This is a genomic window from Dongia soli, from assembly GCF_034044715.1.
GTDB classification, from domain to species: domain Bacteria; phylum Pseudomonadota; class Alphaproteobacteria; order Dongiales; family Dongiaceae; genus Dongia_B; species Dongia_B soli.
The window spans coordinates 2,999-233,684 of record NZ_JAXCLW010000004.1; the positions used below are offsets into that span (position 1 = coordinate 2,999).

Here is a 230,686-nt window from a genome sequence, read left to right on the forward strand (position 1 = left end):
TGGCCGGGACTTTATTGCGCGCCGCCAAAGGCGCACGCGGCTTACGGATCAACTGATTGATCGTCGGCATTCTCTTCCTCACGTTTGCGCGTCCGGACCGTGTCCATCGGCGCCTAAAATAGCCATACGCAAAATGACCACACCGACCGAAGGCTTCTGCCAAGGGTATCGATGCGGTCAGCTACACTTGCCGAACTGGCCCTGAATTCAGGGGCTTAGGGGACCGGCCTATGTATCCAAATGCTTAAGTCGGGACAGCGTCTAAGCCGCGATGGCCTACCACCAGCCCCCTTAAAGGCGGGCGGAATATATTGATTCGGCGGGGGAGCGTCAAGTGAAAGAATCCCCCGTGGTCTTAAGAAAATAGCTTTTTCTTTCAAATACTTGAGTCGACGGGGCCGATGCAGGCCGATACCCGTATATTGTGTCCCAAGCTAGATAACCCGCTATATATTGGTTTTATTTCCTGATTAGGCCCCGAATGAGCGATTAGCCTGGCGTTTTCCCCATCGGTTGGTCTGGCCCTGGCAAGTCCTCATCTGCGAGATCGTCAGAACCTGTGTCTTGGAAGCCACGCCATGGTTTTCCGGTATCTGATGGGAAGCGATAAATCCCTTTCTCGGAGTCGATTGGTGTTCGCTGGGTTGTCAACCGGGCAAAAAGGTCGTTCAGCGTCCTTCCCGGTTCCAGCCGAAACGCTCGCGCCGACACGGCCGCGGTTTCGATCCCGATGGGCTTGGGTCATGAGCCGTCAGGTCCTGCCGCTCTATCTGTCCCTCGATCTCCGGCGGCAGAACGGCATCAATCTTCACCAAAGCCTCCTCAGCCGCCTGGATCAGGGTAGAATCGCCCCAGGCCCGCACAAAGCGCGCGCCGAGCACCAGCGCCTGCAATCCCTCGCTAGAGAACTGCAATGGCGGCAGCACGAAATGGCTGCGGATCACATAGCCGAGGCCACGTTCACCTTCGATCGGCACGCCGGTCGCAATCAGCGCCTCGATATCGCGATAGATCGTGCGAACCGAAACTTCGAGCCGGTCGGCAATGGCTTGCGCCGTCCGCAGCCGCTGGCCGCGCAGCAATTGCACGATCTCGAATGACCGATCCGCACGCCGCATCTGGACTACCGCCTTGCCTATTTATTCCCCCTGCGCATCATCCGGCGGTGACGATGTGATGATGGCTCATTTTGACGGAGCGCAGATCGATCATGGAGCAGAAGACTTCGGCCTGGGAGAGCTTATGGAAAACTTCTGCCGCAGCCTTGGCGGATGCTTCATCCCGCCACTCGGCGATATCGATCCAGGTTCCGTCTGGGGCTTTAGCAAGGCGCCGGCCGAGAAAGCCGGGCAGCGTAATCAAAGCTCCGTTCGAAGCCTCGGCCGCTGCCATGAAGTTTTCCTCCGACACATCTTCGGCCAATGAAAAAGTAGCGATCTCCAAAACCTGTCCAATCGTGGTCAGGCCGGTCGCTGCATGCTTTTTTCGGTAGAAGGGATTGGTCATCATCCTATCCTCGCAGAACCCTCGATTGTTTCTGCAAGCATCCTAAGCGAGGTCAACTGACAACGTGGTGTCAGTTGCTGTCAGGCGATTGAACTTAGAACACCTCCAATGAAAAAGGGCCGGCAATACTGCCGGCCCAATTGTCTTCGATGTTTCGATAATTAGAATTTATTGCCGCGCGGGAACCCATTCGGCGGCAACCGGCCGGCTTGCGCACGTTCGCCGATCCAATCCTTGATATTCGTTTCCGTGCGCTGCCCGGTGCCGTGACGCCAACTGAGGCCTTCCGTCTTTTTGAACGCCCTCGCGTCGCTGATCCCGCCATCCTTGTATTTCTGCAAGGTGACGCCGCGACCGCGACTCATTTCCGGCACTTCCTTCAGCGGGAAGATCAGCAGTTTGCGGTTTTCTCCGATCGTCGCCAGCATATCGGCCGCCGGCGATACGGGCACGCAGATCGCCGCCTCGCCGCCCTCGCCAAGCACTAGCACCTGCTTGCCGGAGCGGGTTTGTGCCACAATATCGTCGGACGGGACGATGAAGCCGCGGCCATCATGCGCCGCCACCAGCAATTTGATGCCCGGCTTATGGATCATCACGTCGACAATGTCCTGATCATTGCCGAGATCGATCATGAGCCGGATCGGTTCCCCATGGCCACGGCCACCCGGCAGCTTATCGACACCGATCGTGTAGAATTTCCCATTGGTGCCGAACACCAGCAACTTATCGGTGGTCTCGCACTGAATGTGGAATTTCGCGCGGTCGCCATCCTTGAATTTGATTTCCGGACTTTCCTCCACATGGCCTTTCATCGTACGGATCCAGCCCTTGGCCGAGCAAATGACCGTCACCGGCTCCCGCTCGACCATAGCTTCCAGGGGAATGATCACCGCACTTGGTGCATCGGCGAAAGCCGTACGGCGCCGACCCAGTTCGGTCTTCGGACCATAGGTCTTTTTCAGCTCGCCGATCTCATCGGAGATCCGAGACCACTGCTGGCCTTCCTCCTGCAAGAGCTGACTTAGCTCCTTCTTCTCCTGGCTGAGTTTCTTGTGCTCGCCTTTGATCTCCACCTCTTCCAGCTTGCGCAAGGACTTCAGGCGCATATTGAGGATGGATTCAGCCTGCAGATCGGTCAGACCCCACTTTCTCATCATGACCGGCTTCGGTTCGTCCTCATACCGGATGATGCGGATGACCTCATCGATATTGAGATAGGCGACCAGATAGCCGTCCAGGATCTCCAAACGCCGTTCGATTTCACCCAGACGGAACTTGCTACGCCGAACCAGCACCTCACGGCGGTGATCGAGGAATGCTCGCAGCACTTCCGGCAGCGGCATAACCCGCGGCGTCTGGCTGGCATCCAGCACGTTCATGTTAAGGCCGAAACGGGTTTCGAAATCGGTCTGGCGGAACAGTTGTTCCATCAGATGAAGCGGCTCGACATTGCGGCTCTTCGGCACCAGCACGATGCGGACATCGGTAGTGGATTCGTCACGAATGTCGTCAAGGAAAGGCAGCTTCTTCTCATGCAGGAGATCGGCGACCTTCTCGATCAATCTCGACTTCGCCACCTGATAGGGAATTTCCGTGACGACGATCTGCCAGCCGCCGCCCTTGAGATCCTCTTTCTCCCACCGCGAGCGGATGCGGAAGGACCCGCGGCCGGTGCGATAGGCTTCGACCATGGTTTCCCGGGATTCGCAGACGATACCGCCGGTGGGGAAATCCGGTCCGGGCATCAGGCTGACCAGCTTTTCGATCGTCGCGTTCGGCGATTTGATCAGGTGCTGGAGCGCGTCGCAAACCTCCGCCACGTTATGCGGTGGAACACTGGTCGCCATGCCAACGGCAATGCCTTGCGCACCATTCGCCAAAAAATTGGGAAAGGCTGCCGGCAGGACAACCGGTTCAACATTCTCGCCGTCATAGGTGGCGCGGAAATCGACCGTATCCTCGGTGATGCCATTCAACATCAAGGCGGCAGCTTCCGTCAGCCGCGCTTCGGTGTACCGCATCGCCGCGGCATTATCGCCGTCGATATTGCCGAAATTCCCTTGGCCGTCGACCATGGGATAACGCTGCGCGAAATCCTGAGCCATGCGTACAAGGGCATCATAGATCGATTGGTCGCCATGGGGATGGTATTGACCGATCACATCACCGACCACACGGGCCGATTTCTTATAGCCCTGGCCCGGCTCAAGCCGGAGCTGGCGCATCGCATAAAGCAGACGACGATGAACGGGCTTTAGCCCGTCACGCACATCCGGCAGCGAGCGCGACATGATGGTGGAGAGCGCGTAAGAAAGGTAACGCTCGCCCAAGGCCTCCGCCATGTCGACGACACGGATATCGCCGCTGGGCGACTCGGGCGGCTGGGTTTTCGCGGTTGCCTTCTTGGCCATACTATATCCTTTGGTCTCAATCATTTACCGGGACTGACGTCCCGAGTGATCTTAGCATCCCTCGGCTGATTCGGCGCGAAACGACGGTTCCGGGGAACGCATGTCTAGGCCAGGATCACCTCCGGCGGCAAGTTCTGCGATCGGAAAGCGCCAACTTACGGGCGCTAACCTTGCAGGCGCTGGAGAAATTGCCGGCGTGCCATCGGCCCCTCGCTTAAAGACGATTGTCTCGATGTCGCCGAGTTGCCGGATCCGGGTGATGAACCGGTTTGAGCGAAAACATGGCGAGCCAGGAAATGGCCCGTCAAGCGCAGGCCGTCCAGAATGGCTGCGCGGTCCGGCCGCGCCGTATGGTCTTCGGCCAGGAAAGCCGGCAAAGGCAGCAAACGGTCGTGATAACCCTGCCCTGCCGAGCGGGTAACGGACCGCCCGGTCTTCGGCGAGACGTAGCTCAATCCCTCAGTTTCACCGGTCACGGCGCAGTGGGTGAGATCGAGGCCAAAACCGAGATCGGCCAGAAGCGTCAATTCCCAGCGCACATACTCGACCAGCCAGCCGTCATTGCCCCGGGCATCATCACCGGCGCGTACTTCCTCAATCAACCGGGCGATCAGGATATCGAGATCGACGAAGATTTCGGGATGTGGCTCGCGCTCCGGCAAGGCGGTATCGATGACGGCGCAGGCCGAGGCTAAGGCCGCAAGGCGAAGCGGCTGATCCAACAGGAGCGCGGCGACGGATTGCAAACCCTCGATCTGGTAATTGCCGAGTTGTTCGGGCAACCGGGCTCGCCAATTCGCCTGCAGCCGATTGCCGAGCTCGATGATCGGCCGCTGGCGGCGCGAAAAGCCGCCGCGCAAGAGGCCGAGATGACGGCCGTGCTCGCGCGTCAGCAACGTCAGGACGGCGTCATGCTCGCCATAATGCCGCGCGGCTAATACAATCGCTTCGTCCTGCCAATCCATGCGTCACTATAGCAGGGGATGATCCGGTGGCGAGAAACTCAGGTATCGAAATCGATGCCCATTTCGCGATAGCGCTCGGGGTCTTCCTGCCAGTCCTCGCGCACCTTCACGAAGAGGAAGAGATGCACCCGGCGCTGCAACATCTCCTCGATGTCCTTTTGCGCAGCTGCCCGCACTGATTTGATCCGCTGTCCGCCCTTGCCCAGCACGATGGCCTTCTGGCTGTCCCGGGCGATATAGATCACATGGTTGATCTTGACGCTGCCATCCTTGAATTCTTCCCAACCCTCCGCTTCGACGGTCAGGTCATAGGGCAGTTCATCGTGCAACTGGCGGAACAGGTATTCCCGCGTCATTTCCGCCGCTAAGAGGCGCAGCGGCATATCCGTGAGGTCGTCTTCCGCGAAATGATGCGGTCCTTCCGGCAAGCGATCGGCCAGCACCTTCATCAGATCGTCAACGCCGCTGCCGGTCTGTGCCGAAATCATGAAAGTGTCGGAGAAGTCATAGAGCGCGTTCAATTCCGCCGCCTGGCCCAGCAGCTTCTCGCGCTTCACCGCATCGACCTTGTTGATGGCGAGCATCGCTTTGCGGCGTGCCGACTTCAATCCCTCGATAATGCGTTTCGTGTCGTCATCGATCGATTTGCGCTCGGCATCGACCAGCAGCACGATCTGGTCGGCTTCCTCGGTACCGCCCCAGGCCGCGGCCACCATAGCGCGGTCGAGACGACGCTTGGGTGCGAAAATACCAGGCGTATCGATGAAAATGATCTGCGCCCGGTCGCGCATGGCAATGCCGAGGACGCGACGGCGCGTCGTCTGCACCTTAGGGCTGACAATGGAGATCTTGGCGCCGACCAGCCGATTAAGCAGCGTCGATTTGCCGGCATTGGGTGCGCCGATCAAAGCGACGAAGCCGCAACGATCAGTCATCGCATCGCTCTTGGTCATCTATGCTCCTCTAAGCAGCGCCAGGCTTGCGTATTGCGCGGCTTCATTCGCCCCGGCATTATTCGCTATGGCCACGCAGCCGAGCCATGAAAGCCGCCGCCGCCGCCTGCTCCGCCGCCCGCTTGGACCGCCCGCTGGCTGCTGTCGGCTCATGGCCCTCGACCCGCACCTGAACGGTAAAGATCGGGTCATGGGGCGGGCCACTGCTTTCGATGACATCATAGACCGGCAGCGGCAATCCGTCAGCCTGGGCCCATTCCTGGAGCGCCGTCTTGGAATCCTGCGGCGGCTTGGCCTCGCGGTTCATCATCGGCGACCACATGCGCATGATGAAGTCGCGCGCCGGATCCAACCCGCCATCAAGATAGATGGCGCCAATAACCGCCTCGCAGGCATCGGCGAGCGAAGCCGGATTATCACGCCCGCCGCTTTCCGCCTCACCCCGCGAGAGAATCAAATATTTCCCGAGATCGATTGACCGGGCTACCCCTGCCAATCCTTCCTGGCGGACGAGGGCTGCCAGGCGTTTCGCCAGGGCCCCTTCATTCTCTCCCGGAAAAGTACGGTACAGCATCTCCGCGATCACCAAGCCAAGAATCCGGTCGCCGAGAAATTCCAGGCGCTGATTGTCGGCATCGCTGATCTGGCGAGGACCGCGACGGCCCCCGCTGCGTGTCAGTGCACTGGGATGGGTGATCGCCGTCCGCAGAAAACTTGGATCGGCAAACTGATAGCCAAGCGCAGCAGCTAAGGCTGCCAAATCGGGACCACTGCGCTGGCTCATTTCACCAGATCGAAAAGGCGGTTCCAGCGGACATGGAACGGCTTGCTCCACGAGAAGAAAAGGATTTTCGCCGGGCCGATCAAATTTTCCTTCGGCACGAAACCGACGGTGCCTAAGAGATCGGCATTCTTTTCGGTGATTTCATCGCTCGGCGCGAAGCTGGATGCTGCGCGCGTCAGCATCCGGCTGTCATTCGAGCCGTCACGGTTGTCGCCCATCATGAAATAGTGATCCGCCGGCACGACATAGATCGGCGTGTTGTCGAGACTGCCGGAATCGCCACTCGATTCGATGATACGATGGCTGACGCCGCCCGGCAATGTCTCGATATATTGCGGTACCGGCATCGCATCCGGATCATCCGGATCGACATAATCCTCGATCCGCTCACGCTTCACCTGCTCGCCATTGATATAGAGAATGCCATTGCGGACCTGGATACGGTCGCCCGGCAAGCCGATCAGGCGTTTGATGAAATCGTTTTCAACTTCGCCGGGGGGACGGAACACGATCACGTCCCCACGTTTCGGCTCACCATCCCAAATGCGTCCCTCGAAGGGGATGATCGACAGCGGGAAGGAGTATTTGCTGTATCCGAAGGACGTCTTGGAAACGAACAGGTAATCGCCAATCAACAGCGTCGGAATCATCGATCCGGAGGGAATGTTGAAGGGCTCATACAGGAAGGTCCGGATCAGGATGGCAATGACGCCTGCCCAGATAACGGTCTTCACGAAATCCCAGATTTCCTGGAACGTGCCGGAGGTCTTGCGCGGCATTGATGATCATGGCTCCGCTGGTGGAAGTGGCCCCGCTCGTCCCCAGGGGCGATGACTAGGGGTACAGCAGGAGTCGGGGCGGATCAAGCCAGCCAGGGACGATAAAGTCAAGGCGGGACAGCAACTTGACCCTATCAGGCGCAAATTTCCCAATACCTTGAAAAGCCGGATCAACGGCAATAGCGGCGAAACTTCCGAGACTTAGCTGGCAATCGGATTGGCTGAAATAATGACGATCGCCTGCGCCTGAGGAAAATCGTCGGTGATGGTCAAATCGATCTGCGCCATCATCCCCGGAGGCGTCATGGCCTGCAGCCGCGCCAAGGCTCCGCCTGTCAGTTTCATGGTGGGCTTGCCGGAGGGCAGGTTGACCACCCCCATATCCCGCCAAAAAACCCCTTGATGGATGCCGGTGCCGAGCGCCTTGGAACAAGCCTCCTTGGCCGCAAATCTCTTGGCATAGGACGCCGCCCGATTGGCGCGCCGATCGGATTTTGCCTGCTCGATCTCGGTAAACAGACGCTGGACGAAGCGATCGCCATAACGCTCCAGCGAATTTTCGATCCGGCGGATATCGATGATGTCGTTCCCGATGCCGAGAATCATGCCAGCCACGCATCCATTATTGTCGCGACCTGACGGATAGCGGCGCGTCAGGATTTCCAGTGAAACCGATCCGGCACGGCTCTGTCCAGCCGCAATCGGGAATGAGCCCGGTCAGCCTCTCGCCCGATCGACCGAGCTGATCGCCGGTGTCGCCCGCAAGGCGGCGATGATCCCTGTCAGATGCCGCAGATCCTTGACTTCAACATCGACCAGGACTTCGAAGAAATCCGTCGACCGGTTGACGATCTTCAGGTTGTTGATGTTGCCGCTATTCTTGCCGATGACTGTGGTCAAACTGCCCAGGCTGCCGGGTTGGTTGGTGATCACCACATTCAACCGGCCGACATGGTTCTCTGCGGAATCCGGATCGACATCCCAGGCGACGTCGAGCCAGCGTTCCGGCGTATCCGCGAAGGTTTCCAGGGTCTCGCAATCGATCGTATGGATGGTCACGCCCTTGCCCGTGGTCACGATGCCGACGATGCGGTCGCCCGGCAATGGATGGCAACAACCGGCGAAGTGCAAAGCCATGCCCGGGATGAGACCCCGGATCGGCACGGCGAAACTGTCTCGCTTCGTCTTTGGACGGGAGCGGCCAATCGGCACGACCTTGTCATTGGCGGTCGCATTGCGCGATGCCGGGAACACCGCATTGACGACTTCCCGTGCACCAAGATTGCCCTGCCCCACCTGGGCCAGCAAATCCTCGGCGGTATCGCTCTTGAATTTCTTCAGCACACCATCCAGCGACTTGTCGGCGTATTCATAGCCTTCATGCTGGAATTCCTTCTGCATCATCGCGCGGCCTAGTTCGACATACTGCGTCCGCTGCTGGGTGCGGATGAAACGTCGGATGCAGGCGCGCGCCTTACCGGTAACGACGAAACGTTCCCAGGTTGGTGACGGCGTTTGCGCGCGCGAGGTGACGATTTCCACCTGGTCGCCGTTATGCAGTTCACTGCGCAACGGCACGATGCGGCCGTTTATCTTGGCCCCGACGCAGGTATCGCCAACCTCGGAATGGACCGCGTAAGCGAAGTCAACCGGCGTCGCACCACGTGGCAAAGCGATGAGATCGCCCTTCGGCGTGAAACAGAACACTTGATCCTGGAACATTTCCAGCTTGGTATGTTCCAGGAATTCTTCAGGACCGGCCGCATGTTCGAGAATATCCAGCAATTCGCGAAGCCAGCGATATTGCCGGCCGTCAACTTGGGGTGCGCCCTGCTTGTATTTCCAATGCGCCGCGACGCCAAGCTCGGCAATCGCATGCATTTCCTTGGTGCGGATCTGCACTTCGATGCGATGCCGGAACGGCCCGATCAAACCGGTGTGCAGCGAGCGGTAATTATTCGGCTTGGGCGTCGAGATATAATCCTTGAAACGCCCCGGGATCATCGAATAGGTGCTGTGCAGGAGACCCAAGGCTTGATAGCACTCACCGATATCGTCAACGATGATGCGGAAAGCGATGATGTCCGAGAGCTGCTCGAACTCCATCCTTTTCTGCTGCATCTTGCGCCAGATCGAATAAGGCGTCTTCTCACGACCCGACACCTGGCAGGTCAGGCCGGAGTCCGCCATGACCCGCTGCAATTCGTCGATGATCTTTTGGCAGATGTCATTGTCCTGCTCGCGCAGGAAATTCAGGCGCTGATTGATCGAGACGGCAGCATCCGGATAGATCTCGTTGAACGCGAGATTTTCCAGCTCGTCCTTGATCTGGTGCATACCCATGCGCTCGGCCAGAGGCGCATAGATTTCCATGGTCTCCAGCGCGATGCGCCGGCGCTTTTCTTCACTTTTGATGAAATGCAGCGTCTGCATGTTGTGCAGACGGTCGGCCAGCTTCACCAGCAGGACACGGATGTCGTTCGACATCGCCAGCACCAGCTTGCGAAAATTCTCCGCATGCTTGGTGTTGTCCGATTGCAGTTCGAGACGCGAAAGCTTGGTGACGCCATCTACCAGGCGACCGATTTCCGGGCCGAACAGCCCTTCGATCTGTTCCAAGGTCGCATCGGTATCTTCGACCGTGTCGTGCAACAGGCCGGTGACGATCGATGCGGTATCAAGCTTGAGGCGTGTCAGAATCTCAGCAACGCCGAGCGGGTGAGAGAAATAGGGATCGCCGGAAGCCCGGGATTGTGACCCATGGGCTTTCATCGAAAAAACATAAGCGCGGTTGAGGACGTCCTCATCCGCGCCCGGATCGTAGGCCTTGACGCGCTCGACAAGCTCATACTGACGAATCATCGCGTGCGCCGAATCCGCCGTTTTTCTCATCCGTCTCGTTGCTGTTCCGTCTCCCTCATCTTGCCTATCGGCGATACCTCACGGCACCGCGGAAAAGTGAGTCCGAAACATTCTGGCAGCCGCTCAGCGGCTGCCAGACCCAATCTTAGTTGCCATCATCCAGCGCCGAGCTGTCATCCTCGAACTCGCCATCGATCGACATATCCGCGTCGTCGGCTTCATCCTGGCTGATCTGGGCCTGCTGCATTTCCGCCAGCAAGTCGCCTGCACCGGCGCCAAAGCCTGCACCGTCTTCTTCGGGCTCATCATTTTCGATATGACGCTGCAGACCCGTCACCAGGCTGTTCGACAGATTGTCGAGGCTCACGGTCTCATCGGCAATTTCCCGCAAGGCCACCACAGGATTCTTGTCGTTGTCCCGCTCCACCGTCAACGCCGCACCCGCCAGAATCTCCCGCGCCCGCTGGGCCGCCAGCATGACGAGGTCAAACCTATTGGGGATTTTCAGGACGCAATCTTCAACCGTTACACGAGCCATCTTCAAAGTCTCTCTAAAACAGGGCGCAATCGCATGCGACTAATATATTTTTTCGATCGGCGCAAGGCAAGTTCGATACGGCTGTGTAAATAAAAAGAATACCATGCAGCAAGCGCATGAACCCCGCGGACCGCGACAAAAATTGTTTCGAAACAATGAATTGCTTGGAGCCCAGCAAGGGGGGCATGCCATGCCCTAGGAAAGCGGCCGCGCCACTTGGTCTTGGGGCAAGGCTAAAATCAGCTCTGCCACGCCTTGCTGGGTGACAGGATGGTGCCAGTGGGGCGCGATATCCCGCAGCGGCAATAGGACAAAGCCGCGAGCGGCGAGCCGGGGATGCGGCAGGATCGGCGGTGTCTCACCATCCCGGATCTCGCCATGGTGATCCAGCAGATCAAGATCCACGACCCGCGGCGCATTCACCACGCTGCGCACTCGACCGAAGCGAGCCTCCACCTCATGCAATCGCTGTAGCATCTCGACGGCGTTCAAGCTTGAGCGTAGCGCGACGACACCGTTCACATACCAAGGCTGATCGGCCAGCGGTACGGGCGCCGATTCATACCACGGTGATTTCGCAACCAACATCAATCCCATTTCCACGAGCGCAGCGACGGCCATATCGAGCGTCGCCACCGGCGGGCCGAATGTTGGATGAGTCAGATTGGCGCCGAGCCCGACATAACTGAGATCATGTCCCGGCATTACCGGCTCCAATTTGGACGTCACGAAAGAGCATGCGATGAAAAATCCGTTGAATGCATTGATGAGTAAAATTATTTAAGTGTGAAAGGCAATCAATGCAATCGCATGTGCTGGAATGCTAATCCCCACAAAAGATTATAAGCCCAAAATCATTACAACAGGACATACATTAGGGGTATTCGAATGGTCACTCGGTTCTATCCGCAAGAACGCGTCGCTTTATTTGTCGACGGCGCGAACTTGCACGCGGCGGCGCGAGCACTCGGGTTCGATATCGATTACAAGCGTTTGTTGAAATACTTCCAGGACCAATGCCACCTGATCCGCGCCTTCTATTACACGGCACTGGTAGAGGATCAGGAATACTCGCCGCTGCGCCCGCTGGTCGATTGGCTCGATTATAACGGCTTCACCATGGTGACAAAGCCGACCAAGGAATTCACTGACGCGACCGGACGGCGGAAGATCAAAGGAAACATGGATATTGAGCTGGCGATCGATGTGATGGAGATGTCGGCGCATCTGGATCATATCGTTCTGTTCTCCGGCGATGGCGATTTCCGCCGTCTGGTCGAAGCTGTCCAGCGTCGCGGCTTGCGGGTTTCCGTGGTGAGCACCGTGCGGTCGTCGCCGCCGATGGTGGCCGACGAGTTGCGCCGCCAGGCCGATCATTTCGTCGAGCTGGACGAACTTGCCAATGCCATTGCCCGGCAGTCAACACGGCCGGCCGATCAAGTAGCCGGCGGCATGGAGCCGCGCTGATCGACATGGCTTCCACAAGCACAGCGCAAGCCGCGCCGATGCCCGGTCGCGATTGCCCGCTCTGTCCGCGGCTGGTCGATTTCCGCGAAGATAATCGGCGGCAATTCCTCGACTGGCATAATGCACCGGTGCCGGATTTCGGCCCGGCGACAGCACCGTTGCTGATCGTCGGCCTTGCGCCCGGGCTGCGCGGCGCCAACCGCACCGGCCGTCCCTTCACTGGCGATTATGCCGGCGATCTGCTCTATGAAACCTTGCTGGATTTCGGCCTCGCCGCCGGGCGCTATGAGCAGCGGCCGGATGACGGTCTCACCATGACCGGCTGCCGCATCGTCAATGCCGTGCGCTGCGTGCCGCCCCAGAACAAGCCGACACCAGCGGAAATCAAAACCTGCAATGCGTTCCTGCGGCAGGATCTGACAGCCATGGCAAATGTAAAATCGATCCTTGCCCTCGGCTCAATCGCCCATGATGCGGTGCTGATGGCGTTCGGCGTGCGAAAATCGGCCTATCGTTTCGCCCATGCCGCTCAACACCCTTTACCAAACGGCATAATCCTGACCGACAGCTATCACTGCTCGCGCTATAACACGAACACCAATCGACTGACGCGCGAGATGTTTCGGACGGCGATGAAGCTGGCCCAGGCGGCTGCCCAAGGCTGATATGGCGGATCCGAAATGATGGATCAGCTGCGTTCGCGCAGTAAACGCCCCTGTTCGCGCTTCCAGTCGCGCTCCTTCTCGGTATCCCGCTTATCGACCTTGCGCTTGCCCTTGCCGAGGCCGAGCTCAACCTTGGCGATGCCGCGCGCATTGAAATAGATCGAGATCGGCACCAGCGTGATGCCGGCGCGCTGAATCTGTCCGATCAACCGGCTCATCTCGCGCCGCTTCAGCAGCAATTTGCGCGGCCGCCGCGGTTCGTGATTGAAGCGGTTGGCGGCCTCGTATTCCGGGAAATAGGCGTTCAACAGCCACATTTCCCCATCCTTCTCGGTCGCAAACGCCTCGTTGATGCTGGCACGGCCGAGGCGCAGGGTCTTGACCTCCGACCCGGTCAGGACAAGCCCCGCCTCAATCGTGTCTTCGATGTGATAGTCGAAGCGCGCGCGGCGGTTCTGCGCCGCAAAACGTTGTTTGGAAAGATCACGCGCCATTACTTAACTTAGCCCAATTACGGGCCAGTTGGCTGGCCCTGATCAGTTCAGCAGTCCCGCCGCTTTCAGCGCCGCCTGCACCTTGGCTTTGGAAGCCTCGGCGATTTCTACCATCGGCAGACGTAAATCGCCAGATGCAAGGCCGAGCAATTGCGCGGCATATTTCACCGGTCCCGGGCTGGTTTCACAGAACATCGCCTCATGCAACGGTGTCAGCCGCTCATTTATCTTCATCGCCGTCGCCAGATCGCCCTTGCGCCAGGCGGTCTGCAATTCCGCGGTCAAAGACGGTGCCACATTGGAGGTGACGGAAATACAGCCGTGACCACCCTGGATCAGGAAAGGCAATGCCGTCGCATCTTCGCCGGACAACTGGCAGAAATCGCGCCCCGATGAAAGTGCCTGCAATGCCGGCCGTGCCAGATCCGCTGTGGCATCCTTAACACCGACGATTCGCGGCAGCTTCGACAGCCGGGTCATGGTTTCGATCGACATATTGGCGACGGTGCGCCCCGGCACGTTGTAAACAATGATCGGGATATCGGTCGCGTCATGTACCGCCTTGAAGTGCTGGTACTGCCCCTCCTGAGTCGGCTTGTTGTAATAGGGGACGATGACAAGGGCCGCATCGGCGCCGGCTTTCTGGGCATGGCGGGTCAAGTCGATCGCTTCATCGGTGGAGTTCGATCCGGTCCCGGCAATCACCGGCACGCGCTTCGACACCGCCTCGATGCACAATTCCACCACGCGCTTATGCTCATCATGGGTCAGAGTCGGCGATTCACCGGTCGTGCCTACCGGCACCACCCCATCGATCCCAGATTTGATTTGCCAATCGACGAATTTCTGAAAACCGGCCTCATCCACGGATCCGTTGCGGAATGGCGTGATAAGCGCCGTAAGTGATCCCTTGAACATGACCATCTGAATCGTCCTTGTTGCGGCAGATTGCCCTTGATGCGGTGCGGGAACATAACTGCAGGCGCCCCGTCGAGCAAGCGAAACGATGGGCTTTAACCGGCGATTCGCCGGTTTTTTTGTTGCGCGCCGCGAGAGAGAGGCGGTGCGAGATCACACGCGTTACGGTCGTTTCCATTTCGCAATTTCTCTGCAACGGGACGTTGTCGTCCCCGGCTAAGCCATTTAGAATGCAGCCGAAATCACGAGAGGTTTACTGTGCGACGGGTCTTAGCACTTTGTCTGGTTGTCCTGGCTGGTCTGCCGGCGGGTATCGTTTTTACCAGTATTCATCCCCACTCCGCTTTCGCACAGTCCACGACACCGGTTACGGCGCCGCAGACAACCTCCGCGCCCGCCACGCTCAGTGCGAAAGACAAGGCCATTTACCGCCAGGCCTTTGCCGCCATCGATAACGATCGATGGAAGGAAGCGCGACGATTGGCAGACAGCGCCCAGAATCCGCTTCCCGCCAAAATCATTCAGTGGCTCGACCTGATCCGGCCGGGACCGGGACGGGACTTCGCTGAAATGACGGCTTTTCTCAGCGCCAATCCCGAATGGCCCTTGCGCGAAACGCTGTTTTCCCAGGCTGAACGCTCGATGCCAGCCGATCTGCCGCCGCAACAGACGATTGCCTGGTTTGGCAGCCGGGACCCGAACACTGTTGCCGGTACGATCAAGCTGGCGGGTGCCTTGCTGTCCCTCAAACAGACGGACCGCGCGACAAGTCTGGTGCGTGACGGCTGGATTGATCTCGATTTCTCCAAGGATGATGAAACCGCGTTCCTCCAGCGTTTCGGCCAGTTGCTGTCGGTACGCGAGCATGAAGCGCGCCTGGACCGGTTGATCTGGGATGATGCGCGCGACCAGATAGGTCGCATGTTGAGCCGCGTGGATGCGGGACATAAAGCGCTGGCTCTCGCGAGGCTGGCGCTATTGGATCAAGCGCCGAATGCGTCGAGCCTGCTTGCGCAGGTGCCGCAATCGCTGCGCAAGGATGCCGGACTGATTTACGCGCAAGCTCGCTGGCTGCGCCTGAAGGGGGATGTCGAAAAGGCCGCCGCCCTCCTCGATCCGGCGCCCAAACATGTTCTGCGGCCGGCGAAGATGTGGATGGAGTACAAGCGTGGTGCCCGCACCTCGCTCGACAAAGGCGATATCTCAGTCGCCTATCGGCTGGCGGCGTCGCATGGTGCCACCTCGGGTGAAGCTTTCGTCGAAGGTGAATGGCTGGCCGGGTGGATTTCCCTGCGCTTCCTCGACGACCCGGCGACCGCCACAAAACACTTCACTGGCCTTTATGCCGGCGCGAAGTCCGCGATCAGCCAGGCCAGCGCAGCTTATTGGGCTGGCCGCGCTGCCGAGCAATCCGGCAACAAGGTGAAGGCGCAGAAATGGTATCGAACCGCGGCGAAGAGCGCGACGACATTCTATGGACTGCTGGCGGCCTATCGCTTGCATGACAAGCAGATCATGCGCCTTCACAACACGCAAAAACCCGATGGCGCGGCCAAATCTGCTTTCGATCGCCGGGAGCTGACTAAGGCAGTTCGCCTGCTCAGCCTTCTTGGCGAGGAGGATCGGACCCGTCCGTTCATCCTGAAGCTGCGTGAAATGGCAACCAAGCCCAGCGATTACTACCTGACCGCGCAGCTTGCCACCGAAGTCAACCGCGATGACCTTGCTGTTTCCGTCGCCAAGCAAGCGCGAACGGCCGGCGTCGAAATGGTGCAATATCTCTATCCCATGCCGGTGGTACCGAAGGGATCGAATCCCGAACCGGCGCTGGTTCTTGCGATCATTCGGCAGGAAAGCGCCTTTCTCGATTCCGCTGTCAGCCCTGCGGGCGCCATGGGGTTGATGCAGTTGATGCCGTCGACGGCCAAAGGCATGGCCAAGGAACTCGGCGTCAAGAAGCATGCCGACAAGATGCTGACCAACGATCCGCAATATAACATCAAGCTCGGCAGCGCCTATCTGTCGAAGTTGATCGATCGTTTCAATGGCTCCTATATTCTGGCAGCAGCCGGCTATAATGCCGGTCCGAGCCGGGCCAGGGATTGGACCTATACTTATGGGGATCCGCGTGAGCCGGGGACCGATGTAATAGACTGGATCGAAAGCATTCCGTTTGATGAAACCCGCAACTACGTGCAGCGGGTTATGGAAAATCTGGAAATTTACCGCGCCCGGCTTAACAAGGGCGTTATCAAGTTGACGCTTGAGGAAGATCTCCGTCGACGCAATCCGCAATAGCCGGTGGGACCATGCAAAAGACCTCCTCCCTTGCCATCGATATCAGCCATATCGAGACCGCGGCGCAACGCCTCCTCGGCCAGGCCGTCAGGACGCCTTTGCTGCGTAGCCCCGATCTCGAAAAAGCTACGGGCGCGACTGCTGCTTTCATCAAGCCGGAAGTGTTGCAACGCACCGGGTCATTCAAGTTCAGAGGGGCTTTCAACAAGCTCGCCGCAGCCAAATCCGCCAACCCATCGCTCCGGCAGGTTGTCGCCTATTCTTCCGGCAATCATGCACAAGGCGTCGCTGCGGCGGCCGGCCTGCTTGGGCTCTCCGCAACCATCGTGATGCCGCAGGATGCGCCGCAAGCAAAGATCCGGAACACGAAACAACTCGGCGCCGAAGTCGTGCTTTACGATCGCTGGCATCAATCTCGCGAGGAGATCGCGGCCGATATAGCGGCTAAAACACAAGCGCTTATCGTGCCGCCTTACGACGATCCGGATATCATCGCCGGTCAGGGGACGGTCGGTCTGGAAATCGTGCAAGACCTGCAAAAGATGGGACTTGGCGCCAATATTGTGATTGCACCCTGCAGCGGCGGCGGTCTGATCGCCGGCATCGCCACCGCCATTCGCCACCACTTTGCCCAGGCCGAAATCTATGCCGCCGAGCCGGAAGGCTATGATGACTTGGCCCGGTCGCTGGCCGCCGGCACGCAGGTTGCCAATGAAGGAACGACCCCGTCGATCTGCGACGCGCTCATGGCGAAGCAGCCGGGACGACTGACATTTCCCATTCATCAGGCGTTGTTGGCAGGCTCTCTTGCGGTGCCCGATGAAGCCGCCTTGTCAGCCATGGCTTTCGCCTTCGACCGCCTGAAACTTGTCGTGGAACCTGGCGGCGCAGTTGCCCTGGCTGCGGCCCTTGGTCAAAAACTGGACTTCAGCGGCAAGACGGTCGTGGTCGTATGTTCAGGCGGCAATGTCGATGCTGTCATGATGACAAGAGCTTTGTCCCGGCCATCTGCCTGAGGACGGCGCGACGCAACAAAGTCAGCTTGCGGCTCGCTGTTGCTCGGTTTGCTTGGCAGCCTGCTTCGCGGGCTGGTGGCCTGCCGCAGTGGCCGGTTGTTTGGCGGTGTCTGGTTCTGCCGTCCCCGGCACCTTGGACTTGGTATCGAGCCGCTTGCAGGCCCCTTCAAGGAAGGCGCCCTGTGCGATCGCCAGTGAATGATGCAAGACATCCCCCGTCACATGCGCGGTCTTTTCCAAGACCACGTTATCGGCCTTGATCTGGCCGATCAGCTTGCCGCAGACCCGAACATGCTCCGACTGAATGCTTCCCGTTACGACAGCTCCTTCGCCGATCACAACACTGCCGCTGCGGATATCTCCCTCGACCTGGCCGTCGATCTGGATATCCCCCTGGCAAATCAGATCGCCGGAGATACGCAGATCCGCGCTGATGATCGAGAGCATGCCGGCCTTGGCGGTCTGGCGGCTATTATCCGCGTTGGTCTTATCCTTGTTAGCCTTTGAAAACATAGCGACCTGCTTTCAGGAAGCCCATCGGATCGATAGGTCTCTCGTTGTAACGAACTTCGTAATGCACATGCGGTCCGGAGCTTCGTCCGGTGTTGCCGAGACGTCCCACGACATCGCGATAATCGACGGTCTGGTCTTTCTTCACCTGGATGGAATCGAGATGCGCATAAAGGGTGTGGATGCCAAAGCCATGGTCAATTTCCACCAATTGGCCATAGCCGCTCTGCCTGCCGGCGTAAACCACCCTGCCCGGTGCTGTCGCGAGGACGTCAGAGCGTAATGTTCCAACCATGTCGACGCCTTCGTGAATCGCCTTTTCGCCATTGAACGGATCCACCCGGGCGCCGAAGGTGCTAGAAATATAGTAATGATCGACCGGCGCGGTGAGCGGCAAGGAATGCAACACGACTTGCAATTTTTCCCAGCGGCCGACCTCGTCATCCAGCGAGGCAACGCTTTCCATCAGCTTTTGCTCACTTTTTCCGGACGCGCTCGCCGGCGCCGGAATGAAGGGCCCGCCTTGCCCTTCCGCTTTGCCGTCGGTTGCCAGCAATAACTTATCGACCTTCAAGCCGGTCATTTCGATTGTCTTTTCCATCTCGGCCATATTTGAGCGTGCCCGTTCGGCCAGATTGGAAACAAAATCCGCCTGCTGTTCCTGCAGGGATGCGAGGCGTTCTTCAAGGCCGGAAATCGATCTCGACATATCCGCCCGGGTTGTCTGCAGCGTATTGCGTTGCGCGATCATCGTCGCGAGTGCCCGCTCGTTCTGCTGCACCTGAACTGCCAAGTCTTTCTTTTCGGCATCGGTGCTTTGCACATCTGCCTGCAAACCGGTGACCTGGTCATTCAGGGTGGCGAGCTTCACCAAGGCGGCCTGATGCTGCTGCCGCTCGGCGCTCAGCAGTTGATTGAGCATGCGGACTTTCTCGGCAAGCTGCCTCGCCTCCATCGTCTGGGCCGCGAGCTGGCGGGTCAAATCCGCCTCGCTGCTCGTCGCCAGACGATCCTCTGAACTGGCCTGCTGCGGTTTCTTTTGATCTGGCGCAGCTTCCGAACTCCACAAATCGACCACCGCCTCCGGCATGGAGCGCAAGGTGGCAAACATCATGGGTTCAACAGGAGGGCCATCGCGATGGGGTTCGGCCGCGAAGCTGCCAATGACGGGCAGAAGATCGCTGTAAGGGGACACCGTATCGAGGCCGACCCATTCGCGGGCATGAAAAGATGGCTGCGGCGCGGCCGGAATAGCAGCTGTGACAATGGCGATGAGCGCTGCCCCGGTGAGCAAGGCGGACAGAAGGAGCTGCCGCCGCGTCGAAAGGTGCAGATATGATACGCGGCCGTTGGTTCGAATGAGGATATCGCGCGGCATAAAGCGCTCTTCCAGGCGCTCCTGAATTCGCTGCATAGCCGTCTTGATCACGTCATGTCCCCAGTGTCGAAACGCCCCGCAATCACCTACCAGCGATCACGAACCTGCAGTCAGTTTGAGGCGGTAGGCCTATGCACGCCGTTTCAAGCCGGCAGCTTCGACATCTATCCCCCGGACAGGAAATCCTGGCCAACCCTGATCCATTGTTCCTTTGCGGATATCATGCCATTACCCCCAGATATCCGGGAACGTCTCTCCATTTATCGAGCAGGAACCTTAGGAAGCGCTTAACGGCCAAGCAAGCGGAAACCACTGCTGACATTGCGGCATCGTCTAAAAATCATAAGAAATTAAATTAAGTTACTTATCCGCGGCCTATCGCCGACACAGTTTACGAGATGTTATTTAGCGAGAGCTGCAAGATCAGGATCGGAATGTGCGTTCCACATAGGCGATCACCTGCTGTACGCAAGCTTCCACCGACCACTTCTGCGTATCGACAACCAGTTCCGGATCGTCGGGCAATTCATAGGGCGCGGAGATACCGGTGAAATTACCAATCTCACCCTGGCGCGCCCGCCGATAAAGACCTTTCGGATCACGCAGCTCGCAGGCCGCCAGATCGGCTTTGATATAAACCTCGTGGAACGTGCCATGGGCGGCATTTCTTGCCCGCTGCCGATCGGAACGGTAGGGCGAGATGAAGGCGGTAATTACGACCATGCCGGCATCTGCGAAAAGCGCCGCGACCTCGCCGATACGCCGGATGTTTTCCGCCCGGTCTTCCGGCGAGAAGCCCAGATTGGCATTAAGGCCGCGGCGGACATTGTCGCCATCCAGCACATAGACCTGGAACCCGCGACGGAACAATTCACGCTCCACCGCCATGGCGATGGTCGACTTTCCTGCGCCTGAGAGACCAGTGAACCAGAGCACACCGCCACGATGGCCGTTGCGCTGTGCACGATTCGCATGGGTGACCGTATGTTCCACCTCGGTCAGATTGCTTGACCGTATCGTCACCACTTGGCGCTGATTGGGATAGCCATCCATGCTGATGGTACCGCCGGCAACAAGATTGACGCCGTCCGTCAAAACGAAACGACCGGTCTTCGGATTATCCTCCAAGCGATCGAGCGCCAGCATCGCCTGCGACCGCAGGACGACATCGGCGATGCCATGATGCGGCACCGCATCGCTCGGCGCATTGGTCAACTGCTCGACATCGTAAAGCGCCTTGATCTCCTGTACCGTCACCGGCACTTCCCGCGTCTGCAAGCGCAAGCGGTAACTGGCACCCGGCCGCAGCGGCTCATTCGGCAACCAGAACAAACGGCCTTGGAAGACATTAGTTTCGATCGGCGGCGTCTCCTCGTGGCTTGCCAGATCGCCGCGCTCGATGAACAACTGCTCGTCCAGCGTAATGCCGACCGACTCACCGGCTTCGGCAACGGCTTTCGCTGGCGCAGACCAGGCTTCGATCGAAGCCACGCGTGCCGTCTTATTGCTGGGGGAGAACAGCAAGCGATCGCCAACCCTCAGCCGGCCGCTCAGCACGCGCCCGGCGAGAATGCGACGCTCGTCGAACTTATAGACATCCTGGACGGGGAAGCGCAGCGGCAGCGACGTCAGATCGGTGGCGCTGACGAAACCGTCTAGAGCCTCGACCAAGGTCTTTCCACGATACCACGTCATACGATCCGATGGCTTGACGATATTGTCGCCATCGCGGGCAACCACTGGGATGATATGTGCCGCTTGCATGCCGATATCGGCAAGATATTGCCGGTAGGTCGTTTCAATCTCAGCAAAGCGATCGGCGGCGAAATCGGCCAGATCCATCTTGTTGACAACGACGACGATCTGCCGGACGCCGAGCAATTGCAGCAGGTAAGCATGGGTGCGCGACTGCTGTTGCACACCCTGCCCCGCATCGATCAGCATGACGGCGGCATCGGCATTGGCCGCGCCGGTGATCATATTTTTGAGAAACTCGCGGTGTCCAGGCGCATCGATGATGGTGTAATCGCGCCGCGCCGATTTAAACCAGATCTGCGAGGTGTCGATGGTAATGCCCTGGTCGCGCTCCGATTGAAAAGCATCCATGAGGAATGCCCATTCGAACCGCATGCCCCGCCGCTCGCACATCGCCTGGATCGCTTCGAGCTTACCCTCCGGCAGTGAACCAGTGTCGTGAAAGAGCCGGCCGACCAGCGTCGATTTTCCGTGATCGACATGGCCGACGATGACGATGCGAAGCAGGTCGCGCAGAGACATTTCGTCCGACATTACATATATCCCGCGGCACGCAGCCGTTCGAAAGCATCTTCCGTTTCACGATCCATCGCCCGACCTGCCCGCTCCGGCGTTTTAGTCCCCTCCAGCTCGGCGATGATCTCATCGATCGTTGCCGCCGTGCTTGCGACCGGCGAGGTGATGTCCTGGTCGCCCAGCGAGCGATACCGCTTTCCGTCCTTGGCGAAATAGAGGTCCACGATCGGGATCTGCTCGCGCCGGATGTAGCGCCAGATATCGATTTCGGTCCAGTGCAGCAAGGGATGCACCCGCAGATGCGTGCCGGCCGGCAGATTGGTGTTGAAATAGTCCCAAAATTCGGGCGGCTGCTGGCGGAAATCCCAACTGCCTTCGCTCCCCCGCGGGCTGAAGACACGCTCCTTCGCCCGCACGCTCTCTTCATCCCGGCGAATGCCGGCGATGATGCCATTGAAGCCGTATTTCGCGATCGCGTTCTTCAGCCCCAGCGTCTTGCGAGCAGCCGACCGGGCGGCCGGCGGCAGACTGGCATCGGTCTCTTCGACCGGCGGGCAATCGTCGGTGATCAGGTTGAGATGCCAATCATGCGCATATTGGGCGCGGAAGGCATACATCTCGGGGAATTTCTTGCCGGTATCGATATGCATGACCGGAAAGGGCACATGACCGAAGAAAGCCTTTTTGGCCAGCCACACCATGACATTACTGTCCTTGCCGAGCGACCAGAGCATGGCTAATCGATCGATCTGGTTGAAGGCTTCGCGCAAGATATAGACGCTTTGGGACTCGAGCCGGTCGAGATGGTCCATCCGTTGATACCGCTATATACCGAGGGACTTCTGCTCTATCGCAGTTTTTACATGCAGGCAATGTTATACCTCGTGACATTTACGCAGATCCGAATGTCAGGAAAGGGCACTAAAGACACCTCCTCAATTCCATTGTCGTTGGCCGGCCTCCCGGCGTAATGCATTCGTAAAGCGGATTTCCCTCAGTCCAGGCCCTACGTCCACCCATTGCAGATAGGGTGGTGGCTCCTTAGCTACGGAATAAGCGACGGCAATTTAGGCAAAAGCGTTTCGCGAAGTTAACGGCCGCACATTTGTTCCTATTATGCTCCATATCTCCATCGCGTCGACGCAGAGTGCCCTCGAACTTTCCCAAGCAGTTGCAATGGTTTATTCGGCGGAACAACAATATTAACCGATGATTTACGATTTACGCAATTTACATCTTCTGTGTCAAGGGTGAAAAACGTATGATGCCGCGAAATACGGTGGCCGTCGGGTTGACGGTGGTCCGTCTACTGTGGCCGATAAGTGGGAGTTAGCGATGTCGGAAATTTCCGAAGCCGCACGACGGCTGAAGGAATTACGTGAGCAGGCCGGCCTGACCATGCGCACGGTGTCGGATGCGCTGGGCTGGAGTCTGACCCGCTATCAGCATTACGAGGATCGTTATAAGCGACGCTTTTTGCCTTTCGAACTGGCCCGCGCCCTGGAAGATATTTTCGTGCCGAACGGCGTCGAATCGGGCGCCGTGCTGCAACTGGCGGGCATCGAGCCGGGACAGTCCTCGGTTACCAACCGACGCGAAACCAACACGCAACGCCCACTGAATTTCAACGCCGCGGTGGGACAGCGGGATTTGCCCGTCATCGGCGCGGTCAAAGGCGGCAGTGACGGTTTCTATTTCAACGAAGGTGAGCCGAAGGAATTCGTCGAGCGTCCGGCTAACCTGAAGGGCGTTTTCAATGCCTTCGCCCTCTATGTCGATGGCGAGAGCATGGAGCCGCGCTATTTCGCCGGCGAGTTGCTCTATGTCAATCCCAACCGGCCGATTACCAAGAACTGCTTCGTTGCGATCGAACTGCAAGATGGCCAAGGCCTGATCAAACAGTTCCTGCGCCGAAGCGACGATGAGATCGTGCTGTATCAGTTCAACCCGCCGCAGGAGATCCATCTGGTCTCCACGCAGGTGAAGCGCATCTACCGTATCACCGGAGCAGGCGAAGCAACTTGATCGTCGCGGACAGGCCGAACGATCAGGGCCTTATATCACCAGACGCTCAGCCGATTTCGACCACGACGCGGCCACGCACTTTGCCGTCAAGAATGGCTTTGCCGAGGCGCGGCAAATCTTCCAGCTTCGCAGCTTCGATCGTGCTATCCAGCTTGTCCATCGGCAGATCGCGGGTCAGTCGCGTCCAAGCCTCTTGCCGCAGTTTCATCGGGCATTGAACGGAATCGATGCCGAGAATATTCACGCCGCGCAGCAGGAAGGGAATGACCGTGGTCTCCAGCTTGTTGCCGCCCGCCAGCCCGCATGAAGCCATGCTGCCACGATATTTGATTTGCGGCAAAACTGCCGCCAGCGTGCTGCCGCCGACCGCGTCGATGGCGCCGGCCCAGCGCTCGCCATCGAGCGGCTTGCCCGAAGGCGTGGAGATGGTCGAACGATCGATGATTTCCGCTGCGCCCAGATCTTTCAGATAAGCATGCGTTTCGGCGCGCCCGGTCGAACAGGTCACCGAATAGCCGAGCTTCGCCAAAATGGCCGTGGCCACGCTGCCCAAACCGCCGGCTGCACCGGTGACCAGGATCGGACCGCTTTCCGGCGTCAGCTCGTGGGCCTGCAAGGCCATCACCGCCAGCATCGCCGTGAAGCCGGCCGTGCCGATCGCCATAGCGTGGCGCGGCGTCATACCATCCGGCAATTTCACCAGCCAGTCGCCTTTCACACGCGCCAGCTCCGCATAGCCGCCCCAGCGGGCTTCACCGACGCGCCATCCCGTCAGGATGACTTTATCGCCGGCTTTGAAATTCGCATGTGAAGACTGCGTCACCACGCCGACAAAATCGACGCCGGGAATATGCGGATATTGCCGCACCAGGCGGCCGAGGCCGTTCAGAACCATGCCATCCTTGTAGTTCAAGGTCGAATGGCTCACTTGCACGGTGACATCGCCTTCCGGCAATTGGTCTTCCGCAACCGTTTCGATCGCAGCGGTTACCTTGCCGTCAGCTTCACGAAGCATCAGCGCCTTGAACATGGAATCCCCTTTTTCCAAACTCTGTTTATGCCGAGACCGGCAATGTTTCGCCGAAGCGCACCGGCGCTCCGATCGGTTTATCCAGCAGCTGACCGTCACGCATGATGACCTTGCCGCGAATGATGGTCGCCATGGGCCAGCCGGTCACCGTCTTGCCGTCATAGGGCGTCCAGCCGCTTTTCGTTTTCATCCAATCATGGGTAATGGTGCGCTTGGCCTTGAGATCAACGACGGAGAAGTCAGCATCGTAGCCGATTGCGAGACGGCCTTTGCCGGCGATATTGAAGACACGGGCCGGGCCGGCATTGGTGAGATCGACCAAACGCTGCAGCGACAAGCGGCCGGCATTCATGTGATCCAGCATCAACGGCAGCAAAGTCTGCACGCCGGGCATGCCGGACGGGCTCTGCGGATAAGGCCGGTCCTTTTCCTCTCGGGTATGTGGCGCATGATCGGAACCGATGCAATCGACGATACCGGTGCGAACAGCTTCCCAAATACCGGCCTGATGATGAGCATCGCGCACCGGCGGGTTCATTTGGGCGTAGGAGCCCAGCCGATCGTAGCAATCGGGCGCCACCAGCGTGAGATGATTGGGCAGGACCTCGACCGTGGCGATATCCTTGTTCTGTGCCAGGATCGGCATTTCATCGGCGGTGGAAACATGCAGCACATGCACCCGCCGCCCGGCCCGCCTTGCAATCGCCAAGAGACGTTTGGTCGCCCGTACCGCCGTTTCTACGTCCCGCCAATTGGGATGTTCCCGTGGATGCGCGCCGTCCTTTACCAGCGCGAGGCGTTCGCGCAACCGCGTCTCATCCTCCGCATGGATGGCAACGCGCCGGCGGCCGCGCCGCAGGACATGTTCGAGCGTCTCGTCATCGGCCACCAGCAGGCTGCCGGTGGAAGACCCCATGAATATCTTCACCCCCGCACAACCAGGCAGCAATTCAAGCTGCCCCAATTGGTCGGCATTCTCATCCGAGGCCCCGATAAAGAAAGCGTGGTCGACCCAGGCCCGCCCCTTGGCGGCAGCCAGCTTGGCTTCCAGATCGCCCGCTGTCAGCGTGTTGGGATTGGTATTCGGCATCTCAAAAATCGCGGTGATCCCCCCGATCGCCGCGCCCGCCGTGCCGGCGGCGAGGTCTTCCTTATGCGTGAGACCCGGTTCACGGAAATGCACCTGGGTATCGATCGCCCCCGGCAGGATGGTCAAGCCATCAGCCGGAAATACGACGGCCGCCTGTCCTGCACCGAAGCGGCCAATTCCGGCGATCCGTCCGTCCCGCACGGCGATATCGCCGTTTTCAAGCCCGTTCGGCGTGAAGATCGCGCCATTGGTAAGAAGAAGATCGAAACGTTCAGCCATGGATCGAGACCCAGCGAATAAAAGGGGATTTGCTTCATCTCTATAGCGCCGGCTACGCCCTGGCAACAGCCAGGCCCGGCAACTGGAAACAGGTAAGATGCAAGGTCGCGTCTTTCGCTGTCAAAGGCCTGAAACATCATGGAAAAGAATGTGACGGAATCGATGACGCGTCCTATCATTTGGGCTAGAATTGGTGCTTGTGAGCCAGAGGGGTGTTCGCGCCGTGATGATCGGTATCAATGAAATGCGGGTGAAGCTCGAAGAGCTGCGCAGTGAACACCGTGACCTTGATGACGTAATTCGGCAAATGGCAGAAACCTCGCCCTTCAACCAGCTTCAGATCCAGCGCCTGAAGAAGCGGAAGCTTGCGCTAAAGGATCAAATCATCAAGCTGGAAAGCAAACTCTTGCCCGATATCATCGCCTGAAGGTCCACCCGAAGATTTTCCTGGCAGCCCCACGGCTTGACAGGATCGAGACCGTCAAAAAAGCGATGCCGCCGATAGCGGCATCGCTTTATTTATCGAAACCAGGCCAAGTTACCGGAACTATTCCGAAGAAGACGGCTGTGTTGTTTCCTGAACTTTCTTAGCGGCGTCCTGCGCCGCATCGTTCACAGCCTCCCCCGTCTGCTTGGCGGCATCCTGAGCGGCATCGCCGGCTTTCGCGGCGGCCTCGCCCGCCGACTTCGCGGCATCATCGAGCTTCTGTTCAATGGTCGATGACGTCTCACCGCTATCGGCCTTCTGTTCGTCCTTGCCACAAGCGGCCAAGGTCAGCCCCATCGCGATGACGGCGTAAAAAAACGGTTTCATTTTACCTCTCTTACCCTATGTCACGCCGACAGCCAGAAATGCCCGCATAACAGGCGGCGATCGGCGACCACAATTTAAGAGAGACGAAGAGAGGGGCAATTCAAGTTCTGTTGATCGACCGACTTCGGCCGTCGCAGCCAACAGCCACTGCAGATAGCGCGGCGTTATTCCGTCGTATCGGTCTGGAGCTCGCTTTCGGCGTTACGCTCGATATTCGCATAATGCCGGCGCTTGCGCTGATACATATTAGCATCAGCGGCATCGATCGCCGTCTCCGCCGTCTGCTCCGCCAGAAATTGATGGATCCCGACTGAGCATGACAGAAACAACTCCTCATCGTTCCACTGAAAGGGCGTCTCGGTAATAAGGCGCACCAGCCGGTTGGCCTTATCCTGCGCCTGGCGCTCAGTCGCCTGAGCCAGGATCACACCGAATTCGTCGCCCCCCAACCGGCCGACGATATCCGTATCGCGGGTGTTTTCCAGCAACAGACGGGTAAAATGCATCAATGCGGCATCGCCGGCAGCATGGCCGAAGCGGTCATTGATGATCTTCATCCCATTGATGTCGAAGTAAAGCAGGCTGCCGGGAGCGCCGTAGCGTTCGGCATAGGAGATCATGCGTGTCAGTTCGCGCAAAAAGGCCCGCCGGTTCGAAATCGGCAGCATAGCGTCTTCATCAGCCAGCTGTTCGAGATGTGCGATCCGGCGGCGCGTATGCTCCAATTCGTCCCGCAGGTGACTGACTTCGTCGAGGAGGGCTTGCAGGGCAATGCGGACATTGGGCGACAGTTCGCCCTCACTGAGCCCTAAAAAGGCAACCCGGTCGGCCGCGGTCGTTGCCGCCGCGGCATCGGCTATCTTGACCGCTGTTGCCGCCGCCGCGCCTTTGACGACCGACGAAGACTGCCGTGCGCGCCCTACACCCGCCGTCCGGTTCCGGACCTTCATCGGGGTCCTCTTAGATCACAAAGCATGCCTCACCGGCCCCCACCGGCATATGGCGGCTATCGGTGCAGCTTATCCACAGCCTCCAGCCGGCGCCGCGACACTGGGCCTCGTGCTCCCGTGTTTTGGCAAAAGTCACAATGACATGTATTGGTTAAATCCACATTAATAGCTAGCTATATTCGCAAGACGTTGCCGCCTTGTTTTGCATAAGGCTCCCCCTATAATGCGCGCCCGGTTAATCAATCGAGAACGGATTCAGGAAAAATGATCACGGCTCCACCGCAGGTCGCCGTCATCATGGGCAGCCAGTCCGACTGGCAAACCATGCGCCACGCCGTCGACATTCTCGGCGAATTCGCCGTGCCGCATGAAGTCCGGATCGTCTCTGCCCATCGCACCCCCCACCGCATGGTCGAATTTGCCGAAGGGGCGCGCGGCCGGGGCTTGAAGGTGATCATCGCCGGGGCCGGCGGGGCAGCCCATTTGCCCGGCATGGTGGCCGCTATCACTGATCTCCCCGTCTTCGGCGTACCAGTGGAATCTGCCGCGCTGAAAGGCCAGGACAGTCTCTTGTCGATCGTGCAGATGCCCGGCGGCGTACCCGTGGGCACGCTGGCGATCGGCAAGCCCGGTGCCATTAACGCCGGCTTGCTGGCGGTTTCGGTCCTATCCCTTTCCGATTCGGCGCTGGCGGCGAAGCTGGCTGCCTATCGTCGGCGTCAAACAGAGGGCGTCGCTTTGGAGCCGAGCCGCGACAGTTGACCAATGGTATGATTCCCGACCCGACGCGCGCCGAGCTATAGGCGGCGGCTGCAAAACCTCACGACCGGATCACAGAAGATGAGCATCGATCAAGGCCAAACCATTCCACCCGGCAGCACCATCGGCATTCTGGGTGGCGGACAGCTCGGCCGCATGGCCGCATCCGCTGCCGCGCGCCTTGGCTACAAAGTGCATATCTTCTGCCCCGATAAATACAGTCCGGCTTCGGAAGTTGCCGCCGCCACCACGGTGGCGGCCTATGACGATGAAAGCGCGCTGCGAGCCTTCGCCGAAGCGGTGGATGTGATCAGCTTCGAATTCGAAAACATTCCGGCGAGCTCGACCGCCTTTCTCGCGGCCTTGAAACCGACCCGCCCCGCGCCGCATGTCCTCTACCTTACGCAGGAACGCTTGCGTGAGAAGAACTTCCTGGCATCGATCAATGTGCCGACCACGCGCTTTCTCGAAGTGGGTCGTCCCGAAGCCATGCCGCAAGCCGTCCAGACATTGGGGCGGCCCTGCATCTTGAAATCCGCCAACTTCGGCTATGATGGCAAGGGCCAGGTCAGGATCGATCCCGAAACCAATCTCAACGACGCCTGGGCGCGGATGGGCGCCGACCTTGCCATCCTCGAAGCCTTCGTCGATTTTTCCAAAGAAATTTCCGTCGTCATCGCGCGCGGCGTCGACGGCAATACCGCGCAATATATCGCGGTGGAAAACCAGCATCGCCATCACATCCTGGATGTGACGATCGCGCCGGCTCGTGTTTCGGAGATGGTCGCGCAGCGCGCCGAAGCGATCGCCCGGCATATCGCCCAGGAACTCAAATTAGTCGGCCTGCTGGGCGTCGAGATGTTCGTCACCGACAATAATGAAGTCCTGGTCAATGAACTGGCGCCGCGACCGCACAATTCTGGTCATTGGACGATGGATGCCTGCGTCACCAGCCAGTTCGAGCAATTCATCCGCGCAGTATGCGGCCTGCCGCTTGGTTCTGCGGAACGGCATTCCGATGCCACGATGAAGAATCTGATCGGCGATGAAGTCTATCAATGGCGCGAGATCCTCGCCGATCCGGGCGCCAAGCTGCATCTCTACGGCAAGACCGAAGCCCGGCCGGGCCGCAAAATGGGTCACGTCAACCGACTGACGCTTCGCAACAATTGATCGAGTTTGGGAAACTCGGGCTGCGGACTATCGCGCAGCCCGCCGTCGGAAGCCTGGCCGGCGGCCCCGCTTCAACAGCCGCAAGGGATGTGGCAATCGGTCGGATATGTCGCGCAGCTTCCCCATCGTCTGGCCAAGCGCCTGGGGGATTCGCATCACATCGCCGATACGCCGGTCAAGAAACGCCCAGGTCGCCGCGCTGCCGTCGGATTTGTCGTTCAGCCAGTAAAGCACAGTCGCCGAATAGACCGCCGCGAGCAGCGCCCGCTTCGTATAGAAATTGTGATCGGTCGACTGGTCGCCGACGGCATACCAGATAGCGTTGACCGTGCCGTAAAGCAGCTTCGTCGCCAGAGCGGCATTCTGGGGCATCATCAGCAAGGTGCAGCCGGCGCGCACGGCTTCGCGATGCGGCTGGCATCCTTCCAGACGGATGCGGATGGCCGCCGCAACACGGTCGCGGATGCGCAGGCTGGCAATCTCTGGCGCAGCCATCGCTGCTACCATCCTCTGATCGGCCACTTCATGCCAGAAGATCAAGGCATCCCGTGCACCGCCGGGAAAAGCGTTGAGCACGCGATCCGCCGCCAGGCCGGTATCGTTGCCAGCTGCCTGCAGGGCAGCCTCGCTCCAGCCGTCGAAGGCGACATGATTGAGGACCGCCGCCAACAGACGCTCGCGATCCTGGTTCCGGTCATAGGCATCGGTCATTTCTGCCTCATCAATCGATATCCGCAGCGGCTTCCACGGAGCGCCGCATCTCTTCAACAAAGCTCAGCGTAGAAAGATCGGCCATTCGCATTGGATACAAGATACCGTCCAAATGATCGCATTCATGCTGCACCACGCGCGCGTGAAAGCCCCGCGCTTCGCGCTCGATCGGCTGGCCTGTCCCATCCAGGCCACGATAGCGGATATGGGTATGACGTGGCACCATACCGGCCAATCCCGGCACCGAAAGGCAGGCTTCGAGCCCGGCAGCCATCTCCTCGCCCAGCACCTCGATCTCCGGATTGATCAGCACCGTGAACGGAACCGCAGCCGCGCCGGGGCCATCTTCCTTACCGGCCCGGGCTTCCGGGACGTGGAACATCACCAGACGCAGCGGCACGTGCACTTGGGGCGCCGCCAGCCCTGCTCCGCCGATATCGACGAGTGTCTCTAGCATGTCCTTTATAAGTCTTTGAATTTCTGGTACTTTTACGTCGGATATTAGCTCCGCCCGGCGCTTCAGCACTGGATGCCCCATACGGGCGATCTTTAGAATGGCCATTCGCTACCTACCTTTTCCAGGAATATGGGGCAGATTCGCTGCACAAGAAAGGGGTACAACGCTGTGAAAGAAGGCGTTTTTAGCCCGCCGGCCCTTGCACTGGGGCAAAATCCTGTGTTATCCACACCCGTCAACTGGCAGCCGGCGTGCTGCCTGACGAGTTTTTGCGTTTTTACCTAACTCAAACCTAGAAAGGCTGTGATCAACCGTGCAAGTTCTCGTCCGTGACAACAATGTCGATCAGGCTCTGCGCGCGCTCAAGAAGAAGATGCAGCGCGAAGGGATCTTCCGCGAAATGAAGATGCGCCGCAATTATGAAAAGCCGTCGGAGCGCAAGGCGCGCGAGAAGGCTGAAGCTGTGCGTCGTCACCGGAAGCTGATGCGCAAGCGGATGGAGCGTGAGGGCTACTAAGCACTCAAGCTTCCGGGACCCTGGTCCCGAGCACGTTGAAGCTAGGAAGGCCGGAACATTGTTCCGGCCTTTTCTTCTTTTATGTCTGTCTCATTAGGCCGTGACGATTAGCCAAGCGACTTGACGATGTCCTCGCACATCTTTTTGGCGTCACCGAACAGCATCATGGTGTTGTCTTTGAAAAAAAGCTCGTTCTCGACGCCGGCATAGCCGGAGGCCATCGAGCGTTTCACGAATAAAACTGTCTTCGCATTCTCCACGTCCAGGATGGGCATGCCGAAGATCGGGCTCTGGGGATCGCTCTTCGCCGCCGGATTAGTCACATCATTGGCACCGATAACGAAAGCGACGTCCGCCTGGGAGAAGTCGCGATTGATATCCTCCAGCTCGAAGACCTCGTCATAGGGAACATTCGCTTCCGCCAGCAGCACATTCATATGACCAGGCATACGTCCCGCCACGGGATGGATGGCATAGGATATCCTCGCCCCCTCCTTCTTCAGCAGGTCGGCCATCTCACGCAAGGCATGCTGCGCCTGAGCCACCGCCATGCCATAGCCCGGCACGATGATGACGCTACTGGCATTCTTCATGATAAAGGCCGCATCATCGGCGCTGCCCGATTTGACCGGACGATCGCCGCCCTTGCCCCCTCCCGCTGCGGCGGCGCCCGCATCGGTGCCGAAGCCGCCCAAAATGACATTGAAGATCGAGCGGTTCATGCCTTTGCACATGATGTAGCTGAGGATCGCACCGGAGGAACCAACCAAGGCGCCGGTGATGATCAGCAAATTATTGGACAGGGTAAAGCCGATGCCGCACGCCGCCCAGCCGGAATAGCTGTTCAGCATCGACACGACGACAGGCATATCCGCGCCGCCGATCGGCAAAATGAGTAAGAAGCCCAGCAGCAACGACACGGCGACCAGCGCCCAGAATAAAACCGGTGACTGGCCCAGGATCAGCGCGACGATCAGGGCGATGATCGCGATCCCAAGCGCGGCGTTCAGGAGATGCTGCCCAGCGAAGACCAGCGGTGCGCCGCTGACAAGTCCTTGCAGTTTTAAGAAAGCGACGATCGACCCTGTGAAGGTGATGGCGCCGATCGCGACACCCAGCCCCATTTCCACCAAGCTGCCCGCGTAAATGGCACCGACCTCGCCAATATGGAATTCGGCGGGCGCGTAGAAGGCTGCGGCAGCGACGCAGACCGCCGCCAAGCCGACCAGGCTGTGGAACGCGGCGACCAATTGCGGCAGTGCCGTCATTTGAATCCGGCGGGCGATGAAGGCACCAACCACGCCACCCGCGATGATACCGCCGACGATGAACGAGTAGCTGCGTACCGATGGCAAGGCGGCGGTCGTTACGATGGCCAGGGCCATGCCGGCGATGCCCCATCTCAGACCGCCGCGCGAACTTTCCGGCGATGACAGGCCGCGCAACGCCATGACGAAACAGACAGAGGCAATCAGATAAGCTAAGGCGGTCAGGTTCTCACTCATCTTCGGCTCCTTCCCGCTCGCTCACTTCTGCTTTTTCTTGAACATCGAGAGCATGCGATGCGTCACGATGAAGCCGCCAAAAATATTGACCGAGGCAAGGGCCACGGCAATGAACCCGAAAATCTGGCTGAGGCTGAAATCTCTCGGTCCAGCCTCGATCAGCGCTCCGACAATAATCACCGAAGAGATTGCATTGGTGACGGCCATGAGCGGCGAATGCAAAGCCGGCGTCACCCGCCAAACGACGTAATAGCCGACGAAGCAAGCCAGAACAAAAACCGTTAGAAGGAAAATGAAAGGACTGTGAGCTGTGTGTTCAGCCGTCCTCTGCACATCGACATTCGAGACTTCCTGCGCCAGCTGGCTGGCCTGCACGGCGAGCTGTTGTGCGCTGTTCGCGACGTCCATTGCTTTTTGGATCAGATCATCCGTATTCATCCGAATCTCCCCTCAAGCCTTGAATGCGGGGTGGATGATCTGGCCGTCGCGCGTCAAGGCAACGCCCTTCACGATTTCATCCTCCCAATTGACTTTCAGCGCTTTCGACTCTTTGTCGACCAGCAAGGTGACGAAATTCAGCAAGTTCCTGGCATAGAGCGCCGTGGCGTCCACCGCGAGACGGCTCGGCACGTTGTTATGGCCGACGAGCTTGACGCCGTGCTTCACAACGACCTTACCGGCTTCCGAAAGCGGACAGTTTCCACCCTGCTCTACGGCGAGATCGACGATGACCGAGCCGAGTTTCATCGACTTCACCATCTCCTCGCTGACCAGGACCGGCGCCTTGCGGCCAGGTATCAGCGCCGTGGTGATCACGACGTCCTGTTTCTTGATCGTCTCGGCAATAAGGGCTGCCTGTTTCGCCTTATAGGCATCGCTCATTTCCTTGGCATAACCGCCGGCGGTTTCCGCCTGTTTGAACTCCTCATCCTCGACGGCGACGAAACTGGCGCCAAGGCTTTCGACCTGTTCCTTGGCCGCCGGCCGAACGTCGGTCGCACTGACGATCGCACCGAGACGACGTGCCGTGGCAATCGCCTGCAAACCAGCGACACCGGCACCCATGACAAGAACGCGCGCCGGCGCAACGGTACCCGCAGCAGTCATCATCATGGGAAAAGCGCGGCCAAATTCCGCCGCCGCATCGAGGACCGCTTTATATCCGGCGAGGTTCGATTGGGAACTAAGCACATCCATTGCCTGCGCCCGGGTGATGCGCGGCATCAACTCCATGGCAAAAGCACTCACGCCCTTGGCGGCATAGCCGGCAATACTGTCCTTGGCGCCATGGGGATTGAGGATCGCCGCCAGGAGAGCGCCGGACTTCGCCCCGGCCAGCTCGTCCAAACCTCCCTCTTCAGCCGTCAACGGACGCTGCACCTTGAGGATCAGATCGGCATCGGCGACGGCCGCAGCGGCCTCGGGAACGATGGTGGCTCCCGCGGCGGTAAAAGCTGGATCGGCGATGGCTGCGGATTCGCCAGCACCGCTTTCGATGCAGACCTCAGCGCCTAGGGAAATGTATTTCTTTACCGTGTCAGGGGTTGCGGCGCAGCGCTTCTCATCGGCGCGCCGTTCTTTCAGGATTGCGATCTTCATCTCTCGCCGACCCCCTATTTTGTTTTACAAAGCCGCCTTGCGGCCATCGTGCATACGCTCAATACCCTGTAGTCGCCGTCATATTCGCGACGGTATTTGAACTCGGCATCGCATCGCGACGCTTCCCGGCCAGCCGGCCGATCGGCCGTCCGCTATCGTTTTACTGATTTTTCAGGTAGTTGCACCGCTTCCGACCGAAAGCCGACACCCCTCCCGACCAACCGGCAAGCAATACTCTGCCGATTTTCATTGCAGCGAACAAGGGGGGCAAAAGTAGAAGCCGGCACCGGCAAGGAGCGCGGCGCAATCAGCTCTTGGCTAGACCGACGGCTTTCATCGCGGCTTTCTGCCGACGGTCCAGCGCCTTGGCATCGAAATCATGGATCAGCTCATGGAACAGCCGATACCAGTTGATCTCCGCCTTGAGATGCATGAAAACCGAGCCAAGTCCGATGGCTGCGCGATCCATGAACACGAATTCCCTCGGCGGGGTCACCGGCCCAAGGCGGCGCAATTCGCCATGCACGCTTTCAGCAACCTCGCGACCATAGATCCCTGTGTCGTGATCGTGAATGCGGCGGGTCCTGTCTTCCAACAGGGGGCCATAGACAAAATGCGCCCAGCGATTGAGCACGTCGATCACGTCGGCATTCAGGCCCTTGAAGCCCCAGCCTTGATAAGCCGAGACAGCGAGATCGCGATCACCGTTCAGCAAAGCGTAATAAAGATCGATGACGCCTTTGACGAATTTGCCGTCGAAAAACCGGATACAGCCGAAATCCAACAGATTGACGCCACCATCTTCCCGGACCGTGTAGTTGCCGAGATGCGGATCGCCATGAATAACCCCGTAGTCGTAGAAAGGGACATACCAGGCGCGGAACATGTTATAGGCGACCGTATTGCGCAAATCGACACCGGGCTTCCGGTCGAGGAAGCGCATCAATGGCTCACCATCGACCCAGGTCATGGTTAGCAGGCGGCGGCTGCTGAGATCGATAATCGGCTCCGGCAGATGGATATCCTTCTCCTGGGCCAGCATGCGGCGATACAAGGCCATGTGCCTGGCTTCCAACTCATAGTCCAATTCCTCGCGCAGGCGATCGGCAATCTCGTGATGAATCTCGTTGGTCGAAATCGCCCGGTCATAGCGTTCGTAAATACCGAAAATCAGCCGTAATTGCCGGAGATCGGCTTCCACCGCCGAGGCCATGTCGGGATATTGCAGCTTGCAGGCAAGCAGCCGGCCATCGGGATGTTTCGCTCTATGCACCTGCCCGAGCGAAGCCGCGGCCGCCGCTTCATGCTCGAAGTCCTTGAATTTATCCAGCCAAGCTGCGCCCAATTCGGCGGCCATGCGCCGCTTGACGAAAGGCCAGCCCATGGAAGGCGCATTCGACTGCAATTGTTGCAGCTCATGCACATATTCCTTTGGCAAGGCATCGGGAATGGTGGCCATGATCTGCGCCACCTTCATCAATGGCCCCTTGAGGCCGCCGAGTGCGGCCTTCAATTCCGCAGCATGACGGCCACGATCGACCTTCAACCCGAGATAGCGTTCACCCGCGACCCGTGCGGCCAGGCCGCCGACGGCACGTCCAACGCGGGCATAACGCTGGACGCGCCCTCCAAGGGAATTACGCTCCCGGTCTGTGCTCACGCTTGCTCCAGTTGATCGATGAACCCTTCGATAACGCCGAGGCCTTTCGCCCAGAACGTTGGATCGGAGGCGTCGAGGCCAAAAGGAGCCAACAGCTCCTTATGCCGCTTGGTTCCTCCTGCCTTCAGCATGTCGAGATATTTCTCGGCAAAGCCCGCATCTGCATTCTGGTAGACGGCATAAAGCGAATTCACCAAGCAATCCCCGAAGGCATAGGCGTAGACATAGAACGGCACATGAATGAAATGCGGGATATAGGCCCAGTAGATGCCGTAATCACTGTTTTCCGGCAGGTGGATGCCGGAGCCGAGCGCCTCACGCTGAGTCTCCAGCCAGATCGTGGAAATCTGTTCCGGCAGCAATTCGCCTTGCTTGCGCTGCTCATGCAGACGCCGCTCGAATTCGTGCATCGCCACCTGGCGCACGACCGTGTTCAACATATCCTCGACTTTACCGGCCAGCAGCAGGCGCCGTTTGGCCGGATCGGTCTCGCGTTTCAGCAGTGCCTGGAAGGTCAGCATCTCGCCGAAGATCGATGCCGTCTCCGCCAAGGTGAGCGGCGTATCCGACAGAAGCGCGCCCTGCGGCCCGGCCAACACCTGATGCACGCCATGTCCAAGTTCATGGGCAAGGGTCATCACATCACGGGTACGCCCATGATAATTCAGCAGCAGATAAGGATGTGCGCTGGGTACGGTGGGATGGGCGAAAGCACCCGGCGCCTTGCCCGGTGTCGCCGGCGCATCGATCCAATTCTTGTCGAAGAAATCGCGGCCGATACGCGCCATTTCCGGCGAAAAGGCCTGATAAGCGTTCAGCACCGTGTCCTTTGCCTGGGGCCAGGCGATCAGGCGGTCATCATCAAGCGGCAGCGGCGCATTCCGGTCCCAATATTCCAGCGCCTTCTGCCCCATCCACTTGGCTTTCAGCTTGTAATAGCGATGCGACAGGCGCGGATAGCCTTGCTTCACAGCATCGATCAGAGCGTCGACGACGTCGTCTTCGACCTGATTGGCAAGATTGCGTGAAGAAACGGGACGCGAGAAATCCCGCCATTTGTCCTCGATCTCCTTATCCTTCGCCAGCGTGTTGGTGATGAGAGCAAAGAGCCGCTGGTTCTCCTTGAAGCCCTTGGCGATCGCCGCTGCCGCCGATTGCCGCTTTTTCGGATCGCGGTCGGTCAGCAGATTCAATGCTTCATTGCTGGTCATACGCTGGCCGTCGACGTCGAAGCGTAGCTCGGCTACCGTTTCATCGAACAGGCGATTCCAAGCGGCGCGGCCGGTGATGTATTTTTCGTGCAGCAAGCGCTCGATATCGTCGGAGAGCTGATGCGGCCGGAAGGCGCGAGTCGCCTCGAGCCACGGTTCATAACGCCGCAACGGTTCATGCGTCAGTTTCTTTGCCAAGACCGCATCATCGAGCTTGTTGATCTCCAGCGAGAAGAACAACGTCTCGACGGATATGTCGTTGGCCCGTTCGTTGATCTCCTGCTGGAAGCGGGCGATCTTCGGATCGGTCATATTGCCGGAATAGAGAAGCTGGGCATAGCTCATCACCTTGCCCAGCAATTCCTGGATCGCTTCATATTCTTCGATCGCCTTCAAAAAGGCCGGGCCCGACAGTTCCGTCAGTTTTCCCTCATATGCCTGGCGAAAGGTTTTCGACCGAGTCGCGGCCGCCTCGAGATCACGCTGGATTTCCGGCGCCTCCGGGCCGGCATAGAGATCGCCCAAATTCCAGTTCGGCAGTGCCCCCAGATCCGGTGCCGACGCACCGGCCTCCGCCTGGGGCGACCGGCGACCTGCCATATGACCAAGAGCGAGCGCAGTAACTGGCTGTTTCATCTGGGCTTTCCTTTAATCTTTGCTCAGTTTTCCATCTGATTTATATGGGAGCTGACCTGCCGTCGCCAAGGACTCTCCAGCAGCCGGAAACCGGGGAGCAGTTCAGGATAGTCGGTGGAGGGTTGCAAGACCGATGCAATGTCCTTCTAAGATGCACCAAAAGCCGGAACTTCGGCAATGCATCCGAAAGGGGCAACGGACGGTCCGTTCAGGAGTCAACAGGAAGCCTCGCATGACTTTCGAAACAGTACCCAGTCTGGTCCGGCTTTTTAACGACCAGGCGAATGACCAGGCCAAGCAACCCTTCCTGTGGCGCAAGCGGGGTGGCTCCTGGCAGCCGCAAAGTTACGGTTCCGTTGCGGACGATATTCGTCGCTTGGCGCGCGGCCTGATCGCCCTCGGCATCAGCGCCGGCGATCGTGTCGCCCTGATCTCGGAAAATCGCCCGGAATGGCTGATCTCCGATCTCGCCATCATGTCGGTCGGCGCCATTTCTGTGCCGGCTTTTGCCACCAATACGATCGAAGACAACCGTCACGTCCTCACCCATAGCGGTGCGAAAGGCTTGATCGTTTCCAACAATGCAATTGCCAAGCGGGTTCTGCCGGCCGCGATGCAAGCGCCGGAGCTGCGCTTCCTCGTCTCGATGGAGGGCCTGGACCTGGCGCAGAGCCTGCCGATCGATGCTTTCGATTGGAAAGCCGCAATGACTCTCGGCGAAAATATCGCCGATGATGAGATCACCCGGCGCGTCGATGCGTTGCAGCGTACCGATGTCTGCTGCTTCATCTATACATCCGGCACGGGCGGCGTCCCCAAGGGTGTGATGCTGACCCATGGATCGATCCTCTGCAACATGCAGGGTGCCCATAAGCTCATTCTGGAACTCGGCCTGGGAAAGGAGGTCTTCCTTTCCTTCCTGCCGCTGTCACACTCTTACGAACATACGGCCGGGCAGTTTCTGGCGATCTCGCTGGGCGGGCAGATCTACTATGCCGAAAGCGTCGAGAAATTGGTGGATAACATGGCGGAGGTCCGCCCCACCATCATGACGGCCGTTCCCCGGCTTTATGAAGCGATCCACCAGAAAATCCTGCGCGGCCTGAAAACTGCCAAGCCCTTCCAACGCCGCATGTTCGACCTTGCCTTGCAGCTTGGCCGCAAGCGCTATGAAGCTCCCGGCACATTGACCTTTAAAGAAAAGCTGCTCTATTTCGCCTGCGATTTGACCGTTCGACGCAAGGTCAAAGCACGTTTCGGCGGCCGGTTGAAGGCCTTCGTTTCCGGCGGCGCGGCATTGAATTATGAGATTGGCGTCTTCTTCCTGGCGCTCGGCATCCGCGTTCTGCAGGGCTACGGGCAGACGGAATGTTCGCCGGTCATCACCTGCAACCGCCCGACACGCATCCGTATCGACACGGTCGGCCCGGTCTTCGACGGGCTGGAGGTCAAGATCGCGGAAGATGGCGAAATCCTCGTCCACGGCGAAGCGGTTATGAAGGGCTATTGGCGTGACGAGGACGCTACGTCGCGGGCAATTCAGAACGGCTGGCTGCATACCGGCGATATCGGTGAATTCGACGCTGATGGCAATTTGAAGATCACGGATCGCAAGAAGGATATCATCGTCCTCTCCGGCGGCGACAATGTCTCCCCGGCGCGGGTGGAAGGCTTCCTGCTGCTACAACCCGAAATCGGCCAAGCCATGGCCCATGGCGACAAGCATCCGCATCTCGTTGCATTGATCGTGCCGGATTCGGATTTCGCCAAAGAATGGGCTCGTCAGAATAATGTGGAGGCGTCGTTGGAAAGCCTCGCCACCGACGCCGCATTCCAAAAAGCGATCAGCCAGGCAGTCGATCGCGTAAATGCCGGTCTTTCCGCCATTGAGCGCATCCGCCGTTTCGCCTTGCTGCCGGAAGGTTTCACCATCGACAATGCGATGCTCACACCGTCGCTGAAAATTCGGCGCCACAAGATTCGAGAACGCTGGGCTAGCGTTCTCGCACGACTTTATGAGAAATAACGGATAAGGCTGGTTGGCCTCAGTTGACGCTGACCAGCATTTCAGTGACTTCACCACCATTGTCGAGCCAGTCTTCGTCAGCGGCACGAGCGGCGGCGATCAGTGCCATGGCGGTCGGCGTATCCAGCCAGTCGGGATCGATCCGCAAGATCGAGTCCAAAAGCTTTTCGGCCAACAGATCGGGCATCTCTTCGGCTTCACTGGCCAGCATATTGGCGATGAGATCGCGCAAGGCGGCGCAAGCTTCCATGATCAAATCTTGATCGACTTCAATCATCAGCGCCGCCGGCTTGAAATCCGGATGCATGCGCATCTTCGCGACCATATGCGCGGCAAGGCCGCGCCTTAGGTCATTGGTCAGCCGCAAGGCGGCGTGGGATGCCCGTTCCTGCGTCTGCAAGACGAGATGTCCGAGCGATTCGAGAAGCGCAAGGACGATTTCATCCTCCACGCATCCAGCTTCGCGGCAAGCTTGCAGCGTATTGTCGACATAGGCCCCGAGGTCGCTGTCGTCGAATGCTTTGTGGAAGTGGATCATCATGCCCTCCTTCGCCGTTTCCGGTGCCGCCGAACTGCGACTCGTGCATATGGCTGTAGGCATCTACGCCGTTATCTTAAACTCTGCCTCTCTTAACAATCCATTACTGTTTTTGTCCCCGCTATAACGCCGCTTTGACGACGTTCCACGTTATTGTGATCCGAATTGTGATCCAATGCGGAAGAAGCCAATCAATTAAACCATCACGCGGGGCATGATCCGCATGTGCGAAGCGCGGCTCCGCAGAAGCAGAATGGGTCTATTTCCCTGCCCCAGTCGGTGACGGCCCAGCGCCGGTCAGAGGTGATAATTGTGATACCATTCGAGAAAACCCTGGATGCCCTCGGATAGAGTTGTTCTCGGAGCGAAGCCAATCCACTGCCTAGCGACTGTGATATCGGCATAGGTTTCGGGCAGATCATCGGGTTTCATCGGTTCGTTCTCGATGATGGCAGGACGTCCGGTTGCCCCTTCGATCTCATGGATGAAGTCTCGCAAAGAATCGGCATGATCATTGCCGATATTGAGGATGAGATGCGGTGCCTGCATCGGTGACGGCGCCACCGCCGGCTTATCCAATGCCGCCAGGAGGCCATCCACAGCATCATCGACATAGGTGAAGTCGCGGCGAAAATCACCGCCATTATAGACTTTGATCGGCTCACCGGCGAGAATGGCGCGGCTATAACTATAATAGAACATATCCGGCCGGCCCCAGGGACCGTAGATCGCAAATAGCCGCAATCCCGTCATCGGAATGTTGTAAAGATGGGCATAAGCGGCAGCAAGCAATTCATCCGCGCGCTTCGACGCGGCATAGACGGAACGGGGCTGCGCGGCAGAATCCGATTCCGCGAAGGGAACCTTGCGATTGCCGCCGTAGACGGCGGACGAGCTGCCATAAACGACATGTTCGAGATTGGGCAGCTTGCGGCATTCCTCCAGCAAGACGAACATGCCGGCGATATTGGTCTGCAGGAAAGCTTGCGGATTGCGCAGGCTATGGCCGACGCCGACCTGGGCGGCCAGATGAACGACAGCAGTCAAATCGGGATAAAGTTCGAAGACCGCTGCTGTCGCCGCCGGGTCGCCGATATCGAGATAATGGAAGCTGAAATTGCTGAATTCTTCCAGCTCGCAGAGCCGTGCTTCCTTGAGTTCCAACGAATAATAGTCATTGAGATTGTCGACGCCGATCACCCGCTCGCCGCGTTTCAGCAGGCGGAGAGCGACATGCATGCCCAGAAACCCGGCCGCACCGGTGACGAGAACGGCCATGCACTCCATCCGATCGTTGCGTCGCCGCTAGGATAGCATGCCCGCGGCCAAGCGCAATGTGGCTTGAACGAGAGTCTAGATGGCTTTGCCGGGGCGGATTGCGCCGGTTATGGCAACGGTCGCCGTCTGGACAAGGTCATCGATCTGTCCCATCGTGTCGGCGGGAAAAACTGCCGGGGAGACAAAGGTGGCTCCGAGGTCGGTTTCGCTTGACGATAAATATATCCGGGACGACGAACCGGTTTACCTGACCGGCACGCAGGCTCTGGTGCGCCTGCCGATGCTGCAGCGGCAACGCGACCACGACGCCGGCCTGAACACAGCCGGTTATGTCACCGGCTATCGCGGTTCGCCGCTTGGCGGCATCGATCTGGCGATGGGTCAGGCCCACCGCTTTCTCAACCAGCATCAAATCCGTTTCCAACCGGGTGTGAACGAGGAACTGGCAGCCACCGCGATCTGGGGATCGCAGCAGACCGGCCTGTTCGGCGACGGCAAATATGAAGGCGTGTTCGGCCTGTGGTACGGTAAAGGTCCCGGTGTCGATCGCAGCGGCGACGCGTTACGTCACGCCAATCTCGCCGGCACTGCTCCATATGGTGGTGTGCTGGCGCTTGCCGGCGACGATCACATCTGCAAATCTTCGACCACGGCGCATCAATCCGATTACGCCTTGATGGATGCGAATATCCCGCTGCTGTATCCTGCCGATATTCGCGAGGTGCTGACCTTCGGCCTTTACGGTTGGGCAATGTCGCGTTTCACCGGCTGCTGGATCGGCATGAAAATGGTTGCCGAAACCACCGATGTCGCCACCTCCGTCCTGATCGCCGAAACCCTGCCCTCATTGTCATTGCCGGATGACGTAGCTATGCCTCCAGGCGGGCTCAATATCCGCCTGCCGACCTCGCCTTTTGCCCAGGCCCAGGCCTTGGAGCAGGAACGCATCCTGCTGGAATATCGATTGCCGGCAGTGGCTGCTTTTGCCCGGCGCAATCCGTTGGACCGGTTGGAGATGGACGGCCCCGGACGGCGGCTCGGCATCGTCACCTGCGGCAAATCCTATCTCGACACTCGCCAAGCGCTCGACTTACTTGGCCTCGATCAGGCGAAGGCAAGGGAGCTTGGCATCTCACTTTATAAGGTAGCACAGACCTGGCCGCTCGAACCGAGCGGCATCCGACGCTTCGCCAGCGGCCTCGACGAAATTCTCGTCGTTGAAGAGAAGCGCGCCTTCATCGAGCACCAGCTAAGGCAGTTGCTCTATGATCTGCCGGTGGCGCAACGGCCGCGGATTCTCGGCAAGACGGATGAGACCGGCGCCATTCTACTGCCGGCTGCTGGTGAGCTGACGCCGGAAATGATCGCGCGCGTTCTGGCCGGGCGATTGGCGCGGTTCCATCGCGATCCGGATATCGAAACCCGGCTGGCACGCATCGAAGCGCATGAAAGATCACAAGTCGGCTACGAACCAGCTCTCAAACGCCATGCTTATTTTTGTTCCGGCTGTCCGCATAGCAGCTCGACCAAAGTGCCAGCGGGATCACGGGCGCTGGCCGGCATCGGCTGCCATTTCATGGCGCAATGGATGGACCGCGACACGGCGACCTATACGCAGATGGGGGCGGAAGGCGCCACCTGGATCGGCCAGGCACCTTTCTCCAATACGCCGCATGTCTTTCAGAATATCGGCGACGGCACCTATTTTCATTCGGGCCTGCTGTCGATCCGCGCCGCCATCGCAGCCGGCGTTACCATGACCTTCAAGATCCTGTTCAACGATGCAGTCGCCATGACCGGTGGCCAACCTTTGGATGGACAACTTTCGCCCCTGCGCATCGCCCGGCAATTGGCGGCCGAAGGCGTCGCACGGATCGCGGTGGTCAGCGAGGATCCTTCACGCCATGACAGCGCCGCGCTCCCGCCCGGCGCAAGCCTGCATCATCGTGACGAGCTCGATCTCGTGCAGCGCGAGTTGCGAGAGATCGAAGGCGTCACCGCGATCGTCTATGACCAGACCTGCGCTGCGGAGAAACGGCGGCGACGCAAACGCGGGCAGATGACTGACCCGGCGCGGCGTGTGTTCATTAATGAAGCGGTCTGCGAAGGATGCGGCGATTGCAGCCGGACCTCCAACTGTCTGAGCATCCTGCCGGTAGCGACCGCTTTCGGGCGCAAGCGGCAAATCGACCAGTCCAGCTGCAACAAGGATTTCTCCTGCCTCGAAGGGTTTTGCCCCAGCTTCGTCACCGTGGAAGGCGGCAAGCTTCGCAAACCGCGACCGGTTACCACAGCGGAGACGGCTTTGCCGGTTCCCACGGCGCCGGCGCTCGACACGCCCTATAACATTCTTATTACCGGTATCGGCGGTACCGGCGTTGTAACGATCGGCGCCCTGATCGGCATGGCAGCCCATCTCGAGGGGACGGCTTGTTCGGTAATGGACCAGACTGGCCTCGCGCAGAAAGGTGGCGCGGTGGTCAGTCACATTCGTCTCGCCGCCCATCGCGATCAGCTGGCAGCGGTGCGCCTGGCCGGGGGCGAGGCCGATCTCCTGCTCGGCTGCGACCTGGTGGTGAGCGTGGCCCCGGAAAATCTCTCGCGCCTGGACCGGAGCCGAAGCCATGCGGTGATCAATTCCCATGAAGTCGTCACCGGCGGCTTCACCCGCGATCCCGATTTCGACTTGGCCAGCGACGAAATAACCTCGGCCTTGCGTCAAGCTGCCGGCAGAGACCGCGTGGACTTTCTCGACGCTACCCGCCTCGCCACGGCCTTGCTCGGCGACGCCATTGCCAGCAATTGCCTCTTGCTTGGCTATGCTTTTCAGAAAGGTTTATTGCCCGTCAGCGCCGACGCGATCCTCCAGGCCATCGAGCTGAACGGCACGGCGGTTGAGATGAACAAGCAGGCTTTTCTCTGGGGCCGGCGTGCCGCCATCGACCAGGCCGCGGCGGAACAAGCGGCGTACCCTGCGGATCAACAGACATCGCCGGTGACACTGGCGGAAATTGTCGCACATCGTAGCGCCCATCTGGTCGCCTACCAGAATGCGGCCTATGCGGAACGCTATAGGGCCCTGGTCGACGCAGTTGCAACGGCGGAAGGGCAAAAAACGCCCGCTCTCGACGATCTCGCCCGCAGCGTCGCCGTGAATTATGCAAAGCTGCTCGCCTATAAAGACGAATATGAGGTGGCGCGGCTTTACACCGATGGCGAATTTCAGGCCCGGCTGAATCGACAATTCGATGGCGCTTATAAACTCAAGCTGCACCTCGCACCGCCTCTACTGGCGCGGCCCGATCCGCAGACCGGGCATCCGCACAAGCGGGCGTTCGGTCCCTGGATCTGGCCATGCCTGCGTATGCTCGCCGGACTGCGCGGCCTGCGAGGCACCGCCTTCGATCCCTTCGGCCGCACGGCTGAGCGGCGAGCCGAACGGCGGTTGATCGCTGATTACGAATTGCTGATCGAGGATATCATTGCCGGATTGACACCGGACAATCATGCTGCTGCGGTCCAACTGGCGGGGCTGCCATCACGCATTCGCGGCTTCGGTCATGTCAAAGCTGAGGCCATGAAAACGGCAGCTGAACACCAGGCCGCCCTGCTGGCGGTCTTCCACCGCCCAGCCAAAACCAGCCGGGCGGCGCAATAAGAACAATACTTAGAGGCCGATCGCCTGCTTGTAGAGGTCGAGCAATTGTTCCTGCTCCTCGCGGTCATGGGCTTCCATTTTGCGCAGGCGCACGATCTGCCGCATGATCTTGGTGTCGAAACCGGATGACTTGGCTTCGGCATAGACCTCTTTGACATCACCAGCGATAGCCGCTTTTTCCTCTTCCAGCCGTTCGATCCGCTCAATGAAGGATTTCAAGCGATCGGCTGCGATCCCACCGGCATCCGCCATGGTACACTCCAGAAATTCAATACAGGCACGAAATTGCCCGGACTTTAGCCAACCGCTTCCGCCCGGACAATCTGTTTAGCCTGTGGATAACGGGGATAACTCTGCCGGCAGCACACCGGCCGAGACAGCTTCAGTCGTGCTTTTGGCTATCTGCGAATTTCTTCGCCTGGTCCGGCGAAGCTTCCCGCTGATATTTCGCTTTCCAGTCGTCATAGGACATGCCGTAGACAACCTCGCGCGAAGCGGGATCGCTAATCTCGACCCCCCGCTCATCGGCCGCCGCCCGGTACCATTTGGACAGGCAATTGCGGCAGAAACCGGCGAGATTCATCAGGTCGATATTCTGCACATCGGTCCGCTCGCGCAGATGCTCTACCAGGCGGCGGAAGGTTGCCGCCTCGATCTCGGTCCTGGTCCTTTCATCCATCACGCACCTCGAATTCCATCGCATCCGTTGCTATACCAGCCGATGATATAATGCCGGATCCTGTAAAACATCCCCACAAACGCGATACAGGATCTGCGCCCAGGTCGTGGCCCCTGCGCCGTCGGCAATCAGGTCCTGCCGGACTTCGATCAAGGCATGAGCCAATCCGAGCCCCTCGGCATGCACTTTCATCGAGTAACCGTGGCCGTCCCGGCCGGAATAAGGCTCGTTATCGCCGACCGTGACCCCCGGTTCGGCGGCGAAGCGGCGCATCAGCGGCACCGGCAGCCTGGCATCCTCATTCCATAGGATGCCGATCTGCCAGGGACGCTGAGAGCCATTCATGACGGCGGTGAAACTGTGCAGCGATAGGACAACCGGCACCTTGTCCCCAGTCAGTTTTTGCTCGATCAGCTGCGTCAGGGCATCGTGATAAGGCCGAAAGATTTCCGTCACCCGTTGCTGGCGCTCATCCGGCGACAGGTTACGATTGCGCGGGATATCGATCCCATCGCTGATTTGAGCGATGGATGTCGGATCATCAATATGCCGGTTGCAGTCGATCACCAGCCGCGAATAATTCGCCAGCAGCAACGGCGCATCCATCAAGGCGCTCAATTGCCGGCCAAGGTCGGCAATACCGATATCCCAGGCGATATGCTGATCGAAGGCCTCCGCAGCCAGGCCAAGACTATCCAGCTGCCGCGGCACAGCACGGCCTGCATGATCGCAGAACAGCACCAATGGCGCCTTGCCCCGGGGGTTGATCAGTTCAAACGGCGGAGGATCGTCTGGATGCAACAACATGTCGGTATGCACTGGACTCGTAGTTGGCATGCACCGGGGCTTGGCCGTGCGCCGCGGCGCGGATTGACCATGAGTGGCGGCAAGCATAGAACGAATGAGACCGTGCTGTCACCCGCTCCTAATCCTCAGGCCAATTTCGATGTCCGCCGACCGCCAACATCGTCTCGCTTTAATCCTGCTGATCGTAGGTGCGGTACTGATTTCTGCGTCCGGCATATATGTCAAACTATCAGAAACGGGGCCGACATCGACCGGCTTCTACCGCATGTTCCTTTCGATGCCGGTCTACTGGATCGTGCTTCTGATCGAAGCCAGACAACGTCGGTCTTCATCCAAATTGGCACCGGCACGCCCGATCTCGCGGCGAGGCTGGGGAGCCCTCTGGATCAGCGGATTTTTCCTCGCCACGGATCTGATCGCCTGGCATTGGGCCATGAAGTATATCAGCGTTGCTGCTGCCACGCTCCTTGCCTGCACCGCACCGATCTGGGTGGCGCTGCTCGGCTTCCTGTTCCTCGGCGAACGCTTCTCGGCCAAATTCCTCGCCGGCCTGGCTGTCTCCATTGCCGGCGTGTCTCTGCTCATTCTGGGCGGTTCGCGAGGCCTCACCGTGCATGATGGACTGGGTGTTGTCCTCGGCATCCTGGCCGCCGTGAGCTATGCTTTCTATCTGCGGGGTGTCAAAGCCGCGCGGGACACATTGCGCGTGTCGCAAGTGATGTTCTGGAATGCGGTGATCGCCAGTGCCATCCTGGCGCCGATCGCTCTGGCCACGGAAGCTGCGCTCGTTCCCCAGACCATCGCCGGCTGGGGCGCGGTTTTGGGTCTTGCGATGACCAGTCAGGTCATCGGCCAGGGCCTGATCGGCTGGTCGATGGCGCATCTCTCTGCCGCCTTCTCCTCGGTCACCTTATTGTTGACCCCGGTTGCCTCCGCTATTCTCGCCTGGATCACCCTGGGAGAAACCCTGACCGCTTTGCAGATCGGCGGCGGCGTCGCGGTCTTGGTTGGCATCATCTTGGCAAAGCCGGCGGCCCGTCAGGCGGTTGTTGGGCCAGAAGGAGCCGAAGACGCCGCCACGCCATCAAAGGGTGTCGCTGCCTAACTTGACCGCCTTTCCCTCCAATCCTTAAAGTGGCTGCCTCCTGGAAGATTTGGATGCAGCATGACCGGCGACCGCGACCTTTTGCAGCGCATGTTCGCCGCGGCGATAGCCGCGGTCGATCCCCTGAAAATCCTGAAACAGCATCTGCCGGCTCCGCCCAAGGGCCGTACAATCGTGATTGGTGCCGGCAAGGCTGCGGCCGCCATGGCAAAGGCAGTCGAGCAGAATTGGACCGGTCCCATCGAAGGCCTGGTCATCACCCGCTATGATCACGGCTTGCCCTGCGACCGGATTGAAGTGATTGAGGCCGCGCATCCGGTGCCGGATGCTGCCGGCCAGGCTGCAGCCCGCCGCATTCTGGAGAAGGTGCAAGGGTTGACCCCGGATGATCTGGTGCTTTGCTTGATATCCGGTGGCGGTTCGGCCCTGATGGCGATCCCGGCGGACGGCCTGACGCTCGCCGACAAGCAGGCCGTCAATAAGGCGCTGCTGAAATCCGGCGCCAATATCGCTGAAATGAATTCGGTGCGGAAACATCTCAGCGCCATCAAGGGCGGCCGGCTCGCAGCCGCAGCCTATCCGGCCCGCGTGGTCAGCCTGCTGATTTCGGACGTGCCCGGCGACGATCCCTCGGTCATCGCGTCGGGTCCCACCGTGCCTGATCCCTCGACCCGGGAGGACGCGCTGGCGGTGATCCGCAAATATGGCATCACGCCGCCCGATGCGGTCATGGCGCATCTCAACAGTCCCGATTGCGAAACGCCAAAAGCGGATGATCCGCGTCTCGCCAAATGCGAAACGCACATCATTGGCGCGCCGCAGGTTTCGCTGGATGCCGCCGCTGCCGTTGCCAAGGCCGCCGGCCTGACACCTCTCATCCTGGGCGATCTCGAAGGCGAAGCCCGCGATGTCGCTTTGGTTCATGCCGGCATCGCCCGGCAGATCGCGAAGCATCGCCAGCCTGTCGCCGCTCCTGCCGTCATCATTTCCGGCGGCGAGACGACCGTGACGGTACGCGGCAGCGGTCGTGGCGGACGCAATGCTGAATTCCTGCTGGCTTTGGCGGTTTCTCTGGACGGCCATCCCGGTATCACGGCGGTTGCCGGCGATACCGATGGGATCGATGGCACGGAAGACAATGCCGGCGCCATCCTCACCCCCGATAGCTTGGCACGGGCGGCAGCCAAGGGGGTCATCGGCAAGGAGGCGCTCGCGAATAATGACGGCTATGGCTTCTTTTCCTCGACCAGTGATCTGATCGTCACCGGGCCGACGCGCACAAATGTTAACGATTTCCGGGCTATCATCATTCGCTGATCGACAGGCATTGTGCCGCCAGCAACCGAAACTGCCACCGATTTAATTCATTGAAGGCAAGCAGCACGATGCGCAGACAGCGAAAGGCGAAAATTGTCGCGACCCTGGGTCCATCCAGCACGACCCACGAACAGATCGAAGCCCTGTTTCGTGCCGGGGCCGATATTTTCCGGCTCAACCTGTCGCATGGCAGCCATGACGACCATCGGACCCGATACGAAATCATCCGCACCATCGAAGCCGATCTCGGCCGGCCGATCGGCGTGCTGGTCGATCTGCAGGGACCGAAATTACGGGTCGGGACATTTGCCGAAGGTGCTGTTCAACTGAAGAACGGCGCGAAATTCCGCTTCGATCTGGATACGGCGCCAGGGAATGACAAGCGCGCGCCCCTGCCCCATCCGGAAATCCTTTCGGCTTTGCATCCGGATACCAATTTGCTGCTGGATGACGGCAAGCTGCGTTTGAAAGTCCTGAAATGCGGCAATGACTTCGCCGATTGCGAGGTCATGGTTGGTGGCAAACTGTCCGACCGGAAGGGCGTCAATGTGCCCGATGTTGTTCTGCCGCTTTCGCCGCTTACCAGAAAAGACCACGCCGATCTTACTTTCGGCCTCGATCTCGGTGCTGATTGGGTGGCGCTCTCTTTCGTCCAGCGACCGGAAGATATCGCAGAGGCGCGCAAGCTGATCCAGGGCCGCGCGCGTATCATCGCCAAGCTGGAAAAGCCAGCCGCCATTGAGCATCTGCAAGAGATTGTCGATCTGTCTGACGCCATCATGGTAGCGCGCGGCGATCTCGGGGTCGAAATGCCGCCGGAAGATGTTCCATCACTGCAGAAGCGGATTATCGCGACTTGCCGGCGCTCCGGGAAGCCCGTCGTGGTGGCCACACAGATGCTGGATTCCATGGTGCAGAACCCCGCACCAACCCGCGCGGAAGCCTCCGATGTCGCAACGGCGGTCTATGACGGCGCCGATGCGGTCATGCTCTCCGCCGAAAGCGCTTCCGGCCAATATCCGGTTGAAGCGGTTACCATGATGAATCGCATCATCGAGCGGGTCGAGCGCGATCCGGTTTATCGTCGTATCCTGGAAGCGCAGCGGCCGGAGCCTGAAGCAACCGGCAATGACGCTATCAGCGCCGCTGCCGCCCAGGTCGCCCATACGCTTTCCGTCGCCGCCATCGTTACCTATACGACATTGGGTTCGACTGGCTTGCGCATGGCGCGGGAACGGCCGCAGGTGCCGATCCTCTGCATGACCTCGAAGGAAGCAACAGCGCGCCAGCTTTGCCTCGTCTGGGGCATTCATTGCGTGATCAGCGCCGATCTCAAGCGCTTCTCGGAAATGGCCGACAAGGCCTGCCGGGCGGCACAGCGGGAAGGCTTCGCAAAAAAAGGCGAGCGGCTTGTCATCACGGCCGGCGTGCCGCTCGGCACACCCGGCTCCACCAATATCCTGCGTGTCGCCTGGATAGAGGATTGATCGTCAGGCGATCACCTCTCCCTGGACGAAGTCGATGAAGGCGCGCGCACCTTCGCGGCTGGCTTTTACCAAAATCCTTGGTCGGCCGGTGTATGCCGAAGCGGTGCCGCGCGAAAGCTGGGGTGCGCTCTTCAAGGCGCAAGGCATGAACGACCCGATGCCCCGCATCTAGATGCTCGACGGCTTCAACGAGGACTGGGTATGCTTCGAGGGCGCTCCTGACCAGGTGCTGAAAGGAAAGACCGAGATCGAAACTGTCTTGCGCGAGCTCGTCGCACAAGCCGATTAAAGGTCAGTGCCGACCGGTCATTACATTGGCAGCGTGCTATTGCTGCGACGGTTTCCAGATATCCGCCTCCGCCTCGATCTGCTTGATTTGCGCGGCCGGCAATTGCGGCTGCAAGACCGAGCGGATGGCGATCGCCTCTTCATCGCCCTGCCGCGCCGCCAATTCGGCATAAAGGTAAGCTTGCACCAGATCGCGCGGCAGGCCGACCCCCTGATAATACATAGCGGCGAGATCGACCTGTGAGCGCCGCACGCCGTGATCGGCAGCGCGCTTGGTCCAATAGGCCGCCTGCGCTTCGTCTTTCGGCACGCCCATACCCAGCATATATAAGGTCGCCAGTTGTACCTGGGCCGCCGCAATACCGTTGGTCGCGGCCGGTGTCAGCCATTTCGCCGCCATCGCATAATCCTGGGCAACACCCATGCCCTGCAGATACATCTGCCCCAATGCGGCCTGCGCCGCCGGCAAACCTTGATCGGCCAAGGGCTGAAACTCTTTTAATGCCGTGGCGTAATCGCCGCGTTCGAAAGCTTCAAATCCGGCATTCCCGTCAGCGGCGACCGGTTCCGGCAGGTTGGACGAGAGCGCTCCAATGATCAGCGCGGCGGCGGTCAGCCTCAGCTTACGATAGGCGGCCATGGATTATTCTTTTCCAGAATTACGCTCGATACGTTGCGGCGGCGTTGCTTCCGAAAGCTGGCTGGTTCCCACAGTCGGCATGGATATGCCGGACAATGTTGGTAAGCGATCATAGCCATAGGCATCGCGGCGGAACTGCATGACGCCCGTTTCATCGACCCACGCCGTCATATAGGTGATATGAATCGGCATCGGCCGAGGCAGCGAAACATAAGTCGTTTTGCCCGATGCCACGACTTGGTCGACATGGTCCCGTGTCCAGGCTGGATTCTCCTTCAGCAAAAAGGTCGTAAGACCGAGTGGATCGGCCGTCCGAACGCAACCGGAACTGAGGTAGCGGTCCTGCTTGGCGAAGAGTGCCGGCGCCGATGTGCCGTGCAAATAGACGGCGTAATCGTTCTTGAAGTCGAGCTTGACCGGTCCCAAGGCATTTTCCGGGCCGGCATCCTGACGCAGGCGATAGGGGAACAGACCACTGCGGCGGACTTCGCGCCAGTCGATACTGGTGGGGTTGATTTCAGTGCCCGAGGTATCATAGACGCGAACATTCTTGGTTGCGAAATAACCCGGGCTCTCCAGTTCGTGACGCAGCATGTCGCTGGCGGCGATCTTTTGCGGCACCGACCAATCGGGATTGAGCTTCACCTGGGTGATGATGCTGGTCAGCAGCGGCGTCTTGCGATCGACACGACCGACAATGGCCTTGGTATAGAAGGCGAGCCGCCCATCTTCGATGATTTTGACTTCCTGGGCTGGCACGTTCGCAATCAGATAATGGGGCCCGAAAGTCGGTCCCTGCTCCTGCATGCGCCGCAGATTAAGCAGGATCATGCGCAAGCGGGTTTCCGCCGAAACGTTCAATTCCTCGAAGCTGCGCTTGCCAATGACGCCGTCGTCATTGAGACCATGATTGCGTTGGAAAACTTCCATCGCCTGCGTCAGAAGCGGATCGTAAAATTGAAGCTTATCCGATGTGGCCGATGCCAGTTCGCCCGTGATCGCTAAACGCTGACGAATGATGGGTATGCGCGCATCGCTCTGCCCCGGTTCAAGTTTCCCGGAGTCATCGATGGTCGGCCAGCCACCGGATTGCATGTAACCGATATAAGTCGGCATCTGGTAGTACAGACGCCAGAAAGGCGCAAAGCCTGGCAGCTCACGCTGCAGAAAGGCCGCCTGATCCTTTGCCTTGCCCAGCGCAGCCAGAATGCCGACGCCGTGCTGATCGTTGTCACCCAATATACTGTTGGCATCGACCGCGCCGGCGATAAAAGCAACGCTTAGCAGTGCCTCGGTCGCCGCGGCGGTCGTGGGGTCGCTTGGTGGCGTCAAGTTCGAAACGGCCTGGCCGATTTCCGGCGGCACTTTCATCCCCGCCTGAAGCGCTTGCGGAAGCTGTTCTGCGATCTGCACGCCGAGCGGCGAGAAGCCATTTTGTGTGACCCAGATGGGCGGCTGGCCGGCGTCATAGAAGGCGCGCAACCCCGCCCAATCTACCGCCAAAGCAGTTCGGCTGAAACGGGATGACAGATCCGCGACAGCCTGCCCTATGCCGGGCAGGGTCGCCATCGGCACGGTGGTTTTCGGCGGCGCGACCATTTGCGGGTTCGTAACCGCTCGGGGCGATGACTTGCTGCCGGCAAGCTTATCGGAATAGGGAACCGCCGCATCGCCCGGATCTCTATTGCCGCCCGCCAGCGCCGCGCCGTGGGTGGCAAGCAGCAGAATGACGGATAAGCTGGCAGCCCAGAAATTGCGTTTCATGCATCCCCGATCGATAGCTGCGTCCCGCGGCACTCCGTCCCATCCAGCGCCGCTCCGGTAGTATAATCAATGCACATACAACTGTCACGGCAGGCGGACGTTCCAAGCCCGTAAGAGGCCGGTTTTATCCCCCTTTGATCCTGCTGGAATTATCGGTTGGCTGGCCTCATTCGCTCGCCAAAGCCGGCCGACCGAACGCCGCAGCCGTGATTTCCGATTCAATGAATAGCCGCAAACCGCCCGGCTGTTCGAAGATCTTGTCGCGACGGTCATGGCGCGACTGGATATCGGTGGCGCCGGCCCGCACCGCCAGCGACGTGGCGGTCGCAGTGGCGGTTTCGATGGCATGTTCCGCCGCATCTTCCAGCGACAGAAAATCGCGGTAGCCATCCGGCAGATGCACCCGGAACAAGCCGTCTTTAGGCGCGGTGATATTGATCGTTACCTGCTGCATGACGCCACCGGCAACCGCACCAACCGCGTTCGAGACCTCCGCATGGGGTGGAATTACCAGGCGGGTGCGCAAACGCTCGGCGATCTGCGGATAATAGCTGTGCACCGGCGCACCGATGCCGGCCAGCGGCACGGTCAGAGCGATGGCGACATCCAATAGCGACTGCGCGGGATGGAAGCCGTTAATCCCTGCGGCCATGGGCTGTGGTGTGGTCAATGACTGGTTCACCAATGCCTCGCCCAGCTTGCCCCAATCCCGCTGGCCGAGCGACAGGGTTTCGGCAAAAACCGAATCCAGGATAACCCGCCCCGACTGCTTCACGACCTGCTCGACGATTTGACGGCACAACGTCTCGATATCCTGTGGGGCCTTCCAGCCGGCCAAAGGCGGACGCAGCAGGAAGAGCTGCGCACCGAGCACTGCCGCCTCGCGACACCAGCGGTCCTGGTTTTCCAGAACATGCACCGCATCGCTCGGCGTGAGGCCGCTCGGAATGACCAGGCCGCGATCGACCAGACGCTGCAAGTTGCGCACCGAAGCCGGGCTGAACAGCAGATCGGCCAACGCCACCGGGCCATTCGCCAGCGCATCCCAGATCTGCCGCTGCCCATCTGTCAGGCTGGCTTCGCCGGCATCCAGCGGGCGTTGACGCAAAGCGAATTGCCCGCGGTACGGAATCATCTCATCCGCCGCAAGCTGGACTCGCAGTGTTTCCAGCGTTTGCGGATATTGCGATGCCAGCAGACTCAACGGCACAACGCGGCGCGGACCGGCGACGAAGCCATGCACCTCGTCGATGCGGATTTCGCTATCGCCGCCAAGGCCGTAGGTATGGACAGCGACCGCTTCGACCATCGTCTTCCAGCCGCCGACCGTTGCGCCCTCCTTGTTGAGCACCGGTTGGCCGTCCCGCAACATGGCGATATCGGTTGTCGTGCCGCCCATATCGGAAACAAGGATCGTATCCTCGCCGCAGAGATAGCGCGCCCCGACGAGACTGGCCGCGGGACCCGAGAGGATCGTCTCCACCGGGCAGGTCAGTGCGAGATCCGCATTGATCAGCGAACCATCGCCCTTCACCACCATCAGCGGCGCCTTAATGCCATGCTGCTCAAGCAAGCCGGCAACAGCGCGGATCAGCTGTTGCAACTGGGGAATCAAGCGCGCATTCAGCGCTGCCGTCAGCGCGCGGCGCGGCGCATCCAATTTTGACGTCAGTTCATGACCGCAGGTCACCGGCTTATCGGTCAGATCGCGGATCATCTGGCGAACGGCAATTTCATGCGCCGGATTGCGCACGGAGAAATAACCGCTCACCGCGAAGGCCGCGACCTTCGACGCATATTGTTCGACCGCGCTCCTGACTGCTTCGAGATCGAGCGGCGCCTGTTCATCGCCGGCCGGTTTGTGGCCGCCTGCTACAAAGACAACAGGGTCACCGCCAAGCGCTTGCTTCAAGCCCGCGCGCTCCAATGCTTTCTCGTCATAGCCGAGCAGGATCAGGCAGATCGGCGCGCCGTGGCTTTCCACAATGGCATTCGTCGCCAAGGTGGTGGACATCGACACCAGGGCGATATCGCCTGTCTTTTTATCTTCCGGCAGATGCGGCAGCACGCCCGCCATGGCGCCACCCAAGCCGATCGACAGATCATGTTTGGTCGTGAGGGATTTCGCCGTGGCCAGAACGCCTTTGGCGGGATCGAACAGAACCGCATCGGTATAAGTACCGCCGGTATCAAGGCCGAGCAAAACAGACACGTCAGTCACTTCCTTCCGACCGCAAAGCGAAGCGCGGCCAGCGGCGGTTGTGGCGACAAAGCGATTAAGGGTCAAGGCCCAGATCAGGCATGACAGATACCTTAAAGCCGGTTAACAGCATCACGTTGATTGGTAAGGAATTTTTTCTAAGTTCACGCTTTTTTGGCTTTCCTGTGACACGCGGCTATGGCAATTTGGAAGTATCGGGAGGTGCTGGAACGGCGCACCGATATCCGCCTGTTTGGGGGACATTCAGGCAAGTTGGCGACTTCGTAACGAGGGTTTGGCCCGGCTACGACCGGGTAGCGACGTGAATCGCATGCGATCATTCACGTCCGTCTTACCTAGCATTTTTTCGACGCCCCGGCGTTCCGGGTGCATAGGGAGATTGGAATCGAATGATACCCCCCGTAACGCAACGCCCGACAGACGCGCATAGCCAAGAAGACTCACCTACCTGCCCATTGATCATCAATCGCCGACGGCTCCTCGGCGCCGGTCTCGCCGCAAGCGCAGCCGGCCTCCTGCCCAATCTCGTGATCCCGGGTTCGGCCTATGCCGCCTTGCCCAATAGTGGAAATCGCACGCTTGGCTTCTATAACACCCACACAGACGAGCAGTTGAAGGCCACCTATTGGTCCAATGGCCGTTATGACAAGGGTGCGCTGAAGGACATCAATTACATCCTGCGTGACCACCGCAATAACGAGATCATGCGCATGGATGTCAAATTGCTAGACCTCCTGACCGATCTGCATCGTCGCAGCGGCAGCACCAAGGCCTTCCAGATCGTCTGCGGCTATCGCAGCCCGCAAACCAATGCCATGCTGGTCAAGATGAGCAGCGGCGTCGCCAAGAACAGCCTCCATATGCAGGGCAAGGCCATCGATATCCGGCTGGCCGATGTCAGCGTGCGGGAGCTGCGCGATACAGCCCTGGGTATGAGGCAGGGCGGAGTCGGTTATTATCCCCGCTCCGCTTTCGTGCATGTTGATACGGGTGAGGTCCGGCACTGGTAATGCGCGGGGCTTGCTTGATCCGGCAAGGACCAAGCAGATTCAAGAGCTTAGCGACAATCGCCTTCGGCTAAGAAAAATTTTCGCGTTTTGAAAGACTTAAGACTCTGGTAACCATATCCCTATAGTCTGCCCTCCAACCGTTTTGCGGAACGGCTTGGTCTTCTGAATGGCATTGGGCATTAGGCATGGACGATCTTGAGGATCTTCAGTCGCGCGTTGCAGCAGCGCAAGAGAAGTTGCGCATGAACGCCGATGACCAGCGCAAATACGGTTTACGCCTTAATGACGTCGTCGCCATCGTCGAGGGTTCCCTCGCCCGCCAGCAAGAAGAGATGCAGCGCCTGCAGGCTTCGGCGATCGAGTTGCGCGTCGAGCGGGATGCTGCGCGCCACGCCGAAGCGGAGCTGAAGGCCGCTTATGACGCCGCCCTAACAAAAATCGCCAAGCGCGAAACCCAGAACGAACAGCTGCGCAATATGGTGTTGACGTTGCTCAACATCATCGAAGGCCGCGAACCGGCCAGCGCTTTGCAGGATACCATGATGCGGCTCGAGCAGAGCCTGCAGCAAGTCATCGCGACTCAGCAGGAAGAGAACGCGGAATCCGCAGCGATGGAGGCTGGCGAAGAACCCTCCCAGGCGGCGGCGCTCGCAGCGCAACTGGAAGAGGCCGTTGCCGGTGACGATCCCGCCGTTGATTCGGCTGACATGCAGGAAGATGGTGAAAGCCTTGACGCGGCACCATCTGCTGAGAAGGACGCAGCGGAAATGGCCGGCGCGGATGCAATTTCTGAAGATGCCGGACTTGGCGATCAATCCGAGCCCCAGCCTGCTTCAGAACTCCAGTCGGAGATAGCGGCTGACGAGCCCGCCGTCGAAGAAGCTCCCGTTGAGGAGTTGACCGCCGAAGAGCCGATCATCGAAGAGACGGTGGTTGACGAGCCGGTCATTGAAGAACCAGCCAATGAAGAACCAATCGGCGAAACCGTCGATCAGGCCCAAGTTGCGGCGGATCTTTCGGACGACATGCCGGAAGACCTCGAACAGATCTCCATGACCGATCATCAGACACTGGTCTCCGATCCGGAAGAAGCCGATGAGAAAGCGGCGGATAAAACCGCCCAGCCTTTGGTCACGGCCCTGCTCGATGCGGAAAAGGCATTGATTGAAGCCGGGGCGAACGGTCTGTCGGATGGCGATTCACCTGTCGCCGAAATCATTCGCCGCATCAGCCTGCGCACCCGGGAATTCTCCCAGGCCGCAAACCGCTAAAAGCTCAGCCTTCCGGATTGAGTGAGCAATAGGCGCCGGCTGTTTTCAGCTCGCGACAGATGCCGCCCAGATCGACCGCGCCGCCTGCGGGCGCCGTGCCATAGAGGCGTACCAGATGTCCCTTGCCTGGCAGATCGACGGCGACATAAAGCGGCATCAATGGTGTCAGCTCCCGATAGCGCGCCGACAAGATCTTCCAGCCGCGCCGCGCCCAGCCAATATCCTTGTAGCTCGCCAGATGGATGGCGGTACCTGGTGGCGGACGGCGCGTCGAGACATTGGCCGGCTCCGTGCGCTTGGCGACGACCGAAGTCGGGACCGGGGCTGGTCCAGCGACCAATTCCTGCAAGACCAGTTTGCGGCGCGTCGGCGCTGAGCCCATCGCCGTGCTGGCAGGCGTCGTGGAAGCCATATGGGGCTTCGCCGCTCCAACGGCCGGATGCTCGTGTACAGGCGAATCCGCCTGCAGGCGTAACTGAGCCGGCCGCAAGTCCGTCGGCGTGACCTCTACGTCCTGCCGAATGGTCGAGGACGAAAGGGGCGCAGCGGGTGTCGCCTTCGGTTGCGGCGCCCGACTTTCACAGCCGGTCACGAGAACAAGGAGACAGCTTCCCAGCGCCACCCGTCCAATTACATGCATCACGCCACCAGAACGGCCGTCTTCTGCCGCTGGAGCGCATCCGCGAGGTCGTGATCGGGTTCTCGGTCGGTGACCAGGTATTTGAGCTGCCCTACATGTTCCACGGGAAAGGGCTGCATGCGGCCGATCTTGCTGTGGTCGCTGAGCAGGATTGGCGTTTCAGCGGAAAGGATCATTCGACCGTGGAGTTCCGCAATGTCACGATGGTAGTCGCTAAGGATCAACCCGCCGGGCACGGCGCCGAGAATATTGCCGGCCGACGCATCGCTGGCGTCGCCGGATGAGACGCCATTGACGCTGATGAAAGCAAGCTCGGCGTGATAACGCTCCATCATGCGGGTGGCATCCCAGCCCCCGGTCATATCCTCATAAGGCTGTATTTCACCGCCCAGGATATAGACGCGGTTATTGTTGTGCCGCCACAGGCGCTGGGCGACGCGCAAGCTGTTGGTATAGATCGTCAGGGACCGGCGATCCTCGAGCGCCTCGACCAGCGGCCAGGTGGTGCTGCCCGAATCGATGATCAGGCTGGCCCCGTCCCGGACCAGCTCAGCGGCACGTTGTCCGATCGACTGCTTCTCGCGGCTGTTGACAACGAGACGGTCGGCAATATCCGGTTCGTTCGGCGCCATGACCACGGCGCCCCCATGGGTCTGGCGCAGCAATTCCTTGGCGGCGAGCTGCTTCAGGTCGCGCCGGATGGTTTCCCGCGAAGCTCCCAGCGCGCGCGACAATTCGGCGATCGAGACGGAGCCCTCCTGATCCAATCGCTTCAGGATAAAATTCTGCCGCGCTTCCGCTAGCACTGGGCACCTCTTTTTGGAGCTTTTCACTAATATCAGTCCAGAAGCTGCCCGCCGAACCCCCAAAGGTCAAGGTTCTCAATTCATGACAAATTGGCGACGCCGGCGCCCGGCCCGGCCTCGGCCCGGGCTTCTGGTGATTGACGAGGGTGCCTGGGGCCGCTAGCCTGCCTCCATGGAAACCAGCTTCGCCCTTAAGCGCATGACGCGAATTAGCGGCCGGACCGTCCCCGGACGGCCGGTTGCCCTGTCATGTCATGTCTTAACTGCGAAAGCTGTCGATCATGCCTACTCTCAAAACTGCGGTTTCTGACGCCGCTTCTCCGGCTCTATCCATCGCTGCATTGCATCCGCACCCCCTACAGGAGGTGCAGTGCTTCTCTCTGCGCGCCGATCTGGAACCTGGTTTATTGCCGCGCCTGCTGGAGGCCTTCGCCAAGCGTGGCCTGTGGCCGAGCAAGTTCTACAGCCAGGTCGTCGATCGCGGCGACGAAGCCTTGATCGATATCCAGGTTGCAGGTCTGGATTGCGCCGCACGGGATCACATCGCGATGCAATTTCGCGGTATGGTCGGCGTGCAATCCGTCCTCGTTAGCGTCAAGGCATCGCAATAGCGTCTCCTTGAATGCCAGCGGGACGCTGCCGCAGGGACTAAAGTAAGGGGAGTAAGAATGAGTAGCGATAAGACCGGACCGATCGGTATGCAATCCACCGGCGCGATCATCCCGCGTGAAGACTGGGACCGCGCCCCCTGGAACCGCTGGACCTTTCAGCATGTCCGTGAGTTGACGCCGACGGCCCCGGTCTGGCGCGGTGCCGGTCCCGCCAGCATTCTGCCGCGCGCCGCTCAGGACCTCGACCGGATCGCCTATACCTTCGATGGCGAAAAGCGGAGCATCGGTGGCTTTCTGGAAAGCAGTTACACCGATGGTTTCATCGTGCTGCATCGCGGCGCTATCGTCGCCGAGCGTTACATGAACAACATGACCGAGCGGACCCCGCATCTCTCGCAATCGGTCGCCAAATCGGTGACCGGCACAGTCATGGGTATCCTGATCGGCCGCGGCTTGATCGACCCCGAGGCATTGGTCACCGACTACTTGCCTGAACTGGACGCAACCGCCTATCGCGGCGCCAAGGTTCAGCATGTGCTGAACATGACCAGCGGTGTCGTCTTCGATGAAACCTATACCGCTTTGGATTCCGATATCGCCAAGGTGGATGTCGCCTGCGGCTGGAAGCCCGCCAAGAATCCCGACTGGCCGAAAACCATGTGGGAAGTCATCCTAGGACTGAAGAAGAAGGAATGCGAGCACGGCGCCTCCTTCCGCTATCGCTCCATCGAGACCGACGTTCTCGCTTTCACCATGGAACGCGTTACCGGCATGCGTCTGCCGGATATCGTCAGCCGTGAGCTCTGGGCACCGCTCGGCGCCGAAGAAGACGCCTATTTCACCGTCGATCATGCCGGCTATGCCCTGGCCGATGGCGGCTTCAACGCCACTTTGCGAGATTATGCCCGGTTCGGCCTGCTGCATGCCCAGCACGGCTTCTTCAATGGTCGCCAGATCGTCCCTTATGAGTGGATTGCGGCGACGCGCCAGGGCGATCACGAGAAGTTCCTCGGCGATTACCGCAATGTCCTGCCGAAAGGCGCCTACAAAAACCAGTTCTGGATCGAGGATGCCTCGCGCCGCGCCTATATGGCCCGTGGGGTCTTCGGCCAGTGCATCTATATCGATCCCGATGCCGATTTCGTCATGGTCAAGCTCTCAAGCTGGCCGGACTTCCTCAACGAAACGCGCGCCCGCGAAGTGCTCGCGGCAATCCATGCTATCAAGCAGGTACTGAGCGCCTGACCGGGAAAGCTGCCGGCAGTCGTTGGCCGGCAGCTCCCCTTCACAGATTCCGTTCCAAACTGCGGATGAAGAGCGCCAGGGTCACGCCGGTTTTGGTGTAGGAATTGTGCTGCGTGCCTTCCTTCAGGCACACGAAGTCACCGGCCTTATAGACATAGCCATCGTTATCGATCAGCTCGCCTTCGATGACGAAGAACTGCTCGTGGCAGGTATGTTCATGGGGGATGCTCTGCGTGCCGGGCGCCATGCGATAGATGGTGAAGCCGGCACCTTCCGGAAACGTATCGTCGAATTGCAGATAGCTATGGCCCGGCACTTCCTCGCCATCGATCACAAAGGTTTTGTAGTCGGCTGTTTTGATATTGGCGACCTGGCGGTCGCTGGGGACGATCGGTTTCATGATGGCGTTCATTGCTTCTCCCGGCTCTCTTTGCGCGGACTTCGGTTATCCGCTTGCTGCGCCACATCATAAGATGTCGGGAGGCGTTTGTCTGTTCGCATTGAAACGTTGAGATGCGGCCGCGGCTTCAGGTTTGGCGCTGTGCGATGACAGCGGACATCCGGCCATCAACGCGTCGCAACCAACTGCCCTCGCACATGGCCCACCATTCCCCGCTTACCACCTTCGGACTTAATCCGAGGGTCCATCGTGGCAGCTGATGAATGTCATCCGGTTGCACCAGTGGTATCGGGCCCGATCATCTTTGCCTGGCATCGTGGTTGGCCTCTGCCATGGACCCTTGGATCAAGTCCGAGGGTGGCAACGAGTTGTTGCAGCTAGGATGCGCGCTCTCTGGGGAAGCGTGGAGGTGAATCGCGCCTCCTTCGCTCGGTGCCCCCGGACTAAGATCTGATGATCAGGCCCGCATGCGCGCACCGCTGGGGTCGTAGGGGGGTTCGGCAAGGATCGTCGCCGGCCGCATCTCGCCGAGCACTTCGATCTCCACCTTGCTGCCGGGTTTCGCCAGTTCGACCGGCAGATAAGAGAGCGCGATGGCGGTGCCGACGGTATGACCGTAACCCGCCGAGGTGAGGCGGCCGATCACCTTGCCATTCTGCAGGACGGGCTCGTTACCGATGGGATCGGTCTCGGCGACATCCACGGCCATGATTGCGAGCTTGCGCTTGGCGCCCGCCTTGAAAGCCACTGCTGCCGCATCACGGCCGATGAATTCACCCTTGTCGAGTTTGGTGAGTTTTTCGATCCCGGCTTCCGCAGCATTGTAGTCGATGCTGAATTCCCGGCCCCAGGAGCCATAGCCTTTTTCCAGACGCAGGGAATTGAGCGCGCGCACGCCGCACAGCCTGAGGCCATGTGCAGCCCCAGCCGCGCACAGCCGGTCGAGGATGTGGCGCTGGAACTTCGGCTCGCAATAGATTTCGAAACCGAGCTCACCGGTGAAGGAGACACGGATCACCAGGGCCTTTGCGAGCCCGACCGTCATCTGCCGCGCCGCGAGGAAGGGGAAAGCCGCATGTGAGAGGTCTTCCGTTGTCAGTTGGGACAGGACCTCGCGGGTCTTCGGGCCAGTCAACGAGAAGCCCATCCAATCCGCCGTGACATCGCGAACTGCCACACTATCATCCGCTGGCAGGTGCGACTGGAACCAGCGCATATAATATTCCGTGGCGGTCGGTGAGCCGATCAGCAGATAGCGCTCCGGCGAAAGACGCGTCACCGTCAGATCGCCCAACACCTGGCCCTTGGGCGTCAGCATCGGGCAAAGACCCGCACGACCATCCTTCGACGGCAGTTTGTTGGTCATCAGCTTATCGAGGAAGGCCGAGGCGCCATTGCCCGTGACCTCGAACTTCGCATAGCTGGAAGTCTCGAACAGGCCGACCTGTTCTCGCACCGCCTTGCATTCCGCCGCCACATGGGGAAAGGCATTGGAGCGCCGGAAGCTCGGCTTCTCCACCGGATCGACGCCTTTCGGCGCAAACCACAGGGGATATTCCCAGCCATTGGCGGCACCGAAGACCGCCCCTTCCGCTCTCAGCTTGTCATAGACCGGACTGGTTTTCAGCGGCCGTGCCGCCGGCAACTCTTCATTCGGGCAAGTGATGGTGAAGCGACGGCGATAGTTTTCCATCGTCTTCTCCAGCACATAGCTCTTATTCACGTGATCGCCGAAGCGGGCGACATCCATGGCGAAGACATCCATGCCCGGCTCGCCATCGATCACCCATTGTGCAACGGCGAGGCCGACACCGCCGGCCTGGCTGAAGCCGGCCATGACCCCAGTCGCTACGAAATAATTCCGCAAACCGCGCACCGGACCGATGATCGGATTGCCATCCGGGGCGAAGATCATGGGGCCATTGATGATGCGCTTGATGCCGCCTTCAACCAGGCAAGGATAACGCTCCATCGCGACGGCCATCGCATCGGTGATCCGGTCGAGATCATTCTCCAGGAGCTCATGGCCGAAACTCTGCGGCGTGCCATCGACCGACCAGTGCTTGGCCGCATTTTCATAAGTGCCGATCAGGAGCCCCTTGCCTTCCTGGCGCAGATAGCTTTCCCCGTCGAAATCGATCGACATGGGAATCTCCTGCCCCAGGGCAGCCACTTCGGGGATCTCGTTGGTGACGACATACATATGTTCCATCGGCATGATCGGCAGGTTGAGGCCGACCAGCGCGCCGACTTCGCGCCCCCAGAGGCCGGCCGCATTGATCACCACCTCGGTCTCGATCGTGCCCTGGGACGTCACCACCAGCCAGCCGCCGGAGGGGGTCGGCTTCAGCTCGATAACGGGTGTGTTGCGGTAGATCTCCGCGCCCTTGTTACGGGCCGCCTTGGCATAGGCATTGGTAACCGAACTGGGATCGACATGACCGTCATTGGGATCAAAGAGCGCCGAGATGAAATGCTTGGTCTCGATCAGCGGATTGATCTTCTTGACCTCATCCATCGAGACGAATTCGAGATCAAGGCCGAGATGGCGGGCACGGGCCCGCTCCATCTTGAAGTAATCATAGCATTGCTCATTAGCGGCCACATAGAGGCAGCCGACCCGATGAATACCACAGGAAAGCCCGCTCTCGCGCTCGAGCTCTTCGTAGATCTTCACCGTGTAAGACTGCAGGTACGACATATTCGTATCGCCGTTGATCGTGTGCATGCCACCCGCCGCATGCCAGGTCGAGCCGGATGTCAGTTCCGAGCGCTCGACCAGCACGACATCCGACCAGCCGAGCTTGGCCAAATGATAGAGAACGCTGACGCCGACCACACCGCCACCGATGACGACTGCCCTGGTATGGGTCTTCATGGAGAACTCCCGTGAAAATTGGCCTATTCAAGGCCTTGATCCGGGCCGAGTTTGCATAGAAACGCGACGGCCACAACGCACCAAAAAATCAAACGGCGCCGGAGTTTTCCTCATTAAAGCAGAAACGATTTCGGGCGAGCCCGTCAATAATCCGGCAGCAAACCCAAAGGACAGGTCGACAGCAGCTCATAACCAGTTTCGGTCACCAGGATTTGCTGTTCCAGCTTCACGCATTCCTTGCCGCCTGTTGCGCCGATCAGCGCTTCGATGCAAACGGTCTGGCCTGCTTCGAACGGCGCATCGAAGCCATGCTTGGCATAATCCTCCCGGTAAACGGCAAAGGGATATTCGTCGCACAGGCCGACGCCATGCATGATGCAGGAATAGCGCCGATCGACGAATTCCGCGCTTAAATGAAAGCTTTTTTCGGTGAATTCACGGAAGCTGAGGCCAGCTTTCACCAGCGCCAGGTTATGATGCAGATTGTCGAGCGCGGTCTGATACAGCCGATGCTGCTCGTCACTGGCCTTCGCGCCACATATCCAACTCCGCGAGATATCGGCGCAATAGCCATTCGGCCCGATGAGATCGGTGTCGAAGGACACCATATCGCCCTTTTCAATCACTTTATCGGAGCATTCCTGAAACCAAGGATTTGTCCGCGCACCGGAAGCCAGCAGGCGGCACTCGATCCATTCACCGCCGCGCTCGATATTAGCCTTATGTAAATAGGCCCAAAGCTCGTTTTCCGTCATACCGGGCTGCATCGCCCAGTACATCGCCGCAATCCCCGCTTCGCAGGCCGCGATCGATTCCCTGATAGCGACAATCTCTTCATCGCTTTTGATCGCACGGGCATGCTCCATGGCTTCCTCGCCATCGGTGATCTCAACGCCGAGGCGGGCCAAGGCGAAACTGGCCTGCGGGTCGAGCTTGTCGATCGCGAGACGCTTGTTGCGGCCGCCGTGACGCTGCACCAGATCGGTGATTTCAAGCGCCCAATTGTCGATTTTCTCGCGTTGACGCAGCCCATTGGAAAAATAGGTATGCCCGATCGCCGGCCGGGTTTCGTCGATCACCTCGACATCCTGGCTGAGATGGGTGGCGACCGCATAGTCGAACAGGATGACCGGCCCGTCCGTCGCGATGAAGACATAGCGGGTTTTATTATGCAGCACCCAGACCTGCATATTGGCGACGTCAGTCGCATAACGGATGTTGATGGGATCCATCAGCAAAATGCCGGCATAATCGCGCCGGCGCAATTGTTGACGAATGCGTTCCAACCGGTAAGCGCGCAGCTTCGGCCGATCGACCGCCGACTTATGAAACACACTCATGGGAAGCCCCCCGAATGATGACGGATGCAGCCGGCTTATGCGTTGTTATCGTCTATTCCGCTGCCCTGGTATTCAACTTCGCCAGATCTTCCAACGGAATATGGCAGGCAATGCGATGGCCCTGCTGTGTTACATGTTCCGGTGGCGGCTGATCATCGCAGACGGCGCCCAGCTTGCGCGGGCAACGCGAGGCGAAGGGGCAGCCCGGGATAAGCTTAGTCGCGCTGGGAATAGACCCTTCGAGAATGATGCGGTCCCGCTCCTTGCCCACTTCGGCGACCGGCGCCGCGGAGAGCAGCGCTTCCGTATAAGGGTGATAGGGGGGTGCGTATACCTGCTCGACCGTGCCGTATTCCACCACCCGCCCGAGATACATCACCGCCACATGATCCGCCAGGAAGCGCACCACGGAGAGGTCGTGGGAAATGAAAACCAGCGTGGCGTCGCGCTTTTCCTGCAGATCAATCAGCAGATTGATGATAGCGGCCTGGACCGAGACGTCCAAGGCGGAGACCGGCTCGTCGGCAATGATCAACGCCGGGTCACCCGCCAAGGCACGGGCGATGGCCACGCGCTGCTTCTGGCCGCCTGAGAGTTGCCGTGGCCGGCGATTGACGAATTCCATAGGCAGATTGACCAGCCGCAGCAATTCGGCCGCCTGCGTCTTTGCCTGCGAGGCGGTGATGCCGCGCAGCCGCTGCAGGGCGCGGCGGATCGCGAAGCCGACAGTGTGGCTCGGATTGAGGGTACTGTCGGGATTCTGGAACACCATCTGGATGGATTTCTTCTGCGCCTGGCTGCGCTTCTCCACCGGGATATGGCCAATCTCCCAATCGATCAGCTTGACTTTGCCCTGGGTCGCAACTTCAATCCCCGTGAGCACCTTGGCGAGCGAAGATTTGCCACAGCCGGATTCGCCGACGATCGCCAGGGTTCTCCCCCGCTCCGCCGTAAGCTCGATATCGGTCAAGGCACGAACTTCCGCCGGCTTGCTGTCGAAGATCGTCCCGGACGGTCGATAGATCTTGTAGAGATGATCGATTGTCAGGACATTTTCGCCCGTCTTGGCGGTCTCGGAGATGGCTTCTCCCTGCACCACCTGGAAGCGGCGATGCGGCGGCAGTTCAGCCAAGCGCACACATTTTGCCTCGTGGTGCGCCTCGCCCGGAATAGGGAGCGTCGGGATGGGCGCAGTTGTACAGGCCGCCGGCTCACAGAAGGAGCAGCGTGCGGCAAAGCCACATCCCACGGGCCGAGCCAAGGCGGATGGCACTTGCCCCGCAATCGGGCTCAGGCGACGGGAATGCTTGTCAGCCCCCATGGTTGGGATGCTGTCGAGCAAACCACGTGTATAAGGGTGCCGCGGATTGGCGAAGACTTCCCTGATCGGTCCCTCTTCCACCAGCTCGCCAAAATACATGACACCGACCCGGTCGCAGACCCGCAAGACGGTGCCGAGATTGTGGCTGATGAAAATGATGGCGGTATCGTGCTTATGACGCAATTGTGCCACCAGGTCGAGCACCGCTGCTTCAACGGTCACATCCAGGCCGGTCGTCGGCTCATCCATCACCAGCAGATCGGGCTCCGCCATCAAGGCCATGGCGATGACGACGCGCTGCTGCTGACCGCCGGAAAGCTGGTGCGGATAACGCTCCATGATCATTTCCGGATCAGACAGGTTGACCTCACCAAGCAGTTTGATGGCCCGTTGCCGCGCTTCCTCCCGGCTGACCTTCATATGCAGCATCGGCACTTCTTCAAGTTGCCGGCCGATCCGCATGGTGGGATTGAGGCTGCTCATCGGATCCTGATAGACCATGGCGAGCTTGCTGCCGCGAATCCGGCGCAATTCATCTTCGCTCATCCTGGCCATGTCCTGGCCGTTGAAGAGGATCTGGCCATTGGTGATGCGTCCGGCACCACCGAGATATTTCATGATCGCATAGGCGACGGTGGACTTACCGCAGCCGGATTCGCCGACCAGACCCAAAGCCTCGCCCTTGGCCAAAGAGAAGTTGAGTGCGGGCACGACGTCGATCCGCCCTGCGCGCGTAACGTAGGAGATCTTGACGTCGTGCAATTCCAGAATCGGCCGGGCAACCGTCGCTGTCTGTCGCAAACTTGCTGGATTGGTCATCCTACCTCCTCAATCCCGCAGGCTGATTTCTCGCAGGCCGTCGGCCAGCAGGCTGAATCCAACCACCAGCGAAGAAATCGCGATTGCGGGATAAAGTGACATATGCGGCCAAGTCGACATCATGCCGTAAGTCTCCTGCACCATGCCGCCCCAATCAGGATCGGGCGGCGGCAGGCCGAGGCCGAGGAAACCGAGAACGCCGATCTGGATCGTCGTATAGCCCATGCGAAGGCAGCTATCCACGATCAGCGGGCCGCGCGTATTGGGCAGGATTTCCACCAGCATGATATAGATCGCGGATTCGCCGCGCATCTTTGCGGCCGTCACATAATCGAGCTCACGTTGTTCCAGCGTAATGCCGCGAACGATGCGGATGATTTGCGGCGAGGCAACGAAAATCACCGCGACGATGACATTGATCGCAGAGGGCCCCAGTCGCATGATGATCAGGATGTAGAGAACGATCGCCGGAAAAGAGAGCAGGATATCGGTCAGCCGGCTGATCACCGCATCGACCCAGCCGCGATAATATCCCGACAGCAGGCCGAGAGTACAACCAACGACATAAGCACAGAAGGTGGCGATTGGCGCCACGATGAGAACCGTCCGCGAGCCCCAGATAATGCGCGAGAGGATATCGCGTCCCTGGTTATCGGTCCCCAGCAGGAACATATCGTTGGGCAGCGGATCGGCCAGAGCCTCGTAATTATTGGCATTCGGATCGTAGGGCGCCAGCCAGGGTGCGAAGATCGCCACGAACACCCAGAACAGCACCAGCACCGCGCCGGCAAGGCCGATCGGTGATTCGGTCAACAGCTTGAGACGTCGCCAGAACCGGCCACTCGACTTCACTTTCAATGCTTGCTCGGCCTGAACCATCTTATTTGAACCTGATGCGCGGATTGAGCCACATATAGCCGAGATCGCCGGCGATCTGGGTGACGACGACAATCAGGACGATGATCAAGGTAGCCGCCTCGACCGTCGCCGTGTCCTTGGACAGCGCCGATTCGAGAATCATATGGCCGAAGCCAGGATAGGCAAAAATCGTTTCCACAACGACCACACCGGCAATCAGGTAATTTATCTGTAACAGAATAACCGTGAGCGACACGACCATGGCATTGCGCAGCGCATGGCCCAGCACGACTTTACGGAAGCTGAGTCCCTTCAGCACGGCGGTGCGGATATAGGGCTTCATCATGACATCAACCATCGCCGCGCGCACCATGCGCACCACGTAGCCAAGATCGAACAGGACCATGACGGCAACCGGCAGCACCAATTGCGACGCAATCGACCAGTCGCCGCCGCTTTCCAAAGTGGATGCACCTGGCAACCAACCAAGGATGATCACGAAGATTGTTGCCAGAAACACGCCCGAGGCAAATTCCGGCACCGAGGTCGTCACAATGCTGAGCACGGAGATGCTGCGGTCGAGCTTCGATCCCTCGCGCATGCCGGCGGCGACGCCGAAAATGATCGAGCACGGAACGATGATCGCAAACGCGATTGACGCCAGCAGCAACGTATTGCCAAGCCGGTCCCAGATGATGTTGTTGACGTCAGTTTTGAAATAGGTTGAATAGCCGAGATCGCCCCTCAGGACATTGCCGACCCATTCGATGTAACGCACCGGCGCCGGCCGGTTCAATCCCATTTGTTCGGTCAGCAACTCGACCTGCTCAGGCGTTGCGAAGGGACCGAGCATCTTGCTGGCAACCTGGCCCGGCGTCCACTCGAAAGCCGCGAAAATCAGCATCGAAACGACCATCATGGTGATGATCAAAGCTGCAAGTCGTCGCGCTGCAAATGCCCCCATGCGTCAATACCATCCTTCACCAAGGCTGGTTTTAGACCAGCCGCATTCTTCGTTCTGTCATCGTTCGACATCATCACCGGTCCGCGCCGAAAATCGGCCGATCGCGCGACGAGAATCCGCCCCTCCATTATTGCCGATCCGGGCCGACGCGGCAAATCCAGACGAGATCGCCGCCCCACCTGTCGGGCAGGGCGGCGATGGGAGCGCTGATGTTAGGCTTCAAGCGACCAGTCTTCAGCGAACATATAGGCCGTGGGATGGGCTTTGAAACCTTTCACTTTCTTGTCCATTGGCGTGAAGAAGGCGCGCCAGAGCGGAATGCAGATCGGCCCCTCTTCCAGCATCAGCTTTTCGATATCGGCCATGACGACCCGACGCTTATCAACATCGAGTATCCCTTCCGCCTTGTTCAAAAGCTCGTCGAATCTCTTATTCGACCAATGCGCCTCGTTCCAGGGCACGCCGGTGCGATAGGCGAGGCCCAAGACCATCGTGCCAAGTGGGCGATGCGTCCAGGTGGTGAAGGCGAAAGGCGCCACCGGCTGGTTCCAGATGTCCCAATACTGCGCCGAGGGCAGCACGTTGATCTTCACCTTGACGCCGATCTCCTTCCACATCTGGACCATCGCCTGGACGCAGAGCGGTTCCCAATCGGGATCGGATTTGCAGAAGATCTCCGTTTCGAAACCATCAGGCTTACCGGCTTCCGCCAGCAGTTTTTTAGCGGCAGCGATATCCTGCTTCATGAAGCCGACATCGGCATATTCCGGGTGAACCGGACAGACATGGTGATGTTCGCCGGGTGCGCCCAGGCCGAGATAAGCGACCTTCAGCAGCTTATTGGTATCCAGTGCCAGGCGCATGGCCTTGGCGATCCGCGGATCCTTCCAGGTTTCATGAATCGGCTGCATGCGGGCGGCAGCCGTTTGGCCCGTGGCGACCGTATAAATCTCCACATGCTTCATTTTCTTCAGCGCGGCATATTGCGTGGTCTGGGCCTCATAGAAGCCATGAACCTGCTTGGACGCCAAGGCGTTCAAGGCGGCCGAAGCATTGTCGCCATGGTCGATGAATTCGACGCTGTCGATTTTTGCGGGATTTCCCCAATAACCGTCACGGCGCTTGAACACCGCCTTCTTGCCGATCTCATAGGAGACCAGCGTGAACGCACCAGTACCGATCGAGTTGGGGCCGAACTTGCCGTTCTCACTAGGGTGCAGCACGAGTGCAGGGTAGTGGAACAGGTTTTCCGGCACCGCCAAGGTCGGAGTCTTGCCGTTCAGCTTGATCGTGTAATCGTCAACCTTTTCGATCGCATTATCGGCATAAAGCTTGCTCGCCTTCTTGGGATTGCCCTTATCGTCCTTTTCACCGGTTTCGTATTCGGTGAGCAGCATGTCCTTGAACAGGCCCAGGACCGACGATCCCACCGCCGGGTCGACCCAGCGCCTCAAATTCCAAACGACGTGATCGGCGACCAGTTCATCGCCGTTCGACCATTTGACCCCCTTCTTCAGGTAGAGAGTCCAGGTCTTTAGATCGTCGCTGGCTTCCCATTTTTCCAGCAGCCAGGGCCGCGTGATATTGTCGACGCCAGTGCGGGTGAGATAGTCGCAGGTCTGGCGGACGATATTCGAATCATAGACCCAGGAAAATGTGGCAGGATTGTCCACGGCCGGACAACGCATCGAAATTCTGATGGTCCCGCCGCTGGCTTCAGCAATCTGCGTGTCCAGCGGATTGCCCGTGGCGGGATCGGCTTCCGCTATTCCGCCTGCCAAGGCATAGGCCGAGACGGCGGACAGGCCTAGCAAGGTCGATGTACGCAGAAAATCACGGCGGTCCAGCTTGCCGGTACGGTAATCGGTCAGCAATGTTGGCAAATACGGATGAACCTTTTTCAGGTCTTGTTCCATTTCGGCTCTCCCAGCTTCGATTCAGCGAGCTTGCCCCATCGGTCCATGACCGATGCGGCCTTTTTGTTGATTTTTCTCGGATCCCTCAGGCTCTCCCTTAGGCCTGTTCATATAGGGACATATTAACAATAGTCGTATTGCCAGTTTTGGGCCAAGCGATTTTACCCGCCAAAAAACTCATTTGGCATTATCGCAAAACTCATCGCCTCGACATTTCTCGCGTTCCACTTGAAATTAGGCGAATTATCCTTTCAGGAGACCGCATGCCCCGCTTTGCTGCAAACCTGTCGATGATGTTCACCGAATGGGCTTTTCTCGACCGCTTCGCCGCTGCCGCGGATGCGGGATTTACTGCGGTCGAATACCTCTTTCCCTATGATCACCGTCCGGATGAGATCGCAAAGAGGCTTTCGGCTAACGGCCTGACGCAGGTGCTTTTTAATCTGTCGCCGGGCGATTGGGCGGCAGGTGAACGCGGCTTCGCGGCTTGTCCCGGCCGGCAGGCGGCTTTCCGCGATACCGTGGCAACAGCATTTCCCTATATCGTCGCGACCAATGTCCGCCGCATCCATGCCATGAGCGGCTGCGCTGATCCGACCGATCCGAAACTGCGCGACCTCTATCTGGAGAATCTGTGTTGGGCTGCGGACATCCTCGCGCGCCATGACGTCGAGTTGCTGATCGAGCCTATCAACCCGCGCGACATGCCCGGTTATTTCCTGCGCGATTTCGACCTCGCGGGCGAAATCCTATCGGCCGCCGCCAGGTCCAACCTCCGTCTGCAATTCGATATTTATCATCGGCAAGTTCTGCGAGGCGATGTCGCAACTGCCCTGCGCGAGCTGATGCCGCTGATTGGGCATATTCAGATCGCCGGCGTCCCTCAGCGTCATGAACCCGATTTAGGCGAGCTGAACTATGCCTTTCTCTTCGGAGAAATTGACCGGCTGAATTATCTGGGTTTCATCGGCTGCGAGTATCGTCCGCGAGCAGGCACGATCGAGGGTCTGGGCTGGTTACGCCGGATGACCCGATAACAAGTGAGGTGCTGGCTGTTGACCGGCACCTCATGCTTTCCCACCGCACGCGCCTGGAATTTCGAGCACCGGGGAATTTATCGGCCGCTTACCAGGGCCGATTGCGCCTCGCGAGCCGCAATCGTCGGAGCCTTCGGCAAGACCTCGCCGGTCAGCCGGACCTCCAACTCCTGCCGGGCCCGGGCGATGCGGCTCCGGATCGTGCCGACGGGACAGCCGCAGATATGAGCGACTTCCTCGTAGGAGAGACCATCGGCTACCACTAGATGAAGCGCCTCACGCTGCTCCCGCCGCAGGCGACCGATCGCTTGCATCAGCTCCTTGAGCACCAGGCTATGCTCCTGATTGGCAGCGACGGAATCGAGATTATCCAGCAAATCGTCATCGATATCGGTCAGGCGTTCGCGTTGCCGACGGCGCAAGCCGTTAATATGTTGATTCCGCATAATAGTATAAAGCCAGGCCCGGAGATTAGTCCCAGGCGTGAAACTGTCGCATTTATCCAGGGCCCGAACCACGGTGTCCTGAAGCAGATCCTCGCCGGCGGCGCGATCCCGTGTCAGCATCATTGCAAAAGCCCGCAAAGCCGGCAGCGTTTCAATCAGTTCGTCATGAAATACGTCAGTCATGTGATTTTCCTTTCGGTCGATCCAATGGCTGGGCGATCGAGGTTTTCGTTGTTCTTAGGATGACACCTGAAAGATGGCCGCTCAAAGCTCGGCTGGCCAACGACAAAGCCGCAATCACCTTGTGACCGGACGACGACGAACCGGGCTATTTTGTGATTTTTCTGTGACCTTGGATGAGATCGAGGAGATTCCGGGGGACGGGACGGGACAGGGCGGAGCGGATATCCCGAAGCCCACGCGTCAGCCAATGGTTAAAGGCCAGATCCCCCTCGCGTGAAATCTTGTCCCGATCATAGGCGGGAACCGAACGATCGAAACCGCCTTCGCTCCGTTTCCGCATGATGTCTATTCTCCGTCCTCGGCACGGGCTGCCTACCGCCCGTTAGGCGAGGCATGCTCCCGGCAGCGTTGTAACGCCAGCTTTTAGCGTTAGTTCCCGCGCGGTTTTCTTGCCCACGCCGCAGCCGGTGCGGGGCTTGTGGCCCAAATGCGTTATTGGAAATGCCGGCTCAGACGTACTGAACGATCAGCGTCACCAGGAACAGGGCCAGGAAGATGACGAATAATACTTTGGCGATCCCGGCCGCCGCTGCAGAGATACCCCCGAACCCAAACAATCCGGCGATGATGGCGACGACAAAGAAGATGACCGACCACGTCAGCATGAGCTCCCTCCTTCCCGTGGGCCACCATCCGCAAGCATCCAACTTTTCTAATGCCTGGAGGCGGTCACACTTTTGCAGACCGAGACCACCTTCCGGTCGATGATGGCAGTAGTTCCAGACGCCCGGACTGCCCGGGCATCCGGACATTGTGGTTCAATGTTTACCGGGTTTCAGTCCGGCCTTCTCCGCGTTCTTAAGCTCTTCGCCTTCCGGGCCTTCAACCGCTTGCTTTGCCTTTTCTGCCTGCTCTTTCACTTTCGCCTTGTCCTGGGCAAAGCGCTGCTGATCGGCGTTGTACTCACGTGCGGCAGTCCGATTGCCTTCACCTTCATTTCGATTACCCATGTCGACCTCCTGTAGTGCTCATGAGCAAGGTGATATGTCGGGGCTAGCGATCGCGGCTGCGAAGGCGATGGGTCATTGGGCGACCTTATTCTCCCACTCCCTCACCTGCTCGTCGGCCTTTTCCAGGCTTATGCCGTAACGCGCCTGGATCTTGCCGACGAGTTGCTGCCGCTGCCCTTGGATCTCCATCAAATCATCATCAGTGAGCTTGCCCCATTGCTCGCGGACTTGGCCTTTGAACTGAGTCCAATTGCCCGCGATCTTGTTCCATAGGTCATGATGAGAGGTTGAGGTTGCATCCTGCGCCGCGGCGCCCTGGAGCGCTACGCCCTGGGTCAGGACAAAACCTGCAAAGGCCGCGGCGATAAATGAAACGCTAATTTTGCGCATACCTGCCCCTCTCGTTGCCTATACGAGGAAAACGTTACCTGTATGACGGGGTTCCGATCCGAACACGGACGGAACTTCAAGAAAACGTGACGCTAGGGCGAGAAAAGCCAGCACAACCGGGTCGAGCATAGCTCCTATGTCCCAAACGGTCTGGCGGATCGCGAGCGGCTGCAGTATCGATGGGGACAATCGAAAACAATAAACTCCCGTCGATTCCGCCTCATGCCAGCCACGATCACGGCCCTGCTTGTTCCCCTGAACAACAAGCTTTATCGCAACCTCTGGATGGCGACGCTTCTTTCCAATTTCGGAGTCTGGATCCAGTCGGTTGCGGCGGCATGGTTAATGACGTCGATCGCCCCCAGCGTCGGTTACGTCGCCTGGGTGCAGGCCGCGACCTCCCTGCCGCCATTGCTCTTTACCTTGTTGGGCGGCGTCCTGGCCGACCGCTTCGACCAGCGGTTGATCTTTCTGATTGCGCAGACCATCGTCCTCGCCGTTGCCCTGACCCTGTCGATCTTTCAGCATTTCGGCCTGGTCACGCCTTGGATGCTGCTGGGGCTGACCTTTGCGCTCGATAGCGGTTCGGCCCTGCGCTATCCGGCCTATCAAACGACAGTCGCCGAAATTCTGCCACGATCGGAAGTGCCGAACGCCCTGATCCTCAGCAGCATCGGCTGGAATATCGGCCGCGTCGTCGGGCCGGGCATCGGTGGCGCCATCATCGCGATCGGCGGTGTGCCCGCCGCTTTCGCCGTCAACGCACTCTGCAACGTCTATATCATCGGCGTGCTCCTGCAATGGCGCCGGCGAAGCCGGATCAGCAAAACCCGACCGGCAGCCGGTATCGCCTCGGAAGTGCTCAGCGGTCTCGCCCATGTCCTTGCCGTGCCGCAGATCCGCGCCACCATGCTGTGCTGCTTCGTCTTCTGCCTCTTTGCCGCCGGCCTCTGGGCGCTGCTGCCGTTGGTCGTCAAGCATATGGTCGGCGGCGAGGCGTCCATCTACGGCGCCATGCTGGGCGCAATTGGCGTTGGCGCCTTGTTTGGCGCCCTGCTGATCAACTGGACCAGGCGCACCTTCGGGCTCCGACTGCTCTTTCTCGCTTCAACGGCAGCTTTTGCCATCAGCACCGCCGCTCTTGCCTTGCTGCAATCCGTTCCCCTGCTGATGATCGCCCTGGCTTTCGGCGGCATCGGATGGATGATGGCGATGTCCACCTTCAACGTCGTGGTGCAGATGGCCGCGGGAGATGGTTTTAAGGGGCGCGCCGTTTCCATCTATTATGTCGCTTTGTTCGGCGGCATTGCACTGGGAAGCTGGCTCTGGGGACATGTGGCTGAGGAAGCCAGCATCCAGGCCGGTTTACTCGCCTCCGCTGCCGGACTTTTTGCCAATCTCATCCTTTATCGCCCCGGCACCCGTCTTGCCGCTCATTTCGACGCAGCGTCTTCAAGCTAACGCTTTCGATTCGCCGCGCGATCCTTAAGACCGCGCCGCTCCAAAAGGCTTATCCTTTCACAGTAATGTGAAATCCGCCTCGATACGCCGCTTGTGTGGCGATTCTTGCTTACACCGTGCGAGAGCGGCGTATAGGTTAACCCTCAGGGCGTCGAACGCCTTCTAACTCATTGAGAGGAAGCGGAATCGCGCGCGATGTGACCTGCTTCCGGGCAATGCGGGCAGTCTATCGAGCGAGAGTAAAGCGTGGGGAAAGCGGGACGCAGCAATAACCGTCTGACGCGGAGACATCCGGTAAAATCAGATCGGGCAATCTTGCAGCGGAGATATTGGGCTCCCGCGAAATACTGGGTTGTGGGCGCCATTTTTATTGGCGCGATCATTACTGCGCCACATACGGCCTTCGCGCTCACTTACAAGACAGATATCAATTCCCTTGAGGACGACACGCTCGAGCAGGCCGTCAATGCAAGTTCAACGCTGATCGAGTTACAGGATTCGCCGCCCGACAGTTTGCTCGGCCTGTTTCGCCGCGCGAATGAAGACATGCGGCGCTTGCAACAGGCGCTGCGGTCCTCCGGCTATTACGACGGCTCTGTCGAGATCCGCATCGACGGCCGCCTGGTCAGCGAAGGCGCACCCAGCGATGAAGCCGCAACCGCGAAATCGTCGCACCCGGTCAAGGTCGATATTAAAGTTACCCCGGGGGAGCTTTATCGGCTGGACAAAATATCGCTGACACTGAAAAGCGATTTGCCGCACCGGCTCAAGCCGGCGCTAAATGCAGGGAGCCCCGCCCGTGCCGCCGATATCCTGGCTCAGCGCGACCGCTTGTTGAATGCCGTGCTGCGCCAAGGCTTCCCCTTTGCCAAGGTGGAGCTGCAGCCGGCTGTGGTCGATCATGCCCGTCATACAGTCTCGGTCACCTATATGATCGATCCGGGACCCGCCGCGACCATGGGGCCGGTCACGGTGAAAGGCCTTAAGCATGTCAATCCCAGTTTCATCCAACGGCACGTCAATTTCTCGCCGGGGGAAAGATATTCGCCGGACAGACTGAACGAGTTGCGGGAAGAATTGCGGACAATGGATCTCTTCAGCGCGGTGAAATTGACACCGGCCGATAAGCTCAACGACAAAGGCGAGCTACCGATCGAGGTCGAAGTCACAGAGCGCGACCGGCGCTTCGTCGGTTTTGGCGCCAACTACTCGACCAATGACGGTGCCGGCGCCAGCGTTTTCTGGGGACATCGCAACCTGTTCGGCGGCGGCGAAAGATTGCGCCTGCAGGCGGATGTCTCCGGCTTGGTCGAAAACGATCTGAGCGAGACCAATTACGCGGTTTCCGCCACGTTCCGGAAGCCCGACCTCCTGGCGGTCAATCAGAACCTGCTCTCCAGCCTCTCCCTGAACCAGCAATACGATGAAGACACCTTTGACAAGAAAGCGGCAACGGCAACAGTCGGCCTTGAGCGCAGATTAAGCAAGACGCTCAGTGTCACGGGCGGCCTCGAGATCGAAAAATCCCAGATCACCGATCATACGAATGACAGCGATACGCAGGACTTCTTTTTGTTCGGACCGACGGGCTCGATCAGGCGCGATACCAGCAATGATCTGCTCAATCCGACGAAAGGTACGAGGCTGGAATTTGCGGCAGCCGCCTTTCCTGAAGTCCTCGGCTCCAGCCAGAACGTCTTCACGACACGCGCGACGGGCACCGGCTATCTCAATCTCGTCGGTAGGGGCGATCTTGTCCTCGCCGGCCGGCTCTCGGTAGGCAACGCCTTCGGCGGTAAAACCCACGATCTGCCCGCCGATCGACGCCTCTATGCGGGCGGCGGCGGATCGGTGCGGGGCTACAAATTCCGCTCAATCAGCCCCCGGGATTCTCATGGCGATTTCACCGGCGGACGCAGCGCTGTCGAAGGCAGCATCGAGCTGCGCTACCGTTTCCTCGGCGATTTCGGTGTCGTGCCGTTCCTTGACGCCGGTACCGTCTCGGAAGAAGTCTTTCCGGCCTTCGATGAAACCATTCAATATGCTGCAGGCATCGGGTTGCGTTATTATACCGCTATCGGCCCGATCCGCGCCGATTTTGCCGTCCCCCTCAATCCACGTAGCGACGACGACAAATTCGCTTTTTATGTCAGCATCGGGCAGGCTTTCTGATGCGGCGCATTGTCTACATTGCTCTGGCTCTTGTCGTTATTCTGCCGCTGCTGGCCATCGGCGGTATCTTCGCCTATCTGCAAACCGAAGCCGGCCGGCAGCAGATCCTCGTTCTGTTGCGCGATCAAACTGCGGCAGGTCCCATTCGCATTGAAGCCGGTAAGATAGAAGGCGTGATCCCGTTTGATATGAGACTGGCGGATATCAAGCTTTCGGACGTACAAGGCGTCTGGCTGGAAGCCGATCAGATCCAGCTGGCTTGGTCGCCAGGCCGGCTGTTTGCCCGCCAGGTGCGGATCGATAACATCAGTGCCGGAACAATTTCGCTACATCGCCTGCCGAATATCCCACCGTCAACGGAACCGGAGCCGGCCAAGCCGGATGAAGGACCGCTTTTGCCATCCCTGCCTGTGGCAATCGATCTCCAGCGCTTGGCTATAGAGCGGATCGATCTTGGACAGCCGGTTCTCGGTGAAGCGGCGCGTTTTACCCTCGACGCGGCCGCCTCGCTTGGCCGCCCGTCGGATGGTCTCATGGCCAAGCTTTCGCTGAAGCGTATCGATCGGGATAACGACCGGGTAACGGCGGATCTTGCCTATCGCCCGAGTGACGACTTCTTGAAGGTGCGGCTTCAAGTCCACGAACCGCAAGGCGGCTTGATCACCCGCTTGGCCGCGCTACCCGGAGAACCTGATTTTCAGGCGACGGTCAATGGCGAAGGACCGCTTGCCAACTGGCAAGGCCAAGCCTCGATACGGCTCGATGCCCAAGATATCCTCGCACTCCAGGCGACGACGACGGGGGAAAGTACCAAACGCAGGATTACCTTCACCGCAACCGGCGACCCCCACACGCTTGTGCCCAAAAAGATCACGCCATTGGTCGAAGGCGGTATCAAAGCAACAGGGGACATCCGGCTCGATCAATCTGCCGGTCTCGTCAATATCGACAGCCTGCAAATCGACAGCCGTGCCGCATCGATTGCTGCCCAGGGTTCGGTCGGCCTGGAACAGGCTGGCGATCTGCATCTGCAAATCACCTCTTCGGCACCTGAAGCTTTTGCCGCATTGGCACCTGGCATCGGCTGGAAGACGGTTTCGGTTGACGGCCGAATCACTGGCAAAATTGCCCTGCCGACCGCCGATATCACTGCGTCGGTCACTGACCTTGCCGCCGCTGAGCAGAGAATCGGCGGAACGAAACTCGAGGTGCATATCGTGCCGCGCGGTTCGTTGGACCAGCCGATCGATCTCATCGCGGGGCTGCAAGTGACCGATATCACCCCCGCGGATGCGCAGTTGAAACCGGTTCTTGAGACCGGCATCCAGCTGGCACTGTCCGGCTCCTTCACCAAAGACGGCAACATCGATCTGCCGAAGATCGAACTGCGCGCCGGTACGGTGGCCTTGGATGCCAATGCGACGGCAACGCAATGGGGCGGTGATAAAGCGCATCTCAATGGCAAGCTGCACGCTTCGAACATCGCCCCCCTGGCCGCCTTGGCCGGTATGAGCGGCAAAGGCAGCCTGGACCTGGACATGCTAGCTGATAACAGCCCCTCTGGCGCTGCTTTGACCATCAAGGGCGCCGCCGCCGACCTGTCTCTTGGGCAGGCGATGCTCGACGGCTTGCTGGGACCGACGCCAAAACTGGCGGTCGACGTGTCGCGTGATCCCGAGGGCCGCATCAATATCCGGGAATTCAACCTTGCCGCCAAATCGCTCCAGGCGGAAGCATCCGGCTCGATAGCCGATGAAAAGATCGATGTGACGGCCAAAGCCGGCCTCACCAATTTGTCGGTCGTCGATCCAAAGGCCAATGGTACGGTCGCGCTCGATCTCACCGCTTCGGGGACAATGGATGCGCCCAGCGCCAATGTCACCCTGACGAGCGACCGGATCCGTTACGATACCTACAACCTGACGGCGTTGAACGTCACCGCGCAAGGTCAGGATCTGAAGACCGCACCGAACCTGACGATCGACGGAAGGGCGCGTGTGAACGATTTGCCCGCGACGATCGGTACCAGGCTGGAGATGGGGGCGGATCATCGTCAGATGTCGCTCCCCAGGCTGATGGCCCAGTTGGGTAGAACCAGCCTGCAGGGTCAAGCCAGTTTGGCCGACAACCTCACCAAAGGCACCTTCAAGCTGAATAGCCCGGATCTCGCTGAGCTAGGCCGGCTGACCGGTCTCGCCTTGCAGGGCTCGGTATCTGCCGATATCGCTCTTCAACCAGACGGCACGCGGCAAGACGCCAAAGTGTCGCTTACGGCGCAAAAAATCGCCTTCCAGAACAGCGTGAAGCTGGAGGAAACCAAGCTGACGGCGCAGGTGGCAGATGCTTTGGGGACGCCCAATCTCGATGCCAGACTATCCCTGCGCAATCTCGATGTGCCGCAGCGCCATTTCGATACGGTTGTGGCGACGGCCAGGGGACCCATCTCACGTATGGCCCTGACGACGACGGCGTCCGGTCCCGAAACGGCCCTGGACCTCGCGGCCGGTTTCAGCAAGACGGTCTCGGGCCAGACCATCGACCTGACAAAACTCAATCTCTCCATGCAGCAGGAGAAGATATTGCTGTCCAAGCCGGCGCAGATCGTCCTGTCGAATGGAACGACCGAGGTCAGAGGTCTGTCACTGAAAACCGGCGGCGGCAGCGTGACGGCCGATGCCAAACTTGCCACGGATCGCAACGATGCTTCCCTGCTGATCGACAAGCTGCCTTTATCGCTGGCCCGAATTGCCGATCCGTCGCTGCAGATGACTGGAACGATCAGCGGCAATTTGCGTCTGTCGGGCCCGCATCGCGCACCTGTCGCGCAAATGTCCTTGACCGGGAACAACATCGCCATGCGGGGTATATCGATGCAGCCGGTCGACCTGAAAATCGGCGGCGATTGGCAAGGCGGTCAGCTGCAAGCCAAAGGCCACATCAATCTCGGTGGCTCCGACAACATCCTTGATCTTTCCGCTGCCCTGCCTTTGCCCGCCAATCCGGCAAACGGTTTCCCTGCCATGGATATGAATGCCACCTTGCAGGCGCAGGCGAAGGGACAAATCGATCTCTCGCTCGCAAATGCGATGCTGGCGGGGGGCGCCGATCACGTGGGTGGCCGCGCCAGAATAGACGTCACAGCCAGCGGCACCATGAATGCCCCTATGCTCGCCGGCGGGATAGAGCTACAAAACGGCCAATATGAGAATGTCCGTTACGGCGTGAAGCTACGGAGCATGCAGGCGAAGGTGCAGGCCAATGGTCCGCGAATTGATCTGGTGTCTTTCAATGCCAGGACGCCCGGCGGTGGTTCCGTCTCCGGTTCCGGGCAGATCGGCCTTCAGGGCGATCAGCCAATCAAATTGAAACTCGGGGCATCGCAAGCGCAGCTCATCAATACCGAAATGGCAATGGCGGTAACGAATGCCGATCTCTCGATCGATGGCACATTGAAGGAGCAGATCACGCTCGGTGGCACGGTCAAGGTCATCAGGGCGGAAATCCGCATACCCGACAAGCTGCCACCCAGCGTGCAGCAAATTTCCGTCGTGGAAATCAATGGCTCGGAGAAGCAAATGGCCAGGGCCGAGGCAAAGCGACCGCCGGCCCGAACGCTTGGCATCAATCTCGACTTGACGATCGACGCACCGCAGCAAGTCGCGATTCGGGGCCGCGGGCTGGATGCCGAACTCGGTGGAAACATGCGGGTGACGGGGACGACCGATCGGCCGATCATCAGAGGCGCCCTTAGAATGCGCCGCGGTCAATTGGACCTCCTGGGGCGCAATCTCACGTTCAATCGCGGCCAAGTTACCTTCGACGGCGGGGAAGTGATCGACCCGCTGCTCGATTTCGAAGCTAAAACCAGAGCCGAGAACTACGACATCGTGGTGGATGTCGGCGGCAGCGCCAGCGCACCGACATTTGCCCTCACCTCCTCTCCGGCTTTGCCCCAGGACGAGGTTTTGGCGCGGCTGCTGTTCGGGAAGGCTTCAGGTTCCCTTTCCGCGCTGGAAGCGCTTCAGCTCGCCCAGGCCATGGCACAACTGGCAGGCATTGAATCCGGTCCAGGAATCCTTGATCGAGTTCGTCGGGCGACCGGCCTCGATCGCCTCAGTGTCGATGCCGGTGATACTGGTAGCAGCAGTAGCAACAGGACCGGCCCCAGCCTCACTGCGGGCCGGTATGTGAGCGAAGGGGTATTCGTCGGTCTTAAACAGGGCACCCAAGCTGGCACCAGCGCCGCCACAGTCGAAATCGAGATAACCCCGAATATAAAGCTTGAGACCGATGTGGGTGCCGATACAGGCAGTCGGGCCGGCATCAACATGCAATGGGATTATTGAACGACCGCCGCCGTTTTTATGCCAACATCTTGCAGCATATCTTCCCGACCGTGGCCTAACCGATAAGGAAGCGCAATCTTGATCGATGCCGTCATTTTCGATTTCGGTGGTGTCCTAGTCGATTGGAATCCGGAATACCTCTACCGGAAACTGATTTCCGATGCCCAGCAGCGCAGGCACTTCCTGACGGAGATCTGTTCGCCGGACTGGAATTATGAGCAGGATCGCGGGCGCGATTGGGCCGAGGCGATCGCCATGAAGATCGCCGAACACCCGCAACACGCCCCGCTCATCCGCGCCTATCGCGAGAGATGGCCGGAAATGTGCCGTGGCATGATCGACGATGGTGTCGCGCTGCATCGCGGGCTGAAAGCGGCGGGTATTCCGCTTTATGGCCTGACAAACTGGTCGGCAGAAACATTCGAACTTGGATCGCGCTTGTTCCCCATCCTGAACGACTTCCGCTATGTCGCCGTTTCCGGCCGCCTGAAGATGGTCAAACCCGATCCCGAGATTTATCTGCATCTTCTGAAAAAATGCGAGCTCGTCGCGGAAAGATGCGTCTTCTTAGATGACAGTCCACGCAATGTGGAAGCCGCGCGGGCCCTTGGCCTTCATGGCATTCGCTTCACCGACGGCCACACCGCGAGCGCCGCCCTGCGTGAGCTGGGCCTGCCGATCTGATCGCCCGGGTTCAGCAGGCCCGAAGTTCCATCAGCGAATTGCGGCACCAGGCGCCGGCGGATTGCTCGCGCACGATCGTTTGCAAGGCCTTGTTGCGCGCTTGGCGTTCGCCAAGCGGCATGGTCAACGCCTGGTGGATCGCTTCGGCAATCTGATCCGGATCATAAGGATTGATGATGATCGCCTGATCCATGCTCTCCGCGGCGCCGGCGAATTTCGACAGGATCAGCACCCCCGGATCTTCCTCATTCTGCGCGGCGATATATTCCTTGGCGACCAGATTCATGCCGTCGCGCAAGGGCGTCACCAATCCCACATGGGCACTGCGATAGAACCCGGCCAGCAAGGACCGTGGCAGACTGCGGGTCATGTAGCGAAGCGGGACCCAGTCGAACTCGGCGAATTTGCCGTTCACCTTGCCGCAAAGTCGGTCCAGGTCGCGCTTGAGATTCTGGTAGCGAATGACATCCTCCCGCGACCGCGCCGCGACTTGCAGGTAACTGACCTTCAAGCGGTGCTGCGGGAATCGGTCAAAAAGCCGGGAATAAGCCTCAAACCGATTGGTCAGGCCCTTTGAATAGTCGAGCCGGTCGACGCCGACGATCAATTTCCGGCCGACTAGGCTTTCCTGCATCCGCTTGGCTTCCTTGCTGCCGCTCGATGCTTCCGCAGCTTTGGCAAAAGCATCTGCATCGATGCCGACCGGAATGGCGACCGCCCGTACCGAACGCTTGCCGGCGCTGAGCGTGTGATCGGAGGTTAGCTCGGCACCAGCATATTGGACCGCGCAAGCCATGAAATTCCGCTTATCGGCTTCGGTCTGAAAGCCGACGACATCATAGTCGCAAAGACTGGAAACAATCTCCTCGGCGCAGGGCAAAGCATCCATGATCGCAGTCGGCGCAAAGGGGATGTGAAGATAGAACCCCATACGCTGCATCTGATTGTGACGACGTAATGCCGCCGCCAGAGGAATGAGATGATAGTCATGAATCCAGATGACATCATCAGGCCGCAGCAAAGGTGCGAGGGCTGCGGCAAAGTCCTCATTGGTCTTCAGGTAGCCCTGATAATCCTCGCGGAGAAAATCCAGCAGGCCGAGGCGGAAATGGAACAGCGGCCATAACGTGCTGTTGGAAAACCCGACATAGAAATGCTTGTAATCCTGCTCGCCGAGATCGATCGTCGCAACCGTCAGCCGCTTTCCTTCGGTGATCGTGGGCGTCGTGCTGGTTTCCTTGGCAATCTGGCCGCTCCAGCCGAACCAAAGGACATCACCCTTCAAAGCTTCTTTCAAAGCCACCGCCAGACCGCCGGCTTTCTGCTGCCGTTCGCTTGGCGGCGCGACCCTGTTTGAGACGATCACGAGACGCGCCATACCCCCTCCTCCCAACTCCGGCTCAAGCGGAGCGCAGAATGGATCAGTCCCACCATGGAATAGGTCTGCGGGAAATTTCCCCAAAGCTCACCGCTATCGAGCGCGACATCTTCGCTTAGCAGTCCCACGTGATTACGGAGATCGAGAATACGCTGAAACAGGTCGCGCGCTTCCTGGTGACGGCCACAAGCAACCAATGTGTCGACATACCAGAAAGAGCAAACCAGGAACGCACTTTCCGGCATGCCGAAATCATCGGCTTCCGCGTAACGCATCATCAATCCGTTTCGCAGGAGGCGTTGCTCGATGATACGCAATGTCGCGAGGAAATGCGGATCATTATACGAGACGAGGCCGATTTCCGGCATCAGCAGGAGGGCGGCATCGACTTCCGATCCTCCCAGGCTGCCGGCAAAATAGCCGCCTTGCTCGTTCCAGGCCCGGGCGATGATCTTCTCCCGAAGTTCCATGGCGCTGCCCAGCCATTGGGCAGCATCGTCGGTCTCTCCGACCTTGCCGGCAATCAGCCCCAAACGATGCACCGCCGCCCAGCACATCATGGCGGAAAAGGTGTGAGGCCGGCTGCGACCGCGATATTCCCAGATACCGGCATCCGGCTCCAATGCCAGGCGCTGCGCCATGATGCCGATCGGGCGGAGCTGATGATAGAGACTGAGATCGCCTGGCCGCGGCAGGCGGTCATCCCAGAACATCTGCGCTGCAGCCAGTATGACGGAACCATAGATATCATTCTGGCGTTGACCGGCCGCGGCATTGCCGATGCGCACCGGTCCCATTCCCTGGAAACCTCTGAGACCGCTGGAAATGATCTCTTCCGTGGAAGAGCCCGGCACGATCGGATAAAGCGGCGCCAATTCACCGAGATCCGTCGACAGCACCGCATCCAGCACATAGGTGAGGTAATTCTCCATTGTTAGCGTGGCGCCGAGACGGTTGAGCGAATGCACCGTGAAGAAGGCGTCACGCATCCAGCAATAACGGTAATCCCAGTTCCGACCGCTCCCGGCGTGTTCGGGCAGGGATGTGGTCAGAGCGGCGACAATGGCGCCGGTATCTTCGTAGCTGCATAATTTCAGGGTGATTGCCGCCCTGATGACTGCCGATTGCCATTCAAACGGGACCGCTAGATCACGCACCCAGTCCTGCCAATAGCCGACGGTCTCTTCGAGGAATTGGCGCGCCAGGGTATCGGGCCGTTCGGGTACGCTTTCATCACTGCCGAGGAACAGATTGACCGGCCGGTGCAGAATGAAAGAGACCTCCTGGTCGATATAAGAGACCGGGATATCCGTCGTCAGGCGCAGGACAGCGGCACCTGAGACGAAGCGCATATGATTGCTGCCGAAGGTCTTGTTCGGCTGCATCGTGCCATAGCCGAAACTCGGCCGCAGCCGCACCGTAATACGGCAACGCCCATTGAGCGGCTCAATCCGGCGGATAATCATCGGGGGCCGGAATTGTCGTCCGAAGCGCTTGAAGCGCGGCGCGAAATCAACGATTCGCAGACTGGCGCCATCCTCCGCCGTCAGGATCGTTTCGACGACCGCCGTATTGCGGAGATAACGCTGCTCCGAACTGGCGAAGCGGTCCAGCTGCACATCCATGAAGCCAGATTGCGGGTCCGGATCATTGACCAGCGCATTGAATGCCGGATCGCTGTCGAGGCGAGGGAAACAGAACCAGACATGCCGCGCCATCTTGTTGATGATGGCAGCGATGGTGCAATTGCCGATGACGGCGAAATCCATCTGCCTCACTCCACGTCCCCTTTCTCCATAGCACAGAAATCAGCGAGCCAGGCGCGGACGCAGGCCGGCTGCCCCTTGAAATGCCGATCCACTTGCAAAGCGTAGCCGCCTAAGGCTTCGGCCGCTCGAAAGCCATCTTCATCGGTCACATCATCACCGATGAAAACCGGTTTGCGGCCCTTGAATGGCGGCGTTTCCATCAACTGTCGCACCGCGACGCCCTTATCGACCTGCGGACGCCGCAACTCGTAAGCCATCTTGGCAGGAAGCACGACGAAGGCACCGCCGCTCTCTTCGGCAAGACTGGCCGCAAGATCGCGCGCTGCGTCCGCTTCGGACGGCGCTCGGCGATAATGAATGCTGACACCACCGGATTTGGGTTCGATCTCGACGCCAGGGCGGGCTTGAGCAAATTTAGCAAGCTGCGGCTTCCAGGCCACTGGCCAGGCTGGTTCATGTGAAGTTGATTGAGGCGTAGCCGATTGGCCTGCGTAGCGAATGGCCGCGCCATGTTCGGCTGCGATCGTCAAGTCGACCGGGCCAAGGAGCGCCTGCACATTTATGAGCCCTCGGCCGGTAACGATGGCGATCGCCCCGTCCAGGACGGTTTGCACACGCCTCAAGAGTGACGGCAACTCAGGCGGGACCCTGACGAGGTCGGGAGCCTCCGCAATCTCGATCAATGTGCCATCAAAATCTAAGAACAGCGCCAGATCGGCTGACGGCTCAGGTGGAAAGTTGACTGTTTTCCCAGGCGTCATTTGTCTTCATCTAGGGTACTTGGCTACCTTGCGCAACCATCAATCGATGGGTTTCCAGGAGCAACGATAGAGACCCACCAAAACGCCAATAAAATGGCCGGGAGCTGTCATCACTTGATCGTGAGCAGGAGAAATTGGCCATAAATATTGCATTTAAAAGTTGCATTATTCAGAGCTGAAGCTGTTCTGCCGCGGCGGCGCGCGTCTCCCAACAGCAGGCTGCAAGGGGCAAAGATGGACCGAGGATGGGTATTTGACTTTTGCCTGCGTCGCCGTTAGGAAAGGGCCCACATACGCCGTGTGGCAAGCTGCTCACGTGCGGAGGGGTGGCCGAGCGGCTGAAGGCGGCGGTTTGCTAAACCGTTATACGAGCTTAAACTCGTATCGGGGGTTCGAATCCCCCTCCCTCCGCCATTTAATTTCCGAAATTTCCTTAATAATGCACAAGCCCCTGCAAAGGCTCGGCTGGGATGGCATGATATTGCATCCTGATGCGCGCACTTCCCCCTCTTACGGAAACCGATAGCCGCGCCAAGCTACGCGCGGAGGTCAACGGGCAGCCGATCGAACGTCACGGAAACAATTGGACGCTCTGAGCTCGATATTCCATGCGTCTCAGGTTTGGCGGCATGTTCGATTAGATGTAGGAGCACTCAGTCCTAGATAGCATAACGGCACGGAGCGCAGCATTGCTGTCCGCACGCACTCTTCAGACAGAAGAGCCATGCTGGCTGAATATCCCATCTTTGCAACCGATCAACATGACCTGCGGTGACGGCTATCACAGGTCAATTCCCGGTCCCTTGAAGAATAACAGAGGCGCACGAAATCGCTTGCAGGCTGCGTCGCTAGTGCGGCGCCGCTGCGATGGAGCTCTCACATGTCGCTGTGAGATCGGCAGAAACGCCGTGGCAACTCGGATATCTGCTATATGAAAGTAGGTGGTAAGTGTCATTTGTGCTTGCGATGAAACGTAGAGAGATTTACAGAAACATCGGTTGCCGCTGTCTCTGCAACGTAATGATCTCTCCCGCCCGAGAAACGCTCGCTATCTGCGAGCCGTCTTTTTGAATTCATCCTCGTGAGTTTGCTCGCCGGAAATTTCTCCGGAGAGCCTGCCTTTCTGTCTCCGTGCCTTGTCAACTCGCGCATCATGATGGAGTAAACTGATGATACGCAAAGCATTCGCTCTCTTGGCTGTTTGCCTGCTCTTCACCGCCGCCGCTTGCGACAAGGAGGCGACGCAAAAAGGGCTCGCAAAACAACTTGAGGCCGTCACCGGTCGGACACATGGTGGACCAGCCCACTAATACCTCCAAGTTATAACGATCAGGCTCAAATCTGTTCCGGCCGCAGATCGCAGATGGCTATCGTGCCGCCACAGCGCTCTGCGGCCGCCATGGTGGCGGGATGTAGCGACAGTGCGAAGCCAAACAGCTACCCTCCGGTCTTGTTCCTCGTCGCACGCTTGCATATAAGCGTGCGACGAGCCGCCTCTCTTTCACCGTTTTCAATTCGCGCATCATGACGGAGTAAACTGATGATACGCAAAGCACTTGCCCTGCTGGCTGTTTCCTTGCTTTTCACCGCTGCCGCTTGCGACAAGGAAGCAACGCAAAAGGCGCTTGCAAAACAGCTTAACGCCAACGAGCGGAACGGCGGCGGGCCAAGCCGCTAAAGGCGAGGTGCGCCTCGATCCCCGGCAAACCGCCATTGATGTCAGCCGAATCGAAGATGGCTGAGAGGTCGCCGTCGGTCCTCCCAGCTGCGTGCAGATATCTTGTCGAGACGAGATTTAATCGCTATCTAGCAACTTCATGGCGCGTTGTACCGCCGGCCTCGTACCGATCGCTTTCTTCCACCTGAGAATGTTAGGAAAGTCAGCGAAGTCGAAGCCAAAATTCCCCAGTCCCTTGACCCAAGGCCAGCAGGCAATATCGGCGATGGAATAGTCGTCGGCCAGATAAGCTGCCTCGTTGAGACGCTTTTCCATCACTCGTGCCAACCGCCCCACTTCATTGGTGTAGCGGTCGATCGCATAGGGAATACGTTCAGGCGCCGCGCTACGAAAATGATAGCATTGTCCAAACATCGGCCCGATGCCCCCCATCTGGAACATCAGCCATTGCAAGGTGTGGTATCGGGCATGTGGATCTGTGGAAAGGAATTGACCGGTCTTTTCCGCCAGGTAGATCAGAATGGCACCGGATTCGAAGATGGTGATCGGCTGGCCTCCTGGGCCGTCATTATCAATAATGGCCGGAATTTTGCTGTTCGGGTTGATGCGCAGATAGGCGGGGTCGAATTGCTGCCCGGCGCTGATATCCACTTTGTGCAGGCGAACAGGCAATCCGGTCTCTTCGACCATGATATGGATCTTATGCCCGTTGGGCGTGCCCCATGTATAAAGATCGATCATTATATCCCTTCAAATTTTGCGGGATTTCCGCCAGCCCTGTGACAAACAGTTTTGGCGATTTCGCTTGTGCTGGCAAGGTCGACCTCACATCATCCCGCCCGACTGTTATGACAGAATGCGGATTCGATCAGAATGCTTTCACCGGAAGTCGATCAGCAAAGCCTCAGCGGCTACAGCAAGCTGTTGGAATATCGCCTGCACCGGGCGGATCGCGGCTATGCGGAGGTGGTGCTGACGATTGGGCCGCAACATCTGAACCGATTGGGCGTACTGCATGGCGGTGTGCTCGGTACATTGATCGATTCCGCCACCGGCTATGCCGTCGCTTTCGCTGACTCGCCCACCAAAATGAAGCCGGCCGTAACACTATCTTTTAACGTGCAGTTCTTGGGGCAAACCCGGGCTGGCGATCAGCTTATCGCGACGGGGAGACATATCGGCGGCGGCAAGACGATCGCTTATGCGACGGCCGAGGTCCACACCACCGAGGGGCGCATTATCGCCCGCGGTGATGCGGTCTATCGTTTTCTCGATGAACGAAAAGTCGGCGGCGCCGGCAGCGGCCCGTAGTGCCGCAACAAGTTGCGGCTAGCACGTCGAACAGCAACTACTGTCGCGCTATCGGCGCGGGAGGGAGAAGTCGACCGAACGGCCTTTTTTGTCCCGCGGCCGATCGATGGGTGCCAACCCAAGGCGGTGATATTCCTGCGCCAGCGTGCCGGTCAAGGCATGCCAGCACATGCGCAGATCTGCGATATAGCCGAAGAACGGGTTGATCACCATCAACGACTTGTTGCGTTCGATCCAATGGTGGGAGCCGATGGCCATAACATAACCGCAGGCAAAGCCGGCTCCGACAATCAGCACTTCATCAAGAAGGAAACCGGCTCCGGCGAATGTGATCCCCGTAGCCGTCGCCGCATAATGCCAAGCACGCGTGCCTCGTTTACGGTGGGCATCGAGATATTCCGCCCAGAATCGTCCGAAACTGCGGCGCGCATCGGCGGATGGCTGCTTCATCTGTCCTCCCTCTCCCCCAGCAACTTGGCACGCTATCTGAATGCAAAAATCGAGAGAAAGTTGCATCGCGACGTGTCATTTCACCGAGACGTGACCGTGCCCAAATGGCGGACCCTGGCAAAAGGTCGGATGGAGAACGATCAGACAGTCGTCTGTTTAGCCAGGCTATTTGTCGCTTGAGGCACGGATACCAACCCAAGCCGGAGATATTCCCGCTGCAACCCGCCGGTCAGGGCAAGCCAGCACATCCTTACATCAGCGAGAGCACCATAAAACGGATTGATGGCGATCAGAGGCTTATTTCCCTCGATCAGGCGATGCGAACCAATCGCCAAAGCAATCGCACAGCTCATGCCGCCCGCGAGCACGAGCAGTTCGTCAAAGAGCGCCGAAACGATACTGGTGACAATGCCGATAGTCGTCGCCAGGTAATGACAGAGCCTTGTCGCTGGTTTCCGATGGGCGTCGAGATATAACCTCCAGAATTCGCTGAATTGCAATGGTTGCCGGCGAGGATTTATCGACATGAAAGCCCCTTCCCTGTTTCCGCCGCCTTGCGACGGCGGCTTTCTTCAAAGATGCTCTTTTTGGATTTCTATCATGAATAGCAGGCACGGACCGCGATGGTCTGTCAACACTTGAAAATAATGGTGCTCATCTACCCGGGAAGTTGGGACGCCGCTTTTCGAGAAAGGCGGAGATACCTTCGCGATAATCCGCTGCCTCGCAGGCGGCATAAGCTTCGCGCATTTCCTCTGCCGATATAGGAATAGGCGCCAGGCATCGGCGTGTCATTGCTTTGTGACGGGCATGGCTGACCGGCGACCCGCTGGCGACACGATCAGCCAGTTTGCCGGCCTCATCCAGCAGCGAGGATCCAGCGCATAATCTCGTCACCAATCCCTTGGCCAGAGCCCAATTCGCATCGTAGATCCCGCCTTCCAACAGCATTTCGAGTACAGTTGGCCGCCCCAACAGATCGACCAGATCGGCAATCTCCGGATAGGGCATCGTGACACCGATTTTTTGAATCGGGACGCCGAATTTGGCGGATGTGGTGGCCAACCGAAGATCGCACATGGCGGCGATTTCCAAACCGGCGCCGATACAATTTCCCTCAATCGCGGCGATCGTCGGATGTCGGCAATCCCGGAGACCGTGGAGGGCATCGACCATCATGCGACCATAGGCTACCGCCTGGTCGGTGCTCCATCGCAAATCGCGAAATTCGGCGAGATCAGCGCCGGCGGCAAAATGCGCCCCCGCACCGCGTAGGATGATGCAACGCACTGTATCATTTAATTCGAGCACGGCGACGATACGATGCAGCTCGCGCCACATATCCGCGTTCAGCGCATTCATTTTATCCGGCCGGTTCAAGGTCACGGTTGCGATGCGGTCGCTAATATCCAAAAGAACAGTTTGTGACATGTGCCGAATCCAATGGGAACATTGGAAGCCAGCATAACCATGCCGGCGAATGCGGCAAGCCGGTCAGGAAGGCCAGTTGCTAATCTTCTCCGACATTGGCAGCATCCACCGCCGGCATCGCTGCTGAAGCTGGCTTGAAGCCGGACGCACTTCCAGTCATTTCGATCGATTGGTGGTCAACGGCGACATTGGGTTCGGGCGCATTGGCGCGCGGTGGGGCCCAGGCCAGCAATTGCTCAGAAAGGCTACGCAAAACCATCCGGTTGGCCTGCAGCAGGTCCTCGGCCAGGAGCTTCAGGACGCGAATATTGGTATTGCTGGCATCATCCATGTCGTCATTGCCGACATCGAGGCGTGCCTGGAAGCGATAATATTGCCGCCGCCCATCCGGCAGATCCGGCAGCAATTGCTGCAACTGATAATCCACCACGTCGGAGATGCCGTCGCACATCATTGCGAAAGTCGGTTGCGCCCAGCGTGCCGCGCCCCAATCCTTCACCTCGGCATAGGGCAGGCGCCGAGTCAATTCGCCGGTGCCGAGCGAGACCATGACAATGTTGTCGTATTCGGGAAAGCGATTCAGCATCTCCACATAGGCGCACATGCCGGGGTTATAGGCGAAGAGTGCGCCATCGACCAATGCATAGTAATCGTTCGGACCGTCGATCTCGATCTGCATCGGCTCGAAATAGGTCGGCGCCGCCGTCGCGGCCCGGATGACTTGCCACATCGGATAATCGTAATAGGCCTTGGCCCGGGCATTGCTGGTCTTGAAGAAGAAGGGAAAGCGCCGTTCAATCTCATAGGCCGGGACGATCACCTCAGCCAGCGCATCCTTCAACCTGGTATCGCCGAAATAATCGTGCAGCACGCTTTCCAGGCCCATGGATGGATATTTGCCTTCGGCAAGATTGCCGACCGCGCGAATCTTGTGCCAGACCGAGCGCGAGAACACCCGCTGTCCTTCTTGCTCATAGAGCCTGACGATATCGCGGGCCGAATGGCGCGGCTGGCCGTGCTCGTCCGGCGCCGCCAGGGCCAATCCCAGCAGACCGCCGGTCGATGTGCCGACGATCATGTCGAAAAGGTCGATGATCGGCCGGTTGGTACGGCGCTCCAGATCCGCCAGCACCATGGCCGGCAACAGGCCGCGAATGCCGCCCCCGTCGATCGACAGCACGCGGAACGGCCGTTTGCCGTTGGAACTGGAGTTCATATCGCCGGGCGTCAACGCAGAGACCTTGCGTCGCTCTTCGGCGCGCCGGCCGAAAAGAATGCGTCGGGCAATCGAGAGGGGTGCTGTCACCGGACCTCCACCACGGCCACATTGAGACATTTGACCCGGCAACCGGTGATTGTCGCCAAGCCCATCCTTAAGCCCATTCTAGGGCGGGCTCGCCGGACGAAATGACTATAGCCGATTACCCTCTAGGAATGGTTAATAATTTTTGACGGTCCGAAGCTCCCAGCTCCATTGCCGGCTGCCGTCCCAGCCGCTAAAAGGGCGGCCGATAATTGTCATTTCGCCTGGGAGTCTCTCGATGACCGCTGCCGCCTCGACCGAAGCAAGCGCCGGCCTGTCCGGACCGATCGTTGCCCGCATCCTCCTGGAAATCGCCGCCGTCCATTTTCGCCCCAACGATCCGTTCATCCTGACCTCGGGACGGGCGAGCCCGGTCTATATCGATTGCCGGAAGATCATTTCCTTCCCGCGGGCCCGGCGGAAAGTCATCGAACTGGCAGCCGATTTAGTGGAGAGGGAAATCGGCTTCGAGAGCCTGGATGCGGTGGCCGGTGGCGAAACGGCCGGTATCCCTTACGCTGCCTGGCTGGCGGACCGGTTGAGCTTGCCCATGCTTTATATCCGCAAGAAGCCGAAAGGTTTCGGCCGCGGCGCCCAGATCGAGGGCGATATGCCGGTGGGCTGCCGCACCCTGCTGGTGGAGGATCTGGCGACGGATGGCGGCAGCAAGGTCAACTTCATCAATGCGATCCGCGCGGCCCAAGGCAAGGTGAGCGACGCGCTGGTTGTCTTCCATTACGGCATCTTCAAGCAATCGACCGAAGGTCTCGCGGCACTGGGCGTGCGCCTGCATGGCTTGGCGACCTGGTGGGATGTGCTGGCCGCCGCGCGGGAAACCGGACGCCTCGATGCTGCTGATCAGGCGGCCGTGCGCTCGTTCCTGGAAGATCCGGAAGGCTGGTCTACTGCCCATGGCGGCAAGGAACCTACAGCCGATAAGGCGTAACAAAACAAATCACGAAACGACTAAAGCGATTGGTGGGATATGATGGTTAAAGCAGTTCTCGACACAGCTTTCGTGCGCGCGCAATTCGCGCCTTTGGCTGACGGATGGGTTTTCGTCGAGAATGCCGGCGGCACCTATGTACCCCGTCAGGTTGTCGACCGTGTTCAGGAATATATGAGCCAGACACAGGTGCAGCCGAATTGGGGTTTCGCCTCTTCCGAACGCGCAACCGAGCGGATTCGCCACGGCAAGCAATTGATGGCCGAATTCATCAACGCCGAACCGGATGAGATCGTCTTCGGTCCGTCGACAACGATGAACGTCTATCTTCTGGCCCAGGCCATCCGCCCCTGGCTCAAGCAGGGCGATGAAATCATCGTCACCGAACAGGATCACGAAGCAAATGTGGGTGCCTGGCGCCGTCTGGCTGAATTCGGCGTGGTGATCAAGGAATGGCAGGTCGACCGCGCGACAGGCGCCTTACGTTACGAGATGCTTGATGAGCTGCTGAGCGACAAGACGCGTCTGGTTGCCTTCACCCATTGCTCGAATGTCTGCTCGATCGTCCATGATGCCGCCGCCTTGGTGCGCAAGATCCACGACGCTGGCGCCCTCGCCTTTATCGACGGCACGGCCTATGCGCCCCATTTCAGCGTTGATGTGAAGGCACTGGATGTCGATTTCTATGTCTGCAGTCTCTATAAATTCTGCGGGCCACATCAATCGATCCTTTATGGCAAGCGCGATCTGTTGCGCAAAGCCGCCAACCAGAATCACCATTTCATCACCGACGACAATATCAGCTACAAGTTATTGCCGGGCGGGCCGAACCACGAATTCGCCGCCGGGGCTGTCGGTGTCGCCGATTACTATGACGCCCTTCATGATCATCATTTCAAGACGCGGGAGAACAACTTCCATGCCCGCCTGACCAAAGTCTACGGCTTGATCGCGGCGCATGAAGAGCGGTTGGCTGCACGCCTGACCGCTTACCTGAACACTGTTCCTGGCATTCAGATCATCGGCCGGGTGCCATCAAGCGATGGCCGCCTCGCCCCGGTGATCGGCTTCCGGGTCGCCGGCCGCTCTTCGGCAGAAATCGTGCGCGAATTGAACAAGCGGCAGATCGCCATCGGCCATGGCGATTTCTGGGCTGCACGTGTCATCAAGGCGATGGGCATGACCGCCGAGGAAGGCGTGATCCGCATCGGCTTCGCGCATTATAACGACGACGCGGATGCAGACCGCTTGATCGCCGCTTTGAAGGAAGTCCTCTAGCCGCATCACTCCCCCTCGCGTGCCGGAATCCACCATTCTTCGCCGCGCGGCGTGGTGACATATTCCGGCCAGCGGAAATCGATCGGCGCGCGAAAATCGGCGGGCAGCAATGGTTCCATCCATTTGCTGCCACCGATGCCACCACCGGTCCGGTCGCGCCATTCATCCTGGGCGGCCTTCAGCAAATCAGGGCGCGTCATCAGATCGATAATGGTTGCGCCAATGGTTTTCGATGCGGTGCGGATCATCGGATCGATACAGCTTCGGATGCCGCCAAGAGCGTTCATGACCCAATCGGGATAATTGACGCCGCGGGCAGCTTTCAACATCGGCCGGCCGATATAAAAACGCACGGTCGGCCCATACCAGCAATATTCGGTGTAATCGTCAGAGGTCGAGTTGATCTGCCAGGGCGGCAGCGTTTCACGCAAGCGCAGCTCCGCCTCCTGCGGCTCAATCAATTGCTCGATCGCCGGTAAAAACGGCTTTTCCATCGGCTCAATGCCAAGTTCGCGCTGCATCGCTTGCGCCGCGCGGACCGCTTCATCACCCCATTGCGGTGCGCCCGCCAGTTTCAGATTGTCATAGGTCGCCTGCGCCATGACATGATTTGCAAGTCCCGGCCGGGATTTCGTCACCCAAGTCTTGGTCCAGCGGCAATGCGCTGCTTTGGCCGCTGCTTCGGCATTGTTGTCCAGCACTCGGGCAATGGTCTCTGCCATTTCCAATGTCGGTGCGCGCCACAGATATTGGATCTGTGCCGTCTGGGCGGGCAAGTTGTCTGCCGTCGCCTGACCCGCGCTGAGAATGGCCTCGCTGATCGACCAGCCTCCCGTGAAAGGCAGCATGTTCGATTGGGCCTGCTTGGTCATGCCGAACATATGGAACAAGGCGTCATTCGCCCCCGGCGCGCGAGCGGAGATATGGCTGGCGGGAATGGGGCTGTCGGGATCTGCTGACAGCCAGTTCTCCGGCTCGATGCAGTCGAATGTATAGATGCAGGCATAGCCGAGGCCGCAATGCGTGTCCCAGCGCGCGGTATTGACCAGCGGCAGCATATAGGTCGGGTGAAAACTCAGGAATGCATCTATGCCGTCGTAATAGCCTTTGGCCGCGTGGACCGGTTTCGACAGCCGCAGCTTTTCAGCCGGTTCGCCGAAATAGCGGATCGTTCCGCGAATGCCGAATTTTTGCATCGTTGCCTTGGCCGATAGGATGCCGCCAAGCGAACTGATCCCCAGCGCCGAATGCGGATCGGTATGGCCTGCCGCATGGCGGCTGAGGCCGTTGCGCGGCTCCTTGCGGGTGCTGGCAGCCTGACAATTGCCCGGTACGGCATCGTATTCCGCATAAGCACCGACCACCGGGTCGCCGGCTGCGGCATCGTTCGACCAGCTCGCGGCGAAAGCCGTCGGCATCCCGCCGGTGCCGGCTTCGACTTCGAACCCTTCGCGCCGCAGAAGATCGACATACCAGGCCGCGGATTTGTACTCACGCAAGGCCGGTTCGGCAAAGTGCCAAATGATCTGGTTCCAATCGGAAAGGTCAGTCATATGACCATCGATCCAATCCAGGGCGAATTGTTTCTGCGCTGCGTTACCTGCCATGACCTTCTTCCCCCTGCGAGAGTGCGTTTGCCGCATCGTTTCGACTGAACGAGATCAAATCAATCAGAGCGAGGGAGAACTGGCAAGATGATCCGCTAATCCAACGAAGCACTCACGATTGCGTTGATTTTTGGAACGCGAGCGAGTGCGAGCCGTTTGCCGAAGGTCAAGCCGACGAAAGGGAGAGTTTGAATGAAGCAACAGCATCTCAGCCGCAATCAACGCGAACGGCAAGTGATCGAAGCCCGCCAGCGGGAAAGGTGGCTTGAAGAACAGGCTGCAAGCAAGGAAACCTCGGAAGGCTGGCGGGATGTCGAGCGCCAGGTGGAACGCGACAGCGATCGCCCCGAACGTGCTGCACCCGCCGAGCGGCGCAACCAGCCACCGACAAGGGAAAGATAAGCTCCCCGCAAATCATACCTGGTGAACATGAAAACCCCGATCGAGGTTTCGATCGGGGTTTTTGATATGATTTGACAGTGCCGCTCACGCTCAGGGGATCGGTCCTCCTTCAGAATCGGACCAACACCTCCCTGACCTGCTGCCTGCCGATAATGCCCGTGGCGGCTCTGCTCCGTCCAGCCACGCTGCCGCTGCAAACCGCTAACGGCATGAGATTCCTCCCTAAAATCATAGTGTTGAGGCAAAATGTCTCAAGCTTATGCCAGCTTTGACACTCGCCTTCTGCCAGGAGATATTACCTCCCGCTGGATTTTTGTAAGGTGGCCGGTAGACTGCCGCTTTCTGCAACGACGGAAGATCAATAATCATGAGCCCTCGGCCGAATTCTCTCGCGGCACGCGATGCCGCCTTCCACCTGCATGGCTATACCAATGCCCAGAAGAACGAGCAGGAAGGCGGTTTTGTCATCACCCGCGGCAAGGGCATCTACGTCTATGACGAGAATGGCAAGGAATATCTCGACGGCATGGCCGCCCTCTGGTGCTCCGGTCTCGGTTTCGGCGAGGAACCACGCCTGACCCAGGCGGCGGTGAAGCAGATGCAGGAACTGCCGTTCTATCACACCTTCACCCAGAAGGTGGCATCGGTCACCGTCGAACTTGCCGAAAAGCTAGTCAATCTGGCGCCCGTGCCGATGTCGAAAGCCTATTTCTGCAATAGCGGATCGGAAGCCAACGACACCGTCGTCAAGATGATCTGGTACATCAATAACGGCCTTGGCCGGCCGCAGAAGAAGAAGATCATCTCCCGCACCAAGGCCTATCACGGCGTCACCGTGGCGGCGGCCTCGCTGACCGGCCTGCCCGGCCTGCATATCGATTTCGATCTGCCGATCGCCGGCATCCTGCGCACCGATTGCCCGCATCATTATCGCTTCGGCAATCCCGGCGAGTCGGAAGAGGATTTCGCAACGCGTTGCGCCGAAAGCCTGGAGAAGCTGATCCTCCGCGAAGGGCCGGACACGATCGCTGCCATGTTTGCCGAACCGGTCATGGGTGCCGGCGGCGTCATTATTCCGCCGAAGACCTATTTCGCGAAGATCCAGGCCGTCCTCAAGAAATACGACATCCTGCTGGTCGCCGACGAAGTGATCTGCGGCTTCGGCCGGACCGGCAATTTCTGGGGCAGCCAGACCATGGGCGTGACTCCCGACATCATGACCATGGCGAAGCAGCTTTCCGCCGGCGTCCTGCCGATCGCTGCCGTCCTGGTCAATCAACGCGTCTACGAAGCCCTACGAGACAACAGCGCCAAGAACACCGTCTTCGGGCATGGCATCACCTATTCGGGCCATCCGGTCTGCGCTGCCGTGGCACTGGAAACGCTGAAAATCTACGAAGAGCGCAAGATTGTCGATCGGGTGCGAGCGCTGGAACCGGTCTTCCTGCGCGAATTGCAGCGCTTTAGGGAACATCCCCTGGTCGGCGAATGCCGGGGCGTTGGCCTGGTCGGGGCGATCGAGTTGGTCAAGGATAAAGCGACGCGTCAAAGTTTCGATGCGTCGCTGGCAGTCGGTCCCAACCTGGTTCGGATCGCTCATAATCATGGCTTGATCATCCGGGCCGTCGGCGATTCCCTGGCTTTCTGCCCGCCCATGGTGATCAGCGAAGCGGAAGTGGTCGATATGTTTGTCCGTTTTGAAAAATCCCTGGCCGATGTGGCCGAGTGGCTGAAGCGCGACGGACATCTGTAAGTGAGTTTGCGTTCCGGCTTGCCGTTGGCCGGCCAAGTAAGTTGATTGGATAACCGCGATGGACTTTGAACAATTCTTCCGTGACCGATTGGGCGACCTGCGGGCCGAAGGCCGTTACCGCGTGTTCGCCGATCTCGAACGGCAGGCCGGACGTTTCCCGCGCGCCCGTTGGCGCGAGCGGCCTGATGCCGAAGCCCGGGAGATCACCGTCTGGTGCTCCAATGACTATCTCGGCCTCGGACAGCATCCGGCGATCCTCCGGGCAATGCAGGATGCCCTGCTGCATTACGGCGCCGGAGCCGGCGGAACCCGCAACATCTCCGGCACGACTCATGAGCATGTCCTGCTGGAACGGGCCCTGGCCGATTGGCATGGCAAGGAAGCGGCCCTGCTTTTCACCTCGGGCTTCATCTCGAATGAAGCGACCCTCGGAACCCTGGCGCGGCAATTGCCGAATGCCATCGTCTATTCCGATGCCCAGAATCACGCATCGATGATCGCCGGCATCCGCCATAGCCGAGTCGAGTACCATATCTTCCGGCATAACGACGCCGGCCATCTGCGGGAGCTTCTGGCTTCGCATGATCCGGCCCGGCCGAAGATCGTCGCCTTCGAATCCGTCTATTCCATGGATGGCGATATCGCGCCCATCGCGGAGATCTGCGACGTCGCCGAAGAGTTCGGCGCCCTCACCTATCTCGACGAAGTGCATGCGGTTGGCATGTATGGAAAGCAGGGCGCCGGCATCGCCGAACGCGATGGCCTCAGCCATCGCCTGACCATTATCGAAGGCACGATGGGAAAGGCCTTTGGCCTGATGGGTGGTTATATCGCCGGCTCCGCCGCGATGGTTGATTTCATCCGCAGCTTCGCACCCGGCTTCATCTTCACCACCGCTTTGCCCCCGGTCCTGGTGGCAGGTGCGCGCGCGAGCCTCGAAATCCTGCGCGGTGCGAGCGATCTGCGCCGGCAACATCAGGCGCGCGCGCAGCAATTGCGGCAGTCGCTGCTGGCGGCCGGCCTGCCGGTGATGCTCAGCGAAAGCCATATCGTGCCGGTGCGCGTGGGCAATCCCGTTGCCTGCAAGGCAATCAGCGACCGGCTGCTGCGCCAGCACGATATCTATGTGCAGCCGATCAATTACCCGACGGTGCCGCGCGGCACGGAGCGGTTGCGCTTTACGCCAAGCCCCGACCATGATGACCGGATGATTAGCACCGCAACGGAGGCATTGCGGGCCTGCTGGCGGGAACATGCCCTGCCGCTCGCCAGTTAATGCGCTGGTGGCTGATTCCTTGTTCCTTGGTGCCAAGCCTCTGTACTGGCCCTCGATGCCGTTAAGCGATGGCTGGACAAGTCGGAATTCGCCACTTTAGAATGCCTCTCATTCTGAGGTGAAGATGTACAAGGATAATAGTCTCGTTCCCAGTGAAGCGATCCGGCTGGCAGCCCTGGGCCTCTTGGCTCGGCAAGAGCGGAGCTATGCCGATCTGGCGCGGGACATCCGGCATTTCACCGCCCGAATCGTCGGTCCGTCGCTCGATCTGCTGGGCCCGTCGCTGGAATTGTTCAAGGTTGAAGGACTCATGGAGGCGGCGGATGCCGCACCGCCCCATGATGAGCAGCGTATTCGGATCACAGCGGCTGGCGAGCAGGAATTCCGACACCTGATGACCGCCAAGCTGCGCGGCCCAATGGGCGAAGTCAACAAGCTGATCATCGCTCTTAAAATGCATTTCCTCGATCTCCTCGTTCGCGAGGAGCAATTGGCGCAAATCGAAATGCTAGAGGAAACTTGCGGCCGGGAATTGGCGCGGCTTGGCGATCTCCGCGGCCATCACAGCGACGAGGCCACTTTTCTCACATCGTGGCTGGATCACGAAATCGACGAAGTCGATTCCCGCCGGCAATGGTTCCGGCGATTGCGCGAACGCCTGTAGCCAAGCGACCTACCGGTTCCGGACGATCCGTTCGATTTGCTTCAGGATCGCCGCAGCGGAGCGGTCGATATCCGCCTCCGTTGTGCGATAATTGCAGATCGAGATACGAAGGGCGCGACGACCCCGCCAGGTCGTTCCACCCAGCCAACAGGTGCCCTCCGCCTGAATCGCGGCTATGACCGAATCGGTGATCTGATCGCCGATCTCATTATCCGGCACCGCTATCCGCACCAGGACCTGGTTGAGCACGACTTCGTTGAGTATGGTGACGCCATCGGCCGCAACCAGATGATCGCGCATCCGCTGCGCCAGGCGGCAGCACCGTGCGACCAGCGCCGAAATGCCGTCACGGCCAAAACTCAGCAGGGCCGCGTAGATCGCGATCGCTCGAGCGCGACGGGACATTTCCGGTACCCATTGATAAGGGTCGCGATAGGTCTCGCCGGTTTTATGAAGATAGGGTTCCCCGGGCACCGACATGGCGGCGCGATGAGCCGCCGGATGTGCCGTCAGGACAATGCCGGAATCATGCGGAACATTGAGCCATTTATGGCCATCGGTTGCCCAGGAATCCGCGCGCGCTATACCGGCCGTCAAATACCGATGGTCCGGCGCTACGGCGGCCCACAAGCCGAAAGCTCCATCGACATGCAGCCAAGCACCATGGCGTTGGGCGACATCGGCGATCTCGGAAAAAGCATCGAAGGCACCCGTATTCACGCCGCCGGCCTGGGCACAAATGATCGCGGGGCCATGCCCCTGCTCGATTGCCTGAGCCAGCAGGTCGGTACGCATTCTTCCCTGATCGTCGCCGGGAATGATGACGCTGTGATCGCGTCCCAGGCCGATATATTGAAGTGCGGTCGTCACCGAGCCATGGGCGTCAGCGCCGCAGAAGACTTGAATGCGCGGCGCGCCGAAAAGTCCCTGTCGCTCGACATCCCAACCGGCCTTCATCAGCACATGATGGCGCGCCGCCAGCAAAGCCGTGACATGCGCCATCTGGCAACCACTGACGAAACCGACGCTGATCTTCCGTCCCGGTCCGGACAGACCGAAGAGATCAGCAAGCCATCGCCCGACAACCTCTTCAATGACGGCATTGGCGGGCGAAGTAGCATAGAGAACCGCATTCTGGTCCCAGGCCGCCGTCAGCCAATCGGCCGCCAGAGCCGCCGGATGTGCGCCGCTGACCACATGGCCGAAATAACGCGGCCCGGCCGATGCAACGATGCCTGGATCGACCGCCGCAACCAGGCGTTCGAGAACCGCCAAAGGGTCCCGCCCTTCTTCCGGCAAGCCGCCACCTAAGGCCTCAGCGAGCGAGGCTTGGTCGGCTTGAACACCGACCGACCGCTCCGGCAGGCCGTCAAGGAAATCCGACGCCAGCTGCGCAGCCCGCGCCAACAGAACCTGGTTGGGTGATTTGCTCATGGAACGGCAATAGGATCAAAACAGGTGCTGACCGCCGGTCAGGAAAATTTCCGTTCCCGTGACATAGCCAAAATCCTCGCCGCACAAGCGGAACACGACCCCCGCCACTTCCCCGGGGGTTCCCATCCGGCCCATCGGAATGCGGGGAATGAGGGCTTCGTATTCCGCCCCGATCATGGCTGTCTCTATTTCACCGGGTGCGACGGCATTGACCCGCACGCCCAGCGCCGCGAACTCCACGGCCATTTCCCGTGTCAACGCCGACAAGGCCGCTTTCGAGGTTGAATAGGCCGAGCTGGCAAAGGGATGGATGGCATGGCCGGCGATTGAGGTGATATTGACGACCGTGCCCTTGCCTTGATGCAGCGGGCGGGCAAAACCACGGGCCAGGGTGAGCGGCGTGAAGAAGTTCAGTTCGAAGACCTCACGCCAAGCATCGACGTCGCCGTTCAGGATACCAAGCCGTTCCTTGAACGGCGTCTTGGGACTGATGGCTGCATTATTGACCAGTGCATGTACCGGCTGGCCGTCGAGCACAACAAGGGCCTGTTCGACGAATTTCGCGGCGTCATCGGCGTGGGCGAGATCGACGGTGATATGATGCGTCCAATTGGGGTCGCGTTTGCACTCCTCCGGCACCGGATCCCGGCTGCAGGTAATGATGCACCAGCCTTCCTGGCTGAAACGTTTCACTGTTGCATGGCCGATTCCTCGGCTGGCGCCGGTCAGGATGACGGTTTTCTTACTGGCTGTCTCGGTCATCTCGCCTCGCTCGTCTCCTCAACCGACATGCAGGTCACCTGAACACCCGCCTGCGTTCGGCCACGCCGTAGGGGTCTTGATGGATAATGATTTCAGCGCCCGGGAAATGCTGCAAGAGTTCCCTCTCCACAGCATCCGAGATGCGGTGCGCCTCACGCAATGTCATATCCGCGTCCAATTCCAGATGGAACTGGATAAAGCGAAACTGCCCTGCAACCCGCGTGCGCAATTCATGCAGACCGCGCACCTCGGGATGCTGGCGCACGATCTCCTTGATCTGATCGCGCTCGGCACCTTCCATTTCCCGGTCCATCAGCATGTCGAAGGCCTCGCGGCCGATGCCGATTGCGGTAAAGGCGATGAACAGCGCAACCGCTAAACCGAAAAGGGGATCAATCCACCACAGGCCGAACCAGGCGCTCAGCACCAAAGCGGCAATGACAGCGGCATTGACCAGGAAATCGCTGAAATAATGGGTGGCATCGGCCCGCACCGCAAGTGAGCCGGTCCGGCGAATGACATGACGCTGATACACCATCAGCACCGCGGTGACGGCGATGGACACGACCATCACCACGATGCCGATACCAGTATTCTCGACCGGCTGCGGCTCCGCGAAATGATTGATGACCTCGATCAGCAGGAGCACTGAGGAACCGAGGATGAAAGCCACCTGTACCAGGCCGGCCAGCGGCTCCGCCTTGCCATGACCGAAGCGATGTTCCGCATCCGCCGGGGTCAAAGCATGGTGCACCGCCAGCAGATTGATCAGCGACGCCGCCATATCGAGGCCCGAATCGAGCAAGGTCGAGAGCAGCGCCACCGAACCGGTGGAAAGATAGGCATAGAACTTGATCGCAATCAGCAATGCCGCCGCGAAAACGGAAGCAAGGGTTGCCCGCCGCATCAATCGCCCTGTTTCATCGAGCGAGAGCGGTGGGGCGCTGATCTGGTTATCACTGGCGCGATCGGTCATGTCCAAGTCTCGAACAGGTGTCTCGATCAGGGATAGAGCTTCTCGGTCCGCCAGCCGCCATCGACGCGGTGATAGACCAACCGGTCATGCAGCCGGAAGGGACGATCTTCCCAAAACTCGATTCGCGCCGGGACGACCCGGAAGCCGGACCAATAATCGGGCCGGGGAATCGTTCCAATGGGATACTTGGCCGTATATTGGGCAACACGCTTTTCCAGATCGAACCGGCTTTCCAGCGGCCGGGATTGCTGCGAAGCCCAGGCGCCGATCTGGCTCGCGCGCGGCCGGCTATGGAAATAGTCATCGGCTTCCTGGTTGCTGACGGGATAGGCCGTTCCCTCGATTCGTATCTGGCGCTTCAGGGATTTCCAGTGCAGCAGCAACGCCGCCTTGCCGGTTGCGCGCAATTGCTCGCCCTTACGGCTTTCGATATTCGTGTAAAAAACAAATCCGCTGGGGCCAGCATCCTTCAACAGCACCATACGGACGGATGGCTGCCCATCGGCGCCGACCGTCGCGAGGGCCATCGCATTCGGATCGTTCGGTTCGTGCTGGCTCGCCTCGGCCAACCAGCGGTCGAACTGCGTGAAAGGCTCAGCTTCCGGATGCAATGTCTCTTCAGTCATAATCCCTCTCGTTACGATAGGACGATCTATAGCATTGATTCGTGTTTGCCGGCGAATTTCAAGAACAACCCGCGCCACTTGTATGCTGACAATCGGCGACGGATCGGCAGGCGAACCCCCTATAGCCGCCCTTGCGGGAAACCAGGACTATGATTAACTAATCCCAGGTGAATGGGGTGATGAATGGCCGATCCTTATCAACTTCTAGGAGTAGCGCGTAACGCCAGCGACGAGGAGATCAAGAAAGCCTATCGTCGGCTGGCGAAAAAGCTGCATCCAGATGTCAATCCCGGCAATAAAAAGATCGAGAATCAGTTCAAAGAGGCCACTGCCGCCTATGACCTGTTGAGCGATCCCGAGAAAAGGCAACGCTACGATCGGGGCGAAATCGATGAATCCGGACAGCCTCGTGGCTTCGGCGGCTATGGCGGTTATCGCCGGGGCGCCGGCGGTGCTCGGCGCGCACGGGATTTCGGCTTGGATGAGGAAACGGGCGGTCCCGAGGATGTTTTTCGTGACTTCTTCGGCTTTGGCAACCGTCAGCGCGCCGGCATGCGCATGCGCGGGGCCGACGTTTCCTATCAGGTCGAAGTCAGCTTTCTCGAAGCTGCGCTCGGCAGCAAGAAGCGGCTCAACCTGACCGATGGGAAAAGCCTGGATGTCACGATCCCGCCCGGCACGCAGACCGGCCAGACGCTGCGGCTGAAAGGCCAGGGCCTGCCCGGCGCGGGTGGTGCCACAGCCGGCGATGCGTATGTGGAGGTGCTGGTTGCCGATCATGCTTTCTTCACGCGGGACGGTTTCGATATTCTGCTCGAAGCGCCGATCACGCTCTATGAAGCGGTCCTCGGCGCCACCATCACCGTTCCGACCATAGACGGCAAAGTTGCCCTGAAGGTCCCCGAGGACAGCAATACGGGCACGCAACTCCGCCTCAAAGGCAAGGGCATCACCAATCCCAAGACCGGACAGCGCGGCGATCAATATGTTCGCTTTGTCGTTACCCTGCCGGATCAAGTTGACAGCGACTTGCGCAGCGCCATCGAACGCTGGGCCAAAACCCACAGCTACAATGTGCGCAACAAGCTGTCGAACCCTTAACCTGTTGAACTAAATTCCAAATTTGGCGCCGCCAGAATAGTTCTCGGCATTCCCGCGCGTTGACCCCGATAGGTAATGGTGTAGGATGCCGGGCACGTCGCGATGGCGATTTTGTATGTTGTGGGGATGCGGATGACTGAAAAAAACGGCCTGATGACCGGCAAGCGTGGGTTGATTATGGGGGTCGCGAATGATCGCTCCATCGCCTGGGGCATCGCCAAGGCGGCATATGATGCCGGCGCCGAACTGGCCTTTACCTATCAGGGCGAGGCGCTGCAAAAGCGCGTGGCGCCTCTGGCGCAATCTGTCGGCGGCAAATTAGTCCTGCCCTGCGACGTGACGGACGATGCCAGCATTGATGCCACCTTCGAGACCATCAAGAAGGAATGGGGTAGCCTCGATTTCGTGGTACACGCCATCGCCTTCTCCGACAAAGAAGAGCTGAAGGGCAAATACGTTTCAACCAGCCGCAAGAACTTCACCCAGACCCTGGATATTTCCTGCTTCTCCTTCACCGCCATCTGCGAGCGCGCCCGCCATCTCATGCCCGAGGGCGGCAGTTTGGTGACCCTCTCCTATTTCGGCGCCGAACGCGTCATGCCGCATTACAACGTCATGGGCGTTGCCAAGGCCGCCCTGGAATGCAGCGTACGCTACCTCGCGGCCGATCTCGGCGAGCAGAATATCCGGGTCAATGCAATCTCCGCCGGCCCGATCAAGACCCTGGCCGCGTCGGGTATCGGTGACTTCCGCCATATCCTGCGCTGGAATGAGCTGAACTCGCCGATGAAGCGCAATGTCACCATTGAAGATGTCGGCGGCGCCGGCCTCTATCTGCTCAGCGATCTGTCGCGCGGCGTGACCGGTGAGCTGCACCATGTCGATAGCGGTTATAACGTCGTCGGCATGATGCGGACGGATGCCGCCGGGGATCTTGCCGAGATGTTGAAAAACTTCAACGAGCGCGGCTGAGTCGCGATCCACGGATATGTCGCATAACAGTTTTGGCCATCTGTTCCGTTTCACTACCTGGGGCGAAAGCCACGGCCCCGCTCTAGGCTGTGTAGTGGATGGAACCCCACCCGGCATTGCGCTTACCGAAACCGATATTCAAACCTGGCTCGATAAGCGCAAGCCCGGCCAGTCGCGGTTCGTCACTCAGCGGCGTGAACCGGATCAGGTGGAAATCCTGTCCGGCGTCTTCGAAGGCAAGACGACCGGCACCCCGATCTCCCTACTAATCCGCAATGAGGATCAACGCAGCAAGGATTACGGCAAGATCAAGGATCAATTCCGTCCCGGTCATGCCGATTACACTTATTGGGCCAAATACGGCATGCGCGACTATCGCGGCGGCGGCCGCTCGTCGGCCCGTGAAACCGCCGCCCGCGTCGCAGCCGGCGGCGTGGCCCGGCTGGTGCTGGAGCACATCCTCGGTAAGGACGTGGCCATTCGCGGCGCCCTGGTCCAGATCGGCAACCGGGAGATCGACCGCAACAACTGGGACTGGTCCCAGACCCAACAGAATCCCTTCTGGTGCCCGGACGCGGCCATGGCGGCGCAATGGGAGGGTTATCTCGATGAGGTGCGCAAGGCCGGTTCTTCGATCGGCGCAATCGTCGAAGTGGTGGCGAGCGGGATTCCTGCCGGCCTCGGCGCGCCGATCTACGGCAAACTCGATGCCGATCTTGCCAGCGCGATGATGAGTATCAATGCAGTGAAGGGCGTTGAGATCGGCGCCGGTTTTGCCGCCGCCGCGCTCAGCGGCGAGGAAAATGCCGATGAGATGCGCATGGCCCATGGCAGTGCCGGTGCCAATGCAGCAAAGGACGGCAAGGTCGAGTTTCTGTCGAACAAGGCCGGCGGGATCCTCGGCGGCATTTCCAGCGGCCAGGATGTGGTCGTGCGGTTCGCGGTGAAGCCGACGTCGTCAATTCTGACGCCGCGCAAGAGCATCGATATAGAAGGCCATGAGGTCGATGTTTCGACCACCGGCCGTCACGACCCTTGTGTCGGCATTCGTGCCGTGCCAGTCGGCGAGGCCATGATGGCCATCGTTCTCGCGGATCATCTGTTACGCCATCGCGCGCAATGCGGTTTCACCAACTGAAGCACGCGACGCCCGGCAGGGATGAGGCGAGACGATAATGTCGAATTTCCTCGCCGCCGTCATTTTCCCGCAATGGCAAGGCGCGGCGCGGCCCATCGGCTATGCTGCCGGCACGCAGTTTCTCAGCAGACTGTTGCCCTCATCCTTGCCACAACACGCCATTGCCTGCGAGGCTAACAATCAGCCGCTCATGATCCAGGACCGCGTGAAGGGCCTGGATGTCCTTGCCCGCCAAGCGGATCGTGCTGCCGCTCTCCGCAAGGCGCTGCCGGCAGGTCCCGTGCTCACGATTGGTGGCGATTGCGCGGCCGATTTAACCACCGCCGCCTGGGCTCACCAGGAGGCGCCTGGCGAGGTGGCGCTGGTCTGGATCGATGGCCATGCCGATCTCAATACGCCCGCCAGTTCGCCCAGCGGCCATTTCCATGGCATGGTCGCTCGGACCCTGATGGGCGACGGCCCGGCTTCCTTGATCCGGCATGTCCCCTGCCCCTACACGCCGCTTCAGGTCTTCTATATTTCGGCGCGCGATTGCGATCCGTCGGAGACCGATGATATCGCCAGGCTCGATCTCTTCCGATTGTCGGAGCCGGATAGAATTGACGATCTCATCGCCGCGATCACCGGTCGCGGCCTCAGCCGGATCTACCTGCATCTCGATCTCGATGTGCTCGATCCCGCGGTCTTTCCCTATGTGGGTGTGCCTGCCGCCAAGGGTTTGACGCTCGAAGCCCTCTGCCGCTCGCTGCAACGCCTGCGCCAGCATTTCTCGCTGGCCGGTGCAGCCATCACCGAGCTCAATCTCAACGATAGCGACGCTGCCCCCGCAGCACGCCCAGCATTGCAGCAGATTCTTGCTGAGGGCTTCGGCCTCTAGGCCATGAACCCATAAACGCGAACGGCTGAGATGGGATGGATTCCCGAACGGCAGCTTAGGAGGCAGAATCGCAGAATAGCGGCCGTTCAGCAAATCCGAGCAGCAAGGTTTTTGCGATCTCTCGCGCATTCGTGGCAAGCTTCTCATCCGGCAGTTCGCCAGCGGTCCAGAACGACAGAACTCCACGAAAGGCAAAGGCGAGCTGTTCCGACAAACGACGCAGCGCCTCCTGCCTGCCCGCCGCGCTCAAGCCTTCGCCGTCTCCCAGGGCCAGCGACCATAAGGCTGTCGAGTGCGCCAGGACCGTTCCGGGGGACGGGCCGGCGGTGCCGATCCATCCCATCACGGCTCGATTGACCTCTGGTTCTTCCAGCATCACCTCGACCGCCGTGTCGATCGCCAACAGCACCCGGCCGGCGGCATCGGGAGGCGGCGACATGCCGGCAAAGCGCTTTGCCATCGTATCAATCCGCCGAGCCGAAAGGGCATGCATGATCGCGGCCTTGCTCCCGAATTGGTTGAACGGCGTCGCGAAGCTGACCGCGGCTTCGGTAGCAAGGTCGCGCATCGAGAAATCGGCCTTGCCCTGGCGGAGCAACCGCTCCGCCGCGTCGATCACGCGCTGGCGAAGCGGCTCGCCCCTCGCGGCGGTGGGAGAAGCCTGGGTCTTGTTTCGTGTCATGCCTCTATTTATATCATGATATAGTTTATATCATAGCCCGGAGTTAGACCATGGGAGCTGCCATCTCTAAGACTTTCCTCATCACCGGCGTCAGTTCCGGCCTGGGACGAGCATTTGCCTCGGGCGCGCTCGAAGCGGGCCATCGTGTGATCGGCACCGTGCGGCGGGCGAGCGACGCCGAGGTCTTCGGGGCGCTCGCGCCCGAACGCGCCTATCCGGTCATGCTGGACGTGACCGATTTCGAGGCGATCCCAGCGGCCGTCGCCGAGGCCGAACGACAGGTGGGGCCAGTCGACGTGCTGGTGAATAATGCGGGTTACGGCCATGAGGGCGTGCTGGAAGAGTCGTCCATGGACGATCTCCAGCGCCAGTTCGCCGCCAACGTCTTCGGGCCCGTCGCGATGATCAAGGCGGTACTCGCAGGCATGCGCGAACGGCGCCGCGGGCATATCGTCAACGTCACTTCCATGGGCGGCTTCATCACCATGCCCGGGATCGCCTTCTATTGCGGGAGCAAATTCGCGCTCGAAGGCATCTCCGAAGCACTCGGCAAGGAAGTGGCGGGCTTTGGAATTCGCGTGACGGCGCTCGCTCCCGGCCAATTCCGCACGGATTGGGCCGGGCGCTCCATGGAGCGCACGCCGCGCCAGCTTGCTGACTATGACGCGGTCATGGACCCGATCCGCGCCGCACGACAGGCCAAGAGCGGCAACCAGCCAGGCGATCCGGTCAAGGCTGCGCAGGCGTTGCTCGCGCTGGTCGAGGCCGCGAATCCGCCGGTGCGGCTGTTCCTGGGCGATGACGCGCTGGGGCTGGTCGAACAGAAGCTCGACGGGATGCGAGCCGAAATCAGCGCTTGGGAGGAGCTTTCGCGCTCCACCAGCTTCGCGTGATGAGTGCTTAAATCTACGGCAGCTTACGAAGGCGCTCCGCGCGTCTTCGTAAGTCTGCCTTGAGGTCGTTTGCCGACTGGCTGCTTTCACATCGCGCCGGATACTGATGCAAGGCTTACCATTAGCCATATGACCTGACAGACTTTGAATGGCGCGCCTCTACAGCGAGCGTAACCTCGTCGAGCGTTTCTTCTCCAAGCTGAAGCACTTCCGCCGCGTCGCCACCCGACACGACAAACTCGCCGCTAACTTCCTCGCTATGGTGCAGCTTGCCTCGATGCGGCTTTGGCTCCGCGCTTATGAGTCTCTGGCCTAGGTCCTCAGCGCTCGAAGCGCCCCACCACTTCCACATGGGATGACCAGATAAACTGATCGACCACGGTCAGGTCCGTCAGCCGGAAGCCGCCATCGATCAGGAGGCGGGCGTCGCGCGCAAAGCTGGCGGGGTTGCAGGAAACGCCGATAGCACGGGGCACAGCCGATTTCGCGAGTTGCTCCGCCTGCTCCTTGGCACCGGCCCGCGGCGGATCGAAAACGACGACATCGAACTTCTTCAGCTCTTCAGGCATAAGCGGTGCGTCATCCAAATCACGTTGTACCGCCTCGACACGATCGGACAGCTGAGCCCGCCGCGCTGCTGCCGCCAAAGCTTGAACCGCGGGCTTCGATCCTTCTACTGCTGTTATCTTTGCTCGCTTAGCAAAGGGAAAACTGAAGGTTCCACACCCGGAAAATAAGTCTGCCACGTGATCGGCTGTCTCGAAACCCGCCATCACGGCGTCACGCAGGGCTATTTCGCCCTCAAGGCTCGGCTGCAGGAAGGATTGATGCGGCAGGTCCACCAACACATCACCAAAGCGAACCTGCGGCATATGCAACTGGGCGATCGGTTCCGGCTGCGCTTGTCCTTTCTTGCCGCCATTGATCCAGGAAATACGCGCAATGCCGCCCGCCTGGCTTAAATCGGCGAGTGCGAAACGCTGATTATTCGTGGGCTCAGTCTTTGCCGTGATCAAAAGGTCAAGACCCGTCTCACTTTCAGTCGCGAGCAGATCCCAGGATTCGCCCGCCGCAAGCGCATCACATAGATGCACCCGCATCTTGCCGATCAGGGCGAAGAGGCGCGGCGTCAATAACAGGCATTGCTGGAGATCCACCACATCGTGGCTGAAATCACGGTGAAATCCGATATGGCATCCGCGACCCTGGCCGCGGACCGCGAGCACAGCGCGACGGCGCGTACCGGCGGGAATAAAAACGGACTTTACCACCGCTGGCATATCGATCCCACGCTGCGCCATCGTATGCCGGACAGCATCCATCTTCCACCGACGATAAGCGGCAAGATCGAGATGCTGGATAGCGCAGCCGCCACAAATTCCGAAATGACGGCATGGGGCAACAACGCGTTCAGCTGCCGGTTCCAAAATATCGCTGAGATTGCCGACCCGCCCCTCGCCCCGTTTCGCCCCAAGACGCAAGCGCACCCGCTCGCCCGGTAAGGTGAAAGGCGCGAAAACCGGGCGGCTTTCATACAGGGCTATGCCATCGCCCTGCTGGCCGAGACTGTCGATCGTCAGTTCGACAGTGACCCCCGGTTCGGTCGGCGACGTCGGGCGTTTTCCTTTTGCTGGTCGTCGATGGCGTGTCATCACGGCCGGGCTTTCGACGGGATTTTCCACTGTGACAAGCGACAGACAGAGATAAATCGATAGGCTATCATGCGTCCTCGGGCGGAGCAGTAAGGAGAAGATCGCGTTATGTCTGTCATCCGGTTTCTAGGCAAGCTTGTCTTGTGGGTCTGCGCCGTCGCCGGCGCTTTTCTCATCATTGCCCTGATCGCCGGCGGTCTCGCCATGCGCCATTTTGTCGAAAGTCCCAAGCCGATACCAGCCCATGCGATGCTGACGCTCGATTTGAGCAAGGGCGTCACGGAACAGCCACCCGCCCTTCCATTCAGTTTCGGCAAGGGCGTCGCGATCAGGGATATCGTCCGCGGCCTTGACACCGCCAGCCGTGACGACCGGATCGACGGGCTGGTCGTCTATGCCGGCCGTGGCGAAATAAATATCGCCCAGGTCCAGGAAATTCGCGATGCGATCCTCGCCTTTCGCCGCGCTGGCAAGAGAGTCGAGGCCTTTGCCGAATCCTTTGGCGAAGGCGGTGACGGAACGCTTCATTATTACCTCGCGAGTGCAGCCGACAAAATTACCTTGCAGCCTTCTGGCGATCTCCGCCTGACCGGCTTTCATCTGGAAACACCTTTTCTCAAAGGTATCTTCGATCGCCTCGGCATCAGCGCCCGGATGGGGCAGCGCAAGGAATTCAAGGGCGCTGTCAATACCTTCACTCAATCCTCCATGCCGGATCCGCAGCGGCAGAACATGCAGCAACTGGCGGATTCCTGGCTGAATGAATTGGTGACCGACGTCGCTCGTGATCGCAAGCTCGACCCAAAAGCGGTGCGGGCCGCAATCGATCGCGCACCGCTGACCGCGGTCGAAGGCAAGTCGCTGGGCCTGGTCGACGATCTTGCCTATCGCGATGCCATTGACCAGCCGTTGCGGATCGATCCCGACAAGGATCAAACAGTTACCGTTGCCACTTACGCCAAGCAGATTCCTGTTCCGTCCAAGGATAGTCCCGCTATCGCTACCATTTACGGCACTGGCCCGGTCATTCTTGCCAGCAGCGAAGACGACCCTCTCAGCGGCAGTATGACGATGGGGGCAGATACGGTTCGGGATGCGATCGACGATGCAATAGACGACCATGTATCGGCGATCATCCTGCGGATCGATTCGCCGGGCGGCTCCTATGTTGCCGCAGATACCATCTGGCGCGCGGTCAATCGGGCGCGGGCTGCCAATATCCCGGTCATCGTCTCCATGTCCGGCCTCGCGGCCTCAGGCGGCTATTTCGTGGCCGCACCAGCAACCAAGATCGTCGCCCAGCCCGGCACCATCACAGGATCGATCGGCGTCTTCGGCGGAAAGGTCATCATCGGCGGCTTGCTGAAGAATTTGTCGATCGGTGTCGACGGCATCTCCGCCGGCAATCAGGCCGGTATCGACAGTCCGACTCAGGACTACTCCAAAGGTGAGTGGGACAATTTGCAGCACAGCCTGGACACCATTTATGCGGACTTCGTCGGCAAGGTCGCGTCGGGCCGCCGGCTCGATCCAAGCAAGACCGAAGCGGTCGCCCAAGGTCAAATCTGGACCGGTGCGGATGCCAAGGCGCGCGGGCTGGTCGATGCCCTTGGCGGCTGGTCAGTCGCTATCGAGCTCGCCAAGCAGGAGGCTGGTCTCAGACCGGAGACCCAGGTCCGGCTGGTTGCCTATCCGTCGGAACAGCAGGAGACGACGAAGTTGCTGTCTCGGTTCCTTGGTGGACGTCTTATGAGCGATTTGCAGCCGGCCGTGTTACAGCGTTGGGCAACCCGTCTTGGCCTTACCAGCAAGGGTCTGACCGACCTCTTCACACTCGGGGCAAGTCAGCAGCAACTGCCGGAGATGATGATGCCGCCGCTCAGTGCGAACGGCGCGCTGCAATAAGGAATTCCTTATTGCCTTCCGGCCCCAGGATCGGGCTCTCGGTGACGCCGATCACCGACCAGCCGGGCAAGCCAGCAAACCAGGCGGTGATGCGGTCGATCACCGCCTGATGCAAAGCCGGATCGCGCACCACACCGCCCTTCCCCACCTGGCCAGGACCGACTTCGAATTGCGGCTTGATCAAAGCGATGGCCCAGGCCCCCGGCTTGGTCAAGCCGAGTGGCGCCGGCAGCACCACCTGCAGGCCGATGAAACTAGCATCGCAGACGACGATGTCCAGCGGCTCGGGAATCTCTACGGTATCGAGATTGCGGGCATTGGTTTTTTCCAGCACCACGACCCGGGGGTCGGTCCGCAGCTTCCAGGCCAGTTGGCCATGCCCCACATCGACCGCATAGACCTTGGCAGCCCCCTTGGTCAGCAGCACATCGGTGAAGCCGCCGGTTGAGGCGCCGATATCGGCGCCGATCATGCCGGTGGGATCGATCGCGAAATGATCGAGCCCATGGGCCAGCTTCAAGCCACCGCGCGACACCCATGGATGATCCTGACCTTTGAGGATCAGTTCGGCATCGGTCGCAATGGTCTGGCCCGGCTTGTCGATCCGCTGGGTACCGGCATAGACCAGTCCCGCCATGATCAGCGCCTGGGCCTTCGCGCGGCTTTCCACCAATCCCCGATCGAGCAGCAGTTTATCGGCGCGCTCCTTGGCCATCATCGTCCCTATGCTGGAACCGTCGCGATGCCGGCGACATAGCGGTGGGCCATCTGCTTCCAGCGCAGGAAGAGCAAGGCCGCCGAGACGACGAGGCCGATCGCCAATCCCCACCACAGGCCGGGGCCGGCAAAACCGAAATTGAAGGCGAGCAGGTAGCCGCTGCCGAGACCTGCCGCCCAATAGCCGCAACCGCAGAGGATCATCGGTATCTTGGTATCCTTGAGCCCGCGCAACGATCCAATCGTCGCCACCTGCAAACCGTCGACCAATTGGAACAAGGCGGCGATCGGCATCAGCATCAGCCCCATGGCCACCGCCGCCGCATTGGCCGGATCATTCACATCCATGTAAAAGGACAAGAGCGTCTGCGGCGCAAAGCTCAAGGTCATCGCCGCAAACAGCATCCAGATCATGCTGAGGCAGATTGCGATATACCCGGACCGTCTTGCATCGCGCGCCGCCCCCCGGCCGATCGCATAACCGACCCGAACCGTCGCTGCCTGGCTGATTGAATAGGGGATCATGAAACTGATTGAGGTCAAATTGATGACGGCGTTATGCGCGGCCAATGTCGCGACACCGAACTCACCCATCAAAATGGTGGAAGCCACGAATAAGCCGGCTTCGAAGGCATAGCCGGCAGCAATCGGCCAGCCGACCCGCCAGAGATCGATGAAGATTGCGTTATCATTGTGTAGCAGGTCGCTGAACACATGGTAAGCCCGCAGCACGCCATTGCGGTTGATATAGACGACCAGGCAGGCGAGCTGCAGCCATTGCACGACGGACATGGTCAGGCCGATACCGGCAACGCCCATGGCCGGAAAGCCGAAGGCGCCATACATCGTCACGTAATTGCCTATTAAGGTCAGCGGCAGCGCGCATAGAATAATGCTCGTGACGATAACGGGCCGGCCGAGAACGGTGACGTAGTTTCGCAGGACGGTAAACCAGAGGACCGCCGGGATCGATGGCATGCCGAACAGCAGCAGCGCGCCGATCCAATCCACGATCTCATCCTCGTAATGGCCGGACAGCCGTAGCAAGGGCGCAACCGCAAGAATAATCAGACAGGCCGGGACAGCTAGACAGGTGGCGAAACGTAGGCCCTGCCGCACCACCCGGCTGACCATCGCGGCATTGCCGGCGCCATGGGCTTGGGCGCCCAAAGCGCTGACACTGCCGATCGCCCCCATCGGCAGCAGATGGAAGGCGAAGAGCATCTGTACGCCGAGGCCGGCTGCTGCCAGATCGCTGGCGCCGAGCCGGCCGGCCATGACGTAGTCGGCGACACTCATGCCCATCTCGGCCAGCAGACCAGCCGCGATGGGCGCCGCCAGGCCCATCGTCGCCAGGACTTCCTGAATCCAGGTCCCGCGCCGCCAGCTTCCCCGGCGATCTGCAGGATCCCGGTTTGGCTGGGCCGCACTGGCCATTGGATCCTCGTATCAGTTCTTTCGGGTCAGGACGAATTCCGTCATCCAACGCAGCGGATCGGCCTTGGCGCCGAACATGTCGAGATGACTATTGGCTTGCTGGCCCAGCAGCTTCGCCTGATCGCGTGCCCGGTCGATGCCCAGGATGGAGACGAAGGTCGCCTTGCCGGCTTTCGCATCGGCGCCGACCGGCTTGCCGGTGGTTTCGGCATCGCCTTCGGCATCAAGAAGATCGTCGACGATCTGGAAGGCTAAACCAAGATCATGCGCATAGGAAATCAGGGCATGGCGCTGGGCCATTGAAGCGTGACCGAGGATGCCGCCCGCCTCGCAGGAGAAGGCAATGATCGCGCCGGTCTTCAGGCGCTGCAACCGGGTGATGGCGCCAATATCGAGCTCGTTCTTCTCGGCCCAAAGATCGATCATCTGGCCACCGACCATGCCGGCGGCACCGCCGGCCTTCGCCAGGGCAAGAACTAGATCGGCACGTACTTGTCCGTCCGGATGGGTCTTCGGATCGGCCAGTATTTCGAAGGCCATGGTCAAGAGACCATCGCCGGCCAAAATCGCCGTGGCTTCATCGAAAGCCTTGTGCGCCGTCGGCCGGCCACGGCGCAGATCGCTGTTATCCATCGCCGGCAGATCGTCATGCACCAGGCTATAGCAATGCAGCATCTCGATCGCCGCTGCGGCGCGCAGCGCGTATTCGCTGTACACGTCGAAGAGCGCCGCGCTGTTGATCAGCAGATATGGGCGGATCCGCTTGCCGCCGCCCATGGTCGCATAGCGCATGGCGTCAAGGACGCGATTTTCTGCACCATCCACCGGCGGCAGCAGATCGGTGAGCAGACGGTTGACCGCACCAGCGGCCTCATTCAGGGCGATATCAATCGACACGGAAAACCTCAGTCAAGATTGGCGGGTTCGGTAGCAACGGCGCCATCCGGTCCCAGCACGATTTTGTCCACCTTCAATTGCGCCTCGCGCAGCTTGGCTTCGCAATGGCGTTTCAGCAACGCGCCACGCTCATAGGATTTGATGGCGTCGTCCAGTTTGTTGTCGCCGCGTTCCAGGCGCTTCACCAAGTCCTGCAACTCAGCCAAAGCCTCCTCGAAGCTGAGCGCGGCAATATCGCTCGGCAACTTGCCGCCCGAATGTCCTTCCTCGGCCATACCTAACCCCAAAACAAAGCAGCCGCCCGAATGTCCCGGCGCCCGGTAAGGGAGTCGCAAGGTGAATTCGGCGGCATCATAACGAGTTGGCCATCTTAATGGCCCTTGTGCGAAGCAGCAAGTATCGCGGGCAAGAACCCACCCCGCAGCCTATTGTGGATAACATTTGTATTTGAATATTGCTCAAGCTGCCATCAAAGCGGCCACATGGGCGGCGGCGCTTTCGGCCAGCGCCTTCAGGTCGTAGCCCCCTTCCAATGTCGAAACCACGCGTCCCTCGCAACAGCGATCCGCCAAAGCCGTTAATTCTTTGGTCGCCCAGCCAAAATCCTCGGTTTCGAAGGCCAGATTTGCCAATGGGTCAGCCCGATGCGCGTCGAATCCGGCCGAAATCAGCAGCAGATCGGGCCGGAAGGCTTCAACTGCCGGCAGGATGATCTCACTCATCGCCGCCCGGAATTCAGCCGATCCCGCACCCGGTTGCAGAGGTGCATTGCAGATATTGCCGCAGCCAGTTTCCCGCGCAGCACCCGTGCCCGGATAAAGCGGCATCTGGTGAGTCGAGGCAAAAAACAGGTTGGGGTCGGCTTCGAACATATGCTGGGTGCCGTTACCGTGATGAACGTCGAAATCCACCACGGCCACCCGCTCCCAGCCATGAGCTGCTCGCGCATGCGCGGCCGCAATGGCGACGTTGTTAAACAGGCAAAAGCCCATGGCCCGAGTCGCTTCGGCATGATGACCGGGCGGCCGGATAGCGCAAAAGGCGTTCTTTACCTGGCTGGAAGCGACCATATCCACCGCCGCCATGGTGGCCCCGGCAGCTCGCAAGGCCGCCTGTCCCGATCCCGGCGACAGGATCGTATCGCTGTCCAGCATCGCATAATCGTGGTCGGGGATCGCGCCGAGCACGGCCTCGACATAATCCTTGCCGTGGACCCTGCTGATCGCGGCGCGCGCTGCTAGGGGCGCCTCGATATGCTGCAGCGCAGCAAATTCCGGCCCGCTAAGGGCGGACAGGACAGCACGCAAACGGTCGATGCGCTCGGGATGCCCGGGCCCGGTGTCATGTTCCAGACAGGCGGGATGCGTCACGAGGGCTGTCGTCATGCGGACCTCCGTTGAGCGAGACCGGCAAAACAGACCGATAGCCAGCCTAGCATCATCAAAACACCGCCAATGGGCGTAATGGCCCCCAACCAGCGTTGCTGCAGGAAGGCCAGTAGATAGAGACTGCCCGAGAAGATCAATGCACCCCAGAAAAACCCATGGGCCGCAAAAGTGATCCAGCGCGAGGACAAGCGCTCGGCCCAGGCCGCGAGGCCGAGCAGGGCCGCGGCATGCCAGAGCTGGTAGCTCGCCCCAGTCTTGACCCATTCGACCACGCTCGGATCGCCGCGCTGGCTCAGGCCATGGGCGGCAAAGGCACCGAAACCAACGCCCATCAAGCCGGTGATACCGGCCGCGATCAACCAATGACGCATCTGTAACTGCCTCCGCTCTCGGCAACTGGCGTAAAGAAAAGTCTATCGATGTTATGGCAGTATGGCATTATCGCCGCGGCAGCATATTGTCACACCGATGATCGATGTCGAATTTGATAGGCCTGAGACAGAATGACCGACCAAACCATCCTTCTGGACCGCCGCGATAACATCCTGCACCTGACGCTCAACCGCCCCGACAAGCTGAACAGCTTGACCGCGTCCATGTTGAGCGAGTTGGGTGATGTCTTGTCGGATATCGGCATGGATGATGAAGCGCGGGTCCTCGTCATCACCGGCGCCGGTCGTGCCTTCTGCGCCGGTCAGGATCTGCGCGAGGCCGGTGCGATCGGGGATGGCCGCAGCGTCCGCAATGTCATTGAACGGCACTACAATCCGATCATCCGTCAAATCCGCAGCCTTGCCATGCCGGTCGTGGCAGCCGTCAACGGGATTGCCGCCGGTGCAGGGGCCAATCTCGCATTGGCCTGCGATATCGTTGTTGCTGCGGAAAGCGCCAGCTTCGTGCAGGCTTTCAGCCGGATCGGCCTCATCCCCGATGCCGGCGGTACCTATTTCCTGCCGCGTCTGGTCGGCCATGCGCGCGCATTGGGACTGGCGATGCTCGGCGATGCGATCGATGCTCGTAAGGCCGCCGAATGGGGAATGATCTGGGAGGCTGTGCCCGATGCCGACTTCCCGGCCACAGTCGATGCCTTGAGCAAGCGCCTTGCCGAGATGCCGACGGTGGCGCTGGCCTTGATGAAGCAAGCCCTGAATGCCAGCGGTCATCATTCGCTGGAACAGCAGCTTGCAACCGAAGCCGAACTGCAGCCGATCGCCGCTGAAACTGACGATTTCCAGGAAGGCGTGCAAGCCTTCCTCGGCAAACGCCCCGCCCGCTTCTTCGGCCGCTGAGAGAGACGATCATGTTGCCGATTGCCGACCGCTGGTTCGAAATCCAACGCATCAGCGACAATATCACCTTGCTCTATGAACCACATGTCGTGCCGCTGATGCGCTGCAATATCTGGCATGTGCGCGGCCGCGATCGTGACCTTCTCATCGATACCGGTATGGGCATTACCAGCCTGCGCGATGCCGCCGCGCATCTTCTGGAAAAGAAGGTGACTGCGGTGGCGACGCATACCCATGCGGATCACATCGGCGGCCACCACGAATTCGACCACACGCTGGTCCATCGGCTGGAAGCCGACAACCTCCATGAGCCGACCGAACGCGGTACACTGCTTGCCTCGGTGATCGGCGAAGACGATATCCGCAAATTCAGTGTTGCCGGCTATCCGATCGATGGGGATCTCATCACCGCCTTACCGCATGAAGGCTACGATCTCGCGAGCTATTACATTCAACCCTCGACCGTGACCGAGATCGTCGAAGAAGGCGATGTGGTCGATATCGGCAATCGGCATTTCGAAGTGTTGCATCTGCCGGGTCATTCGCCGGGGAGCATCGGTCTCTGGGAAGCCAGCACCGGTACGCTGTTTTCCGGGGATGCGATCTATGACGGCCCGCTGCTGGATGAGGTCGAAGGCGCACATATCCCGACTTATATCCGCACCATGAAGCGGTTGCGCGAACTGCCGGTACAAGTCGTTCATGCCGGCCATGACCCCAGTTTCGGCCGCGAGCGTTTGATCGAATTGGTGGATGCCTATCTGGCCAAACGGACCTGATAATCCGGTTCAGTTCTGTGATTGACGCCCCGGATGCCTTGCCAGCCTCCGGTCAGCGGCCTATAGACATGCCGACCCTGCCGATTTGTACGTGTTCAGGCAGGGATAACGGAGTGGATCAGGCTTATGACCATGGGGAACCAGCCGGCAGACCAACTGACAGTTGAATTGGAACGTATTGCGCTCGCGGCCGGCGAGGTTATTCTGCGCATTTACGAAAGCGATTTCGCGCATCAGCATAAATCCGATAAATCACCGGTGACGGAAGCCGATGTGGCAGCGGAAGCCGTAATTGCCGCCGAATTGCATAAGCTGACCCCCGAGATTCCCCTGATTGCCGAAGAGGCAGCGGCGGTCGGCGGCCTGCCGGCCGAAGCGGCGGCGCGGTTCTGGCTCGTCGACCCGCTGGATGGCACCAAGGAATTCATCGCCCGCAACGGCGAATTCACCGTCAACATCGCCCTGATCGAAGGCGGCAGCCCCAAACTGGGCATCGTTCATGTACCTGTCCTCGGCCAGACCTATGGCGGCGATGGCAAGACTGCCTGGCGCCGCGTGAATAAAGGCGCCTATGAAGAGATCCGGACCCGTGCCGTCCCCACCGATGGCGCGGTGATGACGATCAGCCGCTCGCATGCTGCCAAGGAACTGGTCAAGGCCGAGGAAATGGGCGTGAAGATTGCCGATACCCTCGTCGCCGGCAGTTCACTGAAATTCTGCCGGCTGGCGGAAGGCGTTGCCGATATCTATCCCCGCTTCGGCCCCACCATGGAATGGGATACCGCAGCCGGGCATGCCGTTCTCGTCTCTGCCGGCGGATCGGTCCGCCAGCTCGACGGCAGGGTGCTACCTTACGGCAAACCTGGTTTCCTTAATCCGCATTTCATTGCCCGCGGCCGGGACTGAGACGGCGGGCGATGACGCGACTGCTGCCCGCCACCTTCGCCAGCATTGCCGAGGCCGGGCAGGTTTTGCGGGCGGGCAAGCTGGTCGCCTTTCCGACCGAAACGGTCTACGGCCTGGGCGGCAATGCATTGGATGATCATGCCGTCGCCGCCATCTACGAGGCCAAGAACCGGCCGGATTTCAACCCGCTGATCGTGCATGTACCAAATCTGGATGCCGCAGCGGCCTATGTCTACATGACCGAAGATGCCGCGTTATTGGCGCGGCATTTCTGGCCGGGCCCCCTCACCTTGATCCTGCCGCGCCTGAAGGAGTGCAAGCTGTCACTGCTGCTCAGCGCCGGGCTTGATACCGTTGCCATCCGTGTCCCGAACCATCCGGTCGCGCAACGGCTGTTGACGGATAGCGGTCTCCCTTTGGCGGGGCCCAGTGCCAATCCCTCCGGCCGCATCAGCCCGACCTGTCCGGAACATGTGATCGATGGGCTCGGTGGCAAGGTCGAAATCGTGCTCGATGGTGGACCTTGCAAAGTCGGCATTGAATCCACGGTGCTGGATTTGACCGGCGACCAGCCCGCCATTTTGCGGCCGGGCGGTATTCTACCGGAAGCGATCTCCGCCGTGCTCGGCCATGAAGTTAATTGGCACCGGATCGTCGAAACCGGCGAGCAGGGCCACAAAAGCCCGGGCCAATTGAGCAGCCATTACGCGCCGAGTCTGCCTGTTCGCCTGAATGCTCAGAGTGCTGAAGCGGGGGAAATTCTGCTGGGCTTCGGGCCATCGGCACCGGCCGGCAGCCACAATCTCAGTCCAACTGGCGATCTGACGGAAGCCGCCGCAAATCTTTTCGCTGCCCTGCGCGCCGCTGATCGTCCGGATCACCGCGGCATCGCTGTCATGCCCATCCCCGACGCCGGCCTTGGCCTAGCCATCAATGACCGCCTTCGCCGCGCCGCGGCACCACGCGCAGAGTAAGCATTTTAATCCTCGACTGGCACGTAAAAGTGATGAAGCCGCTCGGGATAAAGGGCGCCTCCACAGGTGTTTTGAGCGCGACCCAGCCCGGATAGGCTGAGATAATAGGTGTCATCCAGCATCTGGCGCCGGCGACAGTCGGAAGGTTGCGGATGACAAGCGCATGGAGACGAACATGTGGAAACGATTATCTCTGGCAATGGCGATCGGCCTTAGCACCGCCCTGCCCCTTGCCGTATCGCCGAGTTTGGCCGGTGAAGGCGGTGTCAATGTGGGCTCGCTCAGTTGCCGCGTCGCATCCGGGGTCAGCTTCATCTTCGGTTCATCGCGCAACATGAATTGCGTCTTCACCCGCCCGGACGGCAAGAAAGAAAGCTATAGCGGTGAAATCAAGCGCTACGGCGTTGACATCGGCTATGTCAGCTCGGCGCGGATTGTCTGGGGCGTCTTCGCGCCCAGCGGCAATATCGCGCCTGGCTCCCTCGCTGGCACCTATGTCGGCGGCAGCGCCAATGTCACCGCCGGCGTCGGCCTGGGGGCCAATGCGTTGATCGGCGGCAGCAACAAGACAATCTCGCTGCAACCGCTCAGCCTGGAAGGCAATACGGGCCTGAACATTGCCGGCGGTATCGGTGAAATGGAGCTGCGCCGAAGCAAGTAAAGCAAAACCGGCTTTGCATCCAGCACGTGTCCAGCGCATCATGCGCTACTCGCGGCTTTAAGGATGCGCGCAATGCCCGACTACCAGGCACCCATTGAGGATATCCGCTTCACTCTACGGCATATCGCCGGACTGGAAGCGATAGCGCAACTTCCTGGCTATCAGGAAGCTAGCCTCGAAACCTGCGATGCCATCTTGGGAGAAGCCGCAAGATTTGCCGCCGAGGTCCTGGCGCCGCTCAATCGCATTGGTGATATGGAAGGTGCGAAACTGGCGGAGGGCAAGGTCCGTGTACCAGCGGGTCAAGCAGAGGCTTATCGCCAATTCGCCGAAGCCGGTTGGAATTCGGTCGCCTTCGATCCGGATTTCGGCGGCCAGGGCATGCCTTGGGCGTTAACCACGGCGCTACAGGAAATCTGGAACGCCGCGAACATGGCTTTCTCGCTTTGTCCGTTGCTGACGCAGGGTGCCGTCGAGGCGCTGCAGATCCACGGCAGTGATGCACAGAAGAAGACCTATCTCGCGCCACTCATTGCCGGCCGCTGGACCGGCACGATGAATTTGACGGAGCCACAGGCCGGGTCGGATCTGGGCGCGTTGAAAACCCGCGCCGAGCCCAAAGGCGATCACCACCTCCTGACCGGGCAGAAGATCTTCATTACCTATGGCGATCACGAAATGGCCGAGAACATCGTTCATTTCGTCTTGGCCCGGCTACCCGATGCTCCAAAGGGATCGAAAGGCATTTCGCTCTTCATCGTGCCGAAATTCCTGGTCAATCAGGATGGCAGCCTTGGCGCGCGCAACGATGTGAAGGCGGTCGCACTGGAACACAAGCTTGGCATTCACGCCAGCCCAACCTGCGTCATGGCCTATGGTGACGAAGGTGGTGCCGTCGGTTATTTGGTCGGCGAACCCAATCGCGGCCTCGAATACATGTTCACGATGATGAACAATGCTCGCCTTGCCGTCGGCGTACAGGGACTGGCCATCGCGGAGCGTGCGCTGCAGGCCGCGCGGGCTTATGCAAGCGAGCGGGTGCAAGGCACGACGCCGGGCAATGATCCCACCGCCCGTCTGCCCATCCACCATCATCCGGATATTCGCCGTAGCCTGATGGCCTTGCGTGCTTGGAGCGAAGCAACACGCTGCTTGATTTATTTTGCCGCCGGCACGCTCGACCGCGCGAAACGGCACCCGGATTCCGCTGATCGCGCGGGCTATCAGGCTTTGGTCGATCTGCTGATCCCAATCGCCAAAGCCTGGTCGACCGATCGCGGCGTCGCGGCTGCCTCGCTCGGCCTGCAGATTCACGGCGGAGCGGGTTTCATCGAAGAAACCGGTGTCGCGCAATTCTATCGCGATGCCCGAATCGCGCCGATCTATGAGGGCACCAATGGCATCCAGGCGATCGACCTCCTAGGCCGCAAATTGCTCCGCGACGGCGGCCGCTCCGCGCGCGGTCTGATCGCCAGCATGACCGTTACCCTTGAAGCGCTGAAAGTCGATAGCGACCTGGAAATGCAGGTGCTCTCCACCCATCTCGAACCGACTCTGACCGCCCTGAGCCGTGCGACGGAACATCTTTTGAAACTTGGCGAACAGGAAATCGGCAGCGCTTTGGCCGGCGCTTCGCCCTATCTCGAGTTATTCGGCCTAGTCCTGGGCGGCTGGCTCTTGGCGAAATCGACGCTCGCGGCCCGTCAAAGCAGGGACCCGATTCTGGATGAGAAACTGGCGGTAACCCAGTTCTATATGACGAATCAGTTGCCGCAGGCCCTGGGGCTGGAGATCGCCATTGTCAGCGGCGCCGAAAGCGTCCTGAAACTGGCTCCCGAACGCATCTGAGGGCTTCACCTGCCGCCGCTGCCGGAAGAGTGATTCCGGCGCTCCGGAATGGATCGACAAGTTCAGCGCAACCGGCTACCAAATTGAGAGATTTTGACCCTTTCGCCGAGCCTGAGCTGCCATCATGCCCGACCATCCGCGCAAAGTTCTGCTGATTTCCGCCGATCAATGGCGGGCGGAATGCCTGTCTGCCATTGGACATCCGGTTGTCAAGACGCCTCACCTCGATGCGCTCGCCGCGGAAAGCGTGCTGTTCAAGCGCCATTATACAACCTGCGCGCCCTGCGGTCCGGCCCGCACCAGCCTGCTCACCGGTCTGTATCTGATGAATCACCGCTCCGGCCGCAACGGCACGCCGCTGGATGCACGTTTCACCAATCTGGCGTACGAGGTCCGCAAGGCCGGTTACGACCCAACCCTGTTCGGCTATACCGATACCAGTCAGGATCCGCGCGGCAGAGCTCCAAACGATCCGGCGCTCAAGACTTATGAAGGCGTCATGCCGGGCTTCACCGTCGGCCTACCCTTCCCCGACCACATGATGCCGTGGATCGCCGATCTGAAGGCCAAGGGCTATCGGTTCAACGATCGCTCGGATGTCTACAAGCCCCGCCAGGACGTATCACTGCCAGCCGATCGCGGCCACAGCTTCCTGCCGACCATCTTCAAGGCCGAGGACAGTGAAACGGCTTTCATGGCCGACACGGTGCTGAAGTGGCTGTCGGTTCGCCAGAATCAGGACTGGTTTGTCCATTGCGTTTTTTTGCGGCCGCATCCACCGGTCATCGCGCCGGAACCCTACAATGCCTTATACGATCCAACGGACGTTTCCATGCCGCGGCGCAAGGCAACGCCAGAAGAAGAAGCGGCACAACACCCGCATTTGAAATTGTGGATCGATCATTTCCGGGAACACTCAAGTTACGATGAGCACAATCCGTATAATCTCGTGACGATGGATGAGCTCAATCTGCGCCAGATGCGCGCCACCTACTACGCCATGATCACCCAAGTCGACGACCAAATCGGCCGTATCATCGCGCATCTGAAGGCGACCGGCGAATATGAAAGCACGCTGATCATCTTTACCTGCGATCACGCGGAGATGGGAGGAGATCACTATACTTGGGGTAAGGAAACTTATTTCGATCAGAGCTTCCACATCCCGCTGATCATCCGGGATCCGCGTCGTACCAGCGACAATGGGCGCGGCCGCCAGATTGACCTCTTCACCGAATCCGTGGATATCATGCCGACCATTCTCGATTGGCTGGGTAGCGATATTCCGGCGCAATGCGATGGCCGTTCCCTGCTGCCTTTCCTCGAAGGCAATGCCCCCGTCGATTGGCGCGATGAAGTGCATTACGAGGTCGATTTTCGCTATACGCCAAATCTCCCGGGTCTCGATGCCGAAACCTGGCTGGGCTTGAAGCCGGACGATTGTTATCTGACGGTGATCCGCGACCGGCGCTACAAATATGTTCATTTCGCGACATTGCCGCCGCTGTTCTTTGACCTGACCCAGGATCCCGACGAAATGAACAATTTAGCGGAACAAGCGGAACAGGCACCTATCCTGCTGCGTTATGCTCAAAAGATGTTGAGCTGGCGCATGCGCCATGCCGACCGGACCTTGACCAATTTGCACCTTGGCAAACAGGGCGTATTCGACGGCCGTCAGCGGCACCTTATTTCTTAAGACGGACCTTTTGCAGGAAAGCTCATGATTCGACAGGTCGATTGCCACCCTTTCACCGATCAGCGCCCTGGCACATCGGGCCTGCGAAAAAAGGTGAAGGTCTTCCAGCAGCCGCATTACCTCGCCACCTTCGTCCAATCGATCTTCGATACTTTGGCAGCTGAGCAGGATGGTCTGGCAGGAAAAACCCTGGTTCTTGGCGGTGACGGGCGATATTTCAATAACGAGGCCATCGAACTCATCCTGCGCATGGCGGCGGCCAATGGCGTCGGCCGCATCCTGCTTGGTCAGGACGGTTTGCTATCTACGCCGGCGGTTAGCTGCATCATTCGCAAACACAAGGCCCATGGCGGCATCGTGCTCTCCGCCAGCCACAATCCGGGCGGCCCGGATGGCGATTTCGGCATCAAATACAATATCAGCAATGGTGGACCGGCCCCGGAAAAACTGACCGAGGCCATTTTCACCCGCTCCAAAGGCATCACCAGCTATCGGTTGATCGAAGGCGCCTCTTTCGATTCCAGCCGGCTCGGCCAGCAGAAGCTCGGCGACATGACCGTCGAGGTCATCGATCCCGTTGCCGATTATGCCGAATTGATGCAGCGCCTGTTCGATTTCGATCGGCTCGCGGATCTCATCAAGGCCGGTTTCGATCTGCGCTTCGATGCCATGCACGCGATTACCGGCCCCTATGCCAAGCGGATACTCGGCGACATGCTGGGTGTGAAAGCCGACTGGTTATTGAACGCAACACCCCTACCCGATTTTGGCGGTGACCATCCCGATCCCAATCCCGCCCATGCCAAGGAGCTGATGACGCTGCTGTGGCAGGAGAATGGCCCGGTCTTCGGCGCCGCCTCGGATGGTGATGGCGACCGCAATATGATCCTCGGCCGGCGGCTTGCCGTATCGCCCAGCGACAGCCTCGCCGTGCTTGCCGCCAATGCCAAGCATGTGCCCGGCTATCGCGATGGCCTCGCCGGAATCGCCCGATCCATGCCCACCAGCCAGGCCGCCGATGCTGTCGCCAAGTCACTCGGCATTCCCTGTTTTGAGACGCCGACCGGGTGGAAATTCTTTGGCAATCTTCTGGATGCCGACCGCGCGACCTTATGCGGCGAGGAAAGCTACGGCACCAGCTCCAATCACGTACGCGAGAAAGATGGCCTTTGGGCCGTGCTGTTCTGGCTGAATTTGATTGCTGTACGCGGCCAGCCCGTCACTGAAATCATGCGGGACCACTGGCGGCAATTCGGTCGGCATTATTATTCGCGCCACGATTACGAGACGCTGGAAAGCGACATCGCCAACAAGATCGTCGATGGCTTGCAGCAGGAACTCGGGGGCTTGAAAGGCCGTGCCTTCGGCGATCGCCAGCTTCGTCACGCCGACGATTTCACCTATCACGATCCGATCGACGGCTCGACCAGCGCGAAGCAAGGCCTGCGCCTGATGTTCGAGGATGGCGCCCGCATCGTGCTGCGCCTGTCGGGTACTGGAACCGAAGGGGCCACGCTGCGGCTTTACCTGGAAAGCTATCAGGCCGATCCCGCGAAGCATGACCTCGACCCGCAGATCGCTTTGGCCGATTTGATCGACATCGCCGAGAATGTTATCGGCATCAAGCGCCAATCCGGCCGCCAGCAACCCGACGTGGTGACATGACCGACCTCAATCGTTCTTCCGATTGGATCGCCCTCGAACAACACCAACGCGACATCGAAAAACTTCATCTCCGTGATCTGTTTGCAGCCGATCCCCAGCGCTTCGAGCATTTTCATGCGCGCCTATCGACCGGCCAAGGCGATCTGGTCCTGGACTTCTCCAAAAACCGGATCACTAAGGAAACGCTGCCCTTGCTGTTAAATCTTGCGAAGACAGCCGGCGTCGATGTGTGGCGCGACCGGATGTTCGTCGGTGAAAAGATCAACAACACGGAAAATCGCGCCGTCCTGCATGTGGCATTGCGCAATCGATCCAATCGCCCGATCAAGGTGGATGGGCAGGATGTCATGCCGGCGGTCAATACTGTCCTCGCCAAGATGCGGGACTTTGCCGAGCGCGTGCGCAATGGAAGCTGGCTGGGCGCCACCGGCAAACCTATCCGCTATGTCGTCAATATCGGAATCGGCGGCTCTGATCTCGGCCCGGCAATGGTGACCCAATCCCTTCGCCGCTTCCGCCATCCCGAAATTAAGTTTCACTTCCTCTCCAATATTGACGGCGCGCATCTGGACGCCATCCTCGACCAGGTCGTGGCCGAAGAAACGCTTTTCATCATTTCCTCAAAGACCTTCACCACCCAGGAGACGATGACCAATGCACGTAGTGCACGGAACTGGCTCACCTCGCAAGTTACGGTGGCCGATGCTGTCGCAAAGCATTTCGTCGCCGTCTCCACCAACGCGAAGGGCGTGACCGAATTCGGTATCGATCCCGCCAATATGTTCGAATTCTGGGATTGGGTCGGCGGCCGCTATTCCCTGTGGTCGGCGATTGGCATGCCAATCCTGCTGTCGATCGGCTGGGAAGGCTTCGAGCAATTGCTCGCGGGCGCCCATGCGATGGACCGGCATTTCGCCGAGGCGCCGCTGGAAGGCAATCTGCCGGTGATCCTGGCGCTGATCGGCCTTTGGTACGCCAATTTCTGGAAGGCCGCCAGCCTTGCCATCCTGCCCTATGCCCAGGACCTGGCGCGGCTTCCCGCCTATCTGCAGCAGGCGGATATGGAGAGCAATGGCAAGGGTACCACGCGCCAGGGAAGGGCCGTCCAGACGTTGACCGGGCCGATCCTTTGGGGCGAAGCCGGCACCAATGGGCAGCATGCTTTCTATCAGCTGATCCATCAGGGCACGCATCTTATTCCCTGCGACTTCATTCTTCCCGCCAAAGCCGAAGGCAAGTTTGCCGATCATCACCGGTTGCTGGCAGCGAATTGTTTCGCCCAGACCCAGGCATTGATGCTGGGAAAGACGGGCGATGAAGTCCGCGCCGAAATGTCGGCCGCCGGCATGGATGAGGGAAAGATCAAGCAGCTTCTTCCGTTCCGGACATTTCCGGGTAACCGGCCCAGCAATACGATCCTGCTGCGCCGTCTCGATCCTTATCATCTCGGCATGTTGATCGCCCTCTATGAGCACAAGATTTTCGTGCAGGGCATCATGTGGAATGTGAATTCCTTCGATCAATGGGGTGTGGAGCTTGGCAAGCAATTGGCCGGCGACGTTCTGAGCGGGTCCGGTGCGCATCGTGATGGATCGACAGAGGGCCTGATGGCTCTCTATGATGCGCTCGGCAAATCATAATCTCGATCCAGAATTCGGGGAGACAGACTGTGTTCAAGATTGACAGCAGCTGCGCCGATTTGGCCGCAGCTTATAAGAAGAATCCGCTGGATGCCTATCCCAGCCCTGCGCTGCAGAAGGTCCTGCAACGGCTGCGCTGGGGTAATGCCCGGGGCCGTACCATCGTCGTCTGCACCATGCCTGCCCGGGAATGGCGCCTGGGCAAAATGGGCGAGCGCCGCGGTATGCCCGTCGAACTCGGCGGGCAAGCTTATAACCGCTATGAAGATGCACTTTGGGCTTGTTTTCGTGCCCGCTGGCGCGAGGTGTCCGGCGAGGATTGCCCCGTCGAATAGCCGCACCGCCCTTCGCCCAATCACATACATCCTTCTAGGCTAGAAAATGAGCAAGCTACCCAAGCGCCTTCTCGGCTATACCGACAAGGTCAGCGTTGCCCCCGGCGACAAAATCGACTTCAAAATCAGCTCTCCCCTGAGCGGCAAATACGATGCCCGGATCATACGCCTGATCTGCGGCGACGATTCCGAAGGCGGGCCGGGCCTCAAGGTCGACCCCGTTAAAACTTCGATCGACGGCAGCTATACCGCCCGCTGGCAGCCGATCCATCATGGTTCTTATGCGGTGATCGATAATGGCGGCGCTTTCGCCGCGAAAGCCATCACGCTCGATGTCATGATCTGGCCGACCCTGCCCGCGGATGGACGTGATCAGGCCTTGCTCGGCAATTTCGATGCGGCGACACAAAGCGGTTATGTGCTCTATATCGACGGCTCCGGCCATCTCAGCTTCCGGATCGGTGCGGCCGCGCCGGTTCGGCTGTCGACGACGCTGCTATCGCGCCATTGGCATCATGTCGCGGTCAGTTTCGATAGCGCTTCCGGCAAGGTCGTCATGCATCAGCACCGTCTGATGGACTATCCCCGGGTGCAGCGCTCCGATACGGTCGAAGCGACGATCTCCGGCGCAAAAACCACCGGCGGCAGCCGTTTCCTGATTGCTGCCTGGTCCGACAAGGAAAATGCCGCCGCTCATTACAACGGCAAGATCGACAGCCCGCGCGTCATTGGCGCGGCGCTTGGCGTAGCGGCGCTTGCGGCACTTCGTCCGCATGATGCCCGAAAGCTCCCGGTCATCGCCGATTGGGATTTCTCTCGCGATATGTCGGGCATCGATATCCGCGACATTTCGGGGCAGGGCCATGATGGTCGGCTGGTTAATCTGCCGACACGGGCGATGAAGGGATGGAATTGGGATGCGACCGAAATGAACTGGCGCCACAAGCCGGAACACTACGGCGCCATTCATTTCCATGACGACGATCTCTACGATTGTGGCTGGGAAACTGATTTCACCCTGACAGTGCCGGCCGGCCTCAAGAGCGGTATCTATTGCGCCGAGCTTCGCCAAAAAGGACCGGATGGAGAGATCGACGACATGATCCCCTTCTATGTCCGGCCGCCACGCGGCACCGCCAACGCACCGGTCGCCCTGCTCATTCCGACCGCCAGCTATCTCGCTTATTCCAACCATCAGATGGCATCCAGCTGGAGCTTCGATGAATTGTCGAGCGGCAAGTTTGTGACCCTCTCCGCCGGCGATCGCTATCTGGAGGAAAACCACAGTTTCGGCCTGTCGACCTATGACAGCCATAATGACGGCAGCGGCGTCTGCTATTCCTCGCGCCTGCGACCGGTGCTGAATATGCGCCCCCGGGCGGAGCTATGGCAGTTCAATGCCGATACCCATATCACCGACTGGCTGGAAGCCCGCGGCATCGCTTATGACGTCATCACCGATGACGATATGGAAGCCGAAGGCCTCGACCTGCTGAAGAACTACCGCTGCGTCGTCACCGGCACCCATCCGGAATATTATACGACGAAGATGATGCAGACAGTGCGCGACTTTACCAATGAAGGCGGACGGCTGATTTACCTCGGTGCCAACGGCTTCTATTGGCGCGTCGCCTATCATGAGACCTTGCCGGGTGTCCTGGAACACCGCCGGGCCGAAGACGGCATGCGTGGCTGGATCTCCGAGGACGGAGAATACTATATGAACTTCAGCGGCGAGCTGGGCGGACTCTGGCGCCGCAACGGCCAGCCGCCTCAAGGTCTTGTCGGCACCGGCTTCGCGGCCCAGGGCTTCGATATCTCAAGCTGGTATGATCGCACCGCGGACAGCTTCGATCCGCGCGCTGCCTTCATCTTCGAAGGTGTCGGCAAGGACGAGAAGATCGGCGATTTCGGCCTGATCGGCGGCGGCGCCGCCGGCTGGGAAATCGACCGCGCCGATGAGCTTTTGGGCACGCCGCCCCATACGCTGATCGTCGCTGTCGCCTCGGAATTCCCGTCCAGCTATCACTGGGTGAAGGAAGAGTTCAATCATACACATTCGGCCATCGACGGCGAGAATTGCCCGATGGTCCGCTGCGACATGACCTTCTTCGAAACACCGAAAGGCGGAGCGGTCTTCTCGACCAGCTCGATCTCCTGGGCCGGCAGTCTGTTCCACAACAACTATGAGAACAATGTCAGCCGCATCACCGAGAACGTGATCCGACGCTTCATCGATCCGAAGCCGCTGTAACAGCTCACATACGGGCCAACAAAAAGGCGCAGGTACCGGTGCGATACCTGCGCCTTTCTCTTTACCCCGGTCAGCCGTTCTTGCGCATCAACCGCTCGCGGATATCGGAGACGGCATTGGCATGGGCATCGAAGCCCTCGTAATCGGCCAGCGCTTTGGCCGGCTTCGCCATGATGGGATAACCTTTCGGCGTCACATAGGCGAGTGAAGTCCGCTTCAGGTAATCGAAGACCGAGAGCGGTGACGCCGTCCGGGCGGCACCGGATGTCGGCAGAATGGCATTCGGCCCCAGCACATAATTGCCCAGGGTATTCGGTGTATGGGCACCAAGCAGGATTTCTCCGGCATTGCGGATCTTGCCGAGATGCTCAAACGGCTCCTCGGCATGGATCAGCATATGTTCGGGCGCATAATCATTGACGAAATCGTAGGCCGCTTGCAGATCGCCGGTCAGCACGATGCCGCCACGCTTGCCCGACAAGACTTCGGTGCAATAGGCGACACGCGTCGCCGACATCTCCGCAAAGAATTGCGGGATCGCCGTCAAGGCCGCCTCCGCCACCGCGCGCGAATTGGTCACCAGGAAGGCGGAGGAATCCGGCCCGTGCTCGGCCTCGATCAGCAGGTCCAGCGCCGCGACACGGCCATCGGCCGTTTCGTCGGCCAAGACGATGGATTCCGACGGGCCGGCGACGAAACCTGGATCGATCAGGTCGCTGAGCAGACGCTTCGCTGCAACGCCATATGAATTGCTGGGACCGACGATCTTATGCATCTTCGGCACCGTGGCCGTGCCATAGGCGACGGCGGCGATCGCCTGGGCGCCGCCGACCAGATAGACTTCCTCGACACCGGAAATGCGCGCGGCAACCAGGGTGGCGGCATCGGCTTTGCCATCCGGGCCCGGCGGCGTCAGCATCACCAGGTGCGGCACGCCCGCAACCAGGGCGGGGATCAGCGACATCGTCACCATGCTGGGGAAAGAGCCCTTCCCGCGCGGCACATAGCAGGCGCAGGAATCGATCGCATTCCACCTTTCGCCCGTCAGCACGCCTGGCTGGATTTCTTTCATCCACATATCTTCCGGCATCTGCGCCTGGTGATAGCGTTGGATATTGTCCGCGGCGAATTCGAGCGCCTTGATCACCTCAGGCGAGACGGCTTGATAGGCGGCATCGATGTCCGCCGTGCTTACCTTGAGCGAGGCCGCAGAGAAGCTGGCTGGCGCCTTGTCGAATTGCTGGGCGAACCGCACCAGGGCGGCATCGCCTTCCTGCCGCACGGCGTCGAGGATCGGCTTCACCCGCTCCAGATAAACGGAGAGATCCTCCTCGGCGCGCACCAGCAGGGCGCTGCGCTCGGCCGGTGTCAGGCGGCTCAGTTCATGCAGGGCGATGGGGCGGGACATTGATCTACCTCAGCTCAGGTCCAATTCATTCGGCCGATCAGATAACAGCTCAGGACGTCGATTGCCAGCGCGGCCAACAACCGCACCTCAATTCCCTACCGAACTTAAGTGAATTGACTGAGGTCTGCGATCAGGTCAGTTTTCCAGCCAGATCTGCTGGTTGTCGTAAAAGGCTTCATCACAATTCGCCCCCGCGCCGCCTCGGTCCATGACAAGGAAATCGGTGCTGCGTTCCAAGGCGATCAGCGGATGGTGCCAGACACCTCTGGCGTAGTTGACACCCTGTCCGGGTACGGTGCGGAAACAGCGAAAATCCTCCCTGGCAGGCGCTTCGCCAGGGAGTGCCACAACCACGAGGAATGAGCAGGGTTGCAGCGGGACAAAAGCCTGGCTGCCGCGCGGGTGCCTTTCCATGATGCGCAGCCGCAGCGGCAGCGGCCTCGGCTCCGCGCGGACGATGCCCAGTATCGGCCGGCCACCATCGTCCAGAACATCGATCGTGGCCAGATCGTGATACCGCTCCGCCCAGCCTTGATTGATGGTGAAATGGCTCTTCGCCTCAGCCACCTGGATGACATCGCCGAAAGGCGCAAAAGCCTCTTTCGTCAATGCCTCCGTCCTCAGCCTGTGCAGTTCCATTGATCCATCCACAATGCTGCGCAATATCCTGGACAAGACTATGCACCAAGGAAAATCACGGCTGAACAGCTTTTTTCTGCCATCAGGCCCCTTAGGATATGCGGCCGTGTCAGAAATAGGCGATCAGCCGGGCTCTGCAAACGATGGCCAGCCAAAAATGATCGGCAGAAATGCGGTTACCTTCGCTCCTAGCGGCGCATCCCCATGCCAGTTCGCGAGACCCGCCACGCACCGGTATGAGCGACCGTGATATTGAGGAGGGCCAAGGCAATCAACAGCACTTTGATTTGGAAGGCGGGATTGCGCACGACATGCGCCGCATCGGCGCTGAATAACAAAAAGCCCATGCAGATCGCCAGAAGGAAACCGCCGCGTGCCATCGGCAAGATCAGCTTGGCCATCGGCCGTATCCCGACCGACTGCCCCAAACCCAGCAGCCGCAGGTCGAGCGCAATGATCGAGCCGACCAGGATGACGAAGCCGATGATATCCAGGATCTCTGCCGCCGGATACAGTGTTGGCGATGTCCGCATCAAGTGACCTAAGGTACTTTCCTGCAACGCGTGGAAGATCGGCCAAACCGCGTGTTCCTCCATCACCTTTCCTAGCGCAACTCGTAGCGTTTATCGTCCAGGATGATGTATTCGATGCGAGCCTCCTCCGGATTTGATTGATGCGGGTAACCATAGACCGTGCAGGTCTTGCCCGACGCGATCATCTCCGGTGTGATGCCGCGATTAAGCATGCGCGATGGCGGGGCCAACACAAAAGGCCAATGCTTGCCATTCGCATTCATATCGATTTCGCAATCTGGGTTCTGGAAAGAGGACGTCTCTATCTGCCCTGTCAGGGTGAAAGGGCGACTGGTGTCATAGCCGCCCCAACCATGATGCGCCGAAGTGGCTTTTTTGATAACGCCATACCGGGCAAAACGATCGCGCTGAAGGTAAGGATTCGCCGTCGTGTCATGACCATCGGGACACCTCCTCGACAGGCGTCAATCCGACACGCCTGGGGGTGCCATGACTAGCTGGTCAAGAACATCCGATAGGCCGGATTGTCCGTCTCCTCCTCATAGGGATAACCAAGCTGACCCATGCGCTCGATAAATCGCTGCCGATCATTCGCCGGCACCTGCAGACCAACCAGGACACGGCCATAATCCGCGCCGTGATTGCGATAATGGAAAAGCGTGATATTCCAGGCGGAGCCGACCCCGTCGAGAAAGCGCAATAATGCGCCAGGGCGTTCCGGAAATTCACAGCGCAGGATCACCTCGTCGCGCAAGGCGGCGGCCCGACCGCCAACCATGTAACGGACATGCAGTTTCGCCGTTTCGTTGGCGCTGATATCCAGAACGCCATAGCCGAGCTTTCTCAGTTGCTCGATCACGTCTGCCTTCTCGCTATTGGCATCCCGCAGCTTCAAGCCGACGAAGACATGCGCTTCCGCTCCGGCCGCGTAGCGGTAGTTGAATTCTGAGATAATCCGATTGCCCAAAGTATGAATGAACTCACGGTAGCTGCCTTGTCTTTCGGGAATTGTCACACCGAGCAAAATCTCGCGGGCTTCGCCCACCTCCGCCCGTTCCGCCACATGGCGCAGTCGGTCGAAATTCATATTGGCACCGCTATTGACGGCAACCAGCGTGCCGTTACGTGTCGAATGCTGCGCGGCATAGGCCTTCAGGCCGGCAAGCGAGAGCGCCCCGGCCGGTTCGGCAATAACGCGGATGTCCTCGAAGATATCTTTGACGGCGGCACAGATTTCATCAGTATTTGCGACCAACACACCATCCAGCAGATCCTTGCAAAGCCGATATGTCTCCGCACCCGCCTGACGCACCGCAACGCCATCGGCGAAGAGCCCGACGCGATCGAGCACCACGCGCTGGCCGGTTTCCAGCGCCGCTTTCATGGATGCCGCATCCACCGGCTCGACGCCGATGACCTTGGTCTCGGGCCGCAGGAATTTGACATAGGAGGCAATACCGGCGGCCAGCCCGCCGCCGCCGATCGGGACAAAGATCGCCTCGATCGGATCCGGGTATTGATGCAAAATCTCCATCCCAACGGTGCCCTGGCCGGCAATGACGTCGACGTCGTCATAGGGGTGGATGAAGGTCAGGCCCTGTTCCCGCTCCAGCCTCCGGGCATACTCATAGGCTTCGTCGAAGGTGTCCCCCTGCAGCACGACCTTGCCGCCCCAATGCCGCACGGCGTCGATCTTGATCTGCGGCGTGGTGACCGGCATGACGACCGTTGCCGTCAAGCCCAGGCGCTGCGCTGACAGGGCGACGCCCTGGGCGTGGTTGCCGGCGGAGGCGCAAATGACCCCTGCCTCTCGCGCCTGCGGCGTCAGGCGGGCGATCCGGTTATAGGCCCCCCGGATCTTGAACGAGAAAATCGGCTGCAAATCCTCCCGCTTCAGCAACGCCGTGCAGCCGAGCCGATGGCTCAGGCGCGTCATGCGGTCGAGCGGCGTTTGCACCGCCACATCATAAACCCGCGCATCCAAAATCCGTCGAACGTAGTCCGTCACCTTATACCTCAATCCTAGCTTGGGATTTTCAGCCGCATCCAAGACCCGCGGCACATTGCCGTTATGGTTCAATCGTAACAGAGGGCAGCATATTAGGGAGAATTTCCTTGTACTCAAGCCGCTCCATCCGGTGTTGGACCGCTGATTCCGCCCTCACGAAGCACACGATATAGCCTGTCTCGCTCTACTTGAGGGCGAGGTCCATAAGCGGGGTTATTAGAGGATTGATGTCTCTCTTTGCCTATTCATGAAAGACGACGATGCTGTATAGGAGGGCGATCCGAAATAGGAAATCTTGCGATAGCGTGCGCCTCTATAGCATCGCCGGGCTTACTCATCACCGCGATGCATCTCAGGTTGAGGAACAACAGCTATGAACAGATTCTTGTCTATCGTTGCGTTTTCCATCTATGCCGCAACCAGCGCGCCACGTAATATCGCTCCACAACTGCTTATGACTGCAACCGCTGGGACGGTTATGCGCTGGAGGTCCGAAGCATCGCTTCGTACCCAAGCAGGTAATTGAATTACATTTTCGATCTGCCGTTGGGGGTTACGACATGACGAGAGCCCTGACCAAACGAGACAGGGGCGGTAATACGGATGCAATGACCTTGGATGGCATCGTCCGTGAAGTTCAATCCCTTCCCCGACAAGCCAATAACAATATGGTCGGCTTTATCGCCGCCAGATCCGGTGAAGGTGTATCCACCGTTGCATCGCTGTATGCACGCTCGGTGGCAGACAATCATGGACATACGGTCTTGAAGGTCCGCCTGGACGAAAGCGACACCGAACCTTCCGCGGATGATCCCACCTTACTTCAATGCGCGTTGAAGGAGGCCCGGCGCGACGATGCGATTTATGAAAGCGATCATCCGTTCATTTACGAAACGTCGCTTGCATCTATCGCGGACAGTTCGCGCAAGATCATCCAGTGCTTGTCTGACGATCATTTCTGGAACGATCTCAGATCGCAATTCGACACGATCGTCTTTGACCTACCGGCCATAGCGAGGACACGTCTTCCTCTGGCCATCGCGCCCTATCTTGATGGCGTAATTCTCGTCGTCCAGGCAGAAGCGTCGCGCGAGCCTGTTGTGCGGAATCTGATCGATGGATTGAGCCGCGCCAAGATCCTCGGTTGCGTCATGAATCGACGGCGGCATCATATCCCCAAGTTCATCTACCGTGCACTTTTTGGATGACAGTCTGCATCTGGTATCCGCATGACAATGGCCGGTGAGTTTACCGTTTACGTCATCAGCCCCGGTGGAACCCAAGCCCGTGGCGGCATGGGGCGCATGGTTCGCTACTTCGTCAATGAGATTCGGCGCAGAGAAGGCGCGCCGGACATTGTCGTCGTCGATACATATGGGCCGGGAAGTAAATTTCTTATGCCCGTCTTTTTTCTCCTCGCTCTCCTGCGGCTCTCGGCAGCCTGCATGGCCGGGAAGGCCGATATCCTTCACGCCCACGTATCAGAGCGCGGCAGCGTGTTGCGCAAATTCATCCTTTGCCTACCGGCATTGCTGCTCGGCATTCCCGTTATCATGCATATGCATGGTGCGGAATTCGTGCAGTTCTACAAGAAACTCCCAGCACCATTGAAAAACCTCGTCTGCGGCTTTCTGCGAAAATGCGACAGTGTTGTCGTCCTGGGCTCCGCATGGCAGGAATACGTCGTCAACGAGCTCAAGCTGGACCCGTCGCAGATCGTCATCCTGCATAATGCAGTTCCTGCACCCCTGGTTGGCCGGCGCGCGGAGGAACCGGAATCGCGAGAATGCCGCCTAGCCTTCGTCGGCGAAGTGGGAGAGCGGAAGGGGATTCCAGAACTGATCGAAGCGCTAGCTCAACCGCGATTCCAGGTCGCTTCATGGTCTCTGCGGATTGCCGGCAACGGCGCGGTCCGCCACTTCCAAGCAGTTGCGGAAAAAAAGGACCTAAAATCGCCGCGGGTGAATTTCCTCGGTTGGACGGACGAGCATATAACTCGGCAGCTATTGGCAGATAGCGATATTTTGATATTACCATCGCATAACGAAGGCCTGCCGATGGCGATACTCGAGGCCCTCTCCTATGGCCTTGCTGTTATCACGACGCCTGTCGGCTCTATCCTGGACGCGATCGACGACCGGCAGAACGGTCTGATTGTGCCGCCCAAAAATGCTGAAAAACTGAGCGATGCAATTTTCGAACTCATCAACGACAGCGAGCTACGTCGCCGTTTAGGCTGCAGCGCCCGAGAGAAATTCGAACGGCATTTCGAAATCGGGCCATATTGCGACCGCCTGATATCGCTTTATGGAGAGCATATGACCGGCCGTGTCAAAGCGCTCGGTCGTCAATGATATGTCGGGCCAGCCCCTTGTCATGCCAATGCATCAAATGATTTTCGGCCCCGTTGCCGGCCGCTCCAGTGAAAGGTAAAGGCGATGATCGGGGGCCAAGTCATACGTTACCTGCCGTCAACGATCATCCCTCCGCTCTCGACATTCATCGCCATCTATATTTATACCCGCTTGCTGACGCCGACCGAGGTAGGGACCTATACCTTTACCCTTACCATCACCTTCTTATGGCAAAGCGTATTCTTCAGCTGGCTACCGATCGCTGTCGTCCGCTTCTACACCGGCGATTATGCGCGCAGCGGCGAAGATGTCGTGACCGTGGCCCATCGCGGCTTTGGCCTTGCTGCCATCGCCGCCACCGTCGTTTTCCTCACCGCGAAATATCTGGGCTTCTTTGAGGATATTTGGGTAACCTGGCTGGCATTGCCACTGGCCCTCTCCCGTTCGCTTTTGAATGTGCAACTATCTTGGTTGCAGGCTCAATTCAAAATCGGGCGCTATAACCTCCTTGAGGTCGGCCAGACCATCTGCGGCATCGTCTCAGGAATCATCCTAGTCGAATTCTACGATCTCGGTGCGGAAGGGGCCCTCATCGGCATACTGATTGGCTATATCGTCGGCCTGGCGGGCAATCTGTTAAATATCTTCCGTGTCGCCATTAAATCGGTTCCCTCAGCTTCCCTGCTGCGAGAATTCTTTGCCTACGGTCTTCCGTTATCCTTGGGCTCGATCCTTGCCAGCGCCTTGGCTTCCGTGGACCGGGTCGTGATCACCAAATATCTTGGATTGTCCGAAGTCGCCGCCTATTCACTTGCCTTCGGCCTGGTCGACCGGCCGATCACATTGATTTTTTCTTCCGTGTCTATCGCCATGTTTCCCGTCGCGATGCATGCCCTTGAATCCCAGGGTCCCGCCGTTGCGCGTGGCTACCTGCGCCAGGGCTTGGGGCTGGCTTTCGCCCTGGCTATTCCGGCTTGCTTCGGCATCGCCGCGCTGGATAAGAATGTTGTCTGGGTCCTTCTGGGTGAGAATTTCCGGGAAGAAACATGGCCGCTCATAGTATGGGTCACCATCTGCTCGTTCCTGGCGGGCGTCTCATACCATACCTTCGGCCAATCCTTTCATTTCTCACGTCAGACCTGGAAAGTTCTTTTCACCATCGGCCCCGCGGCCGCGATCAATATCGTCGCCTGCATCATCTTCGTTCCCTCCTTCGGTCTGCAGGGCGCGATTGGCGCCAACCTGGTATCCATGGTCGTCCTCGTCATTGTCAGCGGAATTCTGGGCCAACGTTCATTCCGCCTCGACATTCCCTACGTCGACGCGTTGAAAGCAGCCGTTGCATCGGCACTCATGTACTTGATCCTGAAGTTGCTTCAGCTACCGCTGACGGCCTGGGGTCTCGTCACAGGCATCGTTGTTGGCGGCTTGCTCTATGGACTTCTCGCTCTTGCGCTTAACATTGCACAGGCACGGCAAATGCTCGATGCCAAGCTAATCAGCGGACGGCGACCATCATGAGTCAGCGCCAAGTTTTCATCTATCTTCCCAACCTCGCCGGCGGCGGCGCTGAACGCTTGACTTTGAATCTCCTCCCAAGATTCCGCGAGGCTGGCTACGAGCCATCCTTAGTCCTCAATACACGTAGCGGCGCATTACTGCCTTATGTTCCCGAAGATATCCGCATCATCTCCCTGAATGCCAGCCGCAGTCTGAAGGCTATCGGAAAGCTCAGCCGGTTGCTGATACGGGAACAGCCCGACATCCTCCTATCCAATCTGGGCCACAATAACATCATCGCTCTATGGTCCCGGGCCTTGTCACGGGCATCGACAAAGGTCGTTGTCTGCCAGCACAGCGTTCTCTCCCAGGAATCGCTGCACGATGGCAATTGGCAGCATCGAATCCTCCCGGCCGTGAGCACGATCTTCCTTCGGCTGGCCGATGGCATCGTTGCCGTGTCACGGGGCGTCGCCGACGATATGGCCCGCATCCTGCGCCTTCGCCGTTCCGCTATCTCGGTCATTTACAACCCGGTTCTGACCAGGGATTTCGATGCGCGCGCCAGTGCATCCTTGAATCACGCCTGGTTTGCGGAAAGAGCCATGCCCGTCGTTCTCGGCGTTGGTCGGCTCGTGCCGGAAAAAGATTTCGGCACGCTTATTAAGGCGTTCTCGCTTCTGCGGAGGTCGATGCCTTGTAAGCTCGTTTTGGTCGGCGACGGTCCCGCCCGTGCCGGTCTCACAAAGCTGTGTCAAGATCTGAGCATCGCTGCGGACGTCGATTTTGTCGGGTTTCAGGAAAATCCGCTTCCCTTTATCCAGCAGGCCGCCTTGCTCGTCATGTCCTCGACCTATGAAGGTTTCGGCAATGTCCTGGCAGAAGCGATGGGATGCGGTACGCCGGTGATCAGCACCGATTGCCCCTATGGCCCCGCCGAAATTCTTGGCGGTGGCCGCTTCGGTGCACTTGTTCCGGTGGGCGACGCCGAGCGAATGGCGCAGGCAATGCAGGACGCCCTGGCGAATCCCCTGCCCGCGGATATTTTGAAAAACCAAGCCGCGCAGTTCCGGGACGATCGCGTGTCGTCCGAATATGTGGCGCTATTTGACCGTCTGCTGCAGCAGAGGAGTTGATCGGCTTCTCGCCGGTCCTTCGCAACGACCTAGAAACTCCACCAGCATCCCGAAGAACTCTTCCTTGGCTGAACTTGCCGTCAGGACATGATCCGTGCCGGTCATGATGACAAGGTTGACGTTCCGAAAGCGCTTCAGTTTCCTACCGTCACGTCCAAGATGCACCGACAAGCCATCCAGCCCTCCGTCATTGTGGCTGTAGATGAGTAAAAGCTGCGTTTTCCTAGATTGGAGCAGCTTGAACCAGCGACGGACCTTCGCGGTATCATTCTCCGTCTTCGACAGGGGACCGAGGATTAAGCCCAGCTCCGCGTTTAGCTTCTGCCATCCACGATGCATAATGGTTCCGGTCACGCCGCGCACATTTAAATCACCTTTGAAGAACCGTTTCCAGGTTCCCCAATCGGTCATCTTCTTGAAGTAATAGCGCGTGGCATGATGTTCCTCGCGGAGCGTTATCTGCAGACTATCACCAATGTGACGCACGAAGTTTGGCGGATTGACCGGAACAGCACCAACAACGCGGGCATCTTGTACCGCACCGTGGAAGGACAAATATGCCCCCGCGGAAATTCCGGTGATCACAACCTGATTGATCCCCTGGCTCTCCAGCCAGTCGATCGCAGCGCTGATATCGCGCACGGAATCTCCGTCAAATAGTACGTTTTCCCCACGCCCGGGCCGGGGCGGGCTGTCGCCTAGTCCAGCGATATCCACCCGAACCGTGATATATCCTAAAGCGGCCAACCGCCGCGTGAAAATCACGGAACGTCGTCCAGCACCGATTTGGTGGTTGGACCCGGTGGTGACGAAGATGACCGCAAGAGGGCGAGCAGGCTGCTTAGAGGGTGCGCAATGTATCGCAAAAAGCCGACTGTCCTGGCCAAAAAAAATCGGGCGCTCCACCCAATCTTCCTCTGCCAGCGCCACCTCGGGGAAGGACGCTGGTACCACTGACGTCCCCAGCAGATCTTTCGAAAGCCAGTTCTTCAGAAAAAGAAATGCTTGCTCAGGTTTCTTTGCGAAGACGGCATCGACCATCATCTCGGCATAAGCCGGGAACGCCGCGGCTTCGGCATGCGAGCCACATTGCTGGAATTTTTCGACAAGGAAATCATCGGCGGGATTCTCGGGACCTTTCATAACCAGAACCCGCTTCGGCGGTTTACTTATTTTCTGCGTGATATCAAGCGCACTGATTTCGCCCGCAAGCTTTGGCGTCATGATGAAACCGGCAAGATTTATGTTTGGATCCTCGCTGGTCCGCTCGCTTCCCGCCGCTGACGCCAAAAAGCTCATGCGCGCTAAAGTTTTAACCTCCCGGACATAAGCCCTGCCCGAATGCACTGGGGCTAGCAAAGCCATTGCAACGACGTCATCCAAGGCTTCGACTGCCCGCGTCGCCAGCAGCCCCCCCAGACGCAGTCCGACCAGGGCCACGCGTTCCACTTTGGTCAAGGCACGTAGTTGATGCACGGCCTCTCGGATGTTCTCGATCCAGATTTCCGTTCGCTCAGATTCGGGAGCGGTTCCCACGGAATTGCCGGTTCCATAATAGTCGAACCGCAAAGTCGGCATGCCGGCCGCCGCCAGATCCTCCGCGAGATTGCGCAGGATGCGATGGACGCATAACTCCTCGTAGCCATGAGGATTACAAATCACGACACCGAGTCCGCCGGTCGACGGATGTAGCCATCCGAAGCAGTTCGAAAAGGTGATAGGCGTCATCATGGGGGACAACCTCAGATTAGAGGCGCGACCATCACAATGGCGATAAGTCAGCTCCAAAGGATTTCACGCACCGATTTGGGCCATGCTTGCACATTAAAACCGTGATGCCGGAACAGTGAGAGCGCGACGCGTTCCATGCCGAAGGCGACACAGGCCGTATGCGCCGTCTCTCCGTCTTCCTGCTTCAGTTTCCAAAGTCCCCCAAGGTGGTCCTGATGATAGTTAAAGCTGAGGCAGGCCGTAGGCCGATCCTCTCTTACGACCGGAATGAGCAATTCAAACTTCAATTCTTGTTCGCGCTGATTATTAGCCAGCATCTTGCCAGTGCGACCAAAGAATGGATCATTGGCGATATCCAGCTTCATCGGAACCCCTAGCTTGCGCATAAGATTCTGGCCTTTTTCCAGCCATGAGGCACGGAATTCCAGTACCTGTTCGGGGGTGCCGATACGGACATATTCGCGCATCCGAAAAGACTGCATTCTTGTCGGATCGCGCGAAGGCTCGTGACGGAAACAATAGGACATAACGTCGAATAACAAGCCTTCAGGCGGCACGGCGCCTCTTTTTGCTGCGATCGGATATATCGGATAGCAAGCGGCCGGCGTCAGGACGATTTCCGTCTGCTTCTGGTGTTTTGCCCAATCCCCCTTGCTTTCGATCAGGTCCAGCATGTCGTGATGGTCATGCTCATCGCCCATGAAGCAATGAACCGTGCCAGCAAGCTGTGGAAACCCTTTCATATAACCGCTACGCTCAAACTCTTCGCGGCTCATCTGGGGTGGAAAGCGCACGACCTCCGCACCGCCATCGCTGCCATAGGCGGTAATCAGCGCATCAAATCGGGCGATTACGTCCTCAAAGACGGCGCTTCTGGCATAGACGCCGTCTACGCCTGTTTCCATCAGCAGTCCGTGCGCGACCAATTGGTCTATATAGCTTAATGACTGTTCCATCGCCTTACCCCATCAATCCTTTTGCCGGCCTATGTCCGAGGATCATCTCAGACATGTTTCCCATAATTCGGTCGTTGTTGATCATGAGCGGTGCTGAAAGGGCATCTCGCATATGTCTGCCGACACTGAAGGCTGTGTCGTTCTTATATCCATGGATGCCGCAGATCATGAGAGCATGATTGACAATCTGGATGACTGATTGAGATGCAGAAATCTTGATGTTGTTCATGGCAACGCCGAAACCGAAAGACATCAGTTTTGCTTCATCTTCCTGCGCTGCGATACAGTCACTCAATCCTAGGAGAAGGTTTGCTTTCATCATTTGAAGCAAATTTGTCGCTTCGACCAGCCGCATTGTCCCTGGAGACGTGCCATTTCGATTTTTTTGCGCCTCCGAACGTACATAAGACCTTGCTCTGGCAACTGCATCTGTCGCAATTCCCAACCACACACAAGCCCATAGAAGATGTGAGGTCGAAAGCATTGACTGCGCCGCGATTTCCGCAAATGGCCTCGGAAGGATCTGTTCTATCGGCCCCTTCGCTGTCAGCTTGAAACCATCGCTGCAGGTACCTCGCATCCCTAAGGTATTCCACTGGGCCGTGCGCTCGAGGCCGTATTGCCCCTTCAATAACGCCACCATTACCTGGTCGGTCGTTGCCGCCTCCGGACAGCGCCGTGCAGTCACCATAATGCCGTCAGCCTGCGCGCCATATGAAATTACCGTTGCATCCTTCTCGAGCGTAAAATTCGTGCCGTCGGATTTGATGGCACAAATGCTATTCCGCAATGCACCGCCAATACCGGCCTCTGAAGTGGCGGAGGCCAGGAGCAACTGATCCGCCGCAACCCGCATCATGAATAAGCATGGCCAGCTTTCGAGTCCCTCATATTCAAGCATGCTGGCGGTCATGATGTAATGCATTGCGAGGATCATGGCACTGGACGAACAGTATTGCGCCAATATCCAGCAAACCTCTGCCACTTCCAGCAAGCTGCCACCGCCACCTCCAAGCGACCTTGGAATAAGGAGGCTCAACAGCTCTTGTTCTTTTAATGCGTCAATCGTTTCTTTGGGAAAACGCGCATCTCTGTCCACTTCATCAGCATATTTCGCAGCGATCTTGATGCCAATGTCCCGAGCACGATCAGACGCCGATACCATCAGCTACCTTCATCGATAAAAGCTCCGTCACGACGTTTCTGATTGACGCGATGCTTTCGAAAGTTTGTCGCGTCAGTAAGTGGTCGGGGAATTCAATGTCGAAGGCGTTCTCGATCGATAGCATCAGCCGCACGGTCGAGAAGGATGAGAGTCCGACACTGAAGAGATCCGTATCGTCGTTGAGAGAAGCGACATCGACAGACAGCTTCGCATGCTCTTGCAGCAGAGAGCGTAATTGCTGATCCATTCGCTAATGCCCCCCCCTTGCTGAGGTCTCGTGTTCTCAGCAGATTTATTGGAGATGAAGCCATCTCCCTTTTCGACATTTGTACTCTAACCTTCGCGCTTTGCACAGTAGGACAAGTAAGACGGGACATCAAAAATCATTGGAACAAATCGTGGCGTTATTTATTTATCGCGCGCGCAAAGTAATTACGCGAGATTTTCATTCCTAAAGACCGTTAACAGCGTGCGACCGTTTTCTCACTATGGTTGTGTCGAGGAATTTTGCCCGCACATTCCTGAAAATCGTGATGGCTGCTCTGTGCGGGAATTGATGAACGCCGGTATTGCATATACATTTTCAACAGCGACTGGGATCGCTGCAGAGTTCTGGGGGCTAGTAAATGTTTACCTTGGGGTCTCGGATCGGCTTTCCGGCTGTATGCCAGCGTGCGGCCTTTCCATTTCATTTCTCGAAAACAGAAATCAACGCGGATCGAGAAAAGGGAGTCTCAAAGACGTCTCTCTTTCTCTGCGTCCTCGCCGGAAGCATATCTATCTCGCTAACCCATGCCGGCAAAGCATACGCGCAACAGAATACCGTTCTTGCACCTGAATTCGTTCCCGGTGAGACGATCATGGATCGCTTCAACCGGTTGCATCAGCCTGAAGGCTTTGAATTCGGACCTTTCAAGATCAATCCTCGCCTTGACGTCGGCTTGGGGTATGACACCAACATCTTCGATAGCGATCATCATGTACGCGACGACGGCTTTGTTACGACGACAGCCGGCGCATCCGCAGTCGCATCCAACGAGAACTATTTCGCAGCCCTGGACGGATCGATATCGCGGGCAACTTATTTTTCCGATGCAAGCAATGACGCTTGGTATGGCGCCCTCTCCGCCAATGGTTGGAAAAATGTGGGTACGAATTTTCACCTGACTGGAAATGCCTATGTCGCACGCGAAATAGAAGCGCGGGACGACCCCCAGACGACAGGCGAAACCGAGCCGGTTGAATACTGGCACTATCAGACTGGTCTGGGGTTCGAGACTTTGAACGCCATCATCACGACCAGCGCGGGGATCGGTTATGACCGTCGTGACTACGATAACGTTTCAGGAGAATCCGGCACCATTGATCTTAGCGAACGGAATATTAATGAAATCGATGGCACGACGCGCTTCACCTATCACATCGCCGACGACCGTAGCATCTATCTCAACCTCCTCGGCAATATCCGCCTTCCAGATGACAAATTCGATACCAATGACATTCAGCGCAAGTCATCCGGCATCCTGGCTACGATCGGCTCGAATTATACAATCAACTCCGCAATTACATTGACCGGCGCGATTGGATATCAGGGGCAATATTACGTTGATTCAGAGGTGCATAACGCCAATGGCCCCTATGCGAGTGTGAGCGCGAACTGGCTGCTCGGCGAATTCACGCAGGTGCTCGCCTCTTTCGAGCACGGCTACTACGAAAGCTTCGATGTCCAAAGCCCCGGCTACTGGCAGAATATCGGCAGTATCGGTGTGACCCAGGAGTTGCGGCGCGACCTCGTCTTCATCGCGACGGCGACGGTGGCGGATCGTGATTTCATCGACAGTAGCCGGCGCGAGACCGTCTATGCGCTCAACGCCAACGTTAAGTGGAGTGTCGCAACCGGCATTGTCATTTCCTTGGAAAATACCTTCGAAGTGCAGGAGGCACGCAGCAATGGGACGGATTTCACCAGCAATCTTACGCTGCTTCATATCACGAAAACTTTTTAACCTAAGCTTCTCGTCGTTTCTTCTGGCGGTCATGCTGACCTGCCTCGCAGGCTGTACATCAGCGCCACCGATCCAGACCGGCGCCACTAACGGCTATCACCTCGGGGCCGGGGATAGGGTTCAAATCGAAGTCTATAATGACCGAGAGATGTCGGGCCAGTTCGAAGTCGATGCTGGCGGCCAGGTCTCTATCCCGTTGATTGGAGGTGTCCAACTTGGTGGGCTCACTCTGCGCGAGGCTGAGCAGGCAATCGCCGATAAGCTGAAGTCAGAGAAAATCGTCAACGATCCTAATGTCAGCGTGAATATCAGCCAGTATCGGCCAATTTACGTGACTGGTGAAGTTCAGCGCTCAGGTCAGTTTCCGTTTGCCAGCGGCATGACCGTCCTCACCGGCGTTGCCCTGGCGAACGGCTATACACCACGTGCGGATCCGGATCGCATCGAAATTACACGCGCACCGGACACCAAACCTAAGGCTGCGACTGAATCCACAACCCTGGAGCCGGGCGATGTTGTCAAAGTTTTGCAACGTTGGTTCTGATTGGGAGCCCTCACGGGAATGCCCCTTCGAGCGAGCCTGCGCCGATGTTATAATGGACTTCTGTCGGGCAAAGGTCGCGAACAGGACAAGATCGCGGATATATGAGGTTCATGCCGATGAGTAGCGATCAAAATCGAAGCTTGACAGAATATGTTCGTGCCCCCGCCCGCTATGTCATCCCCGCGGAGCTCGATACGCGGGAGCCGGCATTCGAACAGCAGCCTTTCGCACTGCGCGATATGCTGATTTTTCTGTTCAAAGACTGGAAGAGAATCTCCATTGCCTTCCTTATCCCGGTAATTGCTGCGATCGGCATTGCATTTGCCATCTCGCCAAAATTCGAAGCAAAATCGGTCCTGCTGGTGCGGATCGGCTCCGAATACTCGCTCCGATCGGACACTGGCGAGGCGATCCTGTCCGGCGTCGATCTCAATAAGGACGAGATTCTGAAGTCGGAAGTTGAGATTCTGCTGAGCTCGGCCGTTCTGGAAAACGCCATCGATGCGACGGGGATTTATCGACTGTTTCCAGACCTCGCCAAGCAGGCCGACCAGAAAAAGGCCAAGGCGCTAGCCATCACAGAGCTCGGTGCGGCGCTGGATGTCGTTCCGGTGAAGGCATCAAACATCATCACCCTCAGCATCAAGCACCCCGATGCAAGTGTGGCGCGCGACATCGTCAATAATGTCATCGCTGCTTATCTGGCAAAACGAACGACCATTTTCGCCGATCCTCGCGCCGGTATACTGGGCCAGCAATTCGTCGATGCGAAGGCGAAGCTGGAGGACGTGACCAACGAAATCGACCGGTTGAAGCGGGAAAACAACATTTCCGATATCGCCCAAGAACGTAGTCTGCTTCTGCAGCAGCGATCGGCACTGGACAGTGCGCTAAAACAAGTCGTGACACAACTTCCTGAGCTGCAGAACCGGTTGGATTCCTTGAGGAAAAGCGGAGCGTCCACGAAACCACAGGTCGAACTCTATGCCGAAACGAGCAGGCCGCAGGCTACTGACATGGCGAACCAGGAATTGACCCGGCTGCAAATCGCGGAGAGCGATCTGACCAAGCAATATGGTCCCAATCATCCCAAGGTCAAACAAATCCGCGAACAGCTGCGGGATGTCGAACGAATTGTCGGACAGCAACGGCAATCGGTTTCCAGTGCAGTCCGGATAGGCCGCAATCCCGCAAAGGACCTGCTGGATGCGCAGACGATCACCGCTAGCGCCGAATTGGCGGCTGCAACGGCCAGCGAGGATGTGTTGCAGCACCAGATCGATGAGGTCGATCAAAAACTGACGAAACTGAGCACCGTGGCCTACCAACTGGATCAGTTGACGCTGCGTCAATCGGTGTTGGAAGCGACTTACCGGTCCTTCGCGCAAAAAACCGATGAAGCGCGAGCCCTCGACCAGCTCGACCAGAAGCATGCTGAGAATGTTCGGGTCGTGGAAGAGGCGCGGCTGCCCGTAAAGCCGACCGGATATCGCGTGGCCATCGCGCTGGTCGGCGGTATGGTTGGCGTCTTTTTCGCTGCCGTCGTGGCGCTCCTCTCCATCATGCTGCGCGATACCTTCGTCACACCGCAGCAGATCGAAAAGGCGTTTGGTCTACCCGTATTGGCGGCGCTGCCGGATATGCGGGTGCCCCGGGTAGGACATCCTTGACCGCCGGCTTGCTCTCTCGGCGGGCTTGTCGCGGCCATGGCGCCGCGTCCCGGCGATCATGGCTCTATGCGATTGCCGTCTTCTTCATCGCGTGTGCCATCTTCGAACCGTCAACAGCCCAAGCGCAAACTGGCAATATGACCGGCCCGGTCTTGCAACGCGGGGTCAATCTCAGCAATTGGTTCCAGTTGGACGGCATCCAATCGATCAGCGAGTCGGATTTTCAACAGATCTATCAAGCGGGTTTCGACCATGTCCGAATCCCCGTGGACCCCGCCTTTTTCGGGTGGGGTCCCGGCGGTAACCAGGATGCAGCCGAGCAGAAGATCATCGCCACGCTGAGCTATCTCTCATCTCTGGCGGCAACGCATAAATTGGCCCTGATCATCGACATTCATCCGTCACTGGCGCTGGCGGAGCAGATCGAAACCGATGACGAAGCGGCAAATGCATTCGTCTCCCTCTGGTCGAAAATGGCGGCCGGCCTAAGGCTGACTTCGCCGGACAATGTCGCCTTGGAAATCTGGAACGAGCCACCCTATTACAGTGGCGATTCGTCTCGCTGGCCTAAGCTCGCAGCGAGGATCGTTGCCAGCATTCGCGCCTCTCTGCCGCAGCATCTCCTTATTGTCGGCGGCCGGTTCAGCAATGGCATTGACGGCCTTCTAGAATTCCGTCCCTTGCCGGATCCCAACATTCTATATGTGTTCCATTTTTATGACCCCTTCATTGTCACGCATCAAGGAGCCTCGTGGTGGCGCGACAAGAACGACACTGCGATCGGCTTCATGCAGAACGTGCCTTATCCGGCGTCGTTAGGTGCCCTTTCGCAGATCCAGCTGATCAATGGCGCAAATCGAGCGGTGGCAATGCAGGAAATAGCCGCCTATTCGGTAAGCGGGTGGAACCGCGGCAAGATAGCCGGCGAAATTGAAAAAGCCGCCGATTGGGCGCGGCACTTCCGCGTTAAGCTAATTTGCACTGAATTCGGTGTTTTGAAAGAGACAACCAGTCCGGCACCACGATTGAACTGGCTCAGGGATATGCGGGAGGAACTGGAAAGACACGGCATCGGCTGGTCGGTCTTCGATCTGGTCGACAGTTTCGGAATCGCCACTAGGCAAGGAGATAATCTGGAGATTTCACCTGATATGCGTCGGGCATTAGGCTTGCCCCTGTCGCGACCGGCATCCGGCCAACCTTAAGCGGAAGGTGAACAGGTGCAGACCGCAATACGTGGATATACGCTGGCTGAGCCTGAATGGACAAGCCCTGTTCAGAATGTCGCCGTAAAGGAGAGTGTCGGCCTGCGCATTAGCTTTCTCTTGGCCGCGCTTGGGCTTTTCCTTTACCTCACGGTATCAGATCCGCTTTTGGCGATGCTGGGAATTCCTTATACTGCTCCCTCTGGAAGCTTCATTTATAAGCTCCATCCCGCCACGTATCTCTGTCTGCTTGCCCTTCCAATCGCTTTCTTTTTCAGCAGCCGTTCGTGGCGGACCCGACATCGTCTCCGCCAGAATGTCAGCTATTGCCTGTATGGTCTCGTGATCGTCATGCTGATGGTCTATACGACCTACCGCTACGGCACATCCGGCAGTGCATTCCTGATCGATACGCTCCTGATGCCTGCCGTGATCGGCTTGACGTTGAATTTTTATCCGGACAAGTGGCGAGCATTTCTGTTCAAGATGATCTTGGTCATCTGCTGCGTGAATGCACTTCTCGGGATCGTCGAAGCAATGACGCAATGGCGCTTGGAGGAATACAGCGTCGCCGGCGGAACCTTGATCATCGAGAATGAATTCCGGGCGACCGCCCTCATGGGACATCCTCTGACCAATGCTATGGTGATGAGCCTGGCGACATTCGGCATGCTCGTGTGGTGCCGGCATTGGATGTCGAGAATTCTGGTTGCCTTCCTTGCGCTCATCACGCTTCTCGCTTTTGGTGGCCGCACGGCTTTTTTGCTGACCAGCCTTCTGCTCTCGCTTTGCGCGGCTTATGCCATCATACAGTCAGCCAGAAAGGGACGGATACGCGCTTGGCATTTACTCGTCTGCCTGATCACCTTTGGGTTGCTCTGCGCAATTCTCGGGGGCGCCATCCTCTATCTCGATCTAGGCGCACGCATTTTTGAAGGTTTAGTCTGGGACGAAAGCGCCGATATACGCCGGCGGAGCATGATGGCCTTCGACTTTTTGTCGATCGAACAGCTTCTTCTTGGCGTCTCGCCCGGGGAAATTGCAGAGATCATCCTCCGGATCAATATTCGGAATCCGATCGAAATTATCGAGAATACCTGGATCGTCCTTACCCTGCAGTTCGGTGTTATCAGCTTGGTGATGCTCATCGCCAGCTATGGCTTCCTACTCCTGCAGCTCGCCCGGAAAGCGCCACCCCTGATGAAAGTCGGGCTTCTTTCCTTCCTCATCCTCACATCGTCCAACAATGCCTTGTCGGTGAAAACCATGGTTCTGGTCTTTACCGTCAGCGTTGTCATGACGTCAGAAAGCTTTGTCCAACTTCACGACAGACGCCGCATCAGATATCGATCACGGCGCTAGTATGCATTCTCCGTTCGCGCCACGACCACTATCGTCAGCATCAGAATTTTCAAATCAAACAGAATTGACCAATTGTCGATGTAATAGATGTCGTGCTCGATACGAGCGCGGAGAATCTCTGGATCGTTGACCGCACCGCGCAAACCGCAAACCTGCGCCCAACCGGTAATGCCTGGCTTCACGCGATGCCGCTCGGCATATTCCTTGCTGATTTCCTGGCAGAGGCTGTCTTTCACCCGCATCCCCACCGCATGTGGCCGGGGGCCCACCAAGGACATGTTCCCGCACAGAACATTGAAGAGCTGGGGCAGCTCATCGATGCTCGTCAGACGCAACCATTTGCCGACCCGCGTAACCCGTGGATCGTCCCGTTTGGTCTGTTCCCGCGCTTCGAAATCCGAGGCTGCGACATGCATTGTGCGGAACTTGAGTATTTCGATCTTCTCGTTCGACAATCCCAGCCGGGGCTGCCGAAAGAAGATCGGGCCGGGACTATCCAGGCGTATCGCAATCGCCGTCGCCAGCATGATCGGCGAGAACAGCAACAGGATGAGCGCCGAGAAAATCAGATCCATGCATCGCTTCGCAAGTCGGCCCGAGAGCGACATCGGCCGATGTATCACATCCAGGAAGAGCGGAGCCCGTCGAGCATAGCTGCGCGTCTCAGGTTCGATGCTCATGATATCCGGAACAAGCGCGATATCGATCGGCACCGTCTTGAGGCGGCGCAGGATATCCAATATACGCCGCTCGGCATTCAGCGGCAGGGCAATCAGAACCTTATCGACGTGATTGGTCTTGACGAAATCGACCAGATCGGACACGCCACCCTGGACATTCAAATCCCGGATACGAGATGGGACGCGCCCGATGCGGTCATCGAAGATGCCGATGAGCTTTATCTGATCCTGATATCGGCCCTTCAGGAGCTGAACCAGCCGATACCCGATATCCCCCGCACCGATTACCGCAACCGTCGTGGAAAGCTGCCCCTTGGCGATCAGGCTATGCAGATAGATCCGCGATCCCGTCCGCTGTACGGCCGTTACCCAGGTGGGAACCCCGACCAGGCCAACCATAAGCGTCGTCTTGTCGATCGCACCGTTTGCCGGAATCGTAACGCCGATCAGCAGGAACTCGAGGATGAAGGCGATGATGACGGCGACGGCAGCGATCAGCGTCGGAACGATAACGAAATTGAAAAGAGTGACGCTGTCGGTGGTTATCCTTTCATAGCTCTTGGCCAGGCTATGAAGAACAATGAAGACGAGAAAGGCGATTGCCGGAAAATGTTCGAGCGAGGTGCGCTGTAATTGGTCCACCTCTGCATGTCTCAAGATGACGAAGCTGAGGGCCGTCGTCACCGAAGAGAAGATGAGAACATCGCCAACTGCCAGCAGCAATGTAAGAAACTGGCCGCCACCAAACCGGCCGAGGCTTTTTCCGATCGATGGTCTTGGCGCGACCTTCGGTAAGACGGAATCGGTCGATAAACGTCGCATTGTGCCCCCCTTGGGCGCTTATAACAGCGATTTATTTGGCACAAACTTCTCCTTGCCCCCCAGGCATCGGCAAAGTCTGTTTCCATGAATTCAATGCATCTCCCGGATGTCCCCCGGATGCGATGCAAGTCATTTCGACCGCTCACTGCGTTAAACCACGATGTTGTCTCGGTCCAACGCAATAACAACGCACGACGAAGATCAGTCAATGGATCGTAATGTCGACGTCCTTCATGATCCGCTCCAATTCGCGGCGTAGGTCATTCAACCTTTGAGGACTATTCGCCTCTACGCGTGCGACGAGGACGGCTTGCGTGTTGGAGGCTCGAAGAAGCCACCAGCCGTCGTCACGTCGAACGCGAATGCCGTCTATGTCGCATATGTCTGCACCATCCCCTTCAAGAGACGAGCGGACCTGATGGATTACGGCGAACTTCCTATCATCGGCGCACGGAAACCGAAGCTCCGGCGTGTTGTAAGTTGCTGGCAAGCGATCCACTCGTTGCGCGAGTCCTTCTTTCATGCGGGCGACGACCCCAAGAAAGCGCACTGCAGCATATAATCCATCATCGAAGCCGCCCCACCGGTCAGCAAAGAAAAGATGCCCGCTCATCTCGCCTGCCAAGGGTGCACCGGTCTCAGCCATCTTCGTCTTGATAAGCGAATGTCCCGTCTTCCACATCAGCGGACATCCGCCCAGTCGCTTGATTTCATCAAACAGCGTCTGGCTCGACTTCACATCTGCGATAATGGTCGCCCCAGGATGCGATTTCAGCACATCCTCTGCCAGTATCTGCAGGATTTGGTCGCCCCACAGAATACGGCCCTGCGCATCGACCACGCCGAGGCGGTCTCCGTCACCGTCGAAAGCGAGGCCGACATCCGCCTTCTCGCGCCGCACGGTTTCGATGAGGTCGTGGAGGGTTTCCGGCAATGTGGGGTCTGGATGATGATTTGGAAAATTTCCGTCTATATCGGCATAGAGGGGAATATGACGACCGGGGAGTTGCGCGATCAACCGCGACATCGCTTCCCCCGCAGCGCCATTCCCAGTATCCCACACCACCGTCAGTTCAGTGGCACCGCCATCCCATCCGGCACTCAATGCGGCAACATATTGATCAAGCACCGGCCGGTCTGAGATCTGCCCTTTGCCTACCGTCGTCTTGCTCTCCGGCAAGGTCGTCGCTATCTCGCCCAGGTGAGTGATCATCTTGCCATAGAGCGGCTTGCCACCGAGCATCATCTTGAAACCATTGTGATCCGGCGGGTTGTGCGAGCCGGTCACAATAACAGCAACCGCAGCTTCGAACTTCTTCTGTGCCCAATACAACATCGGCGTCGGGCCCAGGCCTATCCGGATGACGGAAAGCCCGCCTTCCACCAGGCCCCTTATCAGTTCCGCTTCAAGGGCGGGACTGGACAAGCGACCGTCCCGGCCCACAACCGCGGTGGTACCGGCCTTCTGTTCCTCGGCCAATACAGCGAGGCATCGCCCAAGCGCATAGGCATCTGCGGGGAACAACGTCTCGTTCACGATGCCGCGTATATCGTATTCCCGCAGTAATGTGCGATGGAACCGGTGCTGTATCATGGTGCTGATCATCTCGGTAGCCTTGCCTCCGGCAAGTTTCCGTTGAACCTGATATCGTCGGCGATAGCGATGAAGAACGGCCAAGAATCGACGAAATAACGCCGAAATAGACGACGGGGCTCTTGCAACACACGCCACAGCCACTCCATGCCGCATTTACGGAAGACTAGCGGCGCACGCTTGGTGACCCCGGCAAAGAACTCGAGGCCAGCCCCGAACGCAAAGGCGTACAGATCGCCCAGCATCGCCCTGTTCTGGTCGATCCAGATTTCCGATTTAGGGATGCCAAGCCCGAAAAACAGATGCGTCGTGCCATGCTGCCTGATTTTTTCGGCGAGGCTTGCGCTATAACCGGCATCTCTGTCGAAGCCAAAAGGCGGCACGACCGCAGCAATCTGTTCAGCAGTAAATCCTCGCCCTACCAACCAGGCCGTCAAGCGATCCGCGGTTTGTTGCTGAGCGGCCACGAAAAAGGGCCGGTGCATGTCGGGTGAAAGCGTACGGAGAATATCGGGAAAAAGATCTGCGCCCGTTATTCGTTCGGGGACAGCCGCGCCGCGGCAGCGCGCGTAGAGATAGACGGGTGCCCCGTCGATGGTTACTTTCCAGGCGCGGGCATAAGCCTCGCGAAATCGCGAATTTTTCCGTAGGGTCACCACGTGATACAGGTTCGTGGTAACAAGGAGCTTCGCGCCACTGCTTCGTTCAATTTTCCCCTGACATATTTCCCGCACGATTTCGTCGTTCGTTGCCAGACTGAAGCGGATACCGAAGACCGGCCGACTGACACCAGCACTCATCAGGTCCCCCACTTACCATTCCCAGCTCTTTGCCATTTACATCTACCCAGATGCCCGACAACGCAGGCTTGACTTACTATCCTTGCGTTCATCCCTCTCGCGCAAGGACTTCCTGCGATTAACGTGCATTCATCGCCAAAATGAAATCTCGCTGAGAACAGCTTCCCCGTTCTCAAGGAAGAAAAGTGATTGCGCTGGGAATGGTTTTCCAGAACGAGCTTCTGGTCTTACCTCGTTGCAACGTATGCGTTCTTCGTTTGCTTCATTCTAGAAGTTCTTTCAAAGTCGCTATAAGCTTTCGACATAGGGGCATCGTTTGACGGGGGCAAAGCGTGGCTGAGCAATTTCCTCCAATCGTGCCGGTCGTTCTGTCCGGCGGCATCGGCAGTCGTCTCTGGCCATTATCTCGCGCACATTATCCAAAACAGTTTCTGCCTTTGGCCAGTGAGCAGCCCATGCTGGCTGACGCAGTCACGCGCGTACACGGCGCAGAATTCTCCGCACCGATCGTTGTCTGTTCCCATGAACATCGCTTCATGGTCGCCGAAGCGTTGCGCAAGACTGGCGTAACAGCCGGACGACTTGTCCTCGAACCTGCCGGGCGAAGCACGGCACCCGCGGCAGCCGTCGGCGCGTTGATCGCCCAGGCAGAAAACTCTGATGCGGTGATCCTGATCATGCCGTCGGATCATTTAATTGCCGACAAAGCGGCGTTTCGCGATGCGGTTCTTTCCGGGCTGGAAGCAGCCATTGACAATGCCATCGTTACCTTCGGTGTCATTCCAAACCGCGCCGAAACAGGCTATGGCTATATTCAGCGGGGACGGCGCATCAACAATCACCGCAGCGTGCATATCGTCGACCGCTTCGTCGAAAAACCGGATCGGGCCACGGCCGAAAGGTTTGTCTCCTCGGGTGAATTTCTCTGGAATAGCGGTATTTTTCTTTGTTCAGCACGGAGTTTCCTCGCTGAACTGGCAACATTCGAGCCGGATGCGCTGGCAGCGGCACAAGCCGCTCTCGATCATGCGAAGCCCGACCTCGACTTCATCAGACTGGATGCGGAGAGCTTTGCGGCGGCGCCATCAATCTCGGTCGACAAAGCCGTGATGGAGCGTACCAGGCGAGCCGTCGTCGTCCCCATGTCGATCGGATGGAATGATGTAGGGTCCTGGAACGCGCTTTGGGAAATCTCACAGCACGACCCGGAGGGCAATACTCTGATGGGCGATGTGATCGCCTTGGACACGAGGGAAAGTTATATCCGCTCGGAAGGCGGCCCACTTGTCGTCTCGCTCGGACTCGACAACGCCCTCGTCGTTGCGACGGACGATGCGGTCCTCGTGACAACTCAGGCCCATGCCCAATCTGTCGGCCAAATCGTGGACCGGCTGAAGACCCTAGACCGGCCGGAGCGGCTTCAACGCAGCACGGTTTATCGTCCCTGGGGAACCTTTCGGGTGATCGATCACGGGCACCGCTTCCAGGTGAAGCAGATACGCGTTGAGCCCGGGGCTCGCCTTTCCTTGCAATACCATTTTCATCGGGCAGAACATTGGGTGGTGGTCGAAGGCACCGCACGTGTTGTCTGCGGCGATCGCAGCTTCCTGTTGCGAGAGAACGAATCCACTTTCATCTCCGCTGGCACACCACACCGGTTGGAAAACCCGGGCCGCGTGCCATTGACCTTGGTGGAGGTTCAATCCGGGAGCTATCTCGGCGAGGACGACATCGTCCGATTGGATGACACCTATGGTCGCGCAGATGCAATGCCTAAAGAATAGGTAGAGCATATCACCGGCATCCGACGATGCGTCCAGGTCGAGGACGAAACGTCTAGGCGCACCCGAGAAATAGCACTCATGTCACGTCGAGCGTTTGTGAATCGACAAACTTTTCTCGATGGCTGATCTTCTCCAAACGACCTCGCATGATGCTGGACAGCGGGATCAAGAAAAAATTTCTTTATGCAGGAGTCTTCCCGATCCTGCGGGCCGCTCTCAACACCAAACGTAATCTGCGCCTGATGGAAAGAACGACCGACATGACGGAAATGTTGTGGCAGCCGACAGCAGCTCAGATCGATAGCGCCAACATCACGCGGTTTCGAAAAAAGGTTTCCGAAGACTGGATGACGGATATCCCCGACATAGCGACGCTATGGAATTGGTCCGTCGCCGAACCCGGGAAATTCTGGCGATCTGTCTGGCAGTTCACCAACGTCATCGGCGAAGGCCCTGGGAATCCGATACTGGTCGAGACCGGCAAGATGGAGGAAGCCCGCTTTCTTCCCAACGCCAAATTGAATTTCACCGAAAACCTGTTGCAATTCTCCTCTGACCCGCAGAAGAAAACAGCGGATGCGATCGTATTTTGGGGAGAAGACAAGGTAAAGCGCCGTTTGACCTTTGGCGGGTTGCGCGATCAGGTAATTCGCCTGGCCAGGTATTTTCGGTCGCAAAATCTTCAGCCCGGCGATCGCATTGCCGGCTTCGTGCCCAACATGCCGGAAGCTGTCATCGGCGCTCTCGCTGCTGCGTCGATCGGCTGCATCTGGTCTTCCTGCTCACCGGATTTCGGTGTACAGGGTGTCCTCGATCGTTTCGGCCAGATTGCACCGCGTCTATTGCTGGTTGCGGATGGCTATTGGCTCAACACCAAGCCGCATCGGTGTCTTGGTCGCGTCGCCGAATTCATCAGAGACTTGCCGAGTGTCGAGCGGATCCTGGTCATTCCGTATTTGAGTGACACACCAGATTTGAGCTCACTCCCATCCGCAATCTTATATCCGGATGCCTTGGCCGTTTCGTCCGGTGCGACCGATGATTTCGAGTTCCTGCGCTTCCCTTTCAATCATCCGCTTTTCATCATGTATTCCTCCGGCACGACCGGTGTTCCCAAATGCATTGTGCATGGCGCCGGAGGAACATTGATCCAGCACCTCAAAGAGCATCAGCTCCACTGCGACATTAAACCTGGAGACCGGCTCTTCTATACAACCACCTGTGGCTGGATGATGTGGAACTGGCTGATTTCCGGCCTCGCCAGCGGTGCGACTATCATGCTTTACGACGGCGCTCCTTTTGCGCCGGATGGGAATATCCTTTTCGACTATGCGGAGGCCGAGGGCTTTACCCATTTCGGTACGTCGGCCAAGTATATCGATGCCTGTTCCAAGGCCGGCGCGAAGCCGGCCGAAACGCATAACCTATCCACCTTGCGGATGATGACCTCGACCGGCTCGCCATTGGCCCCGGAAAGCTTCGACTATGTTTATCGCAATATCAAGCGCGATATCTGCCTCGCATCGATTTCCGGCGGCACGGATATTATCTCCTGTTTCATGCTTGGCAACCCGGCGGGGCCGGTCTGGCGGGGCGAGATTCAGATGCGTGGGCTCGGCATGGCGGTCGAGGTCTGGAACGCCGAAGGCGAGCCGGTCATTGGCGAGAAAGGCGAACTGGTCTGTACCAGCCCTTTCCCCTCGATGCCGGTTGGCTTTTGGCAGGATGAGGACAACCAGCGGTACCGGGCCGCCTATTTCGAACACTTCCCCAATATCTGGCGTCATGGCGATTACGTCGAACTGACGGAACACGGCGGCATCATCGTCTTTGGCCGTTCCGATGCGGTCCTGAATCCCGGCGGTATCAGAATTGGCACAGCGGAGATCTATCGCCCGGTCGAGCAATTGGAAGAGGTCCTGGAGAGTATCGTCATCGGACAAGAATGGCAGAACGACACCCGCGTCATCCTTTTCGTCCGGCTGCGGGACGGGATCGAACTGGATGCAAAGCTGGTCAATCGAATTCGACAGAAAATTATGGCCAGTGCGACACTCAACCATATGCCGGCAAAAATTTTACAAGTGGCGGATATTCCCCGCACCAAATCCGGCAAGATCGTCGAACTGGCCGTTCGTGACGTGATACACGGCCGGCAGATCAGGAACCGGGAGGCGCTTGCCAATCCGGAAGCTTTGGATCTGTTCCGCAATCTGCCCGGCCTCAGGTCATAGATAAAGCTTCCGCACCACATCGTTGTCGAGCAGCTCCCGGGCGGAGCCGGAGGCGGCAATACGACCTTTGATGAGCAGATAACCGCGATGGGCGATCGACAGAGCCGTCTCGGCATTCTGCTCGATTAGCAGGACCGAGGTGCCACGCCGGTTTATCTCGGCGACCGTATCGAAATATTCATCGATCAGTTTCGGCGACAGTCCCAAGGAAGGTTCATCCATTACCACCAGCTTCGGCTCCGCCACCAAAGCACGCGCCAGCGCCACCATGGCTTGCTCACCACCCGATAATGTGCCGGCATTCTGCTTGATCCGCTCCTTGATCCGCGGAAAGAGCGTCGCCATGGCTTCGAGCCGCTCCTCGAAGTCCCCACGGCCACGCGCGGCATCGAAACCGAGGCGTATATTTTCCCGCACCGTCAACTCGGGGAACAGGCGCCGGCCTTCCGGTACGAAGCCGATGCCAAGGCCGGCCAGAAACTCGGTTTGCAGCTTGGCAATATCCTTGCCGAATAGCGAAATCCTGCCCGCCTTCAGCGGCAACAAGGCGGCGATGGCACGGAAGGTCGTGGTCTTGCCCGCACCATTTGGCCCCAGTAGACAGACAAGCTCATTCTGCTGCACCGCCAGCGAGACATCGCGCAACATCGCCATGGCGCCGTAATTCGTGCTGACCGACGCCAGTTCAAGCATGAGCCGCCGCCTTCCGCCCCAGATAAGCTTCCTGGACCCGTGGCATGTTACGGATGTCCTGGAAGGAGCCTTCGGCGATCTTGCGTCCGTATTCGATCACCATGACCCGGTGCGGCAATTCGGCGACGAGACGCATATCATGTTCGATGATCATGATCGACAGTTCCGGTCTTCGAGCAGTAATCCCTCGTATATCCGCGATCAAAGCATCCGTATCGCGATCATCCATACCGGAAGATGGCTCATCGAGCAGCAGCACCTTCGGCTCGGCTGCCAGCGCCCGAGCGATTTCCAGCCGGCGCCGATCCGCCTGTGCCAGTTCACTCGCCGCTCGTTCTCTCTGATCATAAAGACTGGCCGAGACCGAGCGAAGTAAATCGCCGGCTTTTGCTGCCGCCTGCTGCAACTCGCCCCGTGCCTTGGAAGGTCGCAGCAAAGCATCGAAAACACCCGAATGCGTGCGGCTATGCATGCCGATAATCACATTGTCGAGGACGCTAAGATCGGCAAACAACCGGCTCGATTGGAAGGTGCGCGAGACGCCCATCTGCACGATACGATGCGCCGGCAATCCATTGAGGGGCCGATCATTCAGGAAGACTTTTCCAGCACTTGGACGGTAGAGCCCGGTGATCAAATTGAATAAGGTCGATTTTCCGGCACCATTCGGGCCGATGACGCCAAGGATTTCTCCTGCCTCCAAGACGAAGTCCACGTCATCCATGGCAACCAGGCCGCCGAAGCGGATCGTCAATCCCTCCCCTCTCAATACGGCGTGACCGCTCATTGACTCCCTCCGTAGCGTCGTAGCCGCTGGGGGAAAAGGCCCTGGGGTCGGATCATCAGAAAGAGAATGACGACGATGCCGAAGAAGAGAATGCGGTAATCGGAAAAGGCCCTGAGCTTTTCAGGCAGCATCGTCAGCAGGAACGCACCCACAATCACGCCCAAGATATTGTCCATCCCGCCGACGATGACCATGGTCATGATGGTGACGGAAACCAAGAAAGTGAAATTGTCTGGTGAGATGAAGGAGATATAGAACGCATAAATGGTGCCCGCAAAGGCCGCAAGGAAGGCATCCACCGCAAAGGCCAGGACCTTGTACCAGATGACATTTATTCCTTGGCATCGCGCTGCGAGTTCATCCGCCCGCAAGGCATTCCAGGCGAGGCCGATGCGAGACCCATGCAGGCGTTGGGCGGAAATGATTGCGATGCCGACCAGCACGGCGGAGAGATAATAGAAATTTGCCTGGCTTGGTAGTTTGATGCCACCGAGGAGGATTGGCGAGGCAAAGGAATGGCCAAACAGGCTGGGCGCCGGAATGCCGACCAGACCGTTCGGGCCACCGGTCCAGTCGAAATTGTTCAGCAATTGATGAATGACGACGCCGAATGCGATCGTCACCAATGCCAGATAGCTCTCGCGGGTCCGCATCGACGGCAGGCCGAGCAGGAAGCCGAATGCCGTTGCCACCACCGCGGCCGCCGGCAAAGCCAGCCAGAAATTGATATCGAAGTGAATCGCCAACAATGCGGAAACATAGGCGCCGATGCCGTAGGAGGCGCCGGTTGCGAAATTGGGGATATTGGCGCTGCCAAGCTGAAAATTCAGGGCGATCGCCAGAACGGCATAGAGCTGCGAGACGATGAGAAGATGCAGCGCATAGGTATTACCGTTGAGCGCCAGCGGAAAGAGCAGAACCAGCAGAATGGCCAGGCCGACTGCCAGACGACTGGCGCGGCTGAACGCACCGCCGATCCGCTCCTCCCAGTCTGACCGGATCTGCATGACGGCGAACCCGACGCAGAAGAGCAACAATATGCCACCGACAAGTCGCCAATCATCCGCCAGCAGGAAAAACCGGAGCAGGATCGCACCCACGAGTTCCGACGCGACGACGATGGCGAAGTCGCTGAAGGTCGGCCGCGTCAAGCGGCCCGAATCCAATGCCGTAGCCATGTTCATACCTTCTCGACCGCAACGGATCCGAACAAACCGGCCGGCCGGAAGACGAGCACGAGGATGACCAGCAGGAAGGCGAAGACGAGACGATAGGATGCGCCATCTGGCAGGGTCGCCTGCACGACGGTATCCAAACCTGCGATTAGCAAACTGCCGATGATCGCGCCGGGCATGCTGCCCAACCCGCCAACCACGGCTGCCGAGAAGCCGATGAGCCCCGCCTGAATGCCGAAATCGAATCGCGTGACACCGGCATAGCTGGCATAAAACAGGCCGCCAAGACCACCGACCGCCGAGGTGATGAAGAAGGTCGCACGAAACACGCTGCTGGGACTGATCGCCATCAGCCGGGCCGCCTCCCGGTCCTGCGAGACAGCACGGATGCGCACACCGAGCGGCGTATGTCGCAAGAGAAGAAACAGCAATGCCACCACAACGATCGAACTGCCGATCACCAGCAGGTTGAATGCCGGCAGAGTGAAGCCTTCGGTCGGGTTGAAATCAGCTTCGATCAATCGCGGAAAAGGCTGCGGGTTATGGCCATTGGGGAAGAGATGGCCGACCGATTCCCGCAAGGCGATGCCGAGCGCCACCGTCGCCACCAACGCCATCATCGCCGGTGCGTCGCGGAAGCGGCGGATGACGAGCCAATCGAGCACCACACCAAGGATGCCAGTCGCTACAACGGCGATGAAGCAAGCGATGAGCAAGCCGATGGCACTGAGACCGCTTGCCGAGGCGCTCAAACCCTGCAAGGCAGCCAGGGCAACGAAGGGTGCCACCAGAGATACATCGCCATGGGAGAAGTGGATGACCTTCAACACGCCGAACAGCAGGCTGAAGCCGACAGCGATCAGCGCATAGATGCAGCCTAGGGTCAGCCAGTTCAGGCCCTGTTGCATCAATTCGGCTGTCATTCGACCTAAACTCCACCCGGCTCGCGATCGAGCTCTTTATTGGTTGGACACTCCCTGACAGTGACTATGTCGGGCTTTTACCGACTTGACCAGACTGGCAAGCGACGGAATTTCCGCTGTTCTGCTTCGAAAAAAACGATTTGTTGCACCCAGGACGCAATGTAACCCTATTCAATCGGTTAAGGGTTGCGAACGGTATCGTGTGGCGCTCTCGGGCCGCTCGCATCGATAATGAGAGCGGCAAGAAGGGGGAGCAACATAATGAAAAAGCGAAGGAACACCGCACAAAGAACCACTTGGCCCATCTCTATCAAATCCGCAACCAAACTGGTTTTTGGTCTGCTGGCCGCTGCGCTCATCTCAAGCACATCCTATCAACCGGCCTCAGCCCAGGAAGTCATCAAGCTCGGCTTCATCGGTCCGATCAGCGGGGGCAATGCACCGCAAGGCTTGGGGGCGAAGAATGGTTTCCTGCTCGCCATCGAACAGGCAAACGCCTCGGGCTTTCCCTACAAAGTCGAACCGGTGGTGCTGGATGACGCGGCCGATCCCCAGACCGGTGTGTCGGCAGCTTTGAAACTGGTCAATGATCCTGCCGTGATCGGCGCCATCGGCCATTGGAACAGCGCGGTAGCGCTGGCAACCATTCCGATCTTCGACCGATATCAAATGCCATTCATCGTGTGGGGTGCGATCAGCCCAAAGATCACTGATCTCAACCTGCCTTACGTCACCCGCGTGACACCAACCCTGGTAAACGAGAACCTGCCGCTCGCCGCCTGGGCCGCGAAGGATCTGAAGGCGAAGAAGATCGCCATCGTCTCGGACACCACCGATTACGGCAAGGGCAATACCCAGGCCTTCGGAGATTTTTTCAAGCAGAATGGCGGCGAGATCATTGCTGCCGAAGCGGCGCCCGTCGGTACCACCGATTTTCGCGCCATCCTCACCCGCATCAAGGGTCTCTCACCCGATGCAGTCTATTTCGGTGGCGTCATCACCGAAGCCGGCATTCTGCGCAAGCAGATGATCGAGCTCGGCCTGAAGGTACCGATGATCGGCATTTCCGGTTTCTATGATCCGGAATTCATCAAGATTGCCGGCCCCGCCGCGGAGGGCACCATGGTCAGCTATCCGAAATCGGCTAGCAATTCGAAGATCGAAAAACTCGATCAGGATTACGCGGCGCGCAAATTCGACGAACCGGAGAGCCCCTATACCAAATACGCCTATGACGCGACCGGTATCCTGCTCACCGTCATCAAGGAAAAGGGCATCAAGGATAAGGAAGCGCTCGCCAAGGCCATTCGCGCGATCAAATATGACGGCGTGCTGGGCGAAACGACGTTCGATGCCAATGGTCAGACCCAGATTCCCGTCGAGATCGAGGTAAAGGAAGTCAAGAACGGCGCCTGGACGGATCATTGATACTGACGGACTGCTGATCGAGCCAAATAGTCCGGACCGTCATACGGCATCCAGGCAACTGGGTGCCGCTTTTATGCACGTCAGTCGCGTAGCGCCTCCGCAACGTCGTAAATATCATCCTGGAATGTCCCCGTGAGTGCGGCCAACTGGTCGGCATAGATGCGTGGCCCCGTCACTGGCGGAAAGATGGAGCGGATGCGTTCCAGGATCGCTTTCAATGGCGGCGGGGCCTCGCGTTCCGTCACATGCAATGCCTGCGATGCGATAACGGCCAGCATCGCCAAGGCGGCGTCCAGGCATCGCCCGGCTTCGTCTTGTGCACGCCAGGCAAGACCGGTTAGCGGCGCGACGTCGTTCTGGCCGAAGCCTCCCGCCTCGCTGCCCGGCAGGAAGGTACGTTGCGCGACGCGCCGTGCCTGCTCGGCATAGCCAACCTGCACGAAGCCGATGATGCCGATATATCCCTCGTCCGATCCATGCAATTGATCCGGCAGGAGCGAGTATCGGCCGTCGAGCAGTTTCGTCGTGTGACGCTCCGCGATCATGCAGAGATCGGCACTGGCCGCCGCGAGATTATCGAGCGCCGGATAGGCCCGGGCGTTGTGATAGCCGCCATTGCTGTAGACGCGTCCATAGGGATGTTGCACGTCTGGCCGTTGCGGATCGGGCTTCAGGAAAACCGGATTGTCGGTAATCGAACGCAAGGAACCGGCGGCGATATCCTCCGCCTGGGCGATGACACGGCGGAACTGGCCAAGGACACGCGGCAAAATGCGATAGCTGACCGGCGCTTGATACGATCGCCGTTCTGCCGCCCCGCCATTCAGCAAGTGCCGCAGACTGCGCAAGGCTTCAGTTTCGTAAGGATCATCCCAAAGCTCCTCGAACTCGGGCGCATAGGCTGTAAGCGGCGCCTTGATCGCCTCGGCGGACAAAGCGAAGATCTGTTCCGCCATCGCCAGCCGGCGACGCATGGCCAGGGCCGCATCGGCGATCAAGGCACTGGCGGCTGGCGATCCGTTGATGAGAGACAGCGAGTCCTTTTCCGCCAGCGGAAAGCGCTCCGCCACCGCGACGAAAAGCGGCGCAGTCCAGAGAATCTCGCCAGCACCACCCTGCCCCGCCACCGAGACCTTGGGCAACCGGCCGCTATTCAGCAGCGCCGCGATCTCCACCGCCAGTTCCGGCGAGATCGCCGCATGGCCTTCGATGAAATTCGCCAGCCGCGCCAGCACGATGCCGCGGGCGACGCGTTCCGGCGCTGGAGCGCCAAAAGCGGCCACCGTGGCGCGCGGCGGCTTTTGCGCATGCTTCCGCCGCGCCTCACCCTGCAGCCGCAAGCTTGCGAATTGGCCATAGCCGCTGGTGACGCCATAGATCGTGACATTGGGATCATTGTCGATGAGGCGCATGAAAGCCTGGCGGCTATCGACCATGCATTGCAATGCCGTCGCTCCCAATCGCACGCCCTGCCCTTGCCAAGCGACCTGATGATAGAGATCCAGCGATAGATCGGCGCGGCGATTGATTTCGAACGGCATGGCAGTCTCCCCCTTCAAAACCCATCCCCCATGCGATGATGGAGATGAGATCACGCGTTCTTCATTTTGCGATAAAGGTATCGCCAGCAAGCAGGCAGATCGACCGGCGTCAATGTGCTGGCCGGCATTCGCAAATGACACTGGTGCTGAGACGGCCGCAATGTCGACCAGCTTCTCTGAAGCAGGTCGGTCTCGGGCGAAAAATCTTAGCCCGTGCTGATCAAAATTTGGCGTAGCAAATATCTTGATGAAGTCGGAAGAGCGCACCGCCGACCCATGCGAATGCAAAATACCCGGCGGTAGCCGGACGCTTTGAAATGCTACATTTCTCGGGGGAAAATGGTGGGCGCACAAGGACTCGAACCTTGGACCCGCTGATTAAGAGTCAGCTGCTCTACCAACTGAGCTATGCGCCCCCCGGTCTGGATCAGCCGGGTCAACCAGGTGTTCGTCCGGCCTCATCGTCAATCCGGCCCGCCGTATAGCAGAACCGTGACAGCTTTGTCGATAGCTAATTATGAAGATTTTTTTCTTTACCGACCAACCGGTTAGACAGCGTCTGGGTCCGCCCGGCTTACTCATCGTCGCTGCTGCGGCGACCAAGCCGCATATCGCGATGCACGTAAACCGAGATCACCAGGCCGAAACCGATCATCACCGTCATCATGGCGGTGCCGCCATAAGAGATCAGCGGCAGCGGAATGCCGACGACAGGGATCAGACCCATCACCATCGCGGTATTGATGAAGAAATACAGAAAGAGATTCGCCGACAGTCCATAGGCCAGCAGCCGTCCGAAATGGCTGCGCGATCGGAGTGCAATCACGATGCCGTAAAGCACCAGCAGGCTGTAGAGGCAGACCAGGACCACGCCGCCGACCATGCCGAATTCCTCGGCGAACATCGTGAAGATGAAATCCGTCTGGCGTTCCGGCAAGAAATCGAGATGGCTCTGCGACCCCTGCAGGAAACCCTTGCCGAAGACGCCGCCGGATCCCAGTGCGATTTTCGACTGCGTGATGTGGTAGCCCGCACCCAGGGCATCCTGGCCGGGATCAAGGAAGGTCAGAACCCGCTTCTTCTGGTAATCGTGCAGGAGATCGGAATTCCAGGCTAAATAAGCGCCGGCAATTGCAATTGCAAAGACCACGGCGAACTTCCACCAGCGCACGCCGGCAGCAAAGAAGATTGCACCGCCCACCATCGTCAGCATCAAGGCAGTACCCAGATCGGGCTGCTTCAAGACCAACCCCGTCGGCAGCAAGGCCATCAGGGTCGGAATGATGAGCACCGTCGGGCGTCCCATGTCTTCGAAGGTGAAGCCATGGAAGTAGCGTGCCAGGGCCATCACCAGCGCGATTTTCATGATTTCCGAAGGCTGCAGCTGGATAATCTTCAAATCGATCCAGCGCTGCGCGCCCATGCCGATTTCACCGGCGACATCGACATAGATTAAGAGAACGAAGGCTATCGCATAGAGCGGATAGGCGATCTTCATGAGACGCCGCAAATCCACCATGGCGATCGCCAGCATCATGACAAAGCCGATGCCGAAACGCCCCATCTGCCGATCCATCCAGGGATCGTAACTGCCATGGGCGGCGGAATAGAGCATGGCAAAGCCGATCGACGCCACCGTGCAAATCACCAGGACCATGCTCCAGGTGACGTTCCTGAGCTTCGTGCCGATGGTCATCTTGCGCGGGCCGCGCGCGGTATGCAGCTGGAGGACCATTACCGCCTCCATGCCACGGGACGGCCAGTCGGGGACTGGCAAGCAATCAGCATATCCCGTTCAAGGCATTTCATTGCGCCCGCCCTCGATATTGGGATTGCGGCGCGACGGATCGCGGCGCTGGCACTCGATCAGGATATCACGCGCGATCGGCGCCGCCACGGTCGAACCGCCACCGCCATGCTCCACCACCACGCAACAGGCATAGCGCGGCGCATGTACCGGCGCGAAGGCAACGAACAAGGCGTGGTCACGCTGGTTCCAGGGCAGATCCTCGTTCTTGCGTACGCCCCTGCTGCGCTCGGCCATGGTGATCCGACGCACCTGGCTGCTGCCCGTTTTACCGGCCAGTTCCATCCCGGGAATGGTGATCCGGGAGCGGAAGGCGGTGCCGCGCTGTTCGTTGGAGACCCGGTCCATACCGGTCCGAACAATCGACAGCCAGTCGGCATCGACTCCGATCGATGGATAGGTGCTGGGACCGTCCACTTTGACTTGGCTGGCATCGCCCGCCGCCCGCATCAGATGCGGGCGCACCGCATAGCCGCCATTGGCGACCCGCGAGACCATCACACAGAGCTGCAAGGGCGTCGCCTGCACGAAACCCTGGCCGATGGCATTGACCAGGGTTTCGCCTTGATGCCATGGCTCGCCCATCGTCGCGCGCTTCCAACCCCGATCCGGTATCAGCCCGTATTTCTCTCCCGGGAGATCCAGCCCCTCCGGTTGCCCCAAGCCGAAGAGGCGCGCCATCTCGGCAATCGCATCGATGCCGATGCGTCGCGCCATTTCGTAAAAATAGACGTCGCAGGAATTCTTCAGCGCATCGGTCATGCCCTGCGTGCCATGTCCTTCCTTGCGCCAGCAATGGAACCGGGCATTGCCCAAAGCGGTGACGCCGGAACAAAACACCGTGGCGCTAGGATTGATCCCGGCTTTCAGGGCAGCCAGCGCGGTCATCAGCTTGAAGGTCGAGCCCGGCGGATATTGTCCTGCGATTGCCTTATTCGTCAGCGGGCCGTAGATATCCGTGGTCAGAGCCTGCCATTCCAGCGATGTCAGGCCACGGCTGAACGCCGCCGGATCGTAAGAGGGCGTGGATGCCAAAGCGAGCACGTCGCCGGAAAAGATATCCATCACGACCGCCGCGCCGGCAAGCTCGCTGGCGAGACGCTGATGGGTGAATTGCTGCAGGCCGATATCCAAGGTACTGACCAGGTCCTCGCCCGGCTGGCCCTCCTGCCGCGTCAACTCGCGGATCGTGCGGCCGACTGAATTGACCTCGAACTGGCTTTCGCCGGCCTTGCCGCGCAGGAGCATTTCATATTGCTTCTCCAGCCCGTTCTTGCCGATGTGAAAGCCCGGCAGTTGCAGCAGCGGGTCAGGATCCTTGGTCAGATCGGTTTCGGAGACGGAGGCGACATAACCCAGAATATGGGAGGTGATGCCGCCGTAAGGATAATGGCGCTTCTGATCTACATCGATGCTGATGCCGGGGAGATCGGGTAGATTGATCTCGACCTGCGCTACCTGTTCCCAGGTCAGATCCTCCTTGACGGTGATCGGCATGAAGGCGCGGTTGCGCGCCCGCTCGCGCAGCACCTTGGTCCGCTCGCGCTCCGACATCGGCACAAGCTGGGAAAAGTCCCGCAAGGTTTCTTCCAGATCGGGCGTCTGCTCGGCGATCAGCATGGCCCGGTAATTGGGAAAATTATTGGCGAGCGGCACGCCGAAGCGATCGAGGATCAGGCCACGCGAAGGCGGCAGCAACCGGCGATTGATGCGATTCTCTTCCGCCAGTACCTTGTATTTGTCGGATTCGAGAACCTGCAAATAGTACATGCGGCTGAACAGCGCCGAGAGGAGCAGAACCTGCCCGCCGCCGAGCAGGGCGACCCGGCGGGAAAAGACGCGCTGAATGGTTTGTGATTGCTGCTTATTCATTTCTCGGGCAGCAAGCTGCGTTGGAGATGGCCGAACACATACGACAGCAAGGGGTAACAGACAATAACGAAGAGATACAGGAAGATGACGGGCCGCAGATCGGGAAAGCTGGAATCGACCATCGCCGTCAACAACCAGCTCAGCAGAATGATGATGGCGGCGAACAGCATGAAGACCGGCCAGATGACGAAGAACGGCATGTTGCGCAAGGTGCGGGCCTGGGACCGGGTCAGGCCATAGAGACAGAGCAACGATACGGTCCCTACCCCCATCGGCGTCACCGCGAGAAGATCACTGATCAGGCCGATCGAGAGAGCTGACCAGGCGGTCATCAATTGAGGTGTCTTCAGTCCCCAGTAAAAGACGGAGATGATCACCAAGCTGATGCCGATGGTACCTAATTCTGGCAGATGCCAAGGCAACAGACCGATCAGCAACAGCAGCAGCGTCAGGCCGACCGGCGTCGCGCCGCGCGACCACTTGTCGACGCGCTGCCAGAAAGGGGATCTGATCACTCGGAGTTGGCCGTTCCCTGGGTTGATTTCTTCTGGGCCTTGGCCTTGTTGATGGTCGCACCCTCTACCGGCTTTTTAGCCGGCTTGGCAGCCGTCGGCGCGGTCTGCGTCTCCTTGGGAGCGGGTGTCGTTGTCGGGCTCAGAATGCCGTCAATCGCGCTGAAGCGGGTGGGATCATATCCGGCGGGATCGATCCCGAGATCATCCGACAAGATGCCCGGCAAGGCGTAATTGACCAGCCGCAGATATTCCAGCCGCGCGAGATCGGCGAAGGGACGCACGCGGATATGCCCCTCGCCGATCGCTTCCACCGAGCCGACCGGCAGGCCGGCCGGGAAAGTACCACCGGCACCCGACGTCACCACCTGGTCGCCAATCTTGATATCGACATCGCGCGGCAGATAACGCAGTTCAGGCCTCGGCGAATTGTCGCCCGCGAGCACCGCCTGGTCTCGTGTGCGGTCGATGATGACCGGGATGCGGGCATTAATGTCGGTGACCAGCAACACCCGCGACGCGCGATAGCCAACCTCCAGAACCCGCCCCGCCAAACCGTTGCCGGTCATGGCCGCCTGCCCTTTGGTGACCCCGTCACGCATGCCCGCGAGGATCACCACCGAGCGGATGAAGCCCGAGGAGCTATCGGCAATGATAGGCGCGGAGATATAGGTCGCTTTCGGCTCGGGAACGAAATGGAGCAAATTCCGCAGGGAATCGTTTTGGACCTGCAATTCACGCGCGACACGCTGCCATTCAAGCAGGGTTTCATTTTGCTGCTTCAGCGCACGGTTCTCGTCCGCCAACCGCACATAATCCGTGACATCCGACGCCACGTGCCGCACCGTCTGGATCGGCGTTGAGATCGCTTCCAGCACCGGCGCCAGCATATCAATTATCGCCATCCGCGCACGGGATACGACAACCGTATCCGCCTTGCCGATCAGCAACGTCATGAAGGCGATGCTCAACAGCAGAACAAAAGCAAAACGCTGAAGCCAGATCTTAAAGGGAGATGCTGCGCCGATTGTGCTCGTTCGCTGCTTCAAATCCCTACCTCCGCACCCAAGGGCATAGCAACCGCTAATGATTCCCGGTGGTTATCGCATGTTCCCACAGGTTGAGCTCAGGTGCAACGATTATCCTTACGGAATCCCTGCATATTTGCTCGGTCCGTAGGATACTCAACTAAAGTTAATACATATTTATCAAAACGTGGCGATACGCCTTAATATCTTCGAGACACCGGCCGGTGCCCAAAGCGACGCAGGAAAGCGCGTCATCCGCGATCGACACCGGCAGGCCGGTGGCATGGCGCAGCACATAATCCAGATTGGCGAGCAAGGCGCCGCCACCCGTCAGGACGATGCCCTTATCGACGATATCGGCTGCCAGTTCGGGTGCAGTATGCTCCAAGGCGACCTTGACCGCCTCGATGATCGCCCCTACCGGTTCCGCCAGGGAATCTGCCACCTGGCGCTCCGTGATCACCAATTCCTTAGGCACGCCATTCATCAGGTCGCGGCCCTTGATCTCCATGACGCGCCCGTCCCCGTCTTCCGGCGGGCAGGCCGAGCCTATTTCCTTCTTGATCCGCTCGGCCGAACCTTCGCCCACCAGCAGATTATGGTTGCGGCGAATATAGCCGATGATGGCCTCATCCATCTTGTCGCCGCCCACCCGGACCGAGCGCGAATAGACGATACCGCCAAGCGACAGAACCGCCACCTCGGTGGTGCCGCCGCCGATATCGACGACCATGGAGCCGGTCGGCTCGCTCACCGGCAGACCGGCGCCGATCGCGGCGGCCATGGGCTCTTCGATGAGATAAACCTTACTGGCGCCAGCGGATTCCGCTGATTCCTGAATGGCGCGGCGCTCGACAGCGGTCGAGCCGGACGGCACGCAGACGATAATTTGCGGGCGAGCGAAACTGCGGCGGTTATTGTGAACCTTGCGGATGAAATGCTTAATCATCTCTTCCGCCACTTCGAAATCGGCGATGACGCCATCCCGCAACGGGCGGATAGCCTGGATATTGCCGGGCGTACGACCCAGCATCAACTTGGCCTCGTCACCCACCGCCAGCACATGCTTTTTACCGCGCACATCGGCAATAGCGACCACCGAGGGCTCATTCAGGACGATGCCCCGGCCCTTGACGTAAACCAGCGTGTTTGCGGTGCCCAGGTCGATCGCCATATCTGACGAAAGCATGCCGACCAGTTTTGAAAACATTAAACCTCACCCGTCGCAATCTGGCCGCGGGGACGCTGGCCGTTACTCTTTTTGCCGGTTGACGCAGGCCAGGCCCTGCCGTCAGTTTGCGCGCGCATGAGCCGCACTTGGGCAGCCAATCACCGATCGATACCAATCCGTGGATCTGTCACCCCAGAACACCCTCAATAGAAGCCCGATTCTCTCAAAATCGAACCGCCCTGGCCGGAATTGCTTTTACCGCCCGTCCACGGCGGCGACAAGAGGGAACAAAGCGATTCTCAAAGAAATGCGGCTATATTCGACGAATCCCATATGGTCGCCGCTAGACCACCAATCTCGGAATCGACGAAGCTGTGCCGACAAAGCGAAAGGCGGCCGGATCGCTCCGGCCGCCTCACTGCATAAGGACGTATGTTTGCGCCCGATAATCGCTCAGTTCTTGCTCTTATCGACCAGGCGATTCGCCTTGATCCAGGGCATCATGCCGCGCAGCTTTTCACCGACCTGTTCGATCGGATGCTCGGCTTCGCGGCGACGAGTCGCCTTGAAGCTCGGCTGACCGGCGGCGCATTCCAGTACCCAGTCGCGAACGAAACGGCCGGACTGGATGTCATCCAGAATCCGCTTCATTTCCTTCTTCGTTTCCTCGGTCACGATGCGCGAGCCGCGGGTATAGTCGCCGTATTCCGCCGTGTTGGAAATCGAGTAGCGCATATTGGCGATGCCGCCCTCATAGATGAGGTCGACGATCAGCTTCACTTCATGCAGGCATTCGAAATAGGCCATTTCCGGCGAATAGCCAGCTTCCGTCAGGGTTTCGAAACCGGCCTTGATGAGGGCGGTCAGGCCGCCGCAGAGCACCGCCTGCTCGCCGAACAGATCGGTTTCGCATTCTTCGCGGAAATTTGTCTCGATGATGCCCGAGCGGCCGCCACCGATGGCGCTGGCGTAAGACAGGGCCAGTTCCAAGGCATTGCCGCTGGGATTCTGCGCCACAGCAACGAGGCAGGGCACACCGCCGCCCTTGGCGAATTCGCCGCGCACCGTATGGCCAGGACCCTTCGGCGCGATCATGATGACGTCGAGATCCGGGCGCGGCTCGATCAGCTTGAAGTGGACGTTGAGGCCATGGGCGAAAGCGAGAGCCGCACCCTGCTTCATGTTCGGGCCGAGATCCTCCGCATAAAGCTTCGCCTGCAATTCGTCCGGCGTCAGGATCATGATGAGATCGGCCCACTTGGCCGCTTCGGCCGGGGTCATCACCGTCAGGCCGGCAGCTTCCGCCTTCTTGGCGGAGGCCGAACCGGCGCGCAACGCGACCCGCACGTCCTTAACGCCGCTATCCTTCAGGTTCAGCGCATGGGCATGACCCTGGCTGCCATAACCGACGACGGCAACCTTCTTGTTTTTGATCAGATTGACGTCGGCATCACGATCATAATAGACGCGCATGATATCGTTCCTCGTTCAGAAATCGTCAGTGGTATTGCTGTGGCCCGTGGTCGGGCACGTAAACTTTTGAAGCGATCAGCCGGGTTTTAGATCGCCTCCGCCCCGCGCGCAATGGCGACGACGCCGGTGCGCGAAACCTCGACCAGCCCCAAAGGCTGCATGAGATTAATGAAGGCATTCAGTTTCTCGGTCGATCCTGTCATTTCGAAAACGAAGGATTCGATTGTGGAATCGACCACGCGGGCGCGGAAAATATCGGCAATACGCAGGCTCTCCACCCGCTTCTCGCCGGTCCCGCGCACCTTCACCAGGACCAACTCGCGCTCCAGCGACGGACCGTCCAGCGTCAGGTCGGTGACGCGGTGGACTGGGACAAGCCGCCGCAACTGGTTCTTGATCTGCTCGATGATCATCGGCGTCCCGCTGGTGACGACCGTTATGCGCGAGAAATGCGCCTGGTTATCAACCTCGGCCACCGTCAGGCTTTCGATATTATAGCCGCGACCGGAAAACAACCCGATGACACGCGCGAGCACTCCGGCCTCGTTATCGACAAGGACGGAAATCGTGTGCCGCTGCACCTTACCTTGTTCCACGCCCCCAAACTCCTTCTTTGATCGTTGATGCCGGCCAATCAGACCAGCACCATACCTTCTTCCGAAATCGGCTTTGCCGACTGATCTTCCGGCCCCAACAGCATCTCGTTATGCGCGGCACCGGAGGGGATCATCGGGAAACAATTTTCCTTCTCGTCGACCGCCACATCGACGATCACCGGTCCTTTGATGTCGATCATCTGCTTGATGATACCGTCGAGTTCCGAGGTCTTGGACGCCCGCAGCCCATGCGCGCCGAAGGCATCCGCCAGCTTCACGAAATCCGGCAAAGCATCACTGTAGCTTTCGGAATAACGGCCGCCATGCAACAGTTCCTGCCATTGCCGCACCATGCCCATCCAGCGGTTATTGAGGATGAATATCTTCACCGGCAGGCGATACTGCACCAGGGTCGAGAGCTCCTGGATATTCATCATGATCGAGGCTTCGCCAGCGACATCGATCACCAGTGAGTCGGGATGCGCCACCTGGACGCCGGTCGCGGCGGGCAGCCCATAACCCATGGTGCCTAAGCCGCCCGAGGTCATCCAATGATGCGGTTTCTCGAACTTCAGGAATTGCGCCGCCCACATCTGATGCTGGCCCACTTCCGTGGTGATATAGAAGTCGCGGTCCTTGATCGCCGAATAGAGCCGTTCGAGCGCATATTGCGGTTTGATAATCTCGGAATCCTGCTTGTACTTCAGGCAGTCGCGGCCGCGCCATTTGTTGATCTGGTCCCACCAGGCGGAGAGAGCCTTGGCATCGGGGCGGATCTGGCGCGCCTTCCAGATGCGCATCATCTCTTCGACGACATGGCCGACGTCCCCGACCACTGGCACATCCACCCGAACGTTCTTGTTGATCGAGCTGGGATCGATATCGACGTGAATCTTTTTCGAGTTCGGCGAGAAGGCCGAGACCTTGCCGGTCACCCGGTCATCGAACCGCGCGCCGATATTGATCATCACGTCGCAATCATGCATCGCCCAATTGGCTTCGTACATGCCATGCATGCCGAGCATGCCGATCGACAGCGGATCCGAGCCTGGAAACGCGCCGAGCCCCATCAGGGTCTGGGTGCAGGGAAAGCCTGTCAGCCGGATGAAGTCGACCAGCAACTGCGCCGCCGCCGGCCCTGAATTAACCACGCCACCGCCGATATAAAAGAGCGGCTTCTTCGCGCTCGCCATCAGGGCGATCGCCGCCTCGACCTGCTGGCGATCCGGCTTCACCGGCGGATTGTAGCTGCGGTGACGTTCGCCGGCGTGATTGGTGTAGGTCCCGGCGGTCTGCTGGACGTCCTTCGGCAGATCGACGACGACGGGCCCGGGACGACCGCTGCGCGCCACGTGGAACGCCTCGTGGATCGTGCGCGACAGGTCATCAACCGATTTCACCAGGTAATTATGCTTGGTGCAGGGACGAGTGATGCCGGTCGTGTCCGCTTCCTGGAAAGCATCATTGCCGATCAGATGCGTCGGCACCTGGCCGGTCAGGCAGACGATCGGGATCGAATCCATCAGCGCATCGGTGAGACCAGTGACGGCATTGGTCGCGCCGGGGCCTGAGGTTACGAGAACGACGCCAACCTTGCCCGTCGAGCGCGCATAGCCTTCTGCCGCATGAACCGCAGCCTGTTCATGGCGAACCAGGATGTGCTTGATCTGGTTGTGCTTGAACAGCGCGTCATATAGCGGCAGAACGGCCCCGCCCGGATAGCCGAAGATCACCTCAACCCCTTGATCGATCAGCGCTTTGACAATGATCTCCGCGCCCAGGATCGGTTCGCTGGCCATATCGTCGTCCTCATTCTGCGGTCTGCTGCAGGCGCGAAGGCGCCGCATCGAGACAAAATGTCACCGTTCCCGAGCCTGTTGGGTCGGGAGTGGCTGGACCCTAGAGGCTGATCAGTCTGGGGTCAACATAAAATCGCGAATATTCTGAAAGATTCTCTGAAGTGAACTTTCGGAAAATTTCATTTCTATGTTATCTGGAGACATAAAATTACCAAACTCCATTTGATGCCGAAACCACGTCGTTTGCCGCTTGGCATAATTTCGGGTCGCCTGTTGCGCTGCGGCAATGGCCGCTTCGCCATCCCGGCGGCCATTGATCACGTCGGCCAATTCGCGAAACCCGAGCGATTTGCCCCCCGGCGCCCTCAGTACATTGCCGCCATAGGCTGCCAATGCGACCGCCACTTCCGGAAGCGCGCCGCGCGCTATCATCGTCTCAAAGCGCCGGTCACAGGCAGCATAGAGAAGATCGCGCGGCGGCAGGACCACCCAGCACTGAAAGCGCAAGCCCTCGGGCGGCTCGGGCGGCAGTTGATGCCACTCGCCGAGCGAGCGGCCGGTACCTTGCAGAACTTCCCAGGCCCTCACGACACGTTGTGTGTCATTGGGATGCAGGCGCTGGCCCATGACCAGATCTTCGGCGGCGAGCCGGCCATGCAAGCCGGCGACGCCGAGTTCCTTCAACAACTTCATCGCCGCCTCGCGATATACCGGCGGTATCTCGGGGATCGGCGACAAGCCTTGCATCAGCGACCGCAGATAAAGCCCGGTCCCGCCGACCAGGATCGGCAACTTGCCCTGCGCCTGCGCGGCCCGAATCTCGGTTAGGGCCAGCTCGGCCCAACGCGCGGCGGAACAGGCATCGTCCAGACGAAGGAAACCATAGAGCCGATGCGGGACCGCAGCGAGATCAGCTGCATCGGGTTGCGCTGTCAAGATCGGCAGATCGCCATAGATCTGCATCGAATCGGCATTAATGATGACGCCCGAGAAAGCCTGCGCCACGCGCATCGCCAGCGCAGATTTGCCGCTCGCCGTCGGTCCGCCGATGACAATTACGGGCCGCTTCGCGCTTTCCTTGTCTGAGGTCGCCGCCTCCGATATATCCGACTGCATGATGAAATCCGTTCTGACCCTGGTCGCCCCGCCCGATCGCCATCCGCTTTCCGATGCCGTCACCACCGTCCTCCTGCAGCGTTTGCATCAGGTGGGCGCGACGACAGGCGACATCGCCTGGCTGCAGGAAGAGATCGCCTGCGATATCCCCTTTGATAACCTGCCGGTCGATCAAGCGCAGCAACTTGTCGCCGCGACGCTAGCCGAACTACCCATCGATTTCCATGTCCAGCCGGCCGCCAATCGCCGCAAGAAATTGCTGCTATCAGACATGGATTCGACCATCCTGACCAATGAGACCTTGGACGATATCGCCGACATCGCCGGTCTCAAGGACGAGATCGCCGCCATCACCGCTCGGGCCATGGCGGGCGAGCTGGACTTCACCCAGGCGCTGATCGAACGCGTTGCCATGCTGGCCGATCTCTCGGAGACGGCGCTTGCCAAAGCCTTCGACCGCATCGGCTATTCGGCAGGAGGCGCGACACTTGTTGCGACCATGCGCCGGCACGGCGCCTATACAGCGCTGGTCTCCGGCGGGTTCAAGTATTTCACCAGCCGTGTGGCCGGTAAAATCGGCTTTGACCTCGATCTCGCCAATGATCTGGAAATCTCCGAGGGCCGTCTAACCGGGCGACTGCAGGGACCGATCCTCGATCCCGACGGCAAGCTGAGCGCCTTGATTCGCCTCAGCGACGAGCATGGCCTGACGCCCGCCGATGCCACCACCGTGGGAGACGGATCCAACGATATTCCAATGTTGCGGGCGGCGGGCCTGGGTGTCGCCTATCGCGGCAAACCGATCGTCCGCCAGGCCGTCGCCTGCCAAGTAAATCACACTGACCTCACCACCCTGCTCTATTTCCAGGGTTACCATCACACCGATTTCATCGTGGCAGGGGATCGCGCCTGACCCTTCGACCTTAACGGCTCGCCTCACGGCGCGATCGTTTCGCCGGCTGGCCCGCATCGGGTTTTTCACGATAACGGCGCAGCGGCAATTGCAGTGGCGGCTTCACTTCCTTCAAGGCGAAGCTGCTATGAATCTCCCGCACACCGGGCAGTTTGCCCAGCACCTGCAGGGCGAATTCGCCATAGGCATCGAGATCTTCAGCGACCACATGCAGCAAGAAATCATGCTGCCCGGCCAGGATATGGCAACCGACCACTTCCGGCAGGTTGATCACCGCGTTCTCAAAAGCTTGATGCGCCTTGGTGTCCTGGCTGTGAATCGAAACATTGACGAAGACCGTCACGCCGAGGCCAAGCCGCCGCTGATCGAACATCGCTTGATAGCCGCGAATGATCCCCTCCTCTTCCAGCCGCTTGACCCGCCGCCAGCAGGGCGACGGTGACAGCCCGACACGCTCGGCAAGATCGTTATTGGTCAATCGGCCATCGGCCTGTAGCGCCGCGAGGATCTTGATGTCTTGATCGTCAAGTTCCATCCCAGGGATAATCCTTTCCTAAATTCGCTCCATCTAGGCAGATCATACCCCAAATTACCTGAATGACGGCAAAGAAAGACAACCTCTTTCCAACCCAGCGGCCTATTCTTCCGCTCCGGAGTTCAAGACGGACCGCGTTTGCTCAAGGCTCGGGTTGATGATGAATCAAGCACAGATCGCTATTCTCGCCGCCATTACCGCCAGTGTTTTCGCGGCCTTGGTCGTACCGGGGCCAAGCTCGATTACGGTGATGCGCGCGAGTCTCACCGCTGGCGCCCGCTGCGGCTTGGCAACTGCGACCGGTGTCGCTTTGAGCAATTCGTTCTATGCGACGGCTGCCGCTTTCGGCCTTGCCATGGTGATTCGGGAGGCCGCCCCCCTGATGATAGCAATCAAGTTGCTCGGCGGCGCCTACCTCATCTATCTCGGCTTGCGCCTCATCCTCAGCGAAAAACACACCGACCTGCCAATCGGTCGCCAGAAGCCGATGTCCCTTCGATACGCTTTCCGCCGTGGCCTGCTGACTGATCTTTCCAATCCTAAAACCATGATGGCCTTCTTGGGTATTTTCGCCATCGCCTTTCCCACCCATCCGACACATGAACTATCGGTGGCGGTCGTCGCAGTGATCGCCTGTCTGTCCCTTTCATGGCATTGCCTGCTGGCCGGCCTATTCGCAAGGCCGACATTGCGGCGCGCTTATCAGGGCTTCAGCCGCTGGATCGACCGGCTGGCCGGCGGCCTCATCAGTGCTTTCGGTGCTGCCATCGCCGCAACCAGCGCCTAGCATCGGCGCCCCATCCGTCAAAATGAAAGCCCGGCAGGACGAAGCTGCCGGGCTTATAATGTCTGGGCTAAATCGGAGACCGATCTTTAGATCAGTTCTTCTTGATCTTGACCGCGATCCATTGCGATTCACCCTGGCGGTCAACCAGGAGTGTGACCACGCGATAACCGTTGTCCTGCGCCGTTTTGATGCGTGCGGCGACCTCCTTAGGGGTTTCGACCGCTTTCTGGTCGACCTCGACGATCACGTCGCCCGGCCGAAGATCCTTCTCCGCCGCAGGACCGTCAGGGTCGACATCGACGATCACCACGCCGGTGACATCTTCGCCAAGGTCGAAGTCCTGGCGCTGCTTGTCACCGATCGCCGCCAGTTCCAATCCCAGCGCAGTGATCTTGCTGGAGGACTGGTCCGGCTTCTCCTGCTGTTGTGAATCCTCGTCATTTTCGCTAACGGCAGCCTCTTCGGCATTTTCATCCAATTCGCCGAGCGTGACCGACAACGTCATCTCCTGGCCTTTGCGCCAGACAACCACATCGACCTTTTTGTTGACAGGAGTTTCCGCCACCATGCGTGGCAGCCCCCGCATCTGTGTCACATCCTTGCCGTCGAACCGGAGCACGACATCGCCCTGCTTGATCCCCGCCTTATCGGCCGGACCGCTCGGCGTAATCCCCGCCACCAAGGCGCCTTTGACCGACGGCAGTTTCAAACCTTCGGCAAGGTCCTCGCTGATCGATTGGATGCGTACACCCAGCCAGCCGCGCCGAGGATGGCCGAATTGACGGATCTGGTCGATGACGGACTTCGCCAGATTTGAGGGAATGGCAAAGCCGATCCCGACCGAGCCGCCGGAGGGTGAAAAGATCGCCGAATTGATGCCGACAACCTCACCTTCCATGTTGAACATCGGACCGCCGGAATTGCCGCGATTGATCGAGGCATCGGTCTGGATGAAATCGTCATACGGACCGGCATTGATATCGCGTTGATGTGCTGAGACGATGCCCGCCGTTACCGAACCGCCGAGGCCAAAGGGATTGCCGATGGCCAGCACCCAATCGCCGATGCGCAAGGCTGTCGAATCGCCCCATTTCACGGCCGGCAGCGGCTTCTTTACATCGACCTTGAGCAGCGCCAGATCGGTTTTTGGGTCGCGGCCGATCAGTTTCGCCTTCAATTCGGTATCGTCATGCATCACGACCATGATCTCGTCGGCATTTTCGATCACATGATTGTTGGTGACGATATATCCATTGGGATCAATGATGAAACCGGAACCGAGGGAGGTAGCCTTGCGGGGCCGCGGCTTGGCGCCCTGCCGCCGGTCCAGGAACTCGCGGAACATCTCGTCGAGATCCTGCATCTGGCTATCGGCGCTGATTGTCTGCGTGGTGGCGATATTCACCACCGACGGCAACGATTTTTCCGCCAGATCGGCAAAGCTCTCGGGCGCTGATCTTGCCTGGGCGATCCCTGCTCCTGAGGACAGCAGGGCGGCCACCGCAACGGCGAAAAAGCCTAATTTCAGCACATATTGCATCACCGCTTCCCGCGGCGCTGTGATGATGCGGCTGTAACGCGCCGTCCGATCGCCGGCGGATAAAGATCGAGCTATGGTCATCGTCAGATCAGGCTCCGTTGCAAGTCACCGGATCCAGGACCTGGACCCGCCATCGTCAAAGGATATATGCCTGCCTGGCAGATGAAGAGGATACCATCGCTCGATGCTGCCATCGGCTGGGGCATAACTGCGCCATGCTAGTCAGTTCGGCCGCTTCGGGCCAGCCTGATTAAGGCCGGCCCGAAGCTATCCGCTAACAGCCTGTTATTGGGCCGGCTTGCCGGGTTCGGTCTCGAAATAGCGGAAAAAGTCTCCAGTCGGCGATCCGACAAAAGTTGTGTTATTGCCGCCGAGGCCAGTCTCCATCGCCTGCAACGAGCGATAGAAATCGAAGAACTTCGGATCCTTACCGAAGGCGTCGTTGTAAATCCGCGTCGCTTCGCCATCGCCTTCGCCGCGCAGGATTTCGCCCTGCCTTCGGGCTTCCGCCAGTGTGACCACTTTCTGCTTATCAGCTTCAGCCCGCAATTCACGCGCTTCGCGTTCGCCTTCGGCTCGGATTTTCCGCGCTTCCTGGGCACGCTGTGTCCGCATGCGGTTATAGACGGCATCGCTATTGGCACTTGGCAGATCGACGCGCTTGAAGCGCACATCGACAATGCGGATGCCATAGGGCTTCGCCGATTCCGTCAGCAAGCTGGTGATATCCTTCATCAACTCCGCCCGCTGCGGGGTCAGGATATTCGTCATCGACACATTGCCGATCACCGCGCGCAAGGCAGAAACCAGCACGCTGCCAATCTGCCCTTCCGCCCGGCCCTCCGTGCGGCCGACCTGATAGAAACGCAGCGGGTCTTCAATCTGGTAGCGGACATAAGCGGAAATCACGATGCGCTTCTGATCCAGCGTCAGCAATTCCTGAGCCGGGGCGTCGAAATTCAGTACCCGCTTATCGACATAATGAACGTTTTCGACGAAGGGAATACGCCAATGTAATCCTGGTTGATTGACGATCACGCGGACCGGCTTGCCGAATTGCAGGACGATTGCATCCTGCCATTGCGGCACCTGAAAAATCGACAGGAGACCAGCAAGGATGACGACGCCCGCGATGATGGCGGCAACCAGTGTCGAGTTGCGCTTCATGGCTGGACTCCCGGCTGAACCGCGCTCTGCTGGTTATCATTATTCGTGGCAGGCGCCGCATTGCTTTGCGCCGGTTTGGCACGGGACTTGAGGAGCTGATCCAGCGGCAGATAGGGAATGGTGCCGCTCTTGCCGTCATCGGCGACCAGCACTTTATTCATATTCCCCATAATGCGTTCCATCGTCTCCAGATACATCCGCCGTTCGGTGACGTTCGGATTGGTTTGGTACTGCTGATAGATCGACATGAAACGCTGCGTATCGCCCTGGGCATCGGCAATCTTTTCCTGCTTATAACCTTCCGATTGACGGATGATCTGCGTGGCCTGACCTTCCGCATCCTGCGTGATCTGATTAAAATAGGCCTGCGCTTCGTTCACCAGGCTGACCTTGTCGGCCTTTGCCTTCTGAACGTCGCGGAATGCATCAACCACTTCCTGTGGCGCATCTGATTTCTGCATCGAAAGCTGTTCGATACGAATGCCGGAATTATAGGAATCAAGAATGCCTTGGGCTAATTCCTCGGCCTTGGCTTCGATCTGGCTACGGCCTTCGGTGATAGCATATTCGAAAGTCGATTGACCGATGATCTCGCGAATGGCGGCTTCGACAGCATTTTTCACTGTCGCATTCTTGACCGAGGCACCGCTATCGTTCAGCGAACTTTCCGGATCACGGATATCGAAGAGGTATTTCTCGACATCGTCGATCCGCCAGAGCACGACCGCCTGAATATCAACGATGTTCTCGTCGCCGGTCAGCATCAGGCTCTCTTCGGCGACATCGATGTCGCCGCCGGCGCCGGGACTGGCCCGAAAGCCGATTTCGACGCGGTTGCGCGTTGCTACATCCGGTGTGGCAACCGAACCGATCGGAGCTGGCCAGTTCCAGTTGAGGCCCGGCTGCGTTTGGCTGACATAGCGGCCGAATACCATATTGACGCCCACCTCGCCCGGATTGACGCGATAGAGCCCGCTTAACAGCCAGAGCACGATAGCAGCCAGGACAATGATCGCCAGGCTGCGGGGAGCACCGATGCCGCCGGGGAAGATATTTCGCATCCGGTCCTGGCCGCGGCGGAGCAATTCGTCGAAATCAGGCGATTGCCGTCCGCCGTTCGAAGGACCACGTCCCCAGGGACTTTGCCCGCCACCGCCGCCCGAGCCGCCGCTACCGCCGCCGCCCCAAGGTCCGCCTTGATTGTTCCACGCCATCGACTACCCCAAAATCCTTTGCTGTGCACCGCAATGGCCCATCCCTGCGGCTTGCCCTGGCGGGGCGGCCATATGGGGATCTGGCTGGGCATCGACGGCAAGCCCTACTATGCAAACCGCCGTCCTGGCCTTATATGACAGGGACAGCGGCCTCGCAACGCGCCTTCACCGCGGATTTGGCCGCTGACGAAGATACGCAGCACGCTATATCGGTACAAAGCCTAGGTTTTTCAAGCATGACCGCGATCAATCAGGAACAAGTTTTGGCTGCCCTGCAGCGCATCGCCGCACCCGGCGGGGGTGATCTCGTCAGCCGGCAGATGATTTCCGGCCTCGCTATCCGGGAGGGACACGTCAGTTTTCTGATTGAAGTCGCACCCCAGGACGGCCCGCAGATGGAGCCGCTCCGCAAGGCTGCAGAACAAGCCGTGGAACAATTGCCAGGCGTCCTCAGCGTCACGGCTGGACTGACTGCCCACCGCAAGCCGGGCGCCGTTCAGCCGCCACGACAGCAGCATGGACATAGCCATGCTGCGCCGGGTCAGCCAACCGGCGGCAAACAGGGCCTGTCCGGCGTGACCCACATTATTGCGGTTGCCAGTGGCAAGGGTGGCGTTGGCAAATCGACCACAGCCGCCAATCTCGCACTCGCGATGTCTGCTCTCGGCCATAAGGTCGGCCTGTTGGATGCGGACATCTATGGTCCGTCGCAGCCTCGGCTCATGGGAATCAGCGGCAAGCCGCAAAGCCCCGATGGCAAGCGCCTGAATCCGATGGAAAATCACGGTATCAAAGTGATGTCGATCGGCTTCATGGTGGCCGAAGACACGCCGATGATCTGGCGCGGCCCGATGGTGATGGGGGCTCTCACGCAATTGCTGCGCGACGTCAATTGGGCGCCGCTTGATGTGCTGGTTTGCGACCTGCCGCCGGGAACCGGCGACGCCCAGCTCACCATGGCGCAGAACGTCCCTCTCTCAGGTGCCGTAATCGTGTCGACACCGCAGGACATCGCTTTGATCGATGCCAAGAAGGGCCTCAACATGTTCCGGAAGGTGGATGTGCCGGTCCTGGGCATCATCGAGAATATGAGCTATTTCTGCTGTCCCAATTGCGGCCATCGCAGTGAGATCTTCGCCCATGGCGGCGCCCAGCGCGAAGCCGAGCGCGGTGGGGTGGATTTTCTCGGTGAAATTCCCTTGGATATCGCCATCCGGGAAACGTCCGACGGCGGTCGTCCAATCGTGGTTAGCGACCCGCAATCGCCACATGCTGCGGCTTACCGTGACATGGCCCAGCGCATCTGGGACAAGTTGCAAGGTGGGACCGGTCGGACGGCGCCACGCATCGTCATTCAGTAGAGCTGCTGGGGCGAAGCCGGAGACGCTCAGGTGATGGCGCGCCAAGCTAGCCAGCGATAGAGGCGGTCGCCTGAGCGTCTGCCTTCTTCGAGGCAAGTGAAGGTGAAAATGGCAGCAAGCGCATCCGGCGTTTCCGCTGCCCGCGCCAGGATGCCGGGCCAATCCGGCGCATCCTCCACCCGGCCAACCTGATCGCGCAACTGTGCCAGATAACCGGCACTCGGCAATTCCGGTTTACCGGCCGCCAGATATAAGGCCGACACCGCCCGCCAGACATGGTGCCAGAGTTGCCTGGCCGCTGGCTTATCCAGTTCCCCGGCAATGATGCGGGTGGCGTGAATGCCGGCGACGGCATGCAGGCTGAGCGCGTCATCCCGCACGACATGAAAGGCCGCCGCGACCGGCGCCAATTGCCGCCAGGGATCGTCGGCCAGGATAAGATCGTCAACTACGGCTGCGAAACGGGGGCGGTCACTGGCTGAGAAAATTGCCGCGTCGATCGGAATATCCGCCTGCGGTTTGTAATCGAAAGCGGCATCGGCGCGCAGCCGCCGAAGGAGGATGCGGGGGTCGGCTTCCATTGGCGCTATTACGGTACTGCCGGCCGGCAATGTTCGATAGCGTATCGTCGCATGTGCAAGCCCGGCAGCGATTTCACTGCGGGTGCCACCGAGCAGGCCATAGGCAAGGCGAATCAACGGATGCAGGGCGGCACCGGCTATGCCCGTCAGCAACGAGGGCAGATGGCGTTGCAGCACAGCACGATGCTCGTCGCGCGCCAGAGCTGTTCTGTAGAAGACCTCCAGCCTGGGAAAGGCGTCGATCTCACCGCGCAATTCTCCGGGATCGGTGACGACCGGCATGGTCATGTCAGCAAGCGGCACGAGCCGCTTGCGGTAGGCCGCCGCGAATTCACCAAGCTGCCGCGGCGATGCGCCAAGCCGGTCCAGGGCAAGAAGCGCCATCGGCAAGTGATTGCCGAGACCGACCATCCGTTGCGAGGCCGGTTCGCCGAATTGGCGGGCCGACGGCTCCGCGGCGGTCACTTCCGGCGCCAAAGCGGCAATGTCATCTAGCAATTTGGCCAAGCCGGACATCGGCGCCCTAGGGCCGTATGCTAATCGGCATGCCGGCCGAGGTTGCATACCGCACAACATCCATCGCGATATTCCACAGGCCGATACAGCCATTGGTCGGCGGCGAGCAGCTGAACCGGCGCCAGGAATATTTCGCACCATATGCGATGATCTCGCCACCGGGCGCCACTGCGCGGCTGCCAGCGAGTTCTGCCGCCATATTTGCCGGTTGGCAAACTGTGTCAGTCATGGCCTTTCAGCACATGCTGAAGCTCGGCCCATTCCCGCTTGCCAAGCCCGCTATCGGCTTCGGTCACCGTCTCGCCCTTCAACATGCGGCGAACCGCATCGATCGCGTTTTTCGACAGGCTGACGCCATGCAGCCGGTGCTGTTCGAAAGCTTCGAAAGTCAGCGGTACCCAACGACGCAGGATATCGAGCATCGCATCGGCGAAGACACGGATCTCGTATTGCGCATGGGCGTCCGCGCGCAGGCTGAGGAAATGCATGAAGTTCTGAAGATCGACCTTCCAATACCACTGCGTATAGAAGTTCAAGCTGAGATTCATGCGGGCCAATTCGCGCGCCAGGCCTTGCCGGTTGGCATCGATTGGCGTGCCGTCCTCGGCCTCATTCAGCATTTCGATGTAATGGTCATAAGCTTGGGTCGAATCTGCTTTGAGCAGTTCCAGAACGCGAGCCGCCTCCGCGCCCTGCAATACGGCGCCTCGCCCCTGACGGTTGCTGACCGACTGTGCTGCTAGCTGCGCTGGTTGCGGAATATAGAACTCACGATCCAGAATGGAGTAGCGCGCCGAATATTCGTTCACATTGGCGGTACGATGTCGGATCCACTGTCGGGCGACAAAAATCGGTAGTTTTACGTGAAATTTGATCTCACACATTTCGAACGGCGTCGAATGACGATGACGCATGAGATAGTGGATAAGACCACGATCCTCCGTCACTTTTTTGGTACCGCGGCCGTAGGAGACGCGCGCCGCCTGAACCACAGCAGAATCGTCACCCATATAGTCGATCACCCGGACGAAGCCGTGATCGAGCACGGGAACCGCCTGATACAGCACCTCTTCCAATGCCGGAACGACCGCACGCCGAGTCGGCTGCACATTGGCCCGCAATTGGTCGATTTCGTCCTGCTGCTCAGTCGTCAGCGCCATACCATTCCACCCTAAGTCTGTCGCGAATCTCTTTCGCCGAACTCCGGCGGCGAGTTTATGCCCGATTCCAGACCGGCTGCATAGGCTTGCGGGTCGGCGCCGAATATAAGCAGCTAAGACCTTGAGTTTGGCGCCATTTTCTCGATGAACAGGCACCCTTGATTGGCCAGCACGGGCGTCCTATCTTAAGACTGCTGCTTCGGCAGCTATGACAGTAGACGGTTGTGCGGAATAGACGTTGCGGACCGGGAGGGCAGTACTCCCGCGCCTCCACCAAATTTCGTCGGGAAATCAGCCTTGACCCGACATTGCGGGGGCGAAACAGGATCGACGTGCGTAGTAAAGGCCATCCTGCTGTTCGGCATGGTTCCGCCGTTATCGGGCCATTTCTATAGATGCCAACGATAACGTTGCGTCTGATCTTCGTATGGCGGCCTAATAGCCTTAACGGGCTATAAGTCGCTCACGTAGAACGCGGTTCGGAGGGGCACCGGGCAACAGAAGCCCCTCCACTCAGCAGCCATTCGGACACTAACGGCACGTTGCTTAGGCCGTGCAATTTGTTGGTTCTTGGATGCTTGAAAACGGCGATCCGGGATTTAACCCTGGCTAATTGCTCCCTCGACTTGATTTTCTGGTTGGGAGCTGGGCTATATTGGCTCTATCAATCAAGCTTATTGGCGACTTGCGCCATGTACATTGTCCAACAAGTCAAGGAATTTCCTGATCCGACCGGCTTCGGAGGGATGGCATGGTGGACTCCGGTGGCTAAAATGTGGTTGAACCTGAAAAAGGTTCTGGGGAGATAGGTTTCGGCCGATGGCCAAAGACTGGTTGCGTTACGATCGATTGGTGGAAGATGCCCTTCGCAGTGTTGTGCGGCGCGCATTGCAGGAGGTTGCCGCGAACGGCTTGCCTGGCGACCATCATTTTTATTTGACGTTCCATACCCAGGAGCCGGGGGTCGTCCTTTCGCCGGCGCTGCGCGCCCAGTACCCCCAGGAAATGACTATCGTCTTGCAGCATCAGTTCTGGGCCCTGGAAGTGATGGAAGACTGGTTCACCGTTACGCTTAGTTTCGGTGGCAAGCATGAGAAACTGATCATTCCCTTCCAATCAGTCATCAGCTTTGCTGATCCCTCGGTTAAGTTCGGCTTGCAGTTTGAAAACACGCTGGAAGCTGAGGGTGTCGAAGGTGAAATGGAAGACCTGTCACTGGATGATGGTCCGGAGCAGGTTCCCGGCAAGACCGGTACATCCCTCGCCAAGGCAAAAGATCTCAACGATCTACCGAAATCCCCCGGCGGCGACAAATCCGACAGCGACGATAAGACCGATCAGCCGAAGACCGCCGAGGTCGTGACTTTGGACGCTTTCCGCAAGAAATAACCATCGATACATTGCCATCATCCGCATCGTCAGGATCATCTCATCCGTCGCGGAGCGCAATACCCTCCTTCCCGTAGAAAAGCAAAACCGCACGGATTGTCACGGGGCGGACAAACTCGCAATAGCTGTCGCGCCACCCTTTCAAAGCCTGCCGAATCCCGGTAAAAACGCGCCGTTACCGTCCGTTTCAAGGAGATCAGGACATGGCAAGCGCCAAGCAGAAGGCCACGACGCGCCTCGAAAGTGATTCCTTCGGCCCGATCGAGGTGCCCGCCGATATGCTGTGGGGAGCGCAGACACAGCGTTCGTTGCAGAATTTCAAAATCGGCGGCGAGCGCATGCCCGTGCCGTTGATCCGCGCTTATGGCCTGCTGAAACAAGCGGCGGCGGAAGCCAATATGAAGGCGGGCAAGCTCGACAAGAAAATCGGCAAGGCGATCGCCCAGGCCTCCGCGGAAGTCGCTGCGGGCGAATTGGACGGGCATTTCCCCCTGGTCGTCTGGCAGACCGGCTCGGGTACCCAGACTAACATGAATGCCAATGAAGTCATTGCCAACCGCGCCAACGAGCTGATGGGCGGCAAGCGTGGCGAGAAGAAGCCGGTCCATCCCAACGACCAGGTGAATTACGGGCAGTCTTCCAATGACAGCTTCCCGACGGCCATGCATATCGCCGCTGTCCAGCAGGTCCAGCAAAGCGTCCTGCCGGCGCTTACTTATCTGCAGAAAGCCCTCGACAAGAAGGCGAAAGAATTTGCCAAGATCATCAAGATCGGCCGGACCCATCTGCAGGATGCGACGCCAGTCACCCTTGGCCAGGAATTCTCGGGTTATGCCATGCAGGTGAAGCTGGGCATCGACCGGATCAAAGCGACCCTGCCGCGTCTTTATGCGCTGGCTCAGGGCGGTACCGCGGTTGGCACCGGCCTTAACGCTGCAAAGGGCTTCGATAAGGCCTTCTGCGCTGAATTGAAGAAGCTCACCGGCCTTCCTTTCGCCCCGGCTGCCAATAAGTTCGAAGCCCTGGCGGCGCATGACGCAATGGTGGAAATTTCCGGCGCCTATAACGTGCTCGCCGCTTCGTTGATGAAGATCGCCAATGACGTGCGATTGCTGGGATCGGGCCCGCGCTCGGGCCTTGCCGAACTCAACCTACCGGAGAATGAGCCCGGGTCGTCGATCATGCCGGGCAAAGTCAACCCGACCCAGTGCGAAGCGATGACCATGGTTTGCGCGCAGGTCATGGGTAATCACGTCACCGTGACGGTGAGCGGTGCGACCGGCCATCTGGAACTAAATGTCTTCAAACCCGTCATCATCTATAATGTCCTGCAGTCGGGCCGCTTGCTGGCCGATGCGGCGATGAGCTTCACGGACAACTGCGTGGTCGGCATTACGCCGAATCTGCCCCGGATCAAGCAATCGCTGGAACAGTCGTTGATGCTGGTGACGGCACTCAATACCCATATCGGCTATGACAATGCGGCGAAGATCGCCAAGAAAGCCCATAAGGAGGGCAGCAGCCTGAAGGAAGCGGGCATCGCGCTCGGCTTGCTGACGGCGGAGCAGTTCGACAAATGGGTTCGCCCGGCCGATATGCTGGGTCCGAAATAAGGCAAACCCAACGATGCGCAGATGACAGAGCGGCCGCCTACCAGGATGGAGAAGCATTCGGTGACCATAGCCGGTCACAAGACGAGCTTCACCCTGGAGGCGGCCTTCTGGGATGCGCTCAAGAACATTGCCGAGAAGCACGGACGATCAGTTGCGCAACTGGTTGCCAGGGTCGACCAGCAGCGGGGTTCTGCCGGCTCCGAGACGCCCCCAAATCTCTCCAGCGCCCTGCGCGTTTTCGTCCTGCAACAACTTCAGGAAACAGAGCAGCAGCATGGCAACGAGCCTTGACCGGCTGCCGTCCCCTTTGCCCTTGGTTGCTCGCCTGATCGGCGAAAACGACCTGACCGCGCATGATCGGCAGAATATCCGCAGCCTGCTGATCGCTGCCTTTCCACAGCATCAGCATCTCTGGACACAGCAGGATTCCTGGGGTGGGCCATCGGAATACCGCCTGCTGCTGATGGAGCGGACCGGTCGCGTGGCAGCGCATCTTGGCTTTGCCCGGCGGCTGATTAAGGTCGGCGAGACGACGCTGTTGATCGCCGGGATCGGCGCTGTCGCCGTCCTGCCAGATCTGCAGGGCCAGCAGGTCGGCAAGCAGTTGCTGCGCAACCTGCGGCAACTTCTCTGCACTGACCTGCCGGTCGATTTCGGCTTTCTGCAATGCCGTGATGCGGTGGTCGGCTTCTATGACAAAGCCGGCTTCAGCCGGGTTGCCCAGCAGGTCCGCAGCTTCGATCCGGATAAGAGGCTTTGGCAGATCGATGACGCTGCGGCCATGGTGCTACCGGTCGGGGCATCAATCGATGCTTGGCCGGCGCATGGCATCGTCGATCTCATGGGCATGCCCTGGTGAATTGCGGCATGTCCCCAATGCCCATCTTATTGAGATTGTTGCTCAGGTGCCGGTTCAGCGGGTGCCGGTTCAGCGGGCGCCGGTTCGCTCGCCGCCGGCTGATTGCTGGACGCCGGTTCATTACCGGGTGTTGATTGACTTGGCGTTTCCGCCGGCGCGGATTGCGGCGCCGGTACTTGTTCCTTGTCCTTTTTCTTCTTCTTTTTACCGAAGGGCAATTCGATCGCGCCGAGCCCCGGCACCTCGACCGTCGGCTTCTTCGACACACTGCTTTGCGGCGTAGCGCCTTCAGCCGGCACCGAATTGTTCGGTTGGACGCCCAACTTCTTTAGCAGTTTCTCACCGCCCGGCAATTTCTCGAGCGCATCCGGCTGCACCTTCCCGCTGTTGTCGATCCCCAACAGGCCGCCGGCGCCGGCTGCGCCATTGCTGGCGAAACTGGGCCGCGGATTGCTAAGCGGGCCTTCGAGATTGACGCTCATGAAGGCCTTGTCGGCATTGGCGCCGAAAAGATCGACCAGCATTTTTGAGAAGGCCATGGCCGCGAGATCGATCTGACCTTTCGCCATGCCGTGCGCTTTCGGATTGGTGAAGGCGAAATCCTGGGTATCGAGCACGCCCTTGGCAATGTTGAAACTGCCCTTCAAGGCATTATCGACGCCTGTGAAATTGCCGAGGATGCCGTTAATGGTGTCGGTCAGGCTTTGCACCTGCTTCACCTTCTTGCCAAGCACGTCCAGCAAGGCAGAACCGAGCTTCTGCTCGACCTTGCCGATGATCTTAAGCGTACCATCGAGATTGCCCTTGCCGGTGAGCGAACGCACCAGCGCCGCTTGGCTGTCACCACTGCCAAGCAGATCGAGATTGAGCGACACCGGTCCTTTAACCTGACTGCCGGCAATGCCGCCGCCCATTACCTGGCCGATCTGGATCTTGTCCACCGCTACCTTGGCGTCCACTTTCGGCGTACCGCGGCCATTCACCGTGGTGCCAGACAGATTGAAGCCGCCCCCATAGATCTTGCCGTTCAAGGTCTGCATAGTCAGCAAGCCGTCCTTGAGGATGATCTTGGCCACCAGATCATCGATCCGCTGGTCCGGCAGGATCAACGATTTCGCCTGGAAGTCGACTGTCGCATCCTGCTTGTCGAGCATCGAGAGATCGAGTTTCTCCTCCGACCAGACGCCCGCCGGCGCACCGCTGGAGCTTGCTTTGCTGTCGCTCTTGCCGCCGCCCGCGCCACCTTCGGCATTTCCCATGAAGGGAATGAGGTTCACCGTGCCGCCGGTGATATTGGCGACGATCTGCGGCCGAGCGCCTGTTGCATCATAGTTGGCGGTGCCGTTCAGCGAACTGTCGCCCCAGGCAGCGCTCAGCGCGCTCACTTGTGCCTTGTCCGTCGTTCCTGCAGCCTTGGCCGACATCTTCAGCGGGCCGGCCTGCACGCCGGAACTTGGCAGATCGGCAAGACGCAGCAGATCGGAGAACTGCGGGTGATCGGCGGTCAAGCTGATATCAAAGGCAATCGGCTTGGCTTTCGCCTGCACCGTTCCCACCAATGCGGCATTGCCGCCTAGGCCCTGTAGCTTTAGATCGAGTGCCATCTTGTCGGCGCCGCCCTTGAGCGTGCCGCCTATGCCGAGCGCACCGGCTGCATTGGCTTTGGGGCCACCGAGGCCGGCCAAGCGAAGCAGCGGGCCCGGCTTTTGCGCATTGAGATCGAGCTTCGTATCAACCTGGGGGTTGTCACCGGAAAGACCGGTCAGCTTGCCGCCGAGCTTGCCACTAGCGCCGACACCGCTGGCCGACAAGCTGACGTCGTAAGTGAGATCGTCGCTGCCGCTTTGCGCCGTGCCGCTCAGGGCCACGGCACCCAGATCTTCCGCTGCATCCGCCGGCATACCGGCCAGCACCGCCAAAGCGGAGGTATCGCGCGCCCTCAGATCGAAATTACTGTTGATCTTCGGAATGCCACCAGCCAGCAAACCGGAGATACCACCTTTCGCACTGCCCTGGGCGCCGATGCCGGCCATGCCGAGATTGACGTCATAGCTGACGTCATTGGCGTTGCCGCCGGCCTTGCCGCTCAGCGTCAGCGCACCGAATTTGCCTGGTTGTTGTGCACCGGCGCCCGCCATCTGGAAAACATTGCCGGCATCCTTGGCCGTGATATCGAAATTGGTGTCGAAACGCGGATCGCCTTTGAGGTCGGTCACCTTACCGGTGATGGCGCCTTTGCCGCCGAGGAAGTCGGCAACGCTGATATCCTTGATGTTGATGGCCCCGCCACCGATGGCGATCAAGGCATGCAGGCCGTTAATCTGCTGCTGGTTCATGGTGAGGGCGCCAACCCGCGCCTCAAGATTGGCATTGAGATCGGCCAGAGGCGCGAGCGCCTTCAGCGGATTGCCCGAGGGAGCCGGCTTGGCAGCTGTTTGCGTCGCCGAAGTCTGTGTTGCGGCAGGCTTCTGATCCGCTTTCGGCAGATAGCCATCGAGATTGAGTTTATCGATCGACAGGCCGATACCAAATCCCATTTGCTGACGCTGCTTGCCGTCGGGCAAGGCAATGGTCCCGCCACCCTGGATTGTCGATTGGTCCAACTGGACCGTCAGCTCGGTCAGGTCCAGTTGCTGGTTCTTGAAAGCGATCTCGCTGGATAAGGCGAAGCTGCGCAGCCGGTCGCCCGGCACTGCATCGACGGCGCCCTTGGCAAAAGCATCGATCAGGGCACGCAGATTGCCGGCATTCAGCTTGAGGCCGCCGGTAAAAGCGGGCTGGCCCTGATCGGCATAGAGAACGCCGCTCGCCCCCAGGCCTGAAGCGCCCGGCAGCTGGGCCGTCAAGCTCTTCAACGTCACTTGGCCATTGGTCAGTTGCGCCGAGAGCTTGGTATTGTCGATGGATTGACCTTGATAGACGATCTGCTGCACCGTGACATCGGCGCCGGCGGTGATGCCGCTCGGCAAGCTGAAACCGCGGCCGGCCCCGGCCAGATCATTCTGCCCAGTGGGCTTAGTCGCGGGCGTCTCCGCTTCCGCCTTTTTTTCACGCCCGCCTGCCGACAGGAGCTTGTCGAGGTCTACCCGGCCGACCGCGACATTGGCCTGGACGGCGATATCTTTGGCGTAATTGGCCGCGAGCGCCGCCTTGGCCGTCAGATCGCCCAATTGAAACGACAAGGACGGCACTGTCGCCGAGGCGCTGCCCGCCGTGACATCGCCATTCAGCGAGAAGGGTTCTGCCAGTAGGGGTGGCTGCACGGCTGATTTATCGCCACCGGGCAAAGCCGCCAGCAGCTTGGCAACGCTGTCACCTTTCCCACTGAGCTTGCCTGTCACGATCGGCTTTTGCGGATCCGAAGCTGCCCCCAGATCTGCCTGTCCGACGAAACCGAGCGTGGCTGCTGCCTCGCTCACCGCGAGCGAGACATCCACCGGCATCGGCTTGCCGGTATTCATCTTACCGAGCTTGACCGTGAAGCCGAGCGGGGCGCCGAGCGCGGTCACCCCGCCTTTCGCTTCAAAAGGCCCCTCAAGGCTTTCCATCGAGAGATCGACATTAATGTTTTCGACCTTCTGCTCCGATCCGCTCGCATCATCGCGGTAGATCAGCGTACCGTCTTCGATCGAGGCACTGTCGACCGCGATGTTCATGCCGGCGGATGCCGCCGTTTCCTTCGTCGCGTCGCCGGCGGCTTTCTTGGTCTCACCCGGTGAGGCATTCGGCTCGCCAGCCGGCTTGATCTGCCAATTGGCGCCGCCATCGCGCAGCTTCTCCAGCAGGATCACCGGCTTGCTCAGCACCACTTCCCTGATTTGCACATTGCCGGAAATTAACGGCAGCAGCGCCACTTTCACCTTAGCCTGTTCCAGGGTCACCATGTCGGGCTGGCTGGCGCCGGGTGCATTGCCGAACTTCACGCCTTCGATCGAAACAGCCGGCATTGGCAGCAGCGAGAGCGAAATATCACCAGTGATGGTGAGGTCGCGGCCAGTGGCTTCCTTCGCCTTCTGCGCGATCAGGCCTTTATAGTTGTTGAGGTTTACGAACATCGGCGCGACCAGCGCAATCACCACGAGACCGCCAATCACCGCCGCGGCAATTTTAACGCCTTTGTTCATAACGCCCTCTTTCCAACACATTACCCGCTTTCGCGATTCCATCGTCGCTCTTATGGAGAACGACTCGGCTCGCGACACGGTTTCAAAGACCCTTTCGCGCGGCTATTATCGACATCGGCGAGACACCGCTGCAAGGTGTCATGCGTCACAACCAGGTGAATTTTACGGGCAGCCGATGGCAGAAATCGTCAATCTGAACCGTTTCCGCAAGGCACAGAAGCGCCAGGAAGAAACGCGCCAGGCCGAAGCGAATCGGGTCAAATTCGGCCGCACGAAATCAGAAAAGGAAAACGACCGCCGCACCGAAGAGCGTCGGCGGCGGGAGATCGACGACAAGAAACTCGACGAGTAAGTCAACCAGCCTCATCCGACATTTATCGCGACTTCGCTGCCAAAGGGGAGACAGCTTCGTGACGTCCTTATTCACTGCCGATTACAAAAACCAGCCTTATTGGTGGGAAGCCGCACCGCGCCCGGCGGCCGATACGCAATCATTGCCAACCGATATCGACGTCCTGATCATCGGCGCGGGGTATACCGGCTTGATGGCTGGCATCCAGACAGCGCGCGGCGGAAGATCGACCTTGATCATCGATGCCGAAGCCGCCGGCTGGGGCTGTTCCAGCCGCAATGGCGGACAGGTCTCCACCAGCATCAAGCCGAGCTTCAGTGAACTTTCAGGACGCCACAACGAGGAAACCGCCTTCGCCATCCGCCGGGAAGGCATCCGGGCCCTGGAGTATATTGGCGACCTGATCCGGAGCGAGAAGCTGGATTGCGACTGGGAGCAGGTGGGCCGGTTCCATGCGGCGCATAACGAAAAGCAATTCGCCGCTTTGGCACAGGTTGCCGAGAACCAGACGAAGGGACTGGAAGTGCCGGTCGAAATCATCACCCGCGCGGAACAGCGCCGCGAGATCGGCAGCGACTATTATCACGGCGGCCTGGTCTATCCCAAGCATGCCGCTCTGCATCCCGGCAAATATCATCTTGAATTGCTGCGGCTCGCCCGACAGGCCGGCGTTCAGGTGATCAGCCATTGCGCTGCGCGCAATATCGAGCGACAAAGCTCGGGTTTCCGCGTCACCACCGCCCATGGGCTGGTCCGCGCGCGGGACGTGGTGATTGCCACCAACGGCTATACCGGGCCCCTCTCGCCCTGGCAGCGCCGGCGCGTCATTCCGATTGGCAGCTATATCATCGCTACCGAACCGCTCGCTCCGGAAGTTGCCCGTGACGTGGCGCCGACCAACAGAGTCATGAGTGACAGCCGTCGCGTCGTCTTCTATTACCGGCTGTCCCCCGACAAGCAACGCATGCTTTTCGGCGGCCGCGTTGCCTTCTCGGAAACTGATCCGCAAGTGAGCGCGCCGCGCCTGCATCATTGGATGAGCGGCATCTTCCCGCAGCTAAGGCAAAGCAGGATCAGCCATTCCTGGATGGGCTTCGTCGCTTATACCTTCGATACCCTGCCCCATATCGGCACCCAGGACGGCCTGCATTACTGCATGGGCTATTGCGGCTCGGGCGTATCGCTGGCGACCTATTTCGGCATGCGCCTGGGTCAAAAGGTGTTGGGAACCGCCGAAGGCAAGACGGCGCTCGACAATGTGCCGTTCCAGACCAGGCCGTTCTATAGCGGCGACCCCTGGTTCCTGGCGCCGTCGGTCATGTGGTACCGCTTCCTCGACAGTTTGCCGATCTGAGGCATTAGCGCTTCGCGCGGAAAAAGCTGCGCAGCATCTCCGCGCTACGTCCCTCATCCAGCCCACCGAAGACCTGCGGCCGATGATGGCAGGTGGGCTGGGTGAATATCCGAGGACCGTGTTCGATGCCGCCGCCCTTCGGGTCGCTGGCGGCGTAGATGACCCGGCGCAAGCGGGCGAAGGCGATGGCGGTGGCACACATCGGGCATGGTTCGAGGGTGACATAGAGGTCGGCCATCGGCAGCCGTTTCTCGCCACTCGCCATGGCGGCCCGCCGGATCACCAGCAGTTCCGCATGGGCGGTCGGGTCCTGCCATTCCTCGACCCGGTTGTGATCGGCGGCCAGGATAGTACCGGTCACGCTATCGACCAGGACCGCGCCGATCGGCACCTCGTCCCGCCCAGCAGCCAGTTCCGCCTGACGGAAAGCCAGGGCCATGAAATCCCCGGCCTGCCGTTCTGTATCACTTTCTTTCGTCATAGCGGCATTGAGCGCAGGCCGCCCGGCCGGGTCAAGCCCCGCTTTTCCGCGCCCCGCCTTCCGTTCCCTTCATCCCGGGCTCCCATTGTGCTTCCCGGCCAGTTATGGTTTAGCTTGGCGTTATGAAAACGACCGCACCCTTGATCGGACTGACCCTCGACGCTGACGCACCGAGCGGTTTGTCGAAATTCGCCCGGTACAGCATCCGCGAGAATTATTGCGGATCAGTTGCCGCTGCCGGCGGCCTGCCCGTCTGCCTGCCGCATGGTATCGATGCCCTGGATGCTCTTGCCGACCGGTTAGATGGGTTGGTAGTGACGGGGGGCGCCTTCGATATCGATCCCAGCCTCTATGGCGACACCTCGCGTCATGTCACCGTGGCGACCAAGGAAGGCCGCACCAACTTCGAATGGGCAATCACCAGGGCGATGCTGGAGCGCGACAAACCAGTCCTCGGCATCTGCGGCGGCGAGCAATTGCTGAATGTCATGCTTGGCGGTAGCCTGATCCAGCATATCGAAGACGCCGTTCAAGGCAGCGTCCTGCACGAGCAGCCCAATCCGCGCAATACGGCAGGGCATACTGTCAAGGTAACCGCAGGCAGCCTACTTCATCGGATCTGCGGCACCGATCGCCTCATGGTCAACAGCGCTCATCACCAGGCAGTGCGCGCCGCCGGTCCCGACATCGTCGTCAATGCCGTGGCAGAAGACGGCGTCATCGAGGGCATCGAAGACCCGCGCAAGAAGTTCTGTCTCGGCGTGCAGTGGCATCCGGAATTCATCGTCGGGCCGGGCGATGCCAAGATCATCGATGCGTTTGTCGCGGCGGCGCGCTGATGAGCGTGGGTCGCAAAGCCACCGGCAATAAAGACACCGGAAACAAGGCACACGAGGGCGAGCGTATCGCCAAGGTCATGGCACGTGCCGGCTTGTGCTCGCGTCGCGACGCCGAGGAATGGATCGCCGCCGGCCGTGTCTCGCTCAACGGCAAGAAACTGACCTCGCCCGCCGTCAATGTCGGGCCGTCGGATGTCGTGCGGGTCGATGGCAAACCCCTGCCCGAAGCAGAGAAGACGCGCCTTTTCCGCTATCACAAGCCGCGCGGCCTGGTTACCACCGCCAAAGATCCGGAAGGCCGTCCCACCGTCTTCGAGAACCTGCCCGCAAACCTGCCCCGCCTGATTTCAGTCGGACGCTTGGATTTGAATTCCGAAGGCCTCTTGCTGCTGACCAATGACGGCGAACTTGCCCGACGTCTTGAATTGCCGGCGACCGGTTGGGTCCGCCGGTATCGCGTGCGCGTCAACGGCAAGATTGATCCAGCCGTCCTGACGAAACTGGCCGGCGGCATTGAAATTGATGGCGTGCGATATGGCGCCATCGAAGCAGTCCTCGACCGGCAGCAGGGCGAGAATGCCTGGCTGACGATGAGCCTCACCGAAGGCAAAAACCGGGAAATCCGCAAAGTCTGCGCTCATTTCGGCTGGACCGTCAGCCGCCTGATCCGCCTTTCCTACGGCCCGTTCCAGCTTGGCCATCTCGGCAAGGGTGAGGCCGAGGAAGTGCCCGGCAAGGTGCTGCGCGACCAGTTAGGTGCGCCCGGCAGCGTCCAGCCGTTGCGTCCGCATCAAGCCAGCGGCGGCAAGGCCCGCCCGCCTAAACCGACGCAGAAGCCGGTCCATAAAAGAGGTCAGAGCGACAAGAAGTGGGACGACCGGCAAGTCGAACGGCAGCATGATGCTCATCCATCGACGCGGTCCCAAGCCGCACCGGGCGAACCTAAGCGCAAGCAGCTTTCGCATGAACGACGTGCCGAGCGGCAACGTACAGCGGAAATAGGCAGTACCCCGACATACGAAGCGGGGCCGAATAACGAGAAGAAGCGGGATAACGCAAAACGCTCCACCTCACCCGCTGCAAAACGGCCCGGCCGTGAGTCATCTAACAGAGGGCGCGCGCCCGGAAAGCCTGATGCGAATCGATTCCGGCGCCCATAAAGGCAAGAAGCTCGTGGTACCGGAAGGCCGCGACGTGCGGCCGACCGGGGATCGTGCGCGGCAAGCGATCTTCAACATGCTGATGCACGGCTTGGATGCGGTGCGCGATGCCGCGGTACTCGACGCTTTCGCCGGTTCGGCCGCCTTGGGGCTCGAAGCCCTGTCGCGCGGCGCCGCCAGCCTGGTAGCCTTCGATACCGATCCGCAAGCTTTGGCAGCGATGCGCGCGAATGTCGCCGGCTGCCGGGAGGAAAGCCGCACGACCATTCGCCAGGCCGATGCCTTGCGCCCGCCGCCCGCCGCTGGCTTTGGTGCAGCGGCACCGGCGACGCTCGTCTTTCTCGACCCACCCTATGGCAAGGATATGGTGCCGGCAGCACTCACGGCTTTGGATAAAGCCCGCTGGATCGCGCCCGGTGCCGTCGTGGTCGTGGAGTTGGATCGTCGCGACCCGTTCGATTTGCCGATCGGCTACGCTCTTGAAACAGACCGCAATTATGGCAAGGCCCGCATTCTTATTCTGCGGAAGAATTAGCGCCGGCCGAATAAGCGTTCGATATCGGCCAGCTTAAGCTCCACATAAGTGGGGCGGCCGTGATTGCACTGGCCGGAATGCGGCGTTGCTTCCATCTGGCGCAACAGTGCATCCATCTCTGACGCGCTCAAGCGCCGCCCCGAGCGGACGGCGCTATGGCAGGCCATGGTGCCGCAGATGTCCTCCAGCCTTTCCTTCAGGCTATGGGTCGCGCCCAGCTCAGCCAGTTCGTCCGCCATATCGCGCACCAGTCCCTGGATATCCGACTGGCCCAACAGAGCCGGTACTTCCCGCACGACGACAGTACCGGGACCGAAGGATTCGATGACGAGGCCAAGTTCCGCCAATTCCTCGCTGCGCGCCAGCAGACGGTCGGCAGAAGCCCCATCCAGCTCGACCACTTCGGGAATGAGCAGAGCTTGGCGTGCGACACCTTGCGATGCCAAAGCCTCCTTCATGCGCTCATAAACCAGCCGCTCATGGGCCGCATGCTGATCGACAATGACCAATCCATCGGCCGTCTGGGCGATGATGTAGTTCTCATGCAATTGCGCCCGCGCGACGCCGAGTGGGTAATTGGCCTGCGGCTGCTGAGCTGACCCGCCATGGGCGGCTTCCATGCGCACACTGGGCCGCTCCAGTTCCGGTGCCAGAGGCGCGAAACCGGCCAAGGCCCGATCGACCAGCCCGCTATTGACGCTGTTTCCGCCCCGGTGCCCATAGCCGCTCCAATTGGATTGTGGTGGTGGTCCCTGCCAAGCGGGGGACTGCGGGCTGCTGAACTGCATTTGCGGCGCCTGGAACGCACCCAAAGTCTGCGCCGCCACGGTCGTTGCTGCCCGATGACCGGCAGCGGCAAGGCTATGGCGGATGGCGCTAACGATCAGGCCCCGCACCAGGGCCGCGTCCCGGAAGCGCACCTCGGCTTTGGCGGGATGAACATTGACGTCCACCTCCTCCGGCGGCAGGTCAACGAACAGCGCCACCAGCGGGTGCCGGTCGCGCGCCAGGAAATCCTGGTAGGCGCCGCGGATCGCGCCGATCACCAGGCGATCCTTCACCGGCCGGCCATTGACGAAGAGATATTGATGGGCGGCATTTGCCCGGTTCAGGGTCGGCAGGCCGGCATAGCCGTGAAGCCGGACATTCTCCCGCGTCGCATCGATCGCCAAAGCATTATCGCCGAAATCCCGGCCCATGATGGCGCTGAGGCGCTGCAGCTGCGCGGCGCGGGCATCCGCCAGCAGATCGTCGCTAATCGCCGGCAGCCGCAGGATCACGCGATCCTCGTCCCGAAGGGTAAAACCGATGGCCGGATGCGCCATGGCGAGGCGTGCGACCACCTCCTCCACCGCGTTGGCCTCACTGCGCGGCGTCTTCAGGAATTTCAGGCGCGCCGGCACCGCATAGAAAAGATCGCGCAATTCCACCCGCGTGCCGGCAGATAAGGCAGCCGGCTGCGGCGTTCCCTTGACACCGCCATCGACCGTGAGGGCCCAGGCTTGATGACCGTGTGCTTGATCACTGCTGGCATCCTTCGTCTTCCTGGCTCGGCTGATAATGGTCAACCGCCCGACTGCGCCGATGGCTGGCAGCGCTTCGCCCCGGAAGCCGAAATGATGAATATGAACCAGATCGTCATCTGGCAGCTTCGACGTCGCATGCCGCTCTACCGCCAGGAGCAGTTCCTGCGGTCCCATGCCACAGCCATCGTCCTCGACCAGGATCAGGCTGCGGCCGCCTTCCCGTAGGGTGACGTCGATACGGGTCGCTCCGGCATCGACGGCGTTTTCGACCAGTTCCTTAACCACGGAAGCGGGCCGTTCCACCACCTCACCGGCGGCAATCTGGTTGATAAGGTTGGAGGGCAGGAGACGAATCGACATGCCCCCAGTTTAGCAGGCCAATGCCCTGGCAGGCCAATGCCTTAGCAGGCCGGGGCCAAGCTGCTAAGCTAGGTTTCAATGATAAAACCTCGAGAATTGGGGAGGAACCGCGATGGGCCCCGAAGATAAGCCGAAAGCCAGGGAAAGCTTCATGTCGGCCGATGCCTATGGCCGCAGCTTGAAGGGTATGGGTATCAATCTGCTGGTTCGTGATATCGCGCGCTCAACGCTTTTCGCCCGCGACGTGCTCAACGCCGAGATTGTCTATAGCGACAAGGATTTCGCAGTCCTGCGGCATGGTGATGGCGATCATCGCGCCGAATGGATGCTGCATGTCGATGGGACCTATCACAGCAATCCCCTGCTCGGCCTGTTATCGGACATGCCGATACGCGGGGCCGGCGTGGAAATTCGTCTATACCGCTGCGATCCCGACCGCGCCGTCGCCCAGGCAAAGGCGCATCATCATCATGTCCTGTCGCCGGCTGCCGACAAGCCCCACGGTCTGCGCGAAGCCTATATCCAGGATCCCGACGGCTATTGCTGGGTACCGAGCCTGCACAAGCGAGGCGCTGATTAAGCCTTCACGAGTTTGCTAGATTTAATACCGGCTTTCGCCATCACATTGCGGGTATCGACGATGAGTTTGGCCTTTTGCCCGACCAGCGCGTAATCCACCGCCTCATGATCCGTCACGATCAGGACGGCATCCGTGCTGGCCAGGTTGCGTGCTGTGAGCGGCGCCGATCGGCGACCTGTCAGCCCGGGATATTCCCGCGTCGGGGTGATCTTAGGGATCAGCGGGTCGTGATAGGAAACCCGCGCACCGCGACGCTCCAGCTCTTCCATAATGTGCAGCGACGGGCTTTCCCGTAGATCGTCGACATTCTTTTTATAGGCCACCCCGAGAACGAGAATGCGGGCGCCCTTCAATGCTTTGCCCAGCTGTGCGCTGAGCGCGTGCGTCAGCCTCTCAATGACGAAATGCGGCATCGCCGTATTGATTTCGCCAGCCAGCTCGATGAATCGGGTATTGATGCCGTATTCCCGCGCCTTCCAGGTCAGGTAAAACGGATCGATCGGAATACAATGCCCGCCCAAACCCGGGCCCGGATAAAAAGGCATGAAACCGAAGGGCTTGCTCTTGGCGCCGTCGATGACTTCCCAAACATCGACATCCATCGCCATGCAGATGACTTTCAGTTCATTGACTAGAGCGATATTGACAGCCCGGAAGATATTTTCCGTCAACTTGATCGTTTCGGCCGTTTCGGGGCTGCTGACCGGCACGGTGCGGATGACGATGCGATCGTAAAGCGATGTCGCCAATTTCAAGGCTGCCGCGCCGTCGCCACCCACTACCTTGGGAATCGCCGCCGTGCCGAAGGCGGTGTTGCCGGGGTCTTCCCGTTCCGGCGAATAAGCGAGGAAAAAGTCTCGGCCCGATTTCAAGCCCGTCCTTTCCAGAATGGGCTTCAGAACGTCTCGGGTAGTACCCGGATAGGTGCTGGATTCGAGAACCACCAACTGCCCGCGCCGGAGCTGTCGGGCGATGGTTTCCCCGGTCTTGACAATAAATTGGAGATCGGGCTCGCGATGCTTGGTCAACGGCGTCGGCACACAGATGACAATCACATCCATCGCTGCCAGGCCGGAAAAATCGTCACTGGCCGCGAGCGTGCCCGCTTTCACCAGCGGGGCGATTCGCCGGTTGCCGATATGCTTAATATAGGATTTACCGGCCGAAAGCTGGCGGATCTTGGCAGGGTCGATATCGAAACCGGTGACGGCAAACCCGCATTCGGCAAAGAGGCAGGCCAGGGGAAGGCCGACATATCCCAGACCGATAATCCCGATCCGACTCTCCTGTGCCCGAATCGCAGCGGTCACGCGAACGGCCAAAGAGTTGCTTTTTGGCCGACTTTGCGCCTTCATTCCTAATCTCCTGCAACTGATCGTGGCGAACCCTAACAAATCGCCCTGAAAGGTTCAGCTTCTTTGTGGGCATGCGGCAGGGACATATTCGGATTTTATTAATCCTGGCGGTAGGACAATGCATCGAAACCCCGCCACCTATCGGCAACAGCATCTCGAGCGGCGGGCGACGGAAACAGCCGTGAATAGGGAATGAAGGGCCCACCTAACCACTCGTATGACCGATTGGCAGATTTTGTCGGCCCCGCGATGATGATTGCGGCGGCGCCCGGCGGAGGGTTCATTATCACCGCCGCCAACGATGCGTTTCTCACCGAAACCGGTTTCGATCGCCGCAACCTCGCCGGCCAGAGGTTGCCGGCTCCCTTTGGGCCGGGCTGCAATGCCCTGCTCGACCTAGGTGAGAAAGTTCTGATCAGCGGTTATCCGGCAGATGGCGTCATCAGTCTCGCCACGCCGAAAGGTGCTCGCCGTCACCACATGGTGCTGATGCCGCAGGCCGGCGGCGCTTCCCAGCCGTCCCAGATCATTGTCGTCTGTACGGATACGACGGCCACCGAAGCCATCCGTTACCTGGATGACGTGCTGATAAATGTGAAAGACATCATCTGGTCGGTCATGGTCGAGACGACCATCTTCGATTATGTAAGCCCGTCGGTTGAAACCTTGCTTGGAATCGATCCTCAGGAACTACTGACGGTTCCCTGGGCCTGGAATCGATATATCCATCCGGCTGATCTCGCTGCTGTCGAAAAGGCCTGGGATGAGGCGATAGAAGGCGCTCTTTTCGATATCGAATACCGGATGATACACCCCGATGGCCGCGTCATCTGGGTACGCGATCATGGCGAGTTGGTGCGGGATGCCCAAGGGCGAGCCTTGCGGATCGACGGTATCACACAGGACATCAACGCCCGGCGCGCGGCAGAAGCGAAAGCGAAGACCGCCGAAATCCTCTATCGGACGATCGTCGAAAATCAAGTCGAACTGATCTGCCGGTATCGGCCGAACTTTGTCATCGTTTTCTGCAACGCCGCCTATGCCGGTCTCTATGGCCTGAAGCCGGGCGACATGGTCGGCCATTCTCTTGCCGAATTCCTGCCTACCGAAGAACTTGGAGAGGTTCAGGAGGTCATCGAACGCTTAGCCAGGGGCAATGCCATTTCCCACAGCGAGGTCAGGAAGGTGCAGGGCGACGAAAAAGGGTCCTGGTATAGCTGGTCGGATGTGGCGATTTTCGATGCCGAAGGTAATATTGCCGAAATTCAGGCGATCGGCCGCGATGTTACCGGCCGTTATCAAATGGAGCGTGACCTGCAAGCCAGCGAACAACGCCTGCGCCTTGCAATCGACAGCATTCCCGATGCCTTCGCGCTCTATGATAACGAAGACCGACTGATCTTATGCAACAAGCGATATATCGAGCTTGCGATATCCCCCACGACAATCGACCCGATCGGCAAGACTTTCGAATATCTCGCCCGCAACGTTGCTTTATCTTCCATTGCGCCGATGGAGGCGAAGGACGATCCCGAAGGATGGTTCGAACGCCGCCTGCAGCGGCACCGCAATCCACCGTCCGAACCGGTCGAGGTCGTACTTCAAGATGGAAGGTGGCTTCGCGTCTCGGAGCGGCGAACGATCGATGGCGGCTGGGTTGCGACCTGGAGCGAGGTCACCGCTTTGAAGGAGGCCGAGACCAGATTGCGGTCGGCCATTGCCGCGTTCAATGAAGGTTTCGTCTTCTACGACAAGAACGAGCGTTTGATCCTCTGCAATGATCGCTTTAAGGCCCTCTATCCGAAATCCGCCGCGATCATGGCGCCGGGCGTGACCCTGGAAGAGATCTATCGTTACGGCATGGCACGTGGCGAATTCGCGGATGATGATAACGACTCCGAAGCCTGGCTGAAGAGAGAGTTCCGTCGCATCCGTCAAAAGATCCCGCATGTCGTGGAACAGCAACTGACCGATGGGCGCTGGACCATGGTCAGCCGCTCGCCCGTTGCCGATGGCGGCATGGTCAGCATCATTACCGATGTCACCGAATTGAAGCTGCGCCAGGACGAGCTACAACAAACTCAGCAGAAGCTGCAACAGCAGACACAGCACTTGACGCAATTTGCCGAACAGTTAAGGGCGGCCCGGATGGCAGCCGAATCTGCCAATCAGGCGAAGTCGCGCTTTCTGGCTCATATGAGCCATGAATTGCGGACTCCGTTGAATGCCATTCTCGGTTTCGCCGATGTCATCCGCCACGGCATGTTCGGCGAGATCGCACCCGTCCGCTATCGTGACTACGTGCAATACATCCACGAAAGTGGCAGCCATTTGCTGGAAATGATCAATGACGTGCTTGATCTGTCCAAGATCGAAGCCGGCAAGTTCGAATTGAAAGTGGAAGCCCTCGATGCCGCACTGATCACCCAGGCCGGCAGCAAGCTGGTTGCCGGGATGGCCAAGGAGAACGGCGTCCGCCTGATGATCGATATTGACCCTGCTTGCCCGCGCATTCATGGCGATGCCCGGGCGATCAAGCAGATCATCATCAATCTCCTATCGAACGGCGTGAAGTTCACCCCGGCCGGCGGCTACGTGATGCTGCAGATTCAGACGGCCGGCACAAGGGGCTTTGAGATCGTGGTGACGGATACCGGCATCGGCATGTCGTCGGATGATATTGCCAAGGCACTCGATCCGTTCGGGCAAATCGACGGCACCTTGGCGCGCCAGCATCGGGGCACCGGGCTCGGCCTGCCTCTGGTCAAAAATCTGGCGGAATTGCAGGACGGCACGCTGCAGATCGATAGCGCGCCGTCACGAGGAACCCGGGTCTCGGTCTTTTTGCCCTGGCTCAGCTCACTGCTGGCATTCGAGACGGGACACGCCTGATCCGAGCCAGGCGCGCTATTCCGCATGGATCAGTGGTTCTGTTCCTTGGTCTTCAGGAAGCGGATCTTGGGGTAATCTTCCGCGGCCCGGTCCAGATGCCAAGCATTGCGCGCCAGGAAGACCGGATCGCCGTTGTGATCGTCGCCGATCGAGGCGCGCGAGGCGTCCAGGAAGCGCTTCAGTTCCGCCGGCTCGTCGGCTTCCACCCAGCGCGCGGTATAAAGACTGGTAGGTTCGAAGCGGACCGGCAGGCCATATTCCGTACGGATACGATCGGCGAGAATTTCGAACTGCAGCGCGCCGACCACACCGACGATCCAGTCGGTGCCGATCAGCGGCCGGAAGACGCGGGCGGCACCCTCTTCCGCCAATTGCTCCAGCGCCTTGCCGAGATGCTTGGCCCGCAGCGGATCATCCGCACGCACACTCTGCAGATGTTCCGGCGCAAAGGACGGGATACCGGTGAACTGCAACTGCTCACCCTCGGTCAGCGTGTCGCCGATCCGCAGGTTGCCGTGATTGGGCACGCCGAGGATATCGCCCGCATAAGCTTCTTCCGCCAATTCGCGATCCTGCGCCAGGAAGAGGACCGGGTTATGCAGATTGAGCTGCTTCGCCGAACGAACATGCAACGCCTTCATCCCACGCCGGAACTTGCCGGAGCACAGCCGCACGAAGGCAATCCGGTCCCGGTGCTTTGGGTCCATGTTCGCCTGGATCTTGAAGACGAAGCCGGTCAGCTTGTCTTCGGTCGGTTCCACCGCACGTGTCGTCGTCGGCTGCGGCCGCGGTGGCGGTGCCATTTCGGCAAGCCCCGCGAGCAATTCGCCGACGCCGAAATTATTCACCGCTGACCCGAAATAGACCGGCGACAGATGCCCTTCGCGATAAGAGGCGAGATCGAATTGGGGCATCAGGCCGCGCGCCATCTCGACATCGTCGCGAAGCCGCTGCACCTCGTCTTCGCGTAAAGTAGTGGCAAGCTTAGGATCGTCAAGGCCTTCGATCTTCAAGCTCGCTTCTCCCTGCGTACCGCCGCGCTCGAACATGACGAGCCGGTCATTGAACAGGTCGTAGCAGCCCTTGAAGCTCTTTCCCATGCCGATCGGCCAGGAAGCCGGCGTGATGTCGAGTGCCAAGGTTTGCTCGATCTCCGAAATCAGATCGAATGGTTCGCGTCCTTCTCGGTCGAGCTTGTTCACGAAGGTGACGATCGGCACATCGCGTAGGCGGCAGGCTTCGAAAAGCTTGCGCGTCTGGCTTTCGATACCCTTGGCGGCGTCGATCACCATGACGGCCGAATCCACCGCCGTCAGTGTGCGATAGGTATCTTCGCTGAAATCTTCGTGGCCCGGCGTATCCAGCAGGTTGAAGGTGCACCCCCGATAATCGAAGGTCATCACCGAGGCGGTGACCGAGATGCCGCGCTCGCGCTCTACCTTCATCCAGTCGGAACGCGCACGCCGCTGTTCGCCGCGCGCTTTGACCGCGCCCGCCAGCTGAATGGCACCTCCGAACAGCAACAGCTTTTCGGTCAGTGTGGTCTTGCCGGCGTCGGGGTGCGCAATAATCGCAAAAGTCCGTCGCCGGGAAACTTCGGTTTCCAGATCGGCCATAATGCTCACTTCGGGAGAATTGCCGGCAATTTAAGCATTTCGCCGGGTTTTTCCAGCGTAAAAAGCCGGTTTCCCTCTAGCCGAGCTCACCAGCATGACCCCGCACAGGACGAAAGCCGCGCCTACCACCTGTTCAATCGAAATAATTTCGCCCAGGAACAACCACCCGAAGAAAATAGTCGCTACCGGACCGATCGAGCCGACGATGGAAACTTTGGAGGCGCCAACCAACTGGATCGCCTTAGCAGTCAAGAAAACCGGCAGAACCGTCGAAATGGCCGCCATGGCACCGGCATAGGCATAGACCTGCCACGGCTGCTGGAAAGCGCTGACCACCGGATCGACCGCCAGGAAGTGGATGAGGCAGGCCATTGCCGAGACGATCGACGCCCAGGCCGCGAGACGAATGGCGCCCAGCCGGCCGACCAGCTGCCCGTTTGCGACCAGGTAGATTGCATAGGTGATCATGCACAGAAAGACCAGCGTGCTGCCGATCATGATATCCGCCTGGTTTCCCGTGAAGCGCACGTCATGCAGGAAGGCGATGCCGATTCCGGCATAGGAGACCGCCATGGCGATCAATGTTCGCTTGCCGATCGCGTGTCCGAACAGAACAACCGACAGGATCACCACCACCGTCGGATAGAGGAACAGGATCAGCCGCTCCAGACCCGCCGTAATGTATTGCAAGCCCATGAAGTCGAGAATGCTGGACAGGTAGTAGCCGACGACGCCAAGAAACAGCAGTGACATCCAGTCCTTGCGGGTCAGCCGCGTCGGCGCGACACGGCCCGACCACCAGGCCGCTGCCATGAGAATGGGCAGTGCGAATGCCATGCGCAGCGCCAGCAGGGTGATGGCATCGACACCATAGAGATAAGCCAATTTGACGAAAATGGCCTTCATGGAGAAGGCGGCCGAGGCCAGAAAGGCCAGAAGCACGCCTCGATTGATCATCATGTATCGGTCTCGCGTCGGACAGACGGAGCTTTCCAACGAAGTCGCGTGCGCCAGTCCCAGATGCGATCGCACCTGATTGCAAAGTCGAAACCTCAGGAAACCCCTGGAATGCAATCTAAAATGGGTAGAATAAGGGGACTAGGGCTGAAACGGCAGTGCTCGCCCCTGAAATGTGCATGACGTTGCACCGACATGGTCGGCCATGCCTGAAATGTTGACAGGAGGGCCCCGGAACCCCACTTAAAAACTGTCCCGAGGGGCTGGGGACACTCCCGAATGCCGCAATTTAAGAATAGGTGCCGCGACGCATGGTCCACCACACGCCGCTTATTGCCACCATTGTCGGCAGCCTCGTCCTGGCCCTGATCCTGGGGGCTTTGGCGAACCGCCTGCGGATTTCTCCCTTGGTCGGCTATTTGTTAGCGGGCGTGTTTGCCGGCCCCTTCACGCCAGGATTCGTCGCCGATCAGGCCCTGGTGCCGGAATTGGCGGAGATCGGCGTCATTCTGCTCATGTTCGGGGTGGGCTTGCATTTTTCCCTGAAGGATCTCTTCGCCGTTAAGAGGATCGCCCTGCCGGGCGCGATCCTGCAAATTGGGCTCGCAACCTTGCTGGGCCTCGGGCTCTCCTTAGCCATGGGGTCCTCGGTGGCAACCGGCCTGGTTTTCGGCCTCGCCCTCTCCTGCGCCAGCACTGTTGTCCTGTTGCGTGCCTTGCAGGAGCGGCGGTTGATCGAGACGGAACGTGGACGCATCGCGGTCGGCTGGCTGATCATGGAAGATCTGGCCATGGTGCTCGTTCTGGTCCTGCTGCCGGCCCTTGCCGGCGTGCTCGACGATACCAGCAAGTCATCGTCGCTGGATGCCGCGGACATCCTTCGTATCCTGGGGATCGCGCTTGGCAAGGTGACCGCCTTCATCGCTCTGATGCTGATCGTCGGCCGCCGTGTCATTCCGTGGCTTCTGCACTACATCGCCCATACCGGTTCACGGGAACTGTTCCGCCTGGCCGTGCTCGTCATTGCACTCGGCGTTGCTTATGGCGCGGCGCTGCTTTTCGGTGTTTCGTTTGCCCTGGGCGCCTTCTTCGCAGGGATGGTACTCAGCGAGTCGGACCTGAGTCATCAGGCCGCGCAGGAAACTCTGCCCCTACGGGATGCCTTTGCCGTGCTGTTCTTCGTATCGGTCGGCATGTTATTCAATCCGAGCATCATTGTGGACGATCCGCTGCCGTTGATCGCTACCTTCCTGATTATCATTTTCGGAAAATCCCTGGCGGCCTTCGCATTGGTCCGGCTGTTTGGCCATTCATCGAGCACCGCTTTGATGATTTCCGCGAGCCTCGCCCAGATCGGCGAGTTCTCCTTCATCCTGGCGGCCTTGGGCGTTGAGCTGAACCTGCTGTCAACCGAGGGGCGCGATCTCATCCTCGCCAGTGCCATTCTGTCGATCCTCGCCAATCCCGTGCTTTTCGCTTTGCTCGATCGTGCGCAGGCCTGGATCGATCGTCGCGAGGGCAAAGAAGGCGGCCCATCTACCCCCGGCAGGGTGATCAGTGAGGAAATTCCCACGACGCAATTGACGGGCCACGCCGTGGTGGTCGGCTCAGGCCGTGTTGGCAGCCTGATCATTGCTCGCCTGGAACAGGAAAGGCGACCTTTCCTGGTGATAGAGGATCGCCGCGAACTGGTGGAACAATTGCGCGCTAGATCCATCGAGGTCATCGCAGAGAACGGCGCCAATGCCGCAGCACTCGCGGCCGCCAATCTCGCCGGGGCGCGTTGGCTGTTCCTGGCCATCCCCAACGGCTTCGAAGCAGGACAGATCGTCGAACAGACGCGCGCGATCAATAGCGGACTGGAAATTATCGCACGGGCTCATTCCGATGACGAGGTCGGGTACCTGCGGAAATGCGGCGCCGATCACATCATCATGGGCGAACGCGAGATTGCCCGCGGCATGCTTGAACTGGCTTTTGGCCTCCCCGACACTTCCGGAGATGGTTCAGTCCCGGGTGGAATTACCGGAGGTACGGTCGCCGCGACGGCAGCGACTTGAAAGCTCATTGCGCGCCAGCCAGGCTGTAAAGAGGCCCGGGTGCTCCAGCTCAAGCGCGGCGGGCGATCAGAGCCCGAGTTTCTACCACTTCCTGCAGAATACCTCCCTTGCCCCATTGGGCGAGCAGCTTGCCGAGATCCTCAGCCATCGCCGCCGTCTTTTCGCCCAGACGGGCCGAGGTGGTACTCGACCTGGAGAGGACGCGGTTGATCAGTCGGTCGATGGTCAACGGATGACGATCGAGGGCGGAGACACGATCCAACACCGGAAAAGCCGACTTCAACAAGACAACCTCATGCGGCAGCCAATCGGGTCCCTTACGGATGCGCCGTCCGCAATCCTGGCCGCTATAGCGTTCATGCAAGGCCTCGAAATCACCGAGCCAGGCATTCTCCGGCAGTGGCGGGTGCTTGTCATCGAACAGCACAACCGCGCCTCCCGGCTCGATCATCTGATCGAGCCGCCGCAGCGTTTCAACCCGGTCCATCCAGTGGAAAGCGCGCCCGATACTAACCAGGTTGAAACGACCGAGATGCGGGCCGAGATCCAGGGAGCTTCCCTGCGTGAAAGTCACATTCGATATCCCGCTCGCCTGGGCGAGTTTGCCGGCCGCCGCCAGCATCTCCGGCTCAGGATCGATCGCCGTCACCTGACGGACGAAAGGCGCCAGGGCCCGTGCGAGTTGCCCCGGCCCGCAGCCGAGATCCAAGACATGATCGGCGTCGCTCAGCCCACAAAACTGTGCCACATGGCGGATCAAGCGATCCGCATAAGGCGGACGGCCTGCCAGATAATGGGTGGCGGCCGAACGAAAACGATGCGGATCAAAAGGAACGATGGAACCGGTCTGACCGGCGGTCGGGGCGGCATCCACACGGGACAATGGCATCTTGACTCCCGGTAAGGCAGCCCGGCGCATCGCGGCGGTTATAACCAGGAAAGCAGCGCAGGCTGATATGAAGCGAAGCATCGGCATAACGCGACTGCGCATACCATGCCCAGGGCCCATAACAACAACCTTGCGGCTGCAAACAGACGCCTCTTCGAGCACCGTGCCATGCACGGGATCGATCGTCATTTTTTGGCGGTCAGATCACGCCTTGGAACGGTTCTCCCCGTGCCAGATGCGCACCCGTTCCGCTTATCCGATAGCGGTCACACGCTCCGGTTCCGGCAGGTCGGCGCCCCACATCTTTTCAAGATTGTAGAATTCGCGGACTTCTGGTCGAAACAGATGCACGACCACGTCACCGCCATCCAGCAGAACCCAATCGCCCTGAGTCATGCCTTCAATGGCGACATCCTTGATGCCAAGCTTGGTCAGCTTTTCATCAAGATGCTGCGCCATGGCCGCCAATTGGCGCGAGGAGCGCCCGGTAGCGATGACCATGTAATCGGCGATGCTGGATTTGCCACGGAGATCGATCGAGACGATGTCTTCGGCTTTATCATCGTCCAAGGATGTTGCAACGATCTTCACGAGATCGTCGATCATCATTGCAGTCGGCTGAGCCACTGCCTTTTTTGCTCGCGGAATGGTCTCTACCCTCCTTGTCGGCGCCATCGGCACGCGCCGGCTTTCCGTTACGCCCGGTTTCACCACGTACCGTCCCAAGAGTTTCTAATGCCGCCTTGCAGCGGCCCGCCTGGCTTCCGCCTGGGCGGCCTCGGCACGGATCGCAGTGGCTGAAATCGGGTTCAGCCGATGATGCATGAACATCCAAGCCGGCGCTGACGTCTCGATCAGTTCCAGACTGGCGCTTTCGCGCAATCGGAACTTAGCGAAGCGTCGGGCCGCCTTGGCGGCCAATGCCCTATAAGTATAGGTAGGACGGTCGAAAACCGCAATTGGTAGGAGATGAAATATCTGTTGCCAATTCTTCCAGTGGTCGATCTGGACTAGGTTATCTGCCCCCATAAGCCATAGAAACCGACAGTCCCGGTAGAGATCGACCAATTTGGCCAGGGTATCGGCGGTAAATCGCGTCCCCAGCCGGATCTCGATATCGGTGACCCGAATGCGCGGATGGGCCGCCTTGGCCTGGGCGGAGGCGATGCGGGTAGCCAAGGGCGCCATGCCGTCCGTCGATTTCAGCGGGTTTTGCGGGGCCACCAGCCACCAGACCTCGTCCAGCCCAAAATAGGCTAGCGCGGCGAGGCTGATATCGCGGTGCCCCTCATGCGCCGGATTGAAGGACCCGCCGAGCAGACCGATCTTGCGCCGCCGCTTCATGGCTTCAAGGCCGTACCTGCCCGTTGCCACGCACGATATATTTATAGCTGGTAAGCTGCTCGGCGCCGACCGGCCCGCGTGCATGCAGCTTGCCGGTGGAAATACCGATTTCCGCTCCCATGCCGAATTCGCCTCCATCGGCGAATTGGGTCGAGCTGTTGTGGATCACGATACCGGCATCGACTTCCCGCAGAAACAGATCTGCCGCGGCCTGGTCCTCGGTAATGATCGCCTCGGTATGATGCGAGCCGTGACGATTGATATGGGCCACCGCCTCGCGCACGCCATCTACCACCCGTACCGAAATGATGGCATCGAGATATTCGGTGTCCCAGTCGAGATCTGTCGCCGCCTTGACCCGCGCATCAGCCTGCTGGGTTTCCGCATCGCCACGCACTTCGCAACCGGCAGCGATCAGATCCCCAATGAAAACCGGAAGCAGATCGCTACGCCGCCGATCAACGAGCAATGTCTCCGTTGCACCGCAGATGCCGGTGCGCCGCATCTTCGCATTGACGACGATACGGCGCGCCTTCTCCATATCGGCCGCGCTATCGACATAGGTATGGCAAATGCCGTCGAGATGCTTCAGTACCGGAATCCGGCTTTCCGCCGCAACTCGCTCGATTAGGCCGCGCCCACCGCGGGGAATGATCAGATCTATGCTGTCCGTCATGGTCAGCATGATGCCGACTGCGGCACGATCCGTGGTCGGCAGACGCTGGATCGCCGATTCAGGCAGGCCCGCCTCACGCAGGCCTTTCTGCAGGCAATCCAGAATAGCCGCCGAGGATTGTGCACTTTCCGAGCCGCCCCGCAGGATCGCTGCATTGCCGGATTTGAGGCAGAGGCCGCCAGCATCGGCTGTGACATTCGGCCGGCTTTCGAAGATGATTCCGATGACGCCGAGAGGAACCGCCACACGGGCGATCTGCAACCCGTTGGGCCGTTGCCAGGCCGCCAATTCACGACCCACCGGATCGGGTAAATCGGCGATGTCTTCGAGCCCCTTGGCCATCGCCTCGATGCGTTTCTCATCCAGCGTCAAACGATCCAGCGAGGCGGCGCTCAGGTCACGCTGCCGGGCAGCGGACATGTCCTTCGCATTGGCAGCGAGCAATTTATGTCGATCCGCGCGCAAAGCCGACGCCATCTGCCGGAGTGCCTTATTCTTGGCCTCACTGCCGGCCAATGCCAATTGCGCGGCGGCGGCGCGCGCTGCATGTCCCAGCCGCGTCATCTTCGCCTGGAGATCGGCATGGTCGGGCGCGGTCTGTCGATTGAGAGCGGTCATGATCAACTCAATACCAGATCGTCACGATGGATCATCTCATCACGGCCACGATAGCCGAGCAAGCCGGCAATCTCACGGCTTTTATGCCCCATGATGAACTTGGCATCGCGGGCATTATAGGCGCTGAGACCACGCGCCACCTCATTGCCGGCAGCATCGGTCACAATCACCGCATCGCCACGTTCGAAACGTCCCTCGACCTGAACGACACCGGCCGGTAGCAGACTCCGCCCAGCTTTAAGGGCACCCAAAGCTCCGGCATCGACGGCGATTTTGCCCTTCGGCTTCAAGGCACCGGCGATCCAGCGCTTACGTGCCGTCTTGGGCGTGGCTGATGGCAGGAACCAGCTGCAGGTGCCGCCATTCAGCATGGCCTGTAGGGGATTCATCCGGCGTCCATTGGCAATCGCCATGCGGCAGCCAGCCGACATCGCAATCCGCGCCGCTGTGAGCTTCGTTACCATGCCACCGGAGGAATAACCCGGCGGCGCCTCGCCGGCCATCGCCTCAATCTCGGAGGTCAGCTCCGTCACTTCGGCGATGAATTTGGCATCCTTATCCTTGCGGGGATCCGCGGTATAAAGCCCGTCGATATCCGAAAGCAGGACCAGCGTATCGGCACTGATCATGGCGGCAACGCGCGCGGCAAGCCGGTCATTGTCGCCGAAACGGATCTCCGAAGTTGCGACGGTGTCGTTTTCATTGATCACCGGCACCGCTTCCATCTTCAACAAGGCATTGAGTGTCGAGCGCGCATTGAGGTGGCGGCGACGCTCTTCCGTGTCGTCAAGCGTCAAGAGGATCTGAGCGACGGTGATATCGTGGCGTGCCAGCCTTTCCTGATAAGCATGGGCAAGCCGGATCTGGCCAGTCGCGGCAGCCGCCTGTTTTTCTTCCAGACGCAAGGTAGCGCCGGAAAGGCCGAGATGACGGCGCCCGACGGCGATCGCACCGGACGAGACAAGAACGACCTCGATATTACGAGCGCGCAAAGCAGCGACATCATCGGCCAGCGCGTCCAGCCACTTGCGGCGGATGTCGCCGCTGTCGTCATCGACCAGCAAGGCGCTGCCGATCTTCACCACCAAGCGTTTGGCACTGGCGAGGCCGTTATCCCTGGCGCTTCCCCGGCGCTTGTCGCTCATGCCTCATCTCCCCTTGATTATTCACGCATCGCCGCACTGCGGCGTTATTTCATTCAGTCGTCGAAATCCTGTGGTGCTTCATCGGTAACCGATAGGATCGGTCCGTCATGCGCGGCATTGTCCTCGGCGGCATCGTCCTCATCCTTCATCGCAGCGCGATGAGCTTCGACAATTTCCATCACCTCGCGCAGCAGATCCCGCACACCCAGGCCGGTTGCGCCGGAAATCGCCCGCACCGGTTCGACGGCGTTCTTGCCCCGGCCGCGCTTCAGTTTGGCCGCTTTGGCGAGCTGCTTCTGCTTTTCCAGAATGTCTTCCGGCAGCAGCGCGTCGCATTTATTGAGCACGAGCAGTTCCGGCTTTGCCGCCAGGACCGGGCTATAGGCCTTCAATTCGGCACGAATCGTCTTATAGGCATCGACCACGTCATCCTGCGTCCCGTCGATCAGATGAATGAGAACACCACAGCGCTCGACATGGCCAAGAAAACGATGGCCCAAGCCGGCGCCGTCATGGGCGCCCTCGATCAGGCCGGGAATATCGGCAAGGACAAATTCGCGGTTATCGACATGCACCACACCCAATTGCGGATGCAACGTCGTGAAGGGATAGTCGGCGATCTTCGGCTTGGCGCGGCTGGTTGCTGCCAGCAGGGTCGACTTGCCGGCATTCGGCAGGCCGACAAGACCGCAATCGGCGATCAGCTTCAAACGCAGCCAGACCCAGCGTTCCTCGCCGGGCCAGCCCTGGCCGTGCTGGCGAGGGGCCTGGTTGGTCGCGGTTTTGTAATGGGCATTGCCGAAGCCGCCATCGCCACCGCGGCAGAGCGTGACGCGCTGGCCCGCTTTCTTCAGATCGTAGAGCACCGTCTCGCGATCCTCATCCAGGACCTGTGTACCGACCGGCACCCGCAAGGTGATGGTCTCGGCATCGGCGCCGGACCGATTCCGGCCCGAACCGTGATAGCCCCGCCGCGCCTTGAAATGCTGGGCGTAGCGGTAATCGATCAGCGTGTTGAGATTGGGCACGGCCTCGATAACGATATCGCCGCCCCGCCCGCCATTGCCGCCGTCCGGGCCGCCGAATTCAATGAACTTCTCGCGCCGGAAGCTGACGCAACCGGCACCGCCGTCGCCGCTCTTCACAAATATCTTTGCCTGGTCGAGAAATTTCATTTTCCTGTCCGCTTTCTGGTTGCGGCGATTTCAAACGAATTGGGAAATAAGAAAGGGGAATGGCCTGAAGCCATTCCCCTTCCAATCTTCCGGTCGTGAATGGCTGCGCCGATCAATCGCCGGCGCGGGAGCTCATTCAGGCCTGCGGGACCACCGAGACGAAGGTCTTGCCACCGGTCGTACGGTGGAACTCCACCTTGCCGGCAGCAGTCGCGAACAGCGTGTGGTCGCGGCCCATGCCGACATTCTTGCCCGCGTGGACCTTGGTGCCGCGCTGGCGGACGATGATGTTGCCGGCAATAACGGCTTCGTCGCCAAACTTCTTCACGCCAAGACGGCGGCCGGCGGTATCGCGACCGTTGCGGGAGCTACCGCCTGCTTTCTTATGTGCCATTGTGCTGTCTCCTTAATCCGTCAGATCGACGAGGCCCGGCCTCAGGCGACCTTGATATCCGTGATGCGCAGGACGGTCAGCTTCTGGCGATGACCATTCTTGCGGCGATAATTGTGGCGACGGTTCTTCTTGAACACGAGCACCTTGTCGGCCTGGGCCTGATCCAGCACCTTCGCGGAAACGCTGGCACCGGCGACGATCGGCGCGCCGAGCTTGGTGGTGGCATCGTCACCGATCATCAGAACCTGGTCCAGCGACACATCGGCACCGGCCTCAACGTCGAGCTTTTCGACCAGGATGACGTCGTTCTTGGCGACCTTGTACTGCTTGCCGCCGGTCTTGATCACTGCGAACATGATGTCCTGCTCTATTCTTCTTTATATCCGGCCGCCGGCCGGAACCCTTCCGGGTGGTGCAAAAAAACCCTTCCGGGTGGTTCAAAAAACTGGGGCCGCCCGCCCAAGCGCTGTCAGCGCCGATCGGAGGCGACCCATTCCAAGGGCCGGGAATATACTGTCTATCGCCCGTCTGTCAATTCGATTCCGCCACCCGGCCGCCGTGAGAAAAGCCGAAGCGGGGTATCGTCGACAAAACCCTAATGCCTTGTTTTTGTTTACATTAACCGGAGAAAAACGCAAGCGGCAGGACAATTCGGTAGCGGCCGACAGATACGTCTTGCGAGCCGGACTCCGATCCGTTAGGTTCCGGCCGCCCAACCGACTGCGGAGAGGTGCCAGAGTGGCCGATTGGGGCAGTCTCGAAAACTGTTGTACGTTTGCGCGTACCGTGGGTTCGAATCCCACCCTCTCCGCCAATCAATAGATAAGCCCCTGAAATCCAAAGATACCTAGAGAATAAGAGACTTGTAGGTGCGCCCTGGTGTACAAAAAGGGTGTCCAACAGTGTCGAATCTCATGCCTCAACCTTGGAAGCATCCCAAGCTCGGGACCTACTATTTCCGCAAGATCGTTCCCCCTCACCTACGTGAGGCCGTGGGGCGCTTGAAAGGGCGCAAGTCACTTACCGAAATCCGCATCTCTCTCAAAACCACAACCCTCCGAGAGGCGAAGCTTAAGTATCCAGAAGCCGTCGCTGAAGCGGACCGGCTATTGCTCCAGGCTGCTGACGGTCATGTACGCCTCAGCCATCAACAGATAATCGCCCTTGCAGGGCTGTGGTATAGCCGCGAGCTGAAAGCGCATGAGGCAGAGCCAGGCGATCCTGAGGCTCACGATATAGACCTCTCCCTTCTCGAATCAGCGATGGACGAAGGGGACGGCCTTAAGAAAGGCAAGGTTGCGAAAATCATAGCCGAAGACGTTGACAGCATCCTTAAGCAGGAGAGCTTGCTAATTGATGGGGCAAGCCGCGCTGACCTTGAAGAACGGATATTTTGGAACAAGGTCGCGCTTCTCAACACACTCAAACGGTACGCCGATGGCGACTATCGGCCAGATCCAAAGCTCAAAACATTTCCTCAATGGACCGGAGCCGGTAAGGACCCACCCAAGGTTCCTGTTACAGGACCGAAGGTTTCCTCGCTTTATGCCTTGATGTCCAAGGAGCGGCGTCATGCAGAGAAAACAGTTTACTCCTGGACGCGCATTCTCGCGAAGCTAACGGACTATGTTGGGACCGAGGACGCGAAAAAAATAACAGACATAGACATCATCGGTTGGAAGGACTCTTTGGTTGCTTCCAACCTCGGCCCTAAGACAATCGCCGACCGCTTAGTTGTCGTGAAAAGCTTTTTCCGATGGGCCAAAGCGAATAAGCACGTGGAATCGAACCCAGCCTTAGATGTCGAATACAAACCGAAACACGACCCGTCGAAGGGTAAACGCCCATATACCGACGCAGAGGCGCGGCTGATTTTACAGGCAGCACGGGACCAAAGGGAGGCGCATAAGCGGTGGGTGCCCTGGATCGCCGCTTTCACTGGCGCACGTATCGATGAGATATGTGGAGCGATGGTTAGCGATGTGTTGCTGGAAGACGGCATTCATGTCCTACGCATCGACCCTGCCTATAGAGAGGTCGGGGCCAGCGTGAAGAATCCCGGCTCAGTCAGAACCGTACCCCTTCACTCTGCGATCATCGCCGAGGGCTTGCTTGATTATGTGAAGACGCTCCCGAAAGATGGCCCCCTATTCCCCAAGGTAAAGCCAGATAGATTCGGAAAGCGCGGCGGCAACGGCTCCAAGACTATCGGTAGGTGGATTCGTGAAAAGCTTGGTATCACCGATCCCCTCATTCAGCCAAACCACGCTTGGCGGCACCGTCTGGCCGATGAATGTCGTAAGCTTGAAATATCGCGCGAAGTTCGCTTTGCAATTGACGGGCACAAGCTTGCTGATGTTGGTGATCAATACGGTCTTGGCGTCCCTCTGAAAGTCATGGCTGAGGCAGTAGCCAAGCTCCCAAACCCTCTGGCGGCAGAGGAAGCGTTGTCCACAGAAACCCCGCAATGATTCTCAGGAGTTCCAGAAACCCCTATAGCCGCTCCTGGGGCAATTGCCGAGTAGTGGTCCAAGGGGTTTCTGGGCTGTCCTATAGGGTGTCCCCCTAGTCATTAATGGGTGGGTGTCTGAGATAATCTAAAGCCGTGCGGCTTGGTGCTCTCCGTGATTCCCGCCATCGCCAACGCTTCGATAAACGCTTGGTTTTTTCTTATCTTCCTGAAATCGGATTTGTCGTAGTTCACCGACTTACCCGCTTCGCCGAATGTCACAAGTGGGCGACACTCAACTTTCAGTCTGGCATAGATAAACTCAAAAGCAGTCTTTGCCTTTCCTTTGAGGGGCACGGCAGAGACATCGCCAGATTTCAAGGGTGGTTTCCAGTCCCTTACAGTGGCCCTCGGAAAGATGGTTTCCAGGGATGCAGGGATGCCGCTGCTAGGATGAGCGATAACGAATGCCTTGCTAGGAGGGCATACGCCATCGACACAACCCCTTACTCGACCACGGCATAGAGCTTGAAGAATGTCGTGAGAATGTTCCCCCAGCTCAATTTTATCCTTATCTGCCTTCGATAACGCGCCATCGCTGGATGGGTGTTTCGCAGCAGCCATTCCAAGAGATTCAATGACAGAGGATGCATAGAACAGGGTTCCCGCAAGGATGACATTGGGAATGTCCTTGAAAGTATTGACGGCAAAATGCTGCCCCCAGGTCAGAAATTTGAGCCGATCAGCATTAACTGCGGGATGTGCTTTCAACTCTTTCGGTAGATTGATACCTACCGAATGGGGGAGATGGTGAATGATTAGCCAATCCCTGTCGGGGTCGGTCGCAATCATTGCCCTTATTCCCTCGACAAGCTTGCGTGGATTCGTTTTCCAACCGCTTTTACTTCCAGATTGCCTCCACACATCGACCGTTAGGTTGTCGTATCGTTTATGGCCCGTAGGTAACTCTTCCAAACCCTTACGGCGGTTCTTCCAGAATTCATATGTGGTTCTAACTCGGCCCGAAGCATCTAAGATCAATAGCGGAGCTAAATCATCTGGGAGGAAATTCTGATGGTCAATGAACAGGTTGGTTTTCCCTTCCCGCCGTACACCCACTTTGCGCCCAGACAAAAACCAAAGCGATTGAATTGTCTCGGCGCGATGGTCCCAAAGAGTACGCAAGACACCCTTTGCTGTCAGGTCGCTAATGCCGTGCTTCTCTACGAAATCCGGCACCTCGTAAAGTTCTCCATCAGATAGCTCCCGTAGGTTGTCGCAGATATTCTCTAGGTCGGCAGTAAGCGCAGGATATCGTTTATGCAAGAGCTCTAGGAGTGCCAGAATGGATCGGCGCTCAATCACGATATTCCGACCGGGCACCAAGCTTTCATCCCATACCCTTACCTGCCTAGGCTTCCCGCGATAGAAGAAAGCGGAGCAATCCGCAAACTTGCTTCCGCGAAGGGTCGCATTCTCAAGTCTTTGTTGGGTGGTAAACAAAATTTGGGCATCATTTACCCTGTCCGATCCAAGGCCAGCCTTATTCAATTCCATATCGCTGGTCAGGACGGAAAAAGAACAAGGGGAGAAGCCCCCTTCCCCGACCAAATTCTTGATTTCATCAAGTCGGGACAGGAAGACGACAATCCCGACATTCGGATATTTCGGCGCTAAGTCATACTCTTTGGCGGTGACCACTTCCTTGATGGTCTGGATAAGGGTCTGGGTCTTCCCGATACCGGGATCAAGCGACGACAAATAGTAATGGGGCAGACAGGTGCCATCTGCCATAGCCTCCATAGTTCCGGCAATGGCGGATAATGCCTTCCATTGATCTGGGCTAGGTTTGTGACCGTAGCTGTGGAAAGCCCCCTGAAGGCGCGTAAGTGCCCGATGGCGGATACCATCGCCGCAATAGGTTAGCGGCAATGATGGGGGAAGATCATCGTAAGAGGGAAAACCACCTTTAGAAGGTTTTTCCCCCACATAAGCGGTTTGTCCCGGTCCCGACAGGGACATGGCTGGGTCGGTCATGATTATTCCTTGAGTTTCGTGGGAATTAAATGGGGGAAGATTGCTCTAAGAGAGAGGACCACCTTTAGAAGGTTTTTCCCCCTGGCAGGTCCTAGTAACGTGGGTCAGCCTGGGCAAATAGAATGGATGGCCGTCTATGGCCGGTGGGGATGGTTCTCTGGAGTCCTGACAGTCCCTTAGGGCTTATCCCTGGCAAGCCCCCAGGCAGAGCCAAAGCCCGCCAGAGGCTTTCCTGGGGTCACTGAGGACCGATATCAGAGTGAGGCCACTGGCCGTGGTGCAACTCCTCATCCTCCTCTTCCGCCAGCAGCCTATCCAGTTCCCCTAGTCCTGCCAGACGCTTCTCCCGTTGTTCCCGGTGCCAGGCTGAGTTGTGAGCGAGGCTAACGGCCCAATATTCCTTGTCCGACCCCTTACCCGGCTTGAGATGCATGTTGTCTAAGCGGAGGTTTAAGGGATTACGGTCAATGTATCGGACGCCTTGGCCTGTCCTGGCTTCCATAATGAGACGCCCGACGCACAATCCCGATTCCCGCCCATGCCGCAGCCGGACATGTCCCGATTTAGTAACGCTCCAATTGACCGTCAGCCTAAGCCAGAGAAGCCGCTCAAAAGTTTCGCGGAACAGCTTGGCGGGTTGGTCGGAATTGGCGACAGGGACAAGCACGATGTTTCTGCCGTCACGATCAATTGCGGGCGTAGGTCGTCTAATAACTCGCGGTCTCTTTCCATGTGTAGCCATGTAGATTCTCCATGTTGTGAGATTGGTGAAAAATTACCCCATCGAAGACTGACGCAGCGCAAATGCCAGCGCAGGGCGAATGCAGCCAGGCAGCCGCTTAGAGCGCCCTTGGGATGCCCCTAGGCCGCTCTAGGAGCCGCATCAGCCTTCTCGGGTGTATTGGGAGGACAGCCAGTCTGCCCTTCACTGGTGCAACTAAATTCGCCCCCCCTTGGCTGGGTATTCTTAGGTGGGGAAAATTAGCCGTAGTTCGGCGCGGGTATTCTTAGGTGGAACCTAATTACTAGCGGCCCCCCTCGTGCATTCTTAGGTGCAACTAAATTCGTCACTGGTCCGCCTGAGTATTCTTAGGTGCAGGGAAATTCCCCCTATACCGAAAACCCCTCAGAAATCACGCCAGCCAAGCCCAGCTTTTCCGCCCCTTCTGGCCTTGCAATATTTCTATACGAAATACACTTGATTTCCGTATACCAAATTCCAATCTTCCCCTCAGTCAAACCAGGGGGACAAGCCATGACCACCAAGAAACGTGTAGCCATCTATCTCCGGGTCTCGACCGATGGGCAGACGGCCGAGAACCAAAGGCTAGAACTTGAGCGCGTCGCCGAGCTATCCGGCTGGGAGTTGGTCGGGGTTTATGAGGATCATGGTATCAGCGGTGCCAAAGGTCGGGACCAACGCCCCGCCTTTGACCGTCTGATGAAAGACGCAGCCCGCCGCAAGTTCAACATGATCGCCGCCTGGGGCCTCGACCGCCTGGGCCGCTCTATGCAGCACCTGGTCGGCTTCCTAGGTGAAGTCCAGGCCCTCGGTGTTGACCTCTATCTCCACCAGCAAGCCCTAGACACCTCAACCCCGATGGGGCGCTGTGTCTTCCATGTTGCCGGTGCCTTTGCCGAGTTCGAGCGGGAGATGATCCGGGAACGCGTCAAAGCTGGTCTCAGCCGCGCCAAGGCCAAGGGCAAGCAGCTCGGTAGGAAGACTGTAGGTGCCGATAAAGAGGAACTGGTGAAGTCCCTCCTGGGTCAGGGGAAGGGTATCCTGAAAGTGGCCAAGGAAGCTGGCGTCGGTGTCTCAGTGGTCCAGCGGATCAAAGCCTTAGCATAGATGTGAATTCAAAGAGATTCACAGCCTCGGGCCGAGACGATTACCCAGGGTCCACTGAAGCGTCCGGCATTTTCATCCAGTCCGAATAGAGGCTTGGGTCTGGCAACAGAGCCTTTCTTTCAGCGTTTGTGAAAGCCGTCTTCTCTATCCTAGGAGCCTTACTACCGTACACTTTTGCAAGGCGTTTTCCGTGCTTTTCTAGGTCCTCCCCCAGTAGATGACTGAAGAATATGCAGTCGTCTGTGTGGCTGTATATGGCACTCACAGTTTCCGAGTAGGTCATATCAACGTGGCCATCTTTGTTAGGAAGTCCAAAATAAAGCGGCACCAGTTCATTGATGGGGATGGGTGCTCTCCGCTTGCACTCATCTATGATCCTGTTTCGCCGTTCGATTGCGCCTATAACAGAGTCAATGGTTTGCGAAAGCACAGCGACTATGCTCAGAGGTCGGCCAACCAGAGAGAGCTTTTCAAAAAGCAAATTCCTCAAAACGTCGATGGGAACCTGAACGACGGGAAGACTCTGAAAGTCAGCCTGAAAATAAAATGCTTCTTCGGGAGCGACCGCTCCTTGCTTTCTGGCTTGCTTGAAAATTTCGAGTTCTTTTCGTTGTGCGTCGAGATTTTCCTTAAGCCCTTTGACGTGCTGGCTCTTCAGCGCGCAAAAGGTATTGGTTATGCTACAAGCAACCACAATCGCCGCGTTGGTGTTACGGATTTCCTCTAACAGGCGCTTCTTTCGCCCGGCCCTCTCTACAATCGCCTGTGCCCCATATGCACCCGCAAATGCGCCTACGAGTGCTGTAAAGAAATTAGAATTGGACAGATTCCAAAGCCAATTTAATGTGGCTGCCGCAACTCCCCAAATATCTTCTAACATATGCTCTCTAAATCTTATTGGCCGAAGAATTCATAGTAGCAGCGCGACGCCCCAAATCTACCCTCGACAATACTTAACTTGTATCCGCCTCATCTCAGTAGAGGCTGGACGGTGGGTAGCCTAATAGCCATCTAACTGATACCGCTTCCTGGCTATGACGGAGCAGACAACGATGAGCGACACACCTCATGGCCCGCATGACGAGGATGGATTTCCCCTGTTTCCTCCCTGCCCCGGCTACCACGGCCTGACCAAGCCCGAGCTGAGGCAAATCATCGCCCGCTTAGAGCAGCTTTTGGAAGACCCGCATGTCTGGAAGGAGGGTGCCGCCCGCGCGGAGTTCGACGTGATCACGGGCAAGCATTTCATCTGTAGCTGAGTGATGCGGGAAAAGGAGCAGGTTGCTCCAACTCCTCCCCCGCTGCCTATTAGGTTTCCCGAGGCCGGGCCTACGGGGAAACTTCGCCGCCAACTTAATTGAAGGCTCTCTCAGATTTTTTGTCATTTTTTGCCTTTGTCCCCAGCTCATTGGCAAAAGCTTTCAAACCGCTCTCCCTTTACCTGCTTCCAAGTCTCCCCCCGGCTACCGTATCCCTTCATCCAATGGAGCCGCCCGACATAGGGAGCCTGAAAGGTCACCTCATCTCCCGCCAAAGCGATGATAAAGGCGTTCCCAATGCGAAAGGCGAAGCGGCTAAAGCCTACCGACACGGTAATCATTCAATCCACCTGATGTTTTTGCTCATGCCCCCAATGGGCGGTGACAAGGTGAGTCGGGCGAGTCAGAATTACTAGTCTTGTTTGTATGATTTTAGGTGGCTAGAATCATTGCACGGGGATGTAACCACATGTGCAAAAGATCTGGGGACAGGGATGATGGGGACGAGAAAGCTGGCTACAGCCGCAGCGATACTTTTAAGCTGTACCAGCACGAGCCTCGCCGAAGGAACTCCACCTATTGAGTTTCTAGCCGCCACGAAGGCGACGGCAATGGACGTTTGTCTTTCAAACATGAACGCCTTGTTCCGTGAATCGCTTCCGAGTTTCGGCATCGTAGCGGGGGTGAAAGATAGCTTTGCCCGTGCCATCTTCATCCCGGAGCAAAAGCAGATACTGATATTCGCGGGCTTCAAAGCGACCGATGATAAGCACAAAAATAGAGTAGCCGCCGAGGTCTTAGCTAAGTCCTTAATCGAGATGCACCTACCTGGAGCGATACCCGGCAAGGTCTATGAGACCCTTTGCACTCCGGCTGGACACAGCTTTGATGAGTTAGGCGGATTCACTGATCATATCAGAGTGAACGTGACAGTGCCCGAGACGCGCAGCGATGATCCCAAGCCGCATCTCATCTTGTGTGACGGCACAGTATCAGAAGACAAAGTGAGTTGTTCAACTTTCGAACCATCGTAACGCATAGCGTTTGCGAATCGAGGAATTCCTATGGCAATTGACCGGACAGCTCTCAAAGGTGCTTATGCGCGACTAAAGGGCCTTGAGAGAGCAGGACCTTTCTCAGGAACTATCCCAATAGAGCTGGGACATGACTATGACGGCATCGTGCGGCAGCTTACGACAATTCTCGCTCCCGAAGACTTGTCTAGCTTTTCCCTGCCCGCAACTGCTTATTCCGGCAATAGAGCAAGTGGCAGTACTTGGTGCATTTCCAAGATATTTGAAGCCAAACTAATGCAGTTGGTGAGCTATCTAGAGCACGTTCACCACGTCAGTAAGGAAATTATCGAGGTTGGGACACTCTACAACTCTATACGGGATGAGACGCTAAGGAACCGGTGCGCTGACTTGCTTTCTGCTCCAGGGAGCTTTGATCGTGTAATCAACCAAGCGACTCAAGTGCTGGAAGATAGAATCCGTATCAAGTCCGATAATCAGGAAGGCCTGTCAGGCACACAGCTTGTCAACAAGGTCTTGGTGTCCGATGTCGCGAAAACTGTTCTCAAGGTGAGTGCCGACCCAGACGAACACCGAGGTTTCTGCGATATCATGAGGGGTATGATGGGAGCATTTAGAAACCCGACACATCATCATATCAGTGAGGAGTTTTCCCGAGAGGATGCGCTCAAGGTTTGCGCCTTCGTAGATAACTTGCTTCGGATTGTTGATAAGGCGGAACTTCAAAAGAGAGCATGACCGTGTGGGGAAGAGACTGGCACACGTATATGGTCAAAGCTCGATTCATGGAGAAGCCAAGCGAAGGAATTCTTTGGCCAGAGATGGAAAGTGAGGTCATTGCCGCTTATAGAGGAAGCGTGCTGACGAACTGGGAAGCGCACATTTATAGATTACCTAATCCAATTCTTTTGAAAACTGCTTTTCCCGATATCCAGACGATCAAGCGTGGAGAGAAGCACTGTCGAGTCTATCCACCGTTTCAGCTCAATGGGACCGCTGAAGCAGGTGCGATTTTCCAAGGTGTCCATATCCCGGAGGGAGATAACACGGTCTCTTCCTATCAGCCCGTTCCTTCGTCAGCAGTAAAAGGAGTTGTTGTCGAACCTAGGTCGGATGAAGGAGAGTTATACTGTCAAGGAATTCGGCTTGATATCGAGGCCGACTTCCCAGAAGACGTTGTTTTGAAAGAAATTGTCGATCAAATCACACAATATACTCATCAGTGGTGGTTGCGGTCAGCCCAAGCTCCATTTCGCGGTCCATTCCAACTTGGAGGATCGATCAACAAGAATTATCGATTGCTCAGCGAGCTGAAATATCGTGGCGCTGGCGACGTAGAGAGTACGTGGTACGGAGCGAGGCAAACCCAACAACTTATGGGTATCGAGCGCCCTTTAACCTCTAGCTTATGGCTTCTCTGTTTACATAACGTACAGAGTCGAATTCCCGCTGATAATGGGCTGCTCGCCTTTGCTGATGCGCTCGGACATTACATGGCTAGGGAAGATGAACGATGTATTCTGGACTTAGCAATCTGCTTTGAAATTCTTGCCAACAAGCGTCAAATGATTGCTGGCGAGAAAGCTGAATCAAAAAATAAGAATCTATTGAAAAAGACCGACCTAGTAGACGGCCGTATCGCTAATATCATTGCAAAGCTGATCATTGATCGAGATCACGTTTCGCACGGACGGCCACCTTATATTTTAGGTAGTAGTGACGAAATCAGTATTGAGACTTATCTCGATGCCATGAGAGTAGTCGTTAATAAATATTTGTCCTTAGTCCAGCCGGGTGAATGGCCAAAGCTGGCAGCAATGAGGCTGGAAAGCACCAGACGGAGATAAGTCTCAATCCACTTTCCTATCCCACTACGCGTTCCATTTTTCGAAGTCCTTACATGCGTAGCTGTTCAGCTTATGTCCATTAGCTCTGGGTTGTTTTACTATCCAAACTAGGTGTACAAACCCCTCCAGGCGCACTTATAAAAATGCAGGAAATCTGCGGCTTTCGGCGGCTTAGGGGACTTTCCCACCCTCTCCGCCATCTCCCTTTCTCACCCTTCATCCCTGCCAACTCCTTGAAATCGTGGAACTTGTCGTAGCAGCCGAGGGCGCGACGCGAGCGACTCCGGCAAATTGCAAGCTTCGGACACGCCTTCGAGCCCTCGCTGCCGTTCGCATGGCAGGCATTCTTTGGCCGAAGCCATGTAGCACGACCCGCCGGCCGGCCCCTACTTGTAGGCCAAAGCGCAGCGACCTATTTCAATGACATGCCTTATGACTCAGCACTTCCCTCCGATGACGCTTTAGATCCCTACTCCGCCCGCGTGACACAGGCTTTCGAGGCGGTCGGCCCGGCGGTCGTGCATATTCTCGCGGAGGGTCCGCGCGGCGGCACTGGTTCGGGCGTCCTTTACGCACCGGACGGTTATCTGATGACGAATAGCCATGTCGTCTCGGGGGCTGCGCACATCTCAGCGAAACTCACGGATGGCAGGCAGTTTTCGGCGGCTCTGATCGGCAATGATTCGGCAACCGACCTGGCCGTCTTGCGTCTGGAAGGAGACCAGTTT

The 230,686-nt window shown here is 58.9% G+C and carries 202 protein-coding genes, 3 tRNA genes, 1 other RNA gene and 1 pseudogene (1 of these 207 only partly in view); 87 read left to right on the forward strand and 120 right to left on the reverse strand.

The window, feature by feature from the left end; genetic code table 11:
- Nucleotides 1-668 precede the first annotated feature (668 nt).
- The 11 genes from SMD27_RS14840 to folK form a co-directional block, all read right to left on the reverse strand.
- On the reverse strand, nt 669-1,118 hold the full coding sequence (locus SMD27_RS14840; protein ID WP_320509195.1) for a helix-turn-helix transcriptional regulator: 450 nt from the start codon (nt 1,116-1,118) through the stop codon (nt 669-671).
- A gap of 37 nt (nt 1,119-1,155) precedes the next feature.
- A complete protein-coding gene (locus tag SMD27_RS14845; RefSeq protein WP_320509196.1) occupies nt 1,156-1,509 on the reverse strand; it encodes an antibiotic biosynthesis monooxygenase family protein in 354 nt (117 codons plus the stop codon).
- Nucleotides 1,510-1,667: 158 nt separating this feature from the next.
- Nucleotides 1,668-3,920, reverse strand: coding sequence for a DNA topoisomerase IV subunit A (parC, locus tag SMD27_RS14850; RefSeq protein WP_320509197.1), 2,253 nt, complete (start codon nt 3,918-3,920; stop codon nt 1,668-1,670).
- Between the two features lie 164 nt (nt 3,921-4,084).
- On the reverse strand, nt 4,085-4,885 hold the full coding sequence (recO, locus tag SMD27_RS14855; protein WP_320509198.1) for a DNA repair protein RecO: 801 nt from the start codon (nt 4,883-4,885) through the stop codon (nt 4,085-4,087).
- 38 nt (nt 4,886-4,923) lie between these two features.
- Complete coding sequence (gene era, locus SMD27_RS14860) at nt 4,924-5,838, reverse strand: GTPase Era (RefSeq protein WP_320509199.1); 915 nt, start codon at nt 5,836-5,838, stop codon at nt 4,924-4,926.
- A gap of 58 nt (nt 5,839-5,896) precedes the next feature.
- On the reverse strand, nt 5,897-6,622 hold the full coding sequence (gene rnc, locus SMD27_RS14865) for a ribonuclease III (RefSeq protein WP_320509200.1): 726 nt from the start codon (nt 6,620-6,622) through the stop codon (nt 5,897-5,899).
- A complete protein-coding gene (gene lepB, locus SMD27_RS14870) occupies nt 6,619-7,401 on the reverse strand; it encodes a signal peptidase I (RefSeq protein WP_320509201.1) in 783 nt (260 codons plus the stop codon). Before lepB ends, rnc begins: the two co-directional genes overlap by 4 nt.
- A gap of 201 nt (nt 7,402-7,602) precedes the next feature.
- Nucleotides 7,603-8,007 carry a holo-ACP synthase gene (acpS, locus tag SMD27_RS14875; RefSeq protein ID WP_320509202.1) on the reverse strand — a complete coding sequence of 135 codons (405 nt, stop codon included), beginning with the start codon at nt 8,005-8,007 and terminating at the stop codon, nt 7,603-7,605.
- Between the two features lie 111 nt (nt 8,008-8,118).
- Nucleotides 8,119-10,263 carry a RelA/SpoT family protein gene (locus tag SMD27_RS14880; protein ID WP_320509203.1) on the reverse strand — a complete coding sequence of 715 codons (2,145 nt, stop codon included), beginning with the start codon at nt 10,261-10,263 and terminating at the stop codon, nt 8,119-8,121.
- Nucleotides 10,264-10,408: 145 nt separating this feature from the next.
- Nucleotides 10,409-10,801 carry a DNA-directed RNA polymerase subunit omega gene (gene rpoZ / locus SMD27_RS24190; RefSeq protein ID WP_379989990.1) on the reverse strand — a complete coding sequence of 131 codons (393 nt, stop codon included), beginning with the start codon at nt 10,799-10,801 and terminating at the stop codon, nt 10,409-10,411.
- Nucleotides 10,802-10,996: 195 nt separating this feature from the next.
- The gene (folK, locus tag SMD27_RS14890) at nt 10,997-11,506 is read right to left on the reverse strand and encodes a 2-amino-4-hydroxy-6-hydroxymethyldihydropteridine diphosphokinase (protein ID WP_320509204.1); all 510 of its coding nucleotides are present in this window, start codon (nt 11,504-11,506) and stop codon (nt 10,997-10,999) included.
- A gap of 183 nt (nt 11,507-11,689) precedes the next feature.
- On the opposite strand from folK, the gene SMD27_RS14895 reads away from it, so the two are divergent.
- Entirely contained in the window at nt 11,690-12,268 is a 579-nt protein-coding gene (locus SMD27_RS14895; protein ID WP_320509205.1) for a LabA-like NYN domain-containing protein, read from the forward strand.
- Between the two features lie 5 nt (nt 12,269-12,273).
- Nucleotides 12,274-12,933 (forward strand): uracil-DNA glycosylase, encoded by a 660-nt coding sequence (locus SMD27_RS14900; RefSeq protein WP_320509206.1) that lies wholly within the window; start codon nt 12,274-12,276, stop codon nt 12,931-12,933.
- A gap of 23 nt (nt 12,934-12,956) precedes the next feature.
- On the opposite strand, the gene smpB is transcribed toward SMD27_RS14900, so the two are convergent.
- Both smpB and dapA read right to left on the reverse strand, forming a co-directional pair.
- Nucleotides 12,957-13,427 carry an SsrA-binding protein SmpB gene (gene smpB / locus SMD27_RS14905; RefSeq protein WP_320509207.1) on the reverse strand — a complete coding sequence of 157 codons (471 nt, stop codon included), beginning with the start codon at nt 13,425-13,427 and terminating at the stop codon, nt 12,957-12,959.
- 42 nt (nt 13,428-13,469) lie between these two features.
- A complete protein-coding gene (gene dapA / locus SMD27_RS14910; RefSeq protein WP_320509551.1) occupies nt 13,470-14,345 on the reverse strand; it encodes a 4-hydroxy-tetrahydrodipicolinate synthase in 876 nt (291 codons plus the stop codon).
- 258 nt (nt 14,346-14,603) lie between these two features.
- On the opposite strand from dapA, the gene SMD27_RS14915 reads away from it, so the two are divergent.
- Both SMD27_RS14915 and SMD27_RS14920 read left to right on the forward strand, forming a co-directional pair.
- Entirely contained in the window at nt 14,604-16,643 is a 2,040-nt protein-coding gene (locus SMD27_RS14915; protein WP_320509208.1) for a lytic transglycosylase domain-containing protein, read from the forward strand.
- A gap of 11 nt (nt 16,644-16,654) precedes the next feature.
- The gene (locus SMD27_RS14920; RefSeq protein WP_320509209.1) at nt 16,655-17,659 is read left to right on the forward strand and encodes a threonine ammonia-lyase; all 1,005 of its coding nucleotides are present in this window, start codon (nt 16,655-16,657) and stop codon (nt 17,657-17,659) included.
- Between the two features lie 21 nt (nt 17,660-17,680).
- On the opposite strand, the gene SMD27_RS14925 is transcribed toward SMD27_RS14920, so the two are convergent.
- The 4 genes from SMD27_RS14925 to cysD all read right to left on the reverse strand — a co-directional run bounded on the left by SMD27_RS14925 (nt 17,681) and on the right by cysD (nt 22,630).
- Nucleotides 17,681-18,172, reverse strand: a complete 492-nt coding sequence (locus SMD27_RS14925) for a bactofilin family protein (RefSeq protein WP_320509210.1) — start codon at nt 18,170-18,172, stop codon at nt 17,681-17,683.
- Complete coding sequence (locus SMD27_RS14930; RefSeq protein WP_320509211.1) at nt 18,156-19,598, reverse strand: peptidoglycan DD-metalloendopeptidase family protein; 1,443 nt, start codon at nt 19,596-19,598, stop codon at nt 18,156-18,158. The genes SMD27_RS14925 and SMD27_RS14930 overlap by 17 nt, the downstream gene beginning before the upstream one ends.
- A gap of 372 nt (nt 19,599-19,970) precedes the next feature.
- Nucleotides 19,971-21,836: an adenylyl-sulfate kinase gene (gene cysC, locus SMD27_RS14935; RefSeq protein WP_320509212.1), complete on the reverse strand. Its 1,866-nt coding sequence runs from the start codon at nt 21,834-21,836 to the stop codon at nt 19,971-19,973.
- Nucleotides 21,836-22,630: a sulfate adenylyltransferase subunit CysD gene (cysD, locus tag SMD27_RS14940; protein WP_320509213.1), complete on the reverse strand. Its 795-nt coding sequence runs from the start codon at nt 22,628-22,630 to the stop codon at nt 21,836-21,838. The genes cysC and cysD overlap by 1 nt, the downstream gene beginning before the upstream one ends.
- A gap of 523 nt (nt 22,631-23,153) precedes the next feature.
- On the opposite strand from cysD, the gene SMD27_RS14945 reads away from it, so the two are divergent.
- A complete protein-coding gene (locus SMD27_RS14945) occupies nt 23,154-23,843 on the forward strand; it encodes a LexA family transcriptional regulator (protein ID WP_320509214.1) in 690 nt (229 codons plus the stop codon).
- Nucleotides 23,844-23,889: 46 nt separating this feature from the next.
- On the opposite strand, the gene SMD27_RS14950 is transcribed toward SMD27_RS14945, so the two are convergent.
- Complete coding sequence (locus tag SMD27_RS14950; RefSeq protein WP_320509215.1) at nt 23,890-24,873, reverse strand: MDR family oxidoreductase; 984 nt, start codon at nt 24,871-24,873, stop codon at nt 23,890-23,892.
- Nucleotides 24,874-24,898: 25 nt separating this feature from the next.
- The gene (locus SMD27_RS14955) at nt 24,899-26,242 is read right to left on the reverse strand and encodes a dihydroorotase (protein WP_320509216.1); all 1,344 of its coding nucleotides are present in this window, start codon (nt 26,240-26,242) and stop codon (nt 24,899-24,901) included.
- 226 nt (nt 26,243-26,468) lie between these two features.
- On the opposite strand from SMD27_RS14955, the gene SMD27_RS14960 reads away from it, so the two are divergent.
- Nucleotides 26,469-26,669 carry a YdcH family protein gene (locus tag SMD27_RS14960; RefSeq protein WP_320509552.1) on the forward strand — a complete coding sequence of 67 codons (201 nt, stop codon included), beginning with the start codon at nt 26,469-26,471 and terminating at the stop codon, nt 26,667-26,669.
- Nucleotides 26,670-26,789: 120 nt separating this feature from the next.
- Here SMD27_RS14960 and SMD27_RS14965 read toward each other — a convergent pair whose 3' ends face one another.
- Together SMD27_RS14965 and SMD27_RS14970 are read right to left on the reverse strand one after the other, a co-directional pair.
- The gene (locus tag SMD27_RS14965; protein WP_320509217.1) at nt 26,790-27,056 is read right to left on the reverse strand and encodes a hypothetical protein; all 267 of its coding nucleotides are present in this window, start codon (nt 27,054-27,056) and stop codon (nt 26,790-26,792) included.
- A 164-nt stretch (nt 27,057-27,220) separates the two neighbouring features.
- Entirely contained in the window at nt 27,221-28,006 is a 786-nt protein-coding gene (locus SMD27_RS14970; RefSeq protein ID WP_320509218.1) for a GGDEF domain-containing protein, read from the reverse strand.
- A 264-nt stretch (nt 28,007-28,270) separates the two neighbouring features.
- Between SMD27_RS14970 and purE the strand changes: the two genes are divergently transcribed.
- Nucleotides 28,271-28,768, forward strand: coding sequence for a 5-(carboxyamino)imidazole ribonucleotide mutase (gene purE, locus SMD27_RS14975; RefSeq protein ID WP_320509219.1), 498 nt, complete (start codon nt 28,271-28,273; stop codon nt 28,766-28,768).
- A 78-nt stretch (nt 28,769-28,846) separates the two neighbouring features.
- Nucleotides 28,847-29,938 carry a 5-(carboxyamino)imidazole ribonucleotide synthase gene (locus SMD27_RS14980; RefSeq protein ID WP_320509220.1) on the forward strand — a complete coding sequence of 364 codons (1,092 nt, stop codon included), beginning with the start codon at nt 28,847-28,849 and terminating at the stop codon, nt 29,936-29,938.
- Between the two features lie 27 nt (nt 29,939-29,965).
- Here SMD27_RS14980 and SMD27_RS14985 read toward each other — a convergent pair whose 3' ends face one another.
- Both SMD27_RS14985 and def read right to left on the reverse strand, forming a co-directional pair.
- Complete coding sequence (locus tag SMD27_RS14985; protein ID WP_320509221.1) at nt 29,966-30,649, reverse strand: COQ9 family protein; 684 nt, start codon at nt 30,647-30,649, stop codon at nt 29,966-29,968.
- Nucleotides 30,650-30,659: 10 nt separating this feature from the next.
- The gene (gene def, locus SMD27_RS14990; protein ID WP_320509222.1) at nt 30,660-31,211 is read right to left on the reverse strand and encodes a peptide deformylase; all 552 of its coding nucleotides are present in this window, start codon (nt 31,209-31,211) and stop codon (nt 30,660-30,662) included.
- 208 nt (nt 31,212-31,419) lie between these two features.
- Between def and rpsU the strand changes: the two genes are divergently transcribed.
- Nucleotides 31,420-31,623, forward strand: a complete 204-nt coding sequence (gene rpsU, locus SMD27_RS14995; protein WP_320509223.1) for a 30S ribosomal protein S21 — start codon at nt 31,420-31,422, stop codon at nt 31,621-31,623.
- A gap of 107 nt (nt 31,624-31,730) precedes the next feature.
- Here rpsU and SMD27_RS15000 read toward each other — a convergent pair whose 3' ends face one another.
- From SMD27_RS15000 to SMD27_RS15020, 5 genes are all read right to left on the reverse strand, one after another.
- Nucleotides 31,731-33,128 (reverse strand): NAD(P)(+) transhydrogenase (Re/Si-specific) subunit beta, encoded by a 1,398-nt coding sequence (locus SMD27_RS15000; RefSeq protein WP_320509224.1) that lies wholly within the window; start codon nt 33,126-33,128, stop codon nt 31,731-31,733.
- Between the two features lie 21 nt (nt 33,129-33,149).
- Nucleotides 33,150-33,566, reverse strand: coding sequence for an NAD(P) transhydrogenase subunit alpha (locus SMD27_RS15005; RefSeq protein WP_320509225.1), 417 nt, complete (start codon nt 33,564-33,566; stop codon nt 33,150-33,152).
- A 12-nt stretch (nt 33,567-33,578) separates the two neighbouring features.
- The gene (locus tag SMD27_RS15010; RefSeq protein ID WP_320509226.1) at nt 33,579-34,727 is read right to left on the reverse strand and encodes a Re/Si-specific NAD(P)(+) transhydrogenase subunit alpha; all 1,149 of its coding nucleotides are present in this window, start codon (nt 34,725-34,727) and stop codon (nt 33,579-33,581) included.
- Between the two features lie 307 nt (nt 34,728-35,034).
- Nucleotides 35,035-36,387, reverse strand: a complete 1,353-nt coding sequence (locus SMD27_RS15015) for an ABC1 kinase family protein (RefSeq protein WP_320509227.1) — start codon at nt 36,385-36,387, stop codon at nt 35,035-35,037.
- Nucleotides 36,384-38,234 (reverse strand): M3 family oligoendopeptidase, encoded by a 1,851-nt coding sequence (locus SMD27_RS15020; protein WP_379989981.1) that lies wholly within the window; start codon nt 38,232-38,234, stop codon nt 36,384-36,386. The genes SMD27_RS15015 and SMD27_RS15020 overlap by 4 nt, the downstream gene beginning before the upstream one ends.
- A gap of 232 nt (nt 38,235-38,466) precedes the next feature.
- Here SMD27_RS15020 and SMD27_RS15025 point away from each other — a divergent pair, with 232 nt between their 5' ends.
- Entirely contained in the window at nt 38,467-40,260 is a 1,794-nt protein-coding gene (locus SMD27_RS15025) for an AMP-dependent synthetase/ligase (RefSeq protein WP_320509228.1), read from the forward strand.
- Nucleotides 40,261-40,279: 19 nt separating this feature from the next.
- Here SMD27_RS15025 and SMD27_RS15030 read toward each other — a convergent pair whose 3' ends face one another.
- Together SMD27_RS15030 and SMD27_RS15035 are read right to left on the reverse strand one after the other, a co-directional pair.
- Entirely contained in the window at nt 40,280-40,801 is a 522-nt protein-coding gene (locus SMD27_RS15030) for a hypothetical protein (RefSeq protein ID WP_320509229.1), read from the reverse strand.
- Nucleotides 40,802-41,095: 294 nt separating this feature from the next.
- Nucleotides 41,096-42,076: an NAD-dependent epimerase/dehydratase family protein gene (locus SMD27_RS15035; protein ID WP_320509230.1), complete on the reverse strand. Its 981-nt coding sequence runs from the start codon at nt 42,074-42,076 to the stop codon at nt 41,096-41,098.
- Nucleotides 42,077-42,263: 187 nt separating this feature from the next.
- Here SMD27_RS15035 and SMD27_RS15040 point away from each other — a divergent pair, with 187 nt between their 5' ends.
- Nucleotides 42,264-45,734 (forward strand): indolepyruvate ferredoxin oxidoreductase family protein, encoded by a 3,471-nt coding sequence (locus tag SMD27_RS15040; protein WP_320509231.1) that lies wholly within the window; start codon nt 42,264-42,266, stop codon nt 45,732-45,734.
- A gap of 9 nt (nt 45,735-45,743) precedes the next feature.
- Here the strand turns inward: SMD27_RS15040 and SMD27_RS15045 are convergent, their stop codons facing one another.
- The 3 genes from SMD27_RS15045 to SMD27_RS15055 form a co-directional block, all read right to left on the reverse strand.
- The gene (locus SMD27_RS15045; protein ID WP_320509232.1) at nt 45,744-45,986 is read right to left on the reverse strand and encodes a DUF2312 domain-containing protein; all 243 of its coding nucleotides are present in this window, start codon (nt 45,984-45,986) and stop codon (nt 45,744-45,746) included.
- 130 nt (nt 45,987-46,116) lie between these two features.
- Nucleotides 46,117-46,413 carry a DUF1244 domain-containing protein gene (locus tag SMD27_RS15050; protein ID WP_320509233.1) on the reverse strand — a complete coding sequence of 99 codons (297 nt, stop codon included), beginning with the start codon at nt 46,411-46,413 and terminating at the stop codon, nt 46,117-46,119.
- A gap of 30 nt (nt 46,414-46,443) precedes the next feature.
- Nucleotides 46,444-47,220 (reverse strand): N-formylglutamate amidohydrolase, encoded by a 777-nt coding sequence (locus SMD27_RS15055; protein ID WP_320509234.1) that lies wholly within the window; start codon nt 47,218-47,220, stop codon nt 46,444-46,446.
- Nucleotides 47,221-47,359: 139 nt separating this feature from the next.
- On the opposite strand from SMD27_RS15055, the gene SMD27_RS15060 reads away from it, so the two are divergent.
- The 4 genes from SMD27_RS15060 (at nt 47,360) to SMD27_RS15075 (ending at nt 51,301) form a co-directional block, all read left to right on the forward strand.
- Entirely contained in the window at nt 47,360-48,325 is a 966-nt protein-coding gene (locus tag SMD27_RS15060) for a DMT family transporter (RefSeq protein ID WP_320509235.1), read from the forward strand.
- Between the two features lie 60 nt (nt 48,326-48,385).
- Entirely contained in the window at nt 48,386-49,642 is a 1,257-nt protein-coding gene (locus tag SMD27_RS15065) for a glycerate kinase type-2 family protein (protein ID WP_320509236.1), read from the forward strand.
- Between the two features lie 68 nt (nt 49,643-49,710).
- Nucleotides 49,711-51,129 (forward strand): pyruvate kinase, encoded by a 1,419-nt coding sequence (gene pyk, locus SMD27_RS15070; RefSeq protein WP_320509237.1) that lies wholly within the window; start codon nt 49,711-49,713, stop codon nt 51,127-51,129.
- A gap of 34 nt (nt 51,130-51,163) precedes the next feature.
- Nucleotides 51,164-51,301 carry a hypothetical protein gene (locus tag SMD27_RS15075; protein WP_320509238.1) on the forward strand — a complete coding sequence of 46 codons (138 nt, stop codon included), beginning with the start codon at nt 51,164-51,166 and terminating at the stop codon, nt 51,299-51,301.
- Nucleotides 51,302-51,454: 153 nt separating this feature from the next.
- On the opposite strand, the gene SMD27_RS15080 is transcribed toward SMD27_RS15075, so the two are convergent.
- The 3 genes from SMD27_RS15080 to SMD27_RS15090 form a co-directional block, all read right to left on the reverse strand.
- Complete coding sequence (locus SMD27_RS15080) at nt 51,455-52,057, reverse strand: tetratricopeptide repeat protein (RefSeq protein ID WP_320509239.1); 603 nt, start codon at nt 52,055-52,057, stop codon at nt 51,455-51,457.
- A gap of 3 nt (nt 52,058-52,060) precedes the next feature.
- Nucleotides 52,061-53,821 (reverse strand): L,D-transpeptidase family protein, encoded by a 1,761-nt coding sequence (locus tag SMD27_RS15085; RefSeq protein ID WP_320509240.1) that lies wholly within the window; start codon nt 53,819-53,821, stop codon nt 52,061-52,063.
- 166 nt (nt 53,822-53,987) lie between these two features.
- A complete protein-coding gene (locus SMD27_RS15090; protein WP_320509241.1) occupies nt 53,988-56,033 on the reverse strand; it encodes a hydantoinase/oxoprolinase family protein in 2,046 nt (681 codons plus the stop codon).
- Between the two features lie 398 nt (nt 56,034-56,431).
- Between SMD27_RS15090 and SMD27_RS15095 the strand changes: the two genes are divergently transcribed.
- Nucleotides 56,432-57,052 carry a DUF882 domain-containing protein gene (locus SMD27_RS15095; protein WP_320509242.1) on the forward strand — a complete coding sequence of 207 codons (621 nt, stop codon included), beginning with the start codon at nt 56,432-56,434 and terminating at the stop codon, nt 57,050-57,052.
- A 185-nt stretch (nt 57,053-57,237) separates the two neighbouring features.
- On the forward strand, nt 57,238-58,323 hold the full coding sequence (locus tag SMD27_RS15100; RefSeq protein ID WP_320509243.1) for a hypothetical protein: 1,086 nt from the start codon (nt 57,238-57,240) through the stop codon (nt 58,321-58,323).
- Between the two features lie 4 nt (nt 58,324-58,327).
- On the opposite strand, the gene SMD27_RS15105 is transcribed toward SMD27_RS15100, so the two are convergent.
- Both SMD27_RS15105 and SMD27_RS15110 read right to left on the reverse strand, forming a co-directional pair.
- Complete coding sequence (locus tag SMD27_RS15105; protein ID WP_320509244.1) at nt 58,328-58,735, reverse strand: hypothetical protein; 408 nt, start codon at nt 58,733-58,735, stop codon at nt 58,328-58,330.
- 227 nt (nt 58,736-58,962) lie between these two features.
- Nucleotides 58,963-59,769 carry a DeoR/GlpR family DNA-binding transcription regulator gene (locus SMD27_RS15110; RefSeq protein ID WP_320509245.1) on the reverse strand — a complete coding sequence of 269 codons (807 nt, stop codon included), beginning with the start codon at nt 59,767-59,769 and terminating at the stop codon, nt 58,963-58,965.
- A gap of 281 nt (nt 59,770-60,050) precedes the next feature.
- Between SMD27_RS15110 and SMD27_RS15115 the strand changes: the two genes are divergently transcribed.
- The gene (locus SMD27_RS15115) at nt 60,051-60,380 is read left to right on the forward strand and encodes a hypothetical protein (protein WP_320509246.1); all 330 of its coding nucleotides are present in this window, start codon (nt 60,051-60,053) and stop codon (nt 60,378-60,380) included.
- 57 nt (nt 60,381-60,437) lie between these two features.
- Nucleotides 60,438-61,625, forward strand: coding sequence for a serine hydrolase domain-containing protein (locus SMD27_RS15120; protein ID WP_320509247.1), 1,188 nt, complete (start codon nt 60,438-60,440; stop codon nt 61,623-61,625).
- A 40-nt stretch (nt 61,626-61,665) separates the two neighbouring features.
- Here SMD27_RS15120 and SMD27_RS15125 read toward each other — a convergent pair whose 3' ends face one another.
- The 7 genes from SMD27_RS15125 to SMD27_RS15155 form a co-directional block, all read right to left on the reverse strand.
- The gene (locus SMD27_RS15125) at nt 61,666-62,037 is read right to left on the reverse strand and encodes a cupin domain-containing protein (RefSeq protein WP_320509248.1); all 372 of its coding nucleotides are present in this window, start codon (nt 62,035-62,037) and stop codon (nt 61,666-61,668) included.
- A 445-nt stretch (nt 62,038-62,482) separates the two neighbouring features.
- Nucleotides 62,483-64,903, reverse strand: coding sequence for a GcvT family protein (locus SMD27_RS15130; RefSeq protein ID WP_320509249.1), 2,421 nt, complete (start codon nt 64,901-64,903; stop codon nt 62,483-62,485).
- Between the two features lie 143 nt (nt 64,904-65,046).
- Nucleotides 65,047-66,243, reverse strand: a complete 1,197-nt coding sequence (locus tag SMD27_RS15135; RefSeq protein WP_320509250.1) for a M24 family metallopeptidase — start codon at nt 66,241-66,243, stop codon at nt 65,047-65,049.
- A gap of 52 nt (nt 66,244-66,295) precedes the next feature.
- On the reverse strand, nt 66,296-68,383 hold the full coding sequence (locus SMD27_RS15140) for an ABC transporter ATP-binding protein (RefSeq protein ID WP_320509251.1): 2,088 nt from the start codon (nt 68,381-68,383) through the stop codon (nt 66,296-66,298).
- Between the two features lie 9 nt (nt 68,384-68,392).
- Nucleotides 68,393-69,262, reverse strand: a complete 870-nt coding sequence (locus SMD27_RS15145) for an ABC transporter permease (protein ID WP_320509252.1) — start codon at nt 69,260-69,262, stop codon at nt 68,393-68,395.
- A 1-nt stretch (nt 69,263) separates the two neighbouring features.
- On the reverse strand, nt 69,264-70,205 hold the full coding sequence (locus SMD27_RS15150) for an ABC transporter permease (protein ID WP_320509253.1): 942 nt from the start codon (nt 70,203-70,205) through the stop codon (nt 69,264-69,266).
- Between the two features lie 212 nt (nt 70,206-70,417).
- Complete coding sequence (locus SMD27_RS15155) at nt 70,418-72,121, reverse strand: ABC transporter substrate-binding protein (RefSeq protein WP_320509254.1); 1,704 nt, start codon at nt 72,119-72,121, stop codon at nt 70,418-70,420.
- A 263-nt stretch (nt 72,122-72,384) separates the two neighbouring features.
- Here SMD27_RS15155 and otnI point away from each other — a divergent pair, with 263 nt between their 5' ends.
- Nucleotides 72,385-73,158, forward strand: coding sequence for a 2-oxo-tetronate isomerase (gene otnI, locus SMD27_RS15160; RefSeq protein ID WP_320509255.1), 774 nt, complete (start codon nt 72,385-72,387; stop codon nt 73,156-73,158).
- 77 nt (nt 73,159-73,235) lie between these two features.
- Here otnI and SMD27_RS15165 read toward each other — a convergent pair whose 3' ends face one another.
- From SMD27_RS15165 to SMD27_RS24335, 4 genes are all read right to left on the reverse strand, one after another.
- Nucleotides 73,236-73,787, reverse strand: coding sequence for a sigma-70 family RNA polymerase sigma factor (locus SMD27_RS15165; protein ID WP_320509256.1), 552 nt, complete (start codon nt 73,785-73,787; stop codon nt 73,236-73,238).
- A 509-nt stretch (nt 73,788-74,296) separates the two neighbouring features.
- Entirely contained in the window at nt 74,297-74,452 is a 156-nt protein-coding gene (locus SMD27_RS15170) for a DUF1328 domain-containing protein (RefSeq protein ID WP_320509257.1), read from the reverse strand.
- A gap of 153 nt (nt 74,453-74,605) precedes the next feature.
- Nucleotides 74,606-74,797 carry a hypothetical protein gene (locus tag SMD27_RS15175; protein WP_320509258.1) on the reverse strand — a complete coding sequence of 64 codons (192 nt, stop codon included), beginning with the start codon at nt 74,795-74,797 and terminating at the stop codon, nt 74,606-74,608.
- Nucleotides 74,798-74,869: 72 nt separating this feature from the next.
- Nucleotides 74,870-75,187, reverse strand: coding sequence for a CsbD family protein (locus SMD27_RS24335; protein WP_452094308.1), 318 nt, complete (start codon nt 75,185-75,187; stop codon nt 74,870-74,872).
- Between the two features lie 222 nt (nt 75,188-75,409).
- Here SMD27_RS24335 and SMD27_RS15185 point away from each other — a divergent pair, with 222 nt between their 5' ends.
- The 4 genes from SMD27_RS15185 to SMD27_RS15200 all read left to right on the forward strand — a co-directional run bounded on the left by SMD27_RS15185 (nt 75,410) and on the right by SMD27_RS15200 (nt 83,850).
- Nucleotides 75,410-76,648 carry an MFS transporter gene (locus SMD27_RS15185; RefSeq protein ID WP_320509259.1) on the forward strand — a complete coding sequence of 413 codons (1,239 nt, stop codon included), beginning with the start codon at nt 75,410-75,412 and terminating at the stop codon, nt 76,646-76,648.
- 354 nt (nt 76,649-77,002) lie between these two features.
- Complete coding sequence (locus SMD27_RS15190; protein WP_320509260.1) at nt 77,003-78,820, forward strand: autotransporter assembly complex protein TamA; 1,818 nt, start codon at nt 77,003-77,005, stop codon at nt 78,818-78,820.
- The gene (locus SMD27_RS15195; protein WP_320509261.1) at nt 78,820-83,166 is read left to right on the forward strand and encodes a translocation/assembly module TamB domain-containing protein; all 4,347 of its coding nucleotides are present in this window, start codon (nt 78,820-78,822) and stop codon (nt 83,164-83,166) included. The genes SMD27_RS15190 and SMD27_RS15195 overlap by 1 nt, the downstream gene beginning before the upstream one ends.
- Nucleotides 83,167-83,244: 78 nt before the next feature.
- Complete coding sequence (locus SMD27_RS15200) at nt 83,245-83,850, forward strand: HAD family hydrolase (RefSeq protein WP_320509262.1); 606 nt, start codon at nt 83,245-83,247, stop codon at nt 83,848-83,850.
- A gap of 10 nt (nt 83,851-83,860) precedes the next feature.
- Here the strand turns inward: SMD27_RS15200 and SMD27_RS15205 are convergent, their stop codons facing one another.
- Genes SMD27_RS15205 through otsB form a run of 3 tightly spaced genes read right to left on the reverse strand, consistent with a single transcriptional unit; the run spans nt 83,861 to nt 87,758 of the window.
- Entirely contained in the window at nt 83,861-85,228 is a 1,368-nt protein-coding gene (locus SMD27_RS15205; RefSeq protein ID WP_320509263.1) for an alpha,alpha-trehalose-phosphate synthase (UDP-forming), read from the reverse strand.
- Nucleotides 85,213-86,997 (reverse strand): glycoside hydrolase family 15 protein, encoded by a 1,785-nt coding sequence (locus tag SMD27_RS15210; RefSeq protein ID WP_320509264.1) that lies wholly within the window; start codon nt 86,995-86,997, stop codon nt 85,213-85,215. Before SMD27_RS15210 ends, SMD27_RS15205 begins: the two co-directional genes overlap by 16 nt.
- 5 nt (nt 86,998-87,002) lie before the next feature.
- A complete protein-coding gene (otsB, locus tag SMD27_RS15215; protein WP_320509265.1) occupies nt 87,003-87,758 on the reverse strand; it encodes a trehalose-phosphatase in 756 nt (251 codons plus the stop codon).
- A 320-nt stretch (nt 87,759-88,078) separates the two neighbouring features.
- On the opposite strand from otsB, the gene SMD27_RS15220 reads away from it, so the two are divergent.
- Both SMD27_RS15220 and SMD27_RS15225 read left to right on the forward strand, forming a co-directional pair.
- Nucleotides 88,079-88,172 (forward strand) — tRNA-Ser (locus SMD27_RS15220).
- A gap of 1,126 nt (nt 88,173-89,298) precedes the next feature.
- Complete coding sequence (locus SMD27_RS15225; RefSeq protein ID WP_320509266.1) at nt 89,299-89,436, forward strand: hypothetical protein; 138 nt, start codon at nt 89,299-89,301, stop codon at nt 89,434-89,436.
- A gap of 117 nt (nt 89,437-89,553) precedes the next feature.
- Here SMD27_RS15225 and SMD27_RS15230 read toward each other — a convergent pair whose 3' ends face one another.
- Nucleotides 89,554-90,177 carry a glutathione S-transferase N-terminal domain-containing protein gene (locus tag SMD27_RS15230; RefSeq protein ID WP_320509267.1) on the reverse strand — a complete coding sequence of 208 codons (624 nt, stop codon included), beginning with the start codon at nt 90,175-90,177 and terminating at the stop codon, nt 89,554-89,556.
- Nucleotides 90,178-90,309: 132 nt separating this feature from the next.
- Between SMD27_RS15230 and SMD27_RS15235 the strand changes: the two genes are divergently transcribed.
- The gene (locus tag SMD27_RS15235) at nt 90,310-90,747 is read left to right on the forward strand and encodes a PaaI family thioesterase (RefSeq protein WP_320509268.1); all 438 of its coding nucleotides are present in this window, start codon (nt 90,310-90,312) and stop codon (nt 90,745-90,747) included.
- A 48-nt stretch (nt 90,748-90,795) separates the two neighbouring features.
- Here the strand turns inward: SMD27_RS15235 and SMD27_RS15240 are convergent, their stop codons facing one another.
- From SMD27_RS15240 to SMD27_RS15255, 4 genes are all read right to left on the reverse strand, one after another.
- A complete protein-coding gene (locus SMD27_RS15240; protein WP_320509269.1) occupies nt 90,796-91,197 on the reverse strand; it encodes a DUF962 domain-containing protein in 402 nt (133 codons plus the stop codon).
- 140 nt (nt 91,198-91,337) lie between these two features.
- On the reverse strand, nt 91,338-91,697 hold the full coding sequence (locus tag SMD27_RS15245) for a DUF962 domain-containing protein (protein ID WP_320509270.1): 360 nt from the start codon (nt 91,695-91,697) through the stop codon (nt 91,338-91,340).
- A 154-nt stretch (nt 91,698-91,851) separates the two neighbouring features.
- Complete coding sequence (locus SMD27_RS15250; protein WP_320509271.1) at nt 91,852-92,628, reverse strand: enoyl-CoA hydratase/isomerase family protein; 777 nt, start codon at nt 92,626-92,628, stop codon at nt 91,852-91,854.
- 79 nt (nt 92,629-92,707) lie between these two features.
- Entirely contained in the window at nt 92,708-93,934 is a 1,227-nt protein-coding gene (locus SMD27_RS15255) for a patatin-like phospholipase family protein (protein WP_320509272.1), read from the reverse strand.
- Nucleotides 93,935-94,169: 235 nt separating this feature from the next.
- On the opposite strand from SMD27_RS15255, the gene SMD27_RS15260 reads away from it, so the two are divergent.
- Both SMD27_RS15260 and SMD27_RS15265 read left to right on the forward strand, forming a co-directional pair.
- Nucleotides 94,170-94,877, forward strand: coding sequence for an orotate phosphoribosyltransferase (locus tag SMD27_RS15260; protein WP_320509273.1), 708 nt, complete (start codon nt 94,170-94,172; stop codon nt 94,875-94,877).
- Nucleotides 94,878-94,916: 39 nt separating this feature from the next.
- Nucleotides 94,917-96,155 (forward strand): aminotransferase class V-fold PLP-dependent enzyme, encoded by a 1,239-nt coding sequence (locus tag SMD27_RS15265; RefSeq protein ID WP_320509274.1) that lies wholly within the window; start codon nt 94,917-94,919, stop codon nt 96,153-96,155.
- Between the two features lie 5 nt (nt 96,156-96,160).
- On the opposite strand, the gene SMD27_RS15270 is transcribed toward SMD27_RS15265, so the two are convergent.
- Nucleotides 96,161-97,762 carry a zinc-binding metallopeptidase family protein gene (locus SMD27_RS15270; protein ID WP_320509275.1) on the reverse strand — a complete coding sequence of 534 codons (1,602 nt, stop codon included), beginning with the start codon at nt 97,760-97,762 and terminating at the stop codon, nt 96,161-96,163.
- A gap of 192 nt (nt 97,763-97,954) precedes the next feature.
- Between SMD27_RS15270 and SMD27_RS15275 the strand changes: the two genes are divergently transcribed.
- From SMD27_RS15275 to SMD27_RS15290, 4 genes are all read left to right on the forward strand, one after another.
- On the forward strand, nt 97,955-98,164 hold the full coding sequence (locus SMD27_RS15275) for a hypothetical protein (RefSeq protein WP_320509276.1): 210 nt from the start codon (nt 97,955-97,957) through the stop codon (nt 98,162-98,164).
- A gap of 367 nt (nt 98,165-98,531) precedes the next feature.
- Nucleotides 98,532-99,917 carry an aspartate aminotransferase family protein gene (locus SMD27_RS15280; RefSeq protein WP_320509277.1) on the forward strand — a complete coding sequence of 462 codons (1,386 nt, stop codon included), beginning with the start codon at nt 98,532-98,534 and terminating at the stop codon, nt 99,915-99,917.
- A gap of 58 nt (nt 99,918-99,975) precedes the next feature.
- A complete protein-coding gene (gene hemA / locus SMD27_RS15285) occupies nt 99,976-101,193 on the forward strand; it encodes a 5-aminolevulinate synthase (RefSeq protein WP_320509278.1) in 1,218 nt (405 codons plus the stop codon).
- A 124-nt stretch (nt 101,194-101,317) separates the two neighbouring features.
- Nucleotides 101,318-101,857 (forward strand): hypothetical protein, encoded by a 540-nt coding sequence (locus tag SMD27_RS15290; RefSeq protein ID WP_320509279.1) that lies wholly within the window; start codon nt 101,318-101,320, stop codon nt 101,855-101,857.
- 9 nt (nt 101,858-101,866) lie between these two features.
- Here the strand turns inward: SMD27_RS15290 and SMD27_RS15295 are convergent, their stop codons facing one another.
- From SMD27_RS15295 to pdxH, 4 genes are read right to left on the reverse strand one after another with little or no spacing between them, the layout of a single operon-like run.
- On the reverse strand, nt 101,867-103,291 hold the full coding sequence (locus SMD27_RS15295) for a pyridoxal phosphate-dependent decarboxylase family protein (protein WP_320509280.1): 1,425 nt from the start codon (nt 103,289-103,291) through the stop codon (nt 101,867-101,869).
- Nucleotides 103,292-103,306: 15 nt separating this feature from the next.
- On the reverse strand, nt 103,307-104,053 hold the full coding sequence (locus SMD27_RS15300) for an SDR family NAD(P)-dependent oxidoreductase (RefSeq protein WP_320509281.1): 747 nt from the start codon (nt 104,051-104,053) through the stop codon (nt 103,307-103,309).
- Between the two features lie 34 nt (nt 104,054-104,087).
- Nucleotides 104,088-105,029 carry a cation diffusion facilitator family transporter gene (locus SMD27_RS15305; protein ID WP_320509282.1) on the reverse strand — a complete coding sequence of 314 codons (942 nt, stop codon included), beginning with the start codon at nt 105,027-105,029 and terminating at the stop codon, nt 104,088-104,090.
- A 26-nt stretch (nt 105,030-105,055) separates the two neighbouring features.
- The gene (gene pdxH / locus SMD27_RS15310) at nt 105,056-105,655 is read right to left on the reverse strand and encodes a pyridoxamine 5'-phosphate oxidase (RefSeq protein WP_320509283.1); all 600 of its coding nucleotides are present in this window, start codon (nt 105,653-105,655) and stop codon (nt 105,056-105,058) included.
- Between the two features lie 183 nt (nt 105,656-105,838).
- Here pdxH and SMD27_RS15315 point away from each other — a divergent pair, with 183 nt between their 5' ends.
- The 4 genes from SMD27_RS15315 to SMD27_RS15330 all read left to right on the forward strand — a co-directional run bounded on the left by SMD27_RS15315 (nt 105,839) and on the right by SMD27_RS15330 (nt 109,743).
- Nucleotides 105,839-106,756 carry a J domain-containing protein gene (locus SMD27_RS15315; protein ID WP_320509284.1) on the forward strand — a complete coding sequence of 306 codons (918 nt, stop codon included), beginning with the start codon at nt 105,839-105,841 and terminating at the stop codon, nt 106,754-106,756.
- Nucleotides 106,757-106,888: 132 nt separating this feature from the next.
- Complete coding sequence (gene fabI, locus SMD27_RS15320; protein WP_320509285.1) at nt 106,889-107,728, forward strand: enoyl-ACP reductase FabI; 840 nt, start codon at nt 106,889-106,891, stop codon at nt 107,726-107,728.
- A 16-nt stretch (nt 107,729-107,744) separates the two neighbouring features.
- A complete protein-coding gene (gene aroC / locus SMD27_RS15325) occupies nt 107,745-108,866 on the forward strand; it encodes a chorismate synthase (protein ID WP_320509286.1) in 1,122 nt (373 codons plus the stop codon).
- 37 nt (nt 108,867-108,903) lie between these two features.
- Nucleotides 108,904-109,743 carry an arginase family protein gene (locus tag SMD27_RS15330; protein ID WP_320509287.1) on the forward strand — a complete coding sequence of 280 codons (840 nt, stop codon included), beginning with the start codon at nt 108,904-108,906 and terminating at the stop codon, nt 109,741-109,743.
- 55 nt (nt 109,744-109,798) lie between these two features.
- Here SMD27_RS15330 and SMD27_RS15335 read toward each other — a convergent pair whose 3' ends face one another.
- Nucleotides 109,799-110,425 carry a TetR/AcrR family transcriptional regulator gene (locus SMD27_RS15335; protein WP_320509288.1) on the reverse strand — a complete coding sequence of 209 codons (627 nt, stop codon included), beginning with the start codon at nt 110,423-110,425 and terminating at the stop codon, nt 109,799-109,801.
- Between the two features lie 50 nt (nt 110,426-110,475).
- Between SMD27_RS15335 and SMD27_RS15340 the strand changes: the two genes are divergently transcribed.
- Together SMD27_RS15340 and SMD27_RS15345 are read left to right on the forward strand one after the other, a co-directional pair.
- Nucleotides 110,476-111,318 (forward strand): oxidoreductase, encoded by an 843-nt coding sequence (locus SMD27_RS15340; RefSeq protein WP_320509289.1) that lies wholly within the window; start codon nt 110,476-110,478, stop codon nt 111,316-111,318.
- Between the two features lie 157 nt (nt 111,319-111,475).
- Nucleotides 111,476-111,634, forward strand: a pseudogene (locus SMD27_RS15345) (IS5/IS1182 family transposase); the annotation flags it as partial.
- Between the two features lie 4 nt (nt 111,635-111,638).
- Here SMD27_RS15345 and SMD27_RS15350 read toward each other — a convergent pair.
- Nucleotides 111,639-112,970, reverse strand: a complete 1,332-nt coding sequence (locus SMD27_RS15350) for a class I SAM-dependent RNA methyltransferase (protein ID WP_320509555.1) — start codon at nt 112,968-112,970, stop codon at nt 111,639-111,641.
- A 108-nt stretch (nt 112,971-113,078) separates the two neighbouring features.
- Between SMD27_RS15350 and sppA the strand changes: the two genes are divergently transcribed.
- Nucleotides 113,079-114,875, forward strand: a complete 1,797-nt coding sequence (gene sppA / locus SMD27_RS15355) for a signal peptide peptidase SppA (protein WP_320509290.1) — start codon at nt 113,079-113,081, stop codon at nt 114,873-114,875.
- On the opposite strand, the gene SMD27_RS15360 is transcribed toward sppA, so the two are convergent.
- From SMD27_RS15360 to SMD27_RS15385, 6 genes are all read right to left on the reverse strand, one after another.
- Nucleotides 114,850-115,590, reverse strand: coding sequence for a TlyA family RNA methyltransferase (locus SMD27_RS15360; RefSeq protein ID WP_320509556.1), 741 nt, complete (start codon nt 115,588-115,590; stop codon nt 114,850-114,852). The two genes, sppA and SMD27_RS15360, sit on opposite strands and share 26 nt — an antisense overlap.
- Nucleotides 115,591-115,598: 8 nt before the next feature.
- On the reverse strand, nt 115,599-117,029 hold the full coding sequence (locus SMD27_RS15365; protein WP_320509291.1) for an MATE family efflux transporter: 1,431 nt from the start codon (nt 117,027-117,029) through the stop codon (nt 115,599-115,601).
- 12 nt (nt 117,030-117,041) lie between these two features.
- Nucleotides 117,042-117,926 (reverse strand): polyprenyl synthetase family protein, encoded by an 885-nt coding sequence (locus SMD27_RS15370; RefSeq protein ID WP_320509292.1) that lies wholly within the window; start codon nt 117,924-117,926, stop codon nt 117,042-117,044.
- A gap of 8 nt (nt 117,927-117,934) precedes the next feature.
- On the reverse strand, nt 117,935-118,201 hold the full coding sequence (locus tag SMD27_RS15375) for an exodeoxyribonuclease VII small subunit (RefSeq protein WP_320509293.1): 267 nt from the start codon (nt 118,199-118,201) through the stop codon (nt 117,935-117,937).
- A 183-nt stretch (nt 118,202-118,384) separates the two neighbouring features.
- Nucleotides 118,385-119,311, reverse strand: a complete 927-nt coding sequence (locus SMD27_RS15380; protein WP_320509294.1) for a histone deacetylase family protein — start codon at nt 119,309-119,311, stop codon at nt 118,385-118,387.
- On the reverse strand, nt 119,308-119,685 hold the full coding sequence (locus SMD27_RS15385; RefSeq protein WP_320509295.1) for a DUF423 domain-containing protein: 378 nt from the start codon (nt 119,683-119,685) through the stop codon (nt 119,308-119,310). The genes SMD27_RS15380 and SMD27_RS15385 overlap by 4 nt, the downstream gene beginning before the upstream one ends.
- A 132-nt stretch (nt 119,686-119,817) precedes the next feature.
- On the opposite strand from SMD27_RS15385, the gene SMD27_RS15390 reads away from it, so the two are divergent.
- The 11 genes from SMD27_RS15390 (at nt 119,818) to SMD27_RS15440 (ending at nt 133,364) form a co-directional block, all read left to right on the forward strand.
- A complete protein-coding gene (locus SMD27_RS15390) occupies nt 119,818-120,603 on the forward strand; it encodes an enoyl-CoA hydratase-related protein (RefSeq protein ID WP_320509296.1) in 786 nt (261 codons plus the stop codon).
- A gap of 11 nt (nt 120,604-120,614) precedes the next feature.
- Nucleotides 120,615-121,382 (forward strand): MBL fold metallo-hydrolase, encoded by a 768-nt coding sequence (locus SMD27_RS15395; RefSeq protein ID WP_320509297.1) that lies wholly within the window; start codon nt 120,615-120,617, stop codon nt 121,380-121,382.
- A gap of 126 nt (nt 121,383-121,508) precedes the next feature.
- The gene (gene cysQ / locus SMD27_RS15400) at nt 121,509-122,288 is read left to right on the forward strand and encodes a 3'(2'),5'-bisphosphate nucleotidase CysQ (protein ID WP_320509298.1); all 780 of its coding nucleotides are present in this window, start codon (nt 121,509-121,511) and stop codon (nt 122,286-122,288) included.
- Nucleotides 122,289-122,299: 11 nt separating this feature from the next.
- The gene (locus SMD27_RS15405) at nt 122,300-123,262 is read left to right on the forward strand and encodes an L-threonylcarbamoyladenylate synthase (protein WP_320509299.1); all 963 of its coding nucleotides are present in this window, start codon (nt 122,300-122,302) and stop codon (nt 123,260-123,262) included.
- A gap of 175 nt (nt 123,263-123,437) precedes the next feature.
- Nucleotides 123,438-123,923, forward strand: a complete 486-nt coding sequence (locus tag SMD27_RS15410; RefSeq protein WP_320509300.1) for a DUF992 domain-containing protein — start codon at nt 123,438-123,440, stop codon at nt 123,921-123,923.
- A gap of 72 nt (nt 123,924-123,995) precedes the next feature.
- Entirely contained in the window at nt 123,996-125,771 is a 1,776-nt protein-coding gene (locus tag SMD27_RS15415) for an acyl-CoA dehydrogenase (RefSeq protein WP_320509301.1), read from the forward strand.
- A 124-nt stretch (nt 125,772-125,895) separates the two neighbouring features.
- Nucleotides 125,896-127,470 carry an alkaline phosphatase family protein gene (locus SMD27_RS15420; protein ID WP_320509302.1) on the forward strand — a complete coding sequence of 525 codons (1,575 nt, stop codon included), beginning with the start codon at nt 125,896-125,898 and terminating at the stop codon, nt 127,468-127,470.
- A gap of 24 nt (nt 127,471-127,494) precedes the next feature.
- Nucleotides 127,495-129,135, forward strand: coding sequence for an alpha-D-glucose phosphate-specific phosphoglucomutase (locus SMD27_RS15425; RefSeq protein WP_320509303.1), 1,641 nt, complete (start codon nt 127,495-127,497; stop codon nt 129,133-129,135).
- Nucleotides 129,132-130,775, forward strand: coding sequence for a glucose-6-phosphate isomerase (pgi, locus tag SMD27_RS15430; RefSeq protein ID WP_320509304.1), 1,644 nt, complete (start codon nt 129,132-129,134; stop codon nt 130,773-130,775). The genes SMD27_RS15425 and pgi overlap by 4 nt, the downstream gene beginning before the upstream one ends.
- A 29-nt stretch (nt 130,776-130,804) precedes the next feature.
- A complete protein-coding gene (locus SMD27_RS15435) occupies nt 130,805-131,110 on the forward strand; it encodes a hypothetical protein (protein ID WP_320509305.1) in 306 nt (101 codons plus the stop codon).
- 46 nt (nt 131,111-131,156) lie between these two features.
- Entirely contained in the window at nt 131,157-133,364 is a 2,208-nt protein-coding gene (locus tag SMD27_RS15440; protein ID WP_320509306.1) for a N,N-dimethylformamidase beta subunit family domain-containing protein, read from the forward strand.
- A 70-nt stretch (nt 133,365-133,434) separates the two neighbouring features.
- Here SMD27_RS15440 and hisD read toward each other — a convergent pair whose 3' ends face one another.
- The 5 genes from hisD to ilvA all read right to left on the reverse strand — a co-directional run bounded on the left by hisD (nt 133,435) and on the right by ilvA (nt 137,952).
- Entirely contained in the window at nt 133,435-134,772 is a 1,338-nt protein-coding gene (hisD, locus tag SMD27_RS15445) for a histidinol dehydrogenase (RefSeq protein ID WP_320509307.1), read from the reverse strand.
- A gap of 135 nt (nt 134,773-134,907) precedes the next feature.
- A complete protein-coding gene (locus tag SMD27_RS15450) occupies nt 134,908-135,411 on the reverse strand; it encodes an ureidoglycolate lyase (protein WP_320509308.1) in 504 nt (167 codons plus the stop codon).
- A gap of 188 nt (nt 135,412-135,599) precedes the next feature.
- Nucleotides 135,600-136,007, reverse strand: coding sequence for a hypothetical protein (locus SMD27_RS15455; RefSeq protein WP_320509309.1), 408 nt, complete (start codon nt 136,005-136,007; stop codon nt 135,600-135,602).
- Nucleotides 136,008-136,015: 8 nt separating this feature from the next.
- On the reverse strand, nt 136,016-136,405 hold the full coding sequence (locus tag SMD27_RS15460) for a DUF6152 family protein (RefSeq protein ID WP_320509557.1): 390 nt from the start codon (nt 136,403-136,405) through the stop codon (nt 136,016-136,018).
- A 32-nt stretch (nt 136,406-136,437) separates the two neighbouring features.
- The gene (gene ilvA / locus SMD27_RS15465; protein ID WP_320509310.1) at nt 136,438-137,952 is read right to left on the reverse strand and encodes a threonine ammonia-lyase, biosynthetic; all 1,515 of its coding nucleotides are present in this window, start codon (nt 137,950-137,952) and stop codon (nt 136,438-136,440) included.
- A gap of 560 nt (nt 137,953-138,512) precedes the next feature.
- Between ilvA and SMD27_RS15470 the strand changes: the two genes are divergently transcribed.
- The 4 genes from SMD27_RS15470 to SMD27_RS15485 all read left to right on the forward strand — a co-directional run bounded on the left by SMD27_RS15470 (nt 138,513) and on the right by SMD27_RS15485 (nt 142,942).
- A complete protein-coding gene (locus SMD27_RS15470) occupies nt 138,513-139,160 on the forward strand; it encodes a P-loop NTPase family protein (RefSeq protein ID WP_320509311.1) in 648 nt (215 codons plus the stop codon).
- A gap of 21 nt (nt 139,161-139,181) precedes the next feature.
- Nucleotides 139,182-140,306: a glycosyltransferase family 4 protein gene (locus SMD27_RS15475; protein WP_320509312.1), complete on the forward strand. Its 1,125-nt coding sequence runs from the start codon at nt 139,182-139,184 to the stop codon at nt 140,304-140,306.
- A gap of 84 nt (nt 140,307-140,390) precedes the next feature.
- Nucleotides 140,391-141,827 carry an oligosaccharide flippase family protein gene (locus SMD27_RS15480; protein ID WP_320509313.1) on the forward strand — a complete coding sequence of 479 codons (1,437 nt, stop codon included), beginning with the start codon at nt 140,391-140,393 and terminating at the stop codon, nt 141,825-141,827.
- On the forward strand, nt 141,824-142,942 hold the full coding sequence (locus tag SMD27_RS15485) for a glycosyltransferase (RefSeq protein ID WP_320509314.1): 1,119 nt from the start codon (nt 141,824-141,826) through the stop codon (nt 142,940-142,942). Before SMD27_RS15480 ends, SMD27_RS15485 begins: the two co-directional genes overlap by 4 nt.
- Here SMD27_RS15485 and SMD27_RS15490 read toward each other — a convergent pair.
- Genes SMD27_RS15490 through SMD27_RS15505 form a run of 4 tightly spaced genes read right to left on the reverse strand, consistent with a single transcriptional unit; the run spans nt 142,910 to nt 147,041 of the window.
- Complete coding sequence (locus tag SMD27_RS15490) at nt 142,910-144,673, reverse strand: alpha/beta fold hydrolase (protein ID WP_320509315.1); 1,764 nt, start codon at nt 144,671-144,673, stop codon at nt 142,910-142,912. The two genes, SMD27_RS15485 and SMD27_RS15490, sit on opposite strands and share 33 nt — an antisense overlap.
- A gap of 47 nt (nt 144,674-144,720) precedes the next feature.
- Nucleotides 144,721-145,629, reverse strand: coding sequence for an amino acid--[acyl-carrier-protein] ligase (locus SMD27_RS15495; RefSeq protein WP_320509316.1), 909 nt, complete (start codon nt 145,627-145,629; stop codon nt 144,721-144,723).
- A gap of 4 nt (nt 145,630-145,633) precedes the next feature.
- Entirely contained in the window at nt 145,634-146,794 is a 1,161-nt protein-coding gene (locus tag SMD27_RS15500) for an acyl-CoA dehydrogenase family protein (RefSeq protein WP_320509317.1), read from the reverse strand.
- Nucleotides 146,778-147,041, reverse strand: a complete 264-nt coding sequence (locus SMD27_RS15505) for an acyl carrier protein (RefSeq protein ID WP_320509318.1) — start codon at nt 147,039-147,041, stop codon at nt 146,778-146,780. Before SMD27_RS15505 ends, SMD27_RS15500 begins: the two co-directional genes overlap by 17 nt.
- Before the next feature lie 379 nt (nt 147,042-147,420).
- On the opposite strand from SMD27_RS15505, the gene SMD27_RS15510 reads away from it, so the two are divergent.
- The 5 genes from SMD27_RS15510 to SMD27_RS15530 all read left to right on the forward strand — a co-directional run bounded on the left by SMD27_RS15510 (nt 147,421) and on the right by SMD27_RS15530 (nt 153,581).
- Nucleotides 147,421-148,800 carry an outer membrane beta-barrel protein gene (locus SMD27_RS15510; protein ID WP_320509319.1) on the forward strand — a complete coding sequence of 460 codons (1,380 nt, stop codon included), beginning with the start codon at nt 147,421-147,423 and terminating at the stop codon, nt 148,798-148,800.
- A complete protein-coding gene (locus tag SMD27_RS15515; RefSeq protein WP_320509320.1) occupies nt 148,745-149,344 on the forward strand; it encodes a polysaccharide biosynthesis/export family protein in 600 nt (199 codons plus the stop codon). The genes SMD27_RS15510 and SMD27_RS15515 overlap by 56 nt, the downstream gene beginning before the upstream one ends.
- Nucleotides 149,345-149,460: 116 nt before the next feature.
- A complete protein-coding gene (locus SMD27_RS15520; protein WP_320509321.1) occupies nt 149,461-151,014 on the forward strand; it encodes a GumC family protein in 1,554 nt (517 codons plus the stop codon).
- 137 nt (nt 151,015-151,151) lie between these two features.
- Nucleotides 151,152-152,219, forward strand: a complete 1,068-nt coding sequence (locus tag SMD27_RS15525) for a glycoside hydrolase family 5 protein (RefSeq protein ID WP_320509322.1) — start codon at nt 151,152-151,154, stop codon at nt 152,217-152,219.
- A 15-nt stretch (nt 152,220-152,234) separates the two neighbouring features.
- Complete coding sequence (locus SMD27_RS15530) at nt 152,235-153,581, forward strand: VpsF family polysaccharide biosynthesis protein (RefSeq protein WP_320509323.1); 1,347 nt, start codon at nt 152,235-152,237, stop codon at nt 153,579-153,581.
- On the opposite strand, the gene SMD27_RS15535 is transcribed toward SMD27_RS15530, so the two are convergent.
- From SMD27_RS15535 to SMD27_RS15545, 3 genes are all read right to left on the reverse strand, one after another.
- Nucleotides 153,578-155,083 carry an undecaprenyl-phosphate glucose phosphotransferase gene (locus SMD27_RS15535; protein WP_320509324.1) on the reverse strand — a complete coding sequence of 502 codons (1,506 nt, stop codon included), beginning with the start codon at nt 155,081-155,083 and terminating at the stop codon, nt 153,578-153,580. The genes SMD27_RS15530 and SMD27_RS15535 overlap by 4 nt on opposite strands.
- A gap of 205 nt (nt 155,084-155,288) precedes the next feature.
- Nucleotides 155,289-156,689 carry a phosphoglucomutase/phosphomannomutase PgmG gene (gene pgmG / locus SMD27_RS15540; RefSeq protein ID WP_320509325.1) on the reverse strand — a complete coding sequence of 467 codons (1,401 nt, stop codon included), beginning with the start codon at nt 156,687-156,689 and terminating at the stop codon, nt 155,289-155,291.
- A complete protein-coding gene (locus tag SMD27_RS15545) occupies nt 156,686-157,477 on the reverse strand; it encodes a WecB/TagA/CpsF family glycosyltransferase (protein WP_320509326.1) in 792 nt (263 codons plus the stop codon). Before SMD27_RS15545 ends, pgmG begins: the two co-directional genes overlap by 4 nt.
- 356 nt (nt 157,478-157,833) lie before the next feature.
- Here SMD27_RS15545 and SMD27_RS15550 point away from each other — a divergent pair, with 356 nt between their 5' ends.
- Nucleotides 157,834-159,261, forward strand: a complete 1,428-nt coding sequence (locus SMD27_RS15550; protein WP_320509558.1) for a mannose-1-phosphate guanylyltransferase/mannose-6-phosphate isomerase — start codon at nt 157,834-157,836, stop codon at nt 159,259-159,261.
- A gap of 146 nt (nt 159,262-159,407) precedes the next feature.
- Nucleotides 159,408-161,495, forward strand: a complete 2,088-nt coding sequence (locus SMD27_RS15555) for an acetoacetate--CoA ligase (protein ID WP_320509327.1) — start codon at nt 159,408-159,410, stop codon at nt 161,493-161,495.
- Here the strand turns inward: SMD27_RS15555 and SMD27_RS15560 are convergent.
- From SMD27_RS15560 to SMD27_RS15575, 4 genes are read right to left on the reverse strand one after another with little or no spacing between them, the layout of a single operon-like run.
- Nucleotides 161,490-162,188, reverse strand: coding sequence for an ABC transporter ATP-binding protein (locus SMD27_RS15560; RefSeq protein ID WP_320509328.1), 699 nt, complete (start codon nt 162,186-162,188; stop codon nt 161,490-161,492). The two genes, SMD27_RS15555 and SMD27_RS15560, sit on opposite strands and share 6 nt — an antisense overlap.
- Complete coding sequence (locus SMD27_RS15565) at nt 162,181-162,975, reverse strand: ABC transporter ATP-binding protein (RefSeq protein ID WP_320509329.1); 795 nt, start codon at nt 162,973-162,975, stop codon at nt 162,181-162,183. The genes SMD27_RS15560 and SMD27_RS15565 overlap by 8 nt, the downstream gene beginning before the upstream one ends.
- Nucleotides 162,972-164,153 carry a branched-chain amino acid ABC transporter permease gene (locus SMD27_RS15570; RefSeq protein ID WP_320509330.1) on the reverse strand — a complete coding sequence of 394 codons (1,182 nt, stop codon included), beginning with the start codon at nt 164,151-164,153 and terminating at the stop codon, nt 162,972-162,974. Before SMD27_RS15570 ends, SMD27_RS15565 begins: the two co-directional genes overlap by 4 nt.
- A 2-nt stretch (nt 164,154-164,155) precedes the next feature.
- The gene (locus tag SMD27_RS15575; protein WP_320509331.1) at nt 164,156-165,073 is read right to left on the reverse strand and encodes a branched-chain amino acid ABC transporter permease; all 918 of its coding nucleotides are present in this window, start codon (nt 165,071-165,073) and stop codon (nt 164,156-164,158) included.
- Nucleotides 165,074-165,334: 261 nt separating this feature from the next.
- Between SMD27_RS15575 and SMD27_RS15580 the strand changes: the two genes are divergently transcribed.
- A complete protein-coding gene (locus tag SMD27_RS15580; RefSeq protein ID WP_320509332.1) occupies nt 165,335-166,501 on the forward strand; it encodes a branched-chain amino acid ABC transporter substrate-binding protein in 1,167 nt (388 codons plus the stop codon).
- 80 nt (nt 166,502-166,581) lie between these two features.
- On the opposite strand, the gene SMD27_RS15585 is transcribed toward SMD27_RS15580, so the two are convergent.
- From SMD27_RS15585 to miaA, 11 genes are all read right to left on the reverse strand, one after another.
- Entirely contained in the window at nt 166,582-168,042 is a 1,461-nt protein-coding gene (locus SMD27_RS15585) for an aromatic amino acid lyase (protein WP_320509333.1), read from the reverse strand.
- A gap of 340 nt (nt 168,043-168,382) precedes the next feature.
- Nucleotides 168,383-168,458, reverse strand: a tRNA-Lys gene (locus SMD27_RS15590).
- Between the two features lie 158 nt (nt 168,459-168,616).
- The gene (gene rodA, locus SMD27_RS15595) at nt 168,617-169,777 is read right to left on the reverse strand and encodes a rod shape-determining protein RodA (protein ID WP_320509334.1); all 1,161 of its coding nucleotides are present in this window, start codon (nt 169,775-169,777) and stop codon (nt 168,617-168,619) included.
- 60 nt (nt 169,778-169,837) lie between these two features.
- Nucleotides 169,838-171,721 (reverse strand): penicillin-binding protein 2, encoded by a 1,884-nt coding sequence (gene mrdA, locus SMD27_RS15600; RefSeq protein WP_320509335.1) that lies wholly within the window; start codon nt 171,719-171,721, stop codon nt 169,838-169,840.
- Entirely contained in the window at nt 171,718-172,236 is a 519-nt protein-coding gene (gene mreD / locus SMD27_RS15605) for a rod shape-determining protein MreD (protein WP_320509336.1), read from the reverse strand. Before mreD ends, mrdA begins: the two co-directional genes overlap by 4 nt.
- Nucleotides 172,233-173,282: a rod shape-determining protein MreC gene (gene mreC / locus SMD27_RS15610; RefSeq protein WP_320509337.1), complete on the reverse strand. Its 1,050-nt coding sequence runs from the start codon at nt 173,280-173,282 to the stop codon at nt 172,233-172,235. Before mreC ends, mreD begins: the two co-directional genes overlap by 4 nt.
- Before the next feature lie 145 nt (nt 173,283-173,427).
- A complete protein-coding gene (locus tag SMD27_RS15615; RefSeq protein WP_320509338.1) occupies nt 173,428-174,471 on the reverse strand; it encodes a rod shape-determining protein in 1,044 nt (347 codons plus the stop codon).
- Nucleotides 174,472-174,885: 414 nt separating this feature from the next.
- Nucleotides 174,886-175,905 carry a ketol-acid reductoisomerase gene (gene ilvC, locus SMD27_RS15620; protein ID WP_320509339.1) on the reverse strand — a complete coding sequence of 340 codons (1,020 nt, stop codon included), beginning with the start codon at nt 175,903-175,905 and terminating at the stop codon, nt 174,886-174,888.
- Nucleotides 175,906-175,991: 86 nt separating this feature from the next.
- Nucleotides 175,992-176,501 (reverse strand): acetolactate synthase small subunit, encoded by a 510-nt coding sequence (ilvN, locus tag SMD27_RS15625; RefSeq protein WP_320509340.1) that lies wholly within the window; start codon nt 176,499-176,501, stop codon nt 175,992-175,994.
- A 38-nt stretch (nt 176,502-176,539) separates the two neighbouring features.
- Complete coding sequence (locus SMD27_RS15630) at nt 176,540-178,300, reverse strand: acetolactate synthase 3 large subunit (RefSeq protein ID WP_320509341.1); 1,761 nt, start codon at nt 178,298-178,300, stop codon at nt 176,540-176,542.
- 111 nt (nt 178,301-178,411) lie between these two features.
- On the reverse strand, nt 178,412-179,416 hold the full coding sequence (gene miaA, locus SMD27_RS15635; RefSeq protein ID WP_320509342.1) for a tRNA (adenosine(37)-N6)-dimethylallyltransferase MiaA: 1,005 nt from the start codon (nt 179,414-179,416) through the stop codon (nt 178,412-178,414).
- On the opposite strand from miaA, the gene serB reads away from it, so the two are divergent.
- A complete protein-coding gene (serB, locus tag SMD27_RS15640; RefSeq protein ID WP_320509343.1) occupies nt 179,415-180,329 on the forward strand; it encodes a phosphoserine phosphatase SerB in 915 nt (304 codons plus the stop codon). The genes miaA and serB overlap by 2 nt on opposite strands.
- Nucleotides 180,330-180,339: 10 nt before the next feature.
- On the opposite strand, the gene SMD27_RS15645 is transcribed toward serB, so the two are convergent.
- Nucleotides 180,340-180,864, reverse strand: coding sequence for an Lrp/AsnC family transcriptional regulator (locus tag SMD27_RS15645; RefSeq protein WP_320509344.1), 525 nt, complete (start codon nt 180,862-180,864; stop codon nt 180,340-180,342).
- Nucleotides 180,865-181,021: 157 nt separating this feature from the next.
- Between SMD27_RS15645 and SMD27_RS15650 the strand changes: the two genes are divergently transcribed.
- The gene (locus SMD27_RS15650) at nt 181,022-181,651 is read left to right on the forward strand and encodes a LysE family transporter (protein WP_320509345.1); all 630 of its coding nucleotides are present in this window, start codon (nt 181,022-181,024) and stop codon (nt 181,649-181,651) included.
- Nucleotides 181,652-181,742: 91 nt separating this feature from the next.
- Here the strand turns inward: SMD27_RS15650 and SMD27_RS15655 are convergent, their stop codons facing one another.
- From SMD27_RS15655 to hflK, 3 genes are all read right to left on the reverse strand, one after another.
- Nucleotides 181,743-183,272 carry a DegQ family serine endoprotease gene (locus SMD27_RS15655; protein ID WP_320509346.1) on the reverse strand — a complete coding sequence of 510 codons (1,530 nt, stop codon included), beginning with the start codon at nt 183,270-183,272 and terminating at the stop codon, nt 181,743-181,745.
- A gap of 204 nt (nt 183,273-183,476) precedes the next feature.
- A complete protein-coding gene (gene hflC / locus SMD27_RS15660; protein ID WP_320509347.1) occupies nt 183,477-184,358 on the reverse strand; it encodes a protease modulator HflC in 882 nt (293 codons plus the stop codon).
- Nucleotides 184,355-185,572: an FtsH protease activity modulator HflK gene (gene hflK / locus SMD27_RS15665; RefSeq protein ID WP_320509348.1), complete on the reverse strand. Its 1,218-nt coding sequence runs from the start codon at nt 185,570-185,572 to the stop codon at nt 184,355-184,357. The genes hflC and hflK overlap by 4 nt, the downstream gene beginning before the upstream one ends.
- A gap of 236 nt (nt 185,573-185,808) precedes the next feature.
- On the opposite strand from hflK, the gene apbC reads away from it, so the two are divergent.
- Nucleotides 185,809-186,933, forward strand: a complete 1,125-nt coding sequence (gene apbC, locus SMD27_RS15670) for an iron-sulfur cluster carrier protein ApbC (protein WP_320509349.1) — start codon at nt 185,809-185,811, stop codon at nt 186,931-186,933.
- Nucleotides 186,934-186,959: 26 nt separating this feature from the next.
- On the opposite strand, the gene SMD27_RS15675 is transcribed toward apbC, so the two are convergent.
- Genes SMD27_RS15675 through thyX form a run of 3 tightly spaced genes read right to left on the reverse strand, consistent with a single transcriptional unit; the run spans nt 186,960 to nt 189,190 of the window.
- The gene (locus SMD27_RS15675) at nt 186,960-188,021 is read right to left on the reverse strand and encodes a questin oxidase family protein (protein WP_320509350.1); all 1,062 of its coding nucleotides are present in this window, start codon (nt 188,019-188,021) and stop codon (nt 186,960-186,962) included.
- A gap of 16 nt (nt 188,022-188,037) precedes the next feature.
- On the reverse strand, nt 188,038-188,259 hold the full coding sequence (locus SMD27_RS15680; protein ID WP_320509351.1) for a hypothetical protein: 222 nt from the start codon (nt 188,257-188,259) through the stop codon (nt 188,038-188,040).
- Nucleotides 188,252-189,190, reverse strand: coding sequence for an FAD-dependent thymidylate synthase (thyX, locus tag SMD27_RS15685; protein WP_320509352.1), 939 nt, complete (start codon nt 189,188-189,190; stop codon nt 188,252-188,254). Before thyX ends, SMD27_RS15680 begins: the two co-directional genes overlap by 8 nt.
- Nucleotides 189,191-189,344: 154 nt before the next feature.
- Between thyX and ssrA the strand changes: the two genes are divergently transcribed.
- From ssrA to SMD27_RS15710, 5 genes are all read left to right on the forward strand, one after another.
- Nucleotides 189,345-189,704, forward strand: a transfer-messenger RNA (tmRNA) gene (gene ssrA / locus SMD27_RS15690).
- A gap of 305 nt (nt 189,705-190,009) precedes the next feature.
- Complete coding sequence (locus SMD27_RS15695; protein WP_320509353.1) at nt 190,010-190,579, forward strand: SspB family protein; 570 nt, start codon at nt 190,010-190,012, stop codon at nt 190,577-190,579.
- Nucleotides 190,580-190,782: 203 nt separating this feature from the next.
- Nucleotides 190,783-192,192, forward strand: a complete 1,410-nt coding sequence (gene fumC, locus SMD27_RS15700) for a class II fumarate hydratase (RefSeq protein ID WP_320509354.1) — start codon at nt 190,783-190,785, stop codon at nt 192,190-192,192.
- Nucleotides 192,193-192,252: 60 nt separating this feature from the next.
- Entirely contained in the window at nt 192,253-192,483 is a 231-nt protein-coding gene (locus tag SMD27_RS15705; RefSeq protein ID WP_320509355.1) for a ribbon-helix-helix domain-containing protein, read from the forward strand.
- The gene (locus SMD27_RS15710; protein WP_320509356.1) at nt 192,467-193,051 is read left to right on the forward strand and encodes a GNAT family N-acetyltransferase; all 585 of its coding nucleotides are present in this window, start codon (nt 192,467-192,469) and stop codon (nt 193,049-193,051) included. The genes SMD27_RS15705 and SMD27_RS15710 overlap by 17 nt, the downstream gene beginning before the upstream one ends.
- Before the next feature lie 26 nt (nt 193,052-193,077).
- Here the strand turns inward: SMD27_RS15710 and SMD27_RS15715 are convergent, their stop codons facing one another.
- Nucleotides 193,078-197,175 (reverse strand): AsmA family protein, encoded by a 4,098-nt coding sequence (locus SMD27_RS15715; RefSeq protein ID WP_320509357.1) that lies wholly within the window; start codon nt 197,173-197,175, stop codon nt 193,078-193,080.
- A gap of 175 nt (nt 197,176-197,350) precedes the next feature.
- Here SMD27_RS15715 and SMD27_RS15720 point away from each other — a divergent pair, with 175 nt between their 5' ends.
- A complete protein-coding gene (locus tag SMD27_RS15720; protein ID WP_320509358.1) occupies nt 197,351-197,527 on the forward strand; it encodes a DUF4169 family protein in 177 nt (58 codons plus the stop codon).
- A gap of 58 nt (nt 197,528-197,585) precedes the next feature.
- On the forward strand, nt 197,586-198,881 hold the full coding sequence (locus SMD27_RS15725; RefSeq protein WP_320509359.1) for an NAD(P)/FAD-dependent oxidoreductase: 1,296 nt from the start codon (nt 197,586-197,588) through the stop codon (nt 198,879-198,881).
- A gap of 4 nt (nt 198,882-198,885) precedes the next feature.
- Here the strand turns inward: SMD27_RS15725 and SMD27_RS15730 are convergent, their stop codons facing one another.
- Nucleotides 198,886-199,362: a nucleoside deaminase gene (locus SMD27_RS15730; RefSeq protein WP_320509360.1), complete on the reverse strand. Its 477-nt coding sequence runs from the start codon at nt 199,360-199,362 to the stop codon at nt 198,886-198,888.
- Nucleotides 199,363-199,484: 122 nt separating this feature from the next.
- Between SMD27_RS15730 and SMD27_RS15735 the strand changes: the two genes are divergently transcribed.
- The 3 genes from SMD27_RS15735 to rsmD are packed head-to-tail and all read left to right on the forward strand — an operon-like array spanning nt 199,485 to nt 201,896.
- Nucleotides 199,485-200,201, forward strand: coding sequence for a gamma-glutamyl-gamma-aminobutyrate hydrolase family protein (locus SMD27_RS15735; protein ID WP_320509361.1), 717 nt, complete (start codon nt 199,485-199,487; stop codon nt 200,199-200,201).
- Nucleotides 200,201-201,361, forward strand: coding sequence for a pseudouridine synthase (locus tag SMD27_RS15740; protein WP_320509362.1), 1,161 nt, complete (start codon nt 200,201-200,203; stop codon nt 201,359-201,361). The genes SMD27_RS15735 and SMD27_RS15740 overlap by 1 nt, the downstream gene beginning before the upstream one ends.
- On the forward strand, nt 201,336-201,896 hold the full coding sequence (gene rsmD, locus SMD27_RS15745; protein ID WP_320509363.1) for a 16S rRNA (guanine(966)-N(2))-methyltransferase RsmD: 561 nt from the start codon (nt 201,336-201,338) through the stop codon (nt 201,894-201,896). Before SMD27_RS15740 ends, rsmD begins: the two co-directional genes overlap by 26 nt.
- Here rsmD and mutL read toward each other — a convergent pair.
- Entirely contained in the window at nt 201,893-203,782 is a 1,890-nt protein-coding gene (gene mutL, locus SMD27_RS15750) for a DNA mismatch repair endonuclease MutL (protein ID WP_320509364.1), read from the reverse strand. The two genes, rsmD and mutL, sit on opposite strands and share 4 nt — an antisense overlap.
- A 112-nt stretch (nt 203,783-203,894) precedes the next feature.
- Between mutL and SMD27_RS15755 the strand changes: the two genes are divergently transcribed.
- Nucleotides 203,895-204,362 carry a VOC family protein gene (locus tag SMD27_RS15755; protein ID WP_320509365.1) on the forward strand — a complete coding sequence of 156 codons (468 nt, stop codon included), beginning with the start codon at nt 203,895-203,897 and terminating at the stop codon, nt 204,360-204,362.
- Here SMD27_RS15755 and SMD27_RS15760 read toward each other — a convergent pair.
- Nucleotides 204,359-205,717 (reverse strand): nucleotide sugar dehydrogenase, encoded by a 1,359-nt coding sequence (locus tag SMD27_RS15760; protein ID WP_320509366.1) that lies wholly within the window; start codon nt 205,715-205,717, stop codon nt 204,359-204,361. The genes SMD27_RS15755 and SMD27_RS15760 overlap by 4 nt on opposite strands.
- Nucleotides 205,718-205,909: 192 nt before the next feature.
- Here SMD27_RS15760 and SMD27_RS15765 point away from each other — a divergent pair, with 192 nt between their 5' ends.
- Nucleotides 205,910-208,609: a sensor histidine kinase gene (locus SMD27_RS15765; RefSeq protein WP_320509367.1), complete on the forward strand. Its 2,700-nt coding sequence runs from the start codon at nt 205,910-205,912 to the stop codon at nt 208,607-208,609.
- Nucleotides 208,610-208,638: 29 nt separating this feature from the next.
- On the opposite strand, the gene SMD27_RS15770 is transcribed toward SMD27_RS15765, so the two are convergent.
- Nucleotides 208,639-210,225, reverse strand: a complete 1,587-nt coding sequence (locus SMD27_RS15770; RefSeq protein ID WP_320509368.1) for a peptide chain release factor 3 — start codon at nt 210,223-210,225, stop codon at nt 208,639-208,641.
- A gap of 30 nt (nt 210,226-210,255) precedes the next feature.
- Nucleotides 210,256-211,185 carry a DMT family transporter gene (locus SMD27_RS15775; protein WP_320509369.1) on the reverse strand — a complete coding sequence of 310 codons (930 nt, stop codon included), beginning with the start codon at nt 211,183-211,185 and terminating at the stop codon, nt 210,256-210,258.
- A 308-nt stretch (nt 211,186-211,493) separates the two neighbouring features.
- Here SMD27_RS15775 and ybaL point away from each other — a divergent pair, with 308 nt between their 5' ends.
- Complete coding sequence (ybaL, locus tag SMD27_RS15780) at nt 211,494-213,242, forward strand: YbaL family putative K(+) efflux transporter (RefSeq protein WP_320509370.1); 1,749 nt, start codon at nt 211,494-211,496, stop codon at nt 213,240-213,242.
- Between the two features lie 49 nt (nt 213,243-213,291).
- Here the strand turns inward: ybaL and SMD27_RS15785 are convergent, their stop codons facing one another.
- The 8 genes from SMD27_RS15785 to rplU all read right to left on the reverse strand — a co-directional run bounded on the left by SMD27_RS15785 (nt 213,292) and on the right by rplU (nt 219,839).
- Nucleotides 213,292-214,131, reverse strand: coding sequence for a class I SAM-dependent methyltransferase (locus SMD27_RS15785; RefSeq protein WP_320509371.1), 840 nt, complete (start codon nt 214,129-214,131; stop codon nt 213,292-213,294).
- 252 nt (nt 214,132-214,383) lie between these two features.
- Nucleotides 214,384-214,758: a ribosome silencing factor gene (gene rsfS, locus SMD27_RS15790; protein WP_320509372.1), complete on the reverse strand. Its 375-nt coding sequence runs from the start codon at nt 214,756-214,758 to the stop codon at nt 214,384-214,386.
- 105 nt (nt 214,759-214,863) lie between these two features.
- On the reverse strand, nt 214,864-215,475 hold the full coding sequence (locus SMD27_RS15795; protein ID WP_320509373.1) for a nicotinate-nucleotide adenylyltransferase: 612 nt from the start codon (nt 215,473-215,475) through the stop codon (nt 214,864-214,866).
- Between the two features lie 4 nt (nt 215,476-215,479).
- Nucleotides 215,480-216,769 carry a glutamate-5-semialdehyde dehydrogenase gene (locus SMD27_RS15800; RefSeq protein WP_379989942.1) on the reverse strand — a complete coding sequence of 430 codons (1,290 nt, stop codon included), beginning with the start codon at nt 216,767-216,769 and terminating at the stop codon, nt 215,480-215,482.
- A gap of 2 nt (nt 216,770-216,771) precedes the next feature.
- On the reverse strand, nt 216,772-217,914 hold the full coding sequence (proB, locus tag SMD27_RS15805; protein WP_320509374.1) for a glutamate 5-kinase: 1,143 nt from the start codon (nt 217,912-217,914) through the stop codon (nt 216,772-216,774).
- A 53-nt stretch (nt 217,915-217,967) separates the two neighbouring features.
- Complete coding sequence (gene obgE / locus SMD27_RS15810) at nt 217,968-219,089, reverse strand: GTPase ObgE (protein ID WP_320509375.1); 1,122 nt, start codon at nt 219,087-219,089, stop codon at nt 217,968-217,970.
- A gap of 136 nt (nt 219,090-219,225) precedes the next feature.
- Nucleotides 219,226-219,483, reverse strand: coding sequence for a 50S ribosomal protein L27 (rpmA, locus tag SMD27_RS15815; protein ID WP_320509376.1), 258 nt, complete (start codon nt 219,481-219,483; stop codon nt 219,226-219,228).
- Nucleotides 219,484-219,524: 41 nt separating this feature from the next.
- Nucleotides 219,525-219,839 (reverse strand): 50S ribosomal protein L21, encoded by a 315-nt coding sequence (gene rplU, locus SMD27_RS15820; RefSeq protein ID WP_320509377.1) that lies wholly within the window; start codon nt 219,837-219,839, stop codon nt 219,525-219,527.
- Between the two features lie 368 nt (nt 219,840-220,207).
- Between rplU and SMD27_RS15825 the strand changes: the two genes are divergently transcribed.
- Together SMD27_RS15825 and SMD27_RS15830 are read left to right on the forward strand one after the other, a co-directional pair.
- A tRNA-Ser gene (locus SMD27_RS15825) sits at nt 220,208-220,297 on the forward strand.
- 88 nt (nt 220,298-220,385) lie between these two features.
- Nucleotides 220,386-221,954 (forward strand): DUF6538 domain-containing protein, encoded by a 1,569-nt coding sequence (locus SMD27_RS15830; protein ID WP_320509378.1) that lies wholly within the window; start codon nt 220,386-220,388, stop codon nt 221,952-221,954.
- A 101-nt stretch (nt 221,955-222,055) separates the two neighbouring features.
- Here SMD27_RS15830 and SMD27_RS15835 read toward each other — a convergent pair whose 3' ends face one another.
- Nucleotides 222,056-223,969, reverse strand: coding sequence for a hypothetical protein (locus tag SMD27_RS15835; protein WP_320509379.1), 1,914 nt, complete (start codon nt 223,967-223,969; stop codon nt 222,056-222,058).
- Nucleotides 223,970-225,224: 1,255 nt separating this feature from the next.
- Here SMD27_RS15835 and SMD27_RS15840 point away from each other — a divergent pair.
- Nucleotides 225,225-225,818 carry a recombinase family protein gene (locus tag SMD27_RS15840; RefSeq protein ID WP_320509380.1) on the forward strand — a complete coding sequence of 198 codons (594 nt, stop codon included), beginning with the start codon at nt 225,225-225,227 and terminating at the stop codon, nt 225,816-225,818.
- A 40-nt stretch (nt 225,819-225,858) separates the two neighbouring features.
- On the opposite strand, the gene SMD27_RS15845 is transcribed toward SMD27_RS15840, so the two are convergent.
- Entirely contained in the window at nt 225,859-226,698 is an 840-nt protein-coding gene (locus tag SMD27_RS15845; RefSeq protein ID WP_320509381.1) for a hypothetical protein, read from the reverse strand.
- A 172-nt stretch (nt 226,699-226,870) separates the two neighbouring features.
- Here SMD27_RS15845 and SMD27_RS15850 point away from each other — a divergent pair, with 172 nt between their 5' ends.
- From SMD27_RS15850 to SMD27_RS15870, 5 genes are all read left to right on the forward strand, one after another.
- Nucleotides 226,871-227,077, forward strand: coding sequence for a hypothetical protein (locus SMD27_RS15850; protein WP_320509382.1), 207 nt, complete (start codon nt 226,871-226,873; stop codon nt 227,075-227,077).
- 494 nt (nt 227,078-227,571) lie between these two features.
- Nucleotides 227,572-228,111, forward strand: a complete 540-nt coding sequence (locus SMD27_RS15855; RefSeq protein ID WP_320509383.1) for a hypothetical protein — start codon at nt 227,572-227,574, stop codon at nt 228,109-228,111.
- Between the two features lie 30 nt (nt 228,112-228,141).
- The gene (locus SMD27_RS15860; RefSeq protein ID WP_320509384.1) at nt 228,142-228,849 is read left to right on the forward strand and encodes a TIGR02391 family protein; all 708 of its coding nucleotides are present in this window, start codon (nt 228,142-228,144) and stop codon (nt 228,847-228,849) included.
- Entirely contained in the window at nt 228,846-229,958 is a 1,113-nt protein-coding gene (locus tag SMD27_RS15865) for a hypothetical protein (RefSeq protein ID WP_320509385.1), read from the forward strand. Before SMD27_RS15860 ends, SMD27_RS15865 begins: the two co-directional genes overlap by 4 nt.
- Before the next feature lie 482 nt (nt 229,959-230,440).
- Nucleotides 230,441-230,686 carry the start of a S1C family serine protease gene (locus SMD27_RS15870; RefSeq protein WP_320509386.1) on the forward strand. The gene runs 639 nt beyond the window's last position, so the window shows 246 of its 885 coding nt (coding positions 1-246); the start codon lies at nt 230,441-230,443; the stop codon falls past the right edge of the window.

What these genes read in the sequence shown, in the direction of transcription:
- SMD27_RS14840 (WP_320509195.1), bottom strand. Translation starts at nt 1,118, where the DNA reads ATGCGGCGTGCGGATCGGTCATTCGAGATCGTGCAATTGCTGCGCGGC.
- SMD27_RS14845 (WP_320509196.1), bottom strand. Translation starts at nt 1,509, where the DNA reads ATGATGACCAATCCCTTCTACCGAAAAAAGCATGCAGCGACCGGCCTG.
- parC (WP_320509197.1), bottom strand. Translation starts at nt 3,920, where the DNA reads ATGGCCAAGAAGGCAACCGCGAAAACCCAGCCGCCCGAGTCGCCCAGC.
- recO (WP_320509198.1), bottom strand. Translation starts at nt 4,885, where the DNA reads ATGGATTGGCAGGACGAAGCGATTGTATTAGCCGCGCGGCATTATGGC.
- era (WP_320509199.1), bottom strand. Translation starts at nt 5,838, where the DNA reads ATGACCAAGAGCGATGCGATGACTGATCGTTGCGGCTTCGTCGCTTTG.
- rnc (WP_320509200.1), bottom strand. Translation starts at nt 6,622, where the DNA reads ATGAGCCAGCGCAGTGGTCCCGATTTGGCAGCCTTAGCTGCTGCGCTT.
- lepB (WP_320509201.1), bottom strand. Translation starts at nt 7,401, where the DNA reads ATGCCGCGCAAGACCTCCGGCACGTTCCAGGAAATCTGGGATTTCGTG.
- acpS (WP_320509202.1), bottom strand. Translation starts at nt 8,007, where the DNA reads ATGATTCTCGGCATCGGGAACGACATCATCGATATCCGCCGGATCGAA.
- SMD27_RS14880 (WP_320509203.1), bottom strand. Translation starts at nt 10,263, where the DNA reads ATGATTCGTCAGTATGAGCTTGTCGAGCGCGTCAAGGCCTACGATCCG.
- rpoZ (WP_379989990.1), bottom strand. Translation starts at nt 10,801, where the DNA reads ATGGCTCGTGTAACGGTTGAAGATTGCGTCCTGAAAATCCCCAATAGG.
- folK (WP_320509204.1), bottom strand. Translation starts at nt 11,506, where the DNA reads ATGCCGGGACATGATCTCAGTTATGTCGGGCTCGGCGCCAATCTGACT.
- SMD27_RS14895 (WP_320509205.1), top strand. Translation starts at nt 11,690, where the DNA reads ATGGTCACTCGGTTCTATCCGCAAGAACGCGTCGCTTTATTTGTCGAC.
- SMD27_RS14900 (WP_320509206.1), top strand. Translation starts at nt 12,274, where the DNA reads ATGGCTTCCACAAGCACAGCGCAAGCCGCGCCGATGCCCGGTCGCGAT.
- smpB (WP_320509207.1), bottom strand. Translation starts at nt 13,427, where the DNA reads ATGGCGCGTGATCTTTCCAAACAACGTTTTGCGGCGCAGAACCGCCGC.
- dapA (WP_320509551.1), bottom strand. Translation starts at nt 14,345, where the DNA reads ATGTTCAAGGGATCACTTACGGCGCTTATCACGCCATTCCGCAACGGA.
- SMD27_RS14920 (WP_320509209.1), top strand. Translation starts at nt 16,655, where the DNA reads ATGCAAAAGACCTCCTCCCTTGCCATCGATATCAGCCATATCGAGACC.
- SMD27_RS14925 (WP_320509210.1), bottom strand. Translation starts at nt 18,172, where the DNA reads ATGTTTTCAAAGGCTAACAAGGATAAGACCAACGCGGATAATAGCCGC.
- cysC (WP_320509212.1), bottom strand. Translation starts at nt 21,836, where the DNA reads ATGTCGGACGAAATGTCTCTGCGCGACCTGCTTCGCATCGTCATCGTC.
- cysD (WP_320509213.1), bottom strand. Translation starts at nt 22,630, where the DNA reads ATGGACCATCTCGACCGGCTCGAGTCCCAAAGCGTCTATATCTTGCGC.
- SMD27_RS14945 (WP_320509214.1), top strand. Translation starts at nt 23,154, where the DNA reads ATGTCGGAAATTTCCGAAGCCGCACGACGGCTGAAGGAATTACGTGAG.
- SMD27_RS14950 (WP_320509215.1), bottom strand. Translation starts at nt 24,873, where the DNA reads ATGTTCAAGGCGCTGATGCTTCGTGAAGCTGACGGCAAGGTAACCGCT.
- SMD27_RS14955 (WP_320509216.1), bottom strand. Translation starts at nt 26,242, where the DNA reads ATGGCTGAACGTTTCGATCTTCTTCTTACCAATGGCGCGATCTTCACG.
- SMD27_RS14960 (WP_320509552.1), top strand. Translation starts at nt 26,469, where the DNA reads ATGATCGGTATCAATGAAATGCGGGTGAAGCTCGAAGAGCTGCGCAGT.
- SMD27_RS14965 (WP_320509217.1), bottom strand. Translation starts at nt 27,056, where the DNA reads ATGAAACCGTTTTTTTACGCCGTCATCGCGATGGGGCTGACCTTGGCC.
- SMD27_RS14970 (WP_320509218.1), bottom strand. Translation starts at nt 28,006, where the DNA reads ATGAAGGTCCGGAACCGGACGGCGGGTGTAGGGCGCGCACGGCAGTCT.
- purE (WP_320509219.1), top strand. Translation starts at nt 28,271, where the DNA reads ATGATCACGGCTCCACCGCAGGTCGCCGTCATCATGGGCAGCCAGTCC.
- SMD27_RS14980 (WP_320509220.1), top strand. Translation starts at nt 28,847, where the DNA reads ATGAGCATCGATCAAGGCCAAACCATTCCACCCGGCAGCACCATCGGC.
- SMD27_RS14985 (WP_320509221.1), bottom strand. Translation starts at nt 30,649, where the DNA reads ATGACCGATGCCTATGACCGGAACCAGGATCGCGAGCGTCTGTTGGCG.
- def (WP_320509222.1), bottom strand. Translation starts at nt 31,211, where the DNA reads ATGGCCATTCTAAAGATCGCCCGTATGGGGCATCCAGTGCTGAAGCGC.
- SMD27_RS15000 (WP_320509224.1), bottom strand. Translation starts at nt 33,128, where the DNA reads ATGAGTGAGAACCTGACCGCCTTAGCTTATCTGATTGCCTCTGTCTGT.
- SMD27_RS15005 (WP_320509225.1), bottom strand. Translation starts at nt 33,566, where the DNA reads ATGAATACGGATGATCTGATCCAAAAAGCAATGGACGTCGCGAACAGC.
- SMD27_RS15010 (WP_320509226.1), bottom strand. Translation starts at nt 34,727, where the DNA reads ATGAAGATCGCAATCCTGAAAGAACGGCGCGCCGATGAGAAGCGCTGC.
- SMD27_RS15020 (WP_379989981.1), bottom strand. Translation starts at nt 38,234, where the DNA reads ATGAAACAGCCAGTTACTGCGCTCGCTCTTGGTCATATGGCAGGTCGC.
- SMD27_RS15025 (WP_320509228.1), top strand. Translation starts at nt 38,467, where the DNA reads ATGACTTTCGAAACAGTACCCAGTCTGGTCCGGCTTTTTAACGACCAG.
- SMD27_RS15030 (WP_320509229.1), bottom strand. Translation starts at nt 40,801, where the DNA reads ATGATGATCCACTTCCACAAAGCATTCGACGACAGCGACCTCGGGGCC.
- SMD27_RS15035 (WP_320509230.1), bottom strand. Translation starts at nt 42,076, where the DNA reads ATGGCCGTTCTCGTCACCGGTGCGGCCGGGTTTCTGGGCATGCATGTC.
- SMD27_RS15045 (WP_320509232.1), bottom strand. Translation starts at nt 45,986, where the DNA reads ATGGCGGATGCCGGTGGGATCGCAGCCGATCGCTTGAAATCCTTCATT.
- SMD27_RS15050 (WP_320509233.1), bottom strand. Translation starts at nt 46,413, where the DNA reads ATGGATGAAAGGACCAGGACCGAGATCGAGGCGGCAACCTTCCGCCGC.
- SMD27_RS15055 (WP_320509234.1), bottom strand. Translation starts at nt 47,220, where the DNA reads ATGTTGTTGCATCCAGACGATCCTCCGCCGTTTGAACTGATCAACCCC.
- SMD27_RS15060 (WP_320509235.1), top strand. Translation starts at nt 47,360, where the DNA reads ATGTCCGCCGACCGCCAACATCGTCTCGCTTTAATCCTGCTGATCGTA.
- SMD27_RS15065 (WP_320509236.1), top strand. Translation starts at nt 48,386, where the DNA reads ATGACCGGCGACCGCGACCTTTTGCAGCGCATGTTCGCCGCGGCGATA.
- pyk (WP_320509237.1), top strand. Translation starts at nt 49,711, where the DNA reads ATGCGCAGACAGCGAAAGGCGAAAATTGTCGCGACCCTGGGTCCATCC.
- SMD27_RS15075 (WP_320509238.1), top strand. Translation starts at nt 51,164, where the DNA reads ATGAAGGCGCGCGCACCTTCGCGGCTGGCTTTTACCAAAATCCTTGGT.
- SMD27_RS15080 (WP_320509239.1), bottom strand. Translation starts at nt 52,057, where the DNA reads ATGGCCGCCTATCGTAAGCTGAGGCTGACCGCCGCCGCGCTGATCATT.
- SMD27_RS15085 (WP_320509240.1), bottom strand. Translation starts at nt 53,821, where the DNA reads ATGAAACGCAATTTCTGGGCTGCCAGCTTATCCGTCATTCTGCTGCTT.
- SMD27_RS15095 (WP_320509242.1), top strand. Translation starts at nt 56,432, where the DNA reads ATGATACCCCCCGTAACGCAACGCCCGACAGACGCGCATAGCCAAGAA.
- SMD27_RS15100 (WP_320509243.1), top strand. Translation starts at nt 57,238, where the DNA reads ATGGACGATCTTGAGGATCTTCAGTCGCGCGTTGCAGCAGCGCAAGAG.
- SMD27_RS15105 (WP_320509244.1), bottom strand. Translation starts at nt 58,735, where the DNA reads ATGGCTTCCACGACGCCTGCCAGCACGGCGATGGGCTCAGCGCCGACG.
- SMD27_RS15115 (WP_320509246.1), top strand. Translation starts at nt 60,051, where the DNA reads ATGCCTACTCTCAAAACTGCGGTTTCTGACGCCGCTTCTCCGGCTCTA.
- SMD27_RS15120 (WP_320509247.1), top strand. Translation starts at nt 60,438, where the DNA reads ATGAGTAGCGATAAGACCGGACCGATCGGTATGCAATCCACCGGCGCG.
- SMD27_RS15125 (WP_320509248.1), bottom strand. Translation starts at nt 62,037, where the DNA reads ATGAACGCCATCATGAAACCGATCGTCCCCAGCGACCGCCAGGTCGCC.
- SMD27_RS15130 (WP_320509249.1), bottom strand. Translation starts at nt 64,903, where the DNA reads ATGAAGACCCATACCAGGGCAGTCGTCATCGGTGGCGGTGTGGTCGGC.
- SMD27_RS15135 (WP_320509250.1), bottom strand. Translation starts at nt 66,243, where the DNA reads ATGAGTGTGTTTCATAAGTCGGCGGTCGATCGGCCGAAGCTGCGCGCT.
- SMD27_RS15140 (WP_320509251.1), bottom strand. Translation starts at nt 68,383, where the DNA reads ATGACCAATCCAGCAAGTTTGCGACAGACAGCGACGGTTGCCCGGCCG.
- SMD27_RS15145 (WP_320509252.1), bottom strand. Translation starts at nt 69,262, where the DNA reads ATGGTTCAGGCCGAGCAAGCATTGAAAGTGAAGTCGAGTGGCCGGTTC.
- SMD27_RS15150 (WP_320509253.1), bottom strand. Translation starts at nt 70,205, where the DNA reads ATGGGGGCATTTGCAGCGCGACGACTTGCAGCTTTGATCATCACCATG.
- SMD27_RS15155 (WP_320509254.1), bottom strand. Translation starts at nt 72,121, where the DNA reads ATGGAACAAGACCTGAAAAAGGTTCATCCGTATTTGCCAACATTGCTG.
- otnI (WP_320509255.1), top strand. Translation starts at nt 72,385, where the DNA reads ATGCCCCGCTTTGCTGCAAACCTGTCGATGATGTTCACCGAATGGGCT.
- SMD27_RS15165 (WP_320509256.1), bottom strand. Translation starts at nt 73,787, where the DNA reads ATGACTGACGTATTTCATGACGAACTGATTGAAACGCTGCCGGCTTTG.
- SMD27_RS15170 (WP_320509257.1), bottom strand. Translation starts at nt 74,452, where the DNA reads ATGCTGACGTGGTCGGTCATCTTCTTTGTCGTCGCCATCATCGCCGGA.
- SMD27_RS15175 (WP_320509258.1), bottom strand. Translation starts at nt 74,797, where the DNA reads ATGGGTAATCGAAATGAAGGTGAAGGCAATCGGACTGCCGCACGTGAG.
- SMD27_RS24335 (WP_452094308.1), bottom strand. Translation starts at nt 75,187, where the DNA reads ATGCGCAAAATTAGCGTTTCATTTATCGCCGCGGCCTTTGCAGGTTTT.
- SMD27_RS15185 (WP_320509259.1), top strand. Translation starts at nt 75,410, where the DNA reads ATGCCAGCCACGATCACGGCCCTGCTTGTTCCCCTGAACAACAAGCTT.
- SMD27_RS15195 (WP_320509261.1), top strand. Translation starts at nt 78,820, where the DNA reads ATGCGGCGCATTGTCTACATTGCTCTGGCTCTTGTCGTTATTCTGCCG.
- SMD27_RS15205 (WP_320509263.1), bottom strand. Translation starts at nt 85,228, where the DNA reads ATGGCGCGTCTCGTGATCGTCTCAAACAGGGTCGCGCCGCCAAGCGAA.
- SMD27_RS15210 (WP_320509264.1), bottom strand. Translation starts at nt 86,997, where the DNA reads ATGGATTTCGCCGTCATCGGCAATTGCACCATCGCTGCCATCATCAAC.
- otsB (WP_320509265.1), bottom strand. Translation starts at nt 87,758, where the DNA reads ATGACGCCTGGGAAAACAGTCAACTTTCCACCTGAGCCGTCAGCCGAT.
- SMD27_RS15225 (WP_320509266.1), top strand. Translation starts at nt 89,299, where the DNA reads ATGATACGCAAAGCACTTGCCCTGCTGGCTGTTTCCTTGCTTTTCACC.
- SMD27_RS15230 (WP_320509267.1), bottom strand. Translation starts at nt 90,177, where the DNA reads ATGATCGATCTTTATACATGGGGCACGCCCAACGGGCATAAGATCCAT.
- SMD27_RS15235 (WP_320509268.1), top strand. Translation starts at nt 90,310, where the DNA reads ATGCTTTCACCGGAAGTCGATCAGCAAAGCCTCAGCGGCTACAGCAAG.
- SMD27_RS15240 (WP_320509269.1), bottom strand. Translation starts at nt 91,197, where the DNA reads ATGAAGCAGCCATCCGCCGATGCGCGCCGCAGTTTCGGACGATTCTGG.
- SMD27_RS15250 (WP_320509271.1), bottom strand. Translation starts at nt 92,628, where the DNA reads ATGTCACAAACTGTTCTTTTGGATATTAGCGACCGCATCGCAACCGTG.
- SMD27_RS15260 (WP_320509273.1), top strand. Translation starts at nt 94,170, where the DNA reads ATGACCGCTGCCGCCTCGACCGAAGCAAGCGCCGGCCTGTCCGGACCG.
- SMD27_RS15265 (WP_320509274.1), top strand. Translation starts at nt 94,917, where the DNA reads ATGATGGTTAAAGCAGTTCTCGACACAGCTTTCGTGCGCGCGCAATTC.
- SMD27_RS15270 (WP_320509275.1), bottom strand. Translation starts at nt 97,762, where the DNA reads ATGGCAGGTAACGCAGCGCAGAAACAATTCGCCCTGGATTGGATCGAT.
- SMD27_RS15275 (WP_320509276.1), top strand. Translation starts at nt 97,955, where the DNA reads ATGAAGCAACAGCATCTCAGCCGCAATCAACGCGAACGGCAAGTGATC.
- SMD27_RS15280 (WP_320509277.1), top strand. Translation starts at nt 98,532, where the DNA reads ATGAGCCCTCGGCCGAATTCTCTCGCGGCACGCGATGCCGCCTTCCAC.
- hemA (WP_320509278.1), top strand. Translation starts at nt 99,976, where the DNA reads ATGGACTTTGAACAATTCTTCCGTGACCGATTGGGCGACCTGCGGGCC.
- SMD27_RS15290 (WP_320509279.1), top strand. Translation starts at nt 101,318, where the DNA reads ATGTACAAGGATAATAGTCTCGTTCCCAGTGAAGCGATCCGGCTGGCA.
- SMD27_RS15295 (WP_320509280.1), bottom strand. Translation starts at nt 103,291, where the DNA reads ATGAGCAAATCACCCAACCAGGTTCTGTTGGCGCGGGCTGCGCAGCTG.
- SMD27_RS15300 (WP_320509281.1), bottom strand. Translation starts at nt 104,053, where the DNA reads ATGACCGAGACAGCCAGTAAGAAAACCGTCATCCTGACCGGCGCCAGC.
- SMD27_RS15305 (WP_320509282.1), bottom strand. Translation starts at nt 105,029, where the DNA reads ATGACCGATCGCGCCAGTGATAACCAGATCAGCGCCCCACCGCTCTCG.
- pdxH (WP_320509283.1), bottom strand. Translation starts at nt 105,655, where the DNA reads ATGACTGAAGAGACATTGCATCCGGAAGCTGAGCCTTTCACGCAGTTC.
- SMD27_RS15315 (WP_320509284.1), top strand. Translation starts at nt 105,839, where the DNA reads ATGGCCGATCCTTATCAACTTCTAGGAGTAGCGCGTAACGCCAGCGAC.
- fabI (WP_320509285.1), top strand. Translation starts at nt 106,889, where the DNA reads ATGACTGAAAAAAACGGCCTGATGACCGGCAAGCGTGGGTTGATTATG.
- aroC (WP_320509286.1), top strand. Translation starts at nt 107,745, where the DNA reads ATGTCGCATAACAGTTTTGGCCATCTGTTCCGTTTCACTACCTGGGGC.
- SMD27_RS15330 (WP_320509287.1), top strand. Translation starts at nt 108,904, where the DNA reads ATGTCGAATTTCCTCGCCGCCGTCATTTTCCCGCAATGGCAAGGCGCG.
- SMD27_RS15335 (WP_320509288.1), bottom strand. Translation starts at nt 110,425, where the DNA reads ATGACACGAAACAAGACCCAGGCTTCTCCCACCGCCGCGAGGGGCGAG.
- SMD27_RS15340 (WP_320509289.1), top strand. Translation starts at nt 110,476, where the DNA reads ATGGGAGCTGCCATCTCTAAGACTTTCCTCATCACCGGCGTCAGTTCC.
- SMD27_RS15350 (WP_320509555.1), bottom strand. Translation starts at nt 112,970, where the DNA reads ATGACACGCCATCGACGACCAGCAAAAGGAAAACGCCCGACGTCGCCG.
- sppA (WP_320509290.1), top strand. Translation starts at nt 113,079, where the DNA reads ATGTCTGTCATCCGGTTTCTAGGCAAGCTTGTCTTGTGGGTCTGCGCC.
- SMD27_RS15360 (WP_320509556.1), bottom strand. Translation starts at nt 115,590, where the DNA reads ATGGCCAAGGAGCGCGCCGATAAACTGCTGCTCGATCGGGGATTGGTG.
- SMD27_RS15365 (WP_320509291.1), bottom strand. Translation starts at nt 117,029, where the DNA reads ATGGCCAGTGCGGCCCAGCCAAACCGGGATCCTGCAGATCGCCGGGGA.
- SMD27_RS15375 (WP_320509293.1), bottom strand. Translation starts at nt 118,201, where the DNA reads ATGGCCGAGGAAGGACATTCGGGCGGCAAGTTGCCGAGCGATATTGCC.
- SMD27_RS15380 (WP_320509294.1), bottom strand. Translation starts at nt 119,311, where the DNA reads ATGACGACAGCCCTCGTGACGCATCCCGCCTGTCTGGAACATGACACC.
- SMD27_RS15385 (WP_320509295.1), bottom strand. Translation starts at nt 119,685, where the DNA reads ATGCGTCATTGGTTGATCGCGGCCGGTATCACCGGCTTGATGGGCGTT.
- SMD27_RS15390 (WP_320509296.1), top strand. Translation starts at nt 119,818, where the DNA reads ATGACCGACCAAACCATCCTTCTGGACCGCCGCGATAACATCCTGCAC.
- SMD27_RS15395 (WP_320509297.1), top strand. Translation starts at nt 120,615, where the DNA reads ATGTTGCCGATTGCCGACCGCTGGTTCGAAATCCAACGCATCAGCGAC.
- cysQ (WP_320509298.1), top strand. Translation starts at nt 121,509, where the DNA reads ATGACCATGGGGAACCAGCCGGCAGACCAACTGACAGTTGAATTGGAA.
- SMD27_RS15405 (WP_320509299.1), top strand. Translation starts at nt 122,300, where the DNA reads ATGACGCGACTGCTGCCCGCCACCTTCGCCAGCATTGCCGAGGCCGGG.
- SMD27_RS15410 (WP_320509300.1), top strand. Translation starts at nt 123,438, where the DNA reads ATGTGGAAACGATTATCTCTGGCAATGGCGATCGGCCTTAGCACCGCC.
- SMD27_RS15415 (WP_320509301.1), top strand. Translation starts at nt 123,996, where the DNA reads ATGCCCGACTACCAGGCACCCATTGAGGATATCCGCTTCACTCTACGG.
- SMD27_RS15420 (WP_320509302.1), top strand. Translation starts at nt 125,896, where the DNA reads ATGCCCGACCATCCGCGCAAAGTTCTGCTGATTTCCGCCGATCAATGG.
- SMD27_RS15425 (WP_320509303.1), top strand. Translation starts at nt 127,495, where the DNA reads ATGATTCGACAGGTCGATTGCCACCCTTTCACCGATCAGCGCCCTGGC.
- pgi (WP_320509304.1), top strand. Translation starts at nt 129,132, where the DNA reads ATGACCGACCTCAATCGTTCTTCCGATTGGATCGCCCTCGAACAACAC.
- SMD27_RS15440 (WP_320509306.1), top strand. Translation starts at nt 131,157, where the DNA reads ATGAGCAAGCTACCCAAGCGCCTTCTCGGCTATACCGACAAGGTCAGC.
- hisD (WP_320509307.1), bottom strand. Translation starts at nt 134,772, where the DNA reads ATGTCCCGCCCCATCGCCCTGCATGAACTGAGCCGCCTGACACCGGCC.
- SMD27_RS15450 (WP_320509308.1), bottom strand. Translation starts at nt 135,411, where the DNA reads ATGGAACTGCACAGGCTGAGGACGGAGGCATTGACGAAAGAGGCTTTT.
- SMD27_RS15455 (WP_320509309.1), bottom strand. Translation starts at nt 136,007, where the DNA reads ATGGAGGAACACGCGGTTTGGCCGATCTTCCACGCGTTGCAGGAAAGT.
- SMD27_RS15470 (WP_320509311.1), top strand. Translation starts at nt 138,513, where the DNA reads ATGACGAGAGCCCTGACCAAACGAGACAGGGGCGGTAATACGGATGCA.
- SMD27_RS15475 (WP_320509312.1), top strand. Translation starts at nt 139,182, where the DNA reads ATGACAATGGCCGGTGAGTTTACCGTTTACGTCATCAGCCCCGGTGGA.
- SMD27_RS15480 (WP_320509313.1), top strand. Translation starts at nt 140,391, where the DNA reads ATGATCGGGGGCCAAGTCATACGTTACCTGCCGTCAACGATCATCCCT.
- SMD27_RS15485 (WP_320509314.1), top strand. Translation starts at nt 141,824, where the DNA reads ATGAGTCAGCGCCAAGTTTTCATCTATCTTCCCAACCTCGCCGGCGGC.
- SMD27_RS15490 (WP_320509315.1), bottom strand. Translation starts at nt 144,673, where the DNA reads ATGATGACGCCTATCACCTTTTCGAACTGCTTCGGATGGCTACATCCG.
- SMD27_RS15495 (WP_320509316.1), bottom strand. Translation starts at nt 145,629, where the DNA reads ATGGAACAGTCATTAAGCTATATAGACCAATTGGTCGCGCACGGACTG.
- SMD27_RS15500 (WP_320509317.1), bottom strand. Translation starts at nt 146,794, where the DNA reads ATGGTATCGGCGTCTGATCGTGCTCGGGACATTGGCATCAAGATCGCT.
- SMD27_RS15505 (WP_320509318.1), bottom strand. Translation starts at nt 147,041, where the DNA reads ATGGATCAGCAATTACGCTCTCTGCTGCAAGAGCATGCGAAGCTGTCT.
- SMD27_RS15510 (WP_320509319.1), top strand. Translation starts at nt 147,421, where the DNA reads ATGTTTACCTTGGGGTCTCGGATCGGCTTTCCGGCTGTATGCCAGCGT.
- SMD27_RS15515 (WP_320509320.1), top strand. Translation starts at nt 148,745, where the DNA reads ATGGGACGGATTTCACCAGCAATCTTACGCTGCTTCATATCACGAAAA.
- SMD27_RS15520 (WP_320509321.1), top strand. Translation starts at nt 149,461, where the DNA reads ATGAGTAGCGATCAAAATCGAAGCTTGACAGAATATGTTCGTGCCCCC.
- SMD27_RS15525 (WP_320509322.1), top strand. Translation starts at nt 151,152, where the DNA reads ATGACCGGCCCGGTCTTGCAACGCGGGGTCAATCTCAGCAATTGGTTC.
- SMD27_RS15535 (WP_320509324.1), bottom strand. Translation starts at nt 155,083, where the DNA reads ATGCGACGTTTATCGACCGATTCCGTCTTACCGAAGGTCGCGCCAAGA.
- pgmG (WP_320509325.1), bottom strand. Translation starts at nt 156,689, where the DNA reads ATGATCAGCACCATGATACAGCACCGGTTCCATCGCACATTACTGCGG.
- SMD27_RS15545 (WP_320509326.1), bottom strand. Translation starts at nt 157,477, where the DNA reads ATGAGTGCTGGTGTCAGTCGGCCGGTCTTCGGTATCCGCTTCAGTCTG.
- SMD27_RS15555 (WP_320509327.1), top strand. Translation starts at nt 159,408, where the DNA reads ATGATGCTGGACAGCGGGATCAAGAAAAAATTTCTTTATGCAGGAGTC.
- SMD27_RS15560 (WP_320509328.1), bottom strand. Translation starts at nt 162,188, where the DNA reads ATGCTTGAACTGGCGTCGGTCAGCACGAATTACGGCGCCATGGCGATG.
- SMD27_RS15565 (WP_320509329.1), bottom strand. Translation starts at nt 162,975, where the DNA reads ATGAGCGGTCACGCCGTATTGAGAGGGGAGGGATTGACGATCCGCTTC.
- SMD27_RS15570 (WP_320509330.1), bottom strand. Translation starts at nt 164,153, where the DNA reads ATGGCTACGGCATTGGATTCGGGCCGCTTGACGCGGCCGACCTTCAGC.
- SMD27_RS15575 (WP_320509331.1), bottom strand. Translation starts at nt 165,073, where the DNA reads ATGACAGCCGAATTGATGCAACAGGGCCTGAACTGGCTGACCCTAGGC.
- SMD27_RS15580 (WP_320509332.1), top strand. Translation starts at nt 165,335, where the DNA reads ATGAAAAAGCGAAGGAACACCGCACAAAGAACCACTTGGCCCATCTCT.
- SMD27_RS15585 (WP_320509333.1), bottom strand. Translation starts at nt 168,042, where the DNA reads ATGCCGTTCGAAATCAATCGCCGCGCCGATCTATCGCTGGATCTCTAT.
- rodA (WP_320509334.1), bottom strand. Translation starts at nt 169,777, where the DNA reads ATGGTCCTCCAGCTGCATACCGCGCGCGGCCCGCGCAAGATGACCATC.
- mrdA (WP_320509335.1), bottom strand. Translation starts at nt 171,721, where the DNA reads ATGAATAAGCAGCAATCACAAACCATTCAGCGCGTCTTTTCCCGCCGG.
- SMD27_RS15615 (WP_320509338.1), bottom strand. Translation starts at nt 174,471, where the DNA reads ATGTTTTCAAAACTGGTCGGCATGCTTTCGTCAGATATGGCGATCGAC.
- ilvC (WP_320509339.1), bottom strand. Translation starts at nt 175,905, where the DNA reads ATGCGCGTCTATTATGATCGTGATGCCGACGTCAATCTGATCAAAAAC.
- SMD27_RS15630 (WP_320509341.1), bottom strand. Translation starts at nt 178,300, where the DNA reads ATGGCCAGCGAACCGATCCTGGGCGCGGAGATCATTGTCAAAGCGCTG.
- serB (WP_320509343.1), top strand. Translation starts at nt 179,415, where the DNA reads ATGATGAAATCCGTTCTGACCCTGGTCGCCCCGCCCGATCGCCATCCG.
- miaA (WP_320509342.1), bottom strand. Translation starts at nt 179,416, where the DNA reads ATGCAGTCGGATATATCGGAGGCGGCGACCTCAGACAAGGAAAGCGCG.
- SMD27_RS15645 (WP_320509344.1), bottom strand. Translation starts at nt 180,864, where the DNA reads ATGGAACTTGACGATCAAGACATCAAGATCCTCGCGGCGCTACAGGCC.
- SMD27_RS15650 (WP_320509345.1), top strand. Translation starts at nt 181,022, where the DNA reads ATGATGAATCAAGCACAGATCGCTATTCTCGCCGCCATTACCGCCAGT.
- SMD27_RS15655 (WP_320509346.1), bottom strand. Translation starts at nt 183,272, where the DNA reads ATGACCATAGCTCGATCTTTATCCGCCGGCGATCGGACGGCGCGTTAC.
- hflC (WP_320509347.1), bottom strand. Translation starts at nt 184,358, where the DNA reads ATGAAGCGCAACTCGACACTGGTTGCCGCCATCATCGCGGGCGTCGTC.
- hflK (WP_320509348.1), bottom strand. Translation starts at nt 185,572, where the DNA reads ATGGCGTGGAACAATCAAGGCGGACCTTGGGGCGGCGGCGGTAGCGGC.
- apbC (WP_320509349.1), top strand. Translation starts at nt 185,809, where the DNA reads ATGACCGCGATCAATCAGGAACAAGTTTTGGCTGCCCTGCAGCGCATC.
- SMD27_RS15680 (WP_320509351.1), bottom strand. Translation starts at nt 188,259, where the DNA reads ATGACTGACACAGTTTGCCAACCGGCAAATATGGCGGCAGAACTCGCT.
- thyX (WP_320509352.1), bottom strand. Translation starts at nt 189,190, where the DNA reads ATGGCGCTGACGACTGAGCAGCAGGACGAAATCGACCAATTGCGGGCC.
- SMD27_RS15695 (WP_320509353.1), top strand. Translation starts at nt 190,010, where the DNA reads ATGGCCAAAGACTGGTTGCGTTACGATCGATTGGTGGAAGATGCCCTT.
- fumC (WP_320509354.1), top strand. Translation starts at nt 190,783, where the DNA reads ATGGCAAGCGCCAAGCAGAAGGCCACGACGCGCCTCGAAAGTGATTCC.
- SMD27_RS15710 (WP_320509356.1), top strand. Translation starts at nt 192,467, where the DNA reads ATGGCAACGAGCCTTGACCGGCTGCCGTCCCCTTTGCCCTTGGTTGCT.
- SMD27_RS15715 (WP_320509357.1), bottom strand. Translation starts at nt 197,175, where the DNA reads ATGAACAAAGGCGTTAAAATTGCCGCGGCGGTGATTGGCGGTCTCGTG.
- SMD27_RS15720 (WP_320509358.1), top strand. Translation starts at nt 197,351, where the DNA reads ATGGCAGAAATCGTCAATCTGAACCGTTTCCGCAAGGCACAGAAGCGC.
- SMD27_RS15730 (WP_320509360.1), bottom strand. Translation starts at nt 199,362, where the DNA reads ATGACGAAAGAAAGTGATACAGAACGGCAGGCCGGGGATTTCATGGCC.
- SMD27_RS15735 (WP_320509361.1), top strand. Translation starts at nt 199,485, where the DNA reads ATGAAAACGACCGCACCCTTGATCGGACTGACCCTCGACGCTGACGCA.
- SMD27_RS15740 (WP_320509362.1), top strand. Translation starts at nt 200,201, where the DNA reads ATGAGCGTGGGTCGCAAAGCCACCGGCAATAAAGACACCGGAAACAAG.
- rsmD (WP_320509363.1), top strand. Translation starts at nt 201,336, where the DNA reads ATGCGAATCGATTCCGGCGCCCATAAAGGCAAGAAGCTCGTGGTACCG.
- mutL (WP_320509364.1), bottom strand. Translation starts at nt 203,782, where the DNA reads ATGTCGATTCGTCTCCTGCCCTCCAACCTTATCAACCAGATTGCCGCC.
- SMD27_RS15755 (WP_320509365.1), top strand. Translation starts at nt 203,895, where the DNA reads ATGGGCCCCGAAGATAAGCCGAAAGCCAGGGAAAGCTTCATGTCGGCC.
- SMD27_RS15760 (WP_320509366.1), bottom strand. Translation starts at nt 205,717, where the DNA reads ATGAAGGCGCAAAGTCGGCCAAAAAGCAACTCTTTGGCCGTTCGCGTG.
- SMD27_RS15765 (WP_320509367.1), top strand. Translation starts at nt 205,910, where the DNA reads ATGAAGGGCCCACCTAACCACTCGTATGACCGATTGGCAGATTTTGTC.
- SMD27_RS15770 (WP_320509368.1), bottom strand. Translation starts at nt 210,225, where the DNA reads ATGGCCGATCTGGAAACCGAAGTTTCCCGGCGACGGACTTTTGCGATT.
- SMD27_RS15775 (WP_320509369.1), bottom strand. Translation starts at nt 211,185, where the DNA reads ATGATGATCAATCGAGGCGTGCTTCTGGCCTTTCTGGCCTCGGCCGCC.
- ybaL (WP_320509370.1), top strand. Translation starts at nt 211,494, where the DNA reads ATGGTCCACCACACGCCGCTTATTGCCACCATTGTCGGCAGCCTCGTC.
- SMD27_RS15785 (WP_320509371.1), bottom strand. Translation starts at nt 214,131, where the DNA reads ATGCCATTGTCCCGTGTGGATGCCGCCCCGACCGCCGGTCAGACCGGT.
- SMD27_RS15795 (WP_320509373.1), bottom strand. Translation starts at nt 215,475, where the DNA reads ATGAAGCGGCGGCGCAAGATCGGTCTGCTCGGCGGGTCCTTCAATCCG.
- SMD27_RS15800 (WP_379989942.1), bottom strand. Translation starts at nt 216,769, where the DNA reads ATGACCGCTCTCAATCGACAGACCGCGCCCGACCATGCCGATCTCCAG.
- proB (WP_320509374.1), bottom strand. Translation starts at nt 217,914, where the DNA reads ATGAGCGACAAGCGCCGGGGAAGCGCCAGGGATAACGGCCTCGCCAGT.
- obgE (WP_320509375.1), bottom strand. Translation starts at nt 219,089, where the DNA reads ATGAAATTTCTCGACCAGGCAAAGATATTTGTGAAGAGCGGCGACGGC.
- rpmA (WP_320509376.1), bottom strand. Translation starts at nt 219,483, where the DNA reads ATGGCACATAAGAAAGCAGGCGGTAGCTCCCGCAACGGTCGCGATACC.
- rplU (WP_320509377.1), bottom strand. Translation starts at nt 219,839, where the DNA reads ATGTTCGCAGTGATCAAGACCGGCGGCAAGCAGTACAAGGTCGCCAAG.
- SMD27_RS15835 (WP_320509379.1), bottom strand. Translation starts at nt 223,969, where the DNA reads ATGACCGACCCAGCCATGTCCCTGTCGGGACCGGGACAAACCGCTTAT.
- SMD27_RS15840 (WP_320509380.1), top strand. Translation starts at nt 225,225, where the DNA reads ATGACCACCAAGAAACGTGTAGCCATCTATCTCCGGGTCTCGACCGAT.
- SMD27_RS15845 (WP_320509381.1), bottom strand. Translation starts at nt 226,698, where the DNA reads ATGTTAGAAGATATTTGGGGAGTTGCGGCAGCCACATTAAATTGGCTT.
- SMD27_RS15850 (WP_320509382.1), top strand. Translation starts at nt 226,871, where the DNA reads ATGAGCGACACACCTCATGGCCCGCATGACGAGGATGGATTTCCCCTG.
- SMD27_RS15855 (WP_320509383.1), top strand. Translation starts at nt 227,572, where the DNA reads ATGATGGGGACGAGAAAGCTGGCTACAGCCGCAGCGATACTTTTAAGC.
- SMD27_RS15860 (WP_320509384.1), top strand. Translation starts at nt 228,142, where the DNA reads ATGGCAATTGACCGGACAGCTCTCAAAGGTGCTTATGCGCGACTAAAG.
- SMD27_RS15865 (WP_320509385.1), top strand. Translation starts at nt 228,846, where the DNA reads ATGACCGTGTGGGGAAGAGACTGGCACACGTATATGGTCAAAGCTCGA.